This window comes from Amorphoplanes digitatis, from assembly GCF_014205335.1.
In the GTDB taxonomy this organism is placed as follows: domain Bacteria; phylum Actinomycetota; class Actinomycetes; order Mycobacteriales; family Micromonosporaceae; genus Actinoplanes; species Actinoplanes digitatus.
The window spans coordinates 7,188,302-7,418,987 of sequence record NZ_JACHNH010000001.1 but is presented as its reverse complement, the minus strand read 5'-3'; the positions used below and the strand labels follow the sequence as shown (position 1 = coordinate 7,418,987).

Sequence of the window (230,686 nt, the reverse complement as noted above, 5' to 3'; positions counted from 1 at the left end):
GCTCTGGTTTCTGGCGAGTGCTGTTGCCCGTACGCTGGCAGTCATGCGCGTCGCCGTATGCCAGCTGAACGCTCGTGACGACCGGGCCGCGAATCTGGCCGCCGCCCGCGACCTGCTGGGCCGCGCGGCCTCGGCCGGCGCGGACCTCGCGGTCCTGCCCGAGTACGTGGACTACCTGGGCCGGTCCGCCGGCCTGCCCAAGCCCGAGCCGGTCGACGGCGAGTTCGCCGAGTTCTTCTCCGCCGCCGCCCGCGAGCTGGGCATCTGGGTGCACGCCGGCTCGTTCCACGAGGTCGGCCCGGACGACGCGCGAACCTACAACACGTCGCTGGTCTTCGACCGCTCCGGCGAGCTCGCCGCCACCTACCGCAAGATTCACCTGTACGACGTGGAGATCCCCGGCCGGGTGTCCTACCAGGAGTCCCGCTCGGTGGCACCGGGCGACACGACCGTGGTGACGGACGTCGACGGCGTGCGGCTGGGCCTGTCGATCTGCTATGACCTGCGCTTCCCCGAGCTCTACCGGCGCCTGGCCGTCGAGGGCGAGGCCAGGATGATCGTGGTGCCGGCGGCGTTCATGATGCACACGGGGCGTGACCACTGGGAGGTCCTGCTCCGCGCCCGGGCGATCGAGAACCAGTGCTACGTGCTGGCGGCCGGCCAGATCGGCGACCACGAACCCGGCCGCACCTGCTTCGGCCGCAGTATGATCATCGACCCCTGGGGGACGGTGCTGGCGCAGGCGCCGGACACCGTCGGCATCGTGACGGCGGACATCGATCTGGGCCGGCTGGAGGAGATCCGCAGCGAGCTCCCGAGCCTTGCCAACCGCCGCCTGTAGCTGCGCCGTCCGCCGCGGCCCCGCCCGTCGCCGCGCCGACTGGGGCGATCTTGATCCCGGCCGCGGCCCAGTCGTCGTGCCGCCGCGGTTCACCGGCCGTCGTACGTTGGAGGGCTTCTTGTCCCACGTCCAGGCGACCTGCTTCCGTGCACCGGGATCAGCTGCTTGAACGTCGTGCGCCGGACCGCGGGAATCTGGCCGGCTCGGCGCACATGCTTTCCGCACTGACAACCCAGCCCCGACATCGGGGCGTTCCAGCCGCAATACCCGGCAAGCCTGCTGGTCGCAGTGCCCGGCAGAGCCTGCTGGCTTGTGCCCGGTCGAGCGACGCAGTGCGGTTGCGGCGGCGTCGCTGCCGTCTTTTGCTGGCGAGGGCCGGTTTCGGCTGGTGCGGTCCGCATGGCTCTGTCCGGGTGTGTGGATCACCCGGACAGGTCCGCCGACATAGCGGTCGCCAGCGGGTTCTTCTCCTGGGCGGCCCGGTAGCTGGGCATCTGGGTACACGTCGGCTCGTCCCACGAGCGACCGGCAGCCTTGTCGGCCAGCCGCTGCGGTGTGTTGTGGCCTGCTGCCACCTGGCGTATGCGGTGCGTTCTGGCCTGTTGCCGCACTGCCGGGTGAGACTCGGCCGCCCTGGGCAACGCGCGGCGAACGTACTTCCGGCAACCAGCCTTGAGACCGTCGGTGTGGAAGCGTGCTTCTACACCAGCACTGTTGAATTTCGGGGCGGCTGCCGAACTCCAGGTTCGGCGCCGGCCCGGGGGAGAGCCCGCCCGGCAATGCCCCGGCGAGTTCTGATGGCGTCCAGCTCGAATTGTGCGGAGCCGAAGCGCCGCCGTGCAGGTCGGACGTTCGCGGCCTCTGCGCGAGGCGGCCTGTCGTCGTGCCGCCACGGTTCATCGTCCGTCGGCGCAGGAGCGCAGGCGTGGCTGGACTCGGCGGTCAGCAGTGGGAGTGTGGGTTGCGGTGGAGGTCGGGCGGAGCCTTACAGGCTCTGCACGAGATAGCTGAGGACCGCTACGCACACCAGGGCGCCGCCGACGATGAGCATTGCTCCGCCCATCCGGGTAGGTCCGCGCATGAACAGGCGGTGGACGGAAACCACTACCGCGGCCAGCACCAGAACACCGATGAGCAGCTGTGTCAGCGGCGTCAGCAGACTGAACAGTGCGTCGGCGGCAAGCACCGGGGAAGCGGCCATGCCTGCAACTCTGGCACGGGCGGGCACGCGATGGCGGGACGTGCATGGCCGTCGATTTGCGTTTCGGGTGGGGCGTCGCGTAACTTTCTCCTTGCCCGAGGGGAACCGGACGGAGCGGCACGAAAGTGACCGATCCAGAGGAACCCCGAAGGCGGCTGAAGCGAGGCGATATGCTGACCTCAGCAACCGGGCGAAGCGGGTGCCGGGAAACCGGATTTGCGCCAGCGAGAACGACCGGGTAGAGTACAACGGCCAGCAGGAGCCGGGCGGATGGGTCGCTAAGCGATCATCGGCCGGTCTGCAGAGGCCATCCGCATCGACGAACATCCCGGCAGGGATGAGCGTCAGCGCGGGAAACATTCGGGCGATGCTACGAAGGTCTTCGGATCTTCCAAGATCTAGGTCTTGCGCTGGCGAAGTCGACCGGGTAAGTTAGAGGGGTTGCCCCGAGTGAGTCACCTGAAGGTGGCAAGTTCGGTGTGTGGTTGTTCTTTGAGAACTCAACAGGGTGCTTGATAAGCCAGTGCCATTAGGATTTTGGCCATGGCTGTGTCCACTAGTTTTTGGTGGGTGTGGTTGTGGTGTCCTTTGGCAGCAAGTTTTTTGTTGCCGGGATGATTTTCCACAGTTTTTGTTGGAGAGTTTGATCCTGGCTCAGGACGAACGCTGGCGGCGTGCTTAACACATGCAAGTCGAGCGGAAAGGCCCTTCGGGGTACTCGAGCGGCGAACGGGTGAGTAACACGTGAGTAACCTGCCCTGGACTTTGGGATAACCCTCGGAAACGGGGGCTAATACCGGATATGACTTTTCCTCGCATGAGGTTTGGTGGAAAGTTTTTCGGTCTGGGATGGGCTCGCGGCCTATCAGCTTGTTGGTGGGGTAATGGCCTACCAAGGCGACGACGGGTAGCCGGCCTGAGAGGGCGACCGGCCACACTGGGACTGAGACACGGCCCAGACTCCTACGGGAGGCAGCAGTGGGGAATATTGCACAATGGGCGGAAGCCTGATGCAGCGACGCCGCGTGAGGGATGACGGCCTTCGGGTTGTAAACCTCTTTCAGCAGGGACGAAGCGCAAGTGACGGTACCTGCAGAAGAAGCGCCGGCCAACTACGTGCCAGCAGCCGCGGTAAGACGTAGGGCGCGAGCGTTGTCCGGATTTATTGGGCGTAAAGAGCTCGTAGGCGGCTTGTCGCGTCGACTGTGAAAACCCGCGGCTCAACCGCGGGCCTGCATTCGATACGGGCAGGCTAGAGTTCGGTAGGGGAGACTGGAATTCCTGGTGTAGCGGTGAAATGCGCAGATATCAGGAGGAACACCGATGGCGAAGGCAGGTCTCTGGGCCGATACTGACGCTGAGGAGCGAAAGCGTGGGGAGCGAACAGGATTAGATACCCTGGTAGTCCACGCTGTAAACGTTGGGCGCTAGGTGTGGGGGACCTCTCCGGTTCTCTGTGCCGCAGCTAACGCATTAAGCGCCCCGCCTGGGGAGTACGGCCGCAAGGCTAAAACTCAAAGGAATTGACGGGGGCCCGCACAAGCGGCGGAGCATGCGGATTAATTCGATGCAACGCGAAGAACCTTACCTGGGTTTGACATCGCCGGAAAACTCGCAGAGATGCGGGGTCCTTCGGGGCCGGTGACAGGTGGTGCATGGCTGTCGTCAGCTCGTGTCGTGAGATGTTGGGTTAAGTCCCGCAACGAGCGCAACCCTCGTTCGATGTTGCCAGCGCGTTATGGCGGGGACTCATCGAAGACTGCCGGGGTCAACTCGGAGGAAGGTGGGGATGACGTCAAGTCATCATGCCCCTTATGTCCAGGGCTTCACGCATGCTACAATGGCCGGTACAAAGGGTTGCGATACCGTAAGGTGGAGCGAATCCCAAAAAGCCGGTCTCAGTTCGGATCGGGGTCTGCAACTCGACCCCGTGAAGTCGGAGTCGCTAGTAATCGCAGATCAGCAACGCTGCGGTGAATACGTTCCCGGGCCTTGTACACACCGCCCGTCACGTCACGAAAGTCGGCAACACCCGAAGCCCATGGCCTAACCCGTAAGGGAGGGAGTGGTCGAAGGTGGGGCTGGCGATTGGGACGAAGTCGTAACAAGGTAGCCGTACCGGAAGGTGCGGCTGGATCACCTCCTTTCTAAGGAGCAACTAGACGTCGAAAGACGTCCAGTAGCCCGCACCATCCGAATGTGGTGGTGGGGTGCTCGCAGGCGGAGACACTGGCGAGTCACTACCGGCAACGGCCGGCCAACCAAGTACACGAGAGCGTGAGCTCTTGCAGGAACGGTGGGCTGGTGCGGCTGGTGGATGGCGATAGGCACCCTGTTGGGTCCTGAAAGAACAACCAAGCGATGACGGTCTACGGATCGATCCGCGGTTGTTGTTTCAGAACTATCCAGGCATGACCTGGTCTTTCATACCGCCCGGGGACTGTGGTTTCCGGGGTTTGGTGGGGGCCGGTGGGTTGTGGGTTGGTTGTTGGTTGAGAATTGCACAGTGGACGCGAGCATCTTGTTTTCTGTGGTTAAGTTGTCAAGGGCGAACGGTGGATGCCTTGGCACCAGGAGCCGATGAAGGACGTGGGAGGCCGCGATAGGCCTGGGGGAGCTGTCAACCAAGCTGTGATCCCAGGGTGTCCGAATGGGGAAACCTAGCACGAGTCATGTCGTGTTACCTGCACCTGAATTCATAGGGTGTATGGGGGGAACGCGGGGAAGTGAAACATCTCAGTACCCGTAGGAAGAGAAAACAAAAGTGATTCCGTGAGTAGTGGCGAGCGAAAGCGGATGTAGCCTAAACCGGGCGCGTGTGATACCTGTCAGGGGTTGCGTGTTCGGGGTTGTGGGACCTGCTTTCCGTGTCTGACAGCACGGTGGGGAGTTACAAAGTCGCATGTTAGTCGAACGACGTGGGAAAGTCGGCCGTAGACGGTGAGAGCCCGGTAGGCGAAAATGTGTGACCTCCTTGTGGTGTTCCCGAGTAGCGGCGGACTCCTGTAATCTGCCGTGAATCTGCCAGGACCACCTGGTAAGGCTGAATACTTCCTGGTGACCGATAGCGGACAAGTACCGTGAGGGAATGGTGAAAAGTACCCCGGGAGGGGAGTGAAATAGTACCTGAAACCGTTCGCCTACAATCCGTCAGAGCCTTTCGGGGTGATGGCGTGCCTTTTGAAGAATGAGCCTGCGAGTTAGTGGCATGTGGCGAGGTTAACCCGTGTGGGGCAGCCGTAGCGAAAGCGAGTCTGAAGAGGGCGTCTTCAGTCGCATGTCCTAGACCCGAAGCGGAGTGATCTAGCCATGGGCAGGTTGAAGCGTGGGTAAGACTGCGTGGAGGACCGAACCCACCAACGTTGAAAAGTTGGGGGATGACCTGTGGTTAGGGGTGAAAGGCCAATCAAACTCCGTGATAGCTGGTTCTCCCCGAAATGCATTTAGGTGCAGCGTCGCGTGTTTCTTGCCGGAGGTAGAGCACTGGATGGTCTAGGGGGCCTACAAGCTTACCGAAATCAGCCAAACTCCGAATGCCGGTAAGTGAGAGCGCGGCAGTGAGACTGCGGGGGATAAGCTTCGTAGTCGAGAGGGAAACAGCCCAGATCACCAGCTAAGGCCCCTAAGCGTGTGCTAAGTGGAAAAGGATGTGGGGTCGCATAGACAACCAGGAGGTTGGCTTAGAAGCAGCCATCCTTTAAAGAGTGCGTAATAGCTCACTGGTCAAGTGGTTCCGCGCCGACAATGTAGCGGGGCTCAAGCACACCGCCGAAGCTGTGGCATTCACATATTAACCCCGCTCCAATCTTCGGGTTGGGGTGCAGGTGTGTGGATGGGTAGGGGAGCGTCGTGTGGCGGGTGAAGCGGCGGAGTGATCCAGCCGTGGACGCTACACGAGTGAGAATGCAGGCATGAGTAGCGAATGAAGGGTGAGAAACCCTTCCGCCGGATGACCAAGGGTTCCAGGGCCAGGCTAATCCGCCCTGGGTGAGTCGGGGCCTAAGGCGAGGCCGAGAGGCGTAGTCGATGGATAACGGGTTGATATTCCCGTACCCGCGAAGGAGCGCCCAAGACGAACCTCATTATGCTAACCACGCGATCTGCCGGCGACCTTCGGGTCAAGGGTGGGGAGTCTGGGATCCTGGTGGGTAGTAGTTTAGCGATGGGGTGACGCAGGAAGGTAGCTGAGCCCGGCCGGTGGTTGTGCCGGGGTAAGCGTGTAGGCCGTGTCATAGGCAAATCCGTGACACATTGAGGCTGAGACGTGATGCCGAGCCGATTCAGGTGAAGTCAGTGATCCTATGCTGCCGAGAAAAGCCTCTAGCGATGTTCCGAGCGGCCCGTACCCCAAACCGACACAGGTGGTCAGGTAGAGAATACCGAGGCGACGGGCGAACTGTGGTTAAGGAACTCGGCAAATTGCCCCCGTAACTTAGGGAGAAGGGGGGCCGGACGCGTGAAGCCCCTTGCGGGTGGAGCGTGGTATGGCCGCAGAGAGCAGGGGGAAGCGACTGTTTACTAAAAACACAGGTCCATGCCAAGTCGTAAGACGATGTATATGGACTGACGCCTGCCCGGTGCTGGAACGTTAAGGGGACCTGTTAGCTCTTCGGGGCGAAGCGGAGAACTTAAGCGCCAGTAAACGGCGGTGGTAACTATAACCATCCTAAGGTAGCGAAATTCCTTGTCGGGTAAGTTCCGACCTGCACGAATGGCGTAACGACTTCCCCACTGTCTCAACCACAGGCCCGGCGAAATTGCAGTACGAGTAAAGATGCTCGTTACGCGCGGCAGGACGGAAAGACCCCGGGACCTTTACTATAGCTTGACATTGGTATCCGAATGTAATTGTGTAGGATAGGTGGGAGCCTGTGAAGCTCGGACGCCAGTTCGGGTGGAGGCAATCTTGAAATACCACTCTGTTGGATTTGGGTATCTAACTTGCGGCCCTGATCGGGTCGAGGGACAGTGTCTGGTGGGTAGTTTAACTGGGGCGGTTGCCTCCTAAAAGGTAACGGAGGCGCCCAAAGGTTCCCTCAGCCTGGTTGGCAATCAGGTGTTGAGTGTAAGTACACAAGGGAGCTTGACTGTGAGACTGACAGGTCGAGCAGGGACGAAAGTCGGGACTAGTGATCCGGCACTTGCGTGTGGAAGCGGTGTCGCTCAACGGATAAAAGGTACCCCGGGGATAACAGGCTGATCTTCCCCAAGAGTCCATATCGACGGGATGGTTTGGCACCTCGATGTCGGCTCGTCGCATCCTGGGGCTGTAGCAGGTCCCAAGGGTTGGGCTGTTCGCCCATTAAAGCGGTACGCGAGCTGGGTTTAGAACGTCGTGAGACAGTTCGGTCCCTATCCGCCGTGCGCGTTGGATACTTGAGAAGGGCTGTCCCTAGTACGAGAGGACCGGGACGGACGAACCTCTGGTGTGCCAGTTGTCCCGCCAGGGGCACGGCTGGTTAGCTACGTTCGGAAGGGATAACCGCTGAAAGCATCTAAGCGGGAAGCTCGCTTCGAGATGAGGTATCCCACCACCTTGAGTGGGTAAGGCTCCCAGCTAGACTACTGGGTTGATAGGCCGGAGATGTAAGCCTAGTAATAGGTTCAGTCGACCGGTACTAATAGGCCGAGGGCTTAACTACACCAAACTTTATGCTCGACGCGTCCACTGTGTGATTCACAGCAAACAACCACCCCTTTGCACGCCCGGCAACATCAGGGTGTGTGTCAGAGGGATGTTGGTTGTGTCGCTGATAGCTGTTTCGGTGGTTATAGCGGAGGGGAAACGCCCGGTCTCATTCCGAACCCGGAAGCTAAGCCCTCCAGCGCCGATGGTACTGCACTCGGGAGGGTGTGGGAGAGTAGGACGCCGCCGGACTTAACGTGATAGGAAAGGCCCACCCGGCAACGGGTGGGCCTTTTCTGCGTTTGCATTCGAAAGAAGCCCACCCGTTTCCGGGTGGGCGTTTCCTTTTGACGAACTGCTCAGTTGCGTTTCTGGGACGCGGAACGGATGTCTTCGAACAGCGCCGCGGCGTCGGCCTCCGTCCGGCCGGGGAACATCGCCAGCGCGAGGCTGCCGTGATCTGCCCAGCCGCACACCGGCATGTCCGCGCCGTCGGACTTGGTCGTTCCGCATTTCATCGTTCCGCCGAGCGGGCCGGCCGGAACGTCGTGCAGGCCCGTCACGGCGCCCTGTTCGTCCGAGATCAGGCCGAACGCGGTCTCCAGGTCGCTCTCCGGCATCCAGATCAGCGTGGTGCCGCCGAAGAACAGCACGTCCTTGTCGGAACCGTCGGTCAGCACCGCACCGACCGCCTCGTCGAGCGCGACCTCGGCCGACAACGCCGTTTGCAGATAGTCGCCCGTCGACCGGCCATCCTCGCTGCTGTCCACCCTCAGCCCGGCGACCTCCGCCGGGACGGTCAGGGTGGCGTCCTTCTGCGAGGCGATGCGCCAGGCCGCCAGGCCGACGACCGATGCGCCCGCCAGGCCGACCGCGAGCAGCGAGCTCAGCACGATCGTCCTGGTCCGCGACCGCGGGCGGGGCCCGGGAGTCTTCTCCTCGGCCGGCTCGGTCAGGGCGAACGGCTCGGGGTTGATCTCTACCGGGTCCGCCTCGGTGTGCGGCGGATGGCCAGGGTGCTCGGACATCGTGCGAGCGTAACAACCGGTTGTCCACAGGCAGGGCGGTGCGATAGCAACCCACCCGAGCGGGCTCCGTAGACTTGTCCGGTGACCGAAGCGACCGACACCCGTACCCCCGACAGCCGGCCCACCGGTGGCCTCTCCGCCCAGTACCAGCCGGGCGAGGTAGAGCAGCGGCGGTATGAGAACTGGGTATCGGCGGGCTACTTCACGGCGGACCCGGCAAGCGACAAGCCGCCCTTCTCAATCGTCATCCCGCCGCCGAATGTGACCGGCTCCATGCACGTCGGCCACGCCCTCGAGCACACGATCATGGATACGCTCAGCCGCCTCAAGCGGATGCAGGGCTTCGAGGTGCTGTGGCTGCCCGGCATGGACCACGCGGGCATCGCCACGCAGAACGTCGTCGAGCGCCAGCTCGCCGCGCAGCAGCTCTCCCGGCACGACCTGGGCCGCGAGGCCTTCGTCAAGAAGGTCTGGGAATGGAAGGCCGAGTCCGGTGGCGCGATCACCGGGCAGATGCGCCGGCTGGGCGACTCCGTCGACTGGAGCCGCGAGCGCTTCACCATGGACGAGGGCCTGTCGCGCGCCGTGCAGACCATCTTCAAGCGGCTGTACGACGACGGTCTCATCTACCGGGCCGAGCGCATCATCAACTGGTGTCCGCGCTGCCTGACCGCGCTCAGCGACATCGAGGTCGAGCACTCCGACGACGACGGCGAGCTCGTCTCCATCCGGTACGGCGACGGCGACAACTCGATCGTGGTCGCCACCACCCGGGCCGAGACCATGCTCGGCGACACCGCCGTTGCCGTGCACCCCGACGACGAGCGCTACAAGCACCTGATCGGCACCGAGGTGGAGCTGCCGCTCACCGGCCGGCGCATTCCGATCGTGGCCGACGAGCACGTCGACCCCAGCTTCGGCACGGGCGCGGTGAAGGTGACCCCCGCGCACGACCCGAACGACTTCGAGATCGGCCGGCGGCACAACCTGCCGAGCATGACGATCATGGATGAGCGTGCCGTGGTGACCGTGCCGGGGCCGTTCGAGGGCCTCGACCGTTACGAGGCCCGGCCCGCCGTCGTGGCGGCGCTGCGCGAAGACGGGCGGATCGTCGCCGAGAAGCGGCCCTACCAGCACTCGGTCGGGCACTGCTCGCGGTGCAAGACGACGGTGGAGCCGCGGCTGTCGCTCCAGTGGTTCGTCAACACCGGGCCGCTCGCGAAGGCCGCCGGCGACGCCGTGCGCGACGGCCGGGTCGCCATCGAGCCGCCGGAGCTGGCCAAGCGCTACTTCGCGTGGGTCGACAACATGCACGACTGGTGCATCTCGCGCCAGCTCTGGTGGGGCCACCGCATCCCGGTCTGGTACGGGCCGGCCGGCGAGGTGGTCTGCGTCGGACCGGACGAGGAACCGCCGTCGGGCGAGGGCTGGACGCAGGACGAGGATGTGCTCGACACCTGGTTCTCGTCCGGGCTGTGGCCGTTCTCCACGATGGGCTGGCCCGAGCAGACCGAGACCCTCGCCAAGTTCTATCCGACAAGCGTCCTGGTCACCGGCTACGACATCCTCTTCTTCTGGGTCGCTCGGATGATGATGTTCGGCCTGTACGCGATGGACGGCGTGCAGCCGTTCGACGTCGTCGCGCTGCACGGCCTGGTCCGCGACGCGCACGGCAAGAAGATGTCGAAGTCGTTCGGCAACGCCGTCGACCCGCTGGACTGGATCGACCGCTACGGGGCCGACGCCACCCGCTTCACCCTGGCCCGCGGCGCGAACCCCGGCTCGGACGTGCCGATCAGCGAGGAGTGGTGCCAGGGCTCCCGCAACTTCTGCAACAAGCTGTGGAACGCGACCCGCTTCGCGCTCATGAACGGCGCGACGGTCGAGGGCGACGTGCCGGACACCGGTGAGCTGTCGGCCGTCGACAAGTGGATCCTGTCCCGGCTTCAGCACGTCATCGCCGAGGTCGACGAGCAGCTCGCCACGTACGAGTTCGCCAAGGCGTGCGACACGCTCTACCACTTCGCGTGGGACGACGTCTGCGACTGGTACGTCGAGCTCAGCAAGCCGGTCCTGGCCACCGACGGCCCCGAGGCCGCGCGGTCGCGCCGGGTGCTCGGGCACGTTCTCGACCAGCTGCTGCGCCTGCTGCACCCGGTGATCCCGTTCGTCACCGAGGAGCTGTGGACGGTGCTGACCGGCGCCGAGTCGCTTGTCACCTCCGCCTGGCCGGTCTCCGAGCAGGCCCGGATCGACGACGTGGCCGAGGAGGAGCTGGCCGCGTTGCAGAAGGTCGTCACCGAGGTGCGGCGCTTCCGCTCGGACCAGGGCCTGCGTCCCGGCCAGCGGGTCAGCGCGGCCTTGACCGGCCTCGGCAACGTCGGCATCGACGTGCACGAGCCGCTGATCCGCTCGCTGGCCCGGCTCGACGCGCCCGCCGCCGACTTCGCCGCCACGGCGACCCTCGCGGTCACCGGCGGCATCACCGTCGACCTCGACACCCGCGGCACGATCGACGTCGCGGCCGAGCGGGCTCGCCTGGAGAAGGACCGCGGCATCGCCGAGAAGGAGGCGGCACAGTGCCGCGCCAAGCTCGACAACGACGCGTTCATCGGCAAGGCACCCGAGCAGGTGGTCGCGAAGATCAAGGATCGGCTGGCGACGGCCGAGGCCGATCTGGCGCGGATCGCGGCGGCGCTGAAGGCGTTGCCGGCGGCATGAGCAGCTACCAAGAGGTGATCGCCGCGCTCGACGGGCGCGGCTTCACCCGCATGGCCTTCGACCTCCAGAAGATCCGGGATCTGATGGACGTGCTCGGCTCTCCGCAGCGGGCGTACCCGTCGATCCATCTCACCGGGACCAACGGCAAGACCTCGACCGCTCGGATGATCGACGGCCTGCTCCGCGCGCACGGCCTGCACACCGGGCGCTACACCAGCCCGCACCTGGAGACCGTCCGGGAGCGGATCAGCCTGGACGGGGAGCCGGTGACCGAGGAGCGGCTCACCCGGGTCTACGACGAGATCGCGCCGCTCGCCGACCTCGTCGACAAGCAGGCCGCCGAGCCGCTCACCTACTTCGACATGACCACGGCGATGGCATACGCGGCGTTCGCCGACGCGCCCGTCGACATCGCGGTGGTCGAGGTCGGTCTCGGCGGCGAGGAGGACGCGACGAACGTCCTCGAGGCCGGCGTCTGCGTCATCACCCCGATCGGGCTCGACCACACCGAGTGGCTCGGCGACGCGATCGAGGACATCGCCTGGGCCAAGGCCGGCATCATCCACCAGGGCGCCACCGTGATCACCGCGCTCCAGACGGAAGAGGCCATGCGGCCGCTGCTGGAGCGTTCCGCCCAGGTGGGCGCGACCGTGGCCCGCGAGGGCAGCGAGTTCGGCGTCATCCGGCGTGACCAGGCGGTCGGCGGGCAGGTGCTCACCCTCCAGGGCCTCGGCGGCGTGTACGACGAGGTGTTCCTGCCGCTCTTCGGCGCGCACCAGGCGCAGAACGCGGCCGTGGCGCTCGCCGCCGTCGAGGCGTTCCTCGGCGCGGGACCCGACAAGCAGCTCGATCCGGACCTGGTCCGCGAGGGCTTCGGCGGCGTCGACTCGCCGGGCCGGCTCGAGCGGGTCCGCAGCGCGCCGACGATCCTGCTCGACAGCGCGCACAACCCGCACGGGATGGCCGCCACCGTGCGCGCCCTCGAGGAGGAGTTCGCGTTCCGCCACCTGGTCGCCATCGTCGCGGTGCTCGGCGACAAGGACGTGGCCGGCCTGCTCGAGCTGCTCGAGCCGGTCACGGCCCAGCTCGTGGTGACGCAGAACAGCTCACCGCGCGCGCTGCCGGTCGAAGAGCTGGCGGAGCTGGCGATCGAGATCTTCGGCGAGGACCGGGTGACCGTCACGCAGTCGATGCCGGACGCGATCGAGGAAGCGGTCGTCCTGGCCGAGGAGAACACGGACGGCGAACACAGCGGCGTCGCCGTGCTGATCACCGGCTCGGTCGTGACCGTCGCCGACGCCAGGAAGCTCCTGAAGAAGTGACAACCCCGCTACCAGAGCCGGTGTCCCCGGCCCCGGCCGACGAGGCCCCGGTCGACGGGGATCTGGCCGACGGGGATCTGGCCGACGGGGGTCCGGTCGACCGGGGTCCGGTCGGCGGGGGTCCGGTCGACGGGGATCCGGTCGACGGGGATCCGCCGCGTCGCTCCGGGCTGCGTAACCCCGAGGCGGCGGTGCGGGGGCTTGGCGCGGGCACGCTCGCCCTCGAAGCGATCGTGCTGCTGCTGGCGATCCAGCCGATCCGACTCTCCGGCGGCGACCTCAGCGGCTGGGGTGTCGGCGTGGTGGTGGCCCTCGCGGTGCTGGCGGCGGTGCTCGCCGGCAGCATGCGCCGGCCGTGGGCCTGGCACGCGGGATCGGCGCTCCAGGTTCTGCTGCTGGCGGCGGGCCTGCTGCACTGGTCGCTGGCGGCGCTGGGCCTGATCTTCGGCGCGGCCTGGATCTACGCGACCACGGTCCGCCGGAAGATCCTGGGCTGACCGCCCACCCCGAGCGGGCCGCTGCCGGGGGAGCTGGGTGGCACCTGGCTGCTTGCAGGGGAGCTGGGCGGTGGTTGGCCGTCAGCCCCGCAGCCGGGTGGTGATTGCCTCTGCCCGGACCCGGGTGGTGATTGCCTCTGCCCGGACCCGGGGGGTGATTGCCTCTGCCCGGACCCGGGTGGTGATTGTCTCTGCCCGGACCCGGGTCGTGGTTGCCGCTCCGCTGGACCCGGGTGGTGGTTGCCGCTGCGCTGGAGCCGGGTGGTGGTTGGCCGGTCAGCCCTTGAGTCGGGTGGTTGGCCGTCAGCTCGGTGGTGGTTGGCTGCCTGCGGGAGATGGGTGGTGGCTGGCCGGCTGCTCGGGAGTTGGGGTCGTGGTTGGCGTCGGGCGGGGAGCCTCGGGCGGTGGGGTCGCGGCGGATTGCGGCGCGCCCCGCGTGGTGGCGGGGCGCGCTCTTGGGGTCAGCGGATGGCTCGCCATTGGGTGATGGCGATGTTGTGGTTGTCGGGGTCGTGGAACGAGGCCGCCCAGAGTTCCAGCTTGCCGCCGCGGTTTACCGGGCGTGGGCCGTGTACGAAGGTCACGCCCTTGCTCATTAGGTCCTCGTATACCGCTTCCACGTCGCCTACCTCGAGGTTCAGGTAGATCAGGCGGCCGGCGACCGAGGACAGGTCGTGCACCTTGCGTAGGACTAGGCGGGTGTCGCCCGAGGCGAGTACCGCGCTGCTTGAGCCTGAGTCGATCTCGTAGAAGCCGAGCATCTCGCGGTAGAACGTGACCGAGCGTTCGAGGTTGGTCACCAGGACCGTGATGCCTACGCCGTGGATCGCGCCGGCCGGGCCCGGGCGGGCGCTCGGGTAGGCGGTGATCAGGTCGTCGGCGCGTTCGTCCGGTTCGAAGCCGCCTTCGAGGTCTGACCACGGGCCGTTGGCGCGCCTTGTCCCGCCTGCGGACCTGGTGGTTGCGGCGGTGCCCGCCGCTGTGCCGGTAGCCGGGCGGTAGATCGGTCCCGCGTCGGAATCCGCTGCGGGTGGCGGGGTCTCTCCGAAGGGCGGCGTCGGGGCCGGTGCCGAGACCGGGCCGGAGGCGGGCCTCGGTACCCAGGCGGTGGAGGAGGACGGGCCGGGCCTTGGCAGCGGTGCCGTGGCTCGGGCGGTCGTAGTCCCTGGAGCGGGGGATGACCCCGTGGCGCGGGTGGTGGCAGTCGCCGGGCCTGGGGGCGGTGCCGTGGGCCGGGAGGTGGCGGATCTCGGGCCAGGAGCCGGGGACGACCCTGTGGCGCGAGTGGTGGCAGTCGCCGGGCCTGGGGGCGGTGCCGTGGGCCGGGAGGTGGCGGATCTCGGGCCAGGAGCTGGGGACGACCCTGTGGCGCGGGTAGTGGCAGCCGCTGGGCCTGGGGGCGGCGCCGTGGCGCGGGCGCTGGCAGACGCCGGGCCTGGGGGTGGTGCCGTAGGCCGGGCGGTGGCGAACCTCGGGCTGGGAGCTGGAGACGACCCCGCGGCCCGGGCGGTGGTGGATGCCGGGCCCGGAGGCGGCGCCTCGGACCGGGCACTGGATGGCGCCGGACCGGGAGGCGGTGCTTCGGCTCGGGCGCTGGAGGGTGTGGGGCCTGGGTGCGGTGCCTCGGACCGGGCACTGGATGGCGCCGGGCTTGGAGGTGGTGCTTCGGCTCGGGCGTTGGAGGGTGTCGGGCCTGGAGGTGGTGCCTCGGCTCGGGCGCTGGAGGGTGTCGGGGCTGAGGGCGGTGCCTCTGCCTCGGGGTGGGCGGGGGCGGGCCTTGGGGAAGGAGCTGGGGACGAGGGTCCGGCTCCGGCTGTTGAGGGCTCGGCGGCGGGACGTGTGGCGCGTAGGTCGCTGAGGGGCGGGGTTGGGGCGGGTTCGGGGTCGGTGTTCGCGCGGGGGGTTGAGGCGGCCTGAGTCGTGGGGGTGGGCGGCGCCGTCGGGTCTCGGCGGGTGGGTGGGACAGGTGCCGGGCGGGCGATTTCGGGCTCGGCGGGGTCCTGGGCGTGGGAGGGCTGGGGGTCCTCGTGCTTCTTGCCTCGCAGGGCGTTGCCGAATGCCGCTATTCCGGCGGCGACGACCGCGGCGGCTGCCGCCGGCAGGCCGGTTGCGCCTCCGGTCGTGGGGTTCGGGCGCTCGCTGTGGTGTGCGTGCTCCTCTGCCGCGGACGCGCCGGTGGTGGCGTCGGCCGGTGGCGGACCCGCTGCCGCGGCAGCGGATGGTGCTGCGGCTGACGGTGCCGCGGCGGCGGATGGTGCTGCGGCTGATGGTGCTGCGGCGGCTGATGGTGGGGCGGCTGATGGTGCTACGGGTTCGGATGCGGTGGCGGGGGCGATCTGGTCGTCGTCGGTGCCGTGGTGGGGGCGCGGGCGCGACCTGGTCTCGGTTGTCGACTCCTGCTCAGCGGCGGTGGGGTCGTCGCTGGAGGCGGGTGCCGGTTCGGTCTGGGGGTTCGGGTCGGGGTCGTTGGTCGGTGGTGTGGTGTTCGCGGATTCTTGGCGTTCGCGGACCTGCCACGGGGGCGGTTCCAGGTCGCCGAGCAGGGCGTCGTCGGCGGATCTTGTCGTGCGGGTGGGGGGAGCGTCGGTTACTGCGGTGCTGGCGGCCGGTGTCTCGGCGCCGGCGGGTGGTGTCTCGGTGTCGAGGATCCGGGCGGCCCGTTCACTCGCGGGTGCGGCGGGCTGGTTCGGCTCGGGCTGGTCTGGGTCGGGCTGGTTCGGGTCGGGCTGGTTCGGGTCGGGCTGGTTCGGGTTGGGCTGGTTCGGGTTGGGCTGGGTGTCGTCGGTGGTGGAGCGGTGGGCGCCTACCGGGGGTGCGATCAGGCCGCTTGCCATCGCCGCGTGGGCCTGTGGCCGGGTCTCGGGGGCTGGTTCCGGGTCGCCGCTGAGGGGGAGGTCGATCTCGGGGTCGTGGGCGGGCGGGGTGGAGGTCTTCGGGGTCTCGTCGAGCGGGAGGTCGATGTCTGGCTCCGGGTCCGCGTGGGCGGAAGCGGGGGCGGGAGCGTGGGCGGTTGTGGAGGGCGCCGCCGGGGGCTCGGGGTCCGGTGCGGGGGGTGCGGGCTGGGCGGTGCGCTGGGTCGGCGCGGGGGGCGGTGCCTGCTCTGCCTCTGGGGGGTGGGGCGCCTCTGGGGAGCCGGTAGCCGCTTGCGGGGTGGTGGCCGCTGCTTCTGTCGGCTCGGTGTGCGTATCGGGATCGAGGGTTGTGGTTGATCTTGGTGTTGTCTCCGCGGGGCGTGGCGGGGCGGCCGTGGCGGTGCGGGCGCGCTGGGGCAGCGGGGCGCGGTAGTCGAAGTCGGGCTCGACCAGGTGGCCCTCGACGATCGGGCCGCCGGGTGCGTCGCGGACGATCACGGGGGAGGGTGCCTCGTCCGGTTCGGCGGCGCGGGGCGGTGGTGGTGGGGGTGCGTCGTCCAGGTCCGGTGATCGTGGGGCCGGCGGGGGCGGCGGGGGCTCGTCGGGGCCGCGGCCCCACTGGCGGTCGCGGGTCGCCCAGGGTGGTGGTGCCGGCTCGCCGCCCAGCAGGTCGTCGTCGGGGAGGTCCTCCTCGTAGTACAGGGGAGGGGCGTTCAGGGTGGCCTCGTGGGATTCCGCTTCGTCCCAGTTGATGCGGACCCGGCGCATGTCGTCGACGTCGACCGTCACCGGCAGGGTGTCGCCGACGTGCGGCCACTTGGTCACCGGCACCCGGGGGTCGCGGACCGTCACCTCGGAGGTGGGCAGGCCCGGGGCCACGATGACGATCTGGAGCTCGGCGCGGCCGTAGATCGACGTGGCCGGCGGGTCCGACACCGCCTTGACCTGCGCGGTTCCGGCCACCCAGGCGCGGGCGCCGCGGCGCACGACGTTGACCATGCCGACGCCGATCGCCAGGGCCAGCATCGCCACCCCCAGGGCGACGATCGCCCAGCTCGACATGCCGAGGCCGAACAGCATCACGAAGACCGCGATGGTGCCGACGACCGCGGCGACGAGTTTGCGCGCGGGCGCGATCGGCCGGCCGTTCTGGTTTGCCACTGTGGACCTCCCGGGTTACCAGTCAGGTTACGTAGCGGTGCCCGCCCGTGAAAGGGCGGTTGCCGCTCGCCCCTCGGGCGGTACCGATAGGCTGACATCCCGGTGTGACAACACCGGCGCGCCGCCATGACCAGGAGGATCCTCCGTTGTCCACCGCTACTTCCGCCGAGCGCACGCTCGTGCTCGTCAAGCCCGATGCGCTGCGCCGCGGCCTCCTCGGTGAGATCCTCGGCCGGTTCGAGCGCAAGGGCCTCACGATCGATGCGCTGGTCGTGCGCACGATGGACGCGGAGCTCGCCGACCGGCACTACGCCGAGCACGTGGACAAGGCGTTCTATCCGCCGCTCAAGGAGTTCATGACCAACGGGCCGCTGGCCGCCCTGGTCCTCTCCGGCGACGAGGTCATCGCCGTCGTGCGCGCCCTGGTCGGCGCCACCGACGGGCGCAAGGCCGCCGCGGGGACGATCCGCGGCGACCTGTCGCTGTCGAACCGGGAGAACCTGGTGCACGCCTCCGATTCACCCGACAGTGCGAAGCGTGAGCTCGCCCTCTGGTTCCCGGAGCTCTAAACCTCCGCGGGCGGCTGGGTGCAGGTGGCGATCGAGAGCCGGTTCCAGACGTTGATCGTGGCGATCGCCACCAGCAGGTTCGCCAGCTCCTCCTCGGTGAACGCCTTGGCCGCCGGCTCCCAGACCTCGTCCGGGACGCCGTGCTCGCCGAGGCGGGTCACCGAGTCGGTCAGGGCGAGGGCCGCCCGTTCCCGCTCGGTGAAGAACGGCGCGTCGTGCCAGGCGGCCACCGCGAAGAGGCGGCGGCTCGACTCGCCCTGCTCGAGCGCCTCGCGGCTGTGCATGTCGGTGCAGAACGAGCAGCCGTTCACGATCGAGGCGCGCAGCTTGATCAGCTTGTAAAGGGTCGGGTCGACGCTGTCCTTGCAGTACTTCTCCATGCCGAGCACCGCGCGGTACGCGCCGGGCGCCACGGTGTTGATGGCCAAGCGGGGCATTTCTCCTCCTGGTATGTAGATGCCCATTCAACGACATGGCTCGGTCACCTCGGTGACGCGCGGGCTTCATGTCGCGCCGAGAGCCTCCGGTCATGACCTCCATCGATCGACGCAGCCTGCTGCGGGCCGGGCTGGCCGGCGGCGTTCTCGGTGCCCTGCCGGCCGGGCCGGTCTTCGCCGGCTGGTCGGCGGACCGGCCGGTGCTGACACACGGCGTGCAGTCCGGCGACGCCACCGCCGACTCCGCGGTCGTCTGGGCCCGCGCGGACCGTCCTGGCCGGATGTTCGTCGAGGTGGGCCGGCGCCCGGACCTGCGCGGCGCCCGCCGCGTGCGCGGGCCGGTGCTGACACCGGACACCGATTTCACCGGCAAGGTGCGCCTGCGCGGCCTGCCGCCGGGGCAGCGGCTGCACTATCGGGTACGGGTGGAGAGCATCGACCGGGCCGGCCTGTTCAGTGAGCCGATCGACGGCTCGCTGACCACCGCGCCGACCCGCAGGCAGGACGTCTCGTTCGTGTGGACCGGCGACGTCGTCGGGCAGGGCTGGGGTATCGACCCCGCGTACGGTGGGCTGAAGCTCTTCGACGCGATGCGCGAGCGCCGGCCCGGCTTCCTGCTGCACAGCGGCGACACCGTGTACGCCGACGGACCGCTGCCGTCCTCGGTGGCGCTGCCCGGCGGCCGGATCTACCGCAACCTGGTGACCGAGGAGAAGTCCAAGGTCGCCGAGACGCTGCGCGAGTACCGCGGGCAGTACGCGTACAACCTGCTCGACGACGCGTACAAGGCGTTCGCCGCGGAGGTGCCGCAGATCAACCAGTGGGACGACCATGAGGTGGTCAACAACTGGTACCCGGGCGAGATCCTCGACGACGCGCGCTACACGGAGAAGCGGGTCGACGTGCTGGCGGCGCGGGCGCACCGGGCGTACCACGAGTGGGTGCCGGTGCCGGGGCGGTCGGGCCCGGTGCACCGCCGGATCTCGTACGGGCCGCTGCTGGACGTGTTCGTGCTGGACATGCGCACGTTCAAGGACGTCAACGACGGCAACACGTACGCCGATCCGCGCCGCGGCCTGCTCGGCGCCGAGCAGCGCGAGTGGCTGATCCGCGGCCTGCGCGCGTCGCGGGCGACGTGGAAGGTGATCGCCAACGATCTGCCGCTGGGTGTCGTGGTGCCGGACGGCCCGGCCGCCCAGGAGGGCGTGGCACAGGGCGATCCGGGCGCGCCGAAAGGCCGGGAGCTGGAGTTCGCCCAGGTCCTGCGCGCGGCGCACCGGGCGGGCGTCACCGGCATCGTCTTCCTGACCGCGGACGTGCACTACACGGCCGCGCACCACTACGACCCGGCGCGGGCCGCGGTGCAGGACTTCACGCCGTTCTGGGAGTTCGTGTCGGGGCCTGCCCACGCGGGCGGATTCGGCCCGAACGCGCTGGATGCGACGTTCGGCCCGAGTGTCGCGTTCGTGCACGCGCCGCCGGTCGCGAACACCTCGCCCGCCGACGGCTACCAGCACTTCGGCGAGGTGCGCATCGACGCCGCCACCGGGGCCTTCCGGGTGGACCTGCGCGACCGTGACGGCGTCTCGCTGTGGAACACGACCCTGCCGGCGCCGCCGCGTTGACGGGCTGCCGGTATCGTTGGGCGTTCAGGCACTGATCCGGCCATCACCGGGGAGTCTCCGGAAGAACGGGCGTTCGCCTCAGTAGAACCGGACGGTCGCGGCCCGTCACAGCCGCAGAACGAGCGGGCGTCGCGCAGGCGACGTCAAGCGAGGTGGTACCGCGGGCTCCGGCTCGTCCTCGCAGACCACGACAGTGAGCTGCGCGAGGAGAGCGACCACCGATGTCCTACCCCAAGCACACCCCCGCGACGGGCGTGCCCGCGAGCCCCGACCTGCCCGCCGTCGAGCGCGCCGTGCTCGACCACTGGACCGCCGACAAGACCTTCGAGGCCAGCGTCGAGGCCCGGCCCGCCGGGCAGGACGGCAGCAACGAGTACGTCTTCTACGACGGCCCGCCGTTCGCCAACGGCCTGCCGCACTACGGCCACCTCTTCACCGGCTACGTCAAGGACCTGGTGCCGCGGTACCAGACGATGCGCGGCAAGCGCGTCGAGCGGCGGTTCGGCTGGGACACCCACGGGCTGCCCGCCGAGGTCGAGGCCGAGAAGCAGCTCGGCATCACCACCAAGGCGCAGATCCTCGAGCTGGGCGTCGACAAGTTCAACGAGGCCTGCCGCACCTCGGTCCTGGCCTACACCAAGGACTGGGAGCGTTACGTCACGCGCCAGGCCCGCTGGGTCGACTTCGGCAACGACTACAAGACCCTCGACACCGACTACATGGAGTCGGTGCTGTGGGCCTTCAAGACCCTGCACGACAAGGGCCTGGTCTACGAGGGCTTCCGGGTGCTCGCGTACTGCTTCCGGTGCGAGACGCCGCTGTCCAACACCGAGACCCGTATGGACGACGTATACCGGGACCGGACCGACCCGGCGCTGACCGTGACTTTCCAGCTGGAGACCGGCGAGAAGATCGCGGTGTGGACGACCACGCCGTGGACGCTGCCGTCGAACCTCGCGCTCGCGGTCGGCCCGGACATCGAGTACGCGATCCTCGAGAAGGACGGCGAGAAGCTGATCCTCGGCGCGGGGCGCGTCCCGGCGTACGCCAAGGAGCTCGAGGGTTTCGAGCAGGTCGGCACCGTGCTCGGCCGGGATCTGGCCGGGCGCCGCTACACGCCGCTGTTCGACTTCCTGGTCGAGCAGGCCGGCCCGAACGCCTTCCAGGTGCTCGCCGCCGACTACGTGACCACCGAGGACGGCACCGGGGTCGTGCACCAGGCGCCCGCGTTCGGCGAGGACGACCAGACCGTCTGCAACGCGGCCGGCATCCCGACGATCGTGACCGTCGACGAGCACACCCGGTTCACCGCGCTCGTGCCCGACTACCAGGGCGTTCAGGTCTTCGACGCCAACAAGGCGATCATCGCGGAGCTCAAGGGCCGCGGCGTCGTGCTGCGCCACGACGGATACACCCACTCGTACCCGCACTGCTGGCGCTGCGACACGCCGCTGGTCTACAAGGCCGTGAGCTCCTGGTTCGTCGCGGTCAGCACGTTCCGGGACCGGATGGTCGAGCTCAACCAGGAGATCACCTGGACGCCGTCGCACATCAAGGATGGCTCGTTCGGCAAGTGGCTGGCGAACGCCCGCGACTGGTCGATCAGCCGCAACCGGTTCTGGGGCTCGCCGATCCCGGTGTGGAAGTCCGACGACCCGAACTACCCGCGGGTCGACGTGTACGGGTCGCTGGCCGACATGGAGCGTGACTTCGGCGTCGCCGTGACCGACCTGCACCGGCCGTACGTCGACGAGCTGACCCGCCCCAACCCGGACGACCCGACCGGGAAGTCGACGATGCGCCGGGTGCCGGAGGTGCTCGACTGCTGGTTCGAGTCCGGGTCGATGCCGTTCGCGCAGGTGCACTACCCGTTCGAGAACAAGGACTGGTTCGAGCACCACTACCCGGGCGACTTCATCGTCGAGTACATCGGGCAGACCCGCGGCTGGTTCTACACCATGCACGTGCTGGCCACGGCGCTGTTCGACCGGCCGGCGTTCCGCAACTGCCTCAGCCACGGCATCCTCCAGGGCGCCGACGGCCGCAAGATGTCCAAGAGCCTGCGCAACTACCCCGACGTGTACGAGGTGTTCGACTCGTACGGCTCGGACGCCATGCGCTGGATGCTGATGTCGTCGCCGGTGCTGCGCGGCGGGGACATGCCGGTGACCGAGACGGCGATCCGCGACTCGGTGCGCCAGGTGCTGCTGCCGCTCTGGAACGTCTGGTACTTCTTCAGCCTGTACGCCAACGCCGCCGGGCACGAGGCGACGCTGCGTACCGACTCGGCGCACCTGCTCGACCGCTACATCCTGGCCAAGACCGACGAGCTCGTCTCGGAAACCACGCGGCAGCTCGACGAGTACGACATCTCGGGTGCGGCCGCGTCGGTGCGCTCGTACCTGGACGCGCTGACCAACTGGTACGTGCGCCGCTCCCGGGACCGCTTCTGGGCCGGCGACGCCGACGCGTTCGACACCCTGGCCACCGTGCTGGAGACCCTCTGCCGGGTGGTGGCGCCGCTCGCGCCGCTGACCGCGGAGGAGATCTGGCGCGGCCTGACCGGTGAGCGCTCGGTGCACCTGACCGACTGGCCCGAGGCCGGCGCGTTCCCCGCCGACCACGACCTGGTCGCGTCCATGGACGCGATCCGCGAGGTGGCCTCCGCGGCGCTCTCCCTGCGCAAGGCCAAGGCCCTGCGGGTACGGCTGCCGCTGGCGAAGCTTACGGTCGCCAGCCCAGACGCCAATGCGTTGAGGCCGTTCGCCGACCTGCTGGCCGACGAGGTCAACGTGAAGGCCGTCGAGCTCAGTGCCGATCTCGCCGCGTACTCGCAGCAGGTGTTGACCGTGGTGCCGCGCGCACTCGGCCCGCGCCTGGGCAAGCAGGTCCAGGTGGTCATCAAGGCCGTCAAGGCCGGCGACTGGGAGCTTGTCGACGGCGCGCCGGTCGTCGCCGGCGTCGCCCTCCAGGAGGGCGAGTACGAGCTCAAGCTCGTCGCCGCCGACGCGGAGAACTCGGCGCCGCTGCCGGCCGGCCGCGGCGTGGTCGTGCTCGACACCGAGGTCACGCCCGAACTGGCCGCCGAGGGGCTGGCCCGCGACGTGATCCGGGTGGTGCAGCAGGCCCGGCGCGACGCCGGGCTGGACGTGTCGGACCGGATCTCGCTGCTCGTCGCCGCCACGCCGGCGGTCTCGGCCGCGGTCGAGACGCACCGTGACTTCGTCGCGGCGGAGACGCTGGCGACCTCGCTGGCCCTCGACCCGGGCGCGACCGGTTTCAGCGGCGAGGCCGGTGACGGCGAGGCCGTCACGGTGTCGGTCACCCGGGCGGGGTGAATCCCACCGCCGGTCGGCTCGGCTTTTGCCTGCTTCGGCGGTAAATGCCGAGCCGGTCGGAGGCTGCCCCGACAGGGGTTTTCCGGTCGGTTTCCGATAACCTCGAACTGCCCCCTCATCAACTTGGAAGTCCCCGCCGGAGGAACACGTTGCCGCTGCTCTACTCGATCGGCAAGATCACTGTCGGTAAAGCGATGACACTCGGCTGGCGGCCGCACGTCGAAGGTCTCGAAAACATCCCCGCGTCCGGCGGCGCCATCTTCGCCGGAAACCACCTGTCCGTCGCCGATGAGCTGTTCCTCGGCGCGGTCGTGCCCCGGCACATCGCGTTCTGGGCCAAGGCCGAGTACTTCCGCGGCGGCGGCGTCGGCGGCAACGTCACCAAGTTCGTGCTGGAGGGCCTCGGCGCAATCAAGGTCGAGCGCGGCGGCGGCCGCGCGGCGCTGGCGGCGTTCGACGGGGCGATCCCGGTGCTCAAGGCCGGCGACATGGTCGCCGTCTACCCCGAGGGCACCCGCTCGCCGGACGGCCGGCTGTACCGCGGGCGCACCGGCGTGGCCCGGCTCGCCGTCGCGGCCGGCGTGCCGATCATCCCGGTCGGCATGATCGGCACGGAGAAGGTGCAGCCGATCGGCCAGCGCATCCCCCGGCCCGTCAAGGGCAAGGTCACGATCAAGTTCGGCGCGCCGATCCCGACGGACGGCCGCAGCGACGACCGGACCGCGCTGCGCACGCTGACCGACGAGGTCATGGCCGAGATCCAGAAGCTCACCGGCCAGGAGTACGTGCCCCGCTACGCACCGCCGCGCGGCACGACGCCGGAGAAGCCCGAGACGCCCGAGGCGTAGCCGACGGAGGGTGACCCCTACCAGGGGTCACCCCTATCGGCGGACGAGCACCGAGCTGCGGACCAGGCCGGTGAGCTCCGCGCTCTCCGCCACCGAACGCCTGGTGAACATCACGGTGCCGAGGCTGCCGTGGTCGGCCCAGGCGCAGACGACGACCGCGCTGCCGCCCTTGCGCCCGACGCCGCAGCGCTCGTGCAGGCCGGTTTCGCCCAGGTCGTACGGCTCGATGTCCTTGATCCGGTATCCGTCGGCCAGGTGCGCGATCTCGGCCTCGACGTCCTCCTGCGGCGTGAGCCGCAGCCCCGTCGTGCCGAAGACGGTCACCTTCTTGCCCTTGCCGTCCGCGTAGATACCGGCGAAGACGTCGCCCTGCACCAGGCTGGTGCCGCGCAGCTCCTCGGTGAGCCGCTCGACGGCCCGCCGGCTCGCGCCGTCCTCCCGCAGGTCCAGGTCGGCTATCGACGCCGGCAGGTCCGCCGTGACCGGGTATTGGCTGGCCGCCGGCCAGGCGAGATAGCCGGGCACGCCACAGCAGCAGACCAGGCTGACCAGGGTGAACAGGAAGAGCCGGCGCGGCCAGCGGCGCTTGCGGCGCGCCGGTGGCAGTGGCCGCCGCCCCGGCGGAGCCGCCGGCGGGCGGCCCTGCGTGGGGCGCTGCCACGGCGGCGGCGCCGGGGGCGGGGCCGGGCGCGACTGCGGCGGCGCCGCCGGCGGCCGGGGCTGAATCGGGAGCCGGTTGACCGCGGTGGCCGGCGCCTTCCTGGCGCGGTTGCGGCCCCAGCGGCGCTTCGTGGGCGCGGCGGGCGCGATCGCGGGCGGCATCCCTCCGGCGGTCGGCGCGATCGCGGGCGGCCCTCCCAAGGCCGGCGCGCTCGCCGGCGGCATCGGGGGTCGGGCGGGTGCGGGCGGAACCGGCGGGTCGGTGCGGGTCGGCGGCAGGGGCGGTCCGATGCGGGTGGGCGGCATCGCGCCCACGATCCGGGTGGGCGGCATGGCCTCCGGGAACGGCAGCTCGGCCTGCCAGGGTGTGTCCTGGTCGGCCCACGGATCCACCGCGGGCGTCACCGAGGGGTCATCGCGGCCGGCCCAGGGGTCGGCGGGCGGCGACGGTCGGTCCTCCCCGCGGCGGCGCGACCACCAGGGCCGCCGCGGCACGTGCGGCGGGACGACCGCGGAGCCGCTCCACCGGGCCGCGGTGACGCCGTCGGCCGGGGTCGGGTCGTCCGGGGCGTCCGCACCGCCGGCGGGTCCGGGCGCCGGTGCGGCTGGATTCTCCGGCTGCTGGTCGGCCATCCGTCGATCTCCTCCCACCGCTGGTACCGGGCCGTCGCATCGGTCGCCATCCGGGCGCCTTCCGCCAGGTTAGAGCCGGGCCGCCACCTCGCCGATGTTGATCGAATCACCCGATCGACGGGCGTGACGTTCTCCGCCCGTACCGGAATCGATGAAGATCCTTCGCAAACGACGGACATGGGGGGCGATGTGGGAGACGGCCCGGAGTCGTATGGTGACCCGGTGGTGAGCATGAGATGAAAACGACTCAGCGAAACGCGGTCACCGTGACCGGCCGGGCGAACGGCCGGCCGATGGTGTTCGCGCACGGCTTCGGGTGCGACCAGAACATGTGGCGCTACGTCACCCCGGCGTTCCAGGACACCCACCGCATCGTTCTCTTCGACCATGTCGGCGCGGGCCACTCCGACCTGACGGCCTACGACGACGAGCGTTACTCCACTCTCGACGGGTACGCGAGCGACGTTCTACAGATCCTGCACGAGCACGAGCTGCACGACGTCGTCTTCGTCGGCCACTCGGTCAGCGCGATGATCGGCGTGCTCGCCGCGATCCGCGAGCCGGAGCGCTTCGCCAAGCTGGTCCTCGTCGGACCGTCGCCGTGCTACATCGACGACGGCGACTACGTCGGCGGCTTCGGCAAGAGCGACATCGAGGAGATGCTCGAGTCGCTCGACAGCAACTATCTCGGCTGGTCGAGCGCGATCGCGCCGGTCATCATGGGCAACGCAGACCGACCCGAGCTCGGCGCCGAGCTGACCAACAGCTTCTGCGCCACCGATCCGGAGATCGCCAAGAAGTTCGCCCACGTGACCTTCATGTCCGACAACCGGGCGGACCTCGCGAGCCTGCGCACCCCGGCCCTGATCCTCCAGTGCACCGACGACGTCATCGCGCCGGGTGTCGTGGGTGCCTATGTGCACGAGCACCTGGCGGGGAGCACACTGGTGGTCATGAATGCGACCGGCCACTGCCCGAATCTCAGCGCTCCGGCGGAGACGGTCGCCGCCATCAGGGCCTACCTGTAACCCGATGACGGACAGCGGCGACGGCGGGCCGGACGTGACGCAGGACGTGGAGGTGCCCTGGGAGGAAGACCCGGGTGACCTCTACGACCATGCGCCGTGCGGCTACCTGACGAGCCTGCCCGACGGCACGATCGTCAAGGTCAACGAGACGTTCCTGGCCTGGACCGGCTACGACCGTCACTCGCTGATCGGCCGGCGGCGGTTCCGCGACCTGCTCAGCCCCGGCGACAAGATCTATTACGAGACCCACTACGCGCCGCTGCTGAGCATGCAGAACGACGTGCACGAGGTGGCCTTCGACCTGATCTGCGCCGACGGCCGCCGGCTGCCCATCCTGGCCAACTCCATCCTGGGCCGGGACCCCGCCGGCCTGCCGCGGGTCATCAAGACCACGATCTTCAACGCCACCGAGCGCCGCGGGTACGAGAAGGAGCTGCTCGCCGCGCGGCGCGCCGCCGAGGCCTCCGAGCGGCGGGTCCGGGTGCTACAGGAGATCGTGGCCGACCTTGCGGCGGCGCCGACCGAGTCCGATGTCGCCGACACCGTGGTGCGGGTACCGGTGCCGGCCTTCGGCGCGAGCACGGCGACGGTCTGGCTCTGCGATGCCGACCGGGACCAGCTGACCGCGATCGCATGCACCGACTCCGGGGGCCTGGCCCGCGACGACATCCCGCGCGGCTCGTCGCGGGCCGTCGCCGAGGTGGCCCGGCGCGGCGACCTGCACGTGATCGGCTCGATCGAGGAGGCCGAGGAGCACTTCCCGGACCTGGCCACGGCGATGCTGCGGGACCGCCACGGCACCGTGGTGCTGCTGCCGCTGACCGCCGCCGCCGCTGCCGCCTCCGCCGAGGAGCCCGCCGGCGTGGAGGTGCTCGGCGTGCTCTGCTTCGACTTCGCCGAGCAGCGCGAGCTCTCCGACAGTGAGCTGCGGGTGGTCCGGCTGCTCGGGCAGCAGGCCGGGCAGGCGCTCGACCGGGCCCGGCTCTACGACGACCTCCGCCGGCGCGAGATCCGGTCCACGTTCCTGGCGGAGACGACCCGGGCGCTGGAGGTGGTGCCCCGGCTCATGCCCCGGGCACGCCGGCTGATCGAACGCATGGTGCCGGAGATGGCCGAGTGGGCGTCGGTGCGGCTACAGGTCGGTCCCGCCGGGATGCTCGCCGACGCCGGCCGCCCGGAGCCCGATCCGGAGCGGCTTGCCGAGCGGATCGCCGAGGTGTTCGAGAGCGGACAGGCCCAGCTCACCGATGAGAAGGGCCCGGACCCCGGCTGCGCGGTGCTGCCGCTGGTGGCGAACGGCAAGGTGTTCGGCACCCTCGCGCTGCGGATGGCGCCGGGCCGGCGTACGGCCGTCGCCGAGGCGGTCTTCTTGGCCGGTCTGGCCGACCGGGCCGGGCTGGCGCTGGAGAACGCCCGCCTCTACGAGCAGGAGCGGGCCATCGCCCGGACCCTGCAACGCAGCCTGCTCGCCAACGACCTGCCCTCGGACCCGCGGTTCGCGATCGAGTCCCACTACCAGGCCGCCGCGCACGACCTCGAGGTCGGCGGCGACTGGTTCGACGCCTTCCAGATCAACGCGGACAAGCTTGCCGTCGTGGTCGGCGACGTGGTCGGGCGGGGCATCGACGCGGCCACCACGATGGGCCAGCTGCGCAGCGCCATCCGGGCGCTCGCCTCCGCCAAGGCCGGGCCGGCGCGCCTGCTCGAGCGCCTCGACCGGTTCGTCGAGCGGGTCGAGTCCGCCCGGATGGCGACGGTGGCTTACGCGGAGGTCGACCTGTCGACGAACGAGATGACCTACGCCTGCGCGGGGCACATGCCGCCGCTGCTCGTCGAGCCGGGCTCCGCGCCGCGCTACCTGCTCGACGCCCGGTCCGGGGCGCTGGGATCGCGCGCCGGGCGCGGCGCGCGGCTGGAGCACCGGATCCGCCTCGCCGCCGGCAGCCGGCTGCTGCTCTACACCGACGGCCTCATCGAGCGCCGCAACCGGGGCATCGACGCCGGGTTCGAGGTGCTCGCCCGGGCGTACGCGGGCCGCCGCGGCTCGCCGCTGCCCGGGCTGGCCGCGGGCCTGGCGGACTTCCTCGTCGGCCGGGAGCACTCCGACGACGTCTGCCTGCTCTGCCTCTCGATCGGCGTCGAGGAGCGGCTGGAACGCTCGATCGGCGCGGACCCGCTACAGATCGCGCTGCTGCGCAAGGACCTGCGCGGCTGGCTGGTCGCGAACGGCGTCGACGACGAGAGCACCCAGGCGGTGCTGCTGGCCTGCTCGGAGGCGGTGGCCAACGCGATCGAGCACGGCTACCGCGACGACCCGTTCGGGGTGGTCGAGGTGGTCGCCGCGGTGACGCCCGAGGCCGTCGAGGTGCGCGTCCGGGACCAGGGCCAGTGGCAGGCGACGAACGGCGACGGCGCCCGCGGCCGTGGGCTCCAGCTGATCCGTCAGGTGATGGATCAGGCGTCGTTCGATCACGACGAGGGCACCACGGTGACGATGCGGCGTACCCGCCTGGAGGCGCGATGACGACCGACCGGTGGGTGACCTTCGCCAAGCTGGGCACGGTCGACCTGGTCCGGCTGGCCGGCGAGATCGACCTGGCCAACGCGCCGGAGATCGGCCGCGAGATCGTCCGGCAGACCGGGCACGCCGGCGCGGTGCTCATCGATCTGACCGCGGTCTCGTTCCTGGACAGCGCGGGTGTGCGGCTGCTCGACGCGCTGGTCGGCGACCTGGACGATCAGGGCACCCCGATCCGGTTCGTGGTGGGTACGACCGGCCCCGCGCGGATGACGCTGCAACTGTGCGCATTCCGTGAGGACCTGCTGGCCACCGACCTGACCCGGGCCGCAAACGAATTGGCACCCTGAGCCGCGTACCCTTGGGCCCAAATGAGCGAGCTTGCCGCGGCGAGCGGATCATCAACTCGGCGCGCGACGAATGTCATCGCCGGAGCGCCAGCGGAGGCGATGGCATGAGCGTGGACTCGGTTTTTCCCCAGTTGGAGCAGTTGCTGCCCAGGGTGAGCAAGCCCATCCAGTACGTGGGCGGTGAGCTCGGCGTCGTGGTCAAGGACTGGGACGCCTGCACCGTGCGGTGGGCGCTGATGTATCCCGACGCCTACGAGGTCGGCCTGCCCAACCAGGGCGTCCAGATCCTCTACGAGGTGCTCAACGAGCAGAGCGACGTGCTCGCCGAGCGCACCTACGCGGTCTGGCCGGACCTCGAGGCGCTGATGAAGGAGAACGGCGTACCGCAGTTCACCGTCGACGCGCACCGGCCGGTCGGCGCCTTCGACGTGCTCGGGCTCTCGTTCGCCACCGAGCTGGGCTACACCAACATGCTGTCGGCCCTCGACCTCGCGCGGATCCCGCTGATGAGCGCGGACCGCGACGAGAGTCACCCGATCGTGCTCGCCGGCGGCCACGCCAGCTTCAACCCGGAGCCGATCGCCGACTTCATCGACGCCGCCGTGCTCGGCGACGGCGAGGAGGCGGTCCTCGAGATCACCGGCATCATCCGGGAGTGGAAGGCCGAGGGCTGCCCGGGCGGCCGCGACGAGCTGCTCCTGCGGCTGGCGCGCACGGAGAGCATCTACGTTCCCCGCTTCTACGACGTCGACTACCTGCCCGACGGGCGCATCCAGCGCGTCGTGCCGAACCGCCCGGACGTGCCGTTCCGGGTGCACAAGCGCACGACGATGGACCTCGACGCCTGGCCGTACCCGAAGAAGCCGCTGGTGCCGCTCGCCGAGACCGTGCACGAGCGGTACGCCGTCGAGATCTTCCGCGGCTGCACCCGGGGCTGCCGCTTCTGCCAGGCCGGCATGATCACCCGCCCGGTCCGGGAGCGGTCGATCACCACCGTGGGGCAGATGGTCAAGGAGGGGCTGGAGTTCTCCGGCTTCTCCGAGGTCGGGCTGCTCTCGCTCTCCAGCGCGGACCACTCGGAGATCGGCGACATGTGCTCCGGCCTCGCCGAGCAGTACGCGGACACCAACGTCTCGCTGTCGCTGCCGTCGACCCGGGTGGACGCCTTCAACATCGACCTGGCGCAGGAGCTGTCCCGCAACGGGCGGCGTACCGGCCTGACGTTCGCGCCCGAGGGCGGCTCCGAGCGGATCCGCAAGGTCATCAACAAGATGGTGACCGAGGAGGACCTGATCCGGACGGTCGTCACGGCGTACTCGAACGGCTGGCGCAGCGTGAAGCTCTACTTCATGTGCGGCCTGCCCACCGAGACCGACGACGACGTGCTCCAGATCGGCCGGATGGCGCACGAGGTGATCAAGGCCGGGCGGATCGCCACCGGCACCAAGGACATCAAGTGCACGGTCTCCATCGGTGCGTTCGTGCCCAAGCCGCACACACCGTTCCAGTGGGCGGCGATGGAGCGGCCCGAGGTGATCGACAACCGGCTGCGGATGCTCAAGCAGGAGATCAACAGCGACCGGTCGCTGGGCCGGGCGATCGGCTACCGGTACCACGACGGCGAGCCCTCGCTGATCGAGGGCCTGCTCTCGCGCGGTGACCGCCGGGTCGGCGCGGTGATCCGGCGTGCCTGGGACAAGGGCCAGCGTTTCGACGGCTGGAGCGAGCACTTCTCGTACGCCCGCTGGGTCGAGGCCGCGGCCGAGACGCTGCCCGATTTCGGCGTCGACCTGGACTGGTTCACCACCCGCGAGCGCGAGCAGCTCGAGGTGCTGCCCTGGGACCACCTCGACTCCGGCCTGGACAAGGACTGGCTCTGGCAGGACTGGCAGGACTCGAAGAGCGAGTACGAGCAGGACGACTGCCGCTGGACCCCGTGCTTCGACTGCGGCGTCTGCCCGTCGATGGACACCGAGATCCAGATCGGCCCCACCGGCAGGAAGCTGCTGCCGCTCACCCCGACGAACGGGCTGCGCTCCCCGGCGCACACGCACTGACCAGGAGAAACGTCATCGCCAAGAACCAGCCGGTCGGCGGCCAGGCCCCGGTCGTGCAGCGGATCCGCCTTCGCTATGCCAAGCGCGGGCCGCTGCGCTTCACCTCGCACCGGGACTTCGCCCGGGCGTTCGAGCGCGCGCTGCGCCGCGCCGCCGTGCCGATCGCCTACTCGCAGGGCTTCACCCCGCACCCCAAGATCTCGTACGCGAGCGCGGCGCCGACCGGCGTCGGCAGCGAGGCGGAGTACCTGGAGATCGGGTTGCAGGCCGAGGTCGACCCGGCGGAGCTGCGGGTCGCGCTGGACGCCGCGCTCTCGCCCGGGCTGGACATCATCGACGCCGTCCTGGCGACAGAGGGTAGCCTCGCCGACCGGATCAACGCCTCCCGCTGGCTGATCGAGCTGCCCGAGATCGAACCGGCGGTCGCCGCCAACGCCGTCGAGGCCTTCCTGGCGGCGCAGGAGGTGCAGGTCGAGCGCATGACCAAGCAGGGACGGCGGTCATTCGACGCGCGGTCCGCGGTGACCGTCTTCGCGGTGAGCAAGCAGTCTGACGCACCTTCCGAGGGCGCGGCCGCACCGTGTGCGATAATCGACCTTGTCGTGCGGCAGGTTACTCCCGCCGTCCGACCCGATGACGTCCTTTCCGGCCTGCGCGTGGTGGCTGGCCTGGAGCCGCCGGTCCCCCCACGGGTGACTCGGCTGGCTCAGGGCACTCTCACCCCGCAGGGGGAGATCGTCGATCCGTTGGAAGCGGATCGCGAGGGCGCCACCATCGGAGGGCGCTGACCGCTTCGGTCTGCGTCCGCGTTGGCAGACTTCGGCAGCCCGTCCGACTGAGTCGGGGCCGAAAAACTTGCGGCGACCCTGCGTGGCAGCGCTCACCCGCGCCCGGGGCCGCCAGAACTGGAGAGCGCCCCATGCTCGATAACGAGCCACAGGGCGGTGAACGGGACGGAGCCACAACTCCTTCCGTCGATGCCGCCGAGAGCACCGCACCCGCGCGCCGGACCCGGGCGCCACGGCGCAAGGCCACGCCGGCCGCCGAGCCGGCGGCCGACGCACCCGGCGCCGAGTCGGCGGACGCCGTCGACGCCGCACCGGCGCCGGCCCGCAGCCGTCGTAAGAAGGCCGCGGCGCCCGCCGCGGCCCCCGCCGCATCCGAGCAGGACGCCGCAGAGGCCGCCGAGGGCGAGCCCGTGGCGCCGGTGAAGGCCACCCGCAGCCGCCGCAAGGCCGTCGCGCCGGTCTCGGTTCCCGAGCCGGTCGCCGAGGAGCCGGTCGACGAGGACGAGCCCGTAGCCGAGGAGCCGGTGGCCGAGACTCCGGCCGCCCCGCTGATCGGCGTGCTGCCGCTGGACGGCGACTTCGTGGAGGAGGCGCCGGCGCCGCGCACGCGTACCCGCCGGGCCGCAGCCCTGCCCCCGGCCGTGCTGTTCATGCCGCCCGAGCCCGAGACCGAGCCCGCACCGGTCCGCCGCACCCGTCGCGGTGCCGCGGCGGCCCCGGTGGCCGCCGCGCCGGTGGAGCCGGTGGCCGACGAGCCGGTCGCCGAGCCCGTCGCCGACCAGGAGTCCGAGCCCGCCGAGGGCGCCCGCCGCACCACCCGCGGTCGCCGTCGCCGCGGCGCGGCCGCCGAGGAGCCGGCGGAGGCCGCCCAACTCCTCGAGCAGCCGGTGCTCGACGAGACCGACGAGTCCGCCGACGAGTCCGACGAGGGCGCCGAGGACGAGCTGGACGAGGACGGCAACAGCCGCCGCCGTCGCCGCCGCGGGCGCCGTGGCCGGGGCCGCGGCAAGGGCCCGTCCGACGAGGGCGACGACACCGAGGCCGAGGCCGCCGCGGAGGAATCCGCGGAGGCGGACGGCGAGGACGAAGAGGACGCCGAGGACGGCGACGGGGTCACCCGCCGCCGGCGCCGCCGGCGCCGCAAGGGCTCCGGTGACACCGAGACCGGCGGCGTCGAGGACGGCGTGCACACCGTCGTCCGGGTCCGCGAGCCGCGTACCCGTGAGCGCTCCGACGAGGTGCAGGGCGTCTCCGGCTCGACCCGGCTCGAGGCCAAGCGGCAGCGCCGGCGCGACGGTCGTGAGCAGCGCCGTACCCGGCCGCCGATCCTGAGCGAGTCCGAGTTCCTGGCCCGCCGGGAGGCGGTGGACCGGGTGATGGTGGTCCGGCAGAAGCCCGACCGCACCCAGATCGCGGTGCTCGAGGACGGCGTCCTCGTGGAGCACTACGTGTCGCGGGCCACCTCCGGCACCATGGTCGGCAACGTCTACCTCGGCAAGGTGCAGAACGTGCTGCCGAGCATGGAGGCGGCGTTCGTCGACGTCGGCCGGGGCCGCAACGCGGTGCTGTACGCGGGCGAGGTCAACTGGGACGCCACCGGGCTGGAGGGCCGGGCCCGCTCGATCGAGCAGGCGCTGCGATCCGGCGACTCGGTGCTGGTGCAGGTCACCAAGGACCCGATCGGGCACAAGGGCGCCCGGCTGAGCAGCCACATCGCGCTCTCCGGCCGCCACCTGGTCTACGTGCCGAACGGCAACGCCTCCGGCATCAGCCGCAAGCTGCCCGACAACGAGCGCAAGCGGCTGCGTGACGTGCTGAAGAAGCTGGTGCCGGACGGCGCCGGCGTCATCGTGCGTACCGCCGCCGAGGGCGCCAGCGAGGAGGAGCTGGCGCGCGACGTCAAGCGGCTCCAGGCGCAGTGGGAGGACATCCAGGCCAAGGCGGCGGAGGGCCACGCCCCGGCGGCGCTCTCCGAGGAGCCCGACCTGGTCATCCGGGTGGTCCGCGACCTGTTCAACGAGGACTTCCGCGAGGTCGTCATCCAGGGCGAGCAGACCTACGGCGAGGTGGAGAGCTACCTCGACTCGGTCTCGCCCGAGCTGCTCGACCGGCTGCACCGGCACACCGGCGTCGGGGACATCTTCGCCGAGAAGCGCATCGACGAGCAGATCCTCAAGGCCCTGGACCGCAAGGTCTTCCTGCCCTCCGGCGGTCACCTGGTCATCGACCGCACCGAGGCGATGACGGTGGTCGACGTCAACACCGGTAAGTACACCGGCGCGGGCGGCAACCTGGAGGAGACGGTCACCCGTAACAACCTCGAGGCGGCCGAGGAGACCGTCCGGCAGCTCCGGCTGCGGGACATCGGCGGCATCGTGGTGATCGACTTCATCGACATGGTGCTGGAGAGCAACCGCGAGCTGGTGCTGCGCCGGCTGACCGAGTGCCTGGGCCGGGACCGGACCAAGCACCAGGTCACCGAGATCACCTCGCTCGGCCTGGTGCAGATGACCCGCAAGCGGATCGGTGCCGGCCTCATCGAGGCGTTCACCGAGACCTGCGACCACTGCAAGGGCCGCGGCCTGATCATCCACACCGAGCCGGTGCCGGAGAAGCGGACCGGCGGCGCGGTCACCCAGGTGAAGGCGGTCGCCGCGGCGGCACGCACCGAGGCGCCCGCGCAGCAGCCGAGCACCAAGTCGCGGCGGCGCCGCGGCGGCGGTGGCGGCGAGGCGCCGGCCGAGCCCGAGGTCGTCGCCGCGCCCGTCGAGGAGCCTGCGGCGGTCGAAGAACCGGCGGCCGTGGAAGTCGTGGAACACGCACATGCGCTGCCCGCGGAGGACCCGGTGGCCGAGACGGCGGGCCTGCCGCCGCGCAGCTCGGGCGTCGTCGCAACGGCCGGGTCGGGGATCGTGGCCCGCACCGCGCCGGTGGTCAGCGCCGGTTCCGACGATGACGACTACGACATCAGCGGCTACGACCTCTCCCGGTACGAGACCAACGGGGCGAACGGCGCGGACCACCCGGCCGAGCCGCTGCGGCTGACCGGCTCGGACGACCCCGACGCGGCCGATGAGGACGACGAGGACGAGGACGGCGAGGACGGCGACGACGAGCCCGTCGGCGCGGGAGCGGGCGGCCGGCGACGGTCGCGCCGCGGCGGCACGCGGCGGCGTACCCGCCCCTGACAGCGCTGACCGGGCGGCTCCGGCGGGGGTAATCCCTGCTGGGGCCGCCCGGCCCATGTCCGCCGGTCGATGTCGGCTACCCTCGTGATCCCCCGAGTCACGTCCCCGAGGAGTACCGAACACCATGCGACGCCTGCTGTCCGTGACCGCCGTGAGCGGCGCCCTTCTCCTGCTCGGCACCGGCTGCTCGAGCGGCAAGTCGGCGGAGAACGCCACCGCGGCACCCGTACCCGCCGTCTCCGGGCCCGCCGCGTCCGGGCCGGCCGCCGGCGCCTCGGCCGGTGCCGCCCTGCCGGGTGAGGCGGACGCGGCGCTGTCCGGCAACTCCGAGGCGATCTGCCAGCAGGCGGCGAAGACCGGCGGCGACGCCGCCAAGAACTTCGCACAGGACCTGACACTGCTGATCGAGGCCGAATCGTCGCAGGACAAGGATTCGGTGATCAAGGCCAAGCAGAAGACCGCCCGTGACGTGGAGAACTACTCGTTCGCGCTCAAGGACATGTCGAAGCTGGCCGCCGACCCGAAGCTGAAGGCGGCCCTGGCCGACATGGGTTCGCAGGTCACGGCCCTCAAGGGCGACGTGCGCAAGGTCGACTCGGAGCAGCTCACCAAGCTCCAGAAGACCCTCGACAAGGCCTGCGGCAACGGCTGAGCACTCCCCGGTTTGGGTGCAGGCCCGCTCATGAAGTAGTCTTTCTGACGGCGCATTTTCGTGCGCCTGTTCCGTGCGCGCCCTGGGATTTCACCCGTCGGGTGCACGCCGGATCCAGTTTCATCCGCCAGCAGCTCTTTCGCTGCGTAAGTCTCAGGGAGTCCGCGTCGATGTACGCGATCGTCAAGACCGGCGGCAAGCAGTACAAGGTTGCCGAGGGCGACGTGATCGAGGTCGAGAAGCTCGCGGGTGTGCCCGGCGACGCCCTGACGCTCGCCGCGGTGCTCCTCGTCGACGGTGACAACCTGGTGACCGATGCGGCCAAGCTTGCCAGCGTGACGGTGTCCGGCGAGATCGCCGAGCACACCAAGGGTCCGAAGATCCGGATCCACAAGTTCAAGAACAAGACCGGCTACCACAAGCGCCAGGGGCACCGTCAGCCGCTGACCCGCGTCAAGGTGACCGGCATCTCCAGCGGGAAGTAGGGGCAGCCATGGCTCACAAAAAGGGTGCTTCCAGCTCCCGCAACGGCCGCGACTCCGCCGCCCAGCGGCTCGGTGTCAAGCGGTTCGGCGGCCAGTTGGTCAACGCCGGCGAGATCCTGATCCGCCAGCGTGGCACGAAGTTCCACCCGGGAGAGCTCGTCGGCCGCGGTGGCGACGACACGCTGTTCGCGCTGGCCAAGGGCAACGTGCTCTTCGGCCACACGCGGGGTCGCAAGACCATCAGCATCGTGCCGGTCGCGGAGTAGATCCACGTCACAGCGGGCCGCGGACCTCTCGGGTCCGCGGCCCGCTGTTTGCTTTTGAGGTTTGAGGTAGGAGACGCAAGGTGGCAACGTTCGTCGATCGAGTCGTGCTGCACCTGCAAGCAGGTGACGGCGGCCACGGCTGTGCCTCCGTGCGCAGAGAGAAGTTCAAGCCGCTCGGCGGCCCCGACGGCGGAAACGGCGGGCACGGCGGCGGCATCACGCTCGTGGTCGACCCGCAGCAGCACACGCTGCTCGACTTCCACTTCCGCCCGCACGTCAAGGCGCAGAACGGCACCGGCGGCGCCGGCGCGAACCGGGACGGCGCGAACGGCGGCGACCTGGTCCTGTCGGTGCCGGACGGCACCGTCGTGCAGACGCCCGACGGCGAGGTCATCGCCGACCTGATCGGCGCCGGCACCACGTTCGAGGTGGCCCGCGGCGGGCGCGGCGGGCGCGGCAACGCCTCGCTGGCCAACACCCGGCGCAAGGTGCCCGGCTTCGCCGAGCTGGGCGAGCCCGGCGACCAGCTGGACGTCGTGCTCGAGCTCAAGAGCGTCGCCGACGTCGGGCTGGTCGGCTTCCCGTCGGCCGGCAAGTCGTCGCTGATCTCGGTCATGTCGGCCGCCAAGCCGAAGATCGCCGACTACCCGTTCACCACCCTGGTGCCGAACCTTGGCGTCGTGCAGGCCGGCGACCACACCTTCACCGTCGCGGACGTGCCCGGCCTCATCCCGGGCGCCGCCACCGGCAAGGGCCTCGGCCTGGAGTTCCTGCGGCACATCGAGCGCACCTCGGTGCTGGTGCACGTCCTGGACGCGGCCGCGCCCGAGATCGAGCGGGACCCGCTGGCCGACCTGGACGCCATCGAGGCCGAGCTGGCGGCGTACGGCGGGCTCGAGGAGCGGCCGCGGCTGGTCGTGCTCAACAAGATCGACATCCCGGACGGCCGGGACCTGGCCGAGATCATCCGGCCCGAGCTCGAGGCGCGTGGCCTGCCGGTCTTCGAGGTCAGCGCGGTGACCCGCGAGGGGCTCAAGGCGCTCACGTACGCACTCGGCGAGGCCGTCGCCGCGAACCGGCTCGCCACCCCCGAGCCCGAGGCGACCCGGGCCGTGGTGCGGCCCCGCGCCGTCGACGAGAAGGGTTTCACCGTCGAGCGCGACGCCGAGGGCGTCTTCGTGGTGCGCGGCCAGCAGGTCGAGCGCTGGGTCCGGCAGACGAACTTCGACAACGACGAGGCGATCGGCTACCTCGGCGACCGGCTGGACCGGCTCGGTGTCGAGGCCGCGCTGGCCAAGAAGGGCGCCGAGGCCGGCGACCCGGTCCGCATCGGCGAGCGCGAGTTCGACTGGCAGCCCAACACGGGCGACTACGTCTCCGGCCCCCGCGGCACCGACATCCGCCTCGAGGAGACCAACACCCGGGCCAGCGCGGCGGCCCGGCTGGCGGCCCGCAAGGCCCGCCGGATCCGCAACGACGACGAGTTGCTGCACATGGCCGAGGACGGCACGGTCAGCACGATCTCGATGGCGTCCAAGCCGGTGCTGGTCGAGGACGAGGACGACGAGGACGACGAGTAGGTCTTGCGGCCGGGTTACGGCCAGACCCCCGCAACCCGGCGGAAACGGGCGGCACCTAGGGTTTCGGGCGTGCTGATCGAATCGCGTCCCTCGTCCGACGCCGAGCTGACCGCCCTGCTCATCGCCCAGCAGAAGGAGCTGAGCGAGGCGGACGGCGGGCTCGACGGCGTCGTGTACCCCCTGCACGACGACGCGGCGTACCTGGTCGTGGTCGTCGACGGGCGGGCGGTGGCGTGCGGGGCCTGGCAGGCCCTCGAGCCCGGCGTCGCCGAGCTCAAGCGGATGTACGTGCGCCCCGCGTTCCGGGGCCGGGGCATCGCGCGGCAGCTCGTCGTCGCGCTCGAGGAGGAGGCGCTGGCCGCGGACCGGCCGGTGACGCGGCTCGAGACGGGCACCTACCTGCCGGCGGCGATCGGCCTGTACACCTCGACCGGCTACGCCCCGATCCCGGCATACGGCGAGTACGCCGGCAACCCGTTCAGCGTGTGCTTCGAGAAAACGCTGGCGGCGGTCACGGCGCTCTGACGCCGGGCGCACGACTTTCCCGCCACGCGTGGCGTCGGACTGCCGTACCGACTTGCGGGACGGCATGATGGGCGGATGCCGAGCCTCACCCGCGCCGAGGCGATCGCCCGGGCCGCCACCATCACCGTCACTGGGTACGAGATCGATCTTGATCTGACCGGTGACGGCGACACCTTCCGTTCCCGGACGGTCCTGCGCTTCGCGGCGCAGGCCGGCGCGACCACGTTCGCCGAGCTCGAGCCCGCCGAGTTGATCTCGGCGACCCTCAACGGCGCGCCGCTGGACGCGGCCGCGCTCGCCGAGGAGCGGCTGGCGCTGGCCGGGCTCGCGGAGACCAACGAGCTGGTCGTCGACGCCCGGATGACCTACTCCAACACGGGGGAGGGGCTGCACCGCTTCACCGACCCCGCCGACGGCCGCGTCTACCTGTACGCGCACATGTTCCTGGACGGCGCCCGCCGGATCTTCCCGTGCTTCGACCAGCCGGACCTCAAGGCACCCTTCACGCTGCGGGTGAGGGCGCCGGACGGCTGGCTGGTGGCGGCTAACGGGGAGCCCGCCGGCCCGGCCGCGGACGGCCGCTGGCAGCTCGCCACCACCAAGCCGCTGTCGACCTACTTCGTGTCGCTGATCGCGGGGCCTTACCACGTGCGCACCGCGGAGCACGACGGCATCCCGCTCGCGCTCTACTGCCGGCAGGCGCTGGCCGAGCACCTCGACGAGCAGGCCGAGGAGATCTTCACGGTCACCCGGCAGTGCCTGGACCGCTTCCACGAGCTCTTCGACGTCCGGTACCCCTTCGGCCACTACCAGCAGGCGTTCGTGCCCGAGTTCAACTTCGGCGCGATGGAGAACCCCGGCCTTGTCGTCTTCCGCGACGAGTTCATCCACCGCTCGGCGGTCACGGACGGCGAGCGCGAACAGCGCGCCATGGTCATCGCGCACGAGATGGCGCACCAGTGGTTCGGCGACCTGGTCACCATGGCCTGGTGGGACGACCTCTGGCTGAACGAGTCGTTCGCCGAGTACCTCGGCACCCGGATCGCCGCCGAGGCCACCCGGTTCACCGAGACGTGGACCACGTTCGCGATGCACCGCAAGGCCTGGGGCATGCGCGCCGACCAGCGCCCGTCCACCCACCCGGTGGCGCCGACCGAGGTCGGCGACACCGCGCTCGCCCTGCTCAACTTCGACGGCATCTCGTACGCCAAGGGCGCGGCGGTGCTGCGCCAGCTGGTCGCCTGGGTCGGCGAGGAGGCGTTCCTGGCCGGGCTCAACGAGCACTTCGCGGCGCACGCGTACGGCAACGCCACCCTCGCCGACCTGCTCGCCGTCGTGCAGAAGGCGAGTGGCCGGGACCTGACAGCCTGGGCGGACGTGTGGCTGCGCCGGGCGCAGATCAACACGCTGCGCGCCGAGGTGCGCCGAGACGCCGAGGACCGGTACGCGGAGGTCACGGTCGTGCAGACCGCCCCGGAGCGGTATCCGACCCTGCGCCCGCACCGGATCGGCGTCGGCCTGTACGACCGGGCACCGGACGGCACGGTGGCGCGCCGCAGGCTGCTCGAGGTCGACCTCGACCCGGCCGTCGACGGCGGCCGTACCCGGCTGCCGGAACTGACCGGCGAGCCCGCGGCCGATCTGCTGCTGGTCAACGACGGCGACCTGACCTACGCCAAGATCCGGCTCGACGACGCGTCCGTCGAAGCCGTGCCGCTGATCCTGCCGATGCTCGACGACTCGCTGACCCGCGCGCTGCTCTGGAGCGCGACGCTGGACGCGGTCGAGGACGGCGAGCGGCCGGTCGCCGAGCTGGTCACCCTGGTCCTGGCGGCGCTGCCGGTCGAGCGCGAGGTGGTCCTGGTCGAGGACGTGCTGCGGATGACCTCCGCGCTCGTCGACCGCTACCCGACGCCGGAGACCAGGCCCGCCGCGCTGGAGCTGCTCGCGCAGGCGAGCGAGCGGCTGCTGACCGCCGCGGAGCCCGGCAGCTCGCGCCGGCTGGCCGGCGTGCGCGGCCTGATCGGGGCGAGCATCGACACCGCGCGGCTGCGCGGCTGGCTCGACGGCGAGGGCGTGCCCGAGGGCGTCAGCGTCGACGACGACCTGCGCTGGCTGATCCTCTACCGGCTGGTGGTGCTGGGCGCGGCGGGGCCGGACGACATCGAGGCGACGCTGGCGGCGGACCGCAGCGCGGCCGGCGAGCAGCAGGCGGCCCGGTGCCGGGCGGCGCTGCCCGACGCCGGCGCCAAGGCCCGCGCCTGGGAGTTGATCATCAACGACACGGCCTCCTCGAACCGGATCCTGGAGGCGACGGCGCACGGCTTCTGGCAGCCCGAGCAGCTCGACCTCGTCACCCCGTACGTGGAGAGGTACTTCGCCGAGATGCCCGGGATGCTGAGCCGGCGTACCGGAATGAGCGGGGAGCGGGTCGCCGCGCTGGCGTATCCGTCGCTGGTCGTGACGCCGGAGACCCGGCGGCTCGCCGCGGACCTGCTGGCCTCGCCGGACCTGTCGGCCATCCTGCGTCGCGTGGTGACCGATGGCGACGATGACGTACGTCGTGCGCTGCGTGCCCGAGGATAGATGATTTGCCCTGTATCCCCCGTTCGAGAGGTTAGCCTCGGCGTACGGGGGTGAGGTCGGTGGAGTGGTCCGAGGAGCTGTCCAGCGGCCTGCTGCAAGCTGCGCCGGACGCGATCCTGGTGATGGACGAGGGCGTGATCGTCCTCGTCAACGACCGCGCCGAGGAGGTCTTCGGCTGGCGCCGCGGTGAACTGCTCGGTCAGCGCGCCACCATGCTGCTCGGGGACATCAACGAGGTACCGTCGCTGGCCGGGCTGCGTCGCGCCGCCGACGGGCTCACGGGCGGTATCGGCTTCATCGGAACCGTCGCCCTGCAAGCGCGACGGCGCGACGGCGCGATCTTCCCCACCGAGGCTTCGCTCTCGCGGGTGCAGGGGCCGGAGGGCCGGAGGACGATCGCCGTGGTCCGGGACATGACCGAGCGGCACCGGCTCCAGGCCGAGGCGGAACACCAGCGCAGCGAGGTGCAGGAGCACCGTAACCAGCGGCTCGAGGCGCTCGGCCAGCTGGCCGGCGGCATCGCGCACGACTTCAACAACATGCTCGGCGTGATCGTGAACTACGCGAACTTCGTGATCGAGGAGGCCGAGGCGCCGCAGCCCGATCTCAAGACCATCGCCGCCGACGCCCGCCAGGTCATCCGGGCCGGCGAGCGGGGCACGGACCTGACGCACCAGCTGCTCAAGTTCGCCCGCCGGGACGTCGCCCGGCCACAGGTCCTCGACCTCAACGCCGTCATCACCGACGCCGAGGAGACGCTGCGCGACCTGATCGGCGACCGGGTCGCCCTCATCATCCGTACGGCGGAGTCGCTGCCGCCGGTGACCTGCGACCCCGGCCAGTTGGAGCAGCTGCTGACCAGCCTGGCGTCCAACGCCCGGGACGCGATGCCCGAGGGCGGCCAGCTGGTGATCGACACCGCCGGTGCGCGCCTGGAGGTCGGCGAGCATCCCGACCTCGCGCCGGGTGACTACGTCCGGATACGCGTCTCCGACTCCGGCTGCGGCATGGCACCCGACGTCGTCGCGCGCGCGTTCGAGCCGTTCTTCACCACCAAGGCCAGCGGCGAGGGCACCGGGCTGGGCCTGGCCACCGCGTACGGGATCGTCACGCAGGCCGGCGGCGCCGTCAGCCTGACCTCGGAGCCGGTCCTGGGCACCACGGTGACCGTGCTGCTGCCCGCCGGTGCCGGCGAGCAGGAGGTCGTGCCCGCCGCCGAGCCGGTGCTGACCGCCGGGCACGGTGAGACGCTGCTCGTGGTCGAGGACGAGGCGGCGCTGCGCGACGTGGCCGGCCGAATCCTGTCCGGCGCGGGCTACCAGGTCCTGTCGGCCGAGGGCGGCGCCGAGGCCCTCGAACTGGCGTCCCTGCACGAGGGGGCGATAGATCTGCTGGTCAGCGACGTGGTGATGCCCGGGATGCTGGGCAAGGAGCTGGCCGAGCGCCTGACACACGTACGCCCGGACACCCGCGTGCTGTACATGTCCGGGTACGCCCAGCCGGTGCTGGCCTCGCAGGGCACGCTGGACCCGGGAGTCGCGCTGCTGGAGAAGCCGTTCACGGCCGCGGATCTGCTCTGCGCGGTCCGCCGCCGGCTCGACGGCTGATCCAGGGCACGTCTGGAGGATCATGGCGTCGCCGAGCCGAGGTCCAGGTTTCGCCTCGCGGCGCCATGATCCTCCAGACGTGCCCTAGGATTCGCCGGTGCGGAAACGGCGCCGGATCGGCATCATGGGCGGCACCTTCGACCCGATCCACCACGGTCACCTGGTGGCGGCGAGCGAGGTGCAGAGCCGCTTCGGCCTGGACGAGGTCGTGTTCGTGCCGACCGGCCAGCCCTGGCAGAAGGGCAAGGTCAGCCCGGCCGAGGACCGCTACCTGATGACGGTGATCGCGACCGCGTCGAATCCGCACTTCCAGGTCAGCCGGGCCGACGTCGACCGGGACGGCCCGACATACACCGTCGACACCCTGCGCGACCTGCACGCGATCTTCGGCAGCACGGCCGACCTCTTCTTCATCACCGGCGCGGACGCGCTCGCGAAGATCCTGTCGTGGAAGGATGCGCTCGAGATGCTCTCGCTGGCGCACTTCGTCGGGGTCACCCGGCCCGGTTTCGAGCTCTCCGACGATCATCTGCCCGCCGATTCCGTGACGCTTGTCGAGGTGCCCGCGATGGCGATCTCGTCGAGCGCCTGCCGCGCGCGGGTCGCCGACGGGCTGCCGGTCTGGTACCTCGTACCCGATGGTGTGGTGCAGTACATCGCAAAGCGTGGCCTATATCGTACCGAAGGACCGGTTTAGGCCCATTCATCTGGGTAGAGATGTCATACCCGTATGAGAGGCTAGTAACTCTGAAACCGAACGAGGGGAGACCGGTGCCCGTCACCGAACGTGCCCGCGAGCTCGCGCTGACCGCCGCGCAGGCCGCGGCCGACAAGAAGGCGCAGGACATCGTCCTCATCGACGTCGCCGACCAGCTCTACATCACCGACGCGTTCGTCATCGCCTCGGCTGCCAACGAGCGTCAGGTCGGTTCGATCGTCGATGCCATCGAGGAGGCCCTGCTGGGCCTGCCCGAGAAGGCCAAGCCGGCCCGCCGTGAGGGCGAGCGGCAGGGACGCTGGGTGCTTCTCGACTACATCGACATCGTGATCCACATCCAGCACGCCGAGGAGCGCGAGTTCTACGCCCTCGACAAGCTCTGGAAGGACTGCCCGACCATCGAGTTCCACGACCGCGATCTTGCCGAGGCCGAGGCCTCCTCCGGCGCGGCATGACCACTCGGCTCATCGTCTGGCGGCACGGCAACACGGACTGGAACGCGGGCCACCGCGTTCAGGGCCAGACCGACGTGCCGCTCAACGAGCTCGGCCGGCAACAGGCCGTCGACGCCGCCGAGTTGCTCGCCCGGATGCGGCCCGACGCCCTGGTCGCCAGCGACCTGTGCCGGGCCGCCGACACCGCCGCCGCGCTGGCCGCGCTGACCGGCCTGTCGGTGACCTACGACCGGCGGCTGCGCGAGCGCTACTTCGGTCTCTGGGAAGGTCTCACCATGACCGAGATCACCCAGACCCGGCCGGAGGAGTACGCCCGCTGGACGGCCGGCGCCGACGACATCGGCGGCGAGGTGGAGACCCTCGACGACCTGGGCAAGCGGGTCGCCGAGGCGCTACAGGCCGCGGCCGACCTGGTCGAGCCCGGCGGCACCGTCGTCGTCGCCACGCACGGCGCGGCCGTGCGCTCGGGGGTCGGGCACCTGCTCGGCTGGCCGCGCGAGCAGCTGCGCACGCTGCGCGCGCTCCAGAACTGCCACTGGGTCGAGCTCACCCACGACGCGCAGCGGGGCTGGCAGATCGCCACCTACAACGTCGGCCCGTTCACCGACCGGCCGACGCCGCCGCCGGTTTGATCGCCGCCGCGAGGAACGATCCGGCCACCCGGTAGCGTCCAAGGCATCATGACTATTCGACGCCTCGCCATCCCCCTGCTGGTCGTCGTGGCCCTCGCCGGCTGCGCCAACGGCGCCTCCGACGACACCGCCGCCGTCCCCGCCACCACCACCTCTTCCGCCGCCCCCACCGAAGAGTCCAGCACCAAACCGCCGCCCGCCGGCAGCAAGACCATCTCCGGCACGGTCACGGCCGGGGTCGAGCCGGGCTGCCTGCTCCTCGAGGACCACCTGCTGATCATCAAGGACACCGCGCTCAAATCGGTCGCCAAGGTCGGCGCCTCGGTCACCGCGACCGGCGAGGCCCAGCCCGGCATGATGACGACCTGCCAGCAGGGCACGCCGTTCGTCGTCGCCACTATCCGCGCGAACTAGCCCACCATCGGCTACGGTGCCCGCATGCCCGTCGCGGTCGTCACCGATTCCACCGCGTACCTGCCGTCCGAGCTGAGCGGGACGTACGACCTCACCGTCGTCCCGCTCACCGTCGTCATCAACGGGGTCGAAGGCCTCGAGGGTGAGGAGATCTCGCCGGGCGAGGTCGCACACGCACTCGGGCAGCGGCGGGTCGCGGTCAGCACGTCCCGGCCCGCACCCGAACAGTTCGCGGCCGCGTACCGCGATCTCCTGGACGGCGGCGCGGACGGCATCGTCTCCGTGCACCTGTCGTCCCAGATCTCCGGAACCTACGACGCCGCGGTGCTGGCGGCGGCCGAGATCGGGCCGCAGGTCCAGGTCGTGGACAGCCAGACGACCGGAATGGGGCTGGGGTTCGTCGCGCTGGCCGCGGCGACGGCGGCCAGCCGGGGTGCCGACCTTGACACGGTACGGCGGGTAGCGGTCGATCATTCCGCCCAGGTCAGTGTGCTGTTCTACGTGGACACGCTGGAGTTTCTCAGGCGTGGGGGGCGGATCGGGGCGGCGTCGGCGCTGCTCGGCACGGCGCTGTCGGTCAAGCCGATCCTGCATATGGACGGCGGGGTGATCGTCGTCCGGGACAAGGTCCGGACGGCGGGGAGGGCGCTTGCCCGCCTTGTCGATCTGGCGGTGGAGGCGTCTGGGGAGGGCGAGGTCGATATCGCGGTGCACCATCTGGGCGCGGGGGATCGGGCGGCGGCGCTGGCGGATGTGGTCTCGGTGAGGCTGGGTGATCGGCTGCGGGACTGCTACATCACGGAGATCGGCGCGGTGGTGGCGGCGCATGTAGGCCCCGGTGTCGCCGGGGTGGTCGTGCACCGGCGCTAGCCGGCCGTTCCACGGAGTCGGTGTCGGGTCGGATCGCCGGAGCGGTTTCGCTGCGGAGGCCTTCGGGGGCGGGCCTGTTTCGTTGTGGCGGCCTTCGGATCGCTGGCGGCGTTTCGTTGTGGCGGCCCTCGGAGGCTGGGGCCGTTTCGTTGTGGCCGCATTCGGGGTGCCCGGGTCAACGATGGGGTTCGACCTGAGCCTGGTCGCGGCGCGCTCCCGTTCGGGAACTCAGGTTCGGCGGGCCGTGACGACCCTGGCTTCGAGCTCGTCGTCCTCGGCGATGTCCGGACGGAGCCCTGCCGCCCGCACCGCGGCGACGGCGGGCCCGGTCTGGGCCTCGCTGATCTCGGAGAGCATCAGGCCGCCGGGCGACAGCCACCGCGCGGCTCCCGCGACGACGGCGCGGAAGACATCGAGCCCGTCGTCGCCGCCGTCGAGGGCCTGGTGCGGCTCGTGCTCCCGCGCCTCGGCCGGGAGCAGGGGGATGTGCCGGGTCGCGACGTACGGGACGTTGGCCAGCAGGATGTCGATCCGCCCGCGGAGTTCGGCCGGCAGGGCTTCGAAGAGATCGCCCTCGAAGACGTCGCCGCCCAGGTTGTCGCGGGCGCAGGCCACGGCGACGGGATCGTTGTCGGCGGCGAAGAGGGTGACGTCCGGGCGCTGACTGCGCAGGGCCAGGCCGAGGGCGCCGGAACCGCAGCAGAGGTCGACGACCACGCGGCCGGTCTCGGTCGCCGCGGTGCGGACCAGGAGTTCGCTGCGGACGCGGGGAACGAAGACGCCGGGGCGCAGGCGGACCCGGACGCCGCAGAAGTCCGCGTAGCCGACGACCTGTTCCAGGGGCTCGCCCCGGACCCGGCGGCCGACCAACTCGTCGAGGTGGCGGGGGTCGGCGGCGGCCTCGCCGAGCACGGCGGCCTCGTCCTCGGCGAAGACGCAGCCGGCGGCTCGGAGACGGCGGATGGTGTCGGCCAGGTCGGTGAGTGTCACGGGGCTATCTCATAGCACAAGGCGGGGGTGGGGTAGGGATTTTCCACATCGCCGGGTTGTCCACAGGGGAGCGGGCAGGCGCCGGCCGGTAGGCCTAGTTTCGGCCCGTGCTTGAGGCGAGGAATCCAGACGACGTGAGCGCCAGGCTGCGGACGGTCCTGGCGCCGAAGGAGCCATCGGCCGGGGAGGCCGTGGTGGGTTCGGGTGCTGGGGGCGGGCCGCCGTCGGGGTATCCCGCGGGATCACCCTGGGCGACGGCGCCGGGCTCGTTGCGGGAGCCCGTTCCTTCGGCATCGTGGGTGCCGACTTCCCCTGCTTCCCAAATGCCGGTCTCTTCGGCTTCACCCGGGCCGACTTCTCCCGTTTCGCAAGCGTTGACCATTCCCGCTTCGCAGGTGCCGGTATTTCCGGCTTCGCCGGCGCCGGCTTCTTCGGGTTTGAGGGTGCCGGCGACAGGGTCTGCGGAGGATTCACGCTGGCCGGTGCCGGGTGGGCCGCCGTTGACCTGGGACGATCTGTTGCCGGGCTGGCCTGACGACGTGACTCTCGAGCCCGGCCCCGGCGAGGAAGCGCCGCCGCCGCGGCGACCCGTCGAGCCGGTGGCCGAGGATCTTGCCTATCGGCCGGCCTGGGCGGCTGGGACCGGTGCGCGACGCCCGATCCGTCCGCCAGCCCTCTTCGGGCCCGATTCCGCCCGACCCGATCCGGCGGGAGCCGGGCGCTTCGAGGCCGGCATCCCGGACGCCGAGCCCTTTGCGGCTGACTCTTCGGGTGCCGAATTTCATGGGGCTGGCTTTACGGGTGCCGAACTTTATGGGGCTGACTCTTCGGGTGCCGAATTTCATGAGGCTGGCTCTTCGGGTGCCGGACACTATGTGGCCGGCTCATCCGATGCCGGGCCCTTTGCCGACGACTCCCCGGGTACCGAACGTTTTGGGGTCGGCGCCGTGCTCAGCGGTGCGGGCGCCTTCGATCCCGGCCGGAGGGGAGTGCGGGCCCTGGCCGCCGTCGCGGTCGTCGTCGTGCTCGTCGCGGCGTTGCTGGCCTGGCGAGCGCGGCCCCGGGTGGATCCGGTGGCTCCGCCCGGAATCGATCCCGTCGCCGCCGACGCCCCGCTCGCGGGCGACACACCGGCCGCCGCAGGTGCCGCACCGAGCGCCTCCGGCCCGGCTCAGGTTGTCGTCGCGGTCGGCGGCAAGGTCCGCAAGCCGGGGCTGGTGCAACTCCCGACCGGTGCCCGCGTGGCGGACGCCCTGCGTGCCGCGGGCGGCGCCAACCCGGGTGTGGACGTCGCACCCCTGAACCTGGCCCGCAAGATCGCCGACGGCGAACTGATCATGGTTGGCGTCACCCCGCCGCCGGGCGCCGCTCCGACCGGCCCGGCCGGTCCCGCGGCGCCGGGCAGCCCCGCCGGCGGCCCGGTGAACCTGAACACCGCGACCCTTGCCGACCTGGACGGCCTGCCGGGCGTGGGACCGGTGCTGGCCCAGCGGATCCTGGAGGCCCGCGATGCACAGGGCGGCTTCCGGGCCGTCACGGACCTCCGCAAGGTCGAGGGCATCGGCACCGCCCGTTTCGAGCAGCTCAAAGACCTGGTGACGGTGTGAGCGGGCGTGTGGGTGCTGAACGGGCCGATCGCCGTGCACCGGACCTCCGCCTGGCCGGCTTCGCTGTGGCGCTGTGGCTGGCCGCGCTAGCCGCGCTGTACCTGTCGGCCCGTGCCGGTCTGATCGTCGGCGGGGTCGCGCTGATGGGTGCGGCCGCGACAGCGCTGATTGGGTCGTCAGCCGGCAAGGCGTCCGGGGCTTCCGCGTGGCGGATGGTGGGTGCTCTTCGGTGGTTGGTGGCCGCCGCGCTGCTCGGCGCGGGGTGCGGCGCTGTCGCCACGGCCGCGCGGGTGAGTGTGCGGGAGGCGGGGCCGCTCGCTGCGCTCGTTGCCGACGGCGCCACCGTACGGGTCGATCTGGTGGTGCGTGATGATCCGCGGGCGCTGCGGGGATCGCGGGGGCTGCCGGCCACGTACCTGGTCGCGGTCGATCTCACGGCCGTGTATCCCGTCGATGCTCCTCGGCTGCGGCTCTCCGCGCGGGCGTTGGTGCTCGGTTCCGATCCCGCGTGGCGGGTCCTGCTGCCCGGCCAGCGGGCCTCGGTCGCGGGCCGGCTGCTGGCGCCGCGCGGCGGTGATCTGCGCGCCGCCGTGCTGTCCGCCCATGATCCGCCGCGGCTGCGCGGCCGCCCCTCGTGGGCGCAGCGCGGCGCCGGTGCCCTGCGCGCCGGGCTGCAGCGGGCGTGCGCGCCGCTGCCCGACGACGTCGGTGGTCTGCTGCCGGGCCTGGTCGTCGGCGACACCAGCCGCCTCGACGCCGCCCTGGAGGAGGACTTCCGGCAGACCGGGATGACTCACCTGAACGCGGTCAGCGGCGCCAACGTGGCGATCATCATCGGCGTGGTGCTGTTCGCGGTGCGGTGGGCCAGGGCCGGGCCGGTCGTCACCGCTCTGGTCTGCGCCGTCGCGCTGGCCGGGTTCGTGATCCTGGCGCGGCCGTCGCCGAGCGTGGTGCGGGCCGCGGCGATGGGTGCGATCGGTCTGCTCGGGCTCGCGGCTGGGCGTACCCGGGCGGCGCTGCCCGCGCTCGCCGCCGGGGTGGCCGTCCTGATCGTCGTCGACCCCGAGCTGGCCGGCGACGTGGGCTTCGCGCTCTCCGTGCTGGCCACCGGCGGCCTGCTGCTGCTCGCTCCGAAGTGGCGGGATGCGCTGCGCGACCGTGGCTGGCCGCCCGGTGCCGCGGAGGCCCTCGCGGTGCCGGCCGCGGCGCAGGTGGCGTGCGGACCCGTCGTGGCTGGGATCTCCGGGTCGGTGAGCCTCGTGGCCGTGCCGGCGAACCTGCTCGTCGTGCCGGCGATCGCCCCCGCCACGCTGCTCGGCGTCTCCGCCGCCGTGCTGTCGCCGGTGTGGCCGGCCGGCGCGGAGTTCACCGCCTGGGTGGGGCAGTGGCCGGCGCGGTGGCTCGTCATCGTCGCTACCTACGGCGCCCGGGTGCCCGCCGGCGCGCTGCCGTGGCCCGGCGGGGTGCTCGGCGCGCTGCTGCTCGGCGTCGTCACGGTCGCGCTGCTCGTCGCCGCCCGGCGGCCCGTCGTCCGGAGCCTCGTCGCGGTTCTCTGCGCCGGTGCCGTGGTGGGCACGCTGCCCGTACGGTTGCTCGCGTCCGGCTGGCCGCCGCCCCGCTGGCTGATCGTCACCTGCGCCGTCGGGCAGGGCGACGCCGTGGTGCTGCCGGCGGGTGCCGGCCGGGCGGTCGTGGTCGATGCCGGGCCCGAGCCTGCGCCCGTCGACCACTGCCTGCGCCGGCTCGGCGTACGCCAGGTCCTGCTCTTCGTCGTCAGCCACTTCCATGTCGACCACGTCGGCGGGGTCGCCGGGGTCTTCCGGAACCGGTCCGTCGGCGCCGTCATCACGCCCGACTGGCCCGATCCGCCCGGTGGCCGGGCACTGGTGGCGGCACAGGCCGCCGGGGCGCGCACGCCGATGCTGGCCGTCGGCCCCGGGTGGACGTACACGGTCGGCGGGCTCGCGGTGACTGTGCTGGGGCCGTACGAGCCGCTGCGGGGGACCAGCTCCGACCCGAACAACAACTCGCTCGTGCTGCGGGCCCGGGTCGACGGGCGGACCCTGCTGCTGCCGGGCGACGCCGAGACCGAGGAGCAACAGGAACTGCTCAGCCACCTCGGCCCGGCCGCCGTACGCGCCGACGTCCTGAAGGTCGCCCACCACGGGAGCGCGTACCAGCTGCCGGAGTTCGTCGACGCCGTCGATCCCGCCGTGGCGCTGGTCAGCGTCGGGGCGGGCAACGACTACGGCCATCCGAATGCCGGGCTCCTCGCGCGCCTCGGCAGGGGCGGTGCGCGCGTCCTGCGTACCGATGAAGGGGGTGACCTGGCCGCGGTCAGCACCGGCGGAGGCCTCGCCGTCGTCGCCTGCGGCGACCCGCCGGACTCCTGAGCGTGCTGATGTCCGGCGTGCGCCCCATTCGACGGTTGATCATTCCCTCGTAGGCAGACCGAGGTCAGCCAACCGACTGGTTGCTCCGCTGAACGAACCCGGCGGCTCCCCTGGGCGACCGGCAATGCGCCGTCGACATTTTGCGATGCCTTGGCGGCTGCGCGACGGCCTGAGCGCAGCGTTGAACCCGCTTGAAGGTGGAAGGACACGCCGGTGGATGGCATATCGCGATGCTTGACGACGAGCTGGCACGGAAAACGCCCAAATATGTTCTTTTCACCCCGTCAAGCCACGTTCGGCGACTTCCAGCTTTCGAAAAGGTGCTGCATACTCGAAACACGGACGAGTGAAGGCCCGCTGGTGGGTTGCCACGAAAGAGTGACTGCGGAGGGCGGTGCCATGAGCTATGCGATGAACAAGGCCAAGCTTCGTGCGCAGCGCAAGCGCCGCCGGCCCAAGCGTGTCGAAGTTCAGCGCGTGCTGGAGCGCGTAGGCGCCATTGAACGGATCGCCGACCGTCTCGACAAGAACGACCAGAGTCGCGCCGAGCTCCTTCAAGTGGGTCGTGAGTTCCTCGGAGATCTTGGTCCCGTGCCGGTCTCTGTCGCCGCCGCCCTGCTTCAGGTCAGCGAACCGACTGTCCGCGCATGGAGCCGGCGAGGGATCCTCTCGACCGCCGCGGATCGCGGCAGCGGTCTCGACGCCCAGCGCTTGCATGAGGTCGTCGTGTTGGTTCGCGACCTGCGCGCCGCCGGCCATGATCGCGATTTGCTCAACAAGGTCTGGTCTCGGCTCACCGACAGCGCGCTTCTGGAGCGTGACGATCTGCAGGAGAGCCTGGGGCAGATGCGCCGTGGTGAAGGCACCGACACGGACTTGGACGAACTGGAAAAAGAGCTAGGGATCGCCGACTAGCGCATGCGCACGAGAATCGTCATGACGCAGCGCGCCACCCAGCAATTGAAGGATCTTCAGAAGGACAAGCAGAAGAAGGTACTCGCGTTTCTGCGGGACCTTGAGGCGCGTGGTTGCGCGGCCCTCTCATATCGCCTTACCGGCACCGAACCGCTCGACCGGCTGTGCGACAAGCATCTTGGTGGCAGCCTTCGCGCTGTGGTGGCGTTCGAGTCGCAGGCCAGGGCGTGGCTGATCCTGGTCGGCGACCACGATGACGCTGACGCCGAGTTCAACGTCTACTACGAGCTCTACCGCCTCGTTGGCCATGCACCGACTCCCTCGGAGAAGCGCACCAAGCCACCATGCTGCGGCGAGGGTGGATCTGCGCCCGCCATGGGTGACGTGGCCGAGGATCTCGCCCTACGGGCGATGCGGCTGCGAAAGACCCGTCGGCGTTAGCGGACAGGATCCGCGCACCATCGGTGGATGATCATTCCCATAGGCTGCTGATGGGTTGATGAGTCGCTCGTGGCTCGCCCGTTGATCGGAGACGCCGTGACAGACGTGCAGGCCACGCCACCAGCAGGGGAACAGGACGCGGAGGTTTCGTCCGGCGTACCCGAGCAGGGGGTGGGGATCGGTGCCGGCACGAAGCCGGTTGTGGTGACGGTCTGTCTGCTGGGTGTTCTGGTGACCGGGTTGTGTCTGGCGGCGGCCGGACGGCTGGACCGCTCGGGTACGGCGCAGGTGCTGGCCGTCGGTGCGGTGGTGGCGGCGCTGGTCGCGGTCCTTGTCGCGGTCGGTGGACAGTTGGCCGCGCTTCTGGGGACGGCGTCGTCGGTGCGGCGGGCTGGGCGCCGTGGCGTCGTCGCCGTGCTGTCGGCCGGGCTGTTGAGCCTGCTGGCGGTGCTGATGGCGGGCGCGGCGGCGTTGGTCGTGGTGCGTCCCGGTGAGGCGTCGGTGGCCTCCGAGCCGATGATCGTCGCTCAGCGCGCTGTCGCGGGGCCCGATTCGGCCATCACCGCGAAGATCACGTTTCCCGGCATGAAGGCCGGCGAAGTGCTCGAGGCGAAGATCGAGTCGGTCAGCGAGGAGTCGGACTCGCGGTACGTGCTGGCCCGTGCCGCGGTGCTCGTCGGTGTGGATGGTCCCGCGACGGTGGGTTTGACGGCGACGACCGGCGGTGTCGACGAGGTCGTGGTCGAGGCGAGTGGGCCGAAGGCCAGGTGCACGGTGCGCCTGCCGTCCGCCGGAACGAGCGAGGGTCCCGCTGCCCCGGTGAGCTGTACCACCGTGTGACGGGCCGCCGCGCCGTCACATTCCGGAGGGCCGGCTCGTCCCACTCGTCGAAGATCGATGAGCGATGAGGAGGCAACGATGAAGGTCGCAGTGGCAGGCGGCACCGGGGTGACCGGCCGGTACGTCGTCGAGATGCTGACCGCCGCGGGGCACGAGCCGGTTGTGCTGGCCCGCTCGACGGGTGTCGACCTGGTGTCAGGGGCGGGGCTGGACGCCGCGCTCGACGGGGTGGACGCCACGATCGATGTGAGCAACGTGACGACGCTGAAGCGGGACGTCGCCGTGGGCTTCTTCGACACCGCCGGGCGCAACCTGCTCGGCGCGGCGGCGCGTGCCGGGGTGCGGCACCACGTCGCGCTCTCGATCGTCGGGATCGACCGGGTGAAGACCGGGTACTACCAGGGCAAGCTGCGGCAGGAGGAGGTCGTCCGGGACGGCTCAGTGCCCTGGAGCGTGCTGCGGGCTACGCAGTTCCACGAGTTCGCGGGGCAGCTGCTCGACCGGACGCCCGGGCCGGTCGCGCTGGTGCCGCGGCTGACCGTCCAGCCCATCGCCGTGCGTGAGGTCGCCGAGGCGCTGGTGGCGATCGTCGACGGCGGGCCGCAGGGCGCCGTCCCCGACCTGGCCGGGCCCCGGATGGAGTCGCTTGTCGACATGGCCCGGCGGCTGATCCGGGCGGGTGGCAGCCGGCGACGGCCGGTCGTTCCGCTGTGGCTGCCCGGGCCGATGGCCGGCGGCGGTCTGCTGCCCACCGGCCCCGGAGCGAGGGGTACGCAGACGTTCGAGCAGTGGCTCGCCGACAGCGGTTCGCGCGGCGTTCACCCGGCGGCGGGGCAGTGAGGTATCGGTGATCATCTACGTCGTCGTAGGGTGACGCATGTCGATGTCACGCATGCGTGCCCTGCTCGCCGCGGCGGTGGGTGCGGTCCTGATCGCGGTGCTGGCGCCCGCCGCCCCGGTCGCCGCCGCACCCGCCCCGGTGCCGCTGGTCGAGGACCCGGCGAGCTATGTGGACCCGTTCGTCGGTACCACTCGCGGCGGCAACACCTGGCCCGGTGCGACGCGGCCGTTCGGCATGATCGCGTGGAGCCCGACGAACACCGCCGGCGACCAGACCGGCGCGCCCGCGTCGAACGGTTACGACTACAACGTGACCAGGCTGCGCGGCTTCAGCCTGACGCACGTCAACGGGGCCGGTTGCAGCCCCGGCGCGGCCGGCGATGTGCCGATCATGCCGTACGTGGGTGACGTGACGACCTCGCCCACCGCCGACACCCGCGACCAGCGGTACTCGTCGACGTTCTCGCACGCCAACGAGTCGGCCGGGCCCGGGCGGTACACGGTCGGGCTCGACAACGGCGTGCGGACCGACCTCGCGGTGAGCACACGGGCCGGCATCGGGAACTTCTCGTTCCCCGCCGGCTCCGCCGCGAACCTGCTGTTCCGCACGTCGAACTCGCTCAACGGCAGCGAGGACGCCCGGATCGACATCGACGCCTCCGCCCGTACGGTGAATGGGTCGGTTTTGACCGGAGGGTTCTGCGGGCGGCGGGGCAACGGCGGCGGGGCGACCAACCCGAACCGGCGCTCGTACTACCGCCTGTACTTCAGCGCGGTCTTCGACCGCGACTTCGCCCGGACCGGGACCTGGCAGAACGCGACCGTCACCCCGGGCGGCACCACGGCGACCGGAGGAGAGGGATACCTCACCGGCGCGGACCGGGCCGGCAAGGGATCCGGCGGCTGGGTCGGCTTCGACGCCGGCGGCGACGTGCGGATGCGGATCGGCATCTCGTACGTGAGCACGGGCGCAGCCGCGGCCAACCGGGACGCCGAGGTGCCGGACACCGCGACCGTCGACTCCGTCGCGGCGGCCACCCGGGACGCCTGGAACACCGAGCTCGGGCGCATCGGGGTCGGCGGTGGCACCGCGGCGCGGACGACCGCGTTCTACACCGCGGTCTACCACTCGCTCATGCAGCCGCAGACCATGAACGACATCGACGGCCAGTACCTCGGCGCCGACCTGCAAGTTCACCGCATGCGGGCCGGTCAGCGGGCCGTCTATGGCACCTTCTCGGGCTGGGACCAGTACCGGGCGCAGATCCAGTTGCTGGCCCTGCTTCGGCCCGACGTCGCCGGCGACATGGCCCAGTCGATGCTGGACTTCGCCGCACAGAACAACGGCGTCTGGGACCGCTGGCTGCACCTCGGCGCGCCGACCCACGTCATGACCGGCGACCCGGCCGCGCCGACGCTGGCCACCTACTACGCGATGGGTGCGGCCGACTTCGACGTCGATGCCGCGCTCGAGTCGCTGGTCAAGCAGGCCACGGTGCAGAACCCGGACGCGCTCTCCGACGCCGGATGCCCCGGGCAGTGCCTCGGCCAGCGCCCCACGCTGAACACCTACCTGGCGCTGAAGTACGCGGCGAACGACATCTGCCACTGCTGGGGCGGCGCCGCCGAGACGCTGGAGAACTCGCTCGCCGACTTCTCGCTGGCGATGTGGGCGCAGCGTGCCGGGCGCGGCGACCTGTACCGGCAGCTGCTGCCGCGCGGGGACTACTGGAAGAACACGTTCAATCCCGCGGTCGGCTATCAGGCGGCGCGGCGGGCGGACGGCAGCTGGCAGGCCGGATTCACGCCGTCGACGGACGTCGGCTTCGCGCAGGGTTCCAGCGCCACGTACACCTGGATGGTGCCGCAGGACGTGTCGGGCCTGGCCACGCTGATGGGCGGCCGGCCCGCGGCGGCGACGCGGCTCGACGGCTTCTTCCACGACGAGAACGGCAACTGGGCGGTGCTCGGCGGTAACGCGCTGCGCTACGACCCGACCAACGAGCCGGGTATCCACGCGCCGTGGCTCTACAACGGGCTCGGCCAGCCGTGGAAGACGCAGGCGACGGTGCGGCAGATCGTCGACACCGCGTACGGGATCGGGCCCGGCGGGCTGCCGGGCAATGACGATCTCGGCACCATGAGCTCCTGGTACGTGTTCGCGGCGATCGGGCTCTTTCCGCAGGTGCCGGGGCGTGCGGAGCTGTTGCTCGGCAGTCCGGTCTTCAGTCGCGTGGTGATCGATCGCGCCAACGGGGTGCGGCTGACGGTCAACGCGAACAGCGCCGACACGTACGTGCAGGGCGTCCAGCTGAACGGGTCGGCGCTGCGGCGCTCCTGGCTGCCGGAGTCGTACCTGCAACGCGGCGGCACGGTGACCTTCACGCTGGGGCCGACCGCGAACACGACCTGGGCGACCGCGGCCTCGGATCTTCCGCGGGACCACTGAGCGTTCGGGAGGCCCACGACACGCCCGGATTAGGCCGAGAGTGCGATTCGACCCCGGGCGATCGGTTCGTATGTGCTCCGGATCACGTTCGCGATGAAAGGTAGACATTCAGCCTGATCGAGAATCATTACGGCCTGATCCGCATGGCGGATCGCCGATATGTCTGCTTTCGCGTTCCGTGGTTGGACAGCGGCGCAAACGAGTGAGCCGTGCGGAAGCGTCAGCCCCCCGTGCGAAGATTTCGGACGTGAACACCGCGCCTCCCGCCTCGTTGTTGCTCGTCCAAGGCGACGAGGAGCTGCTCGCTGCCCGGGCGATCGCCGCAGCGGTCGCCGCGGCGCGGGCGGAGGAGCCCGGCGCCGACGTCCGGGAGTACGAGGCGGGTGCGCTCGCCGCCGGCGAGGTCGCCGAGATGCTCAGCCCGTCGCTGTTCGGCGGCCGGCGGGTGCTGGTGATCCGCAGCGGGCAGGACGCGCGCAAGGACCTCGTCACGGCGCTGCTCGCGTACGCGAAGAATCCCGATCCGGACGTCACGCTGATCGTCGCGCACGTGGGCGGGGCCAAGGGCAAGGCGTTCGCTGACGGGCTGCGCACGGCCGGCGCGACGGTCGTGCCCGTGGCGAAGCTCAAGGGCGACCGCGAGCGGATCGCGTTCGTGCGCGACGAGTTCCGGCGCAACGGCGGGCGCTGCGACGAGCAGGCCGCGGCCGCCCTGCTCGCGGCGGTGGGCAGCGACCTTCGCGAGATCGCGGCGGCCTGCTCTCAGCTGCTCGCCGACACCGACGGCAAGATCAGCGCGGCCGTGGTCGCGCGCTACTACAAGGGCCGCGCCGAGGTCAGCGGCTTCGCGGTCGCCGACGCGGCCATGGTCGGCGACGTGCCGGGCGCGCTCGAGGCCCTGCGCTGGGCGCTGCACGTCGGCGTCGACCCGGTGCCGATCGCGGACGCCATCGCCGACGGCGTCCGCACGGTCGCGCGCGTGGCCTCGGCCGGCCGCGGCAACCCGTACCAGATGGCCAGCTCGCTGGGCATGCCCGCGTGGAAGATCCAGAAGGCGCAGGAGCGCAGCCGCGGCTGGACCCCGGAGGGACTGGTCGACGCGATGCGCGCGGCGGCCGACTGCAACGCGGCCGTCAAGGGCGGCGCCGAGGACCGTGGCTACGCGCTGGAGCAGGCGGTCTTCGCCGTCGCGGCCGCACGCCGTTCCGGCGGTGCGCGATGAGCCGGTCCCGTCGCGCCGGGATGTCCCGCGACGAGGCACGGCAGCAGCCGCTCTACGCGCGCATGCTGGGGCTGCAATATCTGGCGCCCAGTGGCTTCCTGTGCTTCGTGTTTCTCGAGGGCGCCGTGGCGCTGGGCATTCTGCTGGCGCTGGCCGAGCTGGTCAGCTGGTGGGGCGTGCTGGTGCTGCCGACGACGGTCGCGGTGATGGTCAAGCTCAACGACGTGGTGGCGGGGATGGTGATCCGGTCCGGGGCCGCGCGGCCCGTGGCCGTCAACCGCCGGGCCGCCCGCGGCTATGAGCCGGGGGAGGACACCGTGCGGCTGCCCACCTCGGTGATCGCGCCTTCCCGGTCCAGCGGGGCGTCGGCGTTCCGTTCTGCCGACGTCCGGCAGACGACGGCGCCGGGAGGACCCATCGGCGAACGGTGGGCGGCGCCGCCGGTCGGGGCGATCGACGCGAGCGCCATGAACGGGCCGCCGGTCGGGTGGCCGCGGGCGGAGCTGTTGGACGAGCGTCAGCAGCGGGCGCGTCAGTCGGCTGCGCGCCGCTACCAATAGCGGCAGGTCGGAGCGGCCCGCCGGCAGGCCAGGTGAGCAGCTGCGGCCACCAGGCCCGTGAGCTGCGGCATTCCCGGCAGTTAGTGCTGTCCGGCGAGGTTGGTCAACTTGGTGACGGGTGCGGCCTTTGCCAATGGTGGTTGTAGTCGTGCAGAACCGGCCTCGCGGTCCCCGACCATCACCGTTCGTGGGCGCCAGCTGGCTGATCTTTAGCGACCGCTGTCGCCGATCGTCCCTGCCCTGGGCTGCCTTCCTGCCTGGCTGGCCGGTCTGGCTGGGCCAGCTCGGCCGGCTGACTGTTCGGCCTGTCGAGCTGCTGGCGTGCCTGGCCTGCTGTGCATGCCGAGCTGCTGGCTTGGCTGGCCCGCTGTGGGCCGACCGAGCTGCTGGCTGCTCGGCCGCAGCGGTCGGCTGCCGTAGGCGGAAACAACTCAGGCACCGCTGGACCCGGAGGTCCTACGGTGCCCGGAGGTGCGGTCTATGACCAGCCTGCGGTCAGGCAGACAGCGAGGCGACCCGCTTGGCGATGGCCGACTTGCGGTTCGCCGCCTGGTTCTTGTGGATGACGCCCTTGCTCACGGCCTTGTCGAGCTGGCGCGAGGCGTCACGCAGCAGCGCGGTAGCCGACTCGTTGTTGCCGGCCTCGCTCGCCTCGTTCAGCTTGCGGATCACGGTCTTCAGCGACGACTTGACCGACTTGTTGCGCAGCCGGGCCTTCTCGTTCTGCCGGTTGCGCTTGATCTGGGACTTGATGTTCGCCACGCGACAGCCTTGTCCTGACTAGTTCGGATGATGTACTCGGACGGTGGCGACCGCAGCCAAAAGCAACGTCACCACACGCGACGAACCAATGTATCAGGCCCGCTTCGCGGCACCCAAATCGCTAGGAACCTTGGCGCCCTGCCGGATGGTAAAAGCCCAGCTAGGAGGCCCAGCCGCGGCGCTCGGCGAGCCAGCTGAGGGCCTGTTCGCCGCTGAAGCGCTGATGTTGCCGGCTGTGTGGAGAAGCACTGCTCGGCCCGCCGGCGGCCCGCGTCAGCCAGTATCCGCCGAGCGCGGCCAGGGCGCCGTCGACGCCCGCTGGCGGCGCGTTCCACCCGGACAGGGCGGCGTCGACGTCCAGTCCGCTCGCATACGCCGTGACCAGCAGCGTCACCGTGTCAAACCACGGCTCGCCCCGGCACGGCCAGGTCCAGTCGCAGAGCCACGCCCGGCCGTCGCGGTCGAGGAGCAGGTTGTCCACGCGCAGGTCGCCGTGCAGCATGCCCGGCCCCGTGACCAGGGCCGGCAGCGCTCGCTCCAGCGCGGCCAGCTCGCCCAGCCGGCCGGGCACCCAGGGCGGCGCGGGAGGCAGCGGCGCGCGCCCGGCCGCGATCTCGGACCACCACGACAACTCGTCGCGAACGATGTCGCCGAGCGGCGGCAGGCCGAGACCGAGCAGCTCGGCGGACGGATTGCTCAGCGCCGCCGCCGACGCCTCCCACGCGGCCAGCGCCGCGGCCAGGTCGGCGGGTGCCCAGGGCAGCGTGGGCAGGCGGCCCTCGATCGCCTCCAGGCACAGCACGAAATGCCCCTCGGCCACCAGCGTCCACCGCGGCCGGGCGGCCGGAACCTCCGGCGGCAGGGCGGCCGTGATCGCCGCCTCACGGGCGTACCAGTCGGAGAGCGGTTCGGTCAGCGGCGCGGCCTTGACGAACGCCCGGTCCCCGGCCACCGTCGTGAGCAGGGCCGCGAAGGCCCGGGTGAAACCGCCGCCCGCGCTGGCCGCGGCCGCGACGGGCCCGCCGAGCCGCGCGCCGATCGCTTCCCGCAAGGCCGCGGGCAGATCACCCCAATCCGGGCGTACGGCCGTAGCGCCGTACGCAACCTCGGGCAGTGACACCGCGCGCATGCCCCCATCCTGCCTCCCCGTTCCTGTCGTACCCGGCTGGCAGGCTGTGGCCATGAGAACGGACGACTTCTGGACGGTCATCGACCGGGCGACCGCCGACCGGCCGGGTTCGCCTGAGGAGGTGGCCAAGCGCGCCATCGCCGACCTGGCCACCCGCGACCCCGACGAGATCGTGGCGTGGGGCCGCCACCTCGACAAGGTCATGGCCGCCTCCGGCAAGGAGGACCTGTGGGCGGCGGCCTACCTGATCAACGGCGGCTGCTCCGACGACGGCTTCGACAACTTCCGCGGCTGGCTGATTGCCAACGGGCGGGAGGTCCTGGCCCGGGCGGTCCGCGAGCCCGACTCCCTTGCCGACCTCCCCTCGGTGCGCGCCGCCGCGTCGACCGGCGCGGTCTTCGAGGCCGAGGAGGTGCTGACCATCGCTGAGGAGGCACACCAGCAGGCCACGGGTGCGGGGCTGCCCGCCAAGGAGACGGCGCCGACCAGGCCGGATGCGGCGATGCTGTGGGACTTCGACAACGAGGACGAGATGCAGCGGCGCCTGCCCCGCCTCTCCGAGCTGTTCCTAGAGCCACCGGACTGACCGGGCCGAGCACCCGGCCGCGCCGGCTGCCACGGCCTGCACCGACGCGGTGGGTCGGCACGGTGATGAAGGCCCTCCGTGGCGGCCCGCCACGGAGGGCCGGGCTGTGGGGGCTGGTTGAGGGCCGGGCTGTGGGGGCTGGTTGAGGGCCGGGCTGTGGGAAATGTGGTCGAGGAGGGTGGTGTTGCTTGGGCAGACTCGGGCCCATGGGCGCTAATCAGCAGGAGCCGGCGGCTGTCGGGGTTGTCGGAGCGGAACAGGGGCTGCGGGGCGTTGTCGCCTCGGTGAGCTGCAATGACGTCTATTCGTTCACCAAGCCGACCAGGGACGAGATCATCCTGATCCCTGGCCTGGGCGTTGAGGGTGACGTCCACGCGGGCGTGACGGTCAAGCACCGGAGCCGGGTGGCCGCGGACCCGACCCAGCCCAACCTGCGCCAGGTACATCTCATCCACGCCGAACTGCACGACGAGGTGCGGCCGGAGGGCTACGAGGTGCCGGCGGGCGGCCTGGGGGAGAACGTCACCACCGTCGGCCTTGACCTGCTCGGCCTGCCGGTCGGCACGATCCTGCGCTTCGGTCCGCCGCCGGTGGACAAGGCCACGTCCGAGCACTCGGACCGATCCGCAGACCGGGCTAGGCCCTCGGCGGGTGGGGCTGAGCCCTCGGTTGGTGCGGCTGGTGGGGCTGGGTGCTCAGAGGGTGTGGCGGGTGCGGCCGGGCCCCGGGCGGGTGTGGCAGGTGGGGTTGCGCTCCCGGTGAGTGCGGCGGGTCGGGGTGGGCTTCCGGAGGGTGCGGCGGGTCGGGCTGGGCTTCCGGAGGGTGCGGCGGGTCGGGGTGGGGACTTGGAGGGGGCGGCGGCTGTTGTCGCTGCTGCTGCCTTGGCGAGTCTCGAGGCCGTTGTCGCTCCCGTCGTGGCGGTTCTTGCTGCGCGGATCGAGGACGAGGGGTTAGCTGCGGGTGAGGAAGATCCGCGGCCGGCGGTGATTGTTACGGGGCTGCGTAATCCCTGTCAGCAGATCAACGGGTACCGGGCGGGGCTGCTCAAACACGTTCTCGGGCGGGATGCTGGGGGCAATCTGGTGCGTAAGGCGGGCGTCATGGCCGTGGTTCTGCACGGGGGCACCATCCGGCCGGGGGATTTGATCAGTGTCGAGCTTCCCGGTTTGCCTCATCGGGCGCTCGACCGGGTGTGATCCTGGCGCTCGGTGGCGGCGTGGGACGATAGACGTTGCCGGCGCGTTCGTCGGTAGCCAGCTCGCTTGAGAAGAACGGACGATCGTGCCTGGACCGCTCGACCCCGGCGTGAACATCATCGGAGCGACCGATCCGGGTCGCATCCGCAACTTCTGCATCATTGCGCACATCGACCACGGGAAGTCGACCCTGGCCGACCGCATGTTGCAGATCACCGGCGTGGTCGACCCACGGCAGATGCGCGCTCAGTATCTCGACCGGATGGACATCGAGCGCGAGCGTGGCATCACCATCAAGAGCCAGGCCGTGCGCATGCCGTGGATCGTCCGGGAGGGCGACCGCACGGGTGACACCGCGGTCCTCAACATGATCGACACGCCGGGGCACGTCGACTTCACCTATGAGGTCTCGCGCAGCCTCGCCGCCTGTGAGGGCGCGGTCCTGCTCGTCGACGCGGCGCAGGGCATCGAGGCGCAGACCCTCGCCAACCTGTACCTGGCGATGGAGAACGACCTGCACATCATCCCGGTGCTCAACAAGATCGACCTGCCGGCCGCTCAGCCTGAGAAGTACGCCGAGGAGCTCGCCAAGCTCATCGGGTGCGAGCCGTCCGACGTGCTCCGGGTATCCGGCAAGACCGGGGTCGGGGTGCCGCACCTGCTCGACGAGGTCGTCCGGCAGTTCCAGCCGCCGGTCGGTGACGCCGACGCGCCGGCGCGCGCGATGATCTTCGACTCGGTGTACGACGTCTACCGGGGTGTCGTCACCTACGTCCGGGTCATCGACGGGCGGATCGAGGCGCGGGACCGGATCAAGATGATGTCGACCGGGGCCGTGCACGAGCTGTTGGAGATCGGCGTCGTCTCGCCCGAGATGGAGAAGGCGGGCGCGCTCGGCGTCGGCGAGGTCGGCTACCTCATCACCGGCGTGAAGGACGTTCGCCAGTCCCGGGTCGGCGACACCGTCACCGGCAACAACCGCCCGGCCAAGCAGGCGCTGGGCGGCTACTCCGACCCGAAGCCGATGGTCTACTCCGGGCTGTATCCGATCGACGGCTCCGACTATCCGGCGCTGCGGGACGCGCTCGACAAGTTGCAGCTCAACGACGCCTCGCTGACCTACGAGCCGGAGACCAGCACCGCGCTCGGGTTCGGTTTCCGGTGTGGCTTCCTCGGCCTGCTGCACCTCGAGATCATCGGGGAGCGGCTCGAGCGCGAGTTCAACCTGGACCTGATCTCGACCGCTCCGAACGTGGTCTACCGGGTCTTCACCGAGGACGCCGCCGAGTTCGTCGTCACGAACCCGAGCGAGTTCCCCGAGGGCAAGATCGCCGAGATCCATGAGCCGACGGTGCGGGCGACGGTCCTCGTCCCCAACGAGTTCGTCGGCGCGGTCATGGAGCTCTGCCAGGGCCGCCGGGGCCAGCTGCTCGGCATGGAGTACCTGTCCACCGAGCGGGTGGAGCTGCGCTACACCCTGCCGCTGGGCGAGATCATCTTCGACTTCTTCGACCAGCTCAAGAGCAAGACCAAGGGCTACGCGTCGCTCGACTACGAGCCGTCGGGCGAGCAGGCGGCCGAGTTGGTCAAGGTGGACATCCTGCTGCACGGCGAGCCCGTCGACGCGTTCAGCGCGATCGTGCACAAGGACAAGGCGTACAACTACGGCGTCACGATCGCGGCGAAGCTGCAGAAGCTCATTCCGCGGCAGCAGTTCGAGGTGCCGATCCAGGCCGCCATCGGCAGCCGGATCATCGCCCGGGAGACGATCCGCGCCATTCGCAAGGACGTCCTCGCCAAGTGCTACGGCGGTGACATCAGCCGCAAGCGCAAGCTGCTCGAGAAGCAGAAGGAAGGCAAGAAGCGGATGAAGATGGTCGGGCGTGTGGAGGTGCCGCAGGAGGCCTTCATCGCCGCGCTGTCGACGTCCGATTCGGGTGACAACAAGGGCACAAAGAAGTAGGTCGGTTTGGTTTCCGGAACGCTCGGGAACTCCTGGGGTCAGACGAACGCAACAGCTTCTCGACCCTGAGGGGGACCCCCAATGACCGTCACCGGCATCATCACCGCACTCATCATCGGCCTGATCATCGGCGCGCTCGGCCGCCTGGTCGTGCCCGGCAAGCAGAACATCCCGATCTGGCTGACCATGGTCATCGGTGTCGTCGCGGCCCTGCTGGGCACGGTGCTCGCCCGTGCCTTCGGCGTCGACAGCACCGGTGGCATCGACTGGATCGAGCTGGCGTTCCAGGTCGTGCTGGCCGCCATCGGGGTGGCCCTGGTGGTCGGTGCCGGCGGCCGTCGCCGCATCACGCGCTGACGAAGCCACAGAGCACGAAGCCCCGGACCCTAGGTCCGGGGCTTCGGCGCGTGGCTGGTCGGTAGCGGAGGCGCGTGGCCGGTCAGTAGCGGAACTTGTGCTGGGCGCTGCGGCGGTTTACCCAGGCCGGCAGTTCATCCACGTGCTCCAGGTGCGGCACCCGGTCCATCGGGTCCTGCGAGCCCGTCACGTCGCGCATCGTCACCACGTAGCCCTGCACCAGGCGATCTTCCCGCAGGTCGCGGTAGGTCGCCTCGACCAGGATCTGGCGCTGGTCCGGGCGCTGGAGCGCGCAGTAGACCACCCCGTCGCCCTCGTCCTGGAGCGCGCGGCGTACCTGGCCGCGGTCGTCGGGGTGGACCAGGTCGTGCAGGGTCGTGAACGGCGGCAGGTCCGGCACCCCGATCAGCTCGCGCAGCGCCGGGCTCGCGTAACGGATCTGCTGGTCCTCGTCGATGACCAGCATGATGTCCGCGGTGTTGCGGATCACCGCCCGCAGGTACAGGTCGCTGTCGCGGCGGCCGACGGCCTCCACCAGCGAGATCCGGTCCAGGGCCAGCGCGGCCTGACCGGCCAGCACCTCGCAGGCGTCGCGGCTTGCCGTGAGCATGTCCAGGCGGCCGGAGAGCACCAGCGCGCCGCCGTTCGGGCGGGCCACCGCCAGCGGTTCCAGCCACAGCGGACAGACCAGCGTGCCCTCGGCAGCGCCCTGGTCGTCGGTGCGCTTCTCGTCCAGCCACCAGCTGCGGGGGCGGGGGCCCGCCTCGGCCGCAGGCAGGGCCGCCAGGGTGAGCTGGCGGTCGTCCGTCGCGAAGACGATGCGCCGCACGTCGTGCGGCGGCAGCAGTTGGGTGACCGCGGCGCGGACCGCCTCGTCCACCGCCGCCTCGTCGGCCGCGGCGACCAGGGCCGCGCTGGCCTCGCGCAGCACCCGCTCGCGGGTCAGCGCCAGGCCGTTCTGCGAGACCGAATCCGCCAGCCGGGTGAAGGTCAGCACCAGCGTCAGGCCGCCGACCACGGCGATCGCCACGCCGTCGCGGACCGTGCCGGAGAGGGCCTCGATCAGCAGGACCAGGGGCGGCGCCGCGACGGACAGGGCCAGCAGCACGGTCCAGTGGTTCTGCCAGGTGGTCGGGCGCGCCGACATCGGGCTGGTCAGGCGGGCCATCGACGGGTGCAGCGCCGCGGCGCCCCAGGCCAGGTAGAGCACGATGTATCCGGCCTCGGTCGCGGCGTTCGGCGCCATCGGGTACGCGATGTCGCTGATCAGCATGCCCAGCGCGCCGACGCCGAGCAGCACCGCCGACCAGTTGAACCAGGCCGCCACGATCAGCCGCACGGCGACGCCGAGCAGCACCAGGCCGCCGATCACGTCGGCGGCCGAGATGCTGCCGAACCGGCCACTGTCGCCGATCACGAAGACCCACACCACCAGCAGCGCCGAGCACGCGAACGCGAGCAGGTCGATCAGCCGCGCGCGGTTCATCAGGATCGCGCCGGCGCGGGTCAGCTGCAACATGGCCAGCGCGACGAAGGCGAACATCGTCAGGTAGCAGATGTCCGCGGCGGTGTAGCGGCTGACGGCGTAGAAGACGTCGCCGACGGCAAGCGTGGCGACGGCGGCGGCGAGCAGTAGCCAGGGGCCGACCCGTGCCGGCTTGTGGCGGCGGACTCCGATGACAACGGCGATGACGCTCGTGGCTCCGAGGAGGACCCATTCGATGGCGTGGAGCACCAATAACTAGTACCAGGCTGGTCGCTGTCTGTCCACGTTCATATATACGCAGCGCAATGACCAGGGGCGACCGGAACGGCGGCGAATGTGAAGGTGAGGAGCGAACGTTTCCTGCTCACGTCCGTCGTGGAGGCTCAGCTGAAGACCTCGGCCACCACGGTGCCGTTGTCCGCGACCTGGTCGCCGGTTACCGGCTGCCACTTGCCGTCGCCCGCGTTCCACTCGAGGTTCGCGAAGCGCACCCGCGAGAGGCCGGTGCCGCTCGCGTGCGAGACGAGCCAGTGCGCGTAGCGCCAGCCGATCTTGACGTCCTCGACGGCGACGGTGAGGCCGCCGGGCCGCGGGGACTCGATGGAGTCGAGGCCGTTGCCCCAGTCGAGGCGCATGCCGTCCGCCAGCGCCGTGGCCGCGGCGGCGCCGCGCAGGGCGGGCTCGCCGGTGATCGTGCACTCGACCGCGCCGATGGCGCCGCCGGTCAGCGCCTTGGCGAGCACCGCGGACTCGTCGGCCCACTTCTCGTACGCGTTCGGGTAGGCCGAGCGCTGCACCTTCTGTGCCGCGTCGGTGATCCGCATCCGCTCCCAGCCCTTGACCTTCTTGAGGGAGGAGTAGAACTTCGTCGCGGCGTACCGGGGGTCCTGGATCTTCTCGACCGTGCCCCAGCCCTGGCTGGGCCGCTGCTGGAACAGGCCGACCGAGTCCCGGTCACCGCTCTCCAGGTTCTCCAGCTTGGATTCCTGGAAGGCGGTGGCCAGGGCGACGACCACGGCCCGCTCGGGCATCTTGCGCCGGACGCCGACCGCGGCGATCGTCGCGGCGTTCGCCATCTGGACCAGGTCGAGCGTGACCTCGCCGTCGGCGCGCACCGTGCACTCGGGCCCGAGGTGCGGCAGGTTGAGCTTTCCATCGAAGGATCTGACGGCCACGACCACCCCGAGGGCGCCGATGAGCGCGAGCAGAGCCACCAGTACAACCGGCTTTCTCCGCACGCACACTCCCTCCGTCAGGTGACAAGCGTAATCAACGAGCGCTCGTGTCGTGTGTCACCGGTACCCAGGAGGCGGGACGCTTCTCCCGGAAGGCCGCGACGCCCTCGCGCCCCTCGGCCGATCGGAAATAGCCCGCGGAGCGGGCCGACAGGTCGGCCAGGTCGGCGCGGATGGTGTCGGCCGCCGGCCGGCGCAGCAGCTGCTTGGTGCCGGCCAGGGCCAGCGGGCCACCGCGGACCAGGGCGCCCGCGTACGCGGCGACGGCCGCGTCCAGCCCGTCGGCCTCGACCGCGGCGGTGACCAGCCCGATCTCGGCGGCCCGTGTGCCGTCGAAGACGTCCCCGGTCAGGTAGAACTCGGCCGCCGCGCGGGGGGCGAGCCGCGGCAGCACGGTGGCGCTGATCACCGCGGGGATCACGCCGAGCCGCACCTCGGAGAAGGCGAACGTCGCGTCGCGGGTACAGACGGCGATGTCGGCGGCGGCGATCAGGCCGAGCCCGCCCGCCCGGGCCGGGCCGGCGATCCGGGCCAGCACCGGCTTGGGGAACTCCCAGATCGCCGCGAGCACGTCCGCGAGCAGCTCGGCGGGTATTCTGCCGGTCTCGCGGGCCTCCGCGGTCTCCTTCAGGTCGGCGCCCGAGCAGAAGACCGGCCCGGTGTGCGATATCACCACCGCCCGGACCTCGGTGTCGGTGAGCGCCGCGCCGAGGGCGTCGAGCAGCTCGCGCATCAGCAGGGCGGAAAGGGCATTTCGGTTCGCCGGGCTGTCTAGGGTAACTGTGGCGATCCCGGCGTCGGTGGCGGTACGGACCAGCTCCATGCCGGAACCTTAACGGGGTGCGTGCACACTTGACGGATGCCTGGTCCTCCACCCGACGGTGAGCCCGTACCCAGCGACGGCTCCCTGCCCGACAGCGCCCTGCGCGACGTCGGCCGGCGCGGGTTCGGGGTATATGTCCATGTCCCGTTTTGCGCGAGCCGCTGCGGGTACTGCGACTTCAACACGTACACGGCCAGTGAGCTCGGCGGCGGCGCGAGCCGGGAGGGCTACGCCGACGCGGTGCTGGCCGAGCTGCGGCTGGCCGCGACCGTCACCGGCGCCCGGGTCGACACCGTCTTCGTCGGCGGCGGCACGCCGACCCTGCTCGACCCGGGCGACCTCGGCCGGATCCTCGAGGGCATCGACAAGACCTGGGGGCTGGCCGGCGACGCCGAGATCACCACCGAGGCCAACCCCGAGTCGGTCGACCCGCGCTCGCTGCGGGCGCTGCGCGGTGCCGGCTACACCCGCATCTCGCTGGGCATGCAGTCCGCCGCACCGGCCGTGCTGGCGATCCTCGACCGCAAGCACACGGCGGGGCGGGCGCCGCAGGCCGCGATCGAGGCCCGCGAGGCCGGCTTCGACCACGTCAACCTCGACCTGATCTACGGAACGCCGGGCGAGCGGCCGGAGGACTTCGCCGCCTCGCTGGACGCGGTGATCGAGGCGGGGGTCGATCACGTCAGCGCGTACTCGCTGATCGTCGAGGACGGCACCCGGATGGCGGCGAAGATGCGGCGCGGCGAGCTGCCGTACCCCGAGGACGACGTCGCGGCGGACCGCTACCTGGCGGCGGAGGCCGCGCTCGGCGGCACGGGTTTCTCCTGGTACGAGGTGTCCAACTGGGCGACCTCGCCGCAGGCGCGCTGCCGCCACAACCTGCTCTACTGGACCGGCGGCGACTGGTGGGGGCTCGGGCCGGGCGCGCACAGCCACGTCGGCGGCGTGCGGTGGTGGAACGTCAAGCACCCCACGGCGTACGCGAAAAGGGTTGCGGAGGGTGTCTCGCCCGGGCTGGGGCGCGAGATCCTGACGGACGCCGACCGCCACGTCGAGGACGTGATGCTGCGGGTACGGCTGAGCGACGGGCTGCCGACGGCCGCGCTCGACGCGGCCGGGCTGGCCGGCGCCGCGCGGGCCCTCGCGGACGGCCTGCTGGAGCCGGACGCCTATGCCGGCGGCCGGATCGTGCTGACGCTGCGCGGCCGGCTGCTCGCCGACGCGGTCATCCGCGACCTGCTGCCGTGACGCCGGGCCGGGGCCCGGCGCCACGGGCGGCGGGCTACTTGATCATTGAAACCGTCATCGGGTAGTTGTACGGCTCGTTGTTGTTCGCCTTGACGCCGGCGATGATGCCGAAGATCGTGGCGACGGCCCAGGCCGCGATGCCGATGAAGATGCCGATGAAGACGCAGGCCAGGATCCAGCCGACGACCGCGATGATCGACCAGAGGATCTGGAAGTTCAGCGCCTTGACCGCCTCGGCACGCACCACCGGCGACTGGTTGCCCCGGGCGATGAACGCCACCAGCGGCGCGATCCAACCCGAGGCGCCGCCGCCGAGGAAGGCGCCGGCCGCGCCGCCGAAGTGTGCGACCAGGATCCAGGTCTTGTCGTCGCCGCCGGGCTGACCGTAGCCCTGCGGCGGGTAGCCGCCGGGCTGCTGACCGTAGCCGGGCTGCTGGCCGTAGCCGGGCGGCGGGCCGTAGCCGGGTGCCCCCGAGCCGGGCGGGGGTCCGTAGCCGCCGCCGGAAGTGGGCGGCGGTGCGTAGCCGCCGCCCGAGGTCGGCGGCGGGGTGCCGTAGGTCGGCGGCTGGGGCGAGCCGTACGCCGGCGGCGGCGGCGGGGCGGATCCGGCTCCCGGATCGTTACCCGGATATGGGTTGAATGGCGCGGTGGGGTCCGAGGGGTTCCCCTCACCGGGCGGGCGCGGCGGTTCAGTCATGTCGCACACGGTAGGACCGCAGGTCGAACGTGGCGAGGGCAACATGCCGCGCGAGGGCGGAGAATAGACAGTCGGCTAACCGTCGCGAGCACCGATGACTGATCATCGCGCGCGGCGTGGCGGCGACGTAGACTGGCACTCGACTTTGCGGAGTGCCAAACGGCGGAGTGCCAAAAACGGCGGGGAGGGGTTCGGCGTGAGTCTCGACGATCGCAAGCTCGAAGTGCTCCGCGCCATCGTCGAGGACTACGTGTCGACCCAGGAGCCCGTCGGCAGCAAGGCCCTGGTCGAGCGCCACCAGCTCGGCGTCTCCCCGGCGACGGTCCGCAACGACATGGCCGTCCTCGAGGAGGAGGGCTACATCCGGCAGCCGCACACCAGCGCCGGCCGGGTGCCCACCGACGCCGGCTACCGCCTGTTCGTCGACCGGCTGTCCCGGGTCAAGCCGCTGAGCCCGGCCGAGCGGCGCGCGATCGAGCGCTTCCTGGTCGGCGCGGTCGACCTCGACGACGTGGTGCACCGCACGGTGCGCCTGCTCGCCCAGCTCACCCGCCAGGTCGCGGTCGTGCAGTATCCGAGCCTGGCCCGCTCGTCGGTGCGCCACCTCGAGCTGGTGCCGATCTCCACCACCCGGCTGATGCTGGTGATGATCGCTGATACCGGCCGGGTCGAGCAGCGCCTGGTCGAGCTGCCGGCGCCGACGGCGACCGACGACGTGCTGGACATGCGCCGCAAGATCAACGCCAAGCTGAGCGGCGTGAAGCTGTCCGACACCCCGCCGCTGGTGGCCGCCCTGGTCGACGAGTCGGACCCGGCGAAGCGCACCACCATGGCCTGCGTCGCGTCGGTGCTGCTGGAGACGCTCGTCGAGCGCAGTGAGGAACGCCTCGCCCTGGCGGGTACGGCGAACCTGACCCGCGGCGGCGTGCTGGACTTCCAGGGCTCGCTGCGGCCGGTCCTGGAGGCGCTCGAGGAGGAGGTCATCCTTCTCAAGCTCATCGGCGAGGTCGAGCCCAGCACCACCCGGGTCCGCATCGGCGACGAGAACGAGATCGACAACCTGCGGGCGGCATCCGTGGTGAGCACGGGTTACGGACCGGGCACGACGATCGTTGGTGGGCTCGGCGTGCTGGGGCCCACCCGGATGGATTACCCCGGCACCATCGCGACCGTGCGTGCCGTGGCACGCTACGTTGGCGACCTGCTGGCACAAAACTGACGCAACCGCGACGAAGGTCTCCAGCGCGTAGCGCGGGGCAGACATGAGGACTCGAAACCCTGTGGCCAAGGACTACTACGGAATTCTCGGCATCGGCCGCGAAGCCACCGACGACGAGATCAAGCGCGCCTACCGCAAGCTGGCCCGTCAATTCCATCCGGACGTCAATCCGGACCCGGAAGCGCACGAGAAGTTCAAGGACATCAACGCGGCGTACGAGGTTCTCTCGGACGACCAGAAGCGTCAGATCGTCGACCTCGGCGGCGACCCGCTGGCACCCGGCGGCGGCGCGGGCGGCCCCGGCGGCCCCGGCGGAGCCGGGCCGTTCGTTGGCTTCCAGGACATCATGGACGCCTTCTTCGGTACGGCGGCCGGCGGCGGCTCACGCGGCCCGCGGCCGCGCACCCGCCCGGGCGCCGATGCGATCCTGCGCCTCGAGCTTGACCTGGTGGAGACGGCCTTCGGCGTCGAGGCGCCGATCACCGTCGACACCGCCGTGCTCTGCACCCAGTGCTCCGGCGCGGGCACGGCGCCCGGCACCCACCTGGCCACCTGCGAGACGTGCGGCGGCCGCGGCGAGGTCCAGTCGGTGCAGCGCACCTTCCTCGGCCAGGTCGTCTCGGCCCGGCCCTGCCAGGTCTGCCAGGGCCACGGCACGGTCATCCCGCAGCCCTGCCCGACCTGCGCCGGCGACGGCCGCATCCGCACCCGCCGCTCCCTGACCGTGAAGATCCCGGCGGGCGTCGAGGACGGCATGCGCATCCGCCTGGCCCAGCAGGGCGAGGTCGGCCCCGGCGGCGGCACGGCGGGCGACCTCTACGTGGAGATCCACGAGCGCCCGCACGACGTCTACTCCCGCAAGGGCGACGACCTGCACTGCCGGGTGACCCTGCCGATGACCGCGGCGGCGCTGGGCACGCGGCTGACCATCAAGACCCTGGACAGCGAGGAGAACATCGAGGTCAAGCCGGGCACCCAGCCGGCATCGACCCTGCGCATCCGCGGCAAGGGCGTGCCGCACCTGCGGGGACAGGGCCGCGGCGAGCTCTTCGTGCACCTCGACGTCAAGACGCCGACCAAGCTGACCGCCGACCAGGAGCGGATGCTGCGCGACTTCGCGAAGACCCGGGGCGAGGACATCGCCGAGCTGAGCAAGCAGGGCGGGTTCTTCTCCCGCATGCGGGACGCCTTCAACGGGCACTGAATCCGACCGGTGATCTTTACGCCGGATGTTGGGTAGCGTGTGCTCGTGTCTGCGCCTCTGTTCTTGGTTGACGACCTGCCCGGCGGGAAGCGGTACACCCTGGCCGGTGCCGAGGGGCATCACGCCGCCACCGTGCAGCGGCTGAAGGTCGGCGAGGCGCTGCTGCTCGGCGACGGGCGCGGCGGGACCGCCACCGCCGAGGTCACCGCCGTCGGGCGGGGCAGCATCGACGTCCACGTGCTCGGCCGGGACTTCCGGGCCGCGGCCGATCCGCGGCTCGTCGTGGTGCAGGGGATCGCCAAGGGCGACCGGGGCGAGCTCGCCGTGCAGGCCATGACCGAGATCGGGGTCGACGAGATCGTGCCCTGGGCCGCCTCGCGGTCGGTCGCGCAGTGGCGCGGCGAGCGCGGCGACCGGGCCCGGGAGAAGTGGGTCAACACCGCGCGCGAGGCCGCCAAGCAGGCGCGCAGGCCGTGGCTCCCGGTCGTCTCGGGTACGCCGGACGTCAGCACCAAGCGGGTCGGCGCGCGGCTGTCCGAGGCCGCCGCCGCGTTCGTGCTGCACGAGGAGGCCACGGACCGGCTCACCGGCGCCAAGCTGCCCGACGCCGGGGAGATCGTGCTGATCGTCGGGCCCGAGGGCGGCATCAGCGACCAGGAACTGGGCGCCTTCGTCGGCGCGGGCGCGCAGCCCGTGCGGCTCGGCGACGCGGTGCTGCGCACCTCGACGGCCGGGATGGCCGCGCTCGCGGTGCTCTCCGCCCGCCTCGGCCGATGGTGACGCCGGTGGTGACGCTCGCCTCGGCCGATGGTGACGCGTAAGGAAGGTTAGCCTAAGCTTCGCCGCATGGTCCTCACGCGTACGCCGGCGCCCGCGCTGTCCGAGCCGGCCGCCGCGGCGGGCGCCGGGACCGGGCGAATGAGGCGCAGCGCCGGGCTGCTCGCCTGCCTGGGCGTGCTCGCGCTGGTCTGCCTGGCCAGCATCGCGATCGGCACCCGCAGCATCTCCCTCGGCACGGTCTGGGACGCGTTCTTCCACTACGCCGACACCGACGATCAGTCGATCGTGCGGGACCTGCGGGTGCCGCGCACGATCCTGGGCCTGCTCGCCGGTGTCGCCCTCGGACTGTCCGGTGCGGTCATTCAGGCGGTCACCCGCAACCCGCTCGCCGACAGCCAGATCCTCGGCATCAACGCCGGCGCCGGGCTGTTCGTGGTGTTCGCGGTCGGCGTGCTCGGCCTGACCAGCCTGTCGCAGTACATGTGGTTCGGCTTCGCCGGTGTCGCGTTCGCGCTGAGCCTGGTCTACCTGCTCGGGTCCGCCGGGCGGGCCGGCGCGACGCCTATCCGGCTGACGCTCGCCGGTGTCGCGCTCGGCGCGGTCATGGACGGCGCCTCCGAGGGCATCCGGCTGCTGCGGCCGCGCGCCTTCGACTACCTGCGCTTCTGGGACGTCGGCTCGCTCGCCGGGCGGCCCATGGAAGTCGCCACGACGATCCTGCCGTTCGTGCTCGCCGGTGCCGTGCTCGCCCTGCTTGTCGCCCGCTCACTGAACGCGGTGGCGCTCGGCGACGACCTGGCCCGCACGCTCGGCGCCGGCATCGGGCGTACCCGGTTCCTGGCCACCGTCTCGGTCATGCTGCTGGCCGGCGCCGCCACCGCCGCGGTCGGGCCGATCGGCTTCGTCGGCCTGATGGTCCCGCACGTCGTGCGCTGGATCGTCGGCCCGGACCAACGCTGGATCTTCGTCTACACGGTCGTGTGCGGGCCGATCCTGCTGCTTCTCGCCGACATCGTCGGGCGGCTCGTGCTGCGGCCCGGCGAGCTGCGGGTCGGCGTCGTCACCGCGTTCGTCGGCGCGCCCGTGCTCATCTGGCTGGTACGCCGGTCCCGGGTGAGTGGGCTGTGAGCGTCGACTTCGGCCGCCGGGTGCTGGTGCTCCGGCCGCACCGCAAGGTCTCGGCCCGGGTGAGCGTGCGGCCCGCGATCGTCTGCCTGCTGCTCTTGCTGGCCGCGCTCGCGGTGGCCGTGCTGGCGCTGGGCACCGGCGAGTTCACCCTGTCGCCGGGCGAGGTCGTGCGGGCACTGTCCGGCGAGGGCACCCGGGCGGCGCGGCTCGTGGTCGTCGAGTGGCGGCTGCCGCGGGTGCTGCTCGCGCTGGTCATCGGTGCCGCGCTCGGGCTCGCCGGCGCCGTCTTCCAGGCGCTCACCCGCAACCCGCTCGGCAGCCCGGACGTCATCGGGTTCAGCACGGGCGCGTACACCGGGGTGCTGGTCGCCGCCGTGTTCGTCGGCAACTCCTACTACGTCACCGCGGCCGGCGCGCTGGTCGGCGGCCTGGCCACCGCGATCGTGGTGTACGTGCTCGCCTTCAAGCGCGGCGTGCAGGGCTTCCGGCTGATCATCGTGGGCATCGCGATCAGCGCCATGCTCGCCTCCGCCAATCAGTGGTTCATCATCAAGGCCGACCTCCAGGCGGCGTACGCGGCCGCGATCTGGTCGCAGGGCAGCCTCAACGGGCTCGGCTGGTCGCAGGTCGTCCCGGTCGCTGTCGGTGTCGGCGTGCTCTGCGTGGCGCTTGTCGCGTTCGGGCCCCGGCTGTCGCTGCTGGAGATGGGCGAGGACGCGGCGGCCGCCCTCGGCGTACGGGTGGAGCCGGTCCGGCTCGTGTACCTGGTCATCGGGGTCGGCCTGACCGCGGTCGCGACGGCGGCCGCCGGGCCGATCGCCTTCGTCGCGCTGGCCGCGCCGCAGCTGGCGCAGCGGCTCACCCGCACCGGCGGCATCGCGCTGCTGCCGTCGGCGGCGATGGGCGCCTTCCTGCTGATGCTCAGCGACTGGCTCGCCCAGCGCGCGTTCGCACCGACCCAGCTACCGGTCGGCGTCGTGACCGTCTCGGTGGGCGGCATCTACTTCGTCTGGCTGCTGATCCGCCAGGCGCGGCGGTAGGAGGGGAGCACGGATGAGTCTGGTCGCCCGGGACGTCACCATCGGGTACGACAAGAAGACGATCAGCGAGCACCTGGATCTTGAGGTGCCCGAGGGCCGGTTCACCGCGATCATCGGGCCCAACGCCTGCGGCAAGTCGACGCTGCTGCGTGCCCTGTCCCGGCTGCTCAAGCCCGGCCGCGGCGAGGTGCTCCTCGACGGCCGCGACATTCACTCCCGGCCCGCCCGGGAGGTCGCCCGGCGGCTGGGGCTGCTGCCGCAGTCGTCGATCGCGCCGGACGGGATCACCGTCGCCGAGCTGGTCGCCCGGGGCCGGTTCCCGCACCAGAAGCTGATCCGGCAGTGGTCGGCCGGCGACGAGGACGCGGTGGTCGCGGCGATGGCCGCGACCGGTGTGACGGAACTCTCCGGTGAGTTGGTCGACACCCTGTCCGGCGGGCAGCGGCAGCGGGTCTGGGTGGCGATGGTGCTCGCGCAGCAGACGCCGATCGTGCTGCTCGACGAGCCGACGACGTTCCTGGACATCGCGCACCAGATCGAGCTGCTCGAACTGTGCGTCCGGCTCAACCGCGAGCAGGGCACGACGATGGTTGCGGTCCTGCACGACCTCAACCAGGCCGCCCGGTATGCCGATCATCTGGTCGTGATGAAATCCGGCCGGATCGTGGCGCAGGGCGACCCGCGCGAGGTCATGACGGCCGAGCTGGTCGAGGACGTCTTCGGGCTGGGCTGCCGGATCATCGACGACCCGGAGACGCACACCCCGCTGGTCATCCCGCGATCATCGGTGTTCCAGCGGATAGGTTAGGCTGACCTTACTTTCAGGCAGATCGGTGGGGAGACGTCGTGTCCAGCAACCCGTTCGATGACGAGAACGGCACCTTCCACGTCCTCGTGAACGACGAGGAGCAGCACTCGCTGTGGCCGTCCTTCAAGGAGGTCCCGGCGGGCTGGCGCAGCGTCTTCGGACCGGCGCCGCGCCAGGAGGCCGTCGACTACGTCGACGCCAACTGGACCGATCTGCGCCCCAAGTCGCTGCGCGAAAGCATGGCTCAGTGAGTTCGGCCCCGTGAGCCGCTCCGGCGCGCGCATCCTGGTTCGCAGCACCACCCGCAACGCACGCCGGCTCTGGGTCGGCACGGCGCTGATCTCGGTGCACCAGGCCTGCGAGACGTTCGTCCCGATCATGATCGGCGTCGTCATCGACCGAGCCGTCACCCCCGGTGACCTGGGCCAGCTGCTGCTCTGGGTGGCCGTGCTCGCCGTGCAGTTCACGCTGCTGACCACGGCGTACCGGTTCGGGGCGCGGCAGCTGATGGCCGCGATCGCCGAGGAGGGGCACCAGCTGCGCCTCGAGGTGTCGGCGAAGATCCTGCACCCGCGCGGGGTGCGCACCGACATGCGGGCCGGCGACCTGCTGACGGTCTCGACAAGCGACGCGGACAACACGTCGTACGTGCTCGACTACATCCCCCGGATCGTCGGCGCGGTCGTTGCCACCGCGATCAGCGCCGTCGCGCTGTTCCTGATCTCGGTGCCGCTCGGCCTGGTGGTGCTGATCGCGACGCCGGTCGTGCTCGTGCTGTTGCAGGTCAGCTCGCCGGTGATCACCAGGCGCGTCGCCGACCAGCAGGAGCAGGCCGGGCGCGCCACGTCGCTCGCCACCGACCTGGTCACCGGGCTGCGCCCGCTGCGCGGCCTCGGCGCACAGGACGCGGCCGCCGATCGCTACCGCGAGGTCAGCCGCCGCTCGCTGCGGGCCACCCTGCGTGCCTCGCGCACCCAGGGCGGCTACCTGGCCGCCTCCACCACCCTCAGCACGCTGCTGGCCTGCGCCATCGCCATCATGGCCGGCTGGTTCGCGCTGACCGGCCGGATCACCGTCGGCCAGCTCATCGCCGTGATCGGCCTGGCCCAGTTCCTGATCGAGCCGTTCGGGACCCTCGCCGTCGTGCCGAGCTGGTTCGGCGAGGCCCGGGCGTCCGCCGACCGGGTCGCCCTGATCACCGACGCCGGCCTGGTGCTGCCCGAGGGCGCCGCGACGCCGGCCGAGCACCCGTGCGACCTGCGCCTGTCCGGGGTGCGGCACGGCCCGCTCGACGGCCTGGACCTGCACGTGCTCCCCGGCGAGTTCGTCGGCGTCGTCGCCCGCCGCCCCGGCGACGCGGAGGCGCTCGTCAAGCTGCTCTCGGTGCCGGACGGCTACCAGGGCAGCCTGCTGCTCGGCGGCTCGCCGCTGGAGCAGGTCGAGCGCGCGCACGCCCGCCGGCTGCTGCTGGTCGAGCCGCACCACGCCGACCTGTTCACCGGCACCATCGCCGCGAACGTCGACGTGCACGCGGGCGACGAGATCCTCACCGAGGCGCTGAGCGCCGCGGCCGCCGACGAGGTGCTCGCCACCCAGGCGGACGGGCTCGACGCGGTCGTCGCCGAGCGGGGCGCGAGCCTCTCCGGCGGCCAGCGGCAGCGCATCGCGCTCGCCCGCGCGCTGCTCGCCCGCCCGGCGGTGCTGGTGCTGCACGATCCGACCACCGCCGTCGACGCGGTGACCGAGCACGCCATCGCGCAGGGCATCCGCGCGCTGCGGCACGCGCCCGGCGCCGGCTTCGCCACCGTCGTCATCACCAGCAGTCCCGCGCTGCTCGCCGCCACCGACCGGGTCGTCGTGCTCGGCGAGGGTGCCGTGACGGCCGAGGGCGGGCACGAGCAGCTGGGCGCGAGCGACGAGACCTACCGTCAGTTGGTGCTGAGATGAGCCAGATCCTGCCCGTCGCGACCTCGCGGCAGACCCGCGCCTGGCTCTGGGCGGAGCTGCGCGGACGGCCCGGCGAGGTGATCGGCACGCTGCTGGTCGGCATCCTCGCGGCGGCCGCCGCGATCCTTCCCGTGTACGCACTCGGCGTGCTCGTCGACCGGGTGCGCGCCGGCGCCGGCGCGTCCGCGATCGTCGAGATCTCGATCGTCATCGGTGTCGCCGCGGTGGTCGGCGGCGCGGCGATCGGGCTGTCCACGTACCTGATCGGCCGGCTCGGGTCCCGGATGCTCGCGGATCTGCGGGAGAGCACCGTGGCGACCGCGCTGCGGCTGCCCGCGCTGGTGCTGGACCGGGCCGGGCGCGGCGACCTGCTGTCGCGGGTCGGCGCCGACATCGCGGCGATCGGCAAGGCCGTCGCCGACGTGCTGCCCAACGTGATCTCGGCCCTGCTGCTGGGCCTGCTGAGCCTGGCGGCGATGGCCGGGATCGACTGGCGGCTCGGGCTGGCCGGTGCCGTGGCGGTGCCGTTCTACGTGATCGCGCTGCGCTGGTATCTGCCGCTGTCCGCGCCCCGGTACGCGCAGGAGCGCAAGGCGGTCGCGGAGCGGTCCCAGCTGCTGGTGGAGAGCATGCAGGGGCTGCGGACCGTGCACGCGTACCGGCTCGAGCGGCGGCACCTGGAGGACATCGAGCGGGCGTCGGCCAAGCACCGCGACATCGACGTCGGCGTCTTCACGCTCTTCACCCGCTTCGTGGGCCGGGTCAACCGGGCTGAGTTCTTCGGACTCTCCGCGCTGCTGGTGGTCGGCTTCCTGCTGGTGCGCGACGGGTCGGTGTCGGTGGGCCAGGCCTCCGCGGCCGCCCTGCTCTTCCACCGGCTCTTCAACCCGGTGTCGATGCTGCTCTTCACGTTCGACGAGATCCAGGCGGCCGGCGCGAGCCTCGCCCGCCTGGTCGGCGTCGAGACGATGCCGGTGGAGCGGCGCGAGGCCGGCAGCCCGCCCGCGGACGCCTCGCTGACCCTGGACGAGGTGAGCTTCAGCTACGACGGCCGGACGCCGGTGCTGCGGGGCGTGAGCCTGCACCTCGAGCCGGGCGAGCGCGTCGCCCTGGTCGGCTCGACCGGGGCCGGCAAGACCACCGTGGCGTCGATCGCCGCGGGCATCCTGCGCCCCGACGCGGGCGCGGCCCGGGTCGACGGCGTGCCGGTGCCGGAGCTGCCGGCCGGGACCGTGGCCATCATCAGCCAGGAGACGCACGTCTTCGCCGGCCCGCTGGTGGAGGACCTGCGCCTGGCCCGGCCGGGCGCGAGCGTCGCCGAGGTGGCCGCGGCGCTGGAAACGGTCGGCGCGCTCGCCTGGGCGCAGGAGCTGCCGGACGGGCTGGACACGCAGGTCGGCGACGGCGGACACGACCTGACCCCCGCGCAGGCCCAGCAGCTGGCGCTGGCCCGGCTGGTGCTGCTGGACCCGGCGGTCGCCGTACTGGACGAGGCCACCGCCGAGGCCGGCAGCGCGGGTGCCCGCACGCTGGAGCGGGCGGCGGCCGCCGCGACGCAGGGCCGGACGGTGCTGATCGTGGCGCACCGGCTCACCCAGGCCGCGTCGGCGGACCGCGTCGTCGTCATGGAGCACGGCGTCGTGGTCGAGTCGGGCCCGCACGCCGACCTCGTCGCCGCGGGTGGCCGCTACGCCGAACTCTGGTCGGCCTGGGCGTCGAGAAGCTCCACTCCCGCCTGAAAACGCACGATCGGGGAGGCCGGATACCGCACGGGTATCCGGCCTCACGTGTATCCGCATGCCGCCCAGTGAAGAGGTTAGGCTAACCTAATCCCGCGTCGATGACGCGCGCCCTCGGGCGTTCCACATCGGAGGTGCGGGAAAAGATGACGGCAGGGCTGCAGGGCTTCGAGGAGCTTCTCGCGCGGTGGAACAATCACACCCGGCCGGAGACGACCTCGACCGTGGTCGCCGACTTCATCGCACAGGCCGGGCGCACGCCCGACGCGCTGGCGCTGGTCGCCGGCGAGACCCGGCTGACCTACCGCGAGCTGAGCGGCCGGGTGCACGGCGTCGCCCGGCACCTGCGTGAGCGGGGCATCGGTGCCGAGGACACCGTCGGCATCGGCATGCCGCGCGGCGCGGAGATGGTCGTCGCGGTCCTCGCCGTCATGGTCGCCGGCGGCGCGTTCGTGCCGGTCGACCCGGCCTGGCCGGACCGGCGCCGCGAGCAGGTGCTGGCCGGCGCCCGGGTGCGCCTCACCCTGAGCGAGCAGGACGTCCGGCGGTACGGCGCGCAGCCCGCCGAGGCCGCCGACGCCGACATCGACGGCGGGCGCCTCGCGTACGTCATCTTCACCTCGGGCTCCACCGGCGAGCCCAAGGGCGCCATGATCCGCCACGAGGCCATCGCCGAGCGGCTGCGCTGGCAGGTCGAGCAGATCCTGCACTTCGGACCGGGCGACGCGTCGCTGTTCAAGGCGCCGCTCTCGTTCGACATCAGCGTCAACGAGATCCTGCTGCCGCTGGTCTCCGGCGGGTACGTCGTGGTGGCCGAGCCCGGCGGCGAGCGCGACCCGCAGTACCTGCTGGATCTCATCGCCACCGAGGGCGTGACCTTCGTCTACCTGGTCTCCTCCATGCTGGACGTGCTGTTGCAGCTCGCCCGCGGCACCCACCTGCTCGACGGCCTCAAGCACGTCTGGTGCGGCGGCGAGGTGCTCACCCCGGAGCTGTTCGACAGGTTCCGCGCCCAGCTCGCCACCACCCTGTACCACGGATACGGCCCCGCCGAGGCGACCATCGGCGTCTCGCACGTGATCTACCGCGACTCGGCCGAGCGGATCGCCACCTCGATCGGCCGGCCCAACCCGCACACCCAGCTCTACGTGCTCGACGACGACCTCAACCCGGTCGGCACCGGCGTCGCCGGCGAGCTGTACGCCGCCGGCTTCCTGCTCGGGCGCGGCTACGTCAACGCGCCGGCGCTGACCGGCGCCCGCTTCGTCGCGAACCCGTTCGGCGAGCCCGGCTCCCGGATGTACCGGACCGGCGACCTGGCCCGCTGGCACGGCGACGGCACCCTGGAGTTCGTCGGCCGCGCCGACAACCAGGTCAAGATCCGCGGCATGCGGCTCGAGCTCGAGGAGGTCGAGGCCGTCGTCGCCGGCCACCCCGCGGTCCGCCAGGCCGTCGTGCTCGTGCACGACCGGCACCTGATCGGGTACGCGGTGACGGACCGCGCGACCGCACCGGACGAGCTGCGCGAGTGGTGCGCGGACCGGCTGCCGGAGTACATGGTGCCGTCGGCGGTCGTGCTGCTTGACGCGTTCCCGCTGACCGCCAACGGCAAGGTGGACCGCCGCGCGCTGCCCGCGCCGGTGCTCGCCGGGGCGATCTCCCGGGCGCCCCGCACCCCGGCCGAGGCCGCGCTCTGCGAGGTCTTCGCCACGGTCCTGGGCCTTGCGGCGGTCGGCGCCGAGGACGACTTCTTCGCGCTGGGCGGCGACAGCATCGTCGCCATCGGCGCCGTGCGCGCCGCGCGCCGGGCCGGCTTCACCCTGCGCGCCCGGGACCTGTTCGCCAACCCGACGCCGGCCGCCCTCGCGCTGGTCGCCGGCGCGGCCGCCGAGCCGCAGGCCGACGCTGTCGACGCGATCGGCGCCGTGCCGCCGACGCCGATCGTCGCCTGGCTCGACGAGGTCGGCAACGGCATGGACGGCTTCTTCCAGGCGGTCACGCTGCGCACCCCGGAGGGACTGACCGTCGAGCGGCTGCACGAGCTTGTCGACGGCCTGCTCGCCGCGCACGACGTGCTCCGGGCGAGCGCCGACGGCGCCGTGCTGACCATCGCACCGGTCGGCGCGCTCACCGCCGCCGACGTCGTCACGCTCGACGAGGACCTGGACGCGACCGTCGCCCGGCTGAGCACCGGGCGGATGGTCGCCTTCTCGTTCCGGCCTGAGTCCCGGCGGCTGATCGTTGCCGTGCACCACGTCGTCGTCGACGGGGTCTCGCTGCGGGTGCTGGCCGAGGACCTGCGTAACGGGCTGCCGATCGCGCCCGCGCCGACCTCGTACCGCCGGTGGGCCACCGCGCTGTCCGGCGTGGACTTCACCGCGGACGCGGCCTACTGGGCCGGCGCCGCCGCCGAGCCGGTACGCCCGCTCGGCAGCCGGGCGCTGGATCCCGCGCGGGACACCGTGGCCACCGAGGAGACGCTGACCGTCACGCTGCCGCCGGAGGTCACCGAGCGGCTGCTCGGCGTCGTGCCCGCGGCCGTGCACGGCGGGGTCAACGACGCGCTCGTCGCCGCCCTGGTGCTGGCGATCTCGCCGGACGCGCCGCTGCTGCTCGAGCTCGAGGGGCACGGCCGCGAGGAGGACGCCGTCGACCTCGACCTGTCCCGCACGTTCGGCTGGTTCACCACGCTGTTCCCGGTCCGCCTCGACGTCACCGGCCTGTCCCCGGCGAGTGCGGTGAAGGCGGTCAAGGACCAGCTGCGGGCCGTGCCGCACAACGGCCTGTCGTACGGCGCCCTGCGCTACCTCGCGCCGCGGCCGGAGCTCGCCGTGCAGCCGCAGGTGCTCTTCAACTACCTCGGCCGGTTCGGCACGGACACCGGCGCCGACTGGGAGACCGTCGTCGACGGCGAGGTCGTGGTCGAGCGGCGCGATCCCCGGATGCCGCTGCCCCGGGCCCTGGAGGTCAACGCCGTCGCGGTCGACGCGGGCCTGTCGGCCACCTTCAGCTGGGCCACCGGCGTGCTGACCCGCGACCAGGTGCGCGAGTTCGCGCGGCGCTGGGTCGAGCTGCTGACCGGCATCGCCGCCGACCCGGCTGTCGCCGGCCACACACCCTCCGACTTCCCGCTGGTCGCCCTCGACCAGGCCGACGTGGACGCCCTCGGCGCCCGGGTCGCCGGCGTGCTGCCGCTGACGCCGCTCCAGGCCGGCCTCTACTTCCACGCCACCTACGCGCCCGGCGCCGACCCGTACGTCGTGCAGCAGCTCATCGAGCTGGACGGGCCGCTGGACGCCGAGCGGCTGCGGGAGGCCGCGGGCAAGCTGTTCGACCGCCACCCGAACCTGGCCGCCGCGTTCCGGCCGGTCGGCGGCGGCGAGGTCGTCGCCGTCCTCGGCGCCCGCCCGGCGCTGCCCTGGCGCCTGGTGGTCAGCGACGACGTCGAGGCCGTCGCCGCGGCCGAGCGCGCGGAGCCGTTCGACCTGGCCCGCCCGCCGGCCATGCGCTACGCGCTGGTCCGGCTCGCCGCGGACCGGCATGTCCTCGTGCAGACCGTGCACCACATCGTCGCCGACGGCTGGTCGGTGCCGCTGGTCCTCAACGACCTGCTCGCCCTGTACGCGGGCCGCGAGCTGCCGCCGGCACCGTCCTACCGCGACTTCCTCGCCCATCGCGGCACCGGCGACCCCGAGGCGTTCGCCCGCCTGCTCGACGGCGTCACCGAGCCGACGCTGCTCGCACCCGGCGCCTCCGCGCCCGCCGCCCGGGTCCGGGCCACCGTCGACGGCGCGGGGGTGCGTGCCGTCGCCCGCGCGTACGGGATCACCGTGAGCAACGTCCTCGCCGCCGCCTGGGGCGTCCTCGTCGGCCGCGTGACCGGCAGCAACGACGTCGTGTTCGGCTCGACGGTCTCGGGCCGGGGCGGCGATCTGCCCGGCGTCGACGCCATCGCCGGGCTGCTCATCAACACCGTGCCGGCCCGGGTCCGCTGGTCCGGCGACGGCATCCTCGCCGACGTGCTGCGCGGCTTCGCCGCGGCGCAGCGCGAGGTGGTCGACCACGAGCAGACCGCGCTCGCCGACGTGCAGCGCCGGATCGGCCTCACCGAGCTCTTCGACACCCTCGTGGTGATCGAGAACTATCCGGCGGCGTCCGCACCCGCGGACGGTGACGTGCGGATCGCCGGGATGAACGTGATCGAGGCACCGCACTACCCGGTGACGCTGATGGTCAAGCCCGGCGACACCATCGACGTCGACCTGACCCACCGCCTCGACCCGGCCGCCGCCGAGCTGCTGCTGGAGCAGTACCTCCGGGTGCTGGCCGCGTTCGCCGGCGACGCGTCGCGCCCGGTCGCCGCGCTCGACCTGCTCTCCGCCGCGCAGCGGGCCGAGGCGCTCGCGCTCGGCGTCGGCGGCCCGGCGGCGGCCGGCACCGACGTGCCCGCGATGATCGCCGCCGTCGACCCGGCCCGGATCGCGGTGCGCGGCGGCGCGACCGAGCTGACCTACGGCCGGCTGTGTGAGCGGGCCGGCGCGGTCGCGGCCGCGCTGCACGCCGCCGGCGTGCGCCGCGGCGACGTCGTGGCGGTCGCCACCCGGCGCACGGCCGAGCTTCCCGTCGCGCTGCTCGGCGTGCTGCGCGCCGGCGCCGCGTACCTGCCGGTCGACCCGGGTTATCCGGCCGCGCGGATCGAGTTCATGCTCGAGGACGCCGCGCCCGTCTGCCTGCTTGTCGACGACGCGAGCGCCCGCGCGCTGCCGCCGCACGAAGTTCCGGCCGTCCGGATCCGGGCCGTCGGCGCGGGTACGGCGCCCGAGGTTACGGTCGGTCCGCTCGACGCAGCGTCCGTCGTGTACACCTCCGGCTCGACCGGGCGGCCCAAGGCCGTCGTCGGCACCCACGCCGCGCTGGCCAATCGGCTCGCCTGGGCCCGGGACGCCTGGGCCGGCGAGGTGCGGGTCGCGAAGAGCTCGATGAGCTTCATCGACGGCACGACCGAGCTGCTCGGCGGCCTGGTCGCGGGCGCGACCGTCGTCGTGGCCGACGAGACGGCCGCCGCCGACGGCGCGGCCCTGGCCCGGCTCGTCGCCGACTCCGGCGCCACCCAGCTGCTCGCGGTGCCCAGCCTCGCCGCGGCCCTCGCCGAGACCGCGCCGGACCGGGTACGCGGCCTGCGGCGTTGGATCACCAGCGGCGAGGCACTGGACGCCGGCACCGTCGCGGCGCTCGCCGCGGCGTCGCCCGGCGCCACGATCGTCAACTCGTACGGCGCCAGCGAGAACACCGGCGATGTCCTCGCCGGCGAGGTGGTCGTCGGCGCGCCGGTCACGCTCGGCCGGGCCGTGCCCGGTGTCCGGGTGTACCTGCTCGACGCCGCGCTCGACCCGGTCGCGCCCGGCGCGGTCGGCGAGATCTACGTCGGCGGCGTGCAGCTCGCCCGGGGCTACCGGGGACAGGGCGGCGCGACCGCGGCCCGCTTCGTCGCCGACCCGTTCACGCCCGGCGAGCGGCTGTACCGCACCGGCGACCTGGGCCGCTGGGTCGCAGACACCGTCGAGTTCCTGGGCCGCAACGACGACCAGGTCAAGGTCAACGGGCACCGGGTGGAGCTGGCCGAGGTCGAGGCGGCGCTGCTGCGGCGCCTCGGCGTGCGGGAGGCCGTCGCGGTCGCGCGCAACCGTTCGAGCCTGCACGGGTACGTGGTCGCCGCGGCGGGGGAGACGATCGACCCGCAAGCTCTGCTCGCGGCCCTGCGCGAGGAGCTGCCCGCGTACCTGGTGCCGGCGACGGTGACCGTGCTGGACGCCGTACCGCTGCTGCCGAACGGCAAGCGGGACCGGCGCGCCCTGCCGGACCCGGCCGCCGCCGTCGCGGCACCGCCGCGCACCCCGCGCGAGGCGCTGGTCTGCGCCCGGCTCGCGGCCGTGCTCGGCGCCGCGACCGTCGGGGTGCACGACGACTTCTTCGCCGTCGGCGGCGACAGCATCTCGGCCATCCGCCTCGTCAACCTGCTCGCACAGGACGGGATCGTGCTCTCCACCCAGGACGTCTTCCGCGCACGCACCGCCGCCGCGATCGCCGCCACCAACGAGCCGGCCGTCGCCGGGCGCCTGCGGCCGACGGTCGAGCTGACCGACGAGGAGGTCGACGCCGTCGTCGCGGCCTCGCCGGTGCCGGTCGCCGACATCTGGGCGCTGTCGCCGTTGCAGCAGGGCGTCTACTACCAGGCCACCTACTCCGACGGCGCGAACACCTACATCGCGCAGAACGTCTTCGACCTGGACCGCCGGATCGACGTGCCCGCCCTGGAGGCGGCGTTCGCCGCGCTGCTCGACCGGCACCCCACGCTGCGGGCCGGCTTCACCGGCGACCCGCGGCCGCTCCAGTACATCGGCGCGCGCGTGCCGGCGGTCGTCGCCGTCGCCGAGGGCGACGCGGAGCGGATCACCGTCGAGGACCGCGAGCGCCCGTTCGACCTCGCGAACCCGCCGCTGATCCGGCTCACCGTCGTGCGCAACCCGGACGGCACCGACCGGCTGCTGCTCACCTGCCACTTCCTGCTCTGGGACGGCTGGTCGCGCGAGCTGGTCCTGCGGGAGCTGTTCGCGCTCTACGACTCGCGCGGCGCCCGCGGCGTACTGCCCGCAGACGGGCCGGGGTTCCCGGACTACCTGGCGTGGATCGCCGAGCAGGACACCGCCGCGTCCGCCGCCGCCTGGAAGGCCGTCCTCGACGAGCCGACAATCGTCGTGCCCGCCGCCGCCGGGCTCGAGCCGATGCTCTCCGAGCGGATCCTCGCCGCGCTGCCGACCGCGGTCAGCGGCCGGCTCCAGGAGCAGGCGCGCCGGGCCGGCGTCACGCTGAACTCGGTGCTCACCGCCGCGCTCGGGCTCGTGCTCGGCCACCGCACCGGCCGCGGCGACGTCACCTTCGGCACCACCGTCGCGGGCCGCCCGACGGACCTGCCCGGCATCGAGAACGTCATCGGCCTGTTCCTCAACACCGTGCCCGCCCGGGTCGCCGCCGCGCCCGGCACGTCCGTCGCCGACCTGGCCCGCCGGGCGCAGCAGGACCGGATCGACCTGGCGCCGCACGAGTACCTCGGCCTTGGCGACATCCAGCGCGCGGCCGGCCACGACCAGCTCTTCGACACCCTGTACGTGCTACAGAACTTCCTCGCCGACAGCACGTTCGACGACCTCGAGGCCGCGCAGGGCATCGTCGACGTGGAGTACACCGACACCACGCACTACCCGCTGACCTGGGTGCTGACGCCGGGCGCGAACCTGCGGATCAAGCTGGAGTACCGGCCCGACGTGGTCACCGCGGCCGAGGCCCGGTCGATGGTGGACTCGCTCGTCGCGGTCCTGCGCGCGCTCGCCGACGGCCTGGACGTGCCCGCCGGCTCGCTGCCGCTCGGTGCGGATGACCGGATGGACGGCCGGGCCGCCGAGATCCCTGACGAGACCATCGCCGAGATGCTGGCGGCGCAGGCCGCGCGCACCCCGGCGGCCGTCGCGCTGGTCTTCGGCGACGAGCGCCTGACCTACGCCGAGCTGGACGCCCGGATCGACGCCGTGGCCCGCGGGCTGGTCGCCCGCGGCGCCGGGCCCGAGCGGATCGTTGCGCTGGCGCTGCCGCGCGGCATCGACATGGTGGTCGCGCTCTTCGCCGTGCTGCGCGCCGGCGCCGCGTACCTGCCGCTCGACCTGGACCTGCCCGAGGACCGGCGGCAGACCATGATCGAGGACGCGCGGCCGCTGCTCGTGCTGACCTCGCTGGACGGCCTCGCGTGCGAGGACGGCCCGGTCGCGCACCCGGACTTCGCCACGGACCGGATGGACCGGCCCGCGTACGTGATCTACACCTCCGGCTCGACCGGGCGGCCCAAGGGCGTCGTCACGCCGTACCGGGGGCTGACGAACATGCAGCTCAACCACCGGGCGGAGATCTTCGACCCGACCGTGGCGCGGGCGCGGGCCGCGGGCGTCGAGCGGCTGCGGATCGCGCACACGGTGAGCTTCTCGTTCGACATGTCGTGGGAGGAGCTGCTCTGGCTCGTCGAGGGCCACGAGGTGCACGTCTGCGACGAGGAGTTGCGGCGCGACGCGACCGCGCTCGTCGCGTACTGCCACTCGCGCGGCATCGACGTCATCAACGTGACACCGACCTACGCGCACCACCTCTTCGACGAGGGCCTGCTGGACGGGCACCGGATGTGGCTCGTGCTGCTCGGCGGCGAGGCGGTCACCGAGGCGGTCTGGTCGCGGCTGAGCGACCCGGACGGCCCGACCGGCTACAACCTGTACGGCCCCACCGAGTACACGATCAACACCCTCGGCGCGGGGACCGGCGACAGCGGCACCCCGACGGTCGGCAAGCCCATCTTCAACACGCAGGGGTACGTGCTCGACGGCTGGCTGCGGCCCGTGCCGCGCGGCGTCGTCGGCGAGCTGTACATCGCGGGCGCCGGGCTGGCCCGCGGCTACCTGGACCGGCCCGGCCTTACCGCGTCCCGCTTCATCGCGGGCCCCGGCGGCGGCCGCCTCTACCGCACCGGCGACCTGGTGCGCGAGCGCGCCGACGGCAACCTGGACTTCCTGGGCCGCAGCGACGACCAGGTGAAGATCCGCGGCTACCGGATCGAACTGGGCGAGGTCGAGGCCGCGGTCGCCGCGGTGCCCGGCGTACGCCAGTCGGCCGTCCTGGCCCGCGACGGCAAGCTGCACGCCTACCTGGTCGGCGGCGCCTCGCCCGGCGACGTGCGCGCGGCCCTGATCGAGCGGCTGCCGTCCTACATGGTCCCGTCGCTCTACGCCGTCGTGGACGCGCTGCCGCTGACCGTGAACGGCAAGCTCGACACCGCCGCGCTGCCGCCGGCGGAACCGATCATGTCCGCCGCCCGGGGACCGCGCGACGAGCGGGAGGCGCTGCTCTGCGCCCTCTACGCCGACGTACTCGGCCTGCCGGTGGTCGGCATCGACGACGACTTCTTCGCCATCGGCGGCGACAGCATCTCGTCCATCGCCGTCGCCGGGCGCGCCCGCAAGGCCGGCCTTCACGTGACACCGCGTGACGTGTTCCGCCGCCGCACGGTGCAGGCGCTCGCCGCGGCGCTGCCCGCCGCGACCGTCGAGGTGCGCACCGACACCGGCGTCGGCGACGTGGCGCTCACCCCGATGCTCGCCGAGACGGTGAAGTCCGCGACGCCGCTCGGCAACTTCTACCAGTCGATGGCCTGGCACACCCCGGCGGCGCTGACCCGGGCGCAGCTCGAGGCGATCCTCCAGGCGCTGCTCGACCGGCACGACCTGCTCCGCGCGAGCTTCGACGGCACCCTGCACGTGCCCGCGCCCGGCCTGACCGCCACCGGCCTGCTCACCGAGGGGCCGATCGACGAGGCCGCCGAGGTGGCCCGGCTGGACCCGGCGCGCGGCATCATGCTGCGCGCCGCCTGGGACGGCCGCACGCTGCTGCTGGTCATCCACCACCTGGTGATCGACGGCGTCTCCTGGCGCATCATCACCGGCGACCTGGCCCGCGGCTGGGCCGACGTCTGCGCCGGCCGCCCGGTCACGCTGGACGAGGTCGGCGCGTCGTTCCGCACGTTCGCGGCGACGCAGGCGTTCCACGACGAGCAGGCCGGCTTCTGGCGCGCGACGCTTGCCGACCCGGGCCCGGACCTGGGCGACCGGCCCGTCGACCCGGCCGTCGACACCGCCGCGACGGTCCGCTCCATCACCGTCGCCCTGCCGGCCGACGTCACCGTCCCGCTGCTCTCCAGCGTCCCCGCCGCCATGTACGGCGGCGTCAACGACGTGCTGCTCACCGGCCTGGCGGTCGCCGTCAACCGCTGGCGCGGCGCCTCCGCGCCCGTGCTGGTCAGCCTCGAGGGCCACGGCCGCACCGGCGACCTCGACCTGTCCCGCACGATCGGCTGGTTCACCGCGATCCATCCGGTCCGGCTCGACCCCGGCACCGGCGACATCGCCGCCGCGGCCCGCGCGATCAAGGAACAGCTGCGCGCGGTGCCGGCCGACGGCATCGGGTACGGCCACCTGCGCTGGCTGCGCGACGAGGACCTCGGCCCGGCGCCGCAGATCCTGTTCAACTACCTCGGCCGCTTCGGCGCCGGGGAGCGCGGCGTCGACTGGAGCCCCGCGGCGCCGCTGCGCGAGGGCGTCGACCCGGCCAACCCGGCGATGCCGCTGGAGATCAACGCGCACGCCACCGGCGACGTCTTCACCGCGACGCTCTCCTGGCCGGCGGGCATCCTCGCCGAGGAGCGGGTCATCGCGCTCGGCGAGCAGTGGATGGCCGCGCTGCGCGAGCTGGCCGGTGCCGACGTCGGCGGGCACACCCCGTCGGACTTCCCGCTGGTGTCGCTGACCCAGGACGACGTGGACGCGTTCGCCGACGCCGCCGACGTGCTGCCCCTGCTGCCGCTCCAGGAGGGCATGTACTTCCACTCGGTCGTCTCCGAGGTGGACACGTACGCGGTGCAGCAGGTCGCCGAGCTGACCGGCGCGGTCGACCCGGCCCGGCTGCGGCGCGCGGTCGAGGCGGCGGTGCGCCGCCACGACGCGCTGCGCGCCTCCTTCCGGGAGCTCGGCGACGGCCGGATAGTCCAGGTCGTCGCCGCCGACGTGCAGGTGCCGTGGCGCGAGTACCAGGCCGACACGGCCGAGCGACTGGCGGAGATCGCGGCCGCCGAGCTGGCGCAGCCGTTCGACCTGGCGCACCCGCCCGTGCTGCGCTACGCGCTGGTCTCGCTCGGCGACACCGAGCACCGGCTGATCGAGACGATGCACCACATCCTCGCCGACGGCTGGTCGTACCCGCTGGTCTTCTCCGACGTCGTCGCCGCGTACCACGGTAGGGAGCTGGCGGCACCCGGAGTGACTTTCCGCGACCACGTCGAGTCCGTGGTCACCCGCGACCGCGATGCCGCGCGCGCCGCCTGGGCCACCGCCCTGTCCGGCGTGGAGCCGACCGCGCTCTACCCGGACGTCACCACGGTCTCGCACCACGACAGCGCCTTCGCCGTCTTCGAGCGCACCGGCGAGCTGGCGGAGGCGGCCCGGGCGAACGGCGTCACCGTCAGCACCCTGGTGCACGGCGCGTGGGGCCTGCTGCTGGGCCGGCTGCTCGGCCGCGACCGGGTGGTGTTCGGCTCGACCGTCTCCGGCCGCGGCGGCGAACTGCCCGGCGTGGAGTCGATCGTCGGCCTGCTGATCAACACCGTGCCGGTGCCGATGGCCTGGCGGCCCGACGAGCCGCTCGGCGAGGTGCTGCGCCGCCTCCAGGAGCAGCAGACGGACGTGCTCGACGTGCAGCAGGTCGGCCTCGCCGAGCTCAACCGGCTGGCCGGGGTCCGTGAGCTGTTCGACTCGATGGTGGTGGTGGAGAACTTCCCGTCGGTCGACGGCGGCGACGCCGAGGGCCTCGGCGTGCGCGGCTTCACCGGCACGGACTCGCCGCACTATCCGGTCTCGCTCGTCGCGTTCCCGGGCGAGCACCTGACCCTGGAGATCAAGTACGACGCGGCCATCGGCGCCGCGTCCGCGCAGCGCCTTGCCGGCCTCGTGCACCGCGTCCTGGACCAGTTCGCCGACGGGCTCGACCGGCCGGTCGCCGCCCTGGACCTCGGCGCGGCCTCGTCCGGCGGCGAGGCACTCGAGGTACGCGAGGCGACGCTGGACCTGTCGCTCACGCACCCGGACGCCGTCGCGGTGACCGCGGGGGAGACCGCCCTGACCTACGCCGAGCTGGAGTCGCGCGCCAACCGGCTCGCGCACGAGCTCATCGCCCGCGGCGTGCGGCGCGAGTCCCGCGTCGCCGTGATCCTGCCGCGCGGCGCCGACCTGATCGTGGCGCTGCTGGCCGTGGTCAAGGCCGGCGGCTGCTATGTGCCGGTCGACACCGGCGCGCCGGCGTCGCGGCAGGAGTACATCCTCGCGGACGCCGACCCGGTCTGCGTGATCGGCGAGGGCGGCATCGCCGTCGACGCACGCACGCGGCCGGATACCCGCCCGGCCGTCGACCTGAGCCCGGACAATGCCGCGTACGTGATCTACACGTCCGGCTCGACCGGCAAGCCCAAGGGCGTGGTCGTGACCCACCGGGACGTGCGGGCGCTCTTCGCCGCCGCCGAGCGGCTCTTCGACTTCGGCGCCGACGACGTGTGGACGATGTTCCACTCGTACGCGTTCGACTTCTCGGTCTGGGAGCTGTGGGGCCCGCTGCTGCACGGCGGCCGTCTCGTCGTCGTGCCGCACGACGTGGCCCGCGACCCGCGGCGCTTCCGGGCGCTGCTGCGCACCGAGGGCGTCACGGTGCTCAACCAGACCCCGTCGGCGTTCTACCCGCTGATCGAGGCCGACGCGGACGAGCCGGACCGGCTGCCGCTGCGCTACGTCGTCTTCGGCGGCGAGGCGCTCGACCTGTCCCGGCTCACCGCCTGGTACGCCCGCAACGAGGCACCCCAACTGGTCAACATGTACGGCATCACCGAGACCACCGTGCACGTCTCGTTCCGGGCGCTGCGGCCGGACGACGTGACCCGGCCCAGCGTCATCGGCGCCGCGCTGCCCGGGCTGACCGTGCACGTGCTCGACGCGTACCTGCGGCCGGTGCCGGAGGGCGTGACCGGCGAGATCTACGTCGCCGGCGACCAGCTCGCCCGCGGTTACCTGGACCGGCCCGCGCTGACCGCGTCCCGGTTCGTGGCCGACCCGTACGGCCCGGGCCGCCTGTACCGCTCCGGCGACCTGGCCCGCTGGGAGGACGGCGAGCTGGTCTACCTGGGCCGGTCCGACCACCAGGTGAAGATCCGCGGCTACCGCATCGAGCTGGGCGAGATCACCTCGGCGCTGCTGTCGCTGGGCGGAGTCTCGGACGCGGCGGTGATCCTGCGGGACCGCCGGCTGGTGGCCTACCTGGTCGCCCGCGCCGGTACCCGGCCGGACGCCGACGCGATCCGGGCGCACCTGGCCACCGTGCTGCCGGACTACATGGTCCCGGCGGCGTTCGTGACGCTGCCCGCCCTGCCGCTGACCGTCAACGGCAAGCTCGACCGCGACGCGCTGCCCGAGCCGGTCCGCGAGGCGCCGGCCGCGGTGACCGCCGCCGGTGAGCCGGCCGCGGTCACCGCGCTGCGCGAGCTGTTCGCCGAGGTCCTCGGCCTCGGCGCGGTGCCGGCCGACGGCGACTTCTTCGCACTCGGCGGCGACAGCATCGTCGCCATCCAGCTGGTCAACCGGGCCCGGCGCGCCGGCGTCAAGCTGTCGCCGCGCGACGTCTTCCTGCTGCGTACGCCGCAGGCGCTGGCCGGGCCGGACGCGCAGGCCGCGCCGGCCGCTCCGGCGGCCGCGCCGGGCGACGGCGTCGGCGAGGTGGCGCTGCTGCCGATCGTGCACCGGCTGGCCGAGCTCGGCGGCGGCATCAACCGCCTGCACCAGGCGGACCTGCTGCGCACGCCGCCCGGCGCCACCGAGGCCCGCCTGCGGCGGGCGCTGGACGCCCTGGTCGCCCGCCACGACGCGCTGCGCCTGCGGCTGAGCCGCCCGGCGCCGATGCTCTGGTCACAGGAGGTGACCGCGACCGGCGGGTACACCCTGACCGTGGTCGACGGCGCCGAACCGGACGTCATCGCCCGCGAGGCCGAGGCGGCCGTCGCCCGGCTCGACCCCGACGCCGGCGACGTCCTCCAGGCCGTCTTCTTCGACGCCGGCCCGGACCGGCAGGGCCGCCTGCTGCTTGTCGCGCACCACCTCGTCGTCGACGGGGTGAGCTGGCACATCCTCGCGGAGGACCTGCGCCAGGCGTACGAGGGCCGCACGCTCGAACCGGTCGGCACGTCGCTGCGCACGTTCGCGCGTCAGCTCACCGAGGAGGCCGGCGCCGCGGCCCGGCTGGCCGAGTTCCCGGCCTGGCAGCGGATCCTCGCGCCCGGCGGCGAGCTCAAGGCGGACGCGCAGACCTTCGGCCTGACCGTCGGGCAGACCCGCGACCACGAGATCCGGGTACCCGTCGACCCGTCGCTGCTCGGCGGCGACGTCACCGCGAAGCTGCTGGCCGCACTGCACGCCGCGGTCGGCGAGTGGCGCGGCGACGACGCGGACCTGGTGGTCGACCTGGAACGGCACGGCCGCGAGCCGATCGGCGACGCCGACCTGTCCCGCACGGTCGGCTGGTTCACCTCCGTCTCGCCGGTACGCCTGCCCGCGCCGAGCACCGACGACGGCCTCGGCTTCGGCCTGCTGCGCTACGTCAACCCGCGCTCGGCCGCCGCCCTGTCCCGGCTCGGCACGCCGCAGGTGCTCTTCAACTACCTGGGCCGGTTCGCGAGCGACGACGCCGACTGGGCGTCGGCCGACGAGGACATCCGGGTCCGGCCCGACGACGACCTCGGCACGCCGTACCTGTTGGAGATCAACGCCTGGGTCCGCGGCGGTGAGCTGCACGCGGTACTTACCTACGCCGACGAGGGCCTCGGCGCGGATGCCACCCGGGCGATCGCGGACGGCTGGGCCGCGGCGCTGGCACCGGCCGAGCGGCAGTGGCCGCTGTCGCCGCTACAGGACGGCCTGTTCTTCCAGGCGAAGCTGGCCGGCGACGCCGACGTCTACATCGCGCAGAACGCGTTCGACGTCGACTACCGGCTCGACGTGCCCGCCCTCGAGCGTGCCTTCGCGGCCGTGCTGCATGCCAACCCGGCGGCACGCCTCGGCTTCACCGACGAGGGCCGCGACAAGCCGGTGGCGATCCTCGGCACCGAGGTTCCGGCCGCCGTCGAGGTCGTCGAGCTCGACGACGAATCGCGGCTCGACGACATCATGGCCGCCGACCGGGCCCGCCCGTTCGACCTGGCCAGCCCGCCGCTGGCCCGGCTCACCGTGGTCCGGCTGCCCGGCGGCCGGGACCGGCTGCTCTTCACCTACCACCTGCTGCTCTGGGACGGCTGGTCCCGCGAACTGGTGCTGCGCGACCTGTTCGGCGCGTACGCGGGCCGGCCCATCGCGGAGAAGAGCGCGAGCTTCACCGACTACCTGGACTGGCTGGCGCGGCAGGACACCGAGGCGTCGGCGCGCGCCTGGGCGGCGTCGCTCGGCGAGCCGACCATCCTGTACCCGGCCGCCGCCGGCACCCAGCCGGTCCTCGCGACAAGCCTCGCCCTCCAGCTGACCGAGGCGCAGACCGCCCGGCTCACCGAGCAGGCCCGGTCCGCGGGCGTCACCCTCAACACCGTGCTGAGCACCGCGCTGGGCATCGTGCTGAGCCACGCGTCCGGGCGCACCGAGGCCGTCTTCGGCACCACCGTCGCCGGGCGCCCCACCGAGCTCGACGGCATCGACGAGGTCGTCGGCGTCTTCCTCAACACCGTCCCGCAGCGGGTCACCCTCACGGCCGCGGAGCCGGTCGGCGACGTGCTGCGGCGGGTGCAGGCCGAGCGGATCGACCTGATGGCCCACGAATACCTCGGCCTCGGCGACATCCAGCGCGCCGCCGGGCGCGGCCAGCTCTTCGACAACCTGTACGTGCTCCAGAACTTCCTCGACGACGACACGTTCACCGACCTGGAGTCCGAGCACGGCATCGTCGGCATCGAGGCGGTCGACGCCACCCACTACCCGCTGACCTGGGTCGCCACCCCCGGACGCGAGCTGCGGATCCGGCTGGAGTACCGGTCCGACGTGGTCGCCGAGGCGCAGGCGCGGTCCCTGCTCGCCCGGCTCGGCCGGGTGCTGCGGACCCTGGACGTGTCCGCGCCGGTCGCCGCCGTCGCCCTGCCCGTTCCGCCGCCGCAGCTCGGCCACGCGGCGGAGATCCCCGACCTGACCATCGCGGAGATGCTCGCCCGGCAGGCCGCGGACACCCCGGCGGCGGCCGCGCTGACCCACGACGGCGTCACCCTCAGCTACGCCGAGCTGGACGGCCGGGTCAGCGCCGTCGCCCGGGGGCTGCGTGCCCGCGGCGCCGGTCCCGAGAGCATCGTGGGTCTCGCGATGCCGCGCGGCATCGACATGGTCGTCGCGCTCTTCGCCGTGCTGCGCGCCGGCGCCGCCTACCTGCCGCTCGACCTGGACCTGCCGGCCGAGCGCCGGCAGGACATGATCGACGACGCGGAGCCGCTGCTCGTGCTCGAATCGCTGGCCGGGCTGTACCAGGAGGTCGGCGAGCCGTGGCTGGCCGACTTCGCGCCGGGCACGCCCGGGCGGCTGGACCGGCCGGCGTACGTCATCTACACCTCCGGGTCGACCGGGCGGCCCAAGGGCGTCGTCACGCCGTACCGGGGGCTGACGAACATGCAGCTCAACCACCGCGACGCGATCTTCGGCCCGACCGTCGCCGCGGCCGGCGGCCGGATCCTGACCATCGCGCACACGGTGAGCTTCTCCTTCGACATGTCCTGGGAGGAGCTGCTCTGGCTCGTCGAGGGCCACCACGTGCACGTCGCCGACGAGGAGCTGCGGCGCGACGGGCGGGCCCTGGTCGCCTACTGCGCCGCGCACCGGGTCGACGTCGTCAACCTCACGCCAACGTACGCGCAGGCGCTGCTGGACGAGGGCCTGCTCGACGGCGACCACCGCCCGTGCCTGGTGCTGCTCGGCGGCGAGGCCGTCTCCGAGAAGCTCTGGGCGGTGCTGCGCGACACGGACGGCGTGGCCGGCTACAACCTCTACGGCCCCACCGAATACACGATCAACACCCTGGGCGGCGGCACGTCCGACAGCCACACCGCGACCGTCGGCCGGCCGATCTGGAACACCACCGGCTACATCCTGGACGGCTGGCTGCGCCCGGTGCCGCCCGGCGTCGCCGGGGAGCTGTACATCGCCGGCGCCGGGCTGGCCCGCGGGTACCTGAACCGGCCGGGCCTGACCGCCTCGCGCTTCGTCGCGGGGCCGGGCGGTAGCCGGCTGTACCGCACCGGCGACCTGGTCCGCGAGCGCGCCGACGGCAACCTGGACTTCCTCGGCCGCACCGACGACCAGGTGAAGATCCGCGGCTACCGGATCGAGCTCGGCGAGGTGGAGACGGCCGTCTCCGCGGTGCCCGGCGTCCGGCAGTCCGCGGTGCTCGCCCGCGACGGGGCGTTGCACGCCTACCTGGTCGGTTCCGTGGCGCCCGCGGTGGTGAAGGCCGCCCTCGCCGAGCGCCTGCCGTCCTACATGGTCCCGTCGCTGTACGCCGTCGTCGACGTGCTGCCGCTGACCGTCAACGGCAAGCTCGACGCCGCCGCGCTGCCCGCGCCCGCGCCCGTCGCCACCGAGTCCCGGCCGCCCGCCGACGACCGGGAACGGCGGCTCTGCGAGCTGTTCGCGGAGGTGCTCGGCCTGCCCTCGTTCGGCGTCGAGGACGACTTCTTCGACGCGGGCGGGCACTCGCTGACCGCGCTGCGGCTGCTCGGCCGGGTCCGCGCCGAGCTCGGCGGGGACCTGTCGCTGCGGGCGCTGTTCGATGCCCGTACCCCGGAACGGCTGGCCCGGATCACCGGCGGCCCGGCGCGGGCCGCCCTCGCCGTGCGGCAGCGGCCCGAGGTTCTGCCGCTCTCCCCGGCGCAGGAGCGGCTCTGGCTGCTCGACCAGCTCGACCCCGGCTCCAGCGCCTACAACTACCCGCTGCTGGTCCGCCTCGGCGGGCGGATCGACGTGCCCGCGCTGTCGCTCGCCCTCGCCGACGTGGTGTCCCGGCACGAGGTGCTGCGCACGCTGATCGTCGCCGGTGCGCAGCACATCGCCGCCGCGCCGGCCTCGATCCCGGTGCTGCGCGACGTCACCGTCGACGACCTCGTCGGCCGCCCGTTCGACCTCTCCGCCGACCTGCCGATCCGGGCCGCGGTCGTCGAGGACGGCGACAGCACGGTGCTCGCGCTGGTGCTGCACCACATCGCGATGGACGAGTGGTCCGACGGGCCGCTGCTGCGCGACCTGAGCACCGCCTACCTGGCCCGCGCGCAGGGCCGGGCGCCGGACTTCACCCCGCTGACCGTCCAGTACGCCGACTACGCGCTCTCCCTCGCCGACAACCCCGCCGACCTGGACTTCTGGCGGTCGGCCCTGCGCGGGCTGCCCGACGAGACCACCCTGCCCGCCGACGGCCCGCGCGCCGCCGGGCGCAAGCGTGCCGGGCTCGTCAGCGCCGCGCTGCCGGCCGGGCTGATCGACCCGCTGCGGGAGATCGCCCGGTGCGAGTCCGCCAGCCTCTTCATGGCCCTGCACGCCGCGCTCGCCGTGCTGCTCTCCCGGCACGGCGCCGGCACCGACGTGCCGATCGGCAGCCCCACCTCGGGACGCGGCGACGCCGCGCTGGACGACCTGGTCGGCTTCTTCGTCAACACCGTCGTACTGCGCACCGACCTGGCCGGCGACCCCACCTTCGCGGAGCTGCTGCGCCGGGTGCGCGCCGCGGACCTGGCCGCGTTCGAGCACGCCGGCGTGCCGTTCCAACAGGTGGTCGAGCTGGTCAACCCGCCGCGGGTGCCGGGCCGCAACCCGCTGTTCCAGGCGATGATCGGCTACTTCCACCGGCCCACGGACGGCGGCCCGGTGCTCGGGCTGCCGGTCCTTGCCGCGCCGGAGTTCGCCGCCGACCCGAAGGTCGACCTGAACGTCACCTTCGTCGACGGCGGCGCCGACGGGGTCGAGGTGACCTGCGAGTACGACGCCGGCCGGTTCGAGCCGGAGACCGCACGGCGGCTGCTGGACCGGCTCACCCGGCTGCTGTCGGCGTTCGGTGCCGACCCGGACCTGTGCGTCGGCGACGCCGACCTGCTCACCGACGCCGACCGGCGCGACCTGGACGCGTTGTCGGCCGGGACCGCCGCCGCGCCGGCCGAGCCCTGGTTCGCCGCCCTGTCGCGGCACCAGGGCGAGGCGCTCGTCGCGGACAGCGTCTCGTGGAGCTACGCCGAACTGGACCGCGCCTCGGACGCGGTCGCCGCCGCGCTCGCCGCGCGGGGGATCGGCGCCGAGAGCATCGTCGGCATCAGCCTGCCCCGCTCGGCCGAGCTGGTCGTCGCCGTGCTCGGCGTGGCCAAGGCGGGCGCCGCCTACCTGCCGCTCGACCCGGCATTCCCGCCCGCCCGGCTGGCCTTCATGATCGAGGACGCGCGACCCGCGGCGATCATCGACTCGTCGTTCCTGGCGGCAGTTCCGGCCGCCGCCGCGCCCGCCGTGGTGACCCGGCCCGGGCAGGCCGCGTACGTCATCTACACCTCCGGCTCGACCGGACGGCCCAAGGGCGTCGTCGTCACCGAACGGGACCTGCGGACGTTCCTGGCCGCCGTACCGCTGAAGCCGGACGACCGGCTGCTCGCGGTCACCACGCTGTCGTTCGACATCTCCGTGCTGGAGCTGATGGGCCCGCTGCTGGCCGGCGGCACGATCGTGCTCGCCTCGCCCGCACAGGTGAGCGACCCGCTGCTGCTGACCGCCCTGCTGCGCGAGCAGCGGATCACCGCGATGCAGGCGACCCCGGCGCTCTGGGCGGCCCTGCTGGAGTCGTCCGACGTGGACCTCTCCGGTATCCGGGCGCTGGTCGGCGGCGAGGCGCTGCCGGCGTCGCTGGCCGCCGCGCTCCTCGACCGCGCCGCCTCGGTGACGAACCTGTACGGCCCCACCGAGGTCACCGTCTGGGCGACGGCCGACGAGGTCGGGCCGGGCTGGGACGGCACCATCGGCCGGCCCCTGCCCGGCACCACCGCGCACGTGCTCGACGAGCGGCTGCGCCCGGTGCCGCCGGGCGTGGTGGGCGAGTTGTACCTCGGCGGCGACCAGGTCACCCGCGGCTATCTGGGCCGCCCGGCGCTCACCGCGTCCCGGTTCGTGGCCGCGCCCGGCGGCCGGCGGCTCTACCGCACCGGCGACCTGGTCACGTTCCGCGAGGGGCGGCTGCGCTACCTCGGCCGCACCGACCACCAGGTCAAGGTGCGCGGTTTCCGCATCGAACTCGGCGAGATCGAGGCCGTCGCCCTCGCACACCCGGACGTCACCCGCGCCGTCGTGGTCGCCCGCGGCGACCGGCTGGTGGCGTACCTGACCACGACCGACGGCGCCGTGCCGGCCGGGCTGTGGGAGGACGCGCTGCCCGGCTACATGGTCCCGGCGGTGTGCCACGTGCTCGACGCGCTGCCGCTCACCCCGAACGGCAAGGTCGACCGGGCCGCGCTGCCGGACATCGCCGTCACCGCCACCGGTACGCGCCCCCGGTCGCGCACCGAGGCGGCCGTCGCGGCCCTGGTGAGCGAGGTGCTCGGCGTCGAGTCGGTCGGGGTGCACGACGACTTCTTCGCGCTCGGCGGGCACTCCCTGCTGCTGGTCCGGCTGGCGACCGCGCTGCGCCGCGAACTCGGCGCCGACGTGCCCGTCGCCCGGCTCTTCACCGCGCCGACGGTCGCCGGCGTGGCCCGCCTGCTCGCCGACGACGCGCCCGCCGGCGACGCGCTGGCGCCGGTCCTGGTGCTGCATCCCGGCGGCGCCGAGCCGCCGCTGTTCTGCCTGGCACCGGCGAGCGGTCTGAGCTGGCAGTTCGCCGGCCTCAAGCGGTACCTGCCCGAGTCGGTCCCGCTGGTCGGGCTCCAGTCGCCGCTGCTGTCCGGCGCCGAACTGCCCGAGACGATGTCCGCGCTCGCCGAGGCACACGCGGACCGGGTGGCCGCCGCCTGGCCGGCCGGGCCGGTGCGGCTGCTCGGCTGGTCGTTCGGCGGGGCGCTGGCGCTGTGCGTGGCCGCCACGCTGCGCCGGCGCGGTCGGTCGGTGAGCTTCGTCGGAATGCTGGACGCCCGGCGCGACGCGGTGCAGGCGCCGTCCACGGTGGCGGCGCTGCTCACCGAGATGGGCTACGCCGTCACCGACCCCGACCTGTCGGTCGCCGACGCGGTCGGGTTCGTGCGGGCGGCGGGCGGGAGCGTGGCCGCGCTCACCGACGAGCAGATCGCCCTGGTACTGGAGAACTACCTGGCCGCCGACCGGCTGCTGGCGGGCGCCGAGTACCCGTCCTACGCCGGCGAGCTCTTCTTCGTCGAGGCGACCGTCGCGGAGCCGGGCTTCGAGGGCCCGGCGGCACCGGCCTGGCGGCCACTGGTCGGAGGCGTCGAGGTGCACGAGCTGCCGGTCGGCCACTCGGAACTGCTCGATCCGGCCACCCTGGAACGCCTCGGCCCACTACTGGCGAGCAGGCTGGCGTCCGGCTCGTAACCGAATCCCGTATGAAGCCGGTCGTGTGGCGACCGCTTTTCCAGCCGCCCGTGATTGACGAATTGAGGGCGAGGGACACCCAGCCAGCCATGCGGCCTGCAGAGTGTGTCCCTCGCCCTCAGCGGCGCCCACCGGCAGGGGCATCTGCCCATCAACCTACGGGCCATACTGGAGACGCTGGAACGTCCCTGACACCATTTGCATGGACACTTCCGAGGCCTTCGAGCGTCCCTCATTTGTCCGCTACCGTGCCGGTATGAGCCAGCGGCTCCGCAGCGCTCTACTGCGCGCGAACCTCGAGGTGGCCGAACTCGCCGCCGCCGTCGGCGTGGACGCCAAGACCGTGACCCGATGGCTGTCCGGCCGCATCCCCCGCCAGCGCACCCGCCTGGCCGTCGCCGACCTGCTCGGCGAGACCGAAACCGGCCTGTGGCCGCAAACCCGGCCGGACCTTGCCCCCGGAGCCGAAGCCACCGCCGAGATCGTCGGCGCATGGGCCCACCGCGCTGACATCCCGCAACATCTGTGGACATCCCTGCTCGGCGACGCGACCGGGCGCATCGATCTGCTCGGCTACGCCTACCCGTTCATCCTGGAGCTGGTCCCGGACGGCATGCAGCGCCTCGCCGACAAGGCCGCACACGGCGCCCGGATCCGGCTCGCCTTCGCCGACCCCGACTGCCCTCACGTCGCCGAACGCGACGCCCTGGAACAGACCGGCGGCACGCTGCCCGGTCGCATCCGCAACGCCCTCAACGTCTGCGAACCGCTTCATGACATCGCCGGGATCGAGGTCGGCCTGCACGGTGTGCACCTGTACAACGCGGTGTTCCGCTTCGACCAACAGATGATCGTCACCCCGTATCTGTACCGCGCCCGCGGCTACCAACACCCCGCCCTGCATCTGCGGGAACTGTCGCCGTACGGGATCTTCGCCTCATTCGCCGACCAGTTCGAGCAGGTCTGGCAAACCGCCGTCTCGTACCCCGGCGGACAGCCGCGATGACCGGCCGCCGTGACTACTACCACGACCCCGCCGCACCCACGGCCAACAGCCTCGTGCCCGGCGGCTCCGCCGTGGTCGTCGACGACCGAGGCCGGGTGCTGCTGCAACGCCGCACCGACTCCGGCAACTGGGCGCTGCCCGGCGGCACGATGGACATCGGCGAGACGCTGGGCCAATGCGTCGTTCGCGAGGTGAAGGAAGAGACCGGGCTCGACATCGAGATCACCGGGCTGCTGGGCATCTACACCGACCCGCAACACGTGATCTCGTACGCCGATGGTGAGATCCGCCAGGAATTCAACGTGACCTACCTCGGCCGGGTTGTGGGCGGCGCGATCGCGGCCAGCGACGAATCCACCGACGTCCGATTCATCGACCCCGCCGACTTCCACCACATCCCCATTCACGAGTCTGTCCGGCTCCGTCTGCGCCACCACGCCGAACACCACGACCGCCCGTACCTCGGATAGCTGCCGGTCGGCCACTCGGACAGGTACGTCTCACAGCGGTGTTCCACCGCCGGCCAAGCCGGTAAGGGTGGTCTCGGCCATAAATGCAGTCATGTCTGCTTTGTGCAGATGTGCACTGGGTAGGTCGCTTGAACATGGCGCCGTCATGGCGGACGGCGTAGACTGAATCACCTAATCCGATCATGATTCAGTCATGGGGGCGGGGTCATGACCAGCATCAACATAGGCGCACTCATAGAAACGGCCCGGCAGGCGGCGGGGCTCAGCCAGCGCGCGCTCGCCGAGGCCGCGGGCATCTCCCAGCCCACGCTGTCGCGGATCATCTCCGGCGATCGGGGGGCGAAGCTTCCGGAGATCGTGGCGATCTCATGGGCGACGGGATACACCGTTGCTCAGCTCACCGGCGCCGGCACGGTGGCCGATCGGGTGCAGTGTGCGGCCCGGGCCACCAACGGCTCCGGCATGGCGCAGATGCGTGACGCGCTGTTGCACTTCCTCGAGCTGGACGACTACCTCGACGAGCAGGCCATTCCGGCCACGATCTGACGGCAGGGACGAGCATGAACGCCGAGTCCGAGGGTCGCGTGGCCGCCGAGCGGTTCCGACAGGAGCACCGCCTGGGGCAGCAGCCGCTGGGAGATCTCGTCACGCTGATCGAGCAGTCGACGGGGATCGACGTGGCCGTCCTCGACGTGGGACCCGATGAGCACGGCCTGACGATGCGGGATCCGCGGCGCGGTGCCGTGTTCATCGGCGTGGCACGCACGCGGCACCCGATGCGGCAGCGAAGTTCGCTCGCTCACGAGCTCGGCCACGTCGTGTTCGCGGACTGGGCCGACAACACCGCCTGCGACTGGAGCGCGCGGTCGCCGACCGAGAGCCGCGCCGACGTCTTCGCCCGGCATCTGCTGCTGCCGCTCGAAGGGCTGACGGACTTCCTCGCGGAAACGCGTGCGGTAAACCTGGCTACCCTCTCGGCCGTCGTCCAGAGGTTCCTGGTGTCGCCGCAGATCGCCGCGATCGCGCTCGAGCAGGCCGGACTCATCGACGCCGCCACCAAGGGCGAGTGGATGTCGGTGACGGCTCCGCAGCTGGCCGCGCGTTTCGGGTGGAGCGACAAGTACCAGGCGCTCCAGGTGGACGCGGATCGGCGGCGGGCGCCGCGGCGGCTGCTGGCTCGCGCCATTCAGGGCTACGCCGACGGCGTGGTCTCCGCGCAGACCATCGCCACGTTGCGGGGCATCACGCCCGACGTTGCCGCGACGGAACTTCGCGACGCCGGCGTCTTCCCCGCGCGGCACCCGGTCAGTTGGGCCGATCCCGGTGAGCTTCCGGAGGTGCAGGTGGATCTCAGTGCCCTGGACGACGCTCTCCACGCGATCGACGAGCACCGCGAAACGGCATCGGAGCCGTAAGCCGGATGACGCAGCGACCGATCATCGACGCCGGCCCCGGCGGCACGGTCGGATCGATCACGCTGGCGAGCACCTTGACGGTCCTGGAGAGGGCCGTCGGCACCACGCACATCGGCGACAAGGCCCAGCTGCGTGAGATCTATCGACGCCTGCGCAACCTCGACGACGGCCTGCCGCCCATCGAGAAGACCGCACTTCTGACCACAACCCGTTGGCAGAGCGGGGCGCAACGGACAGGGTCAGAGCAGAGAGACGCCGATCATGTCCCGTGCCAGCCGCGCCGGCGCGCCCAGCCCGGCGGCCCGGATCGGGTAGCGGACCAGGTCTCCGGTGGCCGTGTCGACGGCCAGTAGGTCCGGGGTGCCGTCGCGGTCGAAGTCGCCTGCCCCGGTCAGCTGGGTGAGCGTGCCGGCGTCCGGGTGGATCTCGCGGTAGGTCTCCAGGGTCTGGTCGCGGCCGGAGTAGAGGCGCAGCGCCCCGGTCTCCCGTACCCGCGCCACCAGGTCGCCGATGCGGTCGCCGTCCGTGTCGCCGACGCCGGTGATCTCGTCCATCGTGCGCCAGTCGGCGGTGCCCAGGGCGGTCGCGGTGCCGAGGCCGGTGCCGGTGCCGGGGTGCAGCAGCAGCCGGCCGGTGTCCGGCTGCACGGCGACCACGTCGGCGCGGCCGTCGCCGGTCAGGTCCCCGGCCATGGTGATCTCCTGCGGAGTGCCCCAGTCCGTGCCGATCCGCGTCCGGGTGCCGTGTCCCGTGCCGGTGCCGGGGTAGAGCCACAGCGCGGCGGTGTCCCGTTCGCGGGCGATCAGGTCCTCGCGGCCGTCGCCGGTGAAGTCGCCGAGGCGGGTCACCGCGTCCATCGCCTGCCAGCCGGTGCCGATCCGGCGGGCGGTCACCGACGTCCCGTTGCCCTGCCACACGGTCAGGGCGCCGGTGGCATCGACGGCCAGCACGTCGGACCAGCCGTTGCCGGTGAAGTCGCCGGCCGGGGTCCTCGGCAGCGGCGCGAAGTCGACCTGGTTGCTGTCGATGTTGATGGTGACCCCGCCGTGCGTCTCCTTGTGCGGGCCGCGGTACTGCTTCATCCGGCGGCTGCCGGGCCAGTGGTCGGCCGGGACGGCGGGGTCGGTCAGCGTGGCCACGTTGTCCCAGCGGGCCAGGTCGACGTGGTCGGGCGACACGAAGCCGGCGGTGCCGCGCGCCTTGACCAGGGCGGAGATGGTCGTCGCGGCGTCGCCGTATACGCCCGAGAGATAGGACAGGTCGTGCAGGCGTGCGGTCCAGGCGCTGAGGAAGGTCAGCACCGCCTGCCGGCACGTCGCGTCACCGGAGTACTTCTCCATGTCGTAGATGAGCACGCTCTCGCGGCCCAGGCCGAGCGCCTTGGCCTTCGCGACGGCGTCCGACGCCGCGGCAGTGCCCTCGGCCGCGGCCTTGGCCGGCGTGATCTTGTTTTTGGCGCCGGTCGTGGTGCACGGGGCCTGCGGGCCGACGTAGACCGGGATCAACTTCCAGCCCGCGGCCATGCGGGCCACGACCCAGCTTGCGGTGAGGTTGGGCTGCTTGCAGCCGCGGCCGACGCCGCCGAAGTAGACCACCAGGGCCCGGTAGGGCGACTTCGCCCACGCCTTCATCTGCGCCGCCGACGGCGCGGTGCAGGCGTCGAACGCCTTGCCGCGGTAGGTGCCCGGGGACGCTCCGGTGGCCCGCGCCGGGATGGTTCGCTTCGCCGTCGGCGTGGCCACCGCCGCCACGCGCCCGCCGGACGGGCCGGTCTCGGCGGCGGCGATCCCGGCGACCGCGCCGGCCACGAGGGTGGTCACCACGGCTGCCGCCGCGGTCAGTGCCCGCCGCGCCGTCGCGGACCGACGCCGGGGGAGGTCTGGTGTCGGCACCGGGGGAGGATACCAACGTCGGTCTATGGATTCAGGCGGGGTCCGGGATCAGGGCGTCGCCGAGCAGGCTGTGCAGGCCCCAGGTGGCGAGGAGGATCAGCAGTCCGCCCACGAAGGCGAGGCCGATACCGGCGTACCACCGGAACGGCTTCTCGCGGGGCTCGGCCCGGGGCGACCACGGTCGTTCCCGGGCCAGCCACACGAGCAGACCCAGGCCGAACGGCGTGCCTGTGAGCACCCAGAACCAGAACCACCGGGTGCCGATGACCGGCGCCGGCGCCGAGACGAGTACGCCGAGGACGAGCAGGCTGCCGGCGATCGCGAGCCCGGCCAGGATCGCCTTGGTCGGTGGCTCGGCGGGCGTTCCCCGGTCCTGGTAGGCCTGTACCGCGACGCCGAGGGCCTGTGCCTCCGGTCCGGAATACTCCTGCCCGTTCTCCGTAGCGGCAGGCGGGTAGCTGGTCGCGCCGTCGTCCAGGACGACGTAGTGCGTCCGCCCGTCGTCGGTGTGCCACAGGAAGATCGGGCCGGCGCTGCCGGATGACCGGAGGCGGCTGTCGGCGGGAAAGAGCCGCCCGTTGGTGTTCTCCCAGTCGTCGCCCCACTCGTACGACGTGACGTGTCCGCCGGCCAGGTCGGCGCGGGCCTGCGCGGCACTCGCCTCCCGGGGCGCCGCCCACCAGGCGAGGCCGGCCCACACGACCCAGCCGGCCGCCAGCACGATCCGCAGCACCCGCCACCACGAGACCCAGGGCCGTTCGCCAACCTGCTGCACCACCGCGTCATCCGTCACAGCGACCATGATCACAGGTGGGTGCCACGGTCCGGAACTGCCGGAGGAGGGCGGCCGAGGCCGCCCTCCTCCGTTGTCGCGGGTCGCCTCAGGCGGCGTTCGACAGGTCGGTGACCGCTGTCGCCTTGTCGCCGTCGGTGGCGTTCTTCAGCTGCGGCACCAGGATCTCCAGCGCGTAGAGCAGGGCGTTCGGGCCGCTGTAGGCCAGCGCGCCGCCCAGCGGGGTGGAGAACGACGTGTAGAGGGTGCGGTCCTCGGTGGCCACCTTGAGGCGGCTGAACGCGGGGGAGGCCAGCATGTCCTTCTTCGTCGCGCCGTTGACGAAGAGCACGTCGCGGTCGAGCAGGTCGAGCCGCTCCTCGCTGACGTCCTCGGACTCGGTCTGCGCGGCGAAGCCGAGCGCGTCGAACAGCGCGCGGCGCGGGTCCTTCGCGGGGATCAGCCAGTGCTGGCCCTTCTCCGGGCCGAAGTCCACGACGAGGGTCTTGCCGGCGAACTGCGGGTTCGCGCTCTTCGCCTCGGTGATCTTCGCGTTGACCTTGTCGACAAGCGCCTGCGCCTCGGCGGACTTGCCGAGCGCCTTGCCGGTGGTCAGGGTCTGCACGTCCCATGGGGTCTGCTCGTCGGCGTACGCCGAGGACTGGATGACCGTCGGGGCGATCTGCGACAGCTTCTCGTACGTCTCCTTGTTGATCGTCTCGTAGATCGCCAGGATCAGGTCCGGCTGCTGCTTGATGATCGCCTCGAAGTTGAGCTCCGCGGAGAACGTGGTCAGCTGCTTGCCGCCGAGCGCGTCCTTGACCCACGGGTACGTCGGGTACTCGGTGAACCACTCGCGGGTGCTCACCGGGACGACGCCGAGCGCCAGCACCGGGTCCTGGTCGTTCCAGCCGACGGTGACGACCCGCTCCGGCTGCTTCTCGATCTTGGTCGAGCCGAACTTGTGCTCGATGGTGACGGGGAAGGCCGCCGCGGCGGAACCGGCCGTGGTGGGGGTGGTCGGCTCGTCCTCATCGGACGCGCAGGCGGTGATGGTGGAGGCGGCAAGAAGGCCGGCGGCGACGACGGTCAGCGCGCGGCGCCACCCGCCCAGGCGGCGGTTCATGTATGTGGCTCCTCGATCGGGGGTCCGTTGGCTCGGTCTGAAGGTTAGGTTAGGCTACCTTTGCTTCCGCGACGGCTCCAGGGCCCTATTCTTTTCGCGGTAACCCATCTACGGAGGACGACACATGCAGCGGACCCTGCTCGGCGGCAAGATCCATCGGGCCACCGTGACCCAGGCTGACCTGCACTACGTTGGCTCGATCACCATCGACAAGAACCTGATGGACGCGGCCGACCTCGTCGAGGGCGAGCAGGTGCAGGTCGTCGACATCGACAACGGCGCCCGCCTGGTGACGTACGTCATCGAGGGCGAGGCGGGCTCCGGCGTGATCGGCATCAACGGCGCGGCTGCCCGCCTGGTCTCGGTCGGCGACCTGATCATCATCATGTCGTTCAAGCAGGTCGACGAGCGCGAGCGGGCCGACTATGTGCCCCGCGTCGCACACGTCAACGAGCGCAACGAGCTCATCGAGATCGGCTCGGACCCCTCGGCGCCGGTGCCGGGCGCGGACGACCAGATCTCGGGCAAGATCCTGGTGCACTGAGTCCCGCGGGTGAGGCAGGTGAAAGGCCGCGACCCCCGGTCGCGGCCTTTCGCGTCAGCGGTCCGGGTGGCTGGTGAGGTAGCCGCCCATGGTCCTGAAGTACTCGAGCGCCGGCAGTTCGACGCCCTCGTCGGTGCGCACCGAGCGGATCAGCAGCGCCTTGCTGCGCCCGCGCCGGGCCTCGGCACCCGCGACGATGGCCACGCCGTCGCCCTCGCGGAAGAAGATGCGCCCGGGCGTGCCGCCGTACACCGCCTGCGAGACGGCCGCGGTGATGATCTCCAGCCGCCGGCCCTTGTGGTAGCAGAAGGCCTGCGGATACGGCGCCGACTGCGCCCGGACCAGCCGCTCGAGCTCCTCGGCGGTCCAGGTCCAGTCGATCCGGATGTCCTCCTCCGAGCGCTTGTGGAAGAAGCTCGCCTTGCTGCGGTCCTGCGGGACGAAGTCGCGCCCGCCGCGGGCGATCTCGGCCAGGCCGTCGACGGTGATCGGCCCGAACAGCGCCAGCGTCTTGTCGAACAGGTCGGTCGTGGTGTCGGTGGGGCCGACCGGGACGGCGCGCTGCAACACGATCGGCCCGGCGTCCAGTGTGTCGTCCATCATGTGCGCGGTGACGCCGACCTCGGGCTCGTCGTTGAGCAGGGCCCAGATCAAGGGCGAGAATCCCGCGTACGCGGGGAGCAGCGCGTCATGCACGTTGAGCGTGCCGAACGCGGGCAGGTTGAAGATGCGCGGCGGGATCCAGGTGCGCCAGTTGGTGGCGACGATGACGTCCGGCGCGACCTGCTTGAGCGCGTCGTAGAGCTCGTCGTCGTCCGGGCGCTCGCGCAGCAGGACGGGCACGCCGTTGGCCTGCGCCAGGTCGGCGACCGAATCGGACCAGACCTTCTCGTAGGCACCCTCGCCGGCGGGATGGGTCACGACCATGACCACATCGTGTTCCGAGTCCAGTAGGGCCTGCAGGGTGCGGTGCCCCCAGGTCTGGAAACCGAACATGACGACACGCATGGATCACTCCCTCACTCGACACAGCAGACGCTTAGGTTAGGCTAACCGAAATCCGGGGCCAGATCGGCCCCGCCGTTGAGGGGACGGACATGTCTGAACCTGAACTCGATGTCGTGGGGATCGGCTTCGGCCCGTCCAATCTGGCCATGGCCATCGCCGTGTCCGAGCACAACGGCGCGGGGGGTCCGGATGCGCAGGTGGCGGCGCGGTTCCTGGAGCGCCAGGCCACCTTCGGCTGGCACCGGGGCATGCTGCTCGACGACGCCACCATGCAGGTCTCCTTCCTCAAGGACCTGGTGACGCTGCGGAACCCGACGAGCGAGTTCAGCTTCCTGCGCTACCTGCACAGCCAGGACCGGCTCATCGACTTCATCAACCACAAGAACCTGTTCCCGCTGCGCGTGGAGTTCCACGACTACTTCGCCTGGGCGGCGGCGCAGGTCGACGATCAGGTCACCTACGACGCCGAGGTGCTCTCGGTGACGCCCGTGACCGATGCGGCCGGTGACGTGGTGGCGGCCGACGTGCTCTCCCGCCAGGGCGGCGAGCTGACCACGCACCGGGCCCGCAACCTGGTGGTCGGCACGGGCCTGCGCCCGCGGCTGCCGGAGGGCGTCACGGCCTCCGACCGCGTCTGGCACACCAGCGACCTGCTGCACAACCTGCCGAAGCTCAAGGGCACGGACCCGCGGCGCATCGTCGTGGTCGGCGCCGGCCAGAGCGCGGCGGAGGCCGTGGCGACGATGCACCGGGAGTTCCCGGCGGCGGAGATCTGCGCGGTCTTCTCCCGGTACGGCTACTCGCCGGCGGACGACAGCTCGTTCGCCAACCAGATCTTCGACCCGGCGGCGGTCGACGACTTCTACCTCGCGCCCGAGGACGTCAAGCGGCAGCTGATGGGCTACCACGCCAACACGAACTACTCCGTGGTGGACATCGACCTGATCGACGACCTGTACCGGCGCGCGTACCAGGAGAAGGTCCTCGGCAAGCAGCGGCTGCGCATGCTGAACGTGTCCCGGATGATCCAGGTGAGCGACGGCCCGGACCGGGTGGTGGCCAGCATCCGGTCGCTGGTGACCGGCGAGACGACGAACCTGGCTGCCGACGTCGTGGTGTGCGCGACGGGCTACCACCAGGCGGACCCGTACGCGATCCTCGGCGAGCTGGGCGACCTGTGCGGGCGCGACGATCAGGGCCGGCCGCAGGTGGAGCGGGACTACCGCGCGGTGGCCGACCCCCGGCTGCGGGTCGGTGTCTACCTTCAGGGCGGCACCGAGCACACACACGGCATCACGTCGGCGCTGCTGTCGAACACGGCGATCCGGGTGGGCGAGATCCTGGACTCCGTGGTGGCCCGGAAGGCGGCGCCGGCGCTGATCGGGGTGTGATCTCGGCTGGGGTATTGACGGGGTTCGACGGCATATAGATCATTGACGGCGAAGAGTGACTGACTATCATCACGGAGTGATATATATAACTGTGTGTGACTGTGTATGAGGGGTCTGGTAAGACTTACTTCCACAGTCGACTCGTCCGATTAGTCAGTTCGCACCGTGATCGTTGTCTTGCTGCGCGTGGGGGCGCACACTTTCGACCGCGCGTCCGCCCCCTCCCCCCGACGCGAAGGACCCATATGACGCACCCTCGCCAGACCCCGCCGCAACCGCACGTCCGGAAGCGAAGCCCGCTTCCCTGGATCATCTTCGCCGTCCTGCTGGTGGCCGCCGGCATCGTTTTCGTGCCCAAGCTGCTCGACAGCAACGGCAACAAGCAGACGCCGGTCGCCGCCGGCGAGCAGGACCCGTTCCTCGCGGCCATCGCCAAATGCGACCCGGTCAAGAGGGCCACCAAGATCGTCGACCGCAACCGCAAACTGGAAGTGGACGGCGCCGGGACGGACTCCCCGGACGGCCTCAACAAGGCCGACCTGACCTGCATCCTCGAGTCCCTGCAGGTGCCTGGCGCGCTGATCTCGCGGATGAACGCGACGGTCGCCGCCGACGGGCAGCTACAGGGCGAATGGCCGGGCTTCGCCGTCGCCTGGACCCATGACGAAAAGGGCCTGGACCTGGTCGTGACCCGGGACTGAGACCCGAACACCCGCCGAACGGGCCACGACCTGCTGACGGTCGTGGCCCGTCGGCGTGTCTACAGCTCCAGCGTCGCGATGAGCCTCGGGTCGTCGAGCGCGTGCGCCGCGGTCACCGCGTACTGCCCGGGGACCGTGTGCCAGCCGGACTCCCAGACCTGCCAGGTCCGCGGCGGCAGCGGGATCCGCACGGTCACCGTCTCCTCGGGATGGGCCGACACCGCCTCGAAGCCGGCCAGCCACTTGGCCGGGCGCTCGGGCACCACCCCGGCCGGGCCGATGCCGACCGGCGGCGGGCCCTGCGGTTCCGCGTACACCTGCACGATCTCGGTGCCGAAGCGTGCGCCGGTGTTGGTCAGCGTCACCAGCGCCTCGGTCGCCGACACCGCGAGCATCTCGTACTCCCACGTCGTATAGCCCAGGCCGTGGCCGAACGCGTACAGCGGCGTGTTGCCCGAGCGCTGCCAGGCGCGGTACCCGATGAAGAGGCCCTCGTCGTAGGAGACCGCGCCGTCGCGCGGCACCACCTCCAGCACCGGGCAGTCGTGCTCGCGGCGCGGCCACGTCGTCGGCAGGCGCCCGCCCGGTTCGAGCACGCCGAGCAGCACGTCGGCGAGCGCCGCGCCCGCCTCCTGGCCCGGGAACCAGGTAAGCAGCACCGCGGCGACGTCGTCCGCCCACGGCAGCAGCACCGGCGAGCCGGCGTTCACCACCACGACCGTGCGGGGGTTCGCCGCCGCGACCCGGGCCACCAGCTCGTCCTGGTTGCCCGGCAGCGCGAGCGAGACGCGGTCGAAGCCCTCGGACTCGACCTGCTCGGTGGTGCCCACCACGACGATCGCCACGTCGGACTCGGCCGCGAGCTCCACCGCCTCGGCGATCATGCTCTCCGCGGAGACGCCCGGCCCGCGGTGGCCGAGGGTCGCGCTGACCGTGTGCGCCAGGCCCGGCTCGATCGTCTGTCGCACCACGATCTCGACCGGGTCGTCCGCCTTCAGCGACACGATCTCCCGGTGCTCGCGCGGCGACAGCAGCAGGTCGGCCCGGGTGGCACCGGGCGGGTGCAGCGTGCCGATGTCGCGGTGCTCGCCGCCGACCCAGAGGTCGAAGGTGCCGAAGCCGGACACCGCGAACGTGTGCTCGCCGCCGGCGTCCGGCGTGAACGTGGTGCGCAGCTCCACGCCGGTCACCCGGGCCGGGTCGGTGCCGCCGGGCAGGTCGCCGATCCAGCGCACCGCGGTGGTCTCGACGCCGAACCGGTACCCGGCGCCGGTCAGCTCGACCGAGGCCGCCAGCGGCAGCGCCGGCAGGAACGGCCGCGGGTCCGTGCCGATCGTGTACTCGACGTCCACCCCGGACAGTGCCCGGCCGAGGCCGTCCAGCGGCGAGATCACGTACGGCGGGGTCACCTGCGCGCTGCCGCCGCCGAGCACCCGCGCGTCCGTGGCCAGCGCGCCGATCACGGCGACCTTCGTCAGCGCCACCGCCTCCAGGGGCAGCGTGAAGTTCTCGTTGCGCGCCAGCACGAACGACCGGGCCGCGATCTCGTGCGCCACGGCGGCGCCGTCCAGGTACTCCGGCGGCGCCGGCACGGCCCGGGGCACGTCGTCGAGCAGCCCGACGCGGGCGGCCAGCAGCAGCACCCGGCGTACCTTGTCGTCCACGACCTCCTCGGGCACCTCGCCGGCGCGCACCGCCGCGACCAGCCGGTCGCCCCACGGGTTCTCCAGCGCCGGCATGGCGATGTCGAGGCCGCCGAGCGCCGCGCCGACGGTCGACCGGGCGGCACGCCAGTCGGAGACCACGACGCCGTCGAAGCCCCACTCGTCCTTGAGCACGTCCGACTGCAGGCGCCCGTTGGAGGCCATCGGCTGCCCGTTCACCGCGTTGTACGCGCTCATCACGCCCCAGCCGCCGGCCGCGACGATCCGCTCGAACGGCGCGAGGTAGACCTCCCTCAGCGCCCGTTCGCCGATGCGCACGTCGACGGTCATCCGGTCGGTCTCGAAGTCGTTGCCCACCAGGTGTTTGACCGTCGTGCCGACGCCGTGCTCCTGCACGCCCTCGACGAAGCCCGCCCCGATCTCGCCGGTGAGCAGCGGATCCTCCGAGTAGCACTCGAAGTGCCGCCCGCCGAGCGGGGTCCGCTGGAGGTTGACCGTCGGGCCGAGCAGCACGTGCACGCCCTTGCGCCGGGACTCCTGGCCGAGCAGCCGCCCGGCACGGCGGGCCAGCTCGGTGTCCCAGGTCGCGGCGAGCGCGGTCGGGCTGGGCAGCGCGATCGACGGGTCCTGCGGCGCCCAGCCGGTGCCGCGGACGCCGATCGGGCCGTCGGACATCACCAGCGAGCGCAGCCCGATCCGCGGTATCGCGGGCAGGGACCAGAAGTCCTGTCCACCCAGTAGCGACACCTTCTCCTCGAGGGTCAACCGGGCCAGCAGGTCGTCCATGGAAGCGCTCCCATCCAATCGGCTCCGGTGATCTTACGTGCGCAGGTACGAGGCCCCGTTCAGGTCGATGATCGTCCCCGACGCCCACTCCGCCTCGCTCGACGCCAGCCAGTGCACCGCGCTCGCGATCTCCGCCGGCCGGGCCACCCGGTTGAACGGGCTCTGCGCACGGACCGCCTCGCCCCGCTCGGACTTGAGGTGCTCGTTCGTCATGTCCGTCTCGACGAAACCGGGCGCGACACAGGCCACCCCGATCCCGTACGGGGCCAGCGCCACCGCCAGCGACTGCGCCATCGAGTTCAGCGCCGCCTTGCTGGCGCCGTACGCGGGCTGGCCCGGCTCGCCCCGGAACGCGCCGCGCGACGACACGTTGACGATCCGGCCGCCGCGCTCGCGCATGTGCTGCGCCGCCGCCCACGCCGCGTTCGCCGCACCGAAGAGGTTGACGTCGAAGGTGCCGCGCCAGGTCGCCTGCCACTCGTCGTAGCCGGCGCCGAAGACCGGATGCGGCCGGTCCATCGGGCCGAAGATCCCCGCGTTGTTGACAAGCACATCCAGCCCGCCGAGCCGCGCGGCCGCGTCGTCGACCATGGCGCGTACCGCGGCGGGGTCCGCCAGGTCGGCCTGGACCACGACGTGGCCCGCGCCGGGCAGCTCGGCCGCCAGAGCGTGCGCCAGCTCGGCGGAGTCGCGGTGGTGTACCGCCACGCGGTCGCCGTCCGCGGCGAAACGCGCGGCGATGGCCCGCCCGATGCCACGGGAGGAACCGGTCACGAGGATCGCCCGTCCTGTCATGAGGTCACTCTAGGATCTTCCGGGTGGACAACGACTGCCTGTTCTGCCGCATCGTCGCCGGAGAAATCCCCGCGACCGTCGTGCACGAGACCGACACCACGCTCGCCTTCCGCGACATCGACCCGAAGGCGCCCGTGCACGTCCTGGTGATTCCCAAGGCGCATCACCAGGACGTGACCGCCGTGGCGAACGCGGACCCGAAGGCCGCCGCCGACGTGCTGGCCGCGGCCGCCGCGGTCGCCGAGGCCGAGGGGCTGCTCGCCGACGGCTTCCGGCTGATCTTCAACAGCGGCGCCAACGGCGGCCAGGAGGTCTTCCACGTGCACGCGCACGTCCTCGGCGGCCGGCCGCTCGGCCCGATGGTGTCCCGGTGACGCCACAGCAACGCCTGGAGCGCGCGGTGCGCCGGGTGCAGGCCGACGCCCGGGTTCCCGCGCTCTCGGTCGCGCTGCACCGCCCCGACCGCGGCCTCTGGACCTGCACCGTCGGCGACTCGGGCAACGCCGGGCATCCGCTGGACGCGGACAGCCGGTTCCGGATCGGCTCGGTCACCAAGACGTTCACCGCCGTACTGGTCATGCAGGCCCGCGACGACGGCCTGCTGGACCTGGACGACCCGGTCTCGGCGCACCTGGACGTGCCCGCGCACGGCGGCGCGACCATCCGGCGGCTGCTGTCGCACACCGCGGGCCTCCAGCGCGAGCCGCACGGCGACGTGTGGGACCTGCTGGTCGCGCCGGACGACGCCGGCCTGCTCGCCGACCTGGCGCTGGCCGAGCGGGTGCTGCCCAACAACCGCCGCTACCACTACTCCAACCTGGCCCTCGCGGTGCTGGGGCAGCTGGTGGCCAGGCTGCGCGGCGGCACCTGGGCCGCCGTGCTGCGCGAGCGGGTCCTCGCGCCGCTGGGCCTTGACGCCACCACGGTCGAGCCGACCGGCGACGCCGTCGTCGGCTACCTGGTCGACAGGTACTCCGACGCGGCCCGGCCCGAGCCGCAGCTGGACCTCGGCGGCGCCGCGCCCGCCGCGCAGCTCTGGAGCACCGCCGGCGACATGGCCCGCTGGGCCGCCTTCCTGACCGGCCCGGAGACCGTCGACCCGGGCGGGCTGGTGCTCGCGCCCGACTCGGTCGCCGAGATGTACTGGCCGCAGACCACCACCGACGAGACGCTCTGGGCCGGCGGCTTCGGCCTCGGGCTGATCCTGGTGCCGCAGGGCAACCGGGTGATGCACATCGGGCACGACGGCGCCATGCCCGGCTTCCTGGCCGGCGTCTACGGCCGCCGGGGCGGCGCGGGCAACCCCGGCGCGCTCGGCGCGGCGGTGCTCGCCTCGTCCGGGACGGCAGTGGAGATCAACGAGCTGGTGCACGAGCTGCTCGGGCTCGCGGTCGAGGCCGACCCCGCCGAGATCCGGCCCTGGGCGCCCGGCAAGGCCGCGCCGGAGGCGTACCGGTCGGTGCTCGGGCCGTGGTGGGGCGAGGGCTTCCCGCACGTCTTCAGCTGGCACGACGGTGCCCTGCAATCCCGCGCCGCCGACGCGCCGGCGGACCGGCCGCCGTCGATCTTCCGGCCGCTGCCCGACCAGCCGGACCTGCTCCGCACGGTCTCCGGGCGGGAGGCCGGCGAGCTGCTGCGGCTGACCCGGGACGCCGACGGCACGGTGGTCCGGATGCACTGGGCCACCTACCGGTTCACCCGGGCGCAGGAGACGTTCGACGGCGTGCGGGTCTCCGAGGGCTGACCCGGCCGTCTACCGGCGGCGGACCCGCCGATAATGGCCTCGGCGCCGGGGGCGCCGACCGGATACGATGGCACGATCCTCAAGCGGGCCGCCGATCGTCGGCGGGGACGAGTAAGAGAGCAGGTGGCGTAGGCCTCAGGGCCGCCCTATGACCGGCACCGATTCCAGCAACGCCGCCGCTCGGGTGCAGACCAGGATCTCGGTCTCCGACCCCAAGATCATGGTGAATCTGCTCGGCGCCAAGGACGAGATCCTGCGGCTGATCGAGCGCATCCTCGCCAGCGACGTGCACGTCCGCGGCAACGAGATCACCATCACCGGCGCGCCCGCCGACAACGCTACCGCGGAGCGCCTCTTCTCCGAGCTGATCGAGCTGACCGAGAAGGGCGAGACGCTGAGCGTCGACGCCGTCCGCCGCACCGTCGCGATGCTCGAGCAGAACACCGCCGAGCGCCCCGCCGAGGTGCTCACCCTCAACATCCTCTCCCGGCGCGGCAAGACCATCCGCCCCAAGACGCTGGGTCAGAAGCGCTACGTCGACGCCATCGACGAGAACACGATCGTGTTCGGCATCGGCCCCGCCGGCACGGGCAAGACCTACCTGGCGATGGCCAAGGCCGTGCAGGCGCTGATGGCCAAGCAGGTCAGCCGGATCATCCTCACCCGCCCGGCCGTCGAGGCCGGCGAGCGGCTCGGCTTCCTGCCCGGCACGCTCAACGAGAAGATCGACCCGTACCTGCGGCCGCTCTACGACGCCCTGCACGACATGCTCGACCCCGAGTCGATCCCGCGCCTGATGCAGGCCGGCACGATCGAGGTCGCCCCGCTCGCCTACATGCGGGGCCGGACCCTGAACGACGCCTTCATCATCCTCGACGAGGCGCAGAACACGACGCCCGAGCAGATGAAGATGTTCCTGACCCGGCTGGGCTTCGGTGCGAAGATCGTGGTGACCGGTGACGTCACCCAGGTCGACCTGCCCGGGGGCACGAGCAGCGGGCTCCGGGTCGTCCGGGAGATCCTGCGCGACGTCGACGACGTGCACTTCGCGGAGCTGTCCAGCTCCGACGTCGTCCGGCACCGGCTGGTCGCCGAGATCGTCGACGCGTACGCCCGTTTCGACGCCGACCAGGAACAGCAGGCCACGCAGTCCGTCCATGCCGTGCAGGGGCGCGCCGCCAGCGGCGGCCGCCCGAATCGCCGGCGCTGATAAGGGGTTATGCACTACATGTCCATCGAGATCGCCAACGAGTCGGGAGTCGAGGTCGACACCGACGCGATCCTGGCGGTGGCCCGGCACGCGCTTGAGGAGATGGGGGTCAACCCCCTCGCCGAGCTTTCCATCCTGCTTGTCGACATCGACTACATGGCCGAGTTGAACCTGCGGTGGATGGGCAGCGACGGCCCCACCGACGTGCTCGCGTTCCCGATGGACGAGGGCAGCGTCGACCACGGTCCCGGCGAGTCCGGCACCGGCGAGCCGGCGCTGCTCGGCGACATCGTGCTCGCGCCCGAGGTCGCGGCGAAGCAGGCCGCCGCGGCCGAGCACTCCGCCGCGGACGAGCTGCACCTGCTCACCGTGCACGGCGTGCTGCATCTGCTCGGCTACGACCACGCCGAGCCCGAGGAGGAGCGCGAGATGTTCGCGCTCCAGGCCCGGCTGCTCCAGAGCTGGCGCTCCGGTCGGCGGGCCGGCTGATCAGAGTGGAGCCGTCGTTACTCGCGGCGGGCCACAGCAGCGGCCTGCCTGACCTGCAACTGATCATCTACGCGGTGGTCCTGGTCCTCCTCGCCGGCCTGGCGTCGATGACCGACGCCGCGCTCGCCACCGTCTCACCGGCCCGTGCCGCGGAGATGGAGCGTGAGGGCCGGCGCGGTGCCGCCGCACTGGCCGCGGTGGCCGGCGACGTGGTGCGCCACCTCAACCTGCTGTTGCTGCTCCGGCTGCTCTGCGAGCTGACCGCGACCACGCTGGTGGCGCTCGTCGCGGTGGACAGCTGGGGCGTCGGCTGGCGCGCCGCCCTGGTCACGGCCGGCGCGATGACGCTCGTCAGCTTCGTCGTGGTCGGCGTCGCGCCGCGCACGCTCGGGCGCCAGCACGCTTACGCGGTCGGGCGGGCCACCGCCCCGCTGGTGCGCTGGCTCGGCCGCGCGCTGAACCCGCTGGCGTCGCTGCTGATCCTGATCGGTAACGCGGTCACGCCCGGCAAGGGCTTCCCCGAGGGCCCGTTCGGCAGCCAGGTGGAGCTGCGGGAGCTCGTGGACCTGGCGGAACAGCGCGGCGTCGTGGAGCACGGCGAGCGCGAGATGATCCATTCGGTCTTCGCGCTCGGCGACACCATCGCCCGCGAGGTGATGGTGCCGCGCACCGAGATGGTGTGGATAGAGGAGTCCAAGACGCTCCAGCAGGGGCTCTATCTCTTCCTGCGCTCCGGCTTCTCCCGCATCCCGGTGATCGGCGAGAGCGTCGACGACGTGCTGGGCGTGCTCTACCTCAAGGACGTCGTGCGCAGCACCCAGAACGGCGACCCGGCGGCCTCGGCCTCCCCGGTCGCCGAGCTGATGCGCCCGGCGACCTTCGTGCCGGAGTCCAAGCCGGTCGACGACCTGCTGTCGGAGATGCAGGCGGCGCGTACCCACCTGGTCATCGTCGTCGACGAGTACGGCGGAACGGCCGGGCTGGTCACCATCGAGGACATCCTCGAGGAGATCGTCGGCGAGATCACCGACGAGTACGACGTCGAGCACCCGCCCATCGAGCACCTCGAGGACGGGTCGGTGCGGGTGACCGCGCGGCTGCCGATCGAGGACCTCGGCGAGCTCTTCGGCGTGGAACTGCCGGCCGACGAGGTCGAGACGGTCGGCGGCCTGCTCGCGCAGACCCTCGGCCGGGTGCCGATCCCGGGCGCGTCGGTCGACGTGTGCGGCCTGCACCTGATCGCGGAGGGCACGGTCGGCCGCCGCAACCGGATCGACTCGGTGCTGGTGTGCCGCGTCGGCCCGGACAACAGTGACGAAGAAGCGAACGCCCCCGAGAACGAGGAAAGACAGCACGCCGATGCCTGACCAGACCATCCCCGCCGGATCCGTCGTCAACCCCGCCGAGGGCGAGCTCAGCGCCGAGGACGCGAAGCTGGTCACCCTGGCCCGCGGCGCCCGCGCCCGGGTGGGCGCGGCCGAGGGCGCCTCCGTACGCGACCAGGACGGCCGCACCTACGCGGCCGCGAGCGTCGCCCTGCCCAGCATGTCGATCACGGCTCTCCAGCTCGCGGTGGCCTCGGCGGTGGCGGCGGGCGCGACCAGGCTTGAGGCGGCCGCGGTGGTGACCGAGGCGTCGACGCTCGACGGTGCCGGGCACGCCGCGGTCCGGGACCTGGCGGCCGACGCGCCGATCCACGTGGCGGGCCCGACCGGCGCCCTGCTGGGCACGGTGACGGCGTGACGCCGGAGAAGCGCGAGGGCCGTCCGAAGCGTGGCGGCGACGCCCGGCCGACGAGGGTCGGTAATGACGGTGAGGCTCGGCCGGTTCGGTCGGGGCGCGGCCAGGGTGGGGTGCGTGGCGGCGACGCCCGGCCTACCAGGGTCGGTAACGACGGCGAGGCCCGGCCGGTTCGGTCGGGGCGCGGCCAGGGTGGGGTGCGTGGCGGCGACGCCCGGCCTACCAGGGTCGGTAACGACGGCGAGGCCCGGCCGGTTCGGTCAGGGCGCGGCCAGAGTGCGGGGCGCGGCCAGAGTGCGGTGCGCGGCCAGAGTGCGGTGCGCGGCGGAGACGCCCGGCCGGCGCGGCCCGGGCGTGCGCAGGCGGCCAGCACCGGCACCGGAGCAGGCGAGGCGCGGGCCGCCGAGGCCGCCGCGGGCGAGCGGCGGCCGACGGCCGGCGAGCGCAACGAGCAGCGCCGCCAGGAGCGCCGGGCGGCGCGCCGCGAGCAGGCCGACACGGCTGCGGGCGGCGCGGGCCGTGGTACCGCGGGGAAGCCCACGGCTGCGGGGAAGTCCGCGGCGGCGGGGAAGTCCGCGGCGGCGGGGAAGTCCGCGGCGGCGGGGAAGTCCGCGGCGGCGGGGAAGCCCACGGCGGCGGGGAAGCCCACGGCGGCGGGGAAGCCCGCGGCCGCCGGGAAGCCCGCGGCGGCGGGCGGGGCCGGGGGCGGGAAACCGCGCGCGGCCGGCGCCCGGACGGCGGGCGCGAGCAGTACCCCACAGGGGGAGCTGAGCCAGGGGCCACGGGCTTCCGGCGGTGCGCCGAGCGCGCGTACGGGAGAAAGAAAGAAGCACCGGCACACGGCCGCAAGTCGGGCCGCGGCCGTTGATACCACCTACCGTGCCGGATTTGCGTGCTTTGTCGGACGTCCCAATGCGGGCAAATCCACCCTGACGAATGCGATCATCGGTCAGAAGATCGCTATTACGTCGAACAAGCCGCAGACCACCCGGCACATCATCCGCGGCATCCTGCACCAGGAGCACTCCCAGCTGGTCCTCGTCGACACCCCCGGCCTGCACCGGCCGCGGACCCTGCTCGGCGAGCGCCTCAACGACCTGGTCCGCGAGACCTGGAGCGAGGTCGACGTCATCGGGATCTGCTTCCCCGCGGACGAGCCCGTCGGCGCGGGGGACCGGTTCATCTCGGCCGAGATGGCCGAGCTCAAGGCCACCGTCATCGCCGTCGTGACAAAGGTCGACCTGGTCGACCCGGCGACGCTGGCGCAGCGGCTGATCGACGTCAGCAAGCTCTACGAGTTCGCGGACATCGTGCCGGTCAGCGCCGTCTCCGGGCACCAGGTGGAGACGCTGGTCGACGTGATCGTCAAGCGCCTGCCCGAGTCGCCGCCGCTCTATCCGGACGACGTGCTCACCGAGGAGCCCGAGCAGGTGCTCATCGGCGAGCTGATCCGCGAGGCCGCGCTCGAGGGCGTGCGCGAGGAGCTGCCGCACTCGATCGCCGTCCTGGTCGAGGAGATGATGGTCGAGGGGAAGACCACCAAGATCTACGCCAACCTCTTCGTGGAGCGGGACAGTCAGAAGTCGATCGTGATCGGCAGCAAGGGCGCCCGGCTCAAGGACGTCGGGATCCGGGCGCGGGCCGAGATCGAGAAGCTGCTCGGCCGCAAGGTCTATCTCGATCTGCACGTCCGGATCGCCAAGGAATGGCAGCGGGATCCCAAGCAGCTCAGAAAGCTGGGATTTTAACCGTATTTGTGGGTCATCTCACGCTGTGCCCGTTTGGTTTGCTTTGTCGGGGGTTATTTCGATAGCCCTTTAGACTATGCGGAATCGGTATCTGGACCTGCTGCGCGCGGTCGCGATCGTCCGGGTGGTCGTCTACCACTCCACCGGTTGGGTGGCGCTGACCATCGCCTTTCCCGCAATGACGGTGATGTTCGCCCTGGCCGGCTCCCTGATGGCCGCCTCGATCGACCGCTGCGGGCCGCTCGCCGTCGAGCGCCGCCTGCGCCGCCTGCTGCCCTCGCTCTGGGCCATGTCGGCGATCGCCGTGCCCGCGATGCTGTTCACCGGGCTGGCCTGGGACTGGAAGATCCTCTACTGGGCCTTCCCGATCCAGGACCCGCCCGCGAACGGCTGGGGCTCGATGGCGCTGGGCGCCACCTGGTACCTGCGCGACTTCCTCTGGTTCGTGCTGCTGTCGCCGCTCGTCCTGCCGGTCTTCCGCCGCTTCCCGAAGCTGTCCGTCGCGGTGCCCTACGCCGCGCTGGCCGTCATCACGTTCTTCGGGCTGACGCCGCACGCGATCGTGCGCGACATGGCCCTCTACGGCGGCGCGTGGCTGCTCGGCTTCGCGCACCACGACGGGATGCTGCGCCGCATCCCCCGGCGGCGCCTGATCGGCCTCGCGGCGGGGCTGGCGACGCTCGGCGCGGCCTGGATCGCCACCCATCCCGGGTTGCGCGGGTACGACCTCAACGACATCCCGCTGGGCAACGCGCTGTGGTCCGCCGCGTTCGTGCTGATCGCGCTCGGCTTCGCGCCGGCCGCGACCGCGGCGCGCCCCGGGCGGCTGGTCACGATCCTCAACGCCCGGGCGCTGACGATCTACCTGTGGCACGTGCCGATCATCGTGGCCGTCACCAAGATCGGGGAGGCGCACGGCCTGCCGGTGCGCGGCGCGGTCGGCATCGGCTGGCGGTTCGTGGTGATCGTCGCGCTGGTCAGCCTGGCGGTGCTGCTCTTCGGCTGGGTCGAGGACTTCGCCGCCGGGCGCGTGCCGGTGCTCGTGCCGGGCGGGCGCCCCCGCCGGCCGGCCGAGGCGCCGGTCTCCCCGGCCATTCCCCCGGCGCCCGAGAAGCGACGGGCGGCGGTGGGTGAGACCGTGCGTACATGACGTTCACCGCCGCGCTGGTCCGGCGTACGTACTACGGCCTCAGCCTCGGCAACACCCTGGCCGCGTCGCTGATCTGGGGCGTCAACACGCTCTTCCTGCTCGACGCCGGTCTGAACAACTTCCAGGCGTTCGCCGCGAACGCGTTCTTCACCGCCGGCATGGTGATCTTCGAGGTGCCGACCGGGATCGTCGCGGACTGGTGGGGTCGCCGGGCGTCGTACCTGCTGGGCACGGTCACGCTCGGCCTCACCACGGTGCTCTACCTGTGGCTGTGGCGCCTCGACGGGCCGTTCTGGGCCTGGGCGGTGTCGTCCGCCCTGATCGGCCTCGGCTTCACGTTCTTCTCCGGCGCGACCGAGGCCTGGCTGGTCGACGCCCTGCGCGCCACCGGGTACTCCGGCGGCCTCGACGCGGTCTTCGCGCGCGGGCAGGTGTTCACGGGCGCCGGCATGCTTGTCGGCGCGGCCAGCGGCGGCTACCTCGCGCAGTTCGCCGGGCTCGGCGCGCCCTACCTGCTGCGCGCATGCGTGCTGGCGGTGATGTTCGTGCTGGCCGCGGTCCTGATGCGCGACATCGGGTTCACCTCGGTGCGCGGTGCGGGTTTCCGCCAGGAGATCCGCGACATCGCCGGTGACTCGGTGCGGTTCGGGCTGCGGGTACGGCCGGTGCGCTGGCTCATGCTCGCCGCGCCCTTCACCGGCGGCGTCACGATCTACGTCTGGTACGCGCTCCAGCCGTACCTGCTCGACCTGTGGGGCGACAGCACCGCGTACGGGATCGTCGGCCTGACGGCGGCGCTGCTCGCGGCCGCGCAGATCGTCGGCGGGCTGGTCACGCCGTTCCTGCGGCGGGTCTTCATCCGGCGCACCTCGATACTGCTGGTCACCCTCGGCCTGAACGTGGTCGCGGTGCTGCTCATCGGGCTGATCCCGAACTTCTGGGCAGTGCTGGTGCTGGTGGTGCTCTGGGGGCTGGTCGGCGCGTCGGCGATGCCGGTGCGGCAGGCGTACCTGAACGGCATGATCCCGTCGCGGCAGCGCGCGACAATCCTGTCCTTCGACTCGCTGATGGCCTCCGCCGGCGGGGTGGTGAGCCAGCCCCTGCTGGGCCGGTCCGCCGACGTCTGGGGCTACCCGTTCTCGTACGTGCTGTCGGCCGGGCTGTCCGCGCTCGCGCTGCCGTTCGTCTGGCTGTCGCGGCGCGAGCGGGATCCGGCCGACATCCGCTCTATCCCGGAGGCTACGCCCCCGGGATAGTCGTGATCGTCACGTCGCCGCTGCCGGTCTGCACGTCCAGCAGGGTCTTCGCGCTCGGGTCGTTGGCCACGCCGATCAGCTCGGTGTCGCCCGACCCGGTGTGGGTCTTCACCTGGTACGCGCCGTCCGGCACCACCAGCTCCACGTTTCCGCTGCCGGTCCGCGCCGTCACCGGGCCGGCCTCGGCCAGCTCGACCTCGACGTCGCCGGAGGAGGCCTGCGCCCGGACCGCCGCGCCGCCCGCGAGGCCGTGCGCCTCGACGTTGCCGGAGCCGGCCACCAGCGTGGTCGCGCCGTGCAGGTCGGTGACGGTGATATCGCCCGAGCCGGACTTGACCGACACCGCGCCGGTGGCCCGGTCGACCTCGACGTTGCCGGAGCCGACGGTGATCTCAGCGGTGCCCACCTCGGTCAGGCTGATGTCGCCGGAGCCGAGCTTGCCGTGCACCCGCACCCCGGTCGGCGCCTGGATCTCGTACGAGACGTTGCAGTGCTCGCCGCAGCGCGTGTCGATGCTCAGCACCGTGCCGTCCAGCCGGTACGAGGCCTGCGGGTCGGCGGAGCCGCCGGTGCGCACGACCCGCTTGATCCGGGTCTCGTTGATCGGGGCCGTCGCCACGGTGACGTTCCCGCTGCCGCCGCTCAGGACGATCTCGGAGACCTTCACCTTCTCGGTGTCGTCGTAGGTCAGCCGCGCACCCACCCCGGCGCCGCACCCGGCCAGGGCGGCCGCGGTCGCGGTGATCAGGGCGATGGCGCCGGTGCGCCGGGCGAGAGTCGGGGTCATGCCCCTGACGCTAGGGCGCGCCCGCGTGCGGGCGCTATCGGTCCTCCCACTGAGGCAGCCCCGAGAAGACCCTGAGATCCGGGTCAGGGTCGGTCGTACCCAGGGGGCAGAATGGCGTCCGTGCCCGCCGGATACCGCCGCCAGCTCTACCGCGACGACGCGGTGGTCCTGCGCGTGCAGAAACTGGGCGAAAGCGACCGGATCATCACCCTGCTGACCCGCCGGCACGGCCGGCTGCGCGCGGTGGCCCGCGGCGTGCGCCGCACGACGTCCCGCTTCGGCGCCCGGCTCGAGCCGTTCGGCCACATCGACCTCCAGCTCGCCGGCTCGCCCGAGGGGGTCGGCAGCAGCCTGTATTCGGTCAGCCAGGTCGAGGCGGTGAACCTCTTCGGCAAGCGGTTCCTCGGTGACTACCCCCGATACACCGCGGCCAGCGCCATCGCCGAGACCGCCGAGCGGCTCTCCCCGGTCGAGCGGGAGCCGGCGCTGCGGCTGTTCCAGCTCACCCTCGGCGCGCTCAAGGCCCTCGCGGCGGGCGAGCACGCGAGCAGCCTGGTCCTGGACGCCTACCTGCTGCGCGGGATGAACTTCGCGGGCTGGGCGCCGGCGCTGGCCGAGTGCGCGGTCTGCGGCACGCCCGGGCAGCACGGCGCGTTCTCGGTGCCCGCGGGCGGCTCGGTCTGCCCCGACTGCCGCCCGCCCGGCGCGGCGCACCCGGCGCCCGCGACGATAGCCCTGATGGCGGCCCTGACCAGCGGCGACTGGCAGGTCGCCGACGCCACCGAACCACCGGTACGCCGCGAGTGCAGCGGGCTGGTGGCAGCACACCTGCAGTGGCACATGGAGCGCAACCTGCGCGCGCTGCCGCTTGTCGATCGACGGGAGAGCACCTCGTGACGCGTCCGCCAACTCCGCATTCCTCCGGAGCCCGCCCGCCGGCGCTGCCGGCTGGCGCGATCCCGAAGCACGTCGCGGTCGTGATGGACGGCAACGGCCGCTGGGCCAAGGAGCGCGGGCTGTCCCGCACCAAGGGTCACGAGCAGGGCGAGTATTCGCTCTTCGACACCATCGAGGGCGCGATCGAGCTCGGCATCCCCTACCTCTCGGCGTACGCGTTCTCGACGGAGAACTGGAAGCGTTCCCCGGAGGAGGTCCGCTTCCTGATGGGCTTCAACCGCGACGTGATCCGCCGGCGCCGCGACCAGCTGGTCGACCTGGGCGTCCGGGTGGTGTGGTCGGGCCGCGCGGGCCGGCTGTGGAAGAGCGTGATCTCGGAGCTCCAGACGGCGGAGGAGATGTCGAAGGGCAACTCCAAGCTGACCCTCCAGTTCTGCGTGAACTACGGCGGCCAGGCGGAGATCGCGGACGCGGCGGCGGCGATCGCCCGCGACGTGGTGGCGGGCCGGCTCAAGGCCGACAAGATCAACGAGAAGACGATCGCGAAGTACCTGTACCACCCGGAGATCCCCGAGGTGGACATGTTCCTGCGCCCCTCCGGCGAGGAGCGCACCTCGAACTTCCTGCTCTGGCAGTCGGCGTACGCGGAGCTGGTCTTCCTCGACACGCTGTGGCCGGACTTCGACCGCCGCCACCTCTGGTACGCGTGCGAGCTCTACGCCCGGCGCGACCGCCGCTTCGGCGGGGCGATCCCCAACCCGGTGGCGCCCGCTAGCTTGTGATCACCGCGACGGCGGCGTCCACGTCGGACAGGTCGGGGAGCACGGCGTGCGCGCCGGCCAGCGCGAGCTCGGCCATGCTCGCCGACCCGGTGGCGACCCCGATGGCCAGCGCGTCGTTGGCCAGCGCCGCCGTCACGTCGTAGGGGGTGTCGCCGATGACCACGGCCCGGAAGCGCTCGCCGTACTTGGCCTCGGCCCGCTGCCGGCACCGCCGCACGAGCGTGGCCCGCACGCTGTCGTCGGTGCCGTAGCCGCCGATCTCCACGTCGAAGTCCGCGGCGAGACCGAACGCGGCGACCTTGGCGGCGGCCACCTGCGGCACGTTGCCGGTGACAAGCGTCTGCACCACGTCGTCGCGCGCGCCGAGCTCGTCGAGCACGGCCCGCACGCCCGGCATCAGCGCGCCCTGCTCGGCGAAGAGGTGCCGCGAGACGTGCACCTCCTCGACGTAGCGGGCGAAGAACCGCTCCGGGGTGCAGTCGGTGACGCCGTGCGTGGCGAAGACCTCGGCACAGATGTCGAGGTCGGTCCGCCCGCCGAAGATCGGCGTCTCCCGCCACGCGACACCGGTGACCGCGGTGAACGCGGCACGCCAGGCCTGTGCCGCGACCCCGCCGCCGCGCAGCAACGTGTAGTCGATGTCCCACATGACCAGGCGGTTCACCGCTCCGCCAGGCGCCGCTCGACGTGCTCCACCTTGGCGTGCAGCGCGTCGGTGACGCCGGGCCGGATGTCGGCCTTGAGCGAGACGGACACCCGCGGTGCGTGCGCGGCGACGGCGTCGACCGCCTGCTTGACCACGGCCATCACCTCGTCCCACTCGCCCTCGACGGTGGTGAACATGGCGTCGGTGCGGTTGGGCAGCCCGGAGGCCCGCACGACCCGGACGGCCTCGGCCACCAGGTCGCCGACGGACTCGCCCGCGCCGAGCGGGGTGATGGAGAAGGCAACAAGCATGCACCCATCCTGACAGGGAGATATCAACGGAGGTCGCGGAAGGGCGACGGTCCGGCCGTCAGCGATAGGCGGCCGCCTGCAGGGTGAACAGCTCCGCGTAGAGGCCGTGTCTCGCCATCAGGTCCTGGTGGGTGCCGGCCTCGGCGATGCCGCCGTCCGCCACCACCAGGATCAGGTCGGCCATGCGGACGGTGGAGAAGCGGTGGGACACCAGCACCGTGATGCCGCCCGTGCGCGCGCCGACCTCGCCGGCCGACTGTGCGTAGCGCTCGAAGAGGGCGTGCTCGGTCAGTGGGTCCAGCGCCGCCGTCGGCTCGTCGAGGAGTAGGAGCAGTGGCTCCTCGCGCATCATCGCCCGGCTCAGCGCGACCCGTTGCCATTGGCCGTCGGAGAGTTCCTCGCCGTCCTCGTAGGCCTTGCCCAGGTGCGTGTCCAGGCCCTGGGGCAGGCGGTCGATCACCAGTTCCGCATCCGCGCGGTGCACCGCCTTGGGGACCGACCCGGGGTCGCCGGCCAGGCGCAGGTCGCCGACGCCGATGCTCTCCCGGGCCGGCGCGTCGAGCTTGACGAAGTCCTGGAAGCTCGCGGCGATGCGCTCCCGCCACCGGTCCGGATCGACGCGGCGGAGGTCCACGCCGTCTACGGTGATCTCGCCCGAGGTCGGCCGGTAGAACCGGGACAGGAGCTTGACCAGGGTGGACTTTCCCGCGCCGTTGTCGCCGACGATCGCCACGGTGGCGCCGGCCGGAATATGCACGGTCACGTCGCGCAGCACGTCGGTCTCGGTGCCCGGGTAGCGGAATGCCACACGGTCGAAGCGGATCCCGTCACGGAGCACCGGCGGCACCGGCCGGTCTGCCACGACGGGGTCGGCCGCCAGCTCGGTCTCCCTGCGCAGCCAGCGCACCCGCGCCAGGGCCCGGGCGTTGCGCTGCAGGGCGCCCGCTACCGCGACGACGCCGGCCGCCTGTGCGTTGGTCTGCACGGCGAGGGTGATCACCAGGACCACGTCGCCGACCGAGCGCTCACCCGCGATCGCCGAGCGGACCACGATCACCACCGCGGCGACGTACCCGACAGCGAAGATCAGCTGGCCGATCAGCCGCAGGCCCAGCCCGGCCAGCTCGGCCCGGCGTAGCGGAACCTCCTCATCCCGGCGTGCGGCGGTCTGGCGCTGCCGCAGCACACCCTGTAGCCCGAAGAGGCGGATCTCCTTTGCGGCGGCCGGGCTGACCGCCAGCTCGAGCAGATGCCAGCCGAGCCGCCGGGACTCGGCCGTTGCGAGCTCGGCGCGTTCCAGCCGGGCCTCGCCGATCCTTCCCGCGATCAGCGGCGGCACCGCGAACAGGGGCAACAGCAGCAGCCACGGCTCGACCCCGGCGAGCAGTACGGCGGTCAGCACGATCTGAGCGGAGAGCGTGACAGCGGTGAGCACGGTCTGTACGCCGTTGGCTATCTCCCAGCTCTCCTTGCGCAGCAACTCCATCCGGTCGGCATAGTCCCGCCGCTCGTGCTGATCGACCCCGGCCGTACCGTGTGCGAGGTCGCCGATCTCCCGTTCGACGCGCAGGTGATGCAGGTCGGCCAGCTCGAAGAAGAAGATGTGGGCGAAGTGCTCCATCGTGAGGCTCAGCAGCGCGACCAGCGCCACCGCGACCGCCGCCCGGACCGCCGCATCGGTGTCCCCGGCGAGGGTCGCGTCGGTGGCCACGGCGAGGAAGACGGCGATGAGTGGCGCGCTCACGTTGCCGAGCAGCATCAGGAAACCGGAGATCAGCAGCCGTCCCCGGCTCGCCTTCCAGGAGGAGCCGAGCACGCCGGTGATGCCGAGCCACAGGTCACGCATCGGCGGTCTCCTCGATCAGATCGTCGTCGCCGGACGGTTCGTCCTCGGCGAAACGGGCGGCTTGCAGCATGAACAGCTCCGCGTAACGGCCGCCGGCGGCGAGCAGCCCGTCGTGGGTGCCGGACTCGGTCACCCTGCCGTGCTCCAGGACCGCGATCCGGTCGGCCCGGCGTACGGTGGAGAAGCGGTGCGAGATCACCAGGCTGGTCGCCCCGCTGGTCAGGTCGAGGAACCGCTCGAAGAACGCCACCTCGGCGCGCGCGTCCAGGCTCGCCGTCGGCTCGTCGAGGACGAGCACCCGGGCGCCGCCCTCGACCGCGATCAGCGCCCGCGCGATGGCGATGCGCTGCCATTGGCCGCCCGAGAGTTCGGCACCGTCCGTGTACTGCCGGGACAGCGGGGTGTCGAGCCCGGCAGGAAGCCCTGCCACGAACTCGAGCGCGCCGGCCCGGCGCAGCGCCTCCTCGATGGGCTCGTCATCTCGTAGGCCGCCGGCGCCGAAGCCGACGTTGTCGCGGACGGGAAGTTCGAAGTGGACGAAGTCCTGGAAGATCGCGGCGACCTTGCGCTGCCAGGCCGCGCCGTCGAAGGTGCGGATGTCGACGCCGTCGGCCGTGATCCGCCCCGACTCGGGCTCGTAGAGGCGGGCGAGCAGCTTGACCAGCGTCGTCTTGCCGGCGCCGTTGAGGCCGACGATCGCCAGCGAGGCACCCGCGGGGATGACCAGGTCCAGCCCGTCGAGCACGGGTGGCGCGTCCGGGGCGTACCGGAAGGTCACCCGCTCGAACCGGATCTCCCGGATCGGCAGCTCGGCCGACGGGGTCTCGCTGCCACCCGGGTCGGCGGCCGCCAGGGTCAGCTCGCCGAGCCGGGTCAGCGCCTGCTGCGCGTTCATGCCGTACTCGGTCTGCACGTCGGACTCCGCGATGAACGCACCGATCCGGATCGAGGAGAGCGCCGCCTGCATCACGATCATGAACGCGCCGACGCCGAGCACGCCGGTGGCCGACGCACGCGCCACGGCGGCCAGCACGCCGCCGAGCAGCACGAACGCCGTGAGGGTGTAGAGCACGTACGGCCCGTAGAAGATGCGGCGGCGCTGCTGCCAGACCGGCACCGAGCTGGCCATGAACGCGTCCGAGTAGCGCTCGCCCACCCAGCCGAGGAGGCCGAAGACGCGGATCTCCTTGGCTGCGTCGGCGGTGAAGAGCAGATCGCGGAAGTAGAAGCGACGCCGCCGGACCCGCTGGTGCGTCATGAAGATCCGGCCGAAGACGGAGAGGCCGACCCGGTACCCGAACCGGATGACCAGCCCGGCCAGCAGCACGGCCGCGCCGGCCCACCATTCGTACACGACGGCGACGACAACCGCGGCCGCGACGGTCTGCAGGTAGTGCGAGAGCAGCGCGATGAAGCCTGCGCAGGCGGCGCCGGGTGTCCAGGCCGCCATGCGCAGCATGTTGACGCCGTCAGCGGCCTGGTCGAGCACCTCCGGATCCTCGAGGACGGCGACACTCGGCCCGGCGAACGAGTCGGCCATCAGCCGGTCGCGGACCCGGTCGTCGATCCGCCGGCGCAGCACCTCGCCGAGGAACGCCTGCACCGGCAGCAGCAGCTGGATGGCGAAGAACAGCGCCGCGGCGGCGATCAGGTGGTCGCGCAGTTGCTGCCAGGCCGATGAGTCGACGCCGCCCTCCACCGCGGCGGGGACGCCGGCGATGACCCCGGCGGTGGCGAGCACGAAGCCGATGGGCAGCAGGCCCGCGATGATCTGCAGGAGGACGGCGCTGCCCACCACCGCCGGCCCTCCGCCGAGCAACAGCCGGAGGATGGCCCGGCGTTGGTCCCAGCGGCCCCGCATCCCGCCGGTGAACTCGCCCCACACCGACCTGTTGACGGCGTCGCCCGCGCTCTGGTCGACCATCAGCACCCCCGAGGCATCGATCGAGAGCACCAACCTACCGGCGACCGCCCACGGAAATCGCCCCGGTTTCCGGCCGGGGCCGACCAAAAAGGACAGAGGCTAGTGTGCGGCGCAGCAGGGTGTCGGGGTTCGGGTCTCGAAGGGGACCAGGCGGTCGCCCACGGCCGGGGTCGTGGCGAGGGTCAGGACCCCCGCCCGCCAGTGCGGCCTGACGAAGCCTCCCGTGTCCACCATCGCCGTGTGGTCCGCCGCCCCACCGCCGAGGACCTCCACCCGCTCGATCGCGCTCCGGGCGATGATCTCCGCGACGCTGAGCGTGCCGACCAGGTCTCGCACGCCCGGATAGACCACCGCCCGCCCGGACGTGCGGGTGAGCTGCGCGGCGGCCGCCTCCGGGCAGGGCGGGCCGAGCGAGGGCGGCGCCTCGCCGGCGAAGACCAGGCTGAGCGCCACGTGCGGCCGCGGCGAGCGCATCAGGTGGGTGCAGGCCAGCACCGGAGTGGTGGGCAGCGCCGCCAGCCAGTGCTCGGCCGCCACGGTGTCGGGGTGTTCCAGGCTCACCCCGATCACCGGGAGGTCCTCGATCGTCACCTGGGCAGGACCCAGATCGGGTTGGTGTAGAACCACAGGTCGCCCCAGGGGTCGGCGTCCCCGATCACGTCGAGCTTCGGGCCGGCCGGGTCGATCGCCGCGCCCAGCAGGCCCGGCTGCGTGCGCCGGCCGTCCGTGCCGCGCAGGCGCAGGTAGAACGGCTTGTCCAGGCGGCCGAGCGGGTACGTCACCGACAGCCGCGACGAGCCGCGCGACACCTCGAAGGACTTGACCACCCGGGTGTCCGGCGCCGTGAAGGCGTCGCGGGACGCGACCGGGCCGGTGACGGTGCCGACGATCACGTCGACGCGGGACAGGACCGGGACGAACTGGGCCCAGTTCGGCAGGTCCTGGAGGTCGATCTCCAGCGTCAGTTCCGTGGCCGTGCCGCGCCGCACGTGCAGGACGCCGCCCAGCGGCGTACCGGATGAGCGCCGGCGGTCGCCCGCGACCCGGACCCGCGCGTCAACGGTCTTGACGAGGCGGCCGTGGTCGACCCAGACCCGGCCGGCGCGCAGGCCGTCCATGACGGCCCGGTACGAGAACGAGGTCGCCCCGACGTTGGTGCGCCCGTAGAAGCCCGGCCAGAAGTCGCCCGCGCCCGTGTTGACCGTCGGCGTGTACACCGGGTCGTTGTAGCGGCCGTTGGCCTCGAAGTCGCTGCCCGGGCCGCGTTCCGACTGGTCCAGGTAGTTCACGTGGCTGTCCGAGTTCACCGTCACCCACCACGCCCGGCCCTCGGCGAGCAGGCTGTCCCAGAGGCCGCCGACCGTCGCCGTCATCCAGTCGAAGCCGCCCCACGTGCGGTAGGCCTCCAGCGGGTAGCCCGGGAACGAGGCCGCCGCCGGGTTGTTGTCGTAGAGGCCGCGGGCGCCGCCCCGGCCGTTCGGCGCCTTGATGCCGGCGGCCTGGTGTCCGGGGGCGCCCTCCATGCCGATCGCGACGCTCGGGTCGGCGTCGCGCCAGTTGCGGATCTCGTGCGGCGAGTCGATGCCGCGCCGGGCCGGGTGGTTCGCCAGGAACAGCGCGCCGTCGACCTTGCGGGCCTTGACCTGTTCGCCGAGGAACTTGATGCCGGCGATGGCCATCGCCTCGTTCTGCGCCTCGGTGTTCGTCGCCGGCAGCTGCGAGCCGTCGTAGGTCTGCTCGAACTGCTTGAGCACCGCGACCTCGTTGCGGCCCGGATGCACGAAGACCGTGGCGTGCTCGGCGGCGGGGATGTTCCACTCCAGGCCCTGGAACGTGAGCAGCTCGGGCAGCGCGGAGCGGGTCGCCTGGATGTCCGGGTTGACCTTCTCCACGCCGATCCTGGCGTGCGCGTTGCTGCCGTGGTCGGTGATGACCAGCCAGTCCAGGCCGTACGCGTGGCCGTGCCCGGCCTGGTCGATGACCCGGTACTGGCCGTCGGAGCTGTGCTGGGTGTGAATGTGGTGGTCGCCCGCCAGCCAGCGGAAGCCGCCCTTCGCGGTGCCGCCGCCGGCCGGGCCGTGCGCGTGCGGCAGCCCGGCCGCCGCGGCCGCCGGTGTGGCGAGCACCGACGCGGCCGCGCCGGCGCCGAGCAGGCCGGCGCCGCGCAGGAAGCCGCGGCGGGAGACGTCCGACGGCGACAGTTCGCCGTCGGGCACGCTCAGGTCCTGTGCCGCGGGCACGTCGGTTCCGGCGGCGTCGTGCGGGTGATCGTGGTGGTGGTGGCCGTGACCCATGTCCGTGGCTCCCGAAGATCGACAGGGATGTCCGCGTCAATCTCGTGGCGGCGGTCCAACGCGGGGTGTCAGCCGGGTGGCCCTGCGGCGAACATGAGCGCAATCCGCAGATCGACGCCGGTCAGCCGATGATCGGGCGAAAGAGGCCGGCCTGGATGCTGATCGTCAGGATCGCCGCCGAGAGGACGGCCGCGCCGATCAGCAGGGCCGCGTCCGCGCGGCCGAAGACCTGGCGGCGGGCGCAGGTGCGGGGGATGCCGGAGTCGAAGCCGCGGGAGTCCATCGCCAGCGCCAGCCGGGTGCCGCGGCGCAGGGCGCCGACCAGCAGGGCGAACGCGGTGGACCCGAACAGCCGCAGCCGGGCGACCGGGTTACGGCCTGCGTCGATGCCACGCGCCCGGCGTGCCAGCCCGAGCATCTGCCACTCCTCGCCGAGCAGCGGGATCATCCGGAAGGCCGCGAGCGCGCCGATGGCGAAGCGGGCGGGCGCCCTCGCGTTCTGCACCAGGGCGTCCGCGAGATCGGTCGGGTCGGTGGTGGCGAAGACGATGATGCCGGGCAGCGCGACCGCGAAGAGGCGCAGCACCAGGCCGAGCGCGCCCATGACGACGCCGGTGGTGATGTCGAACGGGCCGAGCGAGAAGAGCAGCGCGCCGGTGCGGTCGGCCGCGAACAGCACCATGGTGATCAGGACGCCGGCGGCGGCCAGCGCGAGCGGCCAGGCCCGCCGGGCCAGCACGCGATAGCGCACGCCGAACAGCGGCAGCAGCGCCAGCTCGACCGCGAGCGCGAGGCCGGGCGTCAGCGGGTCGAGGGTCGCCACCAGCGGCAGCGAGAACAGCAGCGCCGCGCCGAGCTTGGCGACCGGGTTGCGCCGGGCCAGAACGGCGGTGGCGTCGGCGACCGGTTCCAGGACGAGGGTCATCCGGCCCCGCCCAGGACGACGGTGCGGTCGGCGAGGGCGGTCACGAAGTCGTCGTCGTGGGTGACCGCGACGATTCCGCACCCGTCGTCGCGCAGCCGGGCCAGCAGCTCGACCAGCTCGATCCAGGTGCGCCGGTCCTGGCCGAAGGTCGGCTCGTCGAGTACGAGCAGCCGGGGCGCGGTGGCCAGCGCCGTCGCCACGCTCAGGCGGCGGGCCTCGCCACCGGAGAGGGTGTACGGGTTGGCGCCCGCCAGCTTGGTCAGCCGCAGCCGGTCGAGCAGTTCGTCCACGATGGCGGAGACGTCGGTGCGGCCGAGCTGGCGGGGCCCGAGGGCGAGCTCGTCGGCGACCCGGGACGTGACGAACTGGTGTTCCGGTGACTGGAAGACCGATCCGATGCGCTGGGTGAGCGCCGCCGCACGCCACCGGTGCGGCGCGCCGCCCGGCGCCGCGTCGACCGAGCCCGAGGTGGGTGCGAGCAACCCGCCGAGCACCAGGGCCAGCGTGGACTTGCCGGCGCCGTTCGGGCCCGTGACGGCGAGCGCCTCGCCGGCCCGTACGCAGATGCTTGTCGCCGCGAGCCGGTGCCGCACGGTGACGTGCTCCGCGCGTACCAGGGAATCGGCCGGCGGTGCGACGGCCCGGTGCGTGGGCAGCGGCCGGCCCGGCACCCAGACGCCCTCCTCGGCGAGCTGATCGCCGAGGAGCGCGAAGACGGCCGACGGGGTGCCGTCGGCGCGGACGCCGCCGCCCGGCTCCAGGACGACCACCCGGTCGACCAGGGTGAGCGCCTCGGCGATCCGGTGCTCGACCAGGATCAGCGTGGTGTCCGGGTCGTGCGAGCGGGCGATCGCCGAGCGGATCAGCGCGCCGCCGGCCGGGTCGAGGTTGGCGGTCGGCTCGTCGAGCAGCAGCAGGCCCGGCCGTGGCGCCAGGACCCCGGCGAGGGCCAGGCGCTGCTGCTCGCCGCCGGACAGAGCTGAGGTCCGCCGGTCGAGCGGGTACGGGAATCCGACCCGGTCGAGCGCGGCGGACACCCGCGGCCAGATCTCCTCGGCGGGTACGCCCCGGTTCTCCAGTCCGAACGCCACGTCGTCGCCGCTGCGGGCCATCACGAGCTGGGTCTGCGGGTCCTGGAAGACGATGCCGACCCGCTCGCGGGCCTTGACCGGCTCCAGGCCGTCGATCTCGACAGTGCCCTCGGACTCGCCGGAGTCCTCGGGCAGCAGGCCGGCCAGCGCGGCGAGCAGGGTGCTCTTGCCGGCACCGGAGGGTCCCAGCAGGAGCACCCGCTCGCCGTGCGAGATGCGCAGGTCGACGCCGCGCACGGCCCAGGCCCGGCGCCCGGCGTGGCGCCAGCCGAACCCGCGCAGCACGACCTCGGGCATCTAAACCAGGGCTCGGTCGCGGCCGGCGGCGAAGCGGTCAAGCACGCCGGTGGGGGCCAGCGCGCGGGTCAGCGCCCAGGAACCGGCGCCCGCGATGATCGTGCTGCTGACCATCGTGAGCAGCGCGTAGGGGATCCGGTAGTCCCACAGGTCGTAGGCCGCGTTCCAGGCGAAGAAGTCGAACACCGCCGCGCTGAACCCGGTCAGCAGGCCGGCGAGCAGCGCCGCCGGCAGCTTCCACGAGCGGTACAGCAGCAGCGCGAACGCCAGCTCCGCGCCGAGCCCCTGCACCAGGCCCTGCGGGATGACCGTTGCGCCCCAGGCCGCGCCGAGCAGCGCGGAGATGATGGCCGCGACCGTCTCGGTGTACAGCGCGGCACCCGGCTTGCGGATGATCAGCCCGGCCAGCACGGCCGGCATCAGCCAGACGCCGTAGAGCAGCGCCTGCGCGGGCGGGAAGAAGGCGAACGCGCCGTCGGTGGCGCTCCAGACCAGGTTCCAGGCCCAGAAGATCACGCCGAAGGTGACGGCGATGATCGATGCGACGATGATGTCGATCGTGCGCCAGCGGAAATTCATTCGTGCCTCCCAGCTCATACCGGGAGGAGACGCGGCGCCGGCCCGGGTGTCGCCCGGGCGCGGCGCGGCTGGAGAAAGACCGAACTCCCTGCGCTGGCATTACCCAGATCAGGTTCGAGGGTCTGCGGTGTCACCCGCACTCTCAGCGCTGTGCGCTCCCCTGTCGGTGAAGTCCGTTCACGCCGCGTCTGCGCGTCGCGAGCGGGCTTCATTGCATGTGTTTCGATGACGCTAACACCGTACGGACGTACGGAACAGCGTAGGAGGCGTCACATGGAGATCAAGGCGAGAGGGCTGACCTTCGACGTGTACGAGGGTGGCCCGGTCGACGGCCCGCCGGTGCTCCTGCTGCACGGCTTCCCGCAGGACCACCGCGAGTTCGATCTTATTCTGCCCCGGCTGCACGCCGCCGGGTTACGCACGTACGCGCTGGACCAGCGCGGCTACTCGCCCGGCGCCCGGCCCGCCGCCGTCGCCGAGTACAGCCTCGACGAGCCGACGGCCGACGCGATCGCGGTGCTCGACGCGCTCGGCGTGGAGAAGGCGCACGTCGTCGGCCACGACTGGGGCGCGCACGTCGGCTGGCTGCTGGCCGACCGGCACCCCGAGCGGGTCAGCACGCTTACGGCGGTCTCGGTGCCGCACCCGCGGGGTCTCGGCGTCGCGCTGCACAACCAGCCCTCGCAGAAACTGCGGTTCGCCTACATGGGCCTGTTCCGCTCCCGGATCGCCGAGCGGCTGCTGCTCGCCGCCGACGCGACGGTGCTGCGCTCGATGCTGCGCCCGATCGGTGCCCGCGCCGACCGGTACGCCACCGCGATGCGCGAGCCCGGCCGGCTGACCGGCGCCTTGAACTGGTACCGCGCGATCACCACGGGTAGGCTGGCGAAGGTCGGCAAGATCACAGTTCCCACCACATATGTCTGGAGCGACGGCGACCCGGTCGTTGGCCGGTCGGCGGCGCTGTCCACGGCCACCTGGGTCGAGGCGGATTACCGGTTTGTCACCCTGCGCGGGATCGGCCACTGGGTGCCGGAGGAGGCGCCACAGGCGCTGGCCGACGTGACTCTCGACCGCATCGGCGTCTGACGCCGCTCGGGCTGCCGGTCTCCGTGCCGTCACGAGGAGGCTCGATGGCCGCTGACGAGTCCGAGCGACAGCGCTGGAACCGCAACTTCGCGGACCTGCTGCAGGAGCTGCGGGTCACCCAGACGGGCGTGCAGGTCCTCTTCGCATTCCTGCTGACCCTGCCGTTCAGCAGCGGCTTCCCGGAGACCACCGAGTTCCAGCAGGACACCTACATCGTCGCGCTGATGTCGGCCGCGTTCGCCGCCGCGATGATCATTTCGCCGGTGGCGTTCCACCGCGCGCTGTTCCGCCGGGGGCGCAAGCCGGAGCTGGTCCGCTACGCGCACCGGATGGCCACCGGCGGCCTGGCCTTCCTGCTGATCTCGATGGTCAGCAGCGTGCTGCTGATCGCCGACTATCTGCTGAACATCTGGGCCGCGAGCGTCCTGGCGGCGATCACCGCCGCCTGGTTCCTGACGTTCTGGGCGGCCATCCCGTTCGTCCGGCGCGCCTGGATGGACGAGGAGTACGAGGAGAACGGGACTAGCGGGCCTTAGCGGGCTTGAGCCCCATCTCCTTGAGCTCGAGCGCCGCCAGCGCCTGGACCGCCTCCGCGTCTCCGTTGCGCCAGGACTGCGCGATGTCCGGGCCCAGCTTGGTCAGCTCGTTCAGCGGCCGCCCGGCCAGGGCGCGCAGCGCGAGCAGGTCCTGTCCGGCCGGCTCGGCGCGGACCTTGCAGGCCACCCCGGCCCGGCGCATCCAGCGCAGCCGCAGCGGCAGCCAGACGAAGAGCACCAGAGCGAGCGGCCCCACGATGATCGCCAGGGAGACGACGAGCGCCAGGTTGTCCGCCATCTCCTGCTGCTGGCGGCCGGCCTCGGCGAGCCGGTCGGCGGCGTCGGCGGCCTTGGTGAACGGCGCGGTCAGCTCGTCGCCGACCAGCGGGACCCGGCCGACCTTGCCGGAGATGTCGTTCATGTTGCCGGCGATGCCGACGCCGGCCTCCTGGAGCTTCTGCCCCGGAACGCCGAGCTTCTCGACAAGGTCGTTGATCCAGATGCCGGCCCGGATCCAGGCATAGATCCAGAGCACGACGAACAGGTCGGTGAACACCTGGCGTACGGCGGTTGGCAGCCGATCGGCGTACATCTTCACGCGCGCCAGCGTGCCACGACACGGCTAGGAACGCTTGTCGGCGCACTCCGGACAGGTACCGAAGATCTCCATGGTGTGCGAGACGTCGACGAAGCCGTGATTGCCGGCGACCTTCTCGGCCCAGGTCTCGACGGCCGGGCCCTCCACCTCGACGGCCCGCCCGCAGGAACGGCAGACCAGATGGTGGTGGTGGCCCTGGCTGCAGCGGCGGTAGAGGTGCTCGCCGCCCGGCGGGCGCATCACGTCGATCTCGCCCGCGTCGGCGAGGCCCTGGAGGGTGCGGTAGACGGTGGTCAGGCCGACCCGCTCGCCCCGGTTGCGCAGCATCGCGTGGAGGTCCTGCGCGCTGTTGAAGCCCTCCGCCTCGGCGAGGGCCGCGCTCACCGCGGTCCGCTGCTTCGTGTTCCTGACAACGGTGCCCTCGTCCCCGATGCCCTCACCCTGTCCGGTCATTTGCCCTCCCTCGCATGACTCACGGCGTCGGCGACGATGTGTGCGACGTGTTCGTCCACGAGTGAGTATGCGATCTCCCGCCCCCGGCGCGCACTGCGCACCACGCCGGCGCCGCGCAGAACCCGAAGGTGCTGCGAGACCAGCGGCTGGGGCGCCCCCAGCTTCTCGACCAGTTCGTGCACGCAGCGTTCCCCGGCGCCGAGCTCCGCGACGATCGCGACCCGGATCGGCGCGGAGAGCGCCCGGAGCAGCTCGCCGGCCGCCTCGTAAGCCTCGTAGCCGCCCGTCACCGGGGCAACGTTACTGCTCATCGGGCTCCCGCCTGAAGAACGACGTCCGGCGGCTCCGCCTCCACCCCCGCCCGCGCCGGGCCCGCGCCGGCGCGCCGGCGAAGCGCGCGCCAGGTGGCGCCGCCGACGGTGAGGGCGACGAAGACCGCGATGGCCAGGATCACGATGGTGGCGCCGGGCGCGGTGTTCACCTCGCCGGCCAGCGTGATGCCGGCGGCGGCCGCGCCGACCCCGATCAGCATGGCCGCGGCCATCGTGCTGCGAAAGCCGCGGGTGACCTGCTGGGCCGCGGCGACCGGGACCACCATCAGGGCGCTGACCAGCAGCAGCCCGACGGTGCGCATGGCGATCGTCACGGTCACGGCCGTGGTCACGGCCATCAGGAGATTGAGGGTACGCACGGGAAGCCCGGAGACGCGGGCGTACTCCTCGTCGTTGCAGACCGCGAAGAGCGCCTGCCGCAGCCCGAGCATCGCGATCAGCACGGCGGCGCCGAGCACCGCGATGACCGTCAGGTCCTGTCGCGACGTGGTGGTCAGCGAGCCGAACAGGAACTGCATCAGGCTGGCGTTGCCGCTGCTGTCGGAGAGCCCGACCAGCACCACGCCGCCCGCGATGCCGCCGTAGAAGAGCAGGGCGAGGGCCAGGTCGCCGGAGGTACGGCCACGCTCGCGCACCAGCTCGACGCCGATCGCGCCGACCACCGAGACGATCACAGCGGTCAGCACGGGTGACTGGTGCAGCAGCAGGCCGACGCCGACGCCGGTCAGCGCCACGTGCCCGATGCCGTCACCGATCAGCGACAGCCGTCGCTGCACCAGGTAGATGCCGAGCGCCGGCGCGGTCAGGCCGATGATCAAGGCGCTGATCAGCGCCCGGACCATGAACTCGTACTGATAGAGGTCGATGGGTTCTCATCCCCTCGAAGGTGCGGGCATCAGCGGGACGGCATCCGGTCGGTGGGCGCCACGCAGATCGCGGGCCGTTCGGCCGCGGCGTGCGGGTGTACGTGGTCGTGGCCGGGCTGGGCGTGGTGCCCGGCGGGCTCCGGCACCGCGCCCTCGTACGCGATCCGACCGTCGTGCACCACGACGGCCCGGTCGACGAGCGGCTCGATCGGGCCGAGCTCGTGCGCGACGAGCAGGATCGTGCCGCCGGCGCCGCCGAAATGGCGCAGCGCGACGGCGAACGCGTCCTGGCTGGCCGCGTCGACGCCGGCCGTCGGCTCGTCGAGCACGAGCAGGTCGGGCCGCCCGGCAAGGGCGCGGGCGATGAGCGTGCGCTGCTGCTGGCCGCCCGAGAGGGTGCTCACCGGGTCGCCGATGCGGTCCAGCAGGCCGACGTCCTCGAGCGCCGCGCGGACGGCGGCCCGGTCGGCGGCGCCGGACGGGCGGAAGACGCCCCGGCGCGCGAGCCGGCCGGAGGCGACGACCTCGCCGACCGTCGCCGGCACGCCGCTGCCGGCGCCCATCCGCTGCGGGACGTAGCCGATCCGGGCCCACCGCCGGAACCGGCGCTGCGGCGTGCCGAAGAGCTCGATCGTGCCCGAGTCCAGCGGCACCAGGCCGAGGATCGTGCGGACCAGCGTGGACTTGCCGGAGCCGTTGGCGCCCAGGATCGCGACGACCTGGCCGGCCGGGACGTCCAGGGTGACGTCGTGCAGGACCGCGCGGCCGCCGTAGGAGACGGCCGCGTGCTGTACGGAGACGACGCTCATGAGGTGCACTCCAGGGCCGCGGTAAGGGCGCTCAGGTTGCCGCGCATGACGGAGAAGTAGTCCGCGCCCGGCTCGGTGATCCCTTCGAGGGGATCGAGGACGGCGGTCCGGGCGCCGACCTCGCGGGCGATGGTGTCGGCGACCTTCGGGCTCACCAGCGTCTCGAAGAAGATCGTGGTGGCGCCGGTCGCCCGGGCCTGCTCCGCGACGTGCACCAGGTGCCGCGGCGACGGCTCCGACTCGGGGGAGACGCCGGTGATGCCGACCTCGGTCAGCCCGTAGCGGTCGGCGAGGTAGCGGAACGCGGTGTGGCTGGTGATGAACTCGCGACGCTCGCAGGTCCGCAGCCGGGTCGCGAACTCGGCGTCGAGCGCGTCGAGCTGGGCGTGCAGCGCCGCGGCCCGGGCACGGTACGCGTCGGCGCGGGCCGGGTCGGCCTGTGCGAGGCGCTCGGCGAGCCGGTCGGCGACGGCGGCGAAGCGCACCGGGTCGAGCCAGACGTGCGGGTCGGTGCCGCCCTCGGCGTGCTCGTGCTCGCCCGGCTCGTGCCCGTGCTCGTCCTCGTGCGCGTCGGCGGCGAGCAGCTCGACCACCGAGCCGGCGTCGAGGGCCCGGCCGGTCGCCTCCTGCGCGACGGCCTGGTCGACGGCGGGCTGGAAGCCCTTGAGGTAGAGCACCAGCCCGGCGTCGCTGATCTCGCCGACCTGGCGCGGGTAGAGCTCGACGTCGTGCGGCTCGGCGCCCGGCTTGGTCAGGTCGGTGACCGCCACCGCGTCGCCGCCGATCCGCTCGCCGAGGAACCGCAGCGGATAGAACGCGGTCACCACGTCGAGCCGGCCGTCGGCCGCGAAGCCGCTCGCCTTGTCGCCGCACGCCGCGCTCGTGCCGATCAGCAGCGCAACGGCGACTGCCGCGAGCAGGCGACGGGGCGGCATCATGCCATCAACTGTGCGCTCTATTGGTAATGATTGTCAAAAGCGCATGTGTTTTCAGATCAATTTGGCGACGACCGCCGCCAGCAGCAGGACCAGCAGCGTGGCCCGGACCACCCGCACCGGCGTGGTCTGCACCGGCCAGGTGGTGAGGGCGAGCGCCACCAGCGCGACCCACAGCACGAAGAGCAGCGCGGCGCCGATGATGCCCGGCAGGAAGAGGCCCGCCAGCAGCACCGCGAGGGCCGCGATGAACGCCACCGTCGGGTTGACCCTCGCCAGCCGGCGCAGCAGATTCTCGGACTTGGGTGTGGTCACGTCGGCCTTCCCTGGTGTGCGTACGCTCACGTCATGCTGGTGCTCAACCGCTTCGTCGTCCACCCGGACGCGCAGGAATCGTTCACCGAGCGGGCGCACGCCGCCCTCGCCGCGCTGGCGGAACGGCCCGGCTACCTCTCCGGCCGGCTCACCCGCGCGCTGGACGACCCCGCCTACTGGACCCTGGTCACCGAATGGGAGTCCGTGGGAGCGTACCGGCGCGCGCTCGGCGGGTTCGACGTGAAGGTGCACGCCACCCCGCTGCTCTCCGAGTCGCTCGACGAGCCGTCGGCGTTCGAGACCCTCGCCGCCGCCGAGCCCGGTGGCGAGGTCGTGGCCACGGCCAGCGACCGGGCCGCCGAACCCTGGCGCTGAGCCGTACGCTTGGACGCATGACCCTCATCGGGGAGCAGCTGCCACCGCCACCGCCGCAAGGCCCCGGCGTGTTCCCGCCGTTCCCCGCGCCGCCGGTCGAGGGCCGCGGCCGGCGCCTCGGCATGGGGCTCGGCATCGGCGTCACCGTGCTCGTGCTGGCCTGCGGCGGCGGGGTCGCCGCGGCGGCCGGGCTGATCACCGTCATGGGCAGCGCCCTGAGCGAGCAGGCCGAGGTCGTCGTCGGCGACTACTTCGACGCCCTCCAGGACCGCGAGTGGGCGCAGGCCTACGACATGCTCTGCGACAAGGCGAAGGACGAGGAGACCGAGTCGCAGTTCATCAGCCGGGTCTCCGCCGACGAGCCGATCGCCACCTACGACGTCGGCGACGTGGAGCTGGTGCAGCTCTCCACGCCGGTGAGCGTCACGTACACCAACGGTGACACCGCCGAACTCCGCGCCTACCTGGGGCAGAACCGTGAGACGGGCGGCTTCGAGGTGTGCAGCGTCGAGGAGTAATCTCCTGATTTTGTCCGACCTCTCAGTCCCCGCCGACAACCAGCCGGCGTAGGAGGAACATGCCCGCCGATCGCATCGACGCCGTAGTCAGCCTGGCCAAGCGCAGGGGCCTGGTATTCGGATCCAGCGAGATCTACGGAGGCAGCCGCTCGGCGTGGGACTACGGTCCGCTGGGCGTCGAGCTGAAGGAGAACGTCCGCCGGCAGTGGTGGCGCACCATGGTCCAGCAGCGCGACGACATCGTCGGCCTGGACTCCGCCGTCATCCTCGCCCGCGACGTGTGGGCCGCCTCCGGCCACCTCGACGCGTTCGTCGACCCGCTTACCGAGTGCCAGTCGTGCCACAAGCGGTTCCGCGCCGACCACCTGGAGGAGGCGTACGAGCAGAAGCACGGCGCCGCCCCCGCGTCGCTGAGCGAGCTGAACTGCCCCAACTGCGGCAACAAGGGCACCTTCACCGAGCCGAAGATGTTCAACGGCCTGATGAAGACCTACCTCGGCCCGACCGAGAGCGCCGAAGGGCTGCACTACCTGCGGCCCGAGACCGCGCAGGGCATCTTCGTCAACTTCAACAACGTGGCGACCGCCGCGCGCAAGAAGCCGCCGTTCGGCATCGCGCAGGTCGGCAAGTCGTTCCGCAACGAGATCACCCCCGGCAACTTCATCTTCCGGACCCGCGAGTTCGAGCAGATGGAGATGGAGTTCTTCGTCGAGCCGGGCACCGACGAGACCTGGCACGAGTACTGGCTCGAGCAGCGCTGGAACTGGTACCGCGACCTCGGCCTGTCCGAGACCAACCTGCGCTTCTTCGAGCACCCCAAGGAGAAGCTCTCGCACTACTCGAAGCGCACCGTCGACATCGAGTACCGCTTCCAGTTCGGCGGCACCGAGTTCGCCGAGCTCGAGGGCATCGCCAACCGCACCGACTTCGACCTGAACACCCACTCCAAGCACTCCGGCGTCGACCTGTCGTACTTCGACCAGGAGAAGCAGGAGCGCTGGGTGCCGTACGTGATCGAGCCCGCCGCCGGCCTGACCCGCGCCGTGCTGGCGTTCCTGCTCGAGGCGTACGACGAGGACGAGGCACCCAACACCAAGGGTGGCGTCGACAAGCGCACGGTGTTGCGCTTCGACCCGCGGCTCGCGCCGATCAAGGTCGCGGTGCTGCCGCTCTCGCGCAACCCGGAGCTCTCGCCGAAGGCCCGCGGCCTGGCGGACCTGCTGCGCAAGCGCTGGATGGTGGAGTTCGACGACTCGCAGGCGATCGGGCGCCGCTACCGCCGCCAGGACGAGATCGGCACGCCGTTCTGCGTCACCGTCGACTTCGACACCCTCACCGACGACGCGGTGACCGTCCGCGACCGCGACACCATGAAGCAGGAGCGCGTCAGCCTCAGCCAGATCGAGGACTACCTGATCAAGCGCCTGCCGGGCTGCTAGCGATGTCGACGTCGCCGCTGATGCTGGGTGACCACGAGGTGTGGCCGCCCGTGGTGTTGGCGCCGATGGCCGGCATCACCAATGTCGCGTTCCGGCGGCTCTGTCGGGAGCAGGGTGGTGGCGTCTACGTGTGCGAGATGATCACCACCCGGGCGCTGGTGGAGCGGATTCCCAAGACGCTGAAGATGATCGAGTTCGGGGCGGACGAGAAGTTCCGCAGCCTCCAGCTCTACGGCGTCGACCCCGACGTGACCGCCGCCGCCGTGCGGATGGTCGCCGAGGAGGGCTGGGCGGACCACATCGACCTGAACTTCGGGTGCCCGGTGCCCAAGGTCACCCGCCGCGGCGGCGGCAGCGCCCTGCCGTGGCGGCGCCGGCTGTTCGGCCGGATCGTGCGGCAGGCGGTCCAGGCTGCGGCCCCGGCCGGCATCCCGCTGACGATCAAGATGCGCAAGGGCATCGACGACGACCACCTGACCTACGTCGAGGCCGGCCTGATCGCGCAGGAGGCCGGCGTCACGGCGGTCGCGCTGCACGCCCGTACGGCGGAGCAGCGCTACTCGGGCACCGCGGACTGGGACGCGATCGCGACCCTCAAGCAGGCCCTCGACGTGCCGGTGCTGGGCAACGGCGACATCTGGGAGGCCTCGGACGCGCTGCGCATGGTCGAGCACACCGGCGTCGACGGCGTGGTCGTCGGGCGCGGCTGCCTGGGCCGGCCCTGGCTGTTCAAGGACCTCGAGGCGGCGTTCGCCGGCCGGGCGTCGCAGGAGCTGCCGAACCTTGGGCAGGTCGCGGCGATCATGTCCCGGCACGCGCACCTGCTGGTGGACGCGCTTGGCGACGAGCGGCACGGCTGCGCGGACTTCCGCAAGCACGTGGCCTGGTACCTGAAGGGCTTCCCGGTCGGCGGCGAGCTGCGCCGCTCGCTGGCGATGGTCACGTCGCTGGCGGTCCTGGACGACCTGCTGGCGAAGCTCGACGGCGCCGAGCCGTTCCCGCGCGAGTCGCTGGGACAGCCACGCGGCCGCATCAACGCGCCCGGCAAGGTGTCGCTGCCGTACGGCTGGCTGGAGAGCCGCGACGACGACACCGTTCCGGAGGGCGCCGAGATGGAGAACAGCGGCGGCTGACGGACCGATGGAAATGGAAACGGGGAGGGCGCGACGCCCTCCCCGTTGCCTTTCCGGATCCGACCGGATCAGACGTCCAGGTCGGCCTCGATGCGCTTCAGGTGGTGCCGGGCCATGGCGAGGTTCGAGCGGTCCCGGCGCAGCGCCACGTACAGGAACAGGCCCTTGCCGGAGCGGCTCGCGAGCGGCCGGATCATGTGGTACTGCGTGTCGAGAGTGATGAGGATGTCCTCGATCTTCTCGGTGATGTTCAGCATCTCCATCGCCCGGAGCTTGGCGCGGACCACATCCGTGTTGCCGGCCGCGGCGACCGTCAGGTCGATCTCCTTGCCGCCGCCGGCCGTGCCGAGGGCCATGCCGCTCGTGTGGTCGACCAGCGCGACGCCGATGGCGCCGTCGATGTCCATGATTTCCTTGAGCGCGGTGTCCATGTCAGCCATGGGATGGTTCCTCCGTCTTCGGGATGGTGGGTGAGGCGCTTGGGTAGTGGCGTGCTCAGCCGGCCTGCCGGCCGCGGAACGTGTTCTGCAGGGTGGCCATGGGCGTACGCCGTGCCAGCGGCGTACTCGGCCCCATCTGTGTCGGTATCTCCGTGCGGTTCGTGGCCTGTGCCTCGAGGACGAGCATCTTCACGAGTCGCCTGACGGTTCGGCGTGCCTCGAGGTGCACCATGGCCAGGTTGGCGTCGCCGGACGTGACGAGGGTCAGCAGGGCGTTCGGGCCCGCGGTGTACGAGGTGATGTATCCGCGGTCGCACTCCACCACCGACTCGCGCAGATCACCGTGATCGACGGCGTGCGCGAATCGACGGGCGAGGGCGAGGTGGGCGGCGGCGAGGGCCGCAAGACTGTCCGGCTCGATGCCGTGCGCGTCGTGCGCGACCACCATGCCGTCGGCGGTGGCGAGGACACTGCCGGAGAGCTCGGGCACCCTTTTACGAAGGTTGCCGAGTTCCGTCAGTACCGCCGGATCCACCGTCATCCTCGGTCTCTCCTTTCTGGTCAGGCCCGGTTAGCGGGTCGGTGGTGCGCGGGTCACCGCAGCGCTCTCAGCGCGGTACGTATGCGTTTGAGAAGGACTTCATCGGTGCCGGGATGGGTGTGCTCGGTGTCCGCGGCGATTTCTTTCGGCAGCTTGGCGCCCGGCTTGCGCCGGGCCAGCCGCGGCGGGCGGTAGACGGAGCCGTTCGCCGTGGCCGGGTCGGGTTCGAGCACATTCGGGGGCGGGTCGCCCGAGGTCGGGCGCGCGCCGGTGATGATGGGCACGGTCGGGCCGTCGGCCACGCCGACCGGCTGCCGCTGTACGTCGACCGAGGTGCCACGCGCGCGCGGTAGCCGTACGAAATCGGGCTGGCCGTCCGGGCGCTCGCGCGGCAGGGGACGCTCGATCAGGCCGAGCGCCGCCAGCCGGCGCAGCTCCTGGATCGTCGCGTAGCCGGCCCGGCCCAGCAGCTGGGCCAGGTCCGCCGGCGTGCGCTGGCCGTCGGCGCTGACCAGCAGCTCCCACTGCGGGGCGGTGAGCGTGATCCGTTCGAGCGGCGGCCGCGGCACCGGGATCACCGCCTCGGTGTCGATCTCCGGGTGCGGGAAGATCTCGTCGAGCAGCCGGGCCCGGCGGCGGGCCTCGCGGGTGACCGCCGCCGGGTCGACGCGGACCACCTGGCCGAGCCAGTGCGTGGCGCCGTCCAGGAAGTCGACCGGGGCGGAGGCGGGGGAGAGGGCGAAGTACGCGGCGTCGTAGGTGGCGCCGAGCACGCACAGCTCGAGCTCCCCCTGCGTCAGATGGCCCTGTTCGAGCAGCAGGTGCCCGACCTGGGCCCGTGAGGTCCCGGCGTCGAGCGCCGACTGCCAGGTCCGGGCGGCTAGCCGGCCCGACGCCGTCAGCAGCTCGCCGACGCCCGGCGCGGCCGGCGACTCCGCGTACGCCACCTGCCCCTCGATGAGGTAGACCGTGCCGCCGGGCTGGCCGCCGACGACCAGGGCGCCCGTCCGCCGCTCGCCCGCGACCTGCGTCAGCAGGCGCCCGGGCGCAGCGGTCTTCGAGGGCTTCACCTTGACTCCTCACTGCTAGGTCGCTACGAGTTCATCGGCCAGGGTCTCCATGCGGCGCCGGGCGACGGCGAGATTGCCGTGGATCCGGTCGAGCCAGACGTAGAGCACCAGCCGGCTGTCGAAGTCGGTACGGACGAGCCGCAACAGGTGATAGCCCCCCGCGGTCGTGATGATCAGGTCCTCGAGCAGGTCGTGTGGTACCGCCGAGACGAACAGTGACCGGCTCTGCGCGGCCTGCACGACATCCGCCGTGCCCGCCGCCGCGGCCTGGTGGTCCTCGTTGGGTGCGGCCCCCGTCGTGGCGACCGGGAACCCAGTGGTGTAGTCGACGATGCTGGCCCCCACCGCGCCAGGAATCGCCATGGCCTCTTGCAGACAGTTCTCAACCCCGGGCACATCTCTCCTCAGCCGAGCGATGCTCCCGCCAAACGCCTCGCCCGGCCGCTGGCGGGACGGCGAGGCTTTGTTGCCACGGTCGGCCGGGGTGTTCCTCGTGCTGGGGCGCGCAGATCGGGTCCTGCCCGCCGTCACAATGAGCCATCCTGCGGCCACGCTGCGATCTAGGGTCGCACCCGGTGTGCGTCATCTTTTCCGTGCTCATTTCGTTGCCCGCGCGGGCCTGCGTGCCCGGGAAACGGCACGTGGCCGATGCGGCGCCGGGCAGTTCAGCAGCCGCTTCGCGGTCTCGTGCACGAGCCCGCCGAGCTCCACCTGCGCGACCGTGCCGAACCAGTGCCGCTCGCCCGGTACGAAGCGCACGGGTGCGTCGCACTGGAGCAACTCATGGGTTGCCGCGGTGATGGCGGCGACGACCCGGCAGGCCAGCTCGTGGTGGCCCAGGTGGCCGTCGCGCAGCAGCGCGCGGCCGACGGACCGGGTGTCCACTCCCGACTCGTACGCCGAGCGCCAGGCCGCCTCCGACAGCCGCCCGCAGGCGACCAGCCGTTCGCCGATGCCCGGGCAGGCCGGCGACTCGGCGTAGGTCAGCCGTCCGCTGACCAGGTAGAGCACGCCGCCGGGCGGGCCGTCGATGCGCAGCGCGCCGGTGCGCCCGGCCTCGGCCAGGTTGATGAGCAGGCGGCGCAGTGCATTCACGGTGGCTCCTCGGCGGAACGGGCATCGACCTTCCTTTGAGTCTCGAACGCCGCGCCGTATGAGGTCGCACGGATGGTGCGTCGCCGACACCATGGCCGGAAGGCGTCGGGCGCGTAACATGATCGCCACTTTTCGATGGCGTTTCGTGGAGGTTTGCCGATGCCGAGTCAGTGGGAGCAGATCGTCGTCGACGCGGAGGACCCGGCACGGCTGGCGCGCTGGTGGGCGGCGGCGCTCGGCTACCAGATCGTGCACGAGGAGCCGGACGAGGTGGAGATCCGGCGGAGCCCGGACGCCCTGCCCGGCCTGCTGTTCGGCGCGGCGCCGGACCCGAAGACGGTGAAGAACCGGCTGCACATCGATCTGCGCCCGGACGACCAGGAGGCCGAGGTCGAGCGGCTCGTCGACATGGGCGCCCGGCCGGTCGACATCGGCCAGCACGACGTGAGCTGGGTGGTGCTCGCCGACCCGGAGGGCAACGAGTTCTGCGTGCTGTCGTCCCGAAAGGCCGGTGTGGCTCAGTAGGTGAACTGACCGATCAGGCCCTGTATCTCGCCGGCGGCCGTGCTGACCCGCTCGGCCGAGACCCGGGTCGTGTTCGCGCCGTCGGCGGTGGACCCGGTGGACGCCGTGATGTGGGTGAGCGTGCCGCTGATCTCGGTGGCGGCGGTCGACACCTCGCCGACGTTGCGGGCCATGAGCTCGGTGGTGGCCGACTGCTCCTCGACGGCCGCGGCGATCGTGCGCTGACCGTCGTCGATCTTGCTGATCACCGCGGAGACGGCGTTGATCGCCTCGGCCGTACGGGAGGTCATGTCCTGGATCGCGGCGATCCGGGCGGTGATGTCGCTGGTCGCCTGTGCGGTCTCCTGAGCCAGGTCCTTGACCTCCGAGGCGACGACCGCGAAGCCCTTGCCGGCGTCACCGGCGCGGGCCGCCTCGATGGTCGCGTTGAGCGCCAGCAGGTTCGTCTGCTCGGCGATGGTGGTGATCAACTGGACGATGGTGCCGATCTCCCGGCTCGCCTCGCTGAGCGTGCCGACAAGCGTCGTGGTCGAGGCCGCGCTCTCGCCGGCCGCGGCCGTGGTGATCGCGGCGTCGCTGGTCTGCCGGGCGATCTCGCGGCTGGACGCGGACAGCTCCTCGGTCGCGGTCATCATGTCGATCACGGAGAGTGACACCTGCTGGGCGGCGGTGTCCGCGCTGCGCGCCTGCGTCGAGGTCTGCTCCGCGGTCGTGTCCAGCTCGCCGGCCAGCCCGCGGAGGTCGCCGCTGGCGGCGGTGAGGTCGCCGACGCGAGCGGCGGTGGCCGCCACCGTCGTGCGGATCGAGTTCAGCGCCGCGTTCAGGGCCCGGGCCATCTCGCCGAGTTCGTCGCCGCGGACCACCTCGGCCTCCACGGTCAGGTCGCGGTCGGCGGCGGCGCGCAGGGCCGTCAGCATCTGGCGCAGCGGCCGGCGGACCGCGCGGATGGTGAAGAAGGCCGCCGCGGCGGTCAGCGCGGCGCCGGCGAGGCCGGCCAGCAGGATGAGCACGTCGCTGGTGCGGCTCGAGTCGCTTCCCGCGCCCTCGGCGTCCTTCACCGCCTGAAGCATCGCGTCGTCGATCGCGCCCATCTGCTCCTCCAGCGCGCCGAAGGACTCGAGGAACTCCGGCAGCTTCGCCACCGCGGCCGCGTGGTCGGTTCCGGCGAGCGCGACCAGGCCCTTCGCGGCCTCCCCGTACGCGACGACGGCCGGGCGCACCTGGGCGTACTGGTCGGCGAGCGAGTCGGGCGCCTCCTCTGCGGCGGCGTCGTACTTGCTCACCAGCGTCTCGGCGTGCTCGGACACCTCGGCGACGCCGTACGCCTCGCGCTGCTGCGGCGTCAGCGCGAACATCGCCGACATCACGTCGCCGCGCAGGGCGTCGTGCATCATGTCGGCGTTCCACTGGCTGCTCATGCCGTCGCTGGTCGAGGCCATGTCCCGGGCGGCGGCGGACTGGTTCGCCGACCCCCAGTACGCCGCCGCCATGACCAGTGCCACGGCTGCGACGCCGACGGTGGCCATCAGGACCAGGCGCGCGACGATGGTGAGACGGGATCGGGTGTACGAGTCGGACGTCACACCAATCGCATCGGCGGCCCGGGCCGACGCCTTAGGGTGTGGACATGACGGACGGCGATGCGCTGCGCTGGGCGCACGAGCCCGCCAAGGACAGCGGCTACGGCCGCACCCAGTTCGAGCGCGACCGGGCCCGGGTGCTGCACTCGGCCGGGTTCCGCCGGCTCGCCGCCAAGACCCAGGTGCACACGGCCGGGTCGGACGACTTTCTGCGTACGCGGCTGACGCACTCGCTCGAGGTCGCGCAGATCTCCCGCGAGATGGGCACCCGGCTGGGCTGTGACCCCGACGTGGTGGACGTGGCGGGCCTCGCGCACGACATCGGCCACCCGCCGTTCGGGCACAACGGCGAGGCGGCCCTGAACGCGGCCGCGCAGCCCTGCGGCGGCTTCGAGGGCAACGCGCAGACCCTGCGGGTACTCACCCGGCTGGAGGCCAAGGTCGACGGCGCCGGCCTCAACCTGACCCGGGCCTCGCTCGACGCGAGCTGTAAGTACCCCTGGCCGCGGCGCCCCGGCCAGCGCAAGTTCGGGGTGTACGACGACGACCGCCCGGTCTTCGACTGGATCCGCGAGACGGCGCCGGCCGGCGAGCGGCAGTGCCTCGAGGCCCAGGTCATGGACTGGGCCGACGACGTGGCCTACTCCGTGCACGACGTCGAGGACGGCGTGCACGGCGGCTACCTCTCGCTGCGGCCGCTGCTGCTGGACGCCGACGAGCGCGCCGAGCTCTGCGCCGATGTGGCGGGCGCCTACTCGCAGGAGAGCACCGAGGCGCTCGGCGAGGCGCTGCGGCTGCTGCTTGCCGACGAGGTGGTGATCGCCGCGGCGGGCTACGACGGCGGGCGCCGCTCGCAGGTCGCACTCAAACGCATGACGAGCGTGCTGACCGGCCGGTTCGTCTCCTCGGCGGTCGGCGCGACGAACAGCCGGCACGGCTCGGCGCCGGTACGCCGGTACGAGGTCGACCTGATCGTCCCGCGTACCGTCCGTAACCAGTGCGCGCTGCTGAAGGGCATGGCGTTGCGCTACGTGATGCGTGCGCGGGCCGCCGAGCAGTGGTACGAGCGGCAGCGTGAGATCCTCACCGACCTGGTCACGCTGCTCAGCGAGCGCGCGCCGGAGCACCTCGACCCGATGTTCGCGGAGCTGTGGAAGGCCGCGGAGAATGACGCCGCGCGACTGCGGGTGGTGATCGACCAGGTCGCCTCGCTCACCGATCCGGCGGCGGTGGCCTGGCATCGGACCCTCATGGCGGACGATCGTTAGCGCGAGGCAGTATGTAGCGGTGGCGGGCAGGGTCAAGGACGAGGACATCGCGCTGGTCCGCGACCGGACCTCGATCGCGGAAGTGATCAACGAGACCGTGACGCTGCGTTCGGCGGGCGGCGGCAACCTCAAGGGCCTGTGCCCGTTCCACGACGAGAAGACGCCGTCGTTCACCGTGTCACCCGCCCGAAATGTGTATTTCTGCCACGGTTGCGGCGCCGGCGGCGACGCCATCAAGTTCCTGATGGACGCCGAGCATCTGACCTTCCTTGAGTCGGTCGAGCGGCTGGCCGGCAAGGCCGGCATCCAGCTGCGCTACGACGAGTCCGGTTTCAAGAACGACGGTCCGCGCCAGCAGCCGGGTCAGAAGCAGCGGCTGATCGCCGCGCACGCGGCCGCGGCCGAGTTCTACTCCGACCAGCTGACCACGGCGGGCGCGCGCATCGCCCGCGAGTTCCTCGCGCAGCGCGGCTTCGGCCGTGCCGCCGCCGAGCGCTACGGCTGCGGCTTCGCGCCCGACGGCTGGGACCAGCTCACCAAGCACCTGCGGCAGAAGGGCTTCACGGCCGAGGAGCTGACCGCCGGCGGGCTGGCCAAGCCGGCCCGCTCCGGCTCGCTCATCGACCGCTTCCGCCGCCGGCTGCTCTGGCCGATCCGCGACCTCACCGGCGACGTCATCGGCTTCGGCGCCCGCAAGCTGTTCGAGGACGACGACGGCCCGAAGTACCTGAACACCCCCGAGTCGCCGCTCTACAAGAAGTCGCACGTCCTCTACGGCATCGATCACGCCAAGCGGGAGATGGCCAAGCAGGGCCGGGCGGTCATCGTCGAGGGCTACACCGACGTGATGGCCTGTCACGAGGCCGGCGAGCCGACGGCCGTCGCCACCTGCGGCACCTCGTTCGGCATCGACCACATCGGCGTGCTGCGCCGGCTGCTGATGGACAGCGACAGCTTCACCGGCGAGATCATCTACACCTTCGACGGCGACGCGGCCGGCCAGAAGGCGGCCCTGCGCGCGTTCGAGGAGGACCAGCGCTTCGTCGGGCGCACGTTCATCGCGGTCAGCCCGGACAACATGGACCCCTGCGAGCTGCGGCTGGCCAAGGGCGACCTGGCGGTCCGCGACATGATCGCCAGCCGCGAGCCGCTCGTCGACTTCGCGCTGCGGCAGACCCTGTCCCGCTTCGACCTGGACACCGTCGAGGGCCGGGTCGAGGCCATGCGTCGCGCGGCGCCGCTGGTCGCCAAGATCAAAGACCGGGAGAAGCGCCCCGAGTACGCCCGCAAGCTCGCCGGCGACCTCGGCATGGACCTCGAACCGGTGCAGCGGGCCGTGGCGTCGGCGTCCTCGCCCGAGTCGTCGCACGGTTCCGCCGCGCCGCGCCGGGCCGCCGACAGCCCGCAGCGCCTGGTCGAGCGCGAGGCGCTGAAGCTGGCCCTCCAGCACCCGGTGCTGGCCGGCCCGATGTTCGACGCGCTCGGCCCGGAGACCTACGGCGATCCGGTACTGCAGGGCATCCGCAAGGCCGTCGCGGCCGCGGGTGGCACCGCCGCGGCGACCGGCGGCGCGAGCTGGATCGAGGCCGTCCGCGACGCCTGCGACGACCTGGGCGGCAAGGCGCTGGTCGGCGAGCTCGCGGTCGTGCCGCTGCACGTCGACGGCGAGGCCGACCTGCGCTACGTCCAGGTGACGCTCGCCCGGCTTCAGGTCGGCGCGGTCACCACCCGGATCAAGGAACTGAAGTCCAAGGTGCAGCGGATCAACCCCGTCGCGCACCGGGACGAATACCTGGCACTGGCCGGGGAGCTCTTCTCTCTCGAACAGCACGCTCGCGCGCTGCGCGACCAGGCGGCAGGTGGATTGTGAGAATCTTTCGTCGGAGCCCGAAGATCCCCGCGGCGCTGAGCCCCGCCCTCGAGGCCGAGGAGCGGATCCTGGCCTGGGCGTACGTCGGCGAGCCGGGCGAGCGGGTGCTGGTGGCCACCAACCGGGGGCTCCGGCTGCCGGACGGCCGGCGGCTCGGCTGGCACGAGATCCACAAGGTCACCTGGTCCGGCCGCGAGCTGCTGGTCACGCCCGCCGAGACGGCCCGGGAACGCGACGGCTACACCGTCCAGATCGATGCGCCCGTCGTCGGCTTTCTGCTGCTGGAGCCCGGCGAGCTGCCCGACCAGGTGCGCACGCGGGTGACCCGCTCGGTCGCGTACACCTCGCACCACCCGCTGCCGCCCAGCGGCGGCGTCCGCGTCGTCGGCCGCCGGGTCAGCGGCGCCGACGGCCTGATCTGGGCGGTCCGCTACGACGCGAGGACGGCCGTCGACGCCGACCCGATCGTCGAGGTCACCGACCAGCTGGTCGACTCGGCCCGAGAGGCGAACACGCCGCCCGCGTAGTTTTGTCGGACCCGTTCACTAGGGTCGGCCGGGTGACACTCATTCACGCCCGGGGGCTGGTCAAACGCTTCGACGGGTTCACCGCGGTCGACGGCATCGACGTCGACGTGGAGCGCGGCGAGGCGTTCGGCTTCCTCGGCCCCAACGGCGCCGGCAAGAGCTCCACGATGCGGATGATCGGCTGCGTCTCGCCGCCGACCGCCGGCACGCTGAGCATCCTCGGCATGGACCCGCTGCGCGACGGGCCGGCGATCCGGGCGAGGCTGGGCGTCTGCCCACAGCTCGACAACCTCGACCTCGAGCTGACCGTCCGGGAGAACCTCACCACCTACGCGCGCTTCTTCGGCATCGCCCGCAAGGTTGCCCGGGCCCGCGCCGCCGAGCTGCTCGACTTCGTGCAGCTCACCGAGCGGGCCGACAGCAAGGTCGAGCCGCTCTCCGGCGGCATGAAGCGCCGGCTCACCATCGCCCGGGCCCTGGTCAACGAGCCCGAGATCGTGCTCCTCGACGAGCCGACGACCGGCCTCGACCCGCAGGCCCGGCACCTGGTCTGGGAGCGGCTGTTCCGGCTCAAGCGCCAGGGCGTGACGCTCGTGCTCACCACCCACTACATGGACGAGGCCGAGCAGCTCTGCGACCGCCTGGTGGTGATGGACGGCGGCCGGATCGTCGCGCAGGGCTCGCCCCGCGCCCTGATCGAGCGGCACTCGACCCGCGAGGTGGTCGAGCTGCGCTTCAACGCGGAGTCGCAGGACCCCTTCGCCGGCAAGCTCGACGGCGTGGGCGAGCGCATCGAGGTGCTGCCCGACCGCATCCTGCTCTACGTCGCCGACGGCGACGCCGCGGTCGCCGAGGTGCACCGCCGCTCGCTCGCCCCGGACAGCGTACTGGTGCGCCGCAGCAGCCTCGAGGACGTCTTCCTGCACCTCACCGGCCGGACGCTGGTGGACTGAGATGACGCGCTACGTCCTGGAATACCACCTCGTCAGCTACCGGCGGATCTGGCGCGCGAGCGTGCTCTCGTCGTTCGTGCTGCCGCTGCTGACCATGCTCGGCTTCGGTGTCGGCGTCGGCGCGTACGTGACCGGCGGCGTCGACGGCGTGCCCTATCTCGACTGGATCGTCCCGGGCCTGATCGCCTCGACCGCCATGCAGGTCGCGATGAGCGACTCCACCTGGCCGGTGCTGGGCGGCTTCGAGTGGCAGCGGCTCTACTTCGGCCAGGCGGCCGCGCCGCTGCGCGTCGCCGACATCCTCGACGGGCACCTGGCCTTCATCGTCTTCCGCACGCTGACCAGCTGCGGCGCGTTCCTGCTGATCGCCACGGCGTTCGGCACGGCGCACTCGTGGTGGGCGCTCGCGACGCTGCCGATCGCGGCGCTCGTCGGCCTGTCGGTGGCCACCGGGACGTTCGCGTACTCGGCGACGGTCCGCAGCGACAGCTACCTGGCGATCCTCTTCCGGCTCGGGATGATCCCGATGTCGCTCTTCTCCGGCGTCTTCTTCCCGGTCGAGTCGCTGCCGGCGCTGCTGCGCGGGATCGCTTATGTGCTGCCGCTCTGGCACGGCGTCGACCTGAGCCGGGCCGCCATGCTGGGCGTCGCGCCGACGTGGTCGATGACCGGACACCTGCTCTACCTGGCCCTCTGGGCCGGTCTCGGCTGGCTACTCGCCCTGCGGCAGTTCCGCCGCCGGCTCGTGGTGTGAGAGGACTCCGCAGATGGTGACCCTGCTCCTGCCACGGATGATCTTGTTCGGGGAGACCGCGCGGCGTTCGGCGTCGATGGTCGAGCGCAACGCGGCGACCCTGCGCTCGGCGTACTGGCTCGTGATGGCGTCGGGCTTTCTCGAGCCGGTCCTCTACCTCTTCTCGATCGGGGTCGGCGTCGGCTCGCTGGTCGGCGACCTGACGCTGCCGGACGGCCGGGTGATCGGCTACGCGGCGTTCGTGGCACCGGCGATGCTCGCCGCGTCGGCCATGACGGGCGCGCTGTCGGAGACCACCTTCAACTTCTTCGGCAAGATGAAGTTCATGAAGCTGTACGACGGGATCCTGGCGACCCCGGTACGGCCGATCGAGATCGCCCTGGGCGAGCTGGCCTGGGCGATGATCCGCGGCAACATCTACGCGGCCGCCTTCCTGGTGATCATGGTGGCGATGGGACTGACCACGGCGGGCCTGGCGCTCGGCGCGTTCGCGGCGGCGATCCTGGTCGGCTTCGCCTTCGGCGGCCTCGGCATGGCGCTGTCGACCTTCATGCGCAGCTGGCAGGACTTCGACCTGGTCGGGTCGGCCCAGTTCGCGCTCTTCCTGTTCTCGGGCACGTTCGTGCCGGCCGAGTCATACCCGCCGGTGCTGCGCTGGGTGGTGGAGGTGACGCCGCTGTACCGCTCGGTCGACCTGATCCGGGCGATCACGACGGGCGCGGTCGGCTGGCTCCAGCTGGCCGACGTGCTCTACCTGCTCGTCCTGCTGGCGATCGGTCTGACCGTCGCGGGCCGCCGCATGGGCCGGCTCCTCTGCCGGTGACCCCCGCCCCGCCCGGACGGCTTCACCGCGCCGGCCGGCCGGTCAGACGAATCCGGCCCGCGGGCGGCGGCTCCATCGAGGTGCGCGGCGGAGGTTAGGACCGCCGTCTGCTGGGCAAACACTCCTTGACCGCCCTTCGCGCGGGCCGCCCGCGGGGGCGGCGCGGCGGCGGCAGAGCGGCAGATGCCACGACGTGCCCGCCAGGAGGTGTCCCCGCAATGAGGCTTCTCCCGAGGTCCAGCCACTCGGCCGACAAGAACGCCGAAGACCCGGCGGAGGGCGCGGCCGGCCGGCCCGCCGATGCGCCGCCGGACGCCACGCCCGCCGCAACCGGTGGCGTGCACCGGGCTCCCGACAGCCCCGCCGAGGCGCGCGCCGCCGGGGCTCGCGACACCGACCGGAGCGGTCTCGACCTCTCGGGCACCGGCACGGACGCCGGCGGTGCCCGGCCGGCACCCGGCCCTGACGCGGGCCCGAGCGGCCCGGCGAAGCTCGGGCGCAAGGGCATCCTCGAGGCGCTCAAGCGCACGTTCAAGCAGTTCTCGGAGGACAACGTCACCGACTGGGCGGCGGCGCTGACCTACTACGGCGTGCTGTCGATCTTCCCGGGTGTCCTGGTGCTCGTGTCGGTCCTCGGCATGCTGAGCGACAACGGCCAGAAGGCCGTGCAGGACACCGTGCAGGAGATCGCCCCCCGCGAGATCCAGACCCTGCTCGACCAGGTGCTCAGCCAGGTCTCGGATCCGGGCACGGCCAGCCTGGCCGCCGTCGTCGGTATCGTCGTGGCCTTCTGGTCGGCGTCCGGTTACACCGGCGCCTTCATGCGCGCCTCGAACTCCATCTACGACGTGCCGGAGGGCCGGCCGATCTGGAAGACCCTGCCGATCCGGCTCGCCGTCACCGCGGTCATCGGCCTGATGCTGATCGCCTCGGTCTTCATCCTCGTGTTCACCGGCAAGGTCGCCGAATCGACCGGCCGGAGGATCGGCCTGGGCGACGCCGCGATGGACACGTGGAGCATCGCGAAGTGGCCCGTCCTGATACTGATCGTCAGCCTGATGTTCGCGATCCTCTACTGGGCCTCGCCGAACGCGAAGACCGGCGGCTTCCGCTGGGTCAGCCCGGGCGGCATCTTCGCGGTGGTGCTCTGGATCGCCGCCTCCGGCGCGTTCACCATCTACCTGGCCAACTTCGACAGCTACGACAAGACGTACGGCACCGTCGCCGGCCTGATCGCCTTCCTGGTCTGGCTGTGGATCTCGAACATCGCCATCCTGCTCGGCGCCGAACTCGACGCGGAACTGGAGCGGGGCCGGGCCATCGCGGCCGGCCACCCCGCCGACGACGAGCCGTTCCTCCAGCTTCGCGACGACCGGAAGCTCAAGAAGGGCAGCGAGAAGGGCCTGGGCGCCACCTAGTCGTTCCTCCCCCGCCCGCCGGCGGCCGTGTACCTGGCTCGGGTGCACGGCCGTCGGCCTGTTCTCCGGCCTTGATCTCGTGCGCCGGGCCACCCCTGCCACGGACTTTTGAATCAGGCGACAAAAGTTTCCCTGAATCAACGAGAAGGTATGGACGTGCGCGGCGGAAGGGCCCTAGTGTGACGGGCGTGACACCGCATGTTTCAGCGGTGTGAACGGCCCGGAGGTGCCCGTGCATGTCATCGACGCTCCCCATCTGCGCCTGCTGCGCCTGCTGCGGGACGAGGGGCCGATCTCGCGTGCCGAGCTCGGTGACCGGCTCGATCTGACCCGTCCCCGCCTGCTCGCGGAGGTCGAGCGGCTCGTCGCCGCCGGCTACATCGCCGAGGCCGGCATGGCCGCCTCCCGGGGCGGCCGGCGCTCCACCCTTGTCGAGTTGCAGCCGCAGCTGCGCTTCGCCGCCGTCGACCTCGGCGCCAGCTCCATCGACATCGAGGTCACCAACGGCCGGCTCGAGCCCGTCGCGACGTACCAGGAGGCCGCCGACATCCGGTCCGGGCCCAAGGCGATCCTGCACCGGGTCAACGAGTTGCTCGCCAAGGCCCGCACCGACGGCGCCTACGAGCGGCTCGACGCCGTCGGCATCGGGGTGCCCGGCCCGGTCAGCTTCCGCGACGGCGTGCCGGTCTCCCCGCCGATCATGCCGGGCTGGGACCGCTATCCCGTCCGGGAGTCGCTGGCCCGCGAGCACGGCTGCCCGGCGGTCGTGGACAACGACGTCAACATCATGGCGATCGGTGAGCGGCACGGCGGTGTCGCGCACTCGGTCGACGACTTCCTCTTCGTCAAGATCGGCACGGGCATCGGCTGCGGCATCCACCTCGGCGGCGACGTCTACCGCGGGGTGGACGGCTGCGCCGGCGACATCGGCCACATCCAGGTCGACGCGCACGGTCCGATGTGCTCGTGCGGCAACGCGGGCTGCCTCGAGGCGCTCTTCAGCGGCGCCGCCCTGGCCCGGGACGCGCTCGCCGCCGCCCGCAGCGGTGAGTCGCCGGCGCTGGCGGAGCGCCTGGCGGCGGGCGGCGGGATCGGCGCCCGCGACGTCGCCGACGGCGCCGCGGAGGGCGACGTCACCTGCATCCGGCTGATCCGCGACGGGGGCCGCCGGCTCGGCGCGACCCTCGCCACGCTGGTGAGCTTCGCGAACCCGTCGATGATCGTCATCGGGGGCGGGCTCGCCCAGCTCGGCCACATCCTGCTCGCGGAGATCCGCAGCGTGGTCTACCGCAGGTCGCTCCCGCTCGCGACCGGCAACCTGCCGGTGGTGCTCAGCGAGCTGGGCGCCCGCGCGGGCGTGAGCGGTGCGGCGGTGCTGGCCAGCGACACGGCCTTCGAGCAGGCGTCATGACGGCCCCGGAGGCACCGGCCGGCCCGCGGGCCGCCGAGCCCGCCGGCGAGGTCGTGCTCCGGCTCGAGGGCGTCGTCAAGACCTTCCCCGGCGTGCGGGCGCTCGACGGCGTCGAGCTGGAGGTCCGGGCCGGCGAGGTGCACTGCCTGCTCGGCCAGAACGGCGCCGGCAAGTCCACCCTGATCAAGGTGCTCGCCGGCGTGCACCACGCCGACGAGGGCAGCGTCACCTGGCTGGGCGAGTCCTTCGCCCCGGCCAGCCCGCAGGCCGCCATGCGTGCCGGCATCGCCACCATCTACCAGGAGCTCGACCTCGTCGACGACCTCTCCGTCGCCGAGAACGCCTTCCTCGGCCACGAGGAGAGCCGGGGCGGGTTCCTGCGCCGGCGCTCCACCGCGGCCAAGACCAGGGAGATCCTGGGCCGGCTGGGGCACGCGCACATCTCACCGCGCAGCCTGGTCCGGTCGTTGCCGGCGGCCGGCAAGCAGATCGTCAGCATGGCCCGTGCGCTCTCGCACGACGCCCGGCTGATCGTCATGGACGAGCCCAGCGCCGTGCTCGCCCATGACGAGGTCGAGAACCTCTTCCGGATCATCCGCGAGCTGACCTCGCACGGCATCGCGGTCATCTACATCTCGCACCGGCTCGAGGAGATCCGCGACATCGGCGACCGGGTCACCGTGCTCAAGGACGGGCGGACCACGGCCGCGAACCTGCCGGCGCGCGGCACGCCGACCCGGGACCTGGTCAGCCGGATGACCGGCCGCACCATCGAGTACGTGTTCCCGCCGCGGGTCGAGGCCACGCCGAGGGAGCCGCTGCTCGTCGTCGACAGGCTCACCCGCGAGGGCGAGTTCGCGGACGCGTCGCTCACCGTCGGCGCGGGGGAGATCGTCGGCATCGCCGGGCTGGTCGGCTCGGGCCGCTCCGAGCTGCTGGAGACGATCTTCGGGGCGCGGCGGGCCGACAGCGGCACGGTCACCCTCGACGGCAAGCGGATCCACACGATCGGCGCCGCGGTCAGGCACGGCATGGGCATGGCGCCCGAGGAGCGCAAGAGCCAGGCGCTGCTGCTGGACCTCCCGATCTACCGCAACATGACACTCTCGTCCTTCGCCGGGTACGCCCGCGGTGGCTTCACCAACACCGGCAAGGAACGGGTCGCCGCGGCGAAGACCGCCGACCTGCTGGAGCTGCGCCCGCGCGACGTGGGCCGCGCGGTGCGCACCCTCTCCGGCGGAAACCAGCAGAAGGTCGTCGTCGGACGGTGGCTGCTCGGCGGCACGAAGCTGCTGCTGCTCGACGAGCCGACCCGGGGCGTTGACGTCGGCGCCCGGGCCGAGCTCTACCAGGTCATCCACGACCTCGCCGCGCGCGGCGTCGGCGTGCTCCTGGTCTCCAGCGAGGTACCCGAGGTCCTCGGCCTCGCGGACCGGGTGCTGGTCATGCGCGAAGGGCACCTGATCCACGAGGCGCCCGCCGACGAAATCGATGAAGCAACGGTCCTGGACCTCGTGATGGCGGGGTCGCTGATGGAAGGGGAGCCGGCATGACGGATCAGAGCACCAAGCCGAGCGTGCCGGCGCAGAATCCGCCGGGGCAGGGCGCGCCGGCCGGCGTGCACAAGAGCGGCGGGGGCCTGCTGCGGGCCGACTGGCTCAAGGGCGACAACGCGGAGTCGCTGCGCCGCAACCTGGGCCTGGTCGGCGTGCTCGTCGTTCTGGTGATCATCGGGATCATCACCAGGCCCGAGCTCTACAGTGACCCGACCTGGGTCAAGAACAACATCTTCACGATCCTCCAGCAGGCCTCGGCGATCGGCGTCGTGACCGTCGGGATGACCTTCGTGATCATCGGCGGCGGCATCGACCTCTCGGTCGGCGCGATCATCGCGCTCGCCGGCGTCTGGTCGACGACGCTCGCCACGCAGAGCTACGGCGCGGCCGGCATGATCTTCACCGCGCTCGTCGTCGGCGTCGCGGTCGGCCTGGTCAACGGCGTGCTCATCTCGTACGGCCGGCTGGTCCCGTTCATCGCGACGCTGGCCATTCTGGTCTCGGCCCGCGGCCTGGCGGCGCAGATCTCCGGCAAGCAGACGCAGGTCTCGACGAACCAGACGATCAACAGCATCGCTACGACGAAGATCCTCGGCATCCCGCTCCTGGTCATCATCCTGGGCGTGGTGGTGGCGGCGGGCTGGGTCCTGCTCAACCGCACCACCTTCGGGCGGCGCACCGTCGCGGTCGGCGGCAACACCGAGGCGGCCCGGCTGGCCGGCATCAACGTGCGCTGGCACACCGTGCTGCTCTACGCCCTCTCGGGCCTGTGCTGCGGCATCGCCGCCATCATGCTCACCTCGCAGGCGACCAGCGCGCAGGCCGCGATGGCGAACCTCTACGAACTCGACGCGATCGCCGCGGCGATCATCGGTGGCACGTTGCTCAGCGGCGGCCGCGGCACCATCATCGGCGCTCTCTTCGGGGTGCTGGTCTTCTCCACCATCACCAACCTTTTCGCGATCAACAACCTCTCCACCGAGGTCCAGAACATGGTCAAGGGCGGCATCATCGTCGTGGCCGTGCTCATCCAGCAGTTCCGTTTCCGCTCCGTGACCCAACTCCTCGGGCGCAAGCCCCTCTAAGTAAACCCCCCACATAAACAGGCGACCGGCAACGGCCGCCCGGTCACCCCTGGGAGAAATCCGATGAAAGACCTGTCTCGTCGTCGCATCCTCTTCGGTGGCGCCGCCCTCGGCGCCGGCGCCCTGCTCACCGCCTGCACCAGCAACGACCCGGGTGAGAACACCCAGATCAAGGACGAGGACACCGACAGCAACCCGAACGCCGCGCCCGGCACCAAGGTCGTCATCGGGTTCTCCGCGCCGGGCGCCGACCACGGCTGGATCGCCGCCATCACCAACAACGCCAAGGCGCAGGCCCAGGCGTACTCCGACGTGGAGTTCAAGAGCGTCGAGGCCGGCACCGACGCCGCCGCCCAGCGGGCCGCGATCTCCACGCTCATCGCGCAGAAGCCGACCGTGATCGTCCTGCTGCCGCACGACGGCAAGGAGCTCAACTCGGTCGGGCTGGAGGCCATGAAGGCCGGCATCCCGGTGGTCAACCTGGACCGGGCGTTCCCCGACCAGGCCGCCTACCGCCTGCAGATCAAGGGCGACAACTTCGGCATGGGCCTGGCCGCGGGCAACTACGTCGCCGCGCAGCTCAAGCTCAAGGGCGTCAGCAACCCGATCATCGGCGAGATCCCCGGCATCGATTCGCTGGAGTTGACCCAGGAGCGCACCCGCGGCTTCAACGAGGCGCTGGCCGCGAACGGGTTCAAGGTCGCCAACCGGCGCCCGGCGGAGTTCACCGCCGACAGCGGGCAGAAGGCCGCCACCGAGCTGCTGCAGGCGCTGCCGAAGATGGACGCGCTCTGGAACCACGACGACGACCAGGGCATCGGCGTGCTCGCGGCGATCAACCAGGCCGGCCGCAAGGAGTTCTTCATGGTCGGCGGCGCCGGTTCCAAGGCGGCCATCGACCAGATCGCGGCCGACAACAGCGTGCTCAAGGCGACGGTCACCTACAGCCCGTCGATGGCCTCCTCGGCGATCTCGCTGGCCCGCCTGATCGGCCAGGGCAAGGGCATGTCCGACCTGGTCGAGCTGCAGGTGCCGAAGGAGATCACCCTCGCCTCCGAGACGATCACCAAGGAGAACGCGGCCAAGTACGCCAAGCTCGGCTTCTGAGCGGTCCGCCTTATTTCATCGTAAAAGGAGATCTGATGGGGCAGCTGCGGGTCGGCATGGTCGGCTACGCGTTCATGGGCGCGGCGCACTCACAGGCGTGGCGCACCGTCAACCGCGCGTTCGACCTGCCGCTGTCGGCACGGATGTCGGTGGTCTGCGGCCGCGACGAGGAGAAGGTCGCGGCCGCGGCGGCCAAGTTCGGCTGGGAGGGGCACTCGACCGACTGGCGGGAGGTGATCGAGCGCGACGACATCGACCTGGTGGACATCTGCACGCCGGGTGACACCCACCGGGAGATAGCGCTCGCCGCGCTCGCCGCGGGCAAGCACGTGCTCTGCGAGAAGCCGCTGGCCAACTCGGTGGCCGAGGCCCGCGAGATGGCCGAGGCCGCGGCGCAGGCCGCGGAGCGCGGGGTACGGGCCATGTGCGGCTTCAACTATCGCCGGGTGCCGGCGGTCGCGCTGATGCGTCAGCTGGTGGCCGCCGGCCGGATCGGGAAGATTCGCCACGTGCGGGCGGTCTACCTGCAGGACTGGATCGTCGATCCGGAGTTCCCGCTGGTCTGGCGCCTGCGCAAGGAGGTGGCGGGATCGGGGGCACTGGGCGACATCGGCGCGCACATCGTCGATCTCACCCAGTACGTCACCGGCCAGGCGATCACCGAGGTCACCGCCCTGACCGAGACGTTCGTCCGCGAGCGTCCACTGCCGAGCGCGGCCGCCGGGTTGTCGGCCGCGGGCGACCGGAGCTCGGGGCTCGGTCAGGTGACCGTCGACGACGCCGCGCTGTTCCTGGCCCGGCTCGACGGGGGAGCGGTCGCCACCTACGAGGCGACCCGCTTCGCCACCGGCCGCAAGAACGGGCTGCGGGTGGAGCTGAACGGCTCGCTGGGCTCGGTGGCGTTCGACTTCGAGCGGATGAACGAGCTCGAGTTCTACGACGCCACGCTGCCCACGACCGAGCAGGGCTTCAGCCGGATCCTGGTGACCGAGCCGGACCACCCGTACCTGGCGGCGTGGTGGCCGCCGGGGCATCCGATCGGCTACGAACACTCCTTCACCCACCAGTTGCGGGACCTGATCGCGGCGGTCGCGGCGGGGGAGGACCCGACGCCGTCGTTCGCCGACGCGTTGCAGGTTCAGCTCGTGCTCGGCGCGGTCGAGCGGTCGGCCGCGGCGTCGGCCTGGGTGCCCGTGGAGGACGCCCTGGCGGTCGTCTGAGAAGCGGACCTCCGCTGTACGCCGTGAGGGACGGCACGGTTGCGCCCCGTGCCGTCCGGCGTACGACGGAGCGGCTGTCCGGCATCGACCGACCGGGTTCCCGATCGGTGCCGGACAGCCGCGGGACGCCCGCACGGTTGATCGTCACGTGTGATCGTTCCGTGCGTGTCCAAGTGTGCAATTGATGAACGGATAACGCTCTCTTTGCGGGTGTGTCGACTTGCCTCAAGGGGAAAGCATGGCCAGCTCACCGGGGCGGGTTCATTGGCGGAAGCCGATGGGCCCGCCCTTTGTGGATCATGTATGCGCCGGTCACGGCGTCGCACGGCGCGTACGCCGCTGATCCGGCAGGCGGTCGAGTCTCGTATCCGAGGGCAGACAAACCACGGATGGAGGCGTCATGGCACCCCGTCGGTCCGCCACGACAGCGTCGGAAACCCGCGGCCACTTGATCCATACTGGACGCAGCACGAACCGATGCACGTGCGAATGCACGAGTGACGCTCCGCTCCAGGAGGGATTCTGATGCGTCTGCGCCACCGATCGGGCCGGGTCGTCCACTTGAGCCACGGCGCGAACGTGCGGCCCGCCCGGGATCTCCCGGCCGTCGTCGAACACCTCGACGCGTACGCCGCAGTCCGTGATCGCCTCTGTGTGGAGACCCTCGGGGTGAGCCTCTGGCTCCCGCCCACCCTCGCCGCCGCCCTCGCGATCGACGGCCGCTCCCGTACCCGGCTGCGTGCCGAGCTCGACGCCCGCGGGCTCGAGATCCGCACGCTGAGCGGAGCGCCCTACTCCGAGGGCGGCGACGAGGACCCCGACTGGAGCCACCCGGCCCGGCTGGAATACACCCTCGACCTCGCCCGCATCCTCACCGACCTGCTGCCGGAGGACGCCGTCCGCGGCGCGGTCACCACGACCGGCCTCGGCAACCGGGCCGGCTGGGACGAGGCACGCCAGAAGTCCGCCGACCGGATCCTCTCCCGGCTCTCCGGCGGCCTCGCCGAGGTCGCCTGGCACCAGGGCCGGGCCGTCCGCGTCGGCTTCCAGCCCGGGCCCGGCCAACTGCTCGACGGCGTCGAGTCGATCGTCGCCGCGTTCGCCCGGCTCGACCGGGAGCGCCTCGGCGTCTGCCTGGACCTGGCCGGCCTCGCCTGCACCTGGGAGAGCCCCACCGAGGTCCTCGACCGGCTCGCCACCGCCGGCGTCTCGATCATCCGGGTACAGGTCGCCGCGGCGCTCGAGGCCGCCGATCCGGTCGCGTCCGCCGAGCGGCTGCGCGGGTACGCCGGGTACCCCGTCACCAACCCCGAGGGCGGTTACGCCGCCGACCCGGCCGAGGCGCTCGACGCCGGCCTGCCCGGCCCGTGGCGGGTGCGCTGCCCCGTACCGTTGCACACCCAGCCGGCGCCGCCGCTGAGGGCGACCACCGAGGTCTGGCGCGCGGCGCTGCGGCACCTGACGGTCTCCGGCTCCGCCGGGACCGAACACCTCGACGTGGAGACCTCGGGCCGCGACGACGCCGCCGCGCAGATCGCGTACGCGCTGAGCGCCCTGGGTGAGCTCGGCCTCTCGCCCCCCGCAGAGGCCGTCGCCGTGCACTGACCCGGGTCTTTCGCGGCCGGGGCCGCGGCTTTAGAGTCGGTGCAGGCACCGCCGCGACGGGCGGGCCGGCCGGGAGGCGCAAACCCGGCCCGGCCGCGACGTTCCCGCGGGGTGCCGCCCCGGCCTGCCGCCCTCACGCGGGCCACACGGAACCCCTTTGTGCGGTCGCGACGGATGCGGCCGCGGACAGGGAGATGACATGGCCCGACCCATTACGCTCTTCACCGGCCAGTGGGCCGACCTGCCGTTCGAGGAGGTCTGCCGGCTCGCCTCCGAGTGGGGCTACGACGGCCTGGAGATCGCCTGCTGGGGCGACCACTTCGAGGTCGACCGGGCGCTGGCCGAGAGCGACTACCTCGACCGCAAGCGCGAGCAGCTCGCGAAGCACAACCTGCAGGTCTTCGCGATCTCCAACCACCTGGTCGGCCAGGCCGTCTGCGACCACCCGATCGACGAGCGGCACCAGGGCATCCTGCCCGCCGCGATCTGGGGCGACGGCGACGCCGAGCAGGTACGGCAGCGGGCCGCCGAGCGGATGAAGGACACCGCGCGGGCGGCCGCCCGGTTCGGCGTCGACACCGTGATCGGCTTCACCGGCTCCTCGATCTGGCACACCGTCGCGATGTTCCCGCCGGTGCCCGACTCGATGATCGAGCGCGGCTACCAGGACTTCGCCGACCGGTGGAACCCGATCCTCGACGTCTTCGACGCCGAGGGCGTCCGCTTCGCGCACGAGGTGCACCCCAGCGAGATCGCGTACGACTACTGGACCACCCGCCGCACGCTCGACGCGATCGGGCACCGCCCGGCGTTCGGGCTCAACTGGGACCCGTCGCACTTCGTCTGGCAGGACCTCGACCCGGTCAACTTCATCCTCGAGTTCGCCGACCGGATCTACCACGTCGACTGCAAGGACGCGAAGGTCCGCACCGGCGACGGCCGCCGCGGCCGGATGTCGTCGCACCTGCCGTGGGCCGACCTGCGCCGCGGCTGGGACTTCGTCTCCACCGGGCACGGCGACGTGCCGTGGGAGGACTGCTTCCGGGCGCTCAACGCGATCGGCTACGCCGGCCCGCTCTCCATCGAGTGGGAGGACGCCGGCATGGACCGGCTGGTCGGGGCGCCCGAGGCGCTGCAATTCGTCCGCCGGCTGGCGTTCGACCCGCCGTCGGCGGCGTTCGACGCCGCCTTCTCGTCCTCGTCCTGACCGCGCTTTCGCCGCGTGCAAAGGCCCGGCCCTCGGAGGGCCGGGCCTTGAACTGCGGTACGTCAGTACTTGGCGCCGGTGCTGTTCGACAGTGAGCCGGCACCGGTGCTCGAGAGGCTGCTGTCCGACGTGCTGCTGCTGCTGGCGGCGGCCGAGTGCAGCTTCTCACCGAGCTTGGACTGGTTCAGCTTGTCCTTGCCCTCGGTGTAGAGCTTGTTGGCCTGTGCCTGTGCGACGCCTGCGGCCTCCTGGACCGTGGGGTGCTCCCACACCTTCTTGGCGCTGGCTGCGATCTCCTCGTACTTCTCCCGGCCGGCCCGGCTGCCCAGGACGAAGCCCGCCGCGAGACCCGTGATGAACATGAGCTTTCCGCGCATGGCGGCTCCTTCCGTTCGATGACGCTCGTGCGTCTGACCCGCTGCATACCCATCCTGCCGCTCCGTCATTCACCGGGAGCAGTTTCCTCACCTGTTACGCACCACGCGGCGCGCCAGGGTCACCCACCTCCCGCGTCGGCGGTGCGGTCATGTATTGTCGTTCCGGTCGCCACGACAACCGCGAACGCGGGGGCCGAGGCGCAGCAATCCCCTGTAGCTCAATTGGCAGAGCAGCCGGCTGTTAACCGGCAGGTTATTGGTTCGAGTCCAATCGGGGGAGCTTTTCAGAGGCATGATCCCGTACGCGGTGATCGTGCCTCTTGCTTTGTTTCTGCCCTCTTGCCCGACCCGTCGATCCGGACATTATTCGCGAACCGCTCGATTTTCTGGCGTGGCGCGGCGGGCCGGTTTTGCCGCCTGCCGGGTGGTTCGGCGCGCATCGCGCCAGGCGATGAGGGCCGTCCGCGTCCGGGGCGACCGGACGTCGCCGCCGCGCCGCCGGGCGCGCAGCTGGTCCCGGAGCCACGCCGGGGCGTCGGCCAGCTCGACTGCCGCGCTCTTGGTGAGCAGCTCGCCGTCGCGCAGCGCATGGCGGCCGCGGGCCATCGACGTGAGGCCGAGGTCGGCCATCTCGGGATCCCACCAGATCCAGGGCCGCCGGGCCGCCCAGGCCCAGTAGCCGGTCACCTCGGCGCGCGCGGCCTCCCGAACGGCGTCGTCGCTCATCGCCGGCAGCACGTCCCGTGGCGGGCGGCCGAATACGGCGAACCCGTGCCGCACCAGTTCCGCCCGCGAGATCCCCGAGAGGATGCGCTGGACGAGCAGCCCATGAGTCCACGTCGGATGCTTCGCCGCGATGTCGGCGAGCCGGCCGGCGTCGACGTACACGCAGCCGAGCTTCGCCGCCCGGCCGGCGTCCGCGTCGAGCTGCCGGTGCAGCGCCGCGAGCGCGGCCTGGCGGTCACCGTCCACCGGGCCGTCGACGAGCGCGACCAGATCGAGGTCGCTGACGCCGGGAAGATAGTCACCGGTCGCCAGGGACCCCGCCACCAGCAGATCGCTGACCCACCCCAGCGCCTCCAGCCGCCCGCCGAACTCGGCGACGACCGGCGGCGAGATGACCATGACCGCAGTCTAGGGATTCCGGGCAATCGTGGCGGTGCGGGCGCCCGCGATGCGCCCGCCACGCCCCGCAGCCCGGCGACCTCCGCCGGCGAGCCGCCACCGACCACCAGCGCCCGCGATGCCCCCCGCGATGCGCCCGTGATGCGGGCGATCGTCACGGACCGGGTCCCGGCGTGGCGAGCCGGTCCGGATCGCCGGGCTGAGCGCGCTCGCGCCGCCGATCAGCGGGTGCCTCTCCGCCGGGCCGCGGAGGTGCCTGCTCGACCTCGGATGCGGGAGGGATGTCACAGCCGGGCGATACCGTCCCGGCATGCCGTCTCGCCGCGCCGCCGCCCCTTCGACAAACCCGATACCCGTGCACGACCAGAACGCGCTCGCCCGGGCCCGCGGCGACCGCTGGCTGCCGGACCCACCGCTCACCGCGGCCGCCGAGGCGGGCGCATTCATGGACCGGGTCGGCTTCGCGGTGCTGTTCCCCACCGACAAGGTCACCGCCCCGTCGCTGTGGGAGGCGGTGGCCGGCCCGGACGTCACCCCGTTCGCCGACGGCATGGGCCCACTCGAGGAACGGGTCTGGCGCTGGAAGGACGAACTCCCGACCACCGGCGCGGCGTGGTACGGCAAGTTCATACACAAACGGGCATCCCTGCTCTCGCCCGCCATGCTCACCGCCCTGTACCCCGGCGACGGCGAACCGACCGATCACGCCGAGCTGGACCTGCCCGACCAGGCCCACCACATAGCCGAGGCGCTGCTGACCGGCCCGCTCTCCACCGCCGCGCTCCGCGAACTCGTCGGCGACCGCGGCCGCTACGACCGGGCGATGTCCGCCCTGCAACGGCACCTGCTGGTCACCTCGGCCGGCGTCGAGGAGCACCGAGCCGGCTGGCCCGCCACGGTCATGGACCTGACCTGCCGCCTGTTCGACGTCGGCGGCGGCACCGACCACGCCTACGCCACCGCCCGCTTCGCGGAAACCATGATCGAGGCGACGCCCGCCGACCTGTCCCGCGCGTTCGGCTGGCCCATCGCCACCGCCCGCGAACGACTGAACGCCCTTCCCTGACCTGCGGCTTCCTCCCCCTTTCACCTGCCCGCCGCCGCGTCCGCCGCTAGGCTGAGCCTGCGTTGTCCGTCCTCCTGTGAGGTGCCTGTGTCGCATCCCGTCTCGGTGGACGTCGTCATCGTCGGCGGCGGCCTAGCCGGCCTAGCCGCCGCCCGCCGCCTGGACCGCGCCGGCGTCGACTGGCTCCTGGTGGAGGCCGCCGACCGCCTCGGCGGCCGGGTCGCCACCGACATCGTCGACGGCTGGCGGCTGGACCGCGGCTTCCAGGTGGTCAACACGGCATACCCGCGGCTCTCCGCGCTTGTCGACATCGACACCCTGGACATGCGCTACTTCACCCCGGGCGTCCTGGTGCGCCGCGGCTCGTCGCTGCACCGCCTGGAGAACCCGCTGCGCGACCCGAAGGCGGCGGCCCAGGCACTGAACTCGGGCATCGGCTCCCTCGCCGACCGCCTGAAGCTCGCGGCGCTGGCCACCCGCTGCGCCACCTACCCACCGAGCCGCCTGCTGGATGCCCCGGAGATGACGACCCAGGAGGCCCTGCGCCGCGCCGGCCTCTCGCACCGCATGATCGAGGAACTGCTCCGGCCCTTCCTCTCGGGCGTCTTCGCCGACCGAGCCCTGGACACCTCGAGCCACCTGCTGGCAATGGTGCTGCGCTCATTCGCCCGCGGCCGCATCGGCGTCCCGGCAGCAGGAATGGCGGCCCTCCCCGCCGCGGTAGCCGGCCCCCTCCCATACCCACAACTACTGGTAGGCGCCCGAACGCTGCTGGTGGCCCCCGGCATGGTGGTAACCAACGGCGGCGACATCCACTGCCGCGCCGCCATCATCGCCACCGACCCGTCGACCGCCGCGACCCTGCTACCCCAACTGCCGAAGCCGGACATGCGCGGCCTGACAACCTTCTATTTCGGCGCCGACCAGGCGCCAATAGACGAGCCGACCCTGCTCCTGGACGGCGACCGCCGCGAGATCGTGGCGAACACCACGGTCGTTTCCAACGCCGCCCCGGAGTACGCCCCGGCCGGAAAATCCCTGATCGCGGCCTCCTCGGTAGGCGTCGCGGCCCCCTCGGGCGCCTCGGAGGCGGTCATCCGGGTCGAACTGGCCCGAATCTACGACACCCCAACTGACGACTGGGAGCTACTCAGCGTGGTCTCGATACCGGAAGCCCTCCCGGCAGCGACCGTCCCACAATCCCGCTTGCGCAAACCGGTAGCCCTGGGAGACGGTCTCTTCGTAGCAGGCGACCACCGCGACAGCCCGTCGATCCAGGGCGCCCTGGCCGGCGGCTGGCGCACGGCAGGCGCGGTCCTAGCATCCCTCAACGCCCTGACCGGCGCAGGTTTGTAGATCACTGGCCCGCCCCCGGCGGGTCGGGATAGGATCGCCGCCGGTACGGGGCGGTAGCTCAGTGGGTTAGAGCAGGGGACTCATAATCCCTCGGTCGCGGGTTCGAGTCCCGCCCGCCCCACAACTCCAACCTGTGTGCGAAATTCGTCCACCGGGATCCGGTAGACCGGGATCAGCCGGTCACCGTCGAACCGAATTTCGGCGATATGGGTTTCTATGACCGCTTTGCGCTGACCCGGGGTACCGCTCCGCAGGATGTCGGCCAGGTGTTGATGGATCTGTTCGATGGTGGCGGGGCCGACGGGTTGCGGCGGGGTGGCGATCAGGTCGGTGAGCTGGGTGCGGCGGTCGGCGAGCTGGTCGAGTTGGGTGGTCAGCGCGGCGATGCGGGTGCCGCAGGTGGCGTCGTCGAGGGTGCCTGTTTCGAAGGCGGCGAGGTATCGGTCGATGGCGGCCTGGGTGGCGGTGATGCGGCCGGTGAGGGTGTCGAGCTCGGCGGTGTGTTGGGCGGTGTCGTCGATGAGGCGGGCGTGTTCGCCGGCGATGGCTGCGCTGATCAGGTCGGTGCGGGCGTAGAACGCGATCAGGGCTTCGGTGGCGGCGGGGTCGAGCAGATCGGCGTCGATGCGTGGTGCGGGTAGCGCGGCTGTGCGGGTGCCGTCAGCGGGTCGGGAGCAGGGCGCGCATGGCGTCGTTCTCGGTGGTCTGCTCTCGGATGACGTGCTTGGCCATGCCGTGGATGTAGACGTTGCGGCCGCCGCCGTCCAGCAGGGACCGCGACATGGCGATCGCGCCGCGGTGGTGTTCGATCATCAGGCGAAGGAACAGGTCGACGGCCTTCGCGCCCTCGGCCCTGTCCAGTTCGCCGAGCTGCGCCGCGGTCAGCATCCCGTGCGCGACGGCGTCCGCGCCCGCGTGCTCTCCGGCGTCGTCCGGGCCAGTGGCCTCGACCGGCCGCTCGCCCCAGGCGGTCAGCCAGGCGTTCGTCTCGTCGATCTCGCGCTGCTGGTCGCGGACGATGAATTCGGCGATCAGCCGTACGCGTTCCGGGATGCCGGGCTTGGCGACCAGCGCGCGGCTCATCTGCACGGCCTGCGCGTGGTGCACGATCATCATGCCCGCGAAGTGGACGTCGATTCCGGACGGCGTCGCCACCGCGACCGCCGCGACCGGGCGCGTCTGCGGGCGGTGGTCGCGCAGGGTGAGTGCGCCGACGGTCAGCGCGGTGGCGACCAGGACGAGGGCGGCGCCCAGGCGGCGCAGGGGCATGGTGGATCCTTCCTGACCGGTGCCGGCCGGTCTCCCGGCCGGCACCGGCTCGCACTTATCGCAGGTTGCTGGAGGCCGACGGCGACGACGGCACCGACGGCGACGGCGACGACGGGGACGCCGGAGGCGTGACCGGCGGCACCGTCACCCCGCCGCTGGCCGGCGTCGACGGCTCCTCGGCCGGGTCGGTCGGCTCCGGCGCCTGGCCGTTGACGCCCGCGCGGCTGTCCGGCGTCAGCCGGTTCTGGGCGGTGAAGTCACGCGGCAGCAGATCGAAGCCCTGCCAGTGCAGCGGCATCGGGCTCTGGTCCTCGTCGCGCGGCACGTGGTGGAAGCCCACCCGCACCCACATCACCGGGTCGGTGAGCGTGGCCTTGTCCTTGGCGAAGTCGATGATGGTCCGGTTGCCCGCCGGGCACTCCGGGTCCTGGGCGTTGTCGCTGGCCCACTTCTCGCACAGGTTCTTCTCGGTGAACGTCACGTCCGGCTTGGTCTCCGGGTGCCCCTCGTAGCGGTCGTCGGCACCGGTGGCGAGCTCGTACGAGCGCTTGTGGCCGTCCTCGTTCTTGCTCTTCGGGCTGACCACGCGCCACCAGCGCTGGTTCACCTTGTTGAAGGTGCCCTCCTTAGCGATCGCCGTACGGGTGGTCTTGAGCTTCGCGGTGGCGCCGCCCTGGCCGTCGAGCTTCGTGTCGAACTGCTCGACCTGCTCGCCGCCCTTGCCTCCGATGTTGAAGTCCACCCGCCAGAAGGCGCTGTGGTAGTGCATCGCCGCGAAGTCGCGGGCGCCCTTGCCGATCGGCCAGCCCCGGTCGGCGTTGAGGTACTCGCCCGGCGCGAGGTCACCGGTCGCACCGAGCCGGGCCGAGATCTGCCCGTCGTCGTGGAACCGGTACTCGGTCACGTACTCGTACCAGCCCACCTTGCTGATGGCGCGCAGCACCAGGTCCTGGCCGGCCTTCGAGAGAACGGGGTCGTCGTCGGCCGAGCGGTAGGCGAGGCCAGCCTGCTCCGCACTGACGCAGAGCACCTTGCGCCGCTCCGGATCCTCGCTGCCGTCGGAGCCGACCCGCGCCGAGCCGCCCTTGCAGTCGTCACCCGTGAGGGTCTGCAGACTCCAGCCGCCGAAGCCGAACGAGGTCAGGTCGTTGTACTCGGTGTCGCCGGAGTCATAAGGCACGTTGAGCTGCGCCAGCCGGATCGACTCGAGCACCTGCACTGGCTGGGGGTCGCGCTTGCCGGAGATGAAGACCTTGTCCAGGATCAGGCCGGCCTTGTCGTGCATCCGCCAGCACATCTGCCAGGTGGTGCCGTTCGGCAGGGTCTCCTTCACCATGTTGGGCGCGGCGCACGGTGCGGGGGCGGGCGCCGCCGCGGCCGCGGACGGCACCCCGGTCGCCACGGTCGCGGCGGTCAGAAGCGCAGCAGCCACGGAGGCTGCCTTTCGGTACGTCATGCTGCCGGTTCCCCGTCTACTTCAGGCGGGCGACCGTGCGCCCGGACAGGTCGATGATGATGTTGTTGACGTCGATGAAGTGACCGTCCTCGGTCTGCACGACCAGCTGCAGACACCGGTGCTTGCCGCACTGGGCAGCCCCGCTGTCGGCCGCATCCGCCGTATAGACGTGCGCGTCCGGCACCAGGCCCTGCTTGCCCGCGAGCTCCTTGCCCGTGGCCGCGCGGTAGGCGTCCTTGAGGTCGGCCGCGAGCGGATCGGCGAGCAGGATGTCGAGCGCGGCCGCGACCTCGTGCTGCGACGCCGGCGGCTGCATCTTCGCAGCGGAGTAGGACCCGGCGAGCTTGCCCGTCTTGAGGTCGACGACCTGCTTGACGAGCTTGTCGGTCTTGTAGTCGTAGTAGTACAGCTCGGCGCTGCGGCCGCCGGACTCGGCGTCCAGCTCGGCCGAGAGGTACTCGGGGCCGGCCGCGCCCGCGGCGTCCTTGCCCCCGGACAGCGGAATCACCGCGATCTTGCGGGCCCGGTCCACTTCGGCGCTGGTCAGCGGATCGCTGCCCGTCCCAGTCGCGGGCTCCGGGGCGACCCGCGGATCGGAAACCCTCGGCTGCTCGGCGGCCGCTCCCGGCGGTGTGCCCGGTGACGGTGCGGCGTTCGCCTGCCACGAGGCCACACCGAAGGCGGTCACCGCGGTCACCGTCGCGATTCCCAGCCCCCAGGCCCACTTTCTGTAACGATCCACTTTCGGCATTCCTCCCCCTCGTCGGCGTTCCGGCGAGGATCATGCCGAATGGCACGTGAGATAGACGTAAGACGATGATCTTTATCACCTGCGAGCGCCGGTCCGGGGTCGTCAGCCGGTTGCGCCGCCCGATTCGGCGGCGCCGGATCGCATCCGTGTTTCGACAGATCATCGCGCGCAAGGTCAGCGGCGGGTCCGGACTTGCCCTTCTGATGGCGCCCGACGACGGCCTCAGGTCGCCGGGGTGACCGGTCCTGACAGAACAGGGCCGAGTTCGATCGTCCTGACAAGAGCGCACTGGGGATCGTCAGTACGCCCGCCGGTCCGGGGGCCACCATGCCCATGACCGAGAGAAAACACCAGCAGGCACCCGATCCCGTCGGGGACGTGGTGTCCGGCGACCCGCCCGTGCCGATCACCGTCTGGCCGGTGCCAGGAAGGAGACGCGGCCGGCTGCCGCGTCATAGGTCATCATCGGTGGGTAGGTGTTGTCGCCTTCGCTGTACACGGAGACGTCCTTCTGGAGCGTATCGCCCAGCGTCCGCAGGAACCGGCAGAACGCATCGAGCCGCTCCTGTCCCTGGGTCTGGTAGAGGTCCACGTCGCTGAGGATCTCCTCCACGGCCCACGGCCGGATCATCCACTCCAGGTCGGGATCGGGCCACACCGTCAACAGCGTCATCTGCTCACGGTCCACGGCCGGAGACAGATCGGCCGCGGATTTCCGGTACAGCAAATTCCCGGTCACCGCGCTCGTACCGGCACAACCATCCGCGCGACCGGATCAGGTCAAGGACGAACTGCCAATGGGCCAACGTCGTGTCCGCCACGATCACGTCCGGGGCACTGCCGTTCTCAACTGGGTCGAACCACTGCTTCACGTCGTCCCACAGCAGGTCACTCACCAGGCGATGATCCCCGAACGTCCCGCCACCGGCATCCTGATTTGCCGCCGAGCGGGTGCGCTGTCCCATGGAACGACCACGCACTGTGACTCGACGTCGAGCCGCTCTCGGCGCACGCTCGCGCCGATGGGCGTGCCCTCACGGGGGCTTTGAATAGTCGCTACGTTGGGCGCCATGCAGACATTCGGCCGGTTTGCCGGCGTGACGATCGACTGTCAGGATCCGCAGAGGCTTGCCGATTTCTGGTCCGCGGTGCTCGGCGGACGAGTGACGGAGTCCCTTCCCGGCTGGCGGCGGGTGACTGTCGACGACGGCACGCCGGTGTTGACGTTCCAGCCGGTGCCGGAACCTAAAGTCGGCAAGACGCGACTGCATCTGGACGTCGCCGTCCCTGACGCCGGTGAAGCGGTGGATCGGATCGGGGCCCTGGGCGGCCGATGGACCAGCGAACGGCACGACTATCCCGAAGGCACCGTCCTCGTGATGGCCGATCCGGAGAACAATGAGTTCTGCATCGTGCAGTACTACAAACGTAGTATCTGATCGGCTTGTCGACTGAAACACCTGTCAGCACCATGCGGGCGGATCCTGAGTACACGACGACGCTGGGCGGCCCACCGGCACGACCGTCACCGTCCCACCGTCGGAAACCGGTCTCTGCGTCGGCGAAGCCGCCTCACCGTGCTCCTACACGGTCAGCCAGACCTACCGCGCCAACGGCGACCCCTGGCGTACGAAATTCCCCGCCGTGGCGAAACTGCCGCGGGAAAGCGGTGTGTGGACGAAGGCCGACGGGATGGGGAGCAACCACTTCTAGCGAGCCTGGCGTTGCCGCTCTTCTCGTTCGAGTCGGGCGGCCCGGACTTGTGGGCGAGCAGGCCGTCCATGTCCGCGGCTAGGAAGCCCGAGCTGAGGGGCAGATCATTGAGGCTGTCGGCCACTAGGCGCTGACGGGCTTCCCGGTCCGGGTCTAACGGACCGATGATGCGGATCCGTCCTGGGGGTACCGGCGGGTGCACGGGGAACTGCTCACTCTCGGGGTCATGGTCGCCGCGTCCACGGTCTGGGAGATATCGCGCGAGGCGCGGATCGATCCGGCCCCGGACCGGGCCGCCACCACCTGGTCGCAGTTCCTGCGCTCGCACGCCGAGGCACTGCTGGCCGCGGACTTCATCGAGACGGTCACGCTGACCGGCACGAGGCTTTACGTCCTGGCCGTCATCGAACACGCCCGGCCGCCGCGTCCGGGTCCTCGGCGCGACCGCGCATCCGAGCGCCGCGTGGGTGACCCCGACCGCCCGAAACCTCGTGATGGACATCGAGGACGCGGGATGCCGGGTGAAGCACCTGATTCGCGACCGGGACGGCAAATACCCGGCCGTGTTCGACGCCGTCCTCGCCGATGGTGCTCAGCGGATACGCATGCCCCGGATGAACGCGGTGATGGAACGCTGCGTGCGGACCTGCCGACGCGAACTACTCGACCGTGCTTTGATCTTCAGCCAGCGACACCTGCTGCACGCGCTACGCGAGTACGAGGTCTTCTACAACACCCACCGCCCGCACCAGGGCATCGCCAACGCCCGGCCACTGGCCCCGCTGCCCGAACGGATCACCGACCCCACCGGCTCACCCACCTGAACATCCACCGACGTGACCGCCTCGGCGGCATCCTCCACGAGTACGGGCATGCTGCCTGACCTGCTCGGATGGCATTGTCGGCAGATACAGGGACTCAGTCCGCCTCGACTGGTGCCGCGGCGCGCCGGCCCTGCACCCGCCCGCGGATGAAGATCAACAAGACGCAGCCGGCCAGGATCAGCACGGCGGTGAACATGCCCGCCCCGGTCAGCCAGGAGTTCGACGCCTCACCCGTTTTCACCTCGTCGATGCCGCCGGTAGCCAGGATCGTGGTCGGGTCGGTGAGCCCGTGCAGGATCATCGCGCCGGCCAGGAACCCGGTCGACCGCAGCGTCAGGTACATCAGGACCCCGAAGGCGAACGTGTACAGCACGGTCGGGCCGACGACCTTGATCGACTGGCCGGAGAGCAGGTTGAGGCTGTGCGTCAACGCGAAGAGCAGAGACGACAATGCCGCCACGACCCATTCGCCATGCCCGCCGTCGCGGAGCATCTTCACCGCGATGCCCCGGTAGGTCAGTTCCTCGACAAAGCCGATGAGCATTCCAGTGCCGAGCACTGACGCGGCGACGGCGAACCCGTACTGGCCCCAGTCGATGCCGAATATCCGCAGGACGACCGGGATGATCACGATGACCGGACCGGTCCACATCCACCGGGATCGGTAGATGGGCTGGCGGTCGAACAACTCCCTGGTCCAGCCCAGGTAGGACGAAAACGCGAGCAGGGCGGCGGCGCCGACCAGGAGAGGGCCCGTGATCTGGAAGAACACGCTACCAACGCTGCTGAGCAGGTTGTCGTGGAGGTAATGGCCGGCGAACCTGGACAGCACCCGACCGGCGCCTAGATAAATGGCGACGTAGACGACAAGGACTAGAAGCAGACGCCAGAATCCGCCGTGGTTGACAAACCCGCGAACACCTCGCTGGTCCCGCACCTCCGTCATATCTGCGCCCCCGGCTCGAAAATAGTGATAATTCGTACTTGGAGGATGCTACCCCTTACCGTTTGGTGCCAATAGGCGATGAGGAGCTTTCCGTACAGGCGCTTGCCCGCCCTTCGACCGAATTTCGCGGGTCTATCGATCCCAAACCGGGACTGCGCAGGCCAGATGAGAGCCACACCGACGTGAGCAGCCGAAATGAGAGCGACAGCCCGGACGTCTGAACCGAAGCCTGGCCGGGCCGCGGTCCTAGGGCAATGAAACAAGTAGCCGAGATGAGTGCGTGGCAACCACTGGCACTATCACTCGGGAACGGGAACGTGGGATGGCATTTTTGTCCCGCGGAGTGCAGCTCGGCTCTCGGGTGAACACGCGACTCAAGGCCGACAATCGGCAGGTCTCCGATGTCGACCACTCGTCGCCGCCATCGTCCAGTCATACAAGTATCGCGAACTGCCGAAATGCTGGGACTGCAGTTTCACCTACCGGTTCGTCGAGAGCCGGGTCGCCGACCGCTACGTGCGGGCCCAGAACTGCGGGGTCGGGTCGGCTCATCAGCCGGTCCGTCGACGGCCCCAGGGCTGGAGAACGACACCGAAGGCGCTGCGGGACGGGAAGACTCCGGTGGCGGCCATTGCGACGCCGCGATCTGGGCCCCGGTGACCGGCAGGGCGGGCGAGATCTGGTCGAGCAAGCGCTGCGCCAGAGTGGCGTCGATATGGAGGTCAGCGCTGATGCGAACATCGGCCGCGGTCGCCAGGTCCACGACGTCGTCGCTGGTGAAAGCATCAGCTCCGAGAGTACTCAGCCGCCGCGCGAATTCCTGGACATTGATCATTTGCAGCCTCATCGTCGGATTGTTAATGATCCACCGTAACCCCGGCTTCGGCCGGCGGTTCCTGCACCCGCCGTGCGGGCCGCCGCGGCCAGCAGCCCGGTGCCAGCAACTGGGCCCGTTGAGCGGCGGTCCGCAGCTTCTTCGGTGAGCTAATCGCGCGCAGGGGCTCCAGCTCAAGCCAATCGTGGCCGCTGTTGAAGAGCGTGATCGTGGTATCGAAAAGAAGCAGGTAAGCGTCACCGGATGGGTGCCTGCGATGCTCGGGATACCACCACCATCCGAGCTGAGAAGTTCGAGTCCGTCTGCGGCGCCCTCCCAGCCTCGGTGGCGCGCTCACGTGACTTGCCTTGGCGCGGCGACCTTCTTGCCCGGAGTCCCGGCGGGTTCGCACACCGTTTGGTGTGCGGAGTTCTTGATTCGGCGCCGGCGGGGGATTCGTGCGGTCGATCCCCGCTGGTCTCGACGGCAGCGCCCGCCGGCACGTGGATGACAGAAGCGCACCCCTGAGCAGGAGTTGCAGGGCGTCAGCGGTTGATCGATCTGGCCGTCTGTACCGGTAGCGGATCACCGGGCACGCTCAGATCAAATTTCGCATCCTGTTGGTCTGTGCCCACCAGCAAAACTTGAGATGAGCCCGCCGGCGTGCGGCGATCGTGACACGGTCTGTGACGCAGACGCTGCTAACGTCCGGATCGCACGTCGCCGGCCCAGCGGACACCCGTGCCGCCGGCTGTCCGCCGGTTGCGGCAAGACACCGCAGGGTCGGGTCTCGAAGACCTGGCCCTGCGGATCGACGGTGCGGTTACTTGGTGAAAGTGAAGTAGCGGTACGCCCCATAGGTCGTGTGGTTCAGGCTGTCGCCCGAGGTGCCGGGAATGTAGGCGGTCCGAACCCGATACTTCACGCCGGTCTTGTGGGTACCGGTGAGCTTGTAGACCGACTTGCCGGCGCTGTTCAGGGGCAGCGTGTAGCCCTTCCAGGTGCGCCACTTGCCGCCCGAGTAGTACTCGAACTGGAGACGCTGCTTGCGGCCGGCGCCTGGGGTCATCGTGGTGGTGAAGACCGGGTTCTTCGTTTTGCGGAAGTAGAAGTAGCCGCTCGCGGTCTTGTAGTGCTTCGTTACCGCGGTGACGGCGCTGACCTTCGCGTGCAGAGTGGACTTCACCGTGCGCGGTGCGACCCGGGTGTCACCGGTGAAGACCGCGCTGATCACCGTGTTGCGGGTCAGTCGCAGGCTGGCGGTGACCTTGCCGGCGGCGTCGACAGTAGCCCGCTTGAGTAGCGTGTTGGCCTTGTCCGAGCCGGCCGGGTCGGCCCACAGTTCGACGGTCCGGTTCCGGTAGGTGCTGCCCAGCTTCGCGGTGACGGTGACGGCCGTGTTGTAGGTGTTGACCGTCCCGGCCGGGACGAGCGTCAGCGCCGGGATCTCCCTCGACACCGAGACCGAGGCGGTGGCGGACGCGGGCCTGATGTCGGCGGTGCCCGCGAACGAGACCGTATAGGTGACGGTGCCGCCGGCCGGGGGCTTGTCGGTGAAGCTGAACGCGCCGCTCTCGCCGGTGGTCACCGCGGCCAGTGCGGTGCCGCTCGGCGACTCCAGATCGGTACGGCTGACCGTGAGGGAGGTGCCGGCCGGCACCGAGCCGGCAGTGCCGGTGATGGTGAGCGCGGCGCCGCGGGTCGCGTTCGCCGGGGCGGTCAGCGCGATCGTCGCCGTGTCGACGGTCGGGCTCTCGGAGACCCAGAGCTGCTCCGCACCGAGGGCCGAGGAGGTGAGGACGGCGAGGCGGTCGCCGCCCGGCTCCCAGGCCAGCGCGTCGAAGCCGCCCTGGAATTGGTTCGTCGGCAGGACCAGCTCGCGGGTCGCGGTGGTGGCCCCGGCCGGAAGCAGGAGAATGTCGGCGTTGCCGAAGTAGGGCCGGGCCGTGGCGACCCAGCCGGTCGCGGCGACGTCGAGTCCGACCGACCAGTTCGTCGCGATCCTGCCGGTCGTCGTGAGGTCCGCGTCGAGGGCCATCAGGAGGACGCCGTTGGAGCCGCCGAGCGCCAGCCCGTTCGTGGTGAACCGCAGATCGTTGAAGTCGTAAACGTCGTTGCTGGGGATGTAGCCCCGGAGGCCGATGCGCTCGGCGACCGCGCCGGAGATGTCGAACAGGCCGACGGCGCCGCTGGTGACCGCGTGGGTGGTGACCGCGAGCTGGGCCGGGTTCGCCGGATTGACGGCCAGCATCAGTTCACCTGAGTTGTCCCACGGGTTGGTCTCGCCGTGGTCGTGCAGTCGCACCTCGCCGGTGACCAGGTCGAGCTCGCCGAAATTCGACCTCTTGGTGGTGAACCACAGCCGGGAGCCGGAGACGGCCACGCCGACCGGCTGCTCACCGGCCATCGGGAAAGACCTGATCTCTTGGAGCGTGACCGCGTCGAGAGCGGCGATCCTGCTGTCGTTCTCGACCGCGACATAGATCGTCGTGCTGTCGGTGGAGAGCGCCGCGCCCCGGGCGCCCGGCAGGCCGAGAGCCTCGGCGGCCGTCGTGCCGTTGTAGTTCAACGCGACCAGGCGGCCGTCGGCGGGGTCGGTGACCAGCACATGCTTGTGCACACCGTCGACGACGAATTCGTCGACGCTGGTGAAGTCAGTGGTCTGGTAGCCCTTGGGTGCAGGCACCTTGACCGGAAGCTCCTCCGCCGTGGCGGTGCCGGTCACAACCTGGAAGAGGCCGCCGGTGACTCCGGCGATCACGGTGACCGCAAGAGCAACCCGAGTGGATCTTGTACGCACGAGCCGAAGACTAGACGACCGGTCTGCCATTCTCGTCGGCCGAATGGACGAGCCGGACCCAGCTTCTAGGGTCGTGGCCGGAGCTTGTGCGGAGACGGGAACAACCTGATATGCGACACGGATCCGCCAGGTGATGCGCGACAGGTTGTCTAGGAAATTGTGGCAGCGATCGTCGACTTGCCGTCGCGATCAAGCGTCGCGGAGTCGGCCGTTCTTCGACAGGTCCGGGTCAGTGCATGCGGACAGGTTGAAACAGCAGGGCCGTCGCTTCCCGCTCTGCAACTTCGAGATGCTCACGTCGACCCGTCGCTGGCGAGTATTCGGGTTCTTGGTGGCGTTGACCCACCGCACCCATTCCCACCGCGCCATCGGGGTGATCTCGTGCCACAGGGTTTGGATCTTTTGCGGGGCGGCTTTCAGAGCCTTTTCGAGGTCCTGCGGCACGCTCGGCTCCGGCCACTCCTCGGTCACCCTGATGTCGATCGTCGCGGCGTCACCCGGGCTGATGCCGGCGGTGCGCCGCAGCGTGTCGCCGACCCGCATCCAGTGACCGAAGTTACCGTCCGGTTCGAGCACCGTCTGGAACTTGACGCCATTGATCGTTCCGTGGACGGCTACCTGTCCGCGGGAGGGCAGCTCCTTGCTTACCTTCTCCGGCAGCCGCAACACGGTGGAGGTGTCGATCGTCGACAGCGTGGCAGTGAAGTGAAACCTCGCTTCATTGATGCGCTGAGTCGGCGACATCCCTTGCGTTCTCCGTTCGACCCGGCCCCGACGGCGATGCGCTCGTCGAGTGCTCCAAGAGCGAATTCTACCGCCGCGTGACCCGACACCGTCGGCCGTCGTGGACCAAGGATCGTTGCCGATCGTGCCCCATCGTGCCGATTTGAACAGCCAAGACGTGTGACTGCGACCGGACAACCCATTGCCGAATTGGCTTCCATTAGGCGGCCAGGCGCAGCAGACCGGCGAAAAGGAAGGCGCCGGCCGCTGCGGCGAACAGCACCCGGGGCGTACGCAGGCCTTGCCACCAGGGCAGCGCCCAGAGCAGTGCCCACAGGCCGAGGAAGCCGAGCACGTGCACGCGGATAACGGCCCAGGTGGCTTCTTCGCAGCCGTTGACGGCGCGGACCCCGTCACAGATGGCCGGGGTGCCGGTGCTGTTGCCGAGGATCGCGATGCCCCAGAACAGGACCAGTGTCGGCACGGCGAACAGCGTCACCAGCGGTACGCAGATGTATGCCAGCAGGTCCCGGCGCCGGTCCGTCCCCCACGCCGCGATCCCGCGGGCCTGCGGCTCGGTCTCGGCGAGCGTCTCGTCACCCGGGACGTCGCTGCCGGTCGCGGCCTCGGCGCCGGCATCTACCGGCACCTCGTCATCGGTCTCGGTCTTGCCGGCGACGCCGATCCCGGCCGGGCGGCCTCTGGTCGCCGTGAGGGCGAGATTCGCTGCTACGGCGGCCGCCTCAGCCGCATCGGCTGCTACGGCTGCGGCCTGAGCCGCCCCGGCCGCGGCGTCAGCTGCCTCGGCTGCGGCGTCAGCTGCTTCGGCTGCGGCGTCAGCTGCTTCGGCTGCGGCGTGTGCGGCCACGGCGGCGGCGTTCGCGGCGTGTGCGGCAGCCGCCTGCGCCGCCGCGGAGTCGAATTCCGGGTCCGCCGCGGGTGAAGCGCCGGGTTCGACAGCGGTGGCGTCCGAGTCCGTAACGGGCGCCGGCACCGCCCCGCCGCCCGCGGCTGATGCAGTGTCGGAGACAACCTCTTCGCCTGCATCGCGGTCATTTCCGTTCGGCGCTTCCACGGGCGAAGAGGACGCCTCATGGTCAGCCGTGGCCGAGGGTGAGTCGTCGTTATTGTCCGACACGGTCCCGGACGGGGCTTGGCTGTCGGTGCCCGACACGGCAGGGGCGGCACTAGGTTCGGACATGAGGCGAGATCATAAACGGCGGCCCGGGATTCCGATGCCCGTCGTCTGCTGTCCGCGGACGGCCGTGTGCCGCAGCTCGTGCGGAGTCAGACCGGCGAGCCCGACCGGCTCAACAGCCGGCCGCGTACTCGGCGCCGGACGTTGTTGGCGGCCAATGGGGAAGACGCAGGGTGGCGGCGTTGTGTTCGCACCAGGTGCGGAAGGTGCGCGGGGCGACGCCGGTGAGGTTCTCGACGTCGTCGGTGATGTAGGCCGCGCGGCCGGCGCGGAAGACCTCGTGCAGGGCCTGAAGGGCTTGTGCCTGCTCGGGCGGGGTTCCCTGTGCGATGGATGCCTGCGCGTACTCGTGCGGGGTGGTGTCCTCGAATTCGATCCGGCGCCCGGTCACCTCGGCGATGATCTCGACCTGCTCGCGCGCGGACAGGGCCTCCGGACCGCTGAGGGTGTACCCCTTGCCGGCGTGGCCCTCCTCGGTGAGGGTGGTCGCGGCGACCCGGGCGATGTCGGCCGGGTCGATCACGGCGATCCGGCCGCCGCCGGTCGGGTCGACGACCTTGCCTGCGCGGATGGCGTCGCGCCACCAGAAGGCGTTGGAGGCGAAGGCGTTGGGCCGCAGATAGGTCACGGGAAGACCGGATTCGCGCATGACCTGCTCACGGGCGGCGAGAGCGGCCCCGATGGGGTTCTCGCTCAGCGGTTCGAGCCGCGCGCCGACGGACGAGAGCAGGACGATCCTCGGTGCGGCAGCGCCTCGTGCGGCATCGACCATCGTCTCGGCCTGGGCGGTGCCGCTGCCGACAGCCATCAGGAAGACGGCTTCGACGCCGGCGACCGCCTTCGCCACGTCGTCGGGGTTGTCGAGGTCACCGACGACGCGCTCGATGCCGGCGGGCAGGTCGGCCGCTCGGGCGAGGCTGCGCACCATTACCCGTACGGGATAGCCCTGGTCGTGTAGCTGCCGCGCGAGCGGGCCGCCGACGTTGCCTGTCGCTCCGGTGATGAGATATGTGCTCGTGCCGTCCTGCGCGCGCTGGCCCGGACGTTGCGCCTGTCCGATGCCGAGTACGAGCTGGCCTGCCGGCTGGCAGGGCATGCCGCCCGGTCGGGCGGATCGGTGCCGCGGCACATCGGCCCCAGCGTGCGGCGCCTGCTCGACCGTCTCACCGACGCCCCGATCGCTGTCTTCGACGCGGCCTGGACCCTCATCGAGTACAACGGTTTGTGGGCCGCGCTGATCGGGGACGCCGGGCGCGACCTGGGCCGCCGGTCGGCGAACATCGTGTGGCGGACCTTCCACGACGACACCGGGCGGGTGCGGCACCCGCGGCCGGGGGAGCACCGGGCTTCGCTGGTCGCGGACCTGCGTGAGGTGGCGGCGCGTTACCCGGCCGACCGCGACCTGACGGACATGATCGGCGCGCTGCGGACGTCGAGCACCGAGTTCGCGCGCTTGTGGCAGGGCTCCGCCGTCGCGCACCACCGCAGCGGAAGCAAGACCGTGGACCATCCGCAGGTCGGTGAGGTCGAGGTCGACTGCGATGTGCTTTCCGTGTACGGGGCAGATCTGCGCATCGTCGTCTACACGGCGGCGCGCGGCAGCGAAGCAGCCGACAAGTTGCGACTACTGAACGTCCTCGGCACCGAGGACCTGACCGTGCGGCATCAGCCCAGAGATCTCCGGGAACGGGCGTAGTCCCCGGCGACGCGCGCCAATTCGTGGCTGCGTCCCTTCATGTACCTCTGCCGTACCCAGGTCTTGAAGACGGCGAGCGCGGCCGGCGACGAGTTCGGCGACCAGGCCTCTTCCTTGGTGAGGTCGAAGTAGGTGAGCAGTTTGAGGTCGGGGTACGCGCCTGAGCGCAGCGTGGCGCCCATCTCCTCGAGCCACCAGGCCTTGTCCCCGCCGTCCTCGGTGGACGCGAACTCGCCGAGCATCACCGGCCGGTTCGGCGCGACGGCGCGGGCCTTGGCGTACGCGGTGGCGAAGGTCGCGTCGAAGCTCGTCCAGTGGTCGCCGGCCGGGTCCCACGACGGGCCGAAGCCCCAGTTGTATCCGTCGATGCCGACCCAGTCGACGTACCTGTCGCCGGGGTAGGCGCAGGCCGGGTCGTTGTAGGGCGCGTCCGGCGAGGATCCGTTGTTGTACGCCCACACCCATTGCACGTTCCGCGCCCCGGCGGCCGTGACGAGGTCATGGACGTGCCGGTACGCCCGCACGTACAGCGAAGGGTCGGCGTTGTTGTTCGCTATGCCCCACGGGTACCAGTTGCCGTTGAACTCGTGTCCCCAGCGGACCAGGATCGGCAGCCGCACGGCGGCGAACTCCTTGGCGCGTGCCCTGATGTAGCTGTCCCAGGTGCCGTCGATGACGTCGGTCAGGTGGATCTGCCCGGGGTCGTTCGGGCCGAGCGCGGTATTCCAGGGCTCCCAGGTGTAGTTCGGCATGATGCCGCGCCGCCAGAGTGCCTTGGCCTCGCTCACCGGGAAGGCCAGCCCGCTCGCCCAGCTGTCGAACCACATCACGCCGGCCGGGGTGACGCCGTAGAGGTTCTTGACGCTCGCCGCGATCGCGGTGGGGTTCTCTTCCCGGAACATGCCCAGGTACCGGGTAGGTGACGTGTCCTTGCACACCGGCGCGGCCTGCGCACCGGCCGCATCGGACACTGCCGTCGCCACCGCGGCCGCCGCCGTGCCGAGCAGTGTTCGCCTTCGCATGTTGCCTCCCAGAGGGCGCTCGTCAGAGTTGGAAGCGCTTCCGGTCAGAAGATAGCCACTCGCGCTCATCGATGTAAAGCGCGGGTTTCAAGAGGTGGCTTTGTGAGGTGGGGGACAAGGTGGAGCGAAGGTCGCTGGTGGACGTATATGCAGCTAGAGAGCTTCAGACCTGATTCGACCCTTGACAAAGTTTTACCGCGAGGTTACAAAATTCTCATCGACGTCGCTGGATCGATTGATCGGAAGCGCTTCCAGTTCTGATTCCACGGCGCTGCATTCGAAAGGGCTCGGGCGTCCCCAGCCCGAGCCGCCGGCGCCCCGGCCGGCTCGACCCCCATCCCCCGTTCGTCGTGCACGACGCGACATCCCGGCACGACGAAACCCGTAGAACTGGAGACGTCAGTGCTCATCACTCGATCTCGCGCACCGAAAGCGTTGGCCGCCGCGATCCTCTGCACGGTCGCCGCCCTGACAGCGACCGGTCCCGCACCGGCCGAAGCTGCCATCGGCCCCAGCTTCGTCGACAACTTCAACGGATTCGACACCGGTCGTTGGTACAAGGCCGACGGCTACAGCAACGGCAGCATGTTCAACGCCGGCTGGCGCGCCGACCACGTCTGGTTCAGCGGCGGCGTGATGGGTCTCAACCTGGACAACCAGCCCTGCCCGAGCGGCTGCTCCGGCAAGCCGTACGCCTCCGGCGAATACCGCACCACCGACCTGTACTCGTACGGCCGGTTCGAGGCGCGCATGAAGGCCGTCAAGAACCCCGGCACCGTCACCTCGTTCTTCACCTACACCGGGCCGAGCGACGGCCAGCCCTGGGACGAGATCGACGTGGAGATCCTCGGCAAGAACACCACCCAACTACAGCTCAACTACTTCACCAACGGCGTCGGCGGCCACGAAACCGTCATCAACCTGGGCTTCGACGCCTCGACCGGCTACCACAACTACGCCTTCGAGTGGTGGAACGGCGGCACCATCAACTGGTTCGTCGACGGAGCGCTCGTACACCAGGAGAACGGCTCGCGCGGACCGCTTCCCACGCACCCGCAACGCATCATGATGAACCTCTGGCCCGGCATCGGCGTCGACGGCTGGCTGGGGCGGTTCACCTATCCCGGCACCACGCTGACCGCCACCTACGACTGGGCCAGATACACCAAGTACTGATCGTCGGCATGGCGTCCGGCTCGTAGCCGCCCTCGGTGGCGAACCGGGCGCCACCGGTCCTCGAATCGTCCGAAACGACCCGCTAGCCTGATGGTGGATCGAGCGGAGGGGGACCGGGTATGTCATCGCCGGTCCCGTCGCGGCCGCCGACGCTCGACGAGGTCGCCGAGCGGGCACAGGTGTCGCGCACCGTGGCGTCCCGAGTGATCAACAACGGGCCGCATGTGAGCCGCGCGAAGCGCGACGCGGTGGAGAAGGCGATCCGGGACCTCGGGTTCACGCCGAATCGCGCCGCGCGGGCCTTGGCGACCCGCCAGACCGGTGTGGTGGTGCTGGCGGTCTCCGGCGACGGGCCGGGAGTGTTCGCGGATCCGTTCTTCGGGCAGATCATGATGGGTGCGTCCACCGCGCTGGAGACGACGGACCTGCACCTGGTGCTCAGCCTGGCCACGACCGGTCACGGCCAGCGGCGGCTGGAGAGCTTCCTACAGACCCGGGGCGCTGACGGGGTGATGCTGGTGGCGCTGCGCGGCGACGATCCGCTGATCGACATCGCGGCGCGATCGGGACTGCCCACCGTCTTCATCGGGCTGCCTCTGCACGGGACGCCACCGTTCTACGTCGAGGCCGACAACGCGGGCGGGGCGCGGGCGGCCACCGAGTACCTGCTGCGCGATGGGCGCCGCCGCATCGCCATGATCACCGGACCGGACGACACCACGGTCGGCCGGGAGCGCCGGCGCGGCTACACCGAGGCGCTGACGCTGGCGGGGCTCCGGCCGTACGCGACCGAGCCCGGGGATTTCATGGAAGCCGGCGGTGCGGCGGCGATGCGTACGCTGCTGAGCGCGCGCCCGGACCTCGACGCCGTGCTCGCGGCGAACGACAACATGGCGGCGGGGGCGTTGCGGGTGCTGCGCGACGCCGGCCGCACGGTGCCCGGCGACGTGGCCGTGGTGGGTTTCGACGATCTGCCGATCGCGTTGCACACCGATCCGAAGCTGACCACGGTTCATCAGCCGGTGCAGTCGCTGGGCCGCGAGGCCGCCCGCATGCTCATCGAATTGCTCAACGGCGCGCAGCCGGATTCGTTCATCCTGCCCACGAAGGTGGTCGTGCGGGAGTCGGCCTGACCACGGCACGCGAATGCTAGCCAGGGATCGACCGGTCGCCGGACGAATAGTGCTCCCACCAGGTGCGACGATGTTTCGTGAGCTCGCCGTCAAGCCGGGCGAAGAGCAGGATGTCGCCGTTGAAGTCGAATGTCGCGTCCTCCGGCCCGGTGTCCAGCGCACGGCGAACCACGCCGAGCATGTTCGTGACCGCCCAGCGAAGATCCGCGAACTTGTCCAACCGAAATTGAATCCCGACGTAGGACTTCGGCTCCCACACCCAGGACCCGCCGTCGGTCTCCAGATCGAGGTAGCCGTCTCGTCCGGGCAGGACGGTGACGATGAATCCGTAGCTTTCCCGGTGGTCGACGGTGAGTCGCGGGGGACCACCGATCGGCCGTTCGCTCGCGTCCGGAAAGGCGCGCTCCGCCACCTGATCGATGGACGTGTCCCCAGTAAGGATCAGCCTGTATTCGAGAGCCATGGATGCACTTTCTAGCGAGGTCCCAAGACGGTACGCGGCGGCTCCAGCGCCGGCCACGGGTGGGCGCCGTAGATCCTTGGAGTATTGGCGGAGCCAATATCGGCCACCAACTGGCCACGCAGACCGTGGGCCAAGGCCACCAGCTCGTCGCACGCCTCGGGGGAGATCGGTGCGCTCCGGTCGTCGCGCAGCCTGCCGTCGATGAAGATCAGACCGGCTATGTGGTTCTGTAGCTCGAAGAAGGCCTGCTTGGCCGGCGCGGTCAGGAACATGCCGCCGGCGTCCGGGTTGAAATACCAGTCGTGCAGTTCCTCGCGGTAGCGGTGCAGGTCGGAGCCGTCCGGTCGGCCGTCGTCCAGGTAATAGCGGGGAAAGTGCCTGGTGACGTGGAAGAGGCGCTGGTAGGAGTCGATTCGTTTGTCGCGCAGCGTGCGGTCGTAGGTGTACTCCAGCTCGAGCGTCAGCCGGGGCCGCAAGGTCAGGTAGGTCGACAACGTCCCGGCCACCGCGCCGATCAATGCGGCGATCAAGGCAATCCAGCCAGCCATGCCACCACGTTGGCAGCCGGGCGCAAACGCGAGCGGTGGAAACGAAGCGAGAGTCGGGCGTAAATCCCGGCGAAACAGGTGCGGGCGAGCATTGCGGGGTGAGCCGAACCGACTCCGCCACCTACATCCTGACCCGAGCCCGGACGAAGGAGATCTCAGATGCAGTCGGTACCCCGGTTCCTACAGGGCATCTACAGATTCGACGGTAAAGGGCTGGATCAGCCGTTTCTGCTGGACGTCCTGCTCACCTACACGGTCCCGGACGGGACGGTGACTCAGCCGGTGTACTTCCGCGCCGGGAACGCCTCGCACGAGCTGATCTGCGTGATCCTCATGCGGGACGGCTCGCCGATGCGGTACTTCCCGATCGCGGCGAAGGGGGATGTGCACGTACCGCTGAGGGTGGTCGAGGACCTGGAGCCGGGGACGGCGATCGAGTTGCACCTGGCCGCGCCGGTCGGGGTCGCCGGCGCCGTGGTGGTCGACGTCGGCCTCGTCGAGGTCTGAGATGGCGAAGAAGCTGGTGGTGATCGGCAACGGGATGGCCGGCGCCCGGACCGTCGAGGAGATCCTGGACCGCGGCGGCGCAGACCTCTTCGACGTCACGATGTTCGGCGCCGAGCCGTACGGGAACTACAACCGGATCCTGCTGTCCAACGTGCTCTGCGGCATCGAGGACGAGTCCGGGATCTTCCTGAACGACATGGACTGGTACGCCGCGAACCGCATCGACCTGCACACCGGTGTCCGGATCACCCGCATCGACCGGTTCGCCCGGACGGTAGTCGACGAGCTCGGCCGGACCACCCCCTACGACAAGCTGATCATTGCTACCGGCAGCGACGCGTTCGTGCCGAAGATCGCCGGCCTGCACCGGCCCGGCCGGGGCTACCACCAGGGCGTCTTCACCTTCCGCACGATCGACGACACCCGAGGCATGATCCGGTACGCCCGTGAGCACCGGCGCGCGGTCGTGATCGGTGGCGGCCTGCTCGGTCTCGAGGCGGCCCGGGGGCTGCAATCGCACCTGCCGCACGTCACGCTCGTCCACTCGGCCGGCCACCTGATGAACGCGCAGCTCGATCCGCAGGCCGGGGCGATCCTGCGCCGATCCGTCGAGGCGCTCGGCATCGAGGTCGTCACCGGCGCCCGCACCACCGAGATTCTCGGCAAGGATGCGGTCAGCGGCGTCAAGCTCGCCGACGGCCGGACCATCGATTGCGACGTCGTGGTGGTGGCGGCCGGCATCCGCCCGAGCGCGGCGCTGGCCGAACGCAGCGGCCTGGACGTGGAGCGCGGCATCGTCGTCGATGACCAGCTGCGCTGCACGGACGAGCCGGACATCTACGCGGTCGGCGAGTGTGCCCAACACCGCGGCGAGACGTACGGGCTGGTCGCCCCGCTGTGGGAGCAGGCCCGGGTGCTGGCCGACCACCTCACCGGCGCCGACCCGGACGCCGCCTACCACGGTTCGCGCACCGCCACGAAGCTCAAGGTCGCCGGCGTCGACGTGGCCGCGATGGGCCTCAAGGAGCCGGACCGGGACGACGACGAGACCGTGGTGTTCGCCGAACGTCGTCGCGGCGTGTACCAGAGCGTGATCATCCGGGACGGGCGGCTGGTCGGCGCAACGCTGCTCGGCGACGTCAGCAAGGCCGGCTACCTCGTCCAGGCGTTCGACCGCGGCTCCCCGCTGCCGGAGGAGCGGATCCGGCTGCTCTTCGACCTCGGCGCGCCGGACGCCGAGACCACCGCGGCGGAGCTGGCCGACTCGGCACAGGTCTGCAACTGCAACGGCGTCACCAAGCAAGCCATCGTCGATGCCGTACAGGCCGGGGTGCGGACCGTCGGTGGCGTCGCGGACGCCACCCGGGCCGGCAAGGGCTGCGGCTCCTGCAAGACGTTGGTCGCGCAGATCGTCGAATGGGCGGCCGGCGGCGAGGTCGAGGAGGACGAGTCGGTCTCGTGGTACGTGCCCGGCATCCCGCTGCCGAAGCCCGAGCTGATGACCACGATCCGGAACATGGAGCTGAAGTCGGTCTCCGAGGTCTTCGCCGCGCTCGCACCCGCCGGCGCCGAGGACGCCCGCTCGAAGATGGGCCTCGCGTCGCTGCTACGAATGATGTGGGCCGACGAGTACGTCGACGAGCGCGACGCCCGCTTCATCAACGACCGGGTGCACGCGAACATTCAGCGTGACGGCACGTTCTCCGTGGTACCGCAGATGAAGGGCGGCGTGACCACCCCGCACCAGCTCCGCCGGATCGCCGACGTCGCCGACAAGTACCGCGTACCCATGGTCAAGCTCACCGGTGGGCAGCGGATCGACCTGCTCGGCGTACGGAAGGAGGACCTGCCCGCGGTCTGGGCCGACCTCGACATGCCCAGCGGGTACGCGTACGGAAAGTCGTTCCGGACCGTGAAGACCTGCGTGGGCATGGACTTCTGCCGCTTCGGGGTCGGCGACTCCACCACGCTGGGCATCGCGATCGAGAGCCGGTTCCAGGGCCTGGAGAGCCCGGCCAAGCTCAAACTCGCGGTGACCGGGTGTCCGCGGAACTGCGCCGAGGCGTACGTCAAGGATCTCGGTGTCGTCGCCGTCGACGGTGGCCGCTGGGAGATCTATGTCGGCGGTGCGGCCGGAGCCCACGTCCGCAAGGGCGACCTGCTCGCCACTGTGGACACGGCCGACGAGGTGATCCGGCTGACCGGGCGGTTCCTGCAGTACTACCGCGAACACGCGAACTGGCTGGAGCGGACGTACGCGTTTGTGCCGCGGATCGGCATCGAGCGGCTGCGCGACGTGATCGTCGACGATGCGGACGGGCTCGATGAACGGATGAGGGCGTCGATCGCCGCCCATCGGGACCCGTGGCGGGAAGGCGCCGCGCCGGCGACGCCCGGGCAGTTCCGCACGTCGCTGCCGCTGATCTCGCTGCCCAGGGTGCCGGCGACCACTCCGGAGACTCCCGCGCACTGACCGCGCCTCCGCCACGCCAGAGCCGAAACCCGCGTCGATCATGATTGGTTCTCTTCCGCCGCGCCGGTCCGCTGAGCGACCACGGTTTGGGCTACTGGTGGGTCTGCGACATAGTGGTGCGGGTCGAGGGCCGGGCCGACAGTCAAGGGGTGCTGACCCGTGGCGGGAACGGCGAAAGAAGAAGGCGGGCTCATGATCGACGCGGACACCTACCTCAAAGGGCTGGCGGACCGGCTCGCCGGCGACGGCTGCGCGGTGACCCACGAGGAGCTCGGCCTGGTCGGCTACAAGGCCCAGTTCAAGGCCCTGTCCCGGATGCACGTCTTCCTCGTCGCGGCCAAGGCGGACCGGGTCGGCGAGGCCGAGGTGAACGGCTTCACGGATGCCGCCGTCCGGCTGGCGGTGGCGCGCAAGGGCAAGTGGTCCGGCGCGCAGTCCGGGGTGATCGTGCTGCCGGTCCTGGTGGCCGCGGCCGCCGACGAATCCGCGGTGGCCCTCACCCGGCGGGCGCACCGGCTCAACCTGGGCGGCTTCGCGACGATGGCCCAGCCGGCCGTGGTCGACCTCGCGGCCGGCCAGGTCTGGACCTTCCGCGGCACCCGCATCTGGGGCTACGCCTTCAACTCCCTGATCAAGCAGAAGTACACGCGCTATCTGCCCGAGCCGGTCTGAGGCGCGGAACCCGCGGGGCGGCGGCGTTTGAACGTGTCGCCGCGGCCGACCACGACCGCGGCGTGCGGGCAGAGGAACGTCACGCGGAGGGTCTCCGACGCCATCCGGGTGCCCTTGGTGAAGGCCCGGAACAGTGCGCTGCGGCTCTCGGTGATGTCGGCGCGACCCTGGTAGGCGGTGCCGACGAAGGTGACATAGCTGGCGTCGGCGGTGAAGCAGCGGCCGTACGCGTCGGCGTCGGCGGCATCCCAGGCGCGCGTTACCTCGGCCAGTACGTCGTCGATTGCCTGCCGGTCGGCGCCCGGCCGGCTTCCCACAACACCTGAGTGGACGTCGCGCGATGCGGGTGGGGTGTCGGATGATGGTCGGGTGAGGAAGCGGGCCGATGGGCGGGACCGTGAGCTGCCGGAGGCGAAAGAGGCCGCGATCGGCAAGGTCGTCCCGCCGCTGTCCAACCGGATGCTCATGCGCGCCATGACCCAACCCGGCGACGCGCTGGAGCGCGACGCCGACCGCGGCGGCGACGCTCGGGAGACGGACCGCGGCGGTGGCCTGCTGCCCCGCGCCGTCGTCGAGACGCTCGCGGGTCCCGGCCGGCCGCTCGACGGCGCGACCATGGCCGCCATGCAGCAGCGGTTCGGGCGGGACTTCTCCGCTGTCCGGTTGCACACCGACGGCGCGGCGGAACGTTCGGCCGAGCAGGTCGGTGCGGCCGCGTACACGGTCGGGTCGGACATCGTCGTCGGCGCCGGGCGGTACACGCCCGGGCTGCTCGGGCACGAGCTCGCCCACGTGGTGCAGGGCGGCCCGACGCTCAAGCGCTTCCACCTGCCGCACGGCACGCACCAGGGCGCCAAGTGGGACGAGACGGCCAAGGTTGCCGGCACCTACGCCGACATGCTGGCCACCGTCAGGTCGATCATCGCGGCCTCCGTCTCGTACGGCACGACGGTCAACATGGACACCTTCGTGGAGAACTGCGGCGGCTCCTCGGCCGGGCGGAAGATCTCCAAGAAGCTCGGCTCGGACATGCCGACGGTCAAGTCCATGCTGCTGCCGCGCTACCTGCTGACCAGCCGCGCCGGCCTGCTCGACATGCGGCACTTCTTCCAGCTGCTCTACATCTCGCACTTCGTCTCGTCCGCGTCGCCCGGCACCAGCGGCAACCGGTCCGCCACCCGGCAGGGCCGCGAGCATGAGCTGGAGGCCGAGTCGGAGTCGCGTTTCGGCGCCGAGGATGCCACCTCCAACGCGATCGGGGCGTACACCGGCAGCCGGCTGGCCGGCTCGCCGCAGTCCGACGACCTGTACGACACCGTCAAGGACATGCTGGACCGGTGCGACCCGGTCGACTTCGCCGCGCTCAGCGCGCCCAGCAAGTCGGCGATCCTGCACTTCTACGGCGACCTCGTCAGCGACCCGAGGCCGAAGAGCCCCGGCGACATGATCCCGGCCAATCAGAACGAGTCCGCGGTGCCGCCGCTGCTGACCATCCCGGAGTTCGCCGGGAAGGAGCGCTCGTTCCCGTTCGTCATCGACCCGGACGATCCCAAGACCATCACCGACACCGATTTCCTCAAGGGCGCGCTGAGCGTGGACGACGATGACGACGTCCGCGAGTTCACGTACACCCAGCGGCCGGAGGTGATCAAGCTGCTGACGCCGCAGGAGAAGGTGCGGATGGCGGAGCTGGCGTTCGAGGGCTGGGTGGCGGACGGCGACATTTCCGCCATCGAGGTGCTCTACACGAACTCGACCGCGGCCGAGAAAGCGATGATCAGGAAGGCGATCGACCCGAGCGACCTTTCCAACGGCGACCAGGAGGCCCGGCTCGAGGCGATCTTCCGACGATGAGGCGGTGACGGGCGCGAGGATGTCGAGAACGGCCCGGCGGTTCCGCTCACGTTGTGGAAGCGGCTGTTCGACTACAGGGAGACTCCGGCGTGGCGATCCAGCGGATGGACAACGTTCTCATCGTTGTCGAAGACCTTGACGCGGTTATCTCGTTCTTCGTGGAACTCGGCATGGAACTGGAGGGCAAAGGGCCGATCGAGGGGCCCTGGGTGGAGCGGGTCATCGGGATCGACGACGTCCGGCAGGACGTCGCGATGCTGCGTACCCCGGACGGCCACGGCCGGATCGAGCTGGCGATGTTCCACACGCCGAAGGCGATCCGATCCGAGCCGAGAGACGCCCCGGCGAACACGCTGGGTATACGTCGCGTCATGTTCGCCGTCGACGACATCGAGGAGGTCGTCGCCCGCCTGCGCGCCCACGGCGCCGAACTCGTCGGTGATTTGGCGCGGTACGAGGACAGCTATCGGCTCTGCTACGTCCGTGGTCCCGAGGGCATCATCGTCGGGCTGGCCGAACAGCTCGGCTGAACGTATTTGAATCTTGCATTTGGGTGCTGTGTCCCGCTATCGTGCATCGATTTTTGCGCATGCCAACATAGGGGAGATAGATATGACCGCCACCGAAACCGCCGCCGCCACCGGCTCGAAGTCCTGGATCGCCACCCTGCTGCTCTGCTTCTTCGTGGGCGCGCTCGGCGTTCACCGCTTCTACGTCGGCAAGGTCGGCACGGGCATCCTCATGCTGATCACGTTCGGTGGGCTCGGCGTCTGGACGCTTATCGACTTCATCATGATCGCGATCGGCAAGTTCTCGGACAAGCAGGGCCTCGCGCTCGCGCGCTGACCCGCATACCGGTAACGAACGGGCGCCCTGCCGGGGCGCCCGTTTCGCGTCTCAGCCCTTGACGTAGGCACGCTTCTCGGCGACCAGCCCATCGCGTACGCGGAAGAGGTCGACGCCGCGGACATGCCCACCGGTCCAGTCGTAGCGCCACGTCACGACGACCTCGTCGCCGGCCACGATGCGTGACTCGGTGGTGAACCGGTGATCGCCGGCCGTCTCGAAGAACCCGTGCCACGCGGCGCGGACGGCGTCGGCGCCGCGATGGCTGACGCCGTCCGGGGGCGAGGTCGACTCGAACAGGCAGTCGGTGGTCATGTTCGCCATGATCGCGGGAACGTCCTTGGCGTCGAACGCGTCGCCGAACCGCTGGACGGCGGCGAGCGCCTCGGAGCGGCCGAACATCGCGAGCAGGCGTGCCTGTGCCTCCGCCGGTTCGCCAAGCGGCGCGCGGGGACCCACCAGCCCCAGGTCCTGGTATGTCCGCCGGACCGGCGCGAACCAGGCGGTCACGGCGTCGAGCAGGTCCGCCTCGATGCGCAGGTTCGTCCCGGTGGCCGTGGCCAGGTCCCAGGCGTGCACGGCGTGGTCGGCGGCGAGCTGCCGCAGGTACTCGTCGACCTCCGTCGGTCCCGCCGACAGGGCCACCAGGTCGTCGTCGTTCGCGGCGGCCGCCGCATCCACCGCCGCCGTGCTCGCGGCGCCCCACGCCGCGACCGGGTCGGCGCCGAGCACGTCGCCGTCGAGGCGATCGCCGACGTCGGCGATGGTCCGGCCGGCCAGCAGCTCGGCCGCCCACAGGTCCTCACGCACCACGTGATCGACGAGCGCGCGTACGTCCCATCCGGCGCACGGTGTCGGCGCGGCCCAGCGGTCGCCGGGCATGGCACGCAGGACCGCGTCGAAGCCGGCCACCGCGCGGGTGTACAGCTCCCGGCTCATTTCGCGTACTCGCTCGCGCCGAACCAGTCCACGACGACGACCGGCTCATCGCCGACGACCCAGGCGTCGTGGCCGGCCGGCAGCGAGGTCACGTCGCCCGGACCCGCGTCGAAGGTCGTTCCGTCCGCCATGGCGATACGCAGCACGCCCGCCACGTGGTATTGGAAGTGTGGTGCCTCGCACAGCTGCGTGCCGGCGCCCGGCTTCACGTCGTTGGACCAACGCCAGCCCGGCTCCAGCACGAGCCGGCCGATGGCGGACCCGTCGACGTGGAGCAGCTCGAGCCTGCCGTTGGCGAAGGAGCGGACCTCGTCGGGCTTGGCGAACGTGACATGTTGCGTGGTCTGTGCGGACATCGTGGCCTCCGGCTCTCGGTGGTTTCCGTCGACCCGACGCTAGGAGCACGACCTTGCAGACAGCTGGCGGGAATCTAGCGGACGCGGCGGCGCCCGTTGAGATACGTCTGATGGGCCGGTTCGTCGTCGTGCGGGACGGCCGTGAGGTGGACGAGTCGGCGTACCAGGGCCGCAAGGTGCGCACGCTGCTGCGCGTCCTCGCCACCCGGCAGGGCCGGTTCGTGCCCAACGATCTGCTCATCGCGGCGCTGTGGCCGCAGCGGCCGCCGGCCGACCCGGCGGCCAACCTGCAAGTTCTGGTCAACCGGGCCCGGCGGGCCGTCGGCCGGCCCGCTCTGATCCACACCGGACCCCAGGGGTACGCGCTGAGCGGTCCACCGGGCTGCGTCGTGGACACCGAGGTCTTCCTGTCGGCGGTGGAGCGGGCCGGCGGGCTCGACGGGCGGGCGGCGCTGTCGGCGTACCGTGACGCGCTCGGACCGGCCGCCGAACCCCTGCCCGAGGACCTGTACGCGGACTGGTCCCAGCCGTACCGGACCCGGGTGTTGCAGGCACGCCAGATCGCCTGGGAACGCGCGGCGGCGCTCGCCGCCGCGCTCGGCGCGCCGGCGCCGGCGGTGGAGTACGCGACGGCGGCGGCGACGGCCGAGCCGTTGCGGGAGACCGCGGCGCTGGCCCTGGTGCGCGCGCTGGCCGCGTCCGGCGACCGGGTCGCCGCGCTGGCCTGCTTCGACCGGTACCGGCACAGCCTCGCGGACGAGCTCGGCCTCGACCCGTCCCCGGCCGCGGCGGAGCTGCACCGCCTGCTGCTGCGCTCCGATCCCGTACGGGATGAGCCGCGGGCCGGTTTCGGGATGTTGCCGTTCGTCGGGCGCGACGCAGTGGTCCGTCAGGTCGTCGCCGGCCTGCCCGACGGCGTCGTGCGGATCGCCGGGCGGTCCGGCACCGGAAAGTCGCGGCTGCTGGAGGAGGTCGCGGCCGCCGTGCCCGCGGTCGGCGTCGCCGCGTCCTGGGCGGACCGGGACGAACCGTGGTCGCTGGCCCGGACGCTGCTGCGCAGACTGCTCGCCGCGGACACCACGGCCCTCGGCACGCTGCCGGGCCGGCTGCGCGCGGCGCTGGCCGAGCTGCTGCCCGAGCTCGACCCGCCGCCGGCCGGATTCGACCCGGAGACCCGCAACGCCCTGGTCCTGGAGGCGGCGCGGCGGCTGCTCACCGCCCACCCGGAACGGGCGCTCCTCGTCGACGACCTGCAATGGGCCGACCCCAGCAGCGTCCAGCTGCTCGGCAGCGTCGCCGGCGGCGCCGCCCGGCCCCGGCTGGTGCTCGCCTACCGGCCCGACGAGCTGCCCGCCGGCCCGGCGGAGCTGGTACGCCGGTCGGCGGGTCCGCCGGTGATCGAGCTGGGCGGGCTCCGCGAGTTCGCCCTGGCCGATCTCGTCGACGACGCCGACCTCGTCGCGGCGCTCGCCGCCGAGACCGACCGGACACCCATGGCGGTGGCCGAGGTGCTCCGGCTGCTGCACTCCGAGGGCCTGCTCGAAGCGGCCGACGCCGCCGGTCGCCGGCGCGCTGCCTCGCCGGAGGCCGCCGGCCGGGCCCGGCAGGCCGGCCGCGCCGGGCAGCGCAGGGCGATCGCGGACCGGGCCGCCGCACACGCCGGCCGGGCGGCGACCGTGCTGGGGCTCCTGGCGCTGCTCGGCCGCGAGGTGCCGGCGCAGACGCTGGCGGCGGCCGCGGAGCTGTCGCACCCGGACCTGCTCGGCCCGTTGGAGGAGCTGGCCGCGGCCAACCTGGTTCGCCTCGGCGACCACGGCTGGCGTACCGCACACGACATGGTCGCCGAGGTGGTGGTCGACGGCCTCACCGACGCGACCCGGGCCCGGCTGCACGCCCGGCTCGCCACCGTCCTCGACGTGGCGCACGGCGACGCGCCCGAGCAGGCGCGGCACTGGCTCGGCGCCGGCGACGTCACCAGGGCGGCCGAGGCGTACGCCCGCGCCGCCGCGAACGCCCTCGACCAGGTCGCCGACGCCGAGGCCGGCCAGCTCGCCGACGCCGGACTCGCCACCGGCGGCGCCGACGGCCCGGTCCGCGCGCGGCTGCTCGCCGCCCGGGCACAGGCCCGCCGCCGCCGCGGCGACATCGCCGCCGCCCGCGACGACCTCCGGGCGGCGCTCGCCGGCTATCCGGGCGGCCCGGCCCGCGCGGGCGTGCTGGCCCAGCTCGCCGCGCTCGACTCCGGCGCCGACGACATGCGGCGCGCGGCCGAGGTCGCTGAGCTCGCACTCATCGAGGCCGGCGCCGACGACCGCGCCCGGGCCGCGGTACTCGAGGTAGCCGCCGTCATCGACATGAACCTCGACCAGCCCGGGCGGTCCGCCGCCCGCGCCGCGGAGGCACTGGCCATCTACACGCGTACGGGCGACTCGCGCGGCGCCGCCCGCATCCTCGACGCGCGGGCGATGGCCGCGTTCCTGCACGGCAGCATCGAGGAGGGCGTTGACGAACTCGATCGCGCCGCACACCTCTTCGAGAGCTCGGGCGACCTGATGCGCACGGTCACCCCGCGCTCGACCTGCGGGCACGGCCGCGTCCTGCTCGACCGGGCCGCCGAGGGCCTCGCCGACACCGAACGCGCCCTCGACGTGGCCCGCACCCTCGGACACCCGGACGGCGAGACGTACGCGCTGTGGCACCGCTCCGAGGCACTCTCCGCACTCGGCCGCCCCGACGACGCCCTCGCCGACGGCCGGGAGGCGCTGGCCATCGCGCAACGGCTGAACCACCGCGGCTGGACGGCGACGGCGTGGCGGGCAACCGGCATCGCGTACCAGATGAAGGGCGACCTGCCGGCCGCGCTCGACGCGTTCCATCATTCTTTGGATCTCTGCGCCAACCTCGACCTCTTCGGCTGCTGGGCGGCGTCCCGCGCCGCCCTCATCTGCGTCGACCTGAACCGACTCGCCGAGGCCGACCACCTGATCACCCGCGCCCTCGCCACCGGCCCGGCGCTCGGCCGGCACGAGGCGCGCTGGGCCACCGCGGCGCTGTCCGTGGCTCGCCGCGACCCGGCCGCACCGACCCTGCTCGCCACCGCGGTCGAGGCCGCGTCGTCGGCCGGCGCCCGCCTCTACCTGCCCTACCTCGCCGAACTCACCCGCCGCCTGGAGACACCCGGCTGACACCGCGGTCCCTGGTCAGTTCATCGGAACGGACCGGCTAGCGAGCTCGAGCGCGATCGAGGACCTCCTCGGTCGTCAGCGGACTCTGTGGGTGGTGGCTCAGGCAGAGCGGTGTCCGAACCTTCTGCGGAGCCTCGCCCTCGGCGGCGACATAGAACTCGCCGGAGCGTAGCCGTGACACGTCTGGGACGTCCCCGCCCTTTGCCTTCGCCATCTCGCGCGCGGTGTCGATCTGGATCGGGCTGTTCAACAGGCCGTAGAACTGGGTGGCAGCGTTGCCCGGAATACGATTGTGCAAGCCCTTCGGCGCCTGGGTGGCAAACACCAGTCCGAGCCCGTACTTACGTGCCTGTGAGGCCAGAGCAAGGGTGCTCTGTGTGCACGCCGTCATGCTCCCTGACGGTGCCAGAGTCTGCGCCTCATCCATGATGAACAGCCCGAGCAATGGCCGATCGCCGGCCGGGTGCTTCTTGATGTATGCGAACAGCGCCATCTCCAACTGATTGACGAAACTCTGTCGCATGTCGTCGGATGGTAGGCCGATCAGGCTGATCACCGAGATACGGGCGCGTTTCCCGCTGGACGGTGTAAGCAGGATTGCCGGATCCAGCGGCGTGCTGTCGCCGCCGAACATCGGGTCGTTGTCGATCGACGCGGTGAGAGTCTGGGCCAGATCGCTGGCGATTTTTTCGGCGCTGTCCAGCTCGCTGACGCCAGTCGGCAGTTCGGCAAGCGTCTCGATCAGGCCGCGCAACGTGCCGCCGCCGCGCCGACCGTAATGTTCCACCGCCCGTCGCAGGACGGCAAGACCGAGGTGCGCCTTGGTGGCTCGGCTGTCCAGCCGCGCCCGCGGTATCAACGCTGCCACCGCCGAGTCCACGGCTTCGTTGAATTCGTCCGGGTCGTCGAGCGCGCTTTTGAAGTCCGGCAACGGCTGGAAGCTCAGCGGCCGTCCGGTCTCTCGCCTCGGTGTCCACACCACGACCTCGGTGCCCGCGATGTAATCGGCGGCCTTCCTCGCGTCACCGGGCTGCCAAGCCGTCGGTGGCGTCGGCCACGGATCGCCGAGCCGGGCCAGGTCGTTGTTCGGATCCAACACGATCGCGGACACGCCCTGCAGCGCACACTCCTCGATCAGGCGCCGGATCAGCACCGTCTTACCCGAGCCCGATCCGGCGAAGATCGCGACGTGCTTGCGCAGCGACTCGAGAGCCAGGCTGACCGGTTCTCCGGTGGTGTAGTCGTGGCCCACCGTCAGCGCCGGCATAGGCGGCTGGGAGTCTCCGGCCGATTGTTTCGAGGCGGCCGGCGCGTCGATGGCCACGACCTGCGGTTCAATCGGCGGCACATCTGCCGGCTCGGAGGACCTGGATGGCGTCGGCGTTACCGGCAACTCTTCCATGGCCTTACGGAAGATCTGGCTGCCGCTGGCCGGCCTCCGCAGCATCAGCCACGCCGGAAGATCGATGGGTGCCTCCTGAAGCATGACCAGGAGCGCCGACAGTGTACGGAGGTCTGACTCCTCGAGAGCCAACGTCGTCGTGTTCCTGGACTTGAGCTCCTCGATGAGGTCGAGCGTCTTCGCGCCGGACCACCTTCCGTTGCGCAAGAAATAGAGTCTGCGCTTCGGCACCTGGTATTCGACTCCAGCGGCGGTGACCGCTCGCTTGATGCGGTGCAGCGCGGCTACGCCATGATGTCGTCCACTGATCGCGCGAAAGGACCAGTGCGCCTGATCCTCTGTGCCTTCGTTGAGCGTGCGCCGGAGCCTTGCGTGAAGCGCGGGTTTTGCGCTCGGCGGACCGTCTTGGCTAAACGTCTCATCGGCCATCCCTCGCTCGATGATCCACGCGGTCAGCCCGGCTGAAAGGAGGCCCGGTACGACGGCGTCCTCACGGGCCGGGTCGAGTGGATCGGCGACGTCCGCTTCTTCCCTCAATTCGGCGAAGCGGACGTCGAACTGCTTGCAGACGTCGTCTGAGATGTCTGTAGGAACGAGCGGTGCCGTGCTCGGCTCGCTGCTCGGCGGATCGCCTAGGCGCGTGACCTCGCGAACCTTGTTCTCCAGCAGGCAGTTCCGGACGTGCGCGTCGATCTCGATGAGTAGCTGCCGCGGGGTGAACTTGGCGGCAGTGTCGAACGCCTCGGGGCGGATCGGCCACGAGGGGTAGGGCGGTGTGTATCGGACCTGGCGGAAGCTGTGGGCGAATCGTTTTTCGATAAGGTCCCGGGCGATCTTCGTATCCCGGATCGTCAGCATTTCCTCAGGCTCGCGGAACCGGTCGCGTACGGTGTCGGTCGCCCTGTTCTTGATGAGCATCCAGGACGGAGGGATGCATGCCACCAGGGTCAGCGTCCGGCGGGTGTTATCGCGAAGTGCCATCAACCCATGCGCGATCTGCTCGAGGACAAGCAGCTGAGCCCAGTCGGTGGTGGGCGGTTCGGGCTGCTGATTCTCGTGCGACGCGACGGATGACTGCGAGATCAGCGTGTCGATCTGATCGACAGCTATCACAGTGGGGCCCGTCAGGGCGAGCAGCTTGGACAGCTCACGGACGATCTCCTGCGCGGTACGCGGCTTCCGGCGCATGCGCCAAGGTGCACGCTCGCCCGCCACCGCTTCCGGCTCCGAGCTGAAGTAGTTCTCTGCCAGGTCGCGGTGCACGACGTCCTCCGAGGCAGAGAGGGCCAGCGCGCGGAGGGTGTCATCGCATTCGCGCGCGACCAGCCTGTCGTAGTCGCCCAAGCCCAGGACGAAGGCATCCAAAGCTGTTGGTGTCAGATCGGTCTCTCCCATGGCGGCGCGCCGTGCTGACCTTGGCGCGCCGACCACCGACGAAAGCCGCCGCAGGAACAACCGCAGTTGGGTGTCGCTTTCCGGCACAGTCCGGAAGAGGCCCTCCAGCATCGAGGCCAGGACGCTGTCCCAGAAGCCTTTGGCATCGAGCAGGCTTACCAGGAAGAAGTAGCCGCCCTGTACCTGGATCTGTTGGCGAACCCAGCCGAGCAGGTGCGTCTTGCCCGAGCCGCGCCGGCCCCTCAGTACCAGACCGAGAGGGCTGCCGTCGGTGCTCGAACTTGCGTCGGCCATGCCCGCAACGACGTCGGTGACGACACCACGGTGCAGCCCGTCGACGTGGAACGGCGACGGGCGCCAGACATCGTCGGGTACTGGCGCCCAGTCGAACCTGAGGGCCGCTAGGGCTTTGCGTTCGTCCTCTTTCATCGCGCGCCGATGGCCATCAGATGTGTATCCTGCCCACCGGCCCGCACCGCGTTGCGGCGATCTTCCTCGGTAAGCGTCTTCTGGTTGGATTCTGGCATCATTTCCACGTCTTCCGCCTGGCTTAGAAGGTGGAAGGCCTCGTCGAGCGCCTCCTCCGGCACCTCACTGAGCCTCCGGCGTACGGCTGTGTGCTTGACCCACGCGCCGGGCTGGGGGGCCAGCGAGCCATAAAGCTTGCGAATCCGCGCCTCGAGATCGTCACCTGGCGCCGGCGGCTCGGCCGTGCGAGAAAACATCTCTGCGAACCTGCGATAGGCGCCGTGCGGCAACACCCGTTCCCGGAGGTTGTCATGTAGTGCGGTCAACGCCGCGCCCAAGGCCCTGGCCCGCGGACTGTCGAAGTTCAGCCCTTGGTGCACGCGATCCCAGCCCTTGTCGTCCAGCACGTGGGCGTAGGCCCGACCCACCTTCACGCTCCTGACGTAGCCGAGGTTGTTGAGCTTCGTACGGCTCGTGCCGGTCAGTGTTATCTGGTAGCGCTCTTGCAACTCTGGGTTGGAGATCTCCCGTGCCTCCGCCATCAGCACGATGAGCACCGCGCTCTCCGACGGGGTGAGGTTGTCAGCCACGCTGCTGTCCCTTCGCAATGTCATTCCTTCGGGTCCGAATGAGGTGTTCGATCTGTGCCACTACGGCATGCACGTCGTGTTTGACGCGCGCGTTGGTGAACCGGAGAACGGCGTAGCCATCCAGTTGCAGCCGCACGTCGCGGACCCGATCGGCGTCGTACTGCTCGGGCCGGCAATGCTCCAGCCCATCCAGTTCCACCACCACCCGCTCGGCCGGCCACAGCAAGTCGGGCTTGATCGGACGCCGCAGCAAAGTTGGCTGGTAGGTCCCGTTCCAGACCCGGCCGTATGCCCATTCCTGGTGCGCTAGCACGGTTTCGACCGCGGACTCGACGGTGCTCCGCGGATGTGGCTTACCCATAACGGCCGTGGTCGTTCGCGCCTGTGTAGAAGCGACCTCGGTCGGCGGTTTGACATCTACGGTCTTGACGCGCTCCGGGCTGGGTGACCCGATGCCGGTCAGCCACACACCCAACTGACCACGATCGGCGAGCCACTCCGAGCCCGCTACCACGACGTTGCCAGCCGGTGCCCGTCCGGGCCCCGTATCGATCGGCATGGTGAGCACCAACCGCTCGCGCCGGAACCCTCTCGCGACGACACGGGCGAGGCCGGATACCCGCACCTCGGGCCGCAGCCGTACTCGAGAAGGCTGATCGGTCAGTGCACGCTCCGCCAGATCGGCCAGGAACACGCTGGAGTATCCGGAGACACGTGCCTGCTCAATCGCCAGAGCTCGGATCGCCGGCAGGGAGGCACCCCGCGGGCTGTCGAGTCCGTCCGCCTCGGGCAACCAACCATGGAGGAGTTGCCGGGCGACCGCGTCCAGGGCCTCCAGGACCGCGGCCACGAAAGCGGCAACTGAGCCTGTTGTCGACGGTCGCAGTACGACGGGCGCCGGCAAGTCGTCGTATCGAGCGATGACGGCCGCGACGTCCCCGGCCGAAATACCCGAGAGGTGGACCACGCGATCGACAGGAACTCGGCGCAGCACCGTGATCGCGTCTCCCATCACACCTCCTGCGGCATGTATAGGACGCCGTCCGCCCTTAGGCCGTGCGCGCGCAGACGGTTGACGAGCTCGCGATCTACGGTCTCGTCGGCGTTGAGCAGTGCCACGAGGCGTTCAGCAGCCTGGAATGTGCCCGCGTCGACCTGGCATCTGAGTTCGGTCTCGTCCCGAAGATCGAACAGCAGCGTTGTCAGCTGCCGTGCCGCTACCTCGTCCCCGCTGCGGATTTGGCGTTGCAGATGAATGAACTGGGTCTGGACGGCGGTGCTGTCCACTGCTGTATCCGAGGCCAGCAGCTTCGCCAGCTGGCGGGAGGCCGCCGGGTCACCGGCGTTGGCGCGCTGCTGAAGCGAATCTACGCGGCTGTGCGTCGCAAGTAGCTCGGCCAAGGCCTCGGCGGCCGGTCGCTTGCCCCGATCGGCCCGTGTGCGGAGTTCGTCGACAGCTCCACGGTCGGCGAGCAGCGCGGCGAGATCCTCCTCGAAAAGGAGGCTGCCGCCGTCGGCCTTGGCCCGCAACCTGTCGGCCCTACCGCCGTCGGCGAACAGCTCGGCGAGGCGCTGGCCAGCTTCGACATTGCCACCCGCCGTGGCAGCCCGCAGCTCATCGATCCGCTGGGCAAGCTCGGCAATGTCGCGGAGCCGGTCACCGGCGGACTGGTCACCCGGGGATTCCTCGAGATGTGTCCGCAGCAGGGCGGTCGCCTCCCGGTCGCGCCCACTCCGAAAGAGCACACCCGCGAGCTCGGCCGCTCCCTTGCCATGCAGCTGGGAGAGACGTCGTAATGCCTGTTCCTCGTGGCAATACCGCATACGGGCGTTGGCCGCGGCGGCGAGCCGCCGGAGCTCCTCCGCATCGTCAGTGATCGAGATCAGCGTCTCCCACGCGCTGCGCGGAGGGCAGTCGGTGCGCCGGATGTGCTGGGCCACGTAGTCGGCCACGACGTAACCGGCCAGGGAACCCGCCTCGTCGTCGTCAGCGGGGGACAGGGCGGCCACCGCGCCGTAAACCTCTTCCATACCGAACGCCAGCGCATCGGCCAGCCATCGCGACGGACGGTTGACGCGCTGAGGAGCCGTCAGATATCCAGCTGTCGCCGATTCGAAGGCATGGTCCGGGATCGGCGACCGAACCCCGAGTCGTCGCGCATCCGCGGCAAAGCTGATGACAGCCCTGGCGTAGGGGTTCGGCGCGAGTTCCCACCGGTGCAGCAACTCTGGTCCGGCCGCCAAAGCCTGAGTAAGCCCGGCGTCCTCGACCTCCAGCGCGAGCCGAATTCGACTATCGGTTTGCGCGGCACGATCAGCCTCGGCCAGTTCCCGGCCCGAGAATTCGGCCGGTACCGGCACGACCTTGGCGAGATCGAGCAGCCGGCGGTCGTTCTTGAGTTCGGCCGAACCACCTGGTGTGCGGGGCGCCCTCCTCTTCAGGTAGTCGTCACTCCACAGCGTCGCGACCACAATCGCGGGAAACTGGAGCAGTCGAATGACATGTTCCTTGGTCAACTGCGGGTCAACGTCGAAGAAGCGCTCCATTTCGTCAAGCCAGATGATGATCCTTTGCCGGACGCCGTCGAGCAGTTCGATGATCTCGGCGGTGCTTGCTGGTTGAAAAATCGGCCAGTTCGGTGCCACCACGTGGACGGCCTCGTGTAGCGATCTGGTCTTACCCGAGGATGACCGACCGGTTAGGAGTACGAAGCAGCCCCGCTCGACGCCGGTGGAAATACTGTTCCGAAGGGCATGATCGAAATCTCGGGCTACATATTTGGGCATTTCGCCCATGCTGTCATCGGTCACGATCGCCGCGTGGATCCCGAGTTGGCGGGGAGATACCTCGTCGAAGCGAGGCAAGTGCGCAGCCGACGGCGCTGCGGCGAGCCGTCGCCAGGTCTCTTGCCACGCAGCATGGTCGGGCGCGGGTACCTCGAAGGCATTGAGCAGGCACAGCAGTACATCCATCGACGGGCGCTTGCCGTTCATGACCGGACTCACTGTTGCTGGCGGTAGGTCCCGCGGGAGTCTGAGGCGCTTGGCCCGCCGCTGGATTTCGGTGAGCGATATGTCCAGAGCGACTTTCTGTCGGCTGAGGAGTTTTCCGAACTCTGCCCAACTCTGGGCGGCCGCAAGGTCGGCAGCGCTGACGATTGTCAGGTCGCTCCACCCCCTCGTAGACGCCTCGCCAGCCGTTCGGCAGACGACGTCGAATGTTCGGGAACAGCCTACGAATCGCCCATCCGGAAAGCCATACCCGCAGTTGTCGCCATGATCGTCAGAACGAGTCCTCCGGGCTCGTACGGGATCTTTCCAAAATCTCGACTGAATAGCGTTGTCGCTGCTCACATGGGTCTATCCGCGAATGAAGATCCGTGATCAAGAGGGGTTTCCGATGGGCAACTGGTTCCCCTGCCTGGACGTAATCGACGTACCTGGCAGGCATGCCGAGAAGGCCGTGACCGGGCAGGCCCGGGCGGAGCGCAGTGATGGAACCGGCAACAGAGGCGTGCCGCGAGGTCGCCGCGAGCACGACGATGGTGGAACAACGACGCGGCCACGTGCGGTAGTGCGCCCGACGGAGGCGGACGCCGAGCGAGTGGGACGCCCGAACACTGACGCGGGCGTAAGCGTCGATCGCGCTGCCTACGGCGGTCACTCCCGCCGTCCTTGGAACGTGGCCGACTACGAGCGCCTGCATCGGTGGGCCGACGACGCCTACGACCACATCCGGAAATATCCGGATGCAGAGATCATCGCTAGTCGATTGAGTGATGTTCGACGGCTCGACGGCTCGACGGGCTTCGCGGTCGATGAAATCGGTCGGATCCGTGATCACGTCTTTTTCGAGGTGCACCCTCTCTCCGACTACGGCGGTGGGGTCGTACATCGACGATATGACGCAAGCCCTGACATCGCCGAGGCCTGGCTGCGGTTGCGTTCCGGACGCGTGCAACCCGAGGACATCGTCCTGTTGGAGCACGAGTTGGCCGAGGTGCGTTACTACGACGCCCATCCGGGCGCGACCTATGAGGAGGCCCACCGCGAGGCCAATCGGGTCTCCGACTGGCAGAATAGGGTTCCTGCCCCGACCTACGAGGACTACTTGAGATCCTGGAGATAGCCATGGGCATGATGGTCGTCGGGCGGAAGGTAGTGGAGACGGCGGACGAAGTCAGGTATGAATTCGGACTCGATCGTCGGTTTGACCGGGTGCTGACGATCGACAAGCAGACCTGGCAGATTTCCACCGAGGATGGCCGGTTGGACTCCGCCGCCGGTGCTTTGGCAGCGAAGATCCAGCGGGTGTGGCAACAAGACGGTGAGTTTCCACCCGGCGTTGTATTCGCAAGTTGACTTCCGCGGTGGCAGTACCCCCGAATCCTGGTCACGCCGGTGGCGCGGACGTGACGCCGTGAGCGGACGACCCAGAACCCCGCACGGCGGAGGAACCGACGACGGCGGAACACCGCCCGGCCGTCACGGAAGCGACGACAGCAGAGCGCCATTGCCGCGGCCGAAGGCGGCCGAGAACGTGGCCGAGGCACAGGAAACCGTCGCCGGGTTCGCGCAGGCAGGACGACCGGGCGCCGGTCCGGGCGGTGCTCCACGGGATGGCCATGACTCAGGGTGGCCGGAGAACGGCCTGTTCCGGGAGGGCGACAATATCGCCCGCAGTGGTGCAAGAATCCTAATGAGCAGGGAAAACGTTCTGGTGGTCGCGGAGAAATACGGGATCGACATGGACGGCGTCAGGTTCTCCCTGGACAAGTCTCGCCGGGGATCCGGCCCCGGTAGGGAGTTCTACGGTGTAACGATGCCCGATGGCGAGATCAAGTTGGCCCGCGACGCGTTCAAGAACGAGGAACAGCTGGCTCGGACCTTGGCGCATGAGAGGTTCCACCTCGACGAGCTTCGCAGCGGCAAGGGATTCCCTTGGGATGAGGCGGCCCGTGCGGCCTGCGAGGTTCGGGCATACGCCTATGAGGAACGATGGTGGCAGGCGCGGAAGCACCTGTTCGATGAGGAGTAGATCGATTGCCTGGTATGACAAATTCGCAGCGAACCTGGGAGGCGTGGTTCGACGCCTTCACCAAGATGAGGGACGCGTGGCCCGAGCGAATCGAGGTGCCGTGTCCGGACGGTGACCACGGGAGGCTCCACATCACGTATACCGGAGACCCGGAGAGCAGGATCGGATTCGCGACGATCTGGTGCGAGGTAGGTCGCAACGGCATCTTCCTGTCCAGGGTCGGCATTCCCGATGGGGCCGACATGCTGACCTTTGACGCGACGCCGGAAGAGCGTGCCGCCGTGATCCCGGATATCCGACTCATCCCCACCGATCCGTATGCCCCGTCCGGCAGCGAGTGAGACGACGCATCTAGGCAAACCAGCCGACATCGACCGGCGGAGAGGCTAGGCCCGGGTGGCTACGATCTGCCGGTGATCGATGCCGCCTTGCAGCAGCCGGACGTCTGGCGACCGTTTCTGTCGGCCCTGCGCGACGGCGCGCCGGCCGGCACCGCAGAAACCGAATTCCGTGGCACCGTCCACCCCGGCTCGCATGGCGGCTCGACCTTCGACGACGGGGAATCGCGGCAGGGTGGCAGCTCGGCCATCGGCGCGCTGAAGGCGGTCGGCGCCCTGGTCGACGGCCGGGGTGTCGCGATTCGCGCGCTCGTGACCCACGGCGGCGGCGCCCAGGTGGACATCGTCGAGGCCACGTCGCACGTCTCGTTCGGGATGGGCAGCAACATTCTCGAGTCGGTGCTGCTCGATGTGGGGTCGGACCCCGAGCCGTACCGGCGGCTGCCGGTGCCCCGCGACGGGGTGACCGTGTCGCCGGACGCCGACCCGGACGTGGTGCGGGAGCTGGTGCGGCGGATCCTGCCCGACGCGGAGCCGGCGTCCGCGTCGGCGCTGGCGGAGGCGGAGTCGTCGCTGGGTGCCGCGCTGCCCGAGGACGTGCGGGCGCTCTACCTGACGGCCGGTGCCGGGGACCTGGTGCTGCCGGAGGCCGGATCGGACCTGTTCTACGGCATGAGCATCGTCGCGCTGGACGATGCGGCGGGCCGGGAGTATCTCGAGCCTCGTGCCCGGTACGGGTCGTGGCCGGACGGCGCGATCGAGGTCGTCGCGCCCGATCCGCACGGGCGCGTGCAGGCGCTGGGCGCGTCGCGGGCGTGGTTCGTCGTCGGTGACGATTTCGGCGGGAATCTGTTCGTCGTCGACCTGGAGCCGGGTCCTCGCGGGCAGGTCGGGCAGGTCCTCTTCGTGGACCACGAGACGCCCGCCGGTGCCCGTTGGCTCGCGCCGTCGCTCACCGAGTTGCTCACCCGGCGACCCGGCGAGCCGGAGGAGCTCGGGCCGGAGGGCGGTCTGCTGGTCCGGGTCGGGCCTCGCGGCAGGACCGTGGCCGACGTCCGCCCCGAGACCGAGGTGTTGTTCGTCGGTGTCGCGCCGGAGCCGGTTGACCTCGCCGCCCTCGCCGGCCATCGGGGGATCCGCACCCTGGTGGTCAACCGGGCCGCGGCGGTCGCGAACCTGGACGCGGTCGCCTCGCTGCCCGCGTTGGAGTATCTCGAGTGCGATGTGCCGCGCTGGCAGCAGCTTCTCGGCTCCGGTCAGGTCCCGCCGAACCTGCTCGCCGCCGGGATGAACGGTCGCGCGGACTGGACCGCTTCCGTCGATGTCGTCGACGCTCTGCTCATCCGGTGGGGCCTGCCCCGGCTCGACGTGACCAGAGTCGGCCTGGCAATCACCTGATGCCCGCCCGGCCCGTGTGGCCGGGCGGGCACCGTCGGGTGGATCAGTTCGATCCGGCCGGTACCGGCGGTTGCTCCGGCGTGGCGGCGGCCTCGCCCTTGGCGACATCGCCGTGGCCCGGCCACCAGGCGGCGTGGCCGAGGAGCGCGGTGAGCGCCGGCACCAGGAACATCGACATCACGAACGCCGACAGCATGATGCCGACGGCGACCGAGAAGCCGATCTGTTGCAGGAAGGACACCGGGGCGAGGGCCAGCACCGCGAAGGTGCCGGCGAGGATCAGGCCGGCCGCGGCGATGGACGGGCCGGCGTGCCGTACGGCGAGTGCCGCGGCGGGACGGGGCTCGTTGCCGGCCCGGGCCTCCTCGCGGAGGCGGGCGATCATCAGGATGTTGTAGTCGGTGCCGATCGCGAGGACGAACAGGTACAGCACGATCGGCAGTTGGAAGGTCACGCCGGGCTTGCCGGCCACGCCCTGGAACAGGTAGATGGCGGCGCCGAGCGTGGCCGCGAAGTTGAGCAGCACCGCGAGCACCAGGTAGATCGGCGCGACGACGCTGCGCAGCAGCAGGGCGAGGATTATCGCGATGAGCAGCGCGGCGAACGGGAGGATCACCGACAGGTCGCGGTTGTTGGCCGAGTTGATGTCGGCGTAGATCGCCGTGGTGCCGCCGACCAGCACCCGGGTGCCGGGCGGCGCTATGGCGTGCAGGTCGTCGCGCAGGTGGTCGTGTACCAGGGTGATCGCCTCGTTGGAGGCGGGGTTCACGTTGAGTTGCAGGCCGAAGCTGGCGACCGTGCCGCTGGCGGCCTTGACCGGCGGCTGCACGCCGCCGACGCCGGACACCGTCGCGGCGTCCGCGGCGAACCGGTCGAGCTGGGCGGCCGTCAGGCCGCTGCCGTCGGTGGTGGTCAGGTACGCCTGTGTGGGGTCGAGGGCGCCCTGCGGGAAGCCCCGCTCCAGGTCGGCGGCCGCCTTCGCGGACTCGGTACTGCTGGGGAATCCGGCCGCGAAGTCGTAGTCGGCCTTGAACAGCAGGACCCCGCCGGCGAGGACGATCAGCAGCAGGCCGGACGAGGCGGCCGCCATCGCCGGGCGCCGGCCGACCGCGTCGCCGATCCGTGCGAACGCGGTGCCCTTCGGCTCGCGCCGCCACGCCTTGGACGGCCAGAACGTCGCCGGGCCGATCAGGCTCACCAGGGCGGGGATCAGGGTCAGCGCGGTGACCAGCATGACGAAGACCGCGATGGCCAGCGCCGGGCCGAGCGAGCCGAAGCCGCCGAAGCTGGCCAGCAGCAGCGCCAGGAAGGCGACGATGACGGCGGCCGCGGCGGACGTGATCACCTCGCCGACCCGGGCTACGGCGTACACCATCGCGGTCTTCTTGTCGGCGCCGGCGCGCAGCCTTTCCCGGTAGCGGAACAGCAGGAAGAGGATGTAGTCCGTGCCGATGCCGTAGAGCACGATCAGCAGCAGCGTCTGGAGGCTCTGGTCCACGTTGAAGTCGAAGAGCTTGCCGGTCGCCGCGATCAGGTTCGACGAGACCTGCAGGACCACGCTGATGACGAAGATCGGTAGCAGGGCGGCGATCGGGCTGCGGAAGATGATCAGGATCAGCACGATGATCAGCGCGAAGGTGGCCGTGCCGACCACGGTGAACGCGGTGTTGAACGTGTCGTTGTTGTCCACGAACTGGGCCAGCTGACCGGCGACGCCGGCGCTGAGCCCGGTGCCGGCCAGGTCGGCCTTGATGGCGTCGCGGGTCTGCTTCACCGCGTCCATCTGGCCCTGTTGGTCGGTCAGGGCCGCGGTGACGGGTACGGAGATCAGTTGGACCAGCTTGTTCGGCGCGACGGCCTGCGGGCCGGTCAGCGGCTGGCCGATGCCGGCGATGTGCGCGTCGGCGATCGCGGCGGCCAGGGGGCCGACCCGGGCCTGGTCGGCCGCGGTCAGCGGGGCGCCGTCGGTGCGCTTCACCACCACGATGGCGGTGGAGGTGGCCTGCTCCGGGAACGCGGTCTTGGCCAGGTCGATCGCCTGCACCGACTCGTAGCTGTCCGGCAGGAAGCTGCCCTGGTCGCCGCTGGTGATGTCGGCGAGGCTCGGCAGCAGTCCGATGATGAGGAACGCCCCCACCAGCCAGCCGCCGATGACCCACCATGCCCGTCTGACGACGAACCTTCCCCATCTGTCGAACATCGTTCCTCCCCCAGTTTGTGTTCGGTCAGGACTCGCGGTCGAACAGGCGCTTGGACCAGAGGTATCCGCCCAGCGCGATGATGCCGCTCCAGGCGAGTGCGATCCACCCGCTGTTGCCGATGGGCTGGTCCATCATCAGGCCCCGCAGGGTGTCGATCATGGGCGTGAACGGCTGGTACTCGGCGAACCAGCGCAGGCCGGCCGGCATCGAGTCGGTGGGCACGAACCCGCTGCCGATGAAGGGCAGCAGGACGAGCGGCATGAGCACGTTGCTCGCGGTCTCGACGCTCTTGCTCACCTGGCCGAGGGCGACGGCCAACCACACGAGCGCGAACGTCACCGCCGCCAGGAAGCCGGCCGTGGCCAGCCATCCGCCCAGCCCGGCGGTGGGCCGGAAGCCGACGAGCAGCGCCACGCCGATCACGATCACCAGGCCGAGCGCCGCCTGGATCATGCTGCCGAGCACGTGCCCGGTCAGCACCGAGACGCGGGCGATGTGCATGGTGCGGAACCGGGCGATGATGCCCTCGGTCATGTCCATGGCGATCGAGATCGAGGTTCCCTGGACTGTGGACATCACGGTCATCAGCAGGATCGTGGGCACCACGTAGTTGGCGTACGCGGCGCGCCCGTCGGCGCCGATCGAGGCGCCGCCGAGCCCGGCCCCCAGCGTGCCGCCGAACACGTAGACGAACAGCAGCAGGAAGATGACGGGCATCCCGACGAGCGTCAACGTCATCGACGGGTACCGCAGCATGCGTTTGAGGTTGCGGCGCAGCATCGTCGCGGAGTCGCGGAGCGGATGGAATCGCAGGGCCGCCGGGGCCGGAACGGTGAGGGTGTGGGTGCTCATCGCTGGGTCACCTTCTCGTCGGTGGGGTTGCCGGTGAGGGCGAGGAAGACGTCGTCGAGGTCGGGGGTGTGCACGGACAGCTCGTCGACTTCGATGGCCTGGTCGTCGAGCCGGCCGATCAGGGCACGCAGCGAGCTCAGGCTGCCGTCGCTGGGCACCCGCAGGGCGAGCGCGTCGTTGTCGCGCGAGGTCTGGCCGAGCACGCGCAGGCCCGCTTCGAGGCCCTCCGGGTCGGCGAACCGCAGCCGCACGTGTCCGCCGGGGATGCGCCGCTTGAGCTCCTCGGCGGTGCCCTCGGCGACCATCCGGCCGTGGTCGAGGACCGCGATGCGGTCGGCCAGCTCGTCGGCCTCCTCCAGGTACTGCGTGGTCAGGAAGATGGTGACGCCGCCGGCCACCAGGTCCCGGACGATCTGCCACATGTTCCGGCGGCTGCGCGGGTCCAGGCCGGTGGTCGGCTCGTCGAGGAAGATCACCTGAGGGCTGCCGACCAGGGTCATCGCCAGGTCGAGCCGCCGCCGCATGCCGCCGGAGTAGGTCGACGCCGGCTTGCGGCCCGCGTCGGCCAGGTCGAACTGTTCGAGCAGCTCGGCGGCGCGCCGCCGGCCGTCGCGCCGGGCGAGGTGGTGCAGGTCCGCCATCAGCAGCAGGTTCTCCTCGCCGGTGAGCAGGTTGTCCACGGCGGAGAACTGGCCGGTGACACCGATCGCGGCGCGCACCGCGTCCGGTTCGCGGGCGACGTCGTGCCCGGCGACCCGGGCCTCTCCGCCGTCGGCACTGAGCAATGTGGACAGAATTTTCACGGTGGTGGTCTTCCCGGCGCCGTTCGCGCCGAGCAGCGAGAAGACCGTTCCGCGCTGCACGTCGAGGTCGAGACCGTCGAGGACGACCTGGTCGCCGAACGATTTACGTAGCCCGGTCGCGGCGATCGCCGGCCAGGATGCCTTGGTGGTCATGTCTTCCCCCATCAGGAGCGGTGGACGGTGATGTCGCCGTAAGAGGTGCGGCCGCGTACCTCGACGGTCTCGGCGGCCCCGTCGGGCCGGGTGGCGTTCTCCAGCAGGTTGCGCAAGTGCCCGAAGCCGGTGTTCATCTCCAGCCAGGCGGCGGTGCCGTCGGCGATGCCGACGTCGAGGTCGCCCGCGGCGGTACCGAGGACGACCGAGCCGCGGATCACCTGGCCGAGGCGGATGCCGCCGTTGGAGGTCTTCGCGTCGACGCTCGCGCCGGCCCGGTCGATGGAGATCTCGCCGTTGGCCGTACGCACCCGCGCGTCGCCGGAGACCGCGTCGATCACGATGTCGCCGTTGGAGCTCTTGACGGTCGCGGTGCCCTCGATCTCGCCGACCCGGACCTTTCCGGTGCCGGTGGAGAGCTCGGCGTTGCCCGCGACGCCGTCGACGGTGAGGTGGCCGGCGCCCGAGTTCAGGCGCAGCGGCCCGGTCCGCTCGAGCCGGGCGTTCCCGGCGGAGGTCTTGAGCCGGCACTCACCGAGCCGGCCGGCGCCGTGCAGGTCGCCGACCTGCATCTCGGCGGAGACCCGGGAGCCGCTGGGCAGTTCGATGGACACGTCGACCGACCGGGTCTTGCGGGAGAAGTCGAAGGCGCGGGCCTTCGGGCCGGTCACCCGGAGCGTGCCGTTGGCGTAGTCGACGCGGACCTGCTGGGCGGCCGCGACGTCGGACTCGTCGGACAGGTCGGTCGGGCGGACCTCGACGACGGTGTCGGCCCGGTCGCTCGCGGCGATCCGGACGTCGCCGACGCCGAGCTCGAGCGTGACGGAGATCGGTTCGGGCGTATCGAAAGTTGGCATGGTTGTCCCTCGTCCTGAGTTGGTGTGAGCGGGCCTGCGGTGCGGTCAGCGCACCCAGCCGGTGAAGCCCTGCTTGCCCCGTTTGCCGCTGCCGCGCGGCTCCGGACGCTGGTCGCGATCGGAGCGCTGGAGGGCGGCGGCGGCCGCCCGGCTCAGCCAGGCGTTGACGGAGCGCCCCTCCTTGGCCGCGGCCTCCTCGATCGCGGTCTTGAGCTGCTCTGGCAGGCGAACGTTGATCCGCGCGGCGGGGCCGTCCTCGGCGATCAGCAGATCGCTGTCCGGCGTACCGTCGGCCGGCGCGGCGGTCTGTTCGGCCGCGAACTCCTGCGGTCCGGTCGGTGGCGTGGTCACCACGAAGCTCGGGTCGCGCCCACGCAGGCGCACCTCCACCGAGCCCGGTGCCAGGTCCCGGGTGATCTCGTCGGCGGCGGCCGACAGCGCGTCGAGCAGCGTCATGCGGATCGCCGACTCGAGCGACCCGGTCAGGCGCTCGACCAGCGCACGGGCGTCGTCCCCGCCGGCTTCGGCGAGCGTGGCGAACTCGCGCCCAAGGTTGTTCACGTACGTGGTCAGGTCCATGGTGCCATAGTGGCACACAGATGGCACATCGACAAGCCATCTTGGCTCAGACCCGGGCCAGATTGATGCCACGGCCGACCTCCCTCCTGGTGTGACTACACGCTACGTGTCGTGTAGTTGGCCTGAGGCGACACGCTACGTGTCGTATTCAGAGGTGTCAACACGGCACGTACCGTTTCCTGTTAATGTGCAGGTCATGGCCGCACCCCCCAACCCGCTGCGCCGCAACGAGGCCAGCCGAAGGGCCATCCTCGACGCGTCGCTACAGCTGTGCGCCGAGCTCGGCTATCGGCGGCTCACGATCGAAGCCATCGCGGCCCGCGCCGGCGTCAGCAAGAAGACGATCTACCGGTGGTGGCCCTCCAAGGGCGCCGTTGTGCTGGAGGCCGTCGACGACGTGGCGACCACGGTCACCGAGCACCCGAACACCGGCGACCTCGCCGCCGACCTGCACACTCAGCTCACCGCCGTCATCGGCCTGCTCACACCCGCGGAGACCTCCGCGGCCGTAGGGCTCATCGCCGAGGCCCTCCACGACGAGGAGCTGGCCCGCGACCTGCGAGAACGAATCATCCGGCCGCGCATCGACGAGTTCAAGGAACGCCTGCGCCAGGCCCAGCGCGACGGTCAGCTGCCCGCCGACGCCGACCTCGACGTGGCACTCGACCTGATCTACGGACCCCTCTACCACCGGCTCGTCTTCCACCTCGGCCTGCCCGGCCCCGACGAACTGCGGACGCTCCTGGCGCACGCCCTCCGCGCGTTCGGCCCGCCGCCACGGTAGACATGATCAAGTCGGCGACATCGGGCGTTCTCCGGGTGGCCACCTCGGCGTCGTCGTCGGCCCGTAGGCAGTCACCATGCGTTCCACGACACCCCTTGGCCGTACCCGAAAGGCCGTCTCCCTGGTCGGCATCGCGGCACTGGCCGCGCTCGCGCCCCCGCCCGCGACGGCGGCCGCGCACCCGCACGGGCCCTCCGCGCCGCAGACCTGGAGGCGCCTCGCGACCGTCCCGGCATACCTGAACTCGGGCGTCGGCGACACCGCCGCCGCGGAGATCTCGACCGTCACCGACGACGGGCGCACCGTGGTCTACACCGACAGCCCGGGCGGCCGCCTCGGCTTCGTCGACATCGGCGACCCGGCCCGGCCGAGGCCGGCCGGCACCCTGGCGATGGGCGGCGAGCCCACCTCGGTCGCGCACCTCGGCGGCCTGCTGCTCGCCGCGGTGAACACCAGCGCGAGCTTCACCGAACCGTCCGGCAAGCTCGTCGTGATCGACGCACGGACCCGCGCGATCCGCCGGAGCCTCGACCTCGGCGGCCAGCCGGACTCCGTGGCCGTCGCGCCGAGCGGCCGCTACATCGCCGTCGCGATCGAGAACGAGCGCGACGAGGACGTCGCCGACGGCGCGATCCCGCAGGCGCCGGCCGGCTATCTCGCCGTGGTCGACACCCGCACCTGGACCGTCGGCCGGGTCGACCTGACGGGCCTGGCCGAGGTCGCGCCCGGTGACCCGGAGCCCGAGTACGTCAGCGTCAACTCCCGCGACGAAGCGATCGTCAGCCTCCAGGAGAACAACCACCTCGCGATCGTCTCCCTCGCCAAGCGCACGGTGATCCGGCACTTCGGCGCCGGCACGGTCACCGTGCCGGGCGTGGACACCGAGGACGACGACCGGATCTCGCTGACCGGCACGATCACCGCCAAGCGCGAGCCCGACGGCGTCGCCTGGCTCACCGACGACCTGTTCGCCACCGCCAACGAGGGCGACTACGAGGGCGGGTCGCGCGGCTGGACGATCTTCGACCGTCGCGGCCGGGTCGTCTGGGACGCCGGCAACTCGCTCGAGCACCTCGCCGTCGCGCACGGGCTCTACCCGGACAAGCGCTCCGACGCCAAGGGCATCGAGCCGGAGAACGTGGCGTTCGGCCGGTTCGACGGCGTCCCCTACGTCTTCGTGAACGCCGAGCGCGGCAACTTCACCGCCGTCTACGACGTATCCCGTCCGTGGGCGCCGAAGTTCCGGCAGCTCCTGCCCACCACGAACGGACCGGAGGGCGTCGTCGCCGTACCGTCGCGGAACCTGATCGTCGTCTCCAGCGAGGAGGAGAACCCGGACGCGGGCATCCGGGGGACCGTCCAGATCTACGGCCTCGGCCGTTCCGCCGGCGTCTTCCCGTCACTGGTCTCCCGCGACGACATCGCCTGGGGCACGCTGTCCGGGCTGTCCGCCGTGCCGGGCCGCCCCGACCGGCTGGTCGCGGTCACCGACAGCGCGTACAGCCCGACCCGGCTGCTCACCATCGACACCGCCGCGCGGCCCGCGGCCATCACCGCCGAGCTCACCCTGACCAGGAACGGCACCCCGGTCGGCTACGACGCCGAGGGCGTCGCCGCCCTCGCGTCCGGCGGTTACTGGCTGGCCGTCGAGGGTTCCGCCGGCAAACCCAACCTTCTGGTACGCACTGACGGGCGCGGCGCCGTCCAGCAGGAGATCCCGCTGCCGGCCGACGTGGCGTCCGCGGTGACCACCAACGGCCTCGAGGGCGTCGCGGTCTCGGGGTCCGACGTGTGGGTCGCGGTCCAGCGCCCGCTCAAGGGCGAGCAGAGCGTGCGCATCGGGCGCTACCGCGCCGGAACCTGGAGCTGGCTGGCGTACCCGCTGGACGCCGTGGAGACCGGCTGGACCGGGCTGTCCGAACTGGTCGCGGTCGACCGGGACACGTTCGCCGTCATCGAGCGGGACAATCAGCGCGGACCCGCCGCGGCGGTCAAGAGGATCTACCGCTTCGACGTGCCGAAGACCTGGACCGGCGTACCCGTGGTGAGCAAGCGGCTGGTCAGAGACCTCCTGCCGGCCTTGCAGGCGGACCGGGGCTGGGTGCAGGACAAGGTCGAGGGCCTCGCCGTCGCGGGCGACGGTCAGGCGTACACGGTGACCGACAACGACGCCGTCGACGACGCCACGGGGGAGACGGTCTTCCTCCGCCTCGGCCGCCTGTTCTGAACCGGTTCCATCATGGACGACGGCCGGCCACCGCGATGATGAAATAGACGGCGGACACGATGAACAGGACGACGGCCAGGCCGGCCGGGAAGACGGAGTACAGGACCAGGACGACCCATCCGGTCTCGTTGGGGTCCCTGCCGTTCGACAGGACGAACGGCAGGATCCACAACACCACCGTCACCAGGGCGCAGAGCGCGGCGGCGACGAGCGTACCCACGGCGAAACGCATGTTTGTCGGCATGGAACCGAGGGTTCTCGTCCGGACCCTCGATCGCCTGAGTCGGCGAGCCCAGGTGCCTCTGCGCCCGGGTGCTCGGACCGGGGCGCCGCGTCGTACCGGTGGGTGGCGATCCACTCCTCGACCTCGTCGACCGCCCAGACCTTGCCCTGCGCCAGGGTGGCGACGGGTCTCGGGAAGTCGGGTCGCCCGGCTATGTGGTAGACCCGCTGCCGGCTCACGCCGAGCAGATCCCGGATCTCGTGAGCGCCGACAAGGCGCGGAGGCTCACCGTCCATGCGTACGACTATAGTCGCGCGACTACCCGCGCGGGAAGGTGGCCGGGGCCGGACGGTGGCGCCCGTCGATGTTGCGGCGCCGCATCAGCGTCGCCCACCCAGCGTGGGGCACCACAGTGACACGCCGCTGCACACCGCACTCCGTACCCGGAGTTCTGGCGGTGCTACGTGCTCGACGAGACCGACGGGTTCGACCTCGAGGCGGCGGGTGAGCGGTTCGCCGAGGAGCTGGGCGAGCCGGACCTGGACTTCCGGTCGGCACGGACTGGTTCCTGCGCCTGAAGACTACGCCTGGCGCTGGGACGCCGAGGCCGGCTGGACCTTCGGCGGGGAGTACGGCTGCTACTCCAACCGCAACGACGGCCACGACTTCCCGTTCGACGGCAGCTGCTGGGCGTCGCCGACGAGCCGGCATCCGCGCGCTGACCGGCCCGCCGCGCCTGCCGGTCAGGGCGCGGCGCGCAGGTCAAGGCCGTCGCCGTCGGCGCGGGTCAGGGTCAGCCGGTCGCCGGTGATGCGGTAGGCCAGCTTGCCGTTGAGCAGGCCGAGGACCGTGCGTTCCAGCGCCTCCAGCTCGGGCGGGCAGGCCTTGCCCCGGCTGGTCAGGCGGGAGAAGGTGATCGAGCCGTCCCCGATGGACGCTGCGCCGTCGACGTCGGTGCAGCCCGTCGAGCCGGTCACGCGCCCGTCCCGGAAGGTCAGGTGTGCATCGGCGCCGGCCGGGACCGAGGCGGCCGCGTCCCCGTCGATCAGGGACTGCACCGACCAGCGCGGGCCGGTCAGCGGCCGGTCGGGCTCGGCGGACCGGATGTCGACAAGTCGGAGCCGGGTCGTTCCGGCGCTGAGCACCAGGGTGTCGCCGTCGAGCTGCCAGCGGGGCCGCTGCTGGAGGAAGTCCGTCAGCCAGGTGTCCTGATCCATCAGCTCCGCCGAGCAGGCCATCATGGTGCCGCCGACGTCGGAGACCACCAGCCGGTCACCGTCGACCGCGGCCCGGCCGCTGAGGTGGTTGCATCCGGCCTCGGCCGTCACGGTGCCCGGCTCGAACCCCAGCCGCAGGCGGGTGCCCTCGACGAGCCGCTTGGAACCCTCGTCCGGCGCGGAGACGAACGTCCGCCCCCAGATCTCCGCGGCGCCGGGAGGCGGCGCCGCCGCGCCACCCTGGCCGCATCCCGTGATCGACAAAACCGCCACCACCGTCAGGACGTGCCACCATCTGATAGTCATGCCGCCTGAGACGGCATTCATCCGCGCATCGTTCCCTCGATCTTGTTATTGGGAACGGGGGAGACCCCGGCCTGAACACCGGGGCCTCCGCCATTCGTATGTTCGGATCAAGCCGGGGACAGGCCCTCCGCGAAATCGAAGAGGCTCTTGACGTCATTGTCGAAGTACGGGCCGTCCATCTGACTGGCGTCGCCGTGGCGATGACTGACCACGCTGTTGGTGTATCCGAGACCGTTCTGATCGTTGTATTCCTGTAGCCAGGGTCCGCCGCTGGAGCCCTGCGTCATATTGCACCACGCCCGCACCTGCTGGCCGTGACCGTTCCACGTGGTGCCCTGGCAGAAGTACTGGAGGTCGCCGGGGAAACCGCCCGCGGCCGGGTAGCCCAGGATGGTCACGGCAACGGAGTAGCCCCAGTTCCACCGCAGGCCCATGCCGCCGACGGTGTCGACCACCTTGGCGCCGTAGATGCCGCCGTTGTTCATGATCGCGATGGCGATGTCCTCGTCGCCGCTGCTGCTGTTGATCCACGCCGTACGGGCGGTGAGGTTGCCGGCGACGAAGTTGCCGACCGGCGAGACGCCCTGCCGGAAGCCGGGCACGAAGATGAAGTTCGAGTACCAGCCGCCGCCCGCGCCGGCGTGCACGCAGTGGCCCGCGGTGATGACCAGGCGGCGCTTTCCGCTGTTCAGGGCGCTTGCCGAGCACTGACCCGTGCCGCCGGGAACCGACACGTACACCTTGCCGACGATCACGGACTGGTTCACCGCGGCCATGCCGCGCGAGGGCGGCGCGGGTGCGATGCTGCCGGGCTTGCCCTGCGGCGCGGGTGCGCTCGCCGGGCCCGAGTCGGGGACCTTCAGGTCCAGGTCCACCGCGGCCGCCATGCGTTCGGGCGTCCAGAAGGCCTCCACCTCGGCGATCGCCGCCGGGCTGGTCACCGCCTTGCCGTCGGCCGTCCGGGCGACCGTGCTGACGTTGCCGGACGCCGCAGCGGACGGCTGCGCCTGTGCCGCGACGCCGCCGGCCATTATCAGCGCGAGGCCGACTCCGGTCACGGTCACCGATCTGATGATTGATCTCATTCCGGTATTCCCTTTCCCCGAGTGACGTTCGATTCTTCGATCATATAGATCAACTTGGATGAAAGGTTTCTGGACGGCTATCGACAAAAAGACGTTCCCATTAACCGATTCAAGCGATGTCGATTCAGTCCGCTAAATGGATCTCGAAAATAACGGGCGCGGTATGGGTAATCCACCCAAATTGACATCATCAATCTTGAATGGTGGGACGGGCTGGATATCTGCTCGACCTGATTGAGCGAATGCCCGGGAAATGGATCTATGCGATGGTCGGAAATAGGGGATCGGGGCCGCGCCGGCCGGCACACCGCCGGCCGTGAACGATCGCGAGTGGTCGCCAGGCGGCCCCGTTACCTTTTTGATCGTCCCCAGCCGGGGACTGCTCGGTCGCCCGGCCCGGTATGACTGACTGCCCCTGTCGTACGCATGATCCGGGGGTGTTGTCGCCGGGCCGGGTGGCGTCGGCGGACCGCTGATAGGGACACGGCCACCCGCACCGTCGGGTAGGTCTCTTCGTAACGTGGCTGCCGGCAGTCGACGCCAGACTGGCGACCGAGATGCGGGCTGCTGTCGCGGGGAGGCGATGCGGTGCACGGCGACTACCAGGTGTTCCTCGGGCTCGATGTCGGCAAGGACGGCCACCACGCCGTCGCCCTGACCCGTGACGGCGAGCGGCTGCACGACGCGCCGCTGGTCAACACCGAGGCCAAGCTGCGGCAGGTGTACGACAGCTCGCCCGCCACGGTCCGGTGTTGGTGGTGGTCGTCCAGCCCGCCGTCGCTCGGGCCTGTGGACTGCAGCAGCGTGACCAGGTGGCGGGCGAGGTCGAGGGGATGCTTGATGCACACCCTCTTGCCGAGGTCCTGACCTCATTTCCCGGCGTCGGCGTCAGGACCGCAGCGAGGATCCTGCTCGAAGTCGGTGATGGCACCGCCTTCGCCACGCCCGGGCATCTGGCCGCCTACGCCGGTCTGGCCCCGGTGACCCGCCGATCCGGCACCAGCATCCGCGGTGAGCACCCGCCCCGCGGCGGGAACAAGCAGCTCAAACGCGCGTTCTTCCTGGCCGCGTTCGCCTCCCTGGCTGACCCGGTCGGCCGCGCCTACTACGACCGCAAACGCGCCCAAGGCAAACGCCACAACGCCGCCCTCATCTGCCTCGCCCGCCGCCGCGTCGATGTTCTGTTCGCCATGCTCCGCGACAGGGTCCCCTACCAGCCGCGACCTATCACCCTCCTCTCGGAGGCGTAGCCGCTATCTCGACCACTACGGCAGTGAGGTCGTCGACCGCACTGGTGGTGTGCTCCTCACCGGCCCGCCACATCACCATCTGACCGGCGCTGACGCTCTCCCAATCACCGTCGCCGGACTGCACCACTCCACGGCCTTCCGTGACCATCAGGAGCTGATCCACCGGCGCGCAGTGGCGGCCGACCTCACCGCCAGCCGCCACGCGCAGCACAGTGACTGCGACTGCCTCACCGCGAAACAACGCCAGAGCGGTCACGCCCACACTGCCGTGGGCATCCACGGGCCGCCCTGCCGGACCAACGAACGACAAGATCTCCACGCCGGAACAGTAGATCGCACATCATCGCGCCTCTACGCCCGTCGACTTGACGGCACCAAGGGACACCCCCCGGGTGCGGTCGGGCAGGGGCGGGCCGGGTGGGTGCCGGCGGCCTAGATTTGTGGGATGGGCAGGATCGCGCTTGTCACCGGCGCCAACCAGGGCCTGGGTTTCGCGCTGGTCGAGGGACTCGCGCGGGAGCTCGGACCCGACGACGTCGTGTATCTCACCGGCCGCGACGACCGCCGCGTCGCGGCCGCGCGGGACCGGGTCTCCGGTGCCCGCGCCGACGTGCGCACCCACCTGCTCGACGTCCGTGACGGCGCCGCGGTCACCGCGTTCGCCGAGCGGCTCCGCGCCGAGCACGGCGGCGTCGACATCGTCCTGTCCAACCACTACCTGCGCACGGTGCCCGAGGACGTGCCCGCCGACGTCATCGGCGCCTACGTCGACGCCAACAACCTCGGTACGACGCGGATGCTGCGGGCGTTCCTGCCGCTGCTGCGGCCGCGCGGGCGCTTCGTCGTGGTGGCCAGCTCCCTTGGCCGGCTGCGCGAGCTGCCGGTGGCGTTGCACGCCCGCTTCGAGCAGGCGGCGACGCTCGACGACATCGACGCGATCACGGTGGCCTGGCGCGACGCGGTGATCGATGGGCGCGCGCGTGACGAGGGCTGGCCGGAGTTCATCAACATCGCGTCCAAGGTGGCCCAGGTCGCCGCGGTGCGTGTCGTCGCGCGCGGGCGGCGCGCGGACGACCTCGCGAAGGACCGGCTGGTGGTCGCGGCCTGCCCCGGCATGATCGACACCGCGTCGTCGCGGCCGTGGTTCGACATGACCGGCGCGCAGTCCGCGCCGGAGGCGGCAGTCGCGCTGCTTCGCCTGGTCCTCGATCCGGAAACCGACCCGGCTCGCTACGGCGAGCTGGTCCGCTTCGGCAAGGTGCTGCGGTGGCCCTGACGCCGATGGGCGTCGGCTGGCGCCGTCACGGATCCGGAACCGACCCGGCTCGCTACGGCGAGCTGGTCCGCTTCGGCAAGGTGCTGCGGTGGCCCTGACGCCGATGGGCGCCGGCTGGCGCCGTCACGGATCCGGAACCGACCCGGCCCGCTAGGGGTGCTGCGGTGGCCCTGATATCGATGGCTCTGGGTAGCGCCGTCAGGGATCCGGAACCGACCCGCTAAGGCGAGCTGGTCGGCAGGTGGCCCTGACGATGATGGGCGCCGGGTGGTGCCGTCAGGCGGTGAGGATCTCGAGGCCGTCGGCGACGGCCCGTCCGTGTTCGGTGTCCAGCAGCGGAAGCTCGGCCTTGACGAGGTAGCCGGCCTCGGCCATCGACCCGCAGATCAGCAGCGACCTGTAAAGGGCCGCGGCTACCGCCGGCGCGGCCTCGTCGGGCAGGTCGTCGCGGTGCGCCACGACGGTCGTGGCGCATTTGCGCAGTGTCTCCGCCGCCTGGAGGCTGTAGCAGGCATTGAGGACGATGCCGTGCAGCCGCGCCCGGCCCGGCCGGCCCTGGTAGGCGAGCAGTACCGCCGCCAGGTCCGCGGCGTGGATGGCCTGCGGCGGGCGGCCCGGCCCGGCGCCGGCGGCCGCGTCGTGGAAGGTGAGCAGGTCCCCGTTGCCGTGGCAGGCCAGGTGCAGCACGTCGTGCCCGATCTCGAGGAGCCGGCGCACGTCGGTGAACGTGGCGAACGGCCGGTAGTCCACGTTCAGGCGCGAACCGGCCGCGTCGAGGATCGCGCGGTACTCCACCTCGGGTTGCAGGCGGCCGAGCGGCGCGCCGAGCGCGTCGGCGAGCGGGCTCGCGCTGAGCAGGAGCACGCTCCGGGGCGGGCCGGACGCGGACGGGGCCGCCGCGACACGGTTCCAGAGATCGAAGACGCGGGTGTTGCCGGGCAGCAGGCGCATGACGCGCCGCAGGAGCTTGCGGTATCCCTCCGCCAGGATGCCGGCGTCGAGCTGGATCAGGACCATGTCCCACCAGTCCTCGGCCGTGGTCGAGGCCGGCCAGCCGGGGATGGCGCCGATGGGGAAGCCGAGGTCCCGGAGCAGCCGGACCGCGGGGCCCGCGGCGGGGAACGCGTCCGCGATCAGCCCGCGCAGCTCGGCGCGGTCGTCGGGGCTCAGCACGACGTCGGCGTGCGGACGGTCACCGCTCATTCGAGCCACAGTAGCCAGTCTCCGCCGGCGCGGTTCCCCCGGACCGCTCGCCGATCGCAATTCACAATAGTCACATGATCACAAGTCGCAATAATGGCAGGATGAATGAGTAGTTCGGCCGCTGCGCGGCCCTGTCGATGCGCCGATAATGACGATCCATGGATGACGTCGACGAATTCGACGCGGCCATGGCTGCTGCCATGGATCCGCAACGAGATACCCCGGGCGTCACCAACGTGGAACGCGTCGTCCAGGCGACGTCGTGGTGGCATCCGCACCGGTGCACGACGTGCGGGCACACCTTTCGGCGCGGCGACCGGGTGCGCTTCGACACCGGGAGCGGCCAGGTGTGGCACCTGGACCCGGAGCTGAGCTGCTACCGCGAGGCCGGCACCGGCGCTACCGAGCGGCGCCTCGGCGACGCCGATCTCGAGGAGCTGGCGCGCTTCCTGGACGGCATCGACGCCAACTGGCGCGTCGCCGGCGGCGTGCCGGTGGTGCCCGCCGACACCGACCCGCAGCTCGTCGCCGCGCCGATCGGCGGGCTACCGCGCAAGGAGTGCCTCGGCTGCGCGCACAGCTTCCGCCCCGGCGAGCTGGTCGTGATCTGCCCGTGCAGCCCCGGGCAGCCGGAGTGCCACTACGCGGTGCACCGTGATCCGGGGCTCGGCCTGGTCTGCTGGGAGAGCTGGCGGCCCAGCGGCATGGTGGCGATCTGCCCGGTGACCCTGCGCCGGCTGGCGGGCGGCCAGTGAGCTCAGGCGAGGGCCGGCACGCGCGGCAGTTGCTCATACCCGACTGGGACCAGTCCCGGATCTCCGCCGCCACGATCGTGCTGGCCGGGATGGGTGCGCTGGGCAACGAGGTCGCCAAGAACCTCGCGCTGCTCGGCGTCGGGCGGCTGGTCGTCTGCGACCGGGACACGGTCGCGACGTCGAACCTGAGCCGGTCGGTGCTGTTCGCGCCGGACGACGTCGGCGCGCCGAAGGCCGTGGCGGCGGCCCGGGCACTGGGCCGGCTCGCGCCGTCGACCGCGGTGTCGGCGCGGGTGGGAGAGCTGAGCAATGCCGTCGGCGTCGGCGAGCTCGCCGACGCCGACGCCGTGCTGGGCTGCCTCGACTCGCGCCACGCGCGGCTCAGCCTGCTCGGCCGCTGCGCCCGGGCCGGCGCACCGCTGATCGACGGCGGCACCCACCCGTGGGGCGGCGAGGTGCGGGTGCGGCTCTCGCCGGACGAGGCCTGCTACTGCTGTTCGCTGACACCCGGACAGCGCGCCGAGGCCGACGCGCCGCTGAGCTGTGATCCGGCCGGCGCGCCGCAGCCGGCCTCGATCATCAGCACCGCGCTCGTCGCCGGCTGGATGACGACGGCGGCCACGCAGCTGCTCCTCGGCCGGCCCGTCGGCTGGCGTTTCCTGCAGATCGAGGCGCTGAGCGGCCGGACCGCGCCGATCACGGTCCGCCGCGACGACGGGTGCCGATTCCATCAGCGACCCGATTCAGTTGATCAATTGGAATTGGGTGGCTCCGCCACCGTTCGGGAATTGCTTGACACACTTCCGGAGGACAGTGAACCCCTCGTATGGACGATGTTTCCCGTTCCGGGTATCTGCTACCACTGTGGCCACGAGTCCGTACCGGCTAACATTCGCGGCGGCAGCCTCGTCAGTTGTCCAAACTGTCGGGAAATCGTCCACCTCGACCTGACTCAGCGGCTTCGAGAAGCGCCCCCGGACGCGACGCTCTCCGAATTGGGCGTCGCACCCGAAGAGATCATTCCGGTCCGGTCGTCCTCTGGAGGGTATCGGTGGCTACGGATAGCCGCGTAAGTACATCAGCGCCCGAGCCCGAGCCCGAGCGCCCACCCGCCGATATCGTCCTCACGCCGGAGGACCGCGCCGACCTTCTCGAGCTGTTCGGCACGGTGTTCCACACCCGGGGCGACGCACGCCGGCTGCTACAGGCGATCGGATTCCCGATCGGCTCGCTGCCCGGGTGGAGCGACGCGGTGGCCGCGCTGGACTGGTGGGACGAGATCTTCACCCTCCTCGACGCCGGGCTGGTGCCGGAGGGCTACCGGCGCCTGCTCACCCGGGCGGTGCGCCAGTACCGGGGCAACACGCGGCTGTTCGACCTCTACCGCGGCTACGTCGCCGACGGCCCGGCCTCAACCGCTCCGGGCGTCTCGAACCCGTCGTGCGTGGTCTTCGTCCGCGCCTCCTCCGATGAGGAGCGGCAGGCGGCGTTCGCGCAGCTCCGGGCGCTCGATCTCGACCCGCAGGAGTGGGTGACCACCGACCTGGTTGCCGCGTACACGGTCGCCTCGACCGACCAGGCGACGGTGAGCGCCCAGATGGGACGGACGCAGCTGCCGTGGACCGTCGCGTCGCCGAACGGCGCGAGCTACCTCATACACACCCTCATCGTCGAGGGCCCGGACGGCAGCCGGTTCCGGCTGCGCGACACCCCGGCCGCGGTGCGGCTACAGACCATCGCCAGCGAGGTCGTCGCCGAGCAGTACGCCGGCAAGGATCCACAGGCGACGGCCCGGCCGACCGTGATCAATCGAGTGCTCGCCGGCGGCGAGCAGGAGCGGGCCAACCCGGAGCAGAACCTCGACGAGGCCGGCTTCTCCGACGGCGCGCAGGTCCGGATCGCGTTCGAGGGCCGAGCCGGGCACGTCGCGCCCGGCGACCGGGAGGAGGCGCTGGGCCGGGCCCGGCGCCAGATCGTCGGCTACGCCCGGAGCCGGCAGATCGAGGTGCGGGCCAACTCCGACCTGCTGCCCACCCGGTTCGACCTCAGCTTCACCCAGCCCAGCTTCGGCCCGCCCGAGCGCCCCGAGGGCCCGCCCACCCGGATCGACCGGCACCGGGTGCGCATCCTGCTGGTCACGGGCTTCCCGGCGACGGCGCCGGATGTGTACTGGCTCACCCCGTACTTCCATCCGAACGTCTTCCCGACCTACGACTGCGTCCTGACCGAGGAGCCCGGCGCGCCGCGGGGCAAGGTCTGCCTCGGACAGGTCGCCGAGTCCTGGTACCCGGCGAAGGACCTCGGCGAGCTGTGCCGGGTCATCGCCGACATAGCCGCGTACCGGAACTACGACGTCTTCGGCCTGGACCTGCCGCCGGACGACAACACGGTGCCACGGATCAACTTCTACGACCCGGAGGCGGCCAGGTGGGCGGTGTTACACCAGGAGGAGATCAGGGCTATCGGCGGCTCGCCGGTCGTGCCCGTGCAACGCGAGGTGCCGACGGTGTTCCGAACTCATCTGCGACGCATCGGCTGAGGCGCGGATGAGCCTGGGAATCGACCTCTATCGCAGTGACGACTACGTGCGTGCCGGCCGGATCGACCTGCTGGCGCTGCTCATGCCCCTCTTCGAGCGCGTGCTCGGCGAATCGCTGCGGGACACCTTGTTCACGCTCAAGTTCCACCCGATCAGCGACCTGCGGGAGCTGTACGGCGAGCCCAGCCTGCTGAACCTGCGGTCGAGCCACGGCTACGTCACCGTGCAGATCACCCGGGGCGGCCGGGTGATCTACCAGCACCCGCACGCGGTGCGGGAGATCATCGGAAGGCCGCTCCAGCGGATCCTCTCCGAGCAGGTGCCGGACGAGCGCCAGTGGGGCTTCGGGGTGTCCGGACCGGGCCTGGAGGCGATCACACTGGAGCGTCCGGCGCCGCGGCAGGTCGGCGCGGTCGACGTCGCCGTGCGCCAGGCCGGGCCGCGGGTCCTGCACATGGAGGAGATGCCCGACCCCGAGCCACCGCTCGCCGACGTTGCCGAGCTGGGCGTGGCGGAGCCGGCGACGTCCGACGACGTGATGACGGTCGTGGTCGCCCGGCCGGTGCAGGAGCTGCTGCTGAAGGACATGCCGTTGTCCGACGAGGTCGAGGAGGGCGGCTTCCTGCTCGGCCGGGTGCTGCGCGACCGTGCGCGCGGCGGTCACCTGGTGCACGTGACGGCGGCGCAGCCCGCGGAGCGCACCGGCGCCTCGCTGCTCAACTTCACCTTCACCGGCGAGAGCTTCCTGCGGATCAACCAGACGATCGGCGAGGCCAGCGGGGCGTACCGGCTGGTCGGCTGGTACCACACGCACCTGTTCCCGGCCACCGAC

At 71.2% G+C, this 230,686-nt stretch carries 193 protein-coding genes, 2 tRNA genes, 3 rRNA genes, 2 pseudogenes and 1 riboswitch (1 of these 201 only partly in view); of the genes and pseudogenes, 125 read left to right on the top strand and 75 right to left on the bottom strand.

Annotation, left to right across the window (positions count from 1 at the left end):
- Positions 1-43: 43 nt before the first annotated feature.
- A complete protein-coding gene (locus BJ971_RS32500) occupies positions 44-841 on the top strand; it encodes a carbon-nitrogen hydrolase family protein (protein WP_184996953.1) in 798 nt (265 codons plus the stop codon).
- A gap of 422 nt (positions 842-1,263) precedes the next feature.
- On the opposite strand, the gene BJ971_RS32495 is transcribed toward BJ971_RS32500, so the two are convergent.
- Positions 1,264-1,416: a hypothetical protein gene (locus tag BJ971_RS32495; RefSeq protein ID WP_184996952.1), complete on the bottom strand. Its 153-nt coding sequence runs from the start codon at positions 1,414-1,416 to the stop codon at positions 1,264-1,266.
- A gap of 410 nt (positions 1,417-1,826) precedes the next feature.
- Positions 1,827-2,042 carry a hypothetical protein gene (locus tag BJ971_RS32490; RefSeq protein WP_184996951.1) on the bottom strand — a complete coding sequence of 72 codons (216 nt, stop codon included), beginning with the start codon at positions 2,040-2,042 and terminating at the stop codon, positions 1,827-1,829.
- A gap of 631 nt (positions 2,043-2,673) precedes the next feature.
- Between BJ971_RS32490 and BJ971_RS32485 the strand changes: the two genes are divergently transcribed.
- From BJ971_RS32485 to rrf, 3 genes are all read left to right on the top strand, one after another.
- Positions 2,674-4,189, top strand: a 16S ribosomal RNA gene (locus tag BJ971_RS32485).
- Between the two features lie 385 nt (positions 4,190-4,574).
- Positions 4,575-7,684 (top strand): 23S ribosomal RNA (locus BJ971_RS32480).
- 119 nt (positions 7,685-7,803) lie between these two features.
- Positions 7,804-7,920 (top strand): 5S ribosomal RNA (rrf, locus tag BJ971_RS32475).
- Together the 16S, 23S and 5S rRNA genes form the textbook arrangement of a ribosomal RNA operon.
- 107 nt (positions 7,921-8,027) lie before the next feature.
- Here rrf and BJ971_RS32470 read toward each other — a convergent pair.
- Positions 8,028-8,696, bottom strand: coding sequence for a hypothetical protein (locus BJ971_RS32470; protein WP_184996950.1), 669 nt, complete (start codon positions 8,694-8,696; stop codon positions 8,028-8,030).
- An 81-nt stretch (positions 8,697-8,777) separates the two neighbouring features.
- On the opposite strand from BJ971_RS32470, the gene BJ971_RS32465 reads away from it, so the two are divergent.
- Genes BJ971_RS32465 through BJ971_RS32455 form a run of 3 tightly spaced genes read left to right on the top strand, consistent with a single transcriptional unit; the run spans position 8,778 to position 13,236 of the window.
- Positions 8,778-11,417, top strand: a complete 2,640-nt coding sequence (locus BJ971_RS32465; protein WP_184996949.1) for a valine--tRNA ligase — start codon at positions 8,778-8,780, stop codon at positions 11,415-11,417.
- Entirely contained in the window at positions 11,414-12,739 is a 1,326-nt protein-coding gene (locus BJ971_RS32460) for a bifunctional folylpolyglutamate synthase/dihydrofolate synthase (RefSeq protein WP_184996948.1), read from the top strand. The genes BJ971_RS32465 and BJ971_RS32460 overlap by 4 nt, the downstream gene beginning before the upstream one ends.
- Before the next feature lie 20 nt (positions 12,740-12,759).
- A complete protein-coding gene (locus BJ971_RS32455) occupies positions 12,760-13,236 on the top strand; it encodes a DUF4233 domain-containing protein (RefSeq protein ID WP_377885431.1) in 477 nt (158 codons plus the stop codon).
- A 461-nt stretch (positions 13,237-13,697) separates the two neighbouring features.
- Here BJ971_RS32455 and BJ971_RS41780 read toward each other — a convergent pair whose 3' ends face one another.
- Positions 13,698-14,036, bottom strand: a complete 339-nt coding sequence (locus BJ971_RS41780) for a VOC family protein (protein WP_239087370.1) — start codon at positions 14,034-14,036, stop codon at positions 13,698-13,700.
- 3,049 nt (positions 14,037-17,085) lie between these two features.
- On the opposite strand from BJ971_RS41780, the gene BJ971_RS32445 reads away from it, so the two are divergent.
- On the top strand, positions 17,086-17,379 hold the full coding sequence (locus BJ971_RS32445) for a hypothetical protein (RefSeq protein ID WP_184999378.1): 294 nt from the start codon (positions 17,086-17,088) through the stop codon (positions 17,377-17,379).
- Between the two features lie 16 nt (positions 17,380-17,395).
- On the top strand, positions 17,396-17,818 hold the full coding sequence (gene ndk / locus BJ971_RS32440; protein WP_184996947.1) for a nucleoside-diphosphate kinase: 423 nt from the start codon (positions 17,396-17,398) through the stop codon (positions 17,816-17,818).
- On the opposite strand, the gene BJ971_RS32435 is transcribed toward ndk, so the two are convergent.
- Complete coding sequence (locus BJ971_RS32435; protein ID WP_184996946.1) at positions 17,815-18,255, bottom strand: carboxymuconolactone decarboxylase family protein; 441 nt, start codon at positions 18,253-18,255, stop codon at positions 17,815-17,817. The two genes, ndk and BJ971_RS32435, sit on opposite strands and share 4 nt — an antisense overlap.
- Before the next feature lie 92 nt (positions 18,256-18,347).
- Between BJ971_RS32435 and BJ971_RS32430 the strand changes: the two genes are divergently transcribed.
- The 3 genes from BJ971_RS32430 (at position 18,348) to BJ971_RS32420 (ending at position 24,066) form a co-directional block, all read left to right on the top strand.
- Positions 18,348-19,880, top strand: a complete 1,533-nt coding sequence (locus tag BJ971_RS32430) for an alkaline phosphatase D family protein (protein WP_184996945.1) — start codon at positions 18,348-18,350, stop codon at positions 19,878-19,880.
- 221 nt (positions 19,881-20,101) lie between these two features.
- Entirely contained in the window at positions 20,102-23,218 is a 3,117-nt protein-coding gene (gene ileS, locus BJ971_RS32425; RefSeq protein ID WP_184996944.1) for an isoleucine--tRNA ligase, read from the top strand.
- Positions 23,219-23,367: 149 nt separating this feature from the next.
- Entirely contained in the window at positions 23,368-24,066 is a 699-nt protein-coding gene (locus tag BJ971_RS32420; protein WP_184996943.1) for a lysophospholipid acyltransferase family protein, read from the top strand.
- A 33-nt stretch (positions 24,067-24,099) separates the two neighbouring features.
- Here the strand turns inward: BJ971_RS32420 and BJ971_RS32415 are convergent, their stop codons facing one another.
- A complete protein-coding gene (locus BJ971_RS32415; RefSeq protein ID WP_184996942.1) occupies positions 24,100-25,359 on the bottom strand; it encodes a hypothetical protein in 1,260 nt (419 codons plus the stop codon).
- Between the two features lie 236 nt (positions 25,360-25,595).
- Between BJ971_RS32415 and BJ971_RS32410 the strand changes: the two genes are divergently transcribed.
- From BJ971_RS32410 to BJ971_RS32325, 18 genes are all read left to right on the top strand, one after another.
- Positions 25,596-26,387 carry an alpha/beta fold hydrolase gene (locus BJ971_RS32410; protein WP_184996941.1) on the top strand — a complete coding sequence of 264 codons (792 nt, stop codon included), beginning with the start codon at positions 25,596-25,598 and terminating at the stop codon, positions 26,385-26,387.
- A 4-nt stretch (positions 26,388-26,391) separates the two neighbouring features.
- Positions 26,392-28,911, top strand: coding sequence for a SpoIIE family protein phosphatase (locus BJ971_RS32405; protein WP_184996940.1), 2,520 nt, complete (start codon positions 26,392-26,394; stop codon positions 28,909-28,911).
- On the top strand, positions 28,908-29,255 hold the full coding sequence (locus BJ971_RS32400; RefSeq protein WP_184996939.1) for an STAS domain-containing protein: 348 nt from the start codon (positions 28,908-28,910) through the stop codon (positions 29,253-29,255). Before BJ971_RS32405 ends, BJ971_RS32400 begins: the two co-directional genes overlap by 4 nt.
- 104 nt (positions 29,256-29,359) lie before the next feature.
- Positions 29,360-31,312 carry a TIGR03960 family B12-binding radical SAM protein gene (locus tag BJ971_RS32395; protein WP_184996938.1) on the top strand — a complete coding sequence of 651 codons (1,953 nt, stop codon included), beginning with the start codon at positions 29,360-29,362 and terminating at the stop codon, positions 31,310-31,312.
- Positions 31,313-31,365: 53 nt separating this feature from the next.
- On the top strand, positions 31,366-32,100 hold the full coding sequence (locus BJ971_RS32390) for a TIGR03936 family radical SAM-associated protein (RefSeq protein WP_184996937.1): 735 nt from the start codon (positions 31,366-31,368) through the stop codon (positions 32,098-32,100).
- A gap of 131 nt (positions 32,101-32,231) precedes the next feature.
- A complete protein-coding gene (locus tag BJ971_RS32385) occupies positions 32,232-35,288 on the top strand; it encodes an Rne/Rng family ribonuclease (protein WP_184996936.1) in 3,057 nt (1,018 codons plus the stop codon).
- 124 nt (positions 35,289-35,412) lie between these two features.
- The gene (locus BJ971_RS32380; protein ID WP_184996935.1) at positions 35,413-35,940 is read left to right on the top strand and encodes a hypothetical protein; all 528 of its coding nucleotides are present in this window, start codon (positions 35,413-35,415) and stop codon (positions 35,938-35,940) included.
- Positions 35,941-36,110: 170 nt separating this feature from the next.
- A complete protein-coding gene (gene rplU, locus BJ971_RS32375; protein ID WP_184996934.1) occupies positions 36,111-36,425 on the top strand; it encodes a 50S ribosomal protein L21 in 315 nt (104 codons plus the stop codon).
- An 8-nt stretch (positions 36,426-36,433) separates the two neighbouring features.
- Positions 36,434-36,691, top strand: a complete 258-nt coding sequence (gene rpmA / locus BJ971_RS32370; protein WP_184996933.1) for a 50S ribosomal protein L27 — start codon at positions 36,434-36,436, stop codon at positions 36,689-36,691.
- 80 nt (positions 36,692-36,771) lie between these two features.
- Positions 36,772-38,271, top strand: a complete 1,500-nt coding sequence (gene obgE, locus BJ971_RS32365; RefSeq protein WP_184996932.1) for a GTPase ObgE — start codon at positions 36,772-36,774, stop codon at positions 38,269-38,271.
- A gap of 69 nt (positions 38,272-38,340) precedes the next feature.
- Positions 38,341-38,796: a GNAT family N-acetyltransferase gene (locus BJ971_RS32360; RefSeq protein WP_184996931.1), complete on the top strand. Its 456-nt coding sequence runs from the start codon at positions 38,341-38,343 to the stop codon at positions 38,794-38,796.
- Between the two features lie 75 nt (positions 38,797-38,871).
- On the top strand, positions 38,872-41,382 hold the full coding sequence (gene pepN / locus BJ971_RS32355; protein ID WP_184996930.1) for an aminopeptidase N: 2,511 nt from the start codon (positions 38,872-38,874) through the stop codon (positions 41,380-41,382).
- Between the two features lie 59 nt (positions 41,383-41,441).
- On the top strand, positions 41,442-42,989 hold the full coding sequence (locus BJ971_RS32350) for a hybrid sensor histidine kinase/response regulator (RefSeq protein ID WP_184996929.1): 1,548 nt from the start codon (positions 41,442-41,444) through the stop codon (positions 42,987-42,989).
- A gap of 97 nt (positions 42,990-43,086) precedes the next feature.
- Positions 43,087-43,686 carry a nicotinate-nucleotide adenylyltransferase gene (gene nadD / locus BJ971_RS32345; protein WP_184996928.1) on the top strand — a complete coding sequence of 200 codons (600 nt, stop codon included), beginning with the start codon at positions 43,087-43,089 and terminating at the stop codon, positions 43,684-43,686.
- Between the two features lie 74 nt (positions 43,687-43,760).
- Positions 43,761-44,162, top strand: a complete 402-nt coding sequence (gene rsfS, locus BJ971_RS32340; protein ID WP_184996927.1) for a ribosome silencing factor — start codon at positions 43,761-43,763, stop codon at positions 44,160-44,162.
- A complete protein-coding gene (locus BJ971_RS32335) occupies positions 44,159-44,794 on the top strand; it encodes a histidine phosphatase family protein (protein WP_184996926.1) in 636 nt (211 codons plus the stop codon). Before rsfS ends, BJ971_RS32335 begins: the two co-directional genes overlap by 4 nt.
- 48 nt (positions 44,795-44,842) lie before the next feature.
- Positions 44,843-45,208 (top strand): hypothetical protein, encoded by a 366-nt coding sequence (locus BJ971_RS32330; RefSeq protein WP_184996925.1) that lies wholly within the window; start codon positions 44,843-44,845, stop codon positions 45,206-45,208.
- 24 nt (positions 45,209-45,232) lie between these two features.
- Entirely contained in the window at positions 45,233-46,078 is an 846-nt protein-coding gene (locus tag BJ971_RS32325) for a DegV family protein (protein ID WP_184996924.1), read from the top strand.
- Positions 46,079-46,306: 228 nt separating this feature from the next.
- On the opposite strand, the gene BJ971_RS32320 is transcribed toward BJ971_RS32325, so the two are convergent.
- The gene (locus BJ971_RS32320; protein ID WP_203709239.1) at positions 46,307-47,068 is read right to left on the bottom strand and encodes a putative protein N(5)-glutamine methyltransferase; all 762 of its coding nucleotides are present in this window, start codon (positions 47,066-47,068) and stop codon (positions 46,307-46,309) included.
- A 295-nt stretch (positions 47,069-47,363) separates the two neighbouring features.
- Here BJ971_RS32320 and BJ971_RS32315 point away from each other — a divergent pair, with 295 nt between their 5' ends.
- The 10 genes from BJ971_RS32315 (at position 47,364) to BJ971_RS41775 (ending at position 58,335) form a co-directional block, all read left to right on the top strand.
- On the top strand, positions 47,364-47,603 hold the full coding sequence (locus BJ971_RS32315) for a hypothetical protein (RefSeq protein WP_184996923.1): 240 nt from the start codon (positions 47,364-47,366) through the stop codon (positions 47,601-47,603).
- 340 nt (positions 47,604-47,943) lie between these two features.
- Positions 47,944-48,675, top strand: coding sequence for a ComEA family DNA-binding protein (locus tag BJ971_RS32310; protein ID WP_184999222.1), 732 nt, complete (start codon positions 47,944-47,946; stop codon positions 48,673-48,675).
- An 8-nt stretch (positions 48,676-48,683) separates the two neighbouring features.
- Entirely contained in the window at positions 48,684-51,068 is a 2,385-nt protein-coding gene (locus tag BJ971_RS32305; protein ID WP_184996922.1) for a ComEC/Rec2 family competence protein, read from the top strand.
- 399 nt (positions 51,069-51,467) lie between these two features.
- The gene (locus BJ971_RS32300; protein ID WP_184996921.1) at positions 51,468-51,983 is read left to right on the top strand and encodes a hypothetical protein; all 516 of its coding nucleotides are present in this window, start codon (positions 51,468-51,470) and stop codon (positions 51,981-51,983) included.
- A 21-nt stretch (positions 51,984-52,004) separates the two neighbouring features.
- Complete coding sequence (locus BJ971_RS32295) at positions 52,005-52,424, top strand: hypothetical protein (RefSeq protein WP_184996920.1); 420 nt, start codon at positions 52,005-52,007, stop codon at positions 52,422-52,424.
- Positions 52,425-52,529: 105 nt separating this feature from the next.
- Positions 52,530-53,264, top strand: coding sequence for a hypothetical protein (locus BJ971_RS32290; protein WP_184996919.1), 735 nt, complete (start codon positions 52,530-52,532; stop codon positions 53,262-53,264).
- A gap of 78 nt (positions 53,265-53,342) precedes the next feature.
- Positions 53,343-54,104, top strand: coding sequence for an SDR family oxidoreductase (locus BJ971_RS32285; RefSeq protein WP_184996918.1), 762 nt, complete (start codon positions 53,343-53,345; stop codon positions 54,102-54,104).
- Between the two features lie 37 nt (positions 54,105-54,141).
- A complete protein-coding gene (locus BJ971_RS32280) occupies positions 54,142-56,553 on the top strand; it encodes a GH92 family glycosyl hydrolase (protein WP_239087372.1) in 2,412 nt (803 codons plus the stop codon).
- 238 nt (positions 56,554-56,791) lie between these two features.
- Positions 56,792-57,775 (top strand): DNA polymerase III subunit delta, encoded by a 984-nt coding sequence (holA, locus tag BJ971_RS32275; RefSeq protein ID WP_184999220.1) that lies wholly within the window; start codon positions 56,792-56,794, stop codon positions 57,773-57,775.
- Complete coding sequence (locus BJ971_RS41775) at positions 57,772-58,335, top strand: hypothetical protein (RefSeq protein WP_239087373.1); 564 nt, start codon at positions 57,772-57,774, stop codon at positions 58,333-58,335. Before holA ends, BJ971_RS41775 begins: the two co-directional genes overlap by 4 nt.
- A gap of 495 nt (positions 58,336-58,830) precedes the next feature.
- Here the strand turns inward: BJ971_RS41775 and rpsT are convergent, their stop codons facing one another.
- Positions 58,831-59,097: a 30S ribosomal protein S20 gene (gene rpsT, locus BJ971_RS32265; RefSeq protein ID WP_023359377.1), complete on the bottom strand. Its 267-nt coding sequence runs from the start codon at positions 59,095-59,097 to the stop codon at positions 58,831-58,833.
- Positions 59,098-59,257: 160 nt separating this feature from the next.
- Complete coding sequence (locus BJ971_RS32260) at positions 59,258-60,226, bottom strand: phosphotransferase (RefSeq protein ID WP_184996917.1); 969 nt, start codon at positions 60,224-60,226, stop codon at positions 59,258-59,260.
- Positions 60,227-60,278: 52 nt separating this feature from the next.
- Here BJ971_RS32260 and BJ971_RS32255 point away from each other — a divergent pair, with 52 nt between their 5' ends.
- From BJ971_RS32255 to BJ971_RS32240, 4 genes are all read left to right on the top strand, one after another.
- Positions 60,279-60,812, top strand: coding sequence for a DUF4240 domain-containing protein (locus BJ971_RS32255; protein ID WP_184996916.1), 534 nt, complete (start codon positions 60,279-60,281; stop codon positions 60,810-60,812).
- Between the two features lie 206 nt (positions 60,813-61,018).
- Positions 61,019-62,008 carry an MOSC domain-containing protein gene (locus BJ971_RS32250; RefSeq protein WP_203709240.1) on the top strand — a complete coding sequence of 330 codons (990 nt, stop codon included), beginning with the start codon at positions 61,019-61,021 and terminating at the stop codon, positions 62,006-62,008.
- An 85-nt stretch (positions 62,009-62,093) separates the two neighbouring features.
- Positions 62,094-63,971, top strand: a complete 1,878-nt coding sequence (gene lepA, locus BJ971_RS32245) for a translation elongation factor 4 (RefSeq protein WP_184996915.1) — start codon at positions 62,094-62,096, stop codon at positions 63,969-63,971.
- A gap of 81 nt (positions 63,972-64,052) precedes the next feature.
- On the top strand, positions 64,053-64,328 hold the full coding sequence (locus BJ971_RS32240; RefSeq protein WP_184996914.1) for a GlsB/YeaQ/YmgE family stress response membrane protein: 276 nt from the start codon (positions 64,053-64,055) through the stop codon (positions 64,326-64,328).
- Positions 64,329-64,410: 82 nt separating this feature from the next.
- On the opposite strand, the gene BJ971_RS32235 is transcribed toward BJ971_RS32240, so the two are convergent.
- From BJ971_RS32235 to BJ971_RS32225, 3 genes are all read right to left on the bottom strand, one after another.
- Positions 64,411-66,063, bottom strand: a complete 1,653-nt coding sequence (locus tag BJ971_RS32235) for a PAS domain-containing protein (RefSeq protein ID WP_184996913.1) — start codon at positions 66,061-66,063, stop codon at positions 64,411-64,413.
- A 134-nt stretch (positions 66,064-66,197) separates the two neighbouring features.
- Entirely contained in the window at positions 66,198-67,058 is an 861-nt protein-coding gene (locus BJ971_RS32230; RefSeq protein ID WP_184996912.1) for a hypothetical protein, read from the bottom strand.
- A 25-nt stretch (positions 67,059-67,083) separates the two neighbouring features.
- Positions 67,084-67,872, bottom strand: coding sequence for an enoyl-CoA hydratase-related protein (locus tag BJ971_RS32225; RefSeq protein WP_184996911.1), 789 nt, complete (start codon positions 67,870-67,872; stop codon positions 67,084-67,086).
- Positions 67,873-67,908: 36 nt separating this feature from the next.
- On the opposite strand from BJ971_RS32225, the gene hemW reads away from it, so the two are divergent.
- Positions 67,909-69,120 carry a radical SAM family heme chaperone HemW gene (gene hemW, locus BJ971_RS32220; RefSeq protein WP_184996910.1) on the top strand — a complete coding sequence of 404 codons (1,212 nt, stop codon included), beginning with the start codon at positions 67,909-67,911 and terminating at the stop codon, positions 69,118-69,120.
- Between the two features lie 34 nt (positions 69,121-69,154).
- On the opposite strand, the gene BJ971_RS32215 is transcribed toward hemW, so the two are convergent.
- Complete coding sequence (locus BJ971_RS32215; protein ID WP_184996909.1) at positions 69,155-69,817, bottom strand: DUF4870 domain-containing protein; 663 nt, start codon at positions 69,815-69,817, stop codon at positions 69,155-69,157.
- A gap of 196 nt (positions 69,818-70,013) precedes the next feature.
- Between BJ971_RS32215 and hrcA the strand changes: the two genes are divergently transcribed.
- The 14 genes from hrcA to BJ971_RS32145 all read left to right on the top strand — a co-directional run bounded on the left by hrcA (position 70,014) and on the right by BJ971_RS32145 (position 103,779).
- Positions 70,014-71,036 carry a heat-inducible transcriptional repressor HrcA gene (gene hrcA, locus BJ971_RS32210; RefSeq protein WP_184996908.1) on the top strand — a complete coding sequence of 341 codons (1,023 nt, stop codon included), beginning with the start codon at positions 70,014-70,016 and terminating at the stop codon, positions 71,034-71,036.
- A 61-nt stretch (positions 71,037-71,097) separates the two neighbouring features.
- Entirely contained in the window at positions 71,098-72,240 is a 1,143-nt protein-coding gene (gene dnaJ / locus BJ971_RS32205; RefSeq protein ID WP_184999218.1) for a molecular chaperone DnaJ, read from the top strand.
- Between the two features lie 45 nt (positions 72,241-72,285).
- Complete coding sequence (locus tag BJ971_RS32200) at positions 72,286-73,020, top strand: 16S rRNA (uracil(1498)-N(3))-methyltransferase (RefSeq protein ID WP_184996907.1); 735 nt, start codon at positions 72,286-72,288, stop codon at positions 73,018-73,020.
- Positions 73,021-73,086: 66 nt separating this feature from the next.
- Entirely contained in the window at positions 73,087-74,148 is a 1,062-nt protein-coding gene (locus BJ971_RS32195; protein WP_184996906.1) for an iron chelate uptake ABC transporter family permease subunit, read from the top strand.
- On the top strand, positions 74,145-75,188 hold the full coding sequence (locus tag BJ971_RS32190; protein ID WP_184996905.1) for a FecCD family ABC transporter permease: 1,044 nt from the start codon (positions 74,145-74,147) through the stop codon (positions 75,186-75,188). Before BJ971_RS32195 ends, BJ971_RS32190 begins: the two co-directional genes overlap by 4 nt.
- 13 nt (positions 75,189-75,201) lie before the next feature.
- The gene (locus tag BJ971_RS32185) at positions 75,202-75,996 is read left to right on the top strand and encodes an ABC transporter ATP-binding protein (protein ID WP_184996904.1); all 795 of its coding nucleotides are present in this window, start codon (positions 75,202-75,204) and stop codon (positions 75,994-75,996) included.
- A 38-nt stretch (positions 75,997-76,034) separates the two neighbouring features.
- On the top strand, positions 76,035-76,247 hold the full coding sequence (locus BJ971_RS32180; protein ID WP_184996903.1) for an MbtH family protein: 213 nt from the start codon (positions 76,035-76,037) through the stop codon (positions 76,245-76,247).
- A 10-nt stretch (positions 76,248-76,257) separates the two neighbouring features.
- Positions 76,258-77,943 (top strand): ABC transporter ATP-binding protein, encoded by a 1,686-nt coding sequence (locus BJ971_RS32175; protein WP_239087374.1) that lies wholly within the window; start codon positions 76,258-76,260, stop codon positions 77,941-77,943.
- On the top strand, positions 77,940-79,682 hold the full coding sequence (locus tag BJ971_RS32170; protein WP_184996902.1) for an ABC transporter ATP-binding protein: 1,743 nt from the start codon (positions 77,940-77,942) through the stop codon (positions 79,680-79,682). Before BJ971_RS32175 ends, BJ971_RS32170 begins: the two co-directional genes overlap by 4 nt.
- Positions 79,683-79,828: 146 nt before the next feature.
- Positions 79,829-100,888: a non-ribosomal peptide synthetase gene (locus BJ971_RS32165; protein ID WP_184996901.1), complete on the top strand. Its 21,060-nt coding sequence runs from the start codon at positions 79,829-79,831 to the stop codon at positions 100,886-100,888.
- A gap of 256 nt (positions 100,889-101,144) precedes the next feature.
- On the top strand, positions 101,145-101,894 hold the full coding sequence (locus tag BJ971_RS32160; RefSeq protein ID WP_184996900.1) for a DUF5919 domain-containing protein: 750 nt from the start codon (positions 101,145-101,147) through the stop codon (positions 101,892-101,894).
- Positions 101,891-102,364 carry an NUDIX domain-containing protein gene (locus BJ971_RS32155; protein ID WP_184996899.1) on the top strand — a complete coding sequence of 158 codons (474 nt, stop codon included), beginning with the start codon at positions 101,891-101,893 and terminating at the stop codon, positions 102,362-102,364. The genes BJ971_RS32160 and BJ971_RS32155 overlap by 4 nt, the downstream gene beginning before the upstream one ends.
- Positions 102,365-102,571: 207 nt before the next feature.
- Positions 102,572-102,910, top strand: a complete 339-nt coding sequence (locus tag BJ971_RS32150) for a helix-turn-helix domain-containing protein (RefSeq protein ID WP_184996898.1) — start codon at positions 102,572-102,574, stop codon at positions 102,908-102,910.
- A 14-nt stretch (positions 102,911-102,924) separates the two neighbouring features.
- Positions 102,925-103,779, top strand: coding sequence for an ImmA/IrrE family metallo-endopeptidase (locus tag BJ971_RS32145; protein WP_184996897.1), 855 nt, complete (start codon positions 102,925-102,927; stop codon positions 103,777-103,779).
- 239 nt (positions 103,780-104,018) lie between these two features.
- Here the strand turns inward: BJ971_RS32145 and BJ971_RS32140 are convergent, their stop codons facing one another.
- The 3 genes from BJ971_RS32140 to BJ971_RS32130 all read right to left on the bottom strand — a co-directional run bounded on the left by BJ971_RS32140 (position 104,019) and on the right by BJ971_RS32130 (position 107,569).
- Positions 104,019-105,671 (bottom strand): glycoside hydrolase domain-containing protein, encoded by a 1,653-nt coding sequence (locus BJ971_RS32140; RefSeq protein WP_184996896.1) that lies wholly within the window; start codon positions 105,669-105,671, stop codon positions 104,019-104,021.
- 31 nt (positions 105,672-105,702) lie between these two features.
- A complete protein-coding gene (locus BJ971_RS32135; protein WP_184996895.1) occupies positions 105,703-106,464 on the bottom strand; it encodes a hypothetical protein in 762 nt (253 codons plus the stop codon).
- An 88-nt stretch (positions 106,465-106,552) separates the two neighbouring features.
- Positions 106,553-107,569 (bottom strand): ABC transporter substrate-binding protein, encoded by a 1,017-nt coding sequence (locus tag BJ971_RS32130; RefSeq protein ID WP_184996894.1) that lies wholly within the window; start codon positions 107,567-107,569, stop codon positions 106,553-106,555.
- Between the two features lie 124 nt (positions 107,570-107,693).
- Between BJ971_RS32130 and panD the strand changes: the two genes are divergently transcribed.
- Positions 107,694-108,113, top strand: coding sequence for an aspartate 1-decarboxylase (gene panD, locus BJ971_RS32125; RefSeq protein WP_184996893.1), 420 nt, complete (start codon positions 107,694-107,696; stop codon positions 108,111-108,113).
- 54 nt (positions 108,114-108,167) lie between these two features.
- Here the strand turns inward: panD and BJ971_RS32120 are convergent, their stop codons facing one another.
- Entirely contained in the window at positions 108,168-109,121 is a 954-nt protein-coding gene (locus BJ971_RS32120; RefSeq protein ID WP_184996892.1) for a methionyl-tRNA formyltransferase, read from the bottom strand.
- An 89-nt stretch (positions 109,122-109,210) separates the two neighbouring features.
- Between BJ971_RS32120 and BJ971_RS32115 the strand changes: the two genes are divergently transcribed.
- Together BJ971_RS32115 and BJ971_RS32110 are read left to right on the top strand one after the other, a co-directional pair.
- On the top strand, positions 109,211-110,512 hold the full coding sequence (locus BJ971_RS32115; RefSeq protein WP_184996891.1) for a lysine N(6)-hydroxylase/L-ornithine N(5)-oxygenase family protein: 1,302 nt from the start codon (positions 109,211-109,213) through the stop codon (positions 110,510-110,512).
- 245 nt (positions 110,513-110,757) lie between these two features.
- A complete protein-coding gene (locus tag BJ971_RS32110; RefSeq protein WP_184996890.1) occupies positions 110,758-111,213 on the top strand; it encodes a hypothetical protein in 456 nt (151 codons plus the stop codon).
- 59 nt (positions 111,214-111,272) lie between these two features.
- On the opposite strand, the gene BJ971_RS32105 is transcribed toward BJ971_RS32110, so the two are convergent.
- Positions 111,273-113,663: a beta-glucosidase family protein gene (locus tag BJ971_RS32105; protein WP_184996889.1), complete on the bottom strand. Its 2,391-nt coding sequence runs from the start codon at positions 113,661-113,663 to the stop codon at positions 111,273-111,275.
- A 33-nt stretch (positions 113,664-113,696) separates the two neighbouring features.
- A complete protein-coding gene (locus tag BJ971_RS32100; RefSeq protein ID WP_184996888.1) occupies positions 113,697-114,458 on the bottom strand; it encodes an SDR family NAD(P)-dependent oxidoreductase in 762 nt (253 codons plus the stop codon).
- Positions 114,459-114,481: 23 nt separating this feature from the next.
- On the opposite strand from BJ971_RS32100, the gene BJ971_RS32095 reads away from it, so the two are divergent.
- The 9 genes from BJ971_RS32095 to BJ971_RS32055 all read left to right on the top strand — a co-directional run bounded on the left by BJ971_RS32095 (position 114,482) and on the right by BJ971_RS32055 (position 123,795).
- The gene (locus tag BJ971_RS32095) at positions 114,482-114,832 is read left to right on the top strand and encodes a histidine triad nucleotide-binding protein (RefSeq protein ID WP_184996887.1); all 351 of its coding nucleotides are present in this window, start codon (positions 114,482-114,484) and stop codon (positions 114,830-114,832) included.
- On the top strand, positions 114,829-116,202 hold the full coding sequence (locus BJ971_RS32090; protein ID WP_184996886.1) for a serine hydrolase domain-containing protein: 1,374 nt from the start codon (positions 114,829-114,831) through the stop codon (positions 116,200-116,202). The genes BJ971_RS32095 and BJ971_RS32090 overlap by 4 nt, the downstream gene beginning before the upstream one ends.
- Before the next feature lie 148 nt (positions 116,203-116,350).
- Complete coding sequence (locus tag BJ971_RS32085; RefSeq protein WP_184996885.1) at positions 116,351-117,412, top strand: PhoH family protein; 1,062 nt, start codon at positions 116,351-116,353, stop codon at positions 117,410-117,412.
- A gap of 18 nt (positions 117,413-117,430) precedes the next feature.
- On the top strand, positions 117,431-117,901 hold the full coding sequence (gene ybeY, locus BJ971_RS32080) for an rRNA maturation RNase YbeY (protein WP_184996884.1): 471 nt from the start codon (positions 117,431-117,433) through the stop codon (positions 117,899-117,901).
- Between the two features lie 5 nt (positions 117,902-117,906).
- A complete protein-coding gene (locus BJ971_RS32075; protein WP_184996883.1) occupies positions 117,907-119,268 on the top strand; it encodes a hemolysin family protein in 1,362 nt (453 codons plus the stop codon).
- Entirely contained in the window at positions 119,261-119,644 is a 384-nt protein-coding gene (locus BJ971_RS32070) for a cytidine deaminase-like protein (protein WP_184996882.1), read from the top strand. The genes BJ971_RS32075 and BJ971_RS32070 overlap by 8 nt, the downstream gene beginning before the upstream one ends.
- Before the next feature lie 764 nt (positions 119,645-120,408).
- On the top strand, positions 120,409-121,389 hold the full coding sequence (gene era, locus BJ971_RS32065) for a GTPase Era (RefSeq protein ID WP_184999216.1): 981 nt from the start codon (positions 120,409-120,411) through the stop codon (positions 121,387-121,389).
- A gap of 76 nt (positions 121,390-121,465) precedes the next feature.
- Positions 121,466-122,539: an acyltransferase family protein gene (locus tag BJ971_RS32060; protein ID WP_184996881.1), complete on the top strand. Its 1,074-nt coding sequence runs from the start codon at positions 121,466-121,468 to the stop codon at positions 122,537-122,539.
- A complete protein-coding gene (locus BJ971_RS32055) occupies positions 122,536-123,795 on the top strand; it encodes an MFS transporter (RefSeq protein ID WP_184996880.1) in 1,260 nt (419 codons plus the stop codon). The genes BJ971_RS32060 and BJ971_RS32055 overlap by 4 nt, the downstream gene beginning before the upstream one ends.
- Here the strand turns inward: BJ971_RS32055 and BJ971_RS32050 are convergent.
- Positions 123,779-124,582 (bottom strand): DUF4097 family beta strand repeat-containing protein, encoded by an 804-nt coding sequence (locus BJ971_RS32050; protein WP_184996879.1) that lies wholly within the window; start codon positions 124,580-124,582, stop codon positions 123,779-123,781. The genes BJ971_RS32055 and BJ971_RS32050 overlap by 17 nt on opposite strands.
- A 111-nt stretch (positions 124,583-124,693) precedes the next feature.
- Here BJ971_RS32050 and recO point away from each other — a divergent pair, with 111 nt between their 5' ends.
- Both recO and BJ971_RS32040 read left to right on the top strand, forming a co-directional pair.
- Positions 124,694-125,479, top strand: a complete 786-nt coding sequence (gene recO, locus BJ971_RS32045) for a DNA repair protein RecO (protein ID WP_184996878.1) — start codon at positions 124,694-124,696, stop codon at positions 125,477-125,479.
- Complete coding sequence (locus BJ971_RS32040; RefSeq protein WP_184996877.1) at positions 125,476-126,261, top strand: isoprenyl transferase; 786 nt, start codon at positions 125,476-125,478, stop codon at positions 126,259-126,261. Before recO ends, BJ971_RS32040 begins: the two co-directional genes overlap by 4 nt.
- Here the strand turns inward: BJ971_RS32040 and BJ971_RS32035 are convergent.
- The 9 genes from BJ971_RS32035 to BJ971_RS31995 all read right to left on the bottom strand — a co-directional run bounded on the left by BJ971_RS32035 (position 126,251) and on the right by BJ971_RS31995 (position 136,174).
- Positions 126,251-126,925 (bottom strand): HAD family hydrolase, encoded by a 675-nt coding sequence (locus tag BJ971_RS32035; RefSeq protein WP_239087375.1) that lies wholly within the window; start codon positions 126,923-126,925, stop codon positions 126,251-126,253. The two genes, BJ971_RS32040 and BJ971_RS32035, sit on opposite strands and share 11 nt — an antisense overlap.
- Positions 126,922-127,218 carry an MTH1187 family thiamine-binding protein gene (locus BJ971_RS32030; RefSeq protein ID WP_184996876.1) on the bottom strand — a complete coding sequence of 99 codons (297 nt, stop codon included), beginning with the start codon at positions 127,216-127,218 and terminating at the stop codon, positions 126,922-126,924. Before BJ971_RS32030 ends, BJ971_RS32035 begins: the two co-directional genes overlap by 4 nt.
- Before the next feature lie 58 nt (positions 127,219-127,276).
- Complete coding sequence (locus tag BJ971_RS32025) at positions 127,277-129,064, bottom strand: ABC transporter ATP-binding protein (RefSeq protein WP_184996875.1); 1,788 nt, start codon at positions 129,062-129,064, stop codon at positions 127,277-127,279.
- Positions 129,057-131,018 (bottom strand): ABC transporter ATP-binding protein, encoded by a 1,962-nt coding sequence (locus BJ971_RS42370; RefSeq protein ID WP_184996874.1) that lies wholly within the window; start codon positions 131,016-131,018, stop codon positions 129,057-129,059. Before BJ971_RS42370 ends, BJ971_RS32025 begins: the two co-directional genes overlap by 8 nt.
- 69 nt (positions 131,019-131,087) lie before the next feature.
- Entirely contained in the window at positions 131,088-131,579 is a 492-nt protein-coding gene (locus BJ971_RS32015) for a hypothetical protein (RefSeq protein ID WP_239087376.1), read from the bottom strand.
- Positions 131,576-133,282 carry a CehA/McbA family metallohydrolase domain-containing protein gene (locus tag BJ971_RS32010; RefSeq protein ID WP_184996873.1) on the bottom strand — a complete coding sequence of 569 codons (1,707 nt, stop codon included), beginning with the start codon at positions 133,280-133,282 and terminating at the stop codon, positions 131,576-131,578. The genes BJ971_RS32015 and BJ971_RS32010 overlap by 4 nt, the downstream gene beginning before the upstream one ends.
- Before the next feature lie 121 nt (positions 133,283-133,403).
- Positions 133,404-134,207 carry an energy-coupling factor transporter transmembrane component T family protein gene (locus BJ971_RS32005; protein ID WP_184996872.1) on the bottom strand — a complete coding sequence of 268 codons (804 nt, stop codon included), beginning with the start codon at positions 134,205-134,207 and terminating at the stop codon, positions 133,404-133,406.
- Positions 134,204-135,595, bottom strand: coding sequence for an ABC transporter ATP-binding protein (locus BJ971_RS32000; RefSeq protein ID WP_184996871.1), 1,392 nt, complete (start codon positions 135,593-135,595; stop codon positions 134,204-134,206). Before BJ971_RS32000 ends, BJ971_RS32005 begins: the two co-directional genes overlap by 4 nt.
- Positions 135,596-136,174, bottom strand: coding sequence for an ECF transporter S component (locus tag BJ971_RS31995; RefSeq protein ID WP_184996870.1), 579 nt, complete (start codon positions 136,172-136,174; stop codon positions 135,596-135,598).
- A 68-nt stretch (positions 136,175-136,242) separates the two neighbouring features.
- Positions 136,243-136,346: riboswitch (TPP riboswitch) on the bottom strand.
- Between the two features lie 101 nt (positions 136,347-136,447).
- Here BJ971_RS31995 and BJ971_RS31990 point away from each other — a divergent pair.
- Together BJ971_RS31990 and BJ971_RS31985 are read left to right on the top strand one after the other, a co-directional pair.
- Positions 136,448-137,263, top strand: coding sequence for an alpha/beta fold hydrolase (locus tag BJ971_RS31990; protein WP_184996869.1), 816 nt, complete (start codon positions 136,448-136,450; stop codon positions 137,261-137,263).
- A gap of 44 nt (positions 137,264-137,307) precedes the next feature.
- Positions 137,308-137,799 (top strand): DUF6328 family protein, encoded by a 492-nt coding sequence (locus tag BJ971_RS31985; protein ID WP_184996868.1) that lies wholly within the window; start codon positions 137,308-137,310, stop codon positions 137,797-137,799.
- On the opposite strand, the gene BJ971_RS31980 is transcribed toward BJ971_RS31985, so the two are convergent.
- Genes BJ971_RS31980 through BJ971_RS31950 form a run of 7 tightly spaced genes read right to left on the bottom strand, consistent with a single transcriptional unit; the run spans position 137,786 to position 142,107 of the window.
- Positions 137,786-138,391: a hypothetical protein gene (locus tag BJ971_RS31980; protein ID WP_221479767.1), complete on the bottom strand. Its 606-nt coding sequence runs from the start codon at positions 138,389-138,391 to the stop codon at positions 137,786-137,788. The two genes, BJ971_RS31985 and BJ971_RS31980, sit on opposite strands and share 14 nt — an antisense overlap.
- 30 nt (positions 138,392-138,421) lie before the next feature.
- Positions 138,422-138,850 (bottom strand): Fur family transcriptional regulator, encoded by a 429-nt coding sequence (locus BJ971_RS31975; protein WP_184996866.1) that lies wholly within the window; start codon positions 138,848-138,850, stop codon positions 138,422-138,424.
- Entirely contained in the window at positions 138,847-139,161 is a 315-nt protein-coding gene (locus BJ971_RS31970) for an ArsR/SmtB family transcription factor (RefSeq protein ID WP_184996865.1), read from the bottom strand. Before BJ971_RS31970 ends, BJ971_RS31975 begins: the two co-directional genes overlap by 4 nt.
- Complete coding sequence (locus BJ971_RS31965; protein ID WP_184999213.1) at positions 139,158-140,048, bottom strand: metal ABC transporter permease; 891 nt, start codon at positions 140,046-140,048, stop codon at positions 139,158-139,160. The genes BJ971_RS31970 and BJ971_RS31965 overlap by 4 nt, the downstream gene beginning before the upstream one ends.
- A 29-nt stretch (positions 140,049-140,077) precedes the next feature.
- The gene (locus BJ971_RS31960) at positions 140,078-140,857 is read right to left on the bottom strand and encodes a metal ABC transporter ATP-binding protein (protein ID WP_184996864.1); all 780 of its coding nucleotides are present in this window, start codon (positions 140,855-140,857) and stop codon (positions 140,078-140,080) included.
- Complete coding sequence (locus BJ971_RS31955; RefSeq protein WP_184996863.1) at positions 140,854-141,795, bottom strand: metal ABC transporter substrate-binding protein; 942 nt, start codon at positions 141,793-141,795, stop codon at positions 140,854-140,856. Before BJ971_RS31955 ends, BJ971_RS31960 begins: the two co-directional genes overlap by 4 nt.
- 51 nt (positions 141,796-141,846) lie before the next feature.
- Positions 141,847-142,107 (bottom strand): hypothetical protein, encoded by a 261-nt coding sequence (locus tag BJ971_RS31950; RefSeq protein ID WP_184996862.1) that lies wholly within the window; start codon positions 142,105-142,107, stop codon positions 141,847-141,849.
- Positions 142,108-142,140: 33 nt separating this feature from the next.
- On the opposite strand from BJ971_RS31950, the gene BJ971_RS31945 reads away from it, so the two are divergent.
- Genes BJ971_RS31945 through dusB form a run of 4 tightly spaced genes read left to right on the top strand, consistent with a single transcriptional unit; the run spans position 142,141 to position 145,572 of the window.
- Entirely contained in the window at positions 142,141-142,482 is a 342-nt protein-coding gene (locus BJ971_RS31945; protein ID WP_184996861.1) for an antibiotic biosynthesis monooxygenase family protein, read from the top strand.
- 17 nt (positions 142,483-142,499) lie between these two features.
- Complete coding sequence (locus BJ971_RS31940; RefSeq protein WP_184996860.1) at positions 142,500-143,000, top strand: hypothetical protein; 501 nt, start codon at positions 142,500-142,502, stop codon at positions 142,998-143,000.
- Between the two features lie 59 nt (positions 143,001-143,059).
- On the top strand, positions 143,060-144,439 hold the full coding sequence (locus BJ971_RS31935; RefSeq protein ID WP_184996859.1) for a glycine--tRNA ligase: 1,380 nt from the start codon (positions 143,060-143,062) through the stop codon (positions 144,437-144,439).
- Positions 144,440-144,441: 2 nt separating this feature from the next.
- Positions 144,442-145,572: a tRNA dihydrouridine synthase DusB gene (gene dusB / locus BJ971_RS31930; RefSeq protein ID WP_184996858.1), complete on the top strand. Its 1,131-nt coding sequence runs from the start codon at positions 144,442-144,444 to the stop codon at positions 145,570-145,572.
- A gap of 68 nt (positions 145,573-145,640) precedes the next feature.
- Here dusB and BJ971_RS31925 read toward each other — a convergent pair whose 3' ends face one another.
- The 5 genes from BJ971_RS31925 to BJ971_RS31905 all read right to left on the bottom strand — a co-directional run bounded on the left by BJ971_RS31925 (position 145,641) and on the right by BJ971_RS31905 (position 148,718).
- Positions 145,641-146,012 carry a hypothetical protein gene (locus BJ971_RS31925; RefSeq protein ID WP_184996857.1) on the bottom strand — a complete coding sequence of 124 codons (372 nt, stop codon included), beginning with the start codon at positions 146,010-146,012 and terminating at the stop codon, positions 145,641-145,643.
- Positions 146,013-146,067: 55 nt separating this feature from the next.
- Positions 146,068-146,553 (bottom strand): roadblock/LC7 domain-containing protein, encoded by a 486-nt coding sequence (locus tag BJ971_RS31920; protein WP_184996856.1) that lies wholly within the window; start codon positions 146,551-146,553, stop codon positions 146,068-146,070.
- 53 nt (positions 146,554-146,606) lie between these two features.
- Positions 146,607-147,623: a MarR family transcriptional regulator gene (locus BJ971_RS31915; protein WP_184996855.1), complete on the bottom strand. Its 1,017-nt coding sequence runs from the start codon at positions 147,621-147,623 to the stop codon at positions 146,607-146,609.
- 15 nt (positions 147,624-147,638) lie between these two features.
- Positions 147,639-147,968: a hypothetical protein gene (locus BJ971_RS31910; protein ID WP_239087377.1), complete on the bottom strand. Its 330-nt coding sequence runs from the start codon at positions 147,966-147,968 to the stop codon at positions 147,639-147,641.
- 252 nt (positions 147,969-148,220) lie between these two features.
- Positions 148,221-148,718, bottom strand: a complete 498-nt coding sequence (locus tag BJ971_RS31905; protein ID WP_184996853.1) for a DUF4388 domain-containing protein — start codon at positions 148,716-148,718, stop codon at positions 148,221-148,223.
- Between the two features lie 159 nt (positions 148,719-148,877).
- Here BJ971_RS31905 and BJ971_RS31900 point away from each other — a divergent pair, with 159 nt between their 5' ends.
- Positions 148,878-149,243 (top strand): VOC family protein, encoded by a 366-nt coding sequence (locus BJ971_RS31900; RefSeq protein WP_184996852.1) that lies wholly within the window; start codon positions 148,878-148,880, stop codon positions 149,241-149,243.
- On the opposite strand, the gene BJ971_RS31895 is transcribed toward BJ971_RS31900, so the two are convergent.
- Positions 149,237-150,826 carry a methyl-accepting chemotaxis protein gene (locus BJ971_RS31895; protein ID WP_239087378.1) on the bottom strand — a complete coding sequence of 530 codons (1,590 nt, stop codon included), beginning with the start codon at positions 150,824-150,826 and terminating at the stop codon, positions 149,237-149,239. The genes BJ971_RS31900 and BJ971_RS31895 overlap by 7 nt on opposite strands.
- 44 nt (positions 150,827-150,870) lie before the next feature.
- Here BJ971_RS31895 and BJ971_RS31890 point away from each other — a divergent pair, with 44 nt between their 5' ends.
- The 14 genes from BJ971_RS31890 (at position 150,871) to BJ971_RS31825 (ending at position 167,627) form a co-directional block, all read left to right on the top strand.
- Positions 150,871-152,091: a deoxyguanosinetriphosphate triphosphohydrolase gene (locus tag BJ971_RS31890; protein WP_184996851.1), complete on the top strand. Its 1,221-nt coding sequence runs from the start codon at positions 150,871-150,873 to the stop codon at positions 152,089-152,091.
- Positions 152,092-152,110: 19 nt separating this feature from the next.
- On the top strand, positions 152,111-153,961 hold the full coding sequence (gene dnaG / locus BJ971_RS31885; protein WP_184996850.1) for a DNA primase: 1,851 nt from the start codon (positions 152,111-152,113) through the stop codon (positions 153,959-153,961).
- The gene (locus tag BJ971_RS31880) at positions 153,958-154,488 is read left to right on the top strand and encodes a hypothetical protein (protein WP_184996849.1); all 531 of its coding nucleotides are present in this window, start codon (positions 153,958-153,960) and stop codon (positions 154,486-154,488) included. The genes dnaG and BJ971_RS31880 overlap by 4 nt, the downstream gene beginning before the upstream one ends.
- Positions 154,489-154,520: 32 nt before the next feature.
- Positions 154,521-155,441, top strand: coding sequence for an ABC transporter ATP-binding protein (locus tag BJ971_RS31875; protein ID WP_184996848.1), 921 nt, complete (start codon positions 154,521-154,523; stop codon positions 155,439-155,441).
- A gap of 1 nt (position 155,442) precedes the next feature.
- Positions 155,443-156,195: an ABC transporter permease gene (locus tag BJ971_RS31870; protein WP_184996847.1), complete on the top strand. Its 753-nt coding sequence runs from the start codon at positions 155,443-155,445 to the stop codon at positions 156,193-156,195.
- Between the two features lie 13 nt (positions 156,196-156,208).
- The gene (locus BJ971_RS31865; RefSeq protein ID WP_184996846.1) at positions 156,209-157,018 is read left to right on the top strand and encodes an ABC transporter permease; all 810 of its coding nucleotides are present in this window, start codon (positions 156,209-156,211) and stop codon (positions 157,016-157,018) included.
- Positions 157,019-157,236: 218 nt separating this feature from the next.
- Entirely contained in the window at positions 157,237-158,436 is a 1,200-nt protein-coding gene (locus tag BJ971_RS31860; protein ID WP_184996845.1) for a YhjD/YihY/BrkB family envelope integrity protein, read from the top strand.
- A gap of 232 nt (positions 158,437-158,668) precedes the next feature.
- Complete coding sequence (locus tag BJ971_RS31855; protein ID WP_184996844.1) at positions 158,669-159,847, top strand: ROK family transcriptional regulator; 1,179 nt, start codon at positions 158,669-158,671, stop codon at positions 159,845-159,847.
- Complete coding sequence (locus BJ971_RS31850) at positions 159,844-161,400, top strand: sugar ABC transporter ATP-binding protein (protein WP_184996843.1); 1,557 nt, start codon at positions 159,844-159,846, stop codon at positions 161,398-161,400. The genes BJ971_RS31855 and BJ971_RS31850 overlap by 4 nt, the downstream gene beginning before the upstream one ends.
- Positions 161,397-162,488: an ABC transporter permease gene (locus BJ971_RS31845; RefSeq protein ID WP_184996842.1), complete on the top strand. Its 1,092-nt coding sequence runs from the start codon at positions 161,397-161,399 to the stop codon at positions 162,486-162,488. Before BJ971_RS31850 ends, BJ971_RS31845 begins: the two co-directional genes overlap by 4 nt.
- Before the next feature lie 63 nt (positions 162,489-162,551).
- Positions 162,552-163,595 (top strand): substrate-binding domain-containing protein, encoded by a 1,044-nt coding sequence (locus BJ971_RS31840; protein ID WP_184996841.1) that lies wholly within the window; start codon positions 162,552-162,554, stop codon positions 163,593-163,595.
- Positions 163,596-163,630: 35 nt separating this feature from the next.
- Positions 163,631-164,815, top strand: a complete 1,185-nt coding sequence (locus tag BJ971_RS31835) for a Gfo/Idh/MocA family protein (protein ID WP_184996840.1) — start codon at positions 163,631-163,633, stop codon at positions 164,813-164,815.
- Between the two features lie 525 nt (positions 164,816-165,340).
- Positions 165,341-166,420 (top strand): apurinic/apyrimidinic endonuclease family protein, encoded by a 1,080-nt coding sequence (locus BJ971_RS31830; RefSeq protein WP_184996839.1) that lies wholly within the window; start codon positions 165,341-165,343, stop codon positions 166,418-166,420.
- Between the two features lie 199 nt (positions 166,421-166,619).
- Positions 166,620-167,627, top strand: coding sequence for a sugar phosphate isomerase/epimerase family protein (locus tag BJ971_RS31825; protein ID WP_184996838.1), 1,008 nt, complete (start codon positions 166,620-166,622; stop codon positions 167,625-167,627).
- A gap of 62 nt (positions 167,628-167,689) precedes the next feature.
- Here the strand turns inward: BJ971_RS31825 and BJ971_RS31820 are convergent, their stop codons facing one another.
- Entirely contained in the window at positions 167,690-168,004 is a 315-nt protein-coding gene (locus BJ971_RS31820; protein ID WP_184996837.1) for a hypothetical protein, read from the bottom strand.
- Between the two features lie 207 nt (positions 168,005-168,211).
- On the opposite strand from BJ971_RS31820, the gene BJ971_RS31815 reads away from it, so the two are divergent.
- Positions 168,212-168,284: transfer RNA gene (locus tag BJ971_RS31815), tRNA-Asn, on the top strand.
- A gap of 83 nt (positions 168,285-168,367) precedes the next feature.
- Here BJ971_RS31815 and BJ971_RS31810 read toward each other — a convergent pair.
- Positions 168,368-169,129: a nucleotidyltransferase domain-containing protein gene (locus BJ971_RS31810; protein WP_184996836.1), complete on the bottom strand. Its 762-nt coding sequence runs from the start codon at positions 169,127-169,129 to the stop codon at positions 168,368-168,370.
- A gap of 310 nt (positions 169,130-169,439) precedes the next feature.
- Between BJ971_RS31810 and BJ971_RS31805 the strand changes: the two genes are divergently transcribed.
- The 4 genes from BJ971_RS31805 (at position 169,440) to BJ971_RS31790 (ending at position 172,192) form a co-directional block, all read left to right on the top strand.
- Positions 169,440-170,195 carry an AlkZ-related protein gene (locus BJ971_RS31805; protein WP_184996835.1) on the top strand — a complete coding sequence of 252 codons (756 nt, stop codon included), beginning with the start codon at positions 169,440-169,442 and terminating at the stop codon, positions 170,193-170,195.
- Between the two features lie 87 nt (positions 170,196-170,282).
- Entirely contained in the window at positions 170,283-171,551 is a 1,269-nt protein-coding gene (locus BJ971_RS31800; protein ID WP_184996834.1) for an FAD-dependent oxidoreductase, read from the top strand.
- Between the two features lie 47 nt (positions 171,552-171,598).
- Positions 171,599-171,672 (top strand) — tRNA-Ile (locus BJ971_RS31795).
- An 85-nt stretch (positions 171,673-171,757) separates the two neighbouring features.
- Positions 171,758-172,192, top strand: a complete 435-nt coding sequence (locus BJ971_RS31790; RefSeq protein WP_184996833.1) for a hypothetical protein — start codon at positions 171,758-171,760, stop codon at positions 172,190-172,192.
- 19 nt (positions 172,193-172,211) lie between these two features.
- On the opposite strand, the gene BJ971_RS31785 is transcribed toward BJ971_RS31790, so the two are convergent.
- The 5 genes from BJ971_RS31785 to BJ971_RS31765 form a co-directional block, all read right to left on the bottom strand.
- Complete coding sequence (locus BJ971_RS31785; protein WP_184996832.1) at positions 172,212-172,820, bottom strand: DUF305 domain-containing protein; 609 nt, start codon at positions 172,818-172,820, stop codon at positions 172,212-172,214.
- A gap of 55 nt (positions 172,821-172,875) precedes the next feature.
- A complete protein-coding gene (locus tag BJ971_RS31780) occupies positions 172,876-174,252 on the bottom strand; it encodes a copper amine oxidase (protein ID WP_239087379.1) in 1,377 nt (458 codons plus the stop codon).
- A 40-nt stretch (positions 174,253-174,292) separates the two neighbouring features.
- A complete protein-coding gene (locus BJ971_RS31775; RefSeq protein WP_221478886.1) occupies positions 174,293-175,027 on the bottom strand; it encodes a hypothetical protein in 735 nt (244 codons plus the stop codon).
- A 406-nt stretch (positions 175,028-175,433) separates the two neighbouring features.
- Entirely contained in the window at positions 175,434-175,700 is a 267-nt protein-coding gene (locus BJ971_RS31770) for a hypothetical protein (protein WP_184996829.1), read from the bottom strand.
- Between the two features lie 4 nt (positions 175,701-175,704).
- Positions 175,705-175,992 (bottom strand): hypothetical protein, encoded by a 288-nt coding sequence (locus tag BJ971_RS31765; protein WP_184996828.1) that lies wholly within the window; start codon positions 175,990-175,992, stop codon positions 175,705-175,707.
- A gap of 105 nt (positions 175,993-176,097) precedes the next feature.
- Between BJ971_RS31765 and BJ971_RS31760 the strand changes: the two genes are divergently transcribed.
- Positions 176,098-176,466: a VOC family protein gene (locus tag BJ971_RS31760; RefSeq protein ID WP_184996827.1), complete on the top strand. Its 369-nt coding sequence runs from the start codon at positions 176,098-176,100 to the stop codon at positions 176,464-176,466.
- A gap of 795 nt (positions 176,467-177,261) precedes the next feature.
- Positions 177,262-177,564, top strand: a complete 303-nt coding sequence (locus BJ971_RS31755) for an integrase core domain-containing protein (protein WP_239087380.1) — start codon at positions 177,262-177,264, stop codon at positions 177,562-177,564.
- A gap of 94 nt (positions 177,565-177,658) precedes the next feature.
- Here the strand turns inward: BJ971_RS31755 and BJ971_RS31750 are convergent, their stop codons facing one another.
- From BJ971_RS31750 to BJ971_RS31730, 5 genes are all read right to left on the bottom strand, one after another.
- Positions 177,659-178,396 carry a CPBP family intramembrane glutamic endopeptidase gene (locus BJ971_RS31750; protein WP_203709241.1) on the bottom strand — a complete coding sequence of 246 codons (738 nt, stop codon included), beginning with the start codon at positions 178,394-178,396 and terminating at the stop codon, positions 177,659-177,661.
- A gap of 1,751 nt (positions 178,397-180,147) precedes the next feature.
- Complete coding sequence (locus tag BJ971_RS31745) at positions 180,148-182,124, bottom strand: YncE family protein (protein WP_184996825.1); 1,977 nt, start codon at positions 182,122-182,124, stop codon at positions 180,148-180,150.
- Positions 182,125-182,313: 189 nt separating this feature from the next.
- Complete coding sequence (locus tag BJ971_RS31740; protein WP_184996824.1) at positions 182,314-182,868, bottom strand: YdeI/OmpD-associated family protein; 555 nt, start codon at positions 182,866-182,868, stop codon at positions 182,314-182,316.
- A gap of 199 nt (positions 182,869-183,067) precedes the next feature.
- A complete protein-coding gene (locus BJ971_RS31735; protein WP_184996823.1) occupies positions 183,068-183,922 on the bottom strand; it encodes a hypothetical protein in 855 nt (284 codons plus the stop codon).
- A 235-nt stretch (positions 183,923-184,157) separates the two neighbouring features.
- Positions 184,158-185,105: an NAD(P)H-binding protein gene (locus BJ971_RS31730; RefSeq protein ID WP_239087389.1), complete on the bottom strand. Its 948-nt coding sequence runs from the start codon at positions 185,103-185,105 to the stop codon at positions 184,158-184,160.
- Here BJ971_RS31730 and BJ971_RS31725 point away from each other — a divergent pair.
- The gene (locus BJ971_RS31725) at positions 185,091-185,741 is read left to right on the top strand and encodes an MmyB family transcriptional regulator (protein ID WP_239087381.1); all 651 of its coding nucleotides are present in this window, start codon (positions 185,091-185,093) and stop codon (positions 185,739-185,741) included. The genes BJ971_RS31730 and BJ971_RS31725 overlap by 15 nt on opposite strands.
- Here the strand turns inward: BJ971_RS31725 and BJ971_RS31720 are convergent.
- On the bottom strand, positions 185,711-186,763 hold the full coding sequence (locus tag BJ971_RS31720; RefSeq protein WP_184996821.1) for a glycoside hydrolase family 26 protein: 1,053 nt from the start codon (positions 186,761-186,763) through the stop codon (positions 185,711-185,713). The two genes, BJ971_RS31725 and BJ971_RS31720, sit on opposite strands and share 31 nt — an antisense overlap.
- A gap of 435 nt (positions 186,764-187,198) precedes the next feature.
- On the opposite strand from BJ971_RS31720, the gene bglS reads away from it, so the two are divergent.
- Positions 187,199-187,939, top strand: coding sequence for a beta-glucanase (gene bglS, locus BJ971_RS31715; RefSeq protein ID WP_221478885.1), 741 nt, complete (start codon positions 187,199-187,201; stop codon positions 187,937-187,939).
- 119 nt (positions 187,940-188,058) lie between these two features.
- Positions 188,059-189,072, top strand: a complete 1,014-nt coding sequence (locus BJ971_RS31710; RefSeq protein WP_184996820.1) for a LacI family DNA-binding transcriptional regulator — start codon at positions 188,059-188,061, stop codon at positions 189,070-189,072.
- Between the two features lie 16 nt (positions 189,073-189,088).
- On the opposite strand, the gene BJ971_RS31705 is transcribed toward BJ971_RS31710, so the two are convergent.
- Entirely contained in the window at positions 189,089-189,535 is a 447-nt protein-coding gene (locus BJ971_RS31705; RefSeq protein WP_184996819.1) for a SitI3 family protein, read from the bottom strand.
- 11 nt (positions 189,536-189,546) lie between these two features.
- Positions 189,547-190,083, bottom strand: coding sequence for a hypothetical protein (locus BJ971_RS31700; RefSeq protein WP_184996818.1), 537 nt, complete (start codon positions 190,081-190,083; stop codon positions 189,547-189,549).
- A gap of 159 nt (positions 190,084-190,242) precedes the next feature.
- On the opposite strand from BJ971_RS31700, the gene BJ971_RS31695 reads away from it, so the two are divergent.
- From BJ971_RS31695 to BJ971_RS31685, 4 genes and pseudogenes are all read left to right on the top strand, one after another.
- The gene (locus BJ971_RS31695) at positions 190,243-190,590 is read left to right on the top strand and encodes a molybdopterin oxidoreductase (protein WP_184996817.1); all 348 of its coding nucleotides are present in this window, start codon (positions 190,243-190,245) and stop codon (positions 190,588-190,590) included.
- 1 nt (position 190,591) lies between these two features.
- Positions 190,592-193,063, top strand: coding sequence for a nitrite reductase large subunit NirB (gene nirB / locus BJ971_RS31690; RefSeq protein WP_184996816.1), 2,472 nt, complete (start codon positions 190,592-190,594; stop codon positions 193,061-193,063).
- Between the two features lie 44 nt (positions 193,064-193,107).
- Positions 193,108-193,173: pseudogene (locus tag BJ971_RS42565) on the top strand (hypothetical protein); the annotation flags it as partial.
- Between the two features lie 82 nt (positions 193,174-193,255).
- Positions 193,256-193,735 carry a hypothetical protein gene (locus BJ971_RS31685; RefSeq protein WP_184996815.1) on the top strand — a complete coding sequence of 160 codons (480 nt, stop codon included), beginning with the start codon at positions 193,256-193,258 and terminating at the stop codon, positions 193,733-193,735.
- On the opposite strand, the gene BJ971_RS31680 is transcribed toward BJ971_RS31685, so the two are convergent.
- The gene (locus BJ971_RS31680; protein WP_203709242.1) at positions 193,714-194,052 is read right to left on the bottom strand and encodes an SgcJ/EcaC family oxidoreductase; all 339 of its coding nucleotides are present in this window, start codon (positions 194,050-194,052) and stop codon (positions 193,714-193,716) included. The genes BJ971_RS31685 and BJ971_RS31680 overlap by 22 nt on opposite strands.
- Positions 194,053-194,104: 52 nt before the next feature.
- Between BJ971_RS31680 and BJ971_RS31675 the strand changes: the two genes are divergently transcribed.
- The 3 genes from BJ971_RS31675 to BJ971_RS31665 all read left to right on the top strand — a co-directional run bounded on the left by BJ971_RS31675 (position 194,105) and on the right by BJ971_RS31665 (position 196,435).
- Positions 194,105-195,589: an eCIS core domain-containing protein gene (locus tag BJ971_RS31675; RefSeq protein ID WP_203709243.1), complete on the top strand. Its 1,485-nt coding sequence runs from the start codon at positions 194,105-194,107 to the stop codon at positions 195,587-195,589.
- An 89-nt stretch (positions 195,590-195,678) separates the two neighbouring features.
- Entirely contained in the window at positions 195,679-196,119 is a 441-nt protein-coding gene (locus tag BJ971_RS31670) for a VOC family protein (protein ID WP_184996813.1), read from the top strand.
- An 82-nt stretch (positions 196,120-196,201) separates the two neighbouring features.
- Positions 196,202-196,435 (top strand): TM2 domain-containing protein, encoded by a 234-nt coding sequence (locus tag BJ971_RS31665; protein ID WP_184996812.1) that lies wholly within the window; start codon positions 196,202-196,204, stop codon positions 196,433-196,435.
- A gap of 51 nt (positions 196,436-196,486) precedes the next feature.
- On the opposite strand, the gene BJ971_RS31660 is transcribed toward BJ971_RS31665, so the two are convergent.
- Both BJ971_RS31660 and BJ971_RS31655 read right to left on the bottom strand, forming a co-directional pair.
- The gene (locus tag BJ971_RS31660) at positions 196,487-197,374 is read right to left on the bottom strand and encodes a TIGR03086 family metal-binding protein (RefSeq protein ID WP_184996811.1); all 888 of its coding nucleotides are present in this window, start codon (positions 197,372-197,374) and stop codon (positions 196,487-196,489) included.
- Positions 197,371-197,730, bottom strand: coding sequence for a cupin domain-containing protein (locus BJ971_RS31655; protein WP_184996810.1), 360 nt, complete (start codon positions 197,728-197,730; stop codon positions 197,371-197,373). The genes BJ971_RS31660 and BJ971_RS31655 overlap by 4 nt, the downstream gene beginning before the upstream one ends.
- Positions 197,731-197,840: 110 nt before the next feature.
- On the opposite strand from BJ971_RS31655, the gene BJ971_RS31650 reads away from it, so the two are divergent.
- Positions 197,841-200,915: an ATP-binding protein gene (locus BJ971_RS31650; RefSeq protein ID WP_184996809.1), complete on the top strand. Its 3,075-nt coding sequence runs from the start codon at positions 197,841-197,843 to the stop codon at positions 200,913-200,915.
- A 37-nt stretch (positions 200,916-200,952) separates the two neighbouring features.
- Here the strand turns inward: BJ971_RS31650 and BJ971_RS31645 are convergent, their stop codons facing one another.
- From BJ971_RS31645 to BJ971_RS31630, 4 genes are read right to left on the bottom strand one after another with little or no spacing between them, the layout of a single operon-like run.
- Complete coding sequence (locus tag BJ971_RS31645; protein WP_184996808.1) at positions 200,953-204,141, bottom strand: ATP-binding protein; 3,189 nt, start codon at positions 204,139-204,141, stop codon at positions 200,953-200,955.
- Positions 204,138-204,770, bottom strand: a complete 633-nt coding sequence (locus BJ971_RS31640; RefSeq protein ID WP_239087382.1) for a hypothetical protein — start codon at positions 204,768-204,770, stop codon at positions 204,138-204,140. The genes BJ971_RS31645 and BJ971_RS31640 overlap by 4 nt, the downstream gene beginning before the upstream one ends.
- A complete protein-coding gene (locus BJ971_RS31635) occupies positions 204,763-205,782 on the bottom strand; it encodes an endonuclease domain-containing protein (protein WP_184996806.1) in 1,020 nt (339 codons plus the stop codon). Before BJ971_RS31635 ends, BJ971_RS31640 begins: the two co-directional genes overlap by 8 nt.
- Entirely contained in the window at positions 205,782-207,764 is a 1,983-nt protein-coding gene (locus BJ971_RS31630; RefSeq protein ID WP_184996805.1) for a hypothetical protein, read from the bottom strand. Before BJ971_RS31630 ends, BJ971_RS31635 begins: the two co-directional genes overlap by 1 nt.
- A gap of 406 nt (positions 207,765-208,170) precedes the next feature.
- Here BJ971_RS31630 and BJ971_RS31625 point away from each other — a divergent pair, with 406 nt between their 5' ends.
- The 5 genes from BJ971_RS31625 (at position 208,171) to BJ971_RS31605 (ending at position 211,544) form a co-directional block, all read left to right on the top strand.
- On the top strand, positions 208,171-208,899 hold the full coding sequence (locus BJ971_RS31625; protein ID WP_184996804.1) for a hypothetical protein: 729 nt from the start codon (positions 208,171-208,173) through the stop codon (positions 208,897-208,899).
- 2 nt (positions 208,900-208,901) lie between these two features.
- Positions 208,902-209,132, top strand: a complete 231-nt coding sequence (locus BJ971_RS31620) for a hypothetical protein (RefSeq protein ID WP_184996803.1) — start codon at positions 208,902-208,904, stop codon at positions 209,130-209,132.
- Between the two features lie 178 nt (positions 209,133-209,310).
- Complete coding sequence (locus BJ971_RS31615) at positions 209,311-209,808, top strand: hypothetical protein (protein WP_184996802.1); 498 nt, start codon at positions 209,311-209,313, stop codon at positions 209,806-209,808.
- A gap of 14 nt (positions 209,809-209,822) precedes the next feature.
- Positions 209,823-210,149: a hypothetical protein gene (locus BJ971_RS31610; RefSeq protein ID WP_184996801.1), complete on the top strand. Its 327-nt coding sequence runs from the start codon at positions 209,823-209,825 to the stop codon at positions 210,147-210,149.
- A gap of 72 nt (positions 210,150-210,221) precedes the next feature.
- A complete protein-coding gene (locus BJ971_RS31605) occupies positions 210,222-211,544 on the top strand; it encodes an SMI1/KNR4 family protein (RefSeq protein ID WP_184996800.1) in 1,323 nt (440 codons plus the stop codon).
- 43 nt (positions 211,545-211,587) lie between these two features.
- Here BJ971_RS31605 and BJ971_RS31600 read toward each other — a convergent pair whose 3' ends face one another.
- Genes BJ971_RS31600 through BJ971_RS31580 form a run of 5 tightly spaced genes read right to left on the bottom strand, consistent with a single transcriptional unit; the run spans position 211,588 to position 216,989 of the window.
- Positions 211,588-213,744 (bottom strand): MMPL family transporter, encoded by a 2,157-nt coding sequence (locus BJ971_RS31600; protein WP_184996799.1) that lies wholly within the window; start codon positions 213,742-213,744, stop codon positions 211,588-211,590.
- A gap of 25 nt (positions 213,745-213,769) precedes the next feature.
- Positions 213,770-214,597 (bottom strand): ABC transporter permease, encoded by an 828-nt coding sequence (locus BJ971_RS31595; protein ID WP_184996798.1) that lies wholly within the window; start codon positions 214,595-214,597, stop codon positions 213,770-213,772.
- Positions 214,594-215,553, bottom strand: a complete 960-nt coding sequence (locus BJ971_RS31590; RefSeq protein ID WP_184996797.1) for an ATP-binding cassette domain-containing protein — start codon at positions 215,551-215,553, stop codon at positions 214,594-214,596. The genes BJ971_RS31595 and BJ971_RS31590 overlap by 4 nt, the downstream gene beginning before the upstream one ends.
- Before the next feature lie 11 nt (positions 215,554-215,564).
- Entirely contained in the window at positions 215,565-216,410 is an 846-nt protein-coding gene (locus BJ971_RS31585) for a DUF4097 family beta strand repeat-containing protein (protein WP_184996796.1), read from the bottom strand.
- 45 nt (positions 216,411-216,455) lie between these two features.
- Positions 216,456-216,989, bottom strand: a complete 534-nt coding sequence (locus BJ971_RS31580) for a toxin-antitoxin system HicB family antitoxin (protein WP_184996795.1) — start codon at positions 216,987-216,989, stop codon at positions 216,456-216,458.
- Between the two features lie 196 nt (positions 216,990-217,185).
- On the opposite strand from BJ971_RS31580, the gene BJ971_RS31575 reads away from it, so the two are divergent.
- Together BJ971_RS31575 and BJ971_RS31570 are read left to right on the top strand one after the other, a co-directional pair.
- Positions 217,186-217,773 carry a TetR/AcrR family transcriptional regulator gene (locus tag BJ971_RS31575; protein WP_184996794.1) on the top strand — a complete coding sequence of 196 codons (588 nt, stop codon included), beginning with the start codon at positions 217,186-217,188 and terminating at the stop codon, positions 217,771-217,773.
- A gap of 76 nt (positions 217,774-217,849) precedes the next feature.
- On the top strand, positions 217,850-220,000 hold the full coding sequence (locus BJ971_RS31570; protein WP_184996793.1) for an esterase-like activity of phytase family protein: 2,151 nt from the start codon (positions 217,850-217,852) through the stop codon (positions 219,998-220,000).
- Positions 220,001-220,010: 10 nt separating this feature from the next.
- Here the strand turns inward: BJ971_RS31570 and BJ971_RS31565 are convergent, their stop codons facing one another.
- The 4 genes from BJ971_RS31565 to BJ971_RS31555 form a co-directional block, all read right to left on the bottom strand.
- On the bottom strand, positions 220,011-220,244 hold the full coding sequence (locus tag BJ971_RS31565; protein WP_184996792.1) for a hypothetical protein: 234 nt from the start codon (positions 220,242-220,244) through the stop codon (positions 220,011-220,013).
- Positions 220,181-220,519, bottom strand: a complete 339-nt coding sequence (locus tag BJ971_RS42760) for a helix-turn-helix transcriptional regulator (protein ID WP_498368182.1) — start codon at positions 220,517-220,519, stop codon at positions 220,181-220,183. Before BJ971_RS42760 ends, BJ971_RS31565 begins: the two co-directional genes overlap by 64 nt.
- A gap of 447 nt (positions 220,520-220,966) precedes the next feature.
- Positions 220,967-221,746 (bottom strand): META domain-containing protein, encoded by a 780-nt coding sequence (locus tag BJ971_RS31560; RefSeq protein ID WP_184996791.1) that lies wholly within the window; start codon positions 221,744-221,746, stop codon positions 220,967-220,969.
- Between the two features lie 107 nt (positions 221,747-221,853).
- On the bottom strand, positions 221,854-222,831 hold the full coding sequence (locus tag BJ971_RS31555; RefSeq protein WP_184996790.1) for a hypothetical protein: 978 nt from the start codon (positions 222,829-222,831) through the stop codon (positions 221,854-221,856).
- A 797-nt stretch (positions 222,832-223,628) separates the two neighbouring features.
- Between BJ971_RS31555 and BJ971_RS31550 the strand changes: the two are divergent.
- A pseudogene (locus tag BJ971_RS31550) lies at positions 223,629-224,081 on the top strand (transposase); the annotation flags it as partial.
- On the opposite strand, the gene BJ971_RS31545 reads toward BJ971_RS31550, so the two are convergent.
- The gene (locus tag BJ971_RS31545) at positions 224,059-224,400 is read right to left on the bottom strand and encodes a cupin domain-containing protein (protein ID WP_184996789.1); all 342 of its coding nucleotides are present in this window, start codon (positions 224,398-224,400) and stop codon (positions 224,059-224,061) included. The pseudogene BJ971_RS31550 and the gene BJ971_RS31545 overlap by 23 nt on opposite strands.
- 126 nt (positions 224,401-224,526) lie before the next feature.
- Between BJ971_RS31545 and BJ971_RS31540 the strand changes: the two genes are divergently transcribed.
- Positions 224,527-225,357 (top strand): SDR family NAD(P)-dependent oxidoreductase, encoded by an 831-nt coding sequence (locus BJ971_RS31540; protein ID WP_184996788.1) that lies wholly within the window; start codon positions 224,527-224,529, stop codon positions 225,355-225,357.
- A gap of 276 nt (positions 225,358-225,633) precedes the next feature.
- Here the strand turns inward: BJ971_RS31540 and BJ971_RS31535 are convergent, their stop codons facing one another.
- The gene (locus BJ971_RS31535) at positions 225,634-226,560 is read right to left on the bottom strand and encodes an effector-associated domain EAD1-containing protein (protein WP_184996787.1); all 927 of its coding nucleotides are present in this window, start codon (positions 226,558-226,560) and stop codon (positions 225,634-225,636) included.
- Positions 226,561-226,718: 158 nt separating this feature from the next.
- Here BJ971_RS31535 and BJ971_RS31530 point away from each other — a divergent pair, with 158 nt between their 5' ends.
- The 4 genes in view from BJ971_RS31530 to BJ971_RS31515 are tightly spaced (at most 7 nt apart) and all read left to right on the top strand, a layout consistent with a single transcriptional unit that may run on beyond the window.
- Positions 226,719-227,315, top strand: coding sequence for a hypothetical protein (locus BJ971_RS31530; RefSeq protein WP_184996786.1), 597 nt, complete (start codon positions 226,719-226,721; stop codon positions 227,313-227,315).
- Complete coding sequence (locus BJ971_RS42365) at positions 227,312-228,388, top strand: HesA/MoeB/ThiF family protein (protein ID WP_203709244.1); 1,077 nt, start codon at positions 227,312-227,314, stop codon at positions 228,386-228,388. The genes BJ971_RS31530 and BJ971_RS42365 overlap by 4 nt, the downstream gene beginning before the upstream one ends.
- A complete protein-coding gene (locus tag BJ971_RS31520) occupies positions 228,367-229,854 on the top strand; it encodes an effector-associated domain EAD1-containing protein (protein WP_184996785.1) in 1,488 nt (495 codons plus the stop codon). The genes BJ971_RS42365 and BJ971_RS31520 overlap by 22 nt, the downstream gene beginning before the upstream one ends.
- Positions 229,855-229,861: 7 nt before the next feature.
- A protein-coding gene (locus BJ971_RS31515) for a JAB N-terminal domain-containing protein (RefSeq protein WP_184996784.1) crosses the window boundary here: on the top strand, positions 229,862-230,686 show its 5' portion. 180 nt of this gene lie beyond the right edge of the window; only the first 825 of its 1,005 coding nucleotides appear in the window; its start codon is at positions 229,862-229,864; its stop codon lies off the right edge, out of view.

Excerpts from the sequence above, each read along its gene's own strand:
- BJ971_RS32110 (WP_184996890.1), top strand. The coding sequence starts at position 110,758 with ATGACGCACCCTCGCCAGACCCCGCCGCAACCGCACGTCCGGAAGCGA.
- BJ971_RS31790 (WP_184996833.1), top strand. The coding sequence starts at position 171,758 with ATGGGTTTCTATGACCGCTTTGCGCTGACCCGGGGTACCGCTCCGCAG.
- BJ971_RS31590 (WP_184996797.1), bottom strand. The coding sequence starts at position 215,553 with ATGACCACCAAGGCATCCTGGCCGGCGATCGCCGCGACCGGGCTACGT.
- BJ971_RS31785 (WP_184996832.1), bottom strand. The coding sequence starts at position 172,820 with ATGCCCCTGCGCCGCCTGGGCGCCGCCCTCGTCCTGGTCGCCACCGCG.
- BJ971_RS32160 (WP_184996900.1), top strand. The coding sequence starts at position 101,145 with ATGAGCCAGCGGCTCCGCAGCGCTCTACTGCGCGCGAACCTCGAGGTG.
- BJ971_RS31570 (WP_184996793.1), top strand. The coding sequence starts at position 217,850 with ATGCGTTCCACGACACCCCTTGGCCGTACCCGAAAGGCCGTCTCCCTG.
- BJ971_RS31700 (WP_184996818.1), bottom strand. The coding sequence starts at position 190,083 with ATGGCTGGCTGGATTGCCTTGATCGCCGCATTGATCGGCGCGGTGGCC.
- BJ971_RS32325 (WP_184996924.1), top strand. The coding sequence starts at position 45,233 with ATGCCCGTCGCGGTCGTCACCGATTCCACCGCGTACCTGCCGTCCGAG.
- BJ971_RS32070 (WP_184996882.1), top strand. The coding sequence starts at position 119,261 with ATGCCTGACCAGACCATCCCCGCCGGATCCGTCGTCAACCCCGCCGAG.
- BJ971_RS31625 (WP_184996804.1), top strand. The coding sequence starts at position 208,171 with ATGGGCAACTGGTTCCCCTGCCTGGACGTAATCGACGTACCTGGCAGG.
- BJ971_RS31990 (WP_184996869.1), top strand. The coding sequence starts at position 136,448 with ATGGAGATCAAGGCGAGAGGGCTGACCTTCGACGTGTACGAGGGTGGC.
- BJ971_RS31960 (WP_184996864.1), bottom strand. The coding sequence starts at position 140,857 with ATGAGCGTCGTCTCCGTACAGCACGCGGCCGTCTCCTACGGCGGCCGC.
- BJ971_RS32490 (WP_184996951.1), bottom strand. The coding sequence starts at position 2,042 with ATGGCCGCTTCCCCGGTGCTTGCCGCCGACGCACTGTTCAGTCTGCTG.
- BJ971_RS32195 (WP_184996906.1), top strand. The coding sequence starts at position 73,087 with ATGGTCCTCACGCGTACGCCGGCGCCCGCGCTGTCCGAGCCGGCCGCC.
- BJ971_RS31720 (WP_184996821.1), bottom strand. The coding sequence starts at position 186,763 with ATGCGAAGGCGAACACTGCTCGGCACGGCGGCGGCCGCGGTGGCGACG.
- BJ971_RS32385 (WP_184996936.1), top strand. The coding sequence starts at position 32,232 with ATGCTCGATAACGAGCCACAGGGCGGTGAACGGGACGGAGCCACAACT.
- BJ971_RS32500 (WP_184996953.1), top strand. The coding sequence starts at position 44 with ATGCGCGTCGCCGTATGCCAGCTGAACGCTCGTGACGACCGGGCCGCG.
- BJ971_RS31600 (WP_184996799.1), bottom strand. The coding sequence starts at position 213,744 with ATGTTCGACAGATGGGGAAGGTTCGTCGTCAGACGGGCATGGTGGGTC.
- BJ971_RS31585 (WP_184996796.1), bottom strand. The coding sequence starts at position 216,410 with ATGCCAACTTTCGATACGCCCGAACCGATCTCCGTCACGCTCGAGCTC.
- BJ971_RS31620 (WP_184996803.1), top strand. The coding sequence starts at position 208,902 with ATGGGCATGATGGTCGTCGGGCGGAAGGTAGTGGAGACGGCGGACGAA.
- BJ971_RS32255 (WP_184996916.1), top strand. The coding sequence starts at position 60,279 with ATGAGAACGGACGACTTCTGGACGGTCATCGACCGGGCGACCGCCGAC.
- BJ971_RS32460 (WP_184996948.1), top strand. The coding sequence starts at position 11,414 with ATGAGCAGCTACCAAGAGGTGATCGCCGCGCTCGACGGGCGCGGCTTC.
- BJ971_RS31765 (WP_184996828.1), bottom strand. The coding sequence starts at position 175,992 with ATGGGACAGCGCACCCGCTCGGCGGCAAATCAGGATGCCGGTGGCGGG.
- BJ971_RS31830 (WP_184996839.1), top strand. The coding sequence starts at position 165,341 with ATGCGTCTGCGCCACCGATCGGGCCGGGTCGTCCACTTGAGCCACGGC.
- BJ971_RS31975 (WP_184996866.1), bottom strand. The coding sequence starts at position 138,850 with ATGACCGGACAGGGTGAGGGCATCGGGGACGAGGGCACCGTTGTCAGG.
- BJ971_RS32225 (WP_184996911.1), bottom strand. The coding sequence starts at position 67,872 with ATGGAGCTGGTCCGTACCGCCACCGACGCCGGGATCGCCACAGTTACC.
- BJ971_RS31535 (WP_184996787.1), bottom strand. The coding sequence starts at position 226,560 with ATGAGCGGTGACCGTCCGCACGCCGACGTCGTGCTGAGCCCCGACGAC.
- BJ971_RS31865 (WP_184996846.1), top strand. The coding sequence starts at position 156,209 with ATGGTGACCCTGCTCCTGCCACGGATGATCTTGTTCGGGGAGACCGCG.
- BJ971_RS32380 (WP_184996935.1), top strand. The coding sequence starts at position 35,413 with ATGCGACGCCTGCTGTCCGTGACCGCCGTGAGCGGCGCCCTTCTCCTG.
- BJ971_RS32005 (WP_184996872.1), bottom strand. The coding sequence starts at position 134,207 with ATGACCCTCGTCCTGGAACCGGTCGCCGACGCCACCGCCGTTCTGGCC.
- BJ971_RS32470 (WP_184996950.1), bottom strand. The coding sequence starts at position 8,696 with ATGTCCGAGCACCCTGGCCATCCGCCGCACACCGAGGCGGACCCGGTA.
- BJ971_RS32405 (WP_184996940.1), top strand. The coding sequence starts at position 26,392 with ATGACGGACAGCGGCGACGGCGGGCCGGACGTGACGCAGGACGTGGAG.
- BJ971_RS31840 (WP_184996841.1), top strand. The coding sequence starts at position 162,552 with ATGAAAGACCTGTCTCGTCGTCGCATCCTCTTCGGTGGCGCCGCCCTC.
- BJ971_RS31665 (WP_184996812.1), top strand. The coding sequence starts at position 196,202 with ATGACCGCCACCGAAACCGCCGCCGCCACCGGCTCGAAGTCCTGGATC.
- BJ971_RS32330 (WP_184996925.1), top strand. The coding sequence starts at position 44,843 with ATGACTATTCGACGCCTCGCCATCCCCCTGCTGGTCGTCGTGGCCCTC.
- BJ971_RS32120 (WP_184996892.1), bottom strand. The coding sequence starts at position 109,121 with ATGCGTGTCGTCATGTTCGGTTTCCAGACCTGGGGGCACCGCACCCTG.
- BJ971_RS31850 (WP_184996843.1), top strand. The coding sequence starts at position 159,844 with ATGACGGCCCCGGAGGCACCGGCCGGCCCGCGGGCCGCCGAGCCCGCC.
- hemW (WP_184996910.1), top strand. The coding sequence starts at position 67,909 with ATGCCTGGTCCTCCACCCGACGGTGAGCCCGTACCCAGCGACGGCTCC.
- BJ971_RS31555 (WP_184996790.1), bottom strand. The coding sequence starts at position 222,831 with ATGAGATCAATCATCAGATCGGTGACCGTGACCGGAGTCGGCCTCGCG.
- BJ971_RS31900 (WP_184996852.1), top strand. The coding sequence starts at position 148,878 with ATGCCGAGTCAGTGGGAGCAGATCGTCGTCGACGCGGAGGACCCGGCA.
- BJ971_RS32010 (WP_184996873.1), bottom strand. The coding sequence starts at position 133,282 with ATGGGTCACGGCCACCACCACCACGATCACCCGCACGACGCCGCCGGA.
- BJ971_RS31940 (WP_184996860.1), top strand. The coding sequence starts at position 142,500 with ATGACCCTCATCGGGGAGCAGCTGCCACCGCCACCGCCGCAAGGCCCC.
- rpmA (WP_184996933.1), top strand. The coding sequence starts at position 36,434 with ATGGCTCACAAAAAGGGTGCTTCCAGCTCCCGCAACGGCCGCGACTCC.
- BJ971_RS32100 (WP_184996888.1), bottom strand. The coding sequence starts at position 114,458 with ATGACAGGACGGGCGATCCTCGTGACCGGTTCCTCCCGTGGCATCGGG.
- rplU (WP_184996934.1), top strand. The coding sequence starts at position 36,111 with ATGTACGCGATCGTCAAGACCGGCGGCAAGCAGTACAAGGTTGCCGAG.
- BJ971_RS32215 (WP_184996909.1), bottom strand. The coding sequence starts at position 69,817 with ATGACTGAACCGCCGCGCCCGCCCGGTGAGGGGAACCCCTCGGACCCC.
- BJ971_RS32030 (WP_184996876.1), bottom strand. The coding sequence starts at position 127,218 with ATGCTTGTTGCCTTCTCCATCACCCCGCTCGGCGCGGGCGAGTCCGTC.
- BJ971_RS32430 (WP_184996945.1), top strand. The coding sequence starts at position 18,348 with ATGACCTCCATCGATCGACGCAGCCTGCTGCGGGCCGGGCTGGCCGGC.
- BJ971_RS32415 (WP_184996942.1), bottom strand. The coding sequence starts at position 25,359 with ATGGCCGACCAGCAGCCGGAGAATCCAGCCGCACCGGCGCCCGGACCC.
- BJ971_RS41775 (WP_239087373.1), top strand. The coding sequence starts at position 57,772 with ATGAGCCGGTCCCGTCGCGCCGGGATGTCCCGCGACGAGGCACGGCAG.
- BJ971_RS31825 (WP_184996838.1), top strand. The coding sequence starts at position 166,620 with ATGGCCCGACCCATTACGCTCTTCACCGGCCAGTGGGCCGACCTGCCG.
- BJ971_RS32285 (WP_184996918.1), top strand. The coding sequence starts at position 53,343 with ATGAAGGTCGCAGTGGCAGGCGGCACCGGGGTGACCGGCCGGTACGTC.
- BJ971_RS31925 (WP_184996857.1), bottom strand. The coding sequence starts at position 146,012 with ATGGCTGACATGGACACCGCGCTCAAGGAAATCATGGACATCGACGGC.
- BJ971_RS31580 (WP_184996795.1), bottom strand. The coding sequence starts at position 216,989 with ATGGACCTGACCACGTACGTGAACAACCTTGGGCGCGAGTTCGCCACG.
- BJ971_RS32250 (WP_203709240.1), top strand. The coding sequence starts at position 61,019 with ATGGGCGCTAATCAGCAGGAGCCGGCGGCTGTCGGGGTTGTCGGAGCG.
- BJ971_RS32085 (WP_184996885.1), top strand. The coding sequence starts at position 116,351 with ATGACCGGCACCGATTCCAGCAACGCCGCCGCTCGGGTGCAGACCAGG.
- dusB (WP_184996858.1), top strand. The coding sequence starts at position 144,442 with ATGTCGACGTCGCCGCTGATGCTGGGTGACCACGAGGTGTGGCCGCCC.
- BJ971_RS31760 (WP_184996827.1), top strand. The coding sequence starts at position 176,098 with ATGCAGACATTCGGCCGGTTTGCCGGCGTGACGATCGACTGTCAGGAT.
- BJ971_RS32050 (WP_184996879.1), bottom strand. The coding sequence starts at position 124,582 with ATGACCCCGACTCTCGCCCGGCGCACCGGCGCCATCGCCCTGATCACC.
- BJ971_RS32400 (WP_184996939.1), top strand. The coding sequence starts at position 28,908 with ATGACGACCGACCGGTGGGTGACCTTCGCCAAGCTGGGCACGGTCGAC.
- BJ971_RS31860 (WP_184996845.1), top strand. The coding sequence starts at position 157,237 with ATGAGGCTTCTCCCGAGGTCCAGCCACTCGGCCGACAAGAACGCCGAA.
- BJ971_RS31935 (WP_184996859.1), top strand. The coding sequence starts at position 143,060 with ATGCCCGCCGATCGCATCGACGCCGTAGTCAGCCTGGCCAAGCGCAGG.
- pepN (WP_184996930.1), top strand. The coding sequence starts at position 38,872 with ATGCCGAGCCTCACCCGCGCCGAGGCGATCGCCCGGGCCGCCACCATC.
- BJ971_RS31890 (WP_184996851.1), top strand. The coding sequence starts at position 150,871 with ATGACGGACGGCGATGCGCTGCGCTGGGCGCACGAGCCCGCCAAGGAC.
- BJ971_RS31920 (WP_184996856.1), bottom strand. The coding sequence starts at position 146,553 with ATGACGGTGGATCCGGCGGTACTGACGGAACTCGGCAACCTTCGTAAA.
- BJ971_RS32410 (WP_184996941.1), top strand. The coding sequence starts at position 25,596 with ATGAAAACGACTCAGCGAAACGCGGTCACCGTGACCGGCCGGGCGAAC.
- BJ971_RS31775 (WP_221478886.1), bottom strand. The coding sequence starts at position 175,027 with ATGCCGAAAGTGGATCGTTACAGAAAGTGGGCCTGGGGGCTGGGAATC.
- BJ971_RS32185 (WP_184996904.1), top strand. The coding sequence starts at position 75,202 with ATGAGTCTGGTCGCCCGGGACGTCACCATCGGGTACGACAAGAAGACG.
- BJ971_RS32435 (WP_184996946.1), bottom strand. The coding sequence starts at position 18,255 with ATGCCCCGCTTGGCCATCAACACCGTGGCGCCCGGCGCGTACCGCGCG.
- BJ971_RS31655 (WP_184996810.1), bottom strand. The coding sequence starts at position 197,730 with ATGTCCGCACAGACCACGCAACATGTCACGTTCGCCAAGCCCGACGAG.
- BJ971_RS31685 (WP_184996815.1), top strand. The coding sequence starts at position 193,256 with ATGATCGACGCGGACACCTACCTCAAAGGGCTGGCGGACCGGCTCGCC.
- BJ971_RS31820 (WP_184996837.1), bottom strand. The coding sequence starts at position 168,004 with ATGCGCGGAAAGCTCATGTTCATCACGGGTCTCGCGGCGGGCTTCGTC.
- BJ971_RS31705 (WP_184996819.1), bottom strand. The coding sequence starts at position 189,535 with ATGGCTCTCGAATACAGGCTGATCCTTACTGGGGACACGTCCATCGAT.
- BJ971_RS31845 (WP_184996842.1), top strand. The coding sequence starts at position 161,397 with ATGACGGATCAGAGCACCAAGCCGAGCGTGCCGGCGCAGAATCCGCCG.
- BJ971_RS32155 (WP_184996899.1), top strand. The coding sequence starts at position 101,891 with ATGACCGGCCGCCGTGACTACTACCACGACCCCGCCGCACCCACGGCC.
- BJ971_RS32295 (WP_184996920.1), top strand. The coding sequence starts at position 52,005 with ATGACGCAGCGCGCCACCCAGCAATTGAAGGATCTTCAGAAGGACAAG.
- BJ971_RS31695 (WP_184996817.1), top strand. The coding sequence starts at position 190,243 with ATGCAGTCGGTACCCCGGTTCCTACAGGGCATCTACAGATTCGACGGT.
- BJ971_RS31970 (WP_184996865.1), bottom strand. The coding sequence starts at position 139,161 with ATGAGCAGTAACGTTGCCCCGGTGACGGGCGGCTACGAGGCTTACGAG.
- BJ971_RS31810 (WP_184996836.1), bottom strand. The coding sequence starts at position 169,129 with ATGGTCATCTCGCCGCCGGTCGTCGCCGAGTTCGGCGGGCGGCTGGAG.
- BJ971_RS31610 (WP_184996801.1), top strand. The coding sequence starts at position 209,823 with ATGACAAATTCGCAGCGAACCTGGGAGGCGTGGTTCGACGCCTTCACC.
- BJ971_RS31740 (WP_184996824.1), bottom strand. The coding sequence starts at position 182,868 with ATGTCGCCGACTCAGCGCATCAATGAAGCGAGGTTTCACTTCACTGCC.
- BJ971_RS32395 (WP_184996938.1), top strand. The coding sequence starts at position 29,360 with ATGAGCGTGGACTCGGTTTTTCCCCAGTTGGAGCAGTTGCTGCCCAGG.
- BJ971_RS31530 (WP_184996786.1), top strand. The coding sequence starts at position 226,719 with ATGGATGACGTCGACGAATTCGACGCGGCCATGGCTGCTGCCATGGAT.
- BJ971_RS31805 (WP_184996835.1), top strand. The coding sequence starts at position 169,440 with ATGCCGTCTCGCCGCGCCGCCGCCCCTTCGACAAACCCGATACCCGTG.
- BJ971_RS31650 (WP_184996809.1), top strand. The coding sequence starts at position 197,841 with ATGGGCCGGTTCGTCGTCGTGCGGGACGGCCGTGAGGTGGACGAGTCG.
- nirB (WP_184996816.1), top strand. The coding sequence starts at position 190,592 with ATGGCGAAGAAGCTGGTGGTGATCGGCAACGGGATGGCCGGCGCCCGG.
- BJ971_RS31630 (WP_184996805.1), bottom strand. The coding sequence starts at position 207,764 with ATGAACGGCAAGCGCCCGTCGATGGATGTACTGCTGTGCCTGCTCAAT.
- BJ971_RS31770 (WP_184996829.1), bottom strand. The coding sequence starts at position 175,700 with ATGACGCTGTTGACGGTGTGGCCCGATCCCGACCTGGAGTGGATGATC.
- BJ971_RS31980 (WP_221479767.1), bottom strand. The coding sequence starts at position 138,391 with ATGTACGCCGATCGGCTGCCAACCGCCGTACGCCAGGTGTTCACCGAC.
- BJ971_RS31660 (WP_184996811.1), bottom strand. The coding sequence starts at position 197,374 with ATGAGCCGGGAGCTGTACACCCGCGCGGTGGCCGGCTTCGACGCGGTC.
- BJ971_RS32150 (WP_184996898.1), top strand. The coding sequence starts at position 102,572 with ATGACCAGCATCAACATAGGCGCACTCATAGAAACGGCCCGGCAGGCG.
- BJ971_RS31955 (WP_184996863.1), bottom strand. The coding sequence starts at position 141,795 with ATGATGCCGCCCCGTCGCCTGCTCGCGGCAGTCGCCGTTGCGCTGCTG.
- BJ971_RS31945 (WP_184996861.1), top strand. The coding sequence starts at position 142,141 with ATGCTGGTGCTCAACCGCTTCGTCGTCCACCCGGACGCGCAGGAATCG.
- BJ971_RS32060 (WP_184996881.1), top strand. The coding sequence starts at position 121,466 with ATGCGGAATCGGTATCTGGACCTGCTGCGCGCGGTCGCGATCGTCCGG.
- BJ971_RS31635 (WP_184996806.1), bottom strand. The coding sequence starts at position 205,782 with ATGGGAGACGCGATCACGGTGCTGCGCCGAGTTCCTGTCGATCGCGTG.
- BJ971_RS31645 (WP_184996808.1), bottom strand. The coding sequence starts at position 204,141 with ATGAAAGAGGACGAACGCAAAGCCCTAGCGGCCCTCAGGTTCGACTGG.
- BJ971_RS32240 (WP_184996914.1), top strand. The coding sequence starts at position 64,053 with ATGACCGTCACCGGCATCATCACCGCACTCATCATCGGCCTGATCATC.
- BJ971_RS31565 (WP_184996792.1), bottom strand. The coding sequence starts at position 220,244 with ATGCCGACAAACATGCGTTTCGCCGTGGGTACGCTCGTCGCCGCCGCG.
- ileS (WP_184996944.1), top strand. The coding sequence starts at position 20,102 with ATGTCCTACCCCAAGCACACCCCCGCGACGGGCGTGCCCGCGAGCCCC.
- BJ971_RS32280 (WP_239087372.1), top strand. The coding sequence starts at position 54,142 with ATGTCGATGTCACGCATGCGTGCCCTGCTCGCCGCGGCGGTGGGTGCG.
- BJ971_RS32165 (WP_184996901.1), top strand. The coding sequence starts at position 79,829 with ATGACGGCAGGGCTGCAGGGCTTCGAGGAGCTTCTCGCGCGGTGGAAC.
- BJ971_RS31710 (WP_184996820.1), top strand. The coding sequence starts at position 188,059 with ATGTCATCGCCGGTCCCGTCGCGGCCGCCGACGCTCGACGAGGTCGCC.
- BJ971_RS31575 (WP_184996794.1), top strand. The coding sequence starts at position 217,186 with ATGGCCGCACCCCCCAACCCGCTGCGCCGCAACGAGGCCAGCCGAAGG.
- BJ971_RS31870 (WP_184996847.1), top strand. The coding sequence starts at position 155,443 with ATGACGCGCTACGTCCTGGAATACCACCTCGTCAGCTACCGGCGGATC.
- BJ971_RS31985 (WP_184996868.1), top strand. The coding sequence starts at position 137,308 with ATGGCCGCTGACGAGTCCGAGCGACAGCGCTGGAACCGCAACTTCGCG.
- BJ971_RS32000 (WP_184996871.1), bottom strand. The coding sequence starts at position 135,595 with ATGCCCGAGGTCGTGCTGCGCGGGTTCGGCTGGCGCCACGCCGGGCGC.
- BJ971_RS42760 (WP_498368182.1), bottom strand. The coding sequence starts at position 220,519 with ATGGACGGTGAGCCTCCGCGCCTTGTCGGCGCTCACGAGATCCGGGAT.
- BJ971_RS32170 (WP_184996902.1), top strand. The coding sequence starts at position 77,940 with ATGAGCCAGATCCTGCCCGTCGCGACCTCGCGGCAGACCCGCGCCTGG.
- BJ971_RS31540 (WP_184996788.1), top strand. The coding sequence starts at position 224,527 with ATGGGCAGGATCGCGCTTGTCACCGGCGCCAACCAGGGCCTGGGTTTC.
- BJ971_RS31560 (WP_184996791.1), bottom strand. The coding sequence starts at position 221,746 with ATGACTATCAGATGGTGGCACGTCCTGACGGTGGTGGCGGTTTTGTCG.
- BJ971_RS32105 (WP_184996889.1), bottom strand. The coding sequence starts at position 113,663 with ATGGACGACCTGCTGGCCCGGTTGACCCTCGAGGAGAAGGTGTCGCTA.
- BJ971_RS32335 (WP_184996926.1), top strand. The coding sequence starts at position 44,159 with ATGACCACTCGGCTCATCGTCTGGCGGCACGGCAACACGGACTGGAAC.
- BJ971_RS32130 (WP_184996894.1), bottom strand. The coding sequence starts at position 107,569 with ATGAACCGCCGCCTGGGCGGGTGGCGCCGCGCGCTGACCGTCGTCGCC.
- recO (WP_184996878.1), top strand. The coding sequence starts at position 124,694 with ATGGCGTCCGTGCCCGCCGGATACCGCCGCCAGCTCTACCGCGACGAC.
- BJ971_RS31595 (WP_184996798.1), bottom strand. The coding sequence starts at position 214,597 with ATGAGCACCCACACCCTCACCGTTCCGGCCCCGGCGGCCCTGCGATTC.
- BJ971_RS32055 (WP_184996880.1), top strand. The coding sequence starts at position 122,536 with ATGACGTTCACCGCCGCGCTGGTCCGGCGTACGTACTACGGCCTCAGC.
- BJ971_RS31835 (WP_184996840.1), top strand. The coding sequence starts at position 163,631 with ATGGGGCAGCTGCGGGTCGGCATGGTCGGCTACGCGTTCATGGGCGCG.
- panD (WP_184996893.1), top strand. The coding sequence starts at position 107,694 with ATGCAGCGGACCCTGCTCGGCGGCAAGATCCATCGGGCCACCGTGACC.
- BJ971_RS32300 (WP_184996921.1), top strand. The coding sequence starts at position 51,468 with ATGAGCTATGCGATGAACAAGGCCAAGCTTCGTGCGCAGCGCAAGCGC.
- BJ971_RS32025 (WP_184996875.1), bottom strand. The coding sequence starts at position 129,064 with ATGCGTGACCTGTGGCTCGGCATCACCGGCGTGCTCGGCTCCTCCTGG.
- BJ971_RS32445 (WP_184999378.1), top strand. The coding sequence starts at position 17,086 with ATGCCGACGCCGATCGCCAGGGCCAGCATCGCCACCCCCAGGGCGACG.
- BJ971_RS32260 (WP_184996917.1), bottom strand. The coding sequence starts at position 60,226 with ATGCGCGCGGTGTCACTGCCCGAGGTTGCGTACGGCGCTACGGCCGTA.
- BJ971_RS31995 (WP_184996870.1), bottom strand. The coding sequence starts at position 136,174 with ATGAATTTCCGCTGGCGCACGATCGACATCATCGTCGCATCGATCATC.
- BJ971_RS32115 (WP_184996891.1), top strand. The coding sequence starts at position 109,211 with ATGTCTGAACCTGAACTCGATGTCGTGGGGATCGGCTTCGGCCCGTCC.
- ybeY (WP_184996884.1), top strand. The coding sequence starts at position 117,431 with ATGTCCATCGAGATCGCCAACGAGTCGGGAGTCGAGGTCGACACCGAC.
- BJ971_RS32145 (WP_184996897.1), top strand. The coding sequence starts at position 102,925 with ATGAACGCCGAGTCCGAGGGTCGCGTGGCCGCCGAGCGGTTCCGACAG.